Source organism: Novosphingobium sp. YAF33 (genome assembly GCF_052113265.1).
Lineage (GTDB): Bacteria > Pseudomonadota > Alphaproteobacteria > Sphingomonadales > Sphingomonadaceae > Novosphingobium.
In genome coordinates, this window is sequence record NZ_JBFRCW010000006.1 from 282203 (window position 1) to 504025 (window position 221823).

General features: G+C 66.4%; 225 protein-coding genes and 7 tRNA genes (2 of these 232 only partly in view). 106 read left to right on the plus strand and 126 right to left on the minus strand.

Annotation, left to right across the window (positions count from 1 at the left end; translation table 11 throughout):
* A protein-coding gene (gene lptF, locus AB4Z00_RS14100) for an LPS export ABC transporter permease LptF (RefSeq protein ID WP_132265104.1) crosses the window boundary here: on the minus strand, positions 1-599 show its 5' end (the start). 628 nt of this gene lie to the left of the window's left edge; only the first 599 of its 1227 coding nucleotides appear in the window; the start codon lies at positions 597-599; its stop codon lies beyond the left edge, outside the window.
* 296 nt (positions 600-895) lie between these two features.
* Between lptF and AB4Z00_RS14105 the strand changes: the two genes are divergently transcribed.
* Positions 896-1462, plus strand: a complete 567-nt coding sequence (locus AB4Z00_RS14105) for a hypothetical protein (RefSeq protein ID WP_132265102.1) — start codon at positions 896-898, stop codon at positions 1460-1462.
* A gap of 139 nt (positions 1463-1601) precedes the next feature.
* Here AB4Z00_RS14105 and clpS read toward each other — a convergent pair whose 3' ends face one another.
* The 3 genes from clpS to AB4Z00_RS14120 form a co-directional block, all read right to left on the minus strand.
* A complete protein-coding gene (clpS, locus tag AB4Z00_RS14110; RefSeq protein WP_442046358.1) occupies positions 1602-2057 on the minus strand; it encodes an ATP-dependent Clp protease adapter ClpS in 456 nt (151 codons plus the stop codon).
* Between the two features lie 167 nt (positions 2058-2224).
* The gene (locus tag AB4Z00_RS14115; RefSeq protein WP_442046359.1) at positions 2225-3307 is read right to left on the minus strand and encodes a phasin family protein; all 1083 of its coding nucleotides are present in this window, start codon (positions 3305-3307) and stop codon (positions 2225-2227) included.
* A gap of 474 nt (positions 3308-3781) precedes the next feature.
* On the minus strand, positions 3782-5686 hold the full coding sequence (locus AB4Z00_RS14120; RefSeq protein WP_442046360.1) for a PHA/PHB synthase family protein: 1905 nt from the start codon (positions 5684-5686) through the stop codon (positions 3782-3784).
* A 228-nt stretch (positions 5687-5914) separates the two neighbouring features.
* Here AB4Z00_RS14120 and AB4Z00_RS14125 point away from each other — a divergent pair, with 228 nt between their 5' ends.
* Both AB4Z00_RS14125 and AB4Z00_RS14130 read left to right on the plus strand, forming a co-directional pair.
* Entirely contained in the window at positions 5915-7114 is a 1200-nt protein-coding gene (locus AB4Z00_RS14125) for an LL-diaminopimelate aminotransferase (RefSeq protein WP_134095232.1), read from the plus strand.
* Between the two features lie 133 nt (positions 7115-7247).
* Positions 7248-8000: a winged helix-turn-helix domain-containing protein gene (locus AB4Z00_RS14130; protein WP_442046361.1), complete on the plus strand. Its 753-nt coding sequence runs from the start codon at positions 7248-7250 to the stop codon at positions 7998-8000.
* A gap of 27 nt (positions 8001-8027) precedes the next feature.
* Here AB4Z00_RS14130 and mobA read toward each other — a convergent pair whose 3' ends face one another.
* Positions 8028-8564, minus strand: coding sequence for a molybdenum cofactor guanylyltransferase (gene mobA / locus AB4Z00_RS14135; RefSeq protein ID WP_134095231.1), 537 nt, complete (start codon positions 8562-8564; stop codon positions 8028-8030).
* A gap of 148 nt (positions 8565-8712) precedes the next feature.
* Here mobA and AB4Z00_RS14140 point away from each other — a divergent pair, with 148 nt between their 5' ends.
* From AB4Z00_RS14140 to AB4Z00_RS14150, 3 genes are all read left to right on the plus strand, one after another.
* Positions 8713-10128, plus strand: a complete 1416-nt coding sequence (locus AB4Z00_RS14140; protein WP_442046362.1) for an RNB domain-containing ribonuclease — start codon at positions 8713-8715, stop codon at positions 10126-10128.
* Between the two features lie 72 nt (positions 10129-10200).
* Positions 10201-10274 (plus strand) — tRNA-Cys (locus tag AB4Z00_RS14145).
* 244 nt (positions 10275-10518) lie between these two features.
* A complete protein-coding gene (locus tag AB4Z00_RS14150; protein ID WP_442046363.1) occupies positions 10519-11799 on the plus strand; it encodes a sensor domain-containing diguanylate cyclase in 1281 nt (426 codons plus the stop codon).
* A 254-nt stretch (positions 11800-12053) separates the two neighbouring features.
* Here the strand turns inward: AB4Z00_RS14150 and pnp are convergent, their stop codons facing one another.
* From pnp to AB4Z00_RS14175, 5 genes are all read right to left on the minus strand, one after another.
* The gene (gene pnp / locus AB4Z00_RS14155) at positions 12054-14381 is read right to left on the minus strand and encodes a polyribonucleotide nucleotidyltransferase (RefSeq protein ID WP_132265088.1); all 2328 of its coding nucleotides are present in this window, start codon (positions 14379-14381) and stop codon (positions 12054-12056) included.
* A gap of 230 nt (positions 14382-14611) precedes the next feature.
* Entirely contained in the window at positions 14612-14881 is a 270-nt protein-coding gene (rpsO, locus tag AB4Z00_RS14160) for a 30S ribosomal protein S15 (RefSeq protein WP_132265086.1), read from the minus strand.
* 6 nt (positions 14882-14887) lie between these two features.
* Positions 14888-15820 (minus strand): tRNA pseudouridine(55) synthase TruB, encoded by a 933-nt coding sequence (gene truB, locus AB4Z00_RS14165; RefSeq protein ID WP_314464782.1) that lies wholly within the window; start codon positions 15818-15820, stop codon positions 14888-14890.
* 54 nt (positions 15821-15874) lie between these two features.
* Positions 15875-16561: a site-2 protease family protein gene (locus tag AB4Z00_RS14170; RefSeq protein ID WP_132265082.1), complete on the minus strand. Its 687-nt coding sequence runs from the start codon at positions 16559-16561 to the stop codon at positions 15875-15877.
* 129 nt (positions 16562-16690) lie between these two features.
* Positions 16691-17281 carry a thymidine kinase gene (locus AB4Z00_RS14175; protein WP_132265080.1) on the minus strand — a complete coding sequence of 197 codons (591 nt, stop codon included), beginning with the start codon at positions 17279-17281 and terminating at the stop codon, positions 16691-16693.
* Positions 17282-17526: 245 nt separating this feature from the next.
* Between AB4Z00_RS14175 and AB4Z00_RS14180 the strand changes: the two genes are divergently transcribed.
* The gene (locus AB4Z00_RS14180; protein WP_442046364.1) at positions 17527-19125 is read left to right on the plus strand and encodes a DUF1963 domain-containing protein; all 1599 of its coding nucleotides are present in this window, start codon (positions 17527-17529) and stop codon (positions 19123-19125) included.
* A 9-nt stretch (positions 19126-19134) separates the two neighbouring features.
* Here the strand turns inward: AB4Z00_RS14180 and rbfA are convergent, their stop codons facing one another.
* A complete protein-coding gene (gene rbfA, locus AB4Z00_RS14185; protein ID WP_132265076.1) occupies positions 19135-19527 on the minus strand; it encodes a 30S ribosome-binding factor RbfA in 393 nt (130 codons plus the stop codon).
* Between the two features lie 109 nt (positions 19528-19636).
* Here rbfA and AB4Z00_RS14190 point away from each other — a divergent pair, with 109 nt between their 5' ends.
* Positions 19637-19972, plus strand: a complete 336-nt coding sequence (locus AB4Z00_RS14190; protein WP_442046365.1) for an RcnB family protein — start codon at positions 19637-19639, stop codon at positions 19970-19972.
* A gap of 68 nt (positions 19973-20040) precedes the next feature.
* On the opposite strand, the gene AB4Z00_RS14195 is transcribed toward AB4Z00_RS14190, so the two are convergent.
* The 10 genes from AB4Z00_RS14195 to pspF all read right to left on the minus strand — a co-directional run bounded on the left by AB4Z00_RS14195 (position 20041) and on the right by pspF (position 29929).
* Positions 20041-20571: a DUF1697 domain-containing protein gene (locus AB4Z00_RS14195; RefSeq protein ID WP_132265072.1), complete on the minus strand. Its 531-nt coding sequence runs from the start codon at positions 20569-20571 to the stop codon at positions 20041-20043.
* Between the two features lie 220 nt (positions 20572-20791).
* Positions 20792-23650: a translation initiation factor IF-2 gene (infB, locus tag AB4Z00_RS14200; protein ID WP_442046366.1), complete on the minus strand. Its 2859-nt coding sequence runs from the start codon at positions 23648-23650 to the stop codon at positions 20792-20794.
* A gap of 23 nt (positions 23651-23673) precedes the next feature.
* Positions 23674-24402 carry a DUF448 domain-containing protein gene (locus AB4Z00_RS14205; protein WP_132265068.1) on the minus strand — a complete coding sequence of 243 codons (729 nt, stop codon included), beginning with the start codon at positions 24400-24402 and terminating at the stop codon, positions 23674-23676.
* Positions 24383-26002 carry a transcription termination factor NusA gene (gene nusA / locus AB4Z00_RS14210; RefSeq protein ID WP_442046367.1) on the minus strand — a complete coding sequence of 540 codons (1620 nt, stop codon included), beginning with the start codon at positions 26000-26002 and terminating at the stop codon, positions 24383-24385. The genes AB4Z00_RS14205 and nusA overlap by 20 nt, the downstream gene beginning before the upstream one ends.
* Before the next feature lie 3 nt (positions 26003-26005).
* Complete coding sequence (rimP, locus tag AB4Z00_RS14215; protein ID WP_132265064.1) at positions 26006-26566, minus strand: ribosome maturation protein RimP; 561 nt, start codon at positions 26564-26566, stop codon at positions 26006-26008.
* A gap of 355 nt (positions 26567-26921) precedes the next feature.
* On the minus strand, positions 26922-27239 hold the full coding sequence (locus AB4Z00_RS14220) for a JAB domain-containing protein (protein ID WP_243654166.1): 318 nt from the start codon (positions 27237-27239) through the stop codon (positions 26922-26924).
* 29 nt (positions 27240-27268) lie between these two features.
* Positions 27269-27772, minus strand: coding sequence for a hypothetical protein (locus AB4Z00_RS14225; protein ID WP_134095224.1), 504 nt, complete (start codon positions 27770-27772; stop codon positions 27269-27271).
* A 30-nt stretch (positions 27773-27802) separates the two neighbouring features.
* Entirely contained in the window at positions 27803-28123 is a 321-nt protein-coding gene (locus tag AB4Z00_RS14230; protein WP_243654165.1) for a hypothetical protein, read from the minus strand.
* A 93-nt stretch (positions 28124-28216) separates the two neighbouring features.
* Positions 28217-28753 (minus strand): LuxR C-terminal-related transcriptional regulator, encoded by a 537-nt coding sequence (locus AB4Z00_RS14235; RefSeq protein WP_132265058.1) that lies wholly within the window; start codon positions 28751-28753, stop codon positions 28217-28219.
* Positions 28754-28846: 93 nt separating this feature from the next.
* Positions 28847-29929, minus strand: a complete 1083-nt coding sequence (gene pspF / locus AB4Z00_RS14240) for a phage shock protein operon transcriptional activator (protein ID WP_442046368.1) — start codon at positions 29927-29929, stop codon at positions 28847-28849.
* A 159-nt stretch (positions 29930-30088) separates the two neighbouring features.
* Between pspF and AB4Z00_RS14245 the strand changes: the two genes are divergently transcribed.
* From AB4Z00_RS14245 to AB4Z00_RS14275, 7 genes are all read left to right on the plus strand, one after another.
* Positions 30089-30298, plus strand: coding sequence for a hypothetical protein (locus AB4Z00_RS14245; RefSeq protein ID WP_442046369.1), 210 nt, complete (start codon positions 30089-30091; stop codon positions 30296-30298).
* Positions 30295-31194 (plus strand): phage shock protein PspA, encoded by a 900-nt coding sequence (gene pspA / locus AB4Z00_RS14250; RefSeq protein ID WP_243654164.1) that lies wholly within the window; start codon positions 30295-30297, stop codon positions 31192-31194. Before AB4Z00_RS14245 ends, pspA begins: the two co-directional genes overlap by 4 nt.
* 156 nt (positions 31195-31350) lie before the next feature.
* Positions 31351-31761 carry a PspC domain-containing protein gene (locus tag AB4Z00_RS14255; RefSeq protein WP_134095222.1) on the plus strand — a complete coding sequence of 137 codons (411 nt, stop codon included), beginning with the start codon at positions 31351-31353 and terminating at the stop codon, positions 31759-31761.
* 41 nt (positions 31762-31802) lie between these two features.
* Positions 31803-32087 (plus strand): hypothetical protein, encoded by a 285-nt coding sequence (locus tag AB4Z00_RS14260; protein ID WP_132265050.1) that lies wholly within the window; start codon positions 31803-31805, stop codon positions 32085-32087.
* Positions 32084-32368 (plus strand): hypothetical protein, encoded by a 285-nt coding sequence (locus AB4Z00_RS14265; protein WP_132265048.1) that lies wholly within the window; start codon positions 32084-32086, stop codon positions 32366-32368. The genes AB4Z00_RS14260 and AB4Z00_RS14265 overlap by 4 nt, the downstream gene beginning before the upstream one ends.
* Positions 32369-32385: 17 nt before the next feature.
* A complete protein-coding gene (locus tag AB4Z00_RS14270) occupies positions 32386-32727 on the plus strand; it encodes a hypothetical protein (RefSeq protein ID WP_431568248.1) in 342 nt (113 codons plus the stop codon).
* Positions 32724-32963, plus strand: a complete 240-nt coding sequence (locus AB4Z00_RS14275; RefSeq protein ID WP_132265044.1) for a hypothetical protein — start codon at positions 32724-32726, stop codon at positions 32961-32963. Before AB4Z00_RS14270 ends, AB4Z00_RS14275 begins: the two co-directional genes overlap by 4 nt.
* A 41-nt stretch (positions 32964-33004) precedes the next feature.
* Here AB4Z00_RS14275 and AB4Z00_RS14280 read toward each other — a convergent pair whose 3' ends face one another.
* On the minus strand, positions 33005-35053 hold the full coding sequence (locus AB4Z00_RS14280) for an NAD(+) synthase (RefSeq protein ID WP_134095219.1): 2049 nt from the start codon (positions 35051-35053) through the stop codon (positions 33005-33007).
* Between the two features lie 78 nt (positions 35054-35131).
* Between AB4Z00_RS14280 and AB4Z00_RS14285 the strand changes: the two genes are divergently transcribed.
* Together AB4Z00_RS14285 and AB4Z00_RS14290 are read left to right on the plus strand one after the other, a co-directional pair.
* Positions 35132-35563 (plus strand): SufE family protein, encoded by a 432-nt coding sequence (locus AB4Z00_RS14285; RefSeq protein ID WP_132265355.1) that lies wholly within the window; start codon positions 35132-35134, stop codon positions 35561-35563.
* Entirely contained in the window at positions 35560-35919 is a 360-nt protein-coding gene (locus AB4Z00_RS14290) for a YbaN family protein (RefSeq protein WP_132265040.1), read from the plus strand. Before AB4Z00_RS14285 ends, AB4Z00_RS14290 begins: the two co-directional genes overlap by 4 nt.
* 46 nt (positions 35920-35965) lie before the next feature.
* Here the strand turns inward: AB4Z00_RS14290 and AB4Z00_RS14295 are convergent, their stop codons facing one another.
* Complete coding sequence (locus AB4Z00_RS14295) at positions 35966-36481, minus strand: sterol desaturase family protein (protein WP_442046370.1); 516 nt, start codon at positions 36479-36481, stop codon at positions 35966-35968.
* 335 nt (positions 36482-36816) lie between these two features.
* Here AB4Z00_RS14295 and AB4Z00_RS14300 point away from each other — a divergent pair, with 335 nt between their 5' ends.
* The 8 genes from AB4Z00_RS14300 (at position 36817) to AB4Z00_RS14335 (ending at position 41888) form a co-directional block, all read left to right on the plus strand.
* A complete protein-coding gene (locus AB4Z00_RS14300; RefSeq protein WP_132265036.1) occupies positions 36817-37191 on the plus strand; it encodes a hypothetical protein in 375 nt (124 codons plus the stop codon).
* 126 nt (positions 37192-37317) lie between these two features.
* A complete protein-coding gene (gene leuC, locus AB4Z00_RS14305) occupies positions 37318-38751 on the plus strand; it encodes a 3-isopropylmalate dehydratase large subunit (RefSeq protein ID WP_132265034.1) in 1434 nt (477 codons plus the stop codon).
* A gap of 7 nt (positions 38752-38758) precedes the next feature.
* Positions 38759-38923, plus strand: coding sequence for a hypothetical protein (locus AB4Z00_RS14310; protein ID WP_165921371.1), 165 nt, complete (start codon positions 38759-38761; stop codon positions 38921-38923).
* Positions 38923-39522 carry a 3-isopropylmalate dehydratase small subunit gene (gene leuD / locus AB4Z00_RS14315; RefSeq protein WP_132265032.1) on the plus strand — a complete coding sequence of 200 codons (600 nt, stop codon included), beginning with the start codon at positions 38923-38925 and terminating at the stop codon, positions 39520-39522. Before AB4Z00_RS14310 ends, leuD begins: the two co-directional genes overlap by 1 nt.
* 108 nt (positions 39523-39630) lie before the next feature.
* A complete protein-coding gene (locus AB4Z00_RS14320; protein WP_132265030.1) occupies positions 39631-39948 on the plus strand; it encodes a DUF1476 domain-containing protein in 318 nt (105 codons plus the stop codon).
* 82 nt (positions 39949-40030) lie between these two features.
* Positions 40031-40264 (plus strand): BolA/IbaG family iron-sulfur metabolism protein, encoded by a 234-nt coding sequence (locus AB4Z00_RS14325; RefSeq protein WP_132265028.1) that lies wholly within the window; start codon positions 40031-40033, stop codon positions 40262-40264.
* Between the two features lie 117 nt (positions 40265-40381).
* Positions 40382-40711 (plus strand): Grx4 family monothiol glutaredoxin, encoded by a 330-nt coding sequence (gene grxD, locus AB4Z00_RS14330; RefSeq protein WP_132265026.1) that lies wholly within the window; start codon positions 40382-40384, stop codon positions 40709-40711.
* A 382-nt stretch (positions 40712-41093) separates the two neighbouring features.
* A complete protein-coding gene (locus tag AB4Z00_RS14335) occupies positions 41094-41888 on the plus strand; it encodes an NUDIX domain-containing protein (RefSeq protein WP_314464807.1) in 795 nt (264 codons plus the stop codon).
* A 34-nt stretch (positions 41889-41922) separates the two neighbouring features.
* Here AB4Z00_RS14335 and AB4Z00_RS14340 read toward each other — a convergent pair whose 3' ends face one another.
* The 4 genes from AB4Z00_RS14340 to AB4Z00_RS14355 all read right to left on the minus strand — a co-directional run bounded on the left by AB4Z00_RS14340 (position 41923) and on the right by AB4Z00_RS14355 (position 44952).
* Entirely contained in the window at positions 41923-43191 is a 1269-nt protein-coding gene (locus AB4Z00_RS14340; protein WP_442046371.1) for an MFS transporter, read from the minus strand.
* A 188-nt stretch (positions 43192-43379) separates the two neighbouring features.
* Entirely contained in the window at positions 43380-43709 is a 330-nt protein-coding gene (locus tag AB4Z00_RS14345) for a PilZ domain-containing protein (RefSeq protein WP_243841130.1), read from the minus strand.
* A 44-nt stretch (positions 43710-43753) separates the two neighbouring features.
* Positions 43754-44746 carry a bile acid:sodium symporter family protein gene (locus AB4Z00_RS14350; RefSeq protein ID WP_134095215.1) on the minus strand — a complete coding sequence of 331 codons (993 nt, stop codon included), beginning with the start codon at positions 44744-44746 and terminating at the stop codon, positions 43754-43756.
* Positions 44747-44875: 129 nt separating this feature from the next.
* Positions 44876-44952 (minus strand) — tRNA-Arg (locus tag AB4Z00_RS14355).
* A gap of 99 nt (positions 44953-45051) precedes the next feature.
* On the opposite strand from AB4Z00_RS14355, the gene AB4Z00_RS14360 reads away from it, so the two are divergent.
* Together AB4Z00_RS14360 and recF are read left to right on the plus strand one after the other, a co-directional pair.
* On the plus strand, positions 45052-45906 hold the full coding sequence (locus tag AB4Z00_RS14360) for a queuosine precursor transporter (RefSeq protein WP_442046372.1): 855 nt from the start codon (positions 45052-45054) through the stop codon (positions 45904-45906).
* Between the two features lie 67 nt (positions 45907-45973).
* Positions 45974-47077: a DNA replication/repair protein RecF gene (recF, locus tag AB4Z00_RS14365; protein ID WP_442046373.1), complete on the plus strand. Its 1104-nt coding sequence runs from the start codon at positions 45974-45976 to the stop codon at positions 47075-47077.
* A 58-nt stretch (positions 47078-47135) separates the two neighbouring features.
* Here the strand turns inward: recF and AB4Z00_RS14370 are convergent, their stop codons facing one another.
* A complete protein-coding gene (locus tag AB4Z00_RS14370; RefSeq protein WP_442046374.1) occupies positions 47136-47846 on the minus strand; it encodes an arylesterase in 711 nt (236 codons plus the stop codon).
* A 37-nt stretch (positions 47847-47883) separates the two neighbouring features.
* On the opposite strand from AB4Z00_RS14370, the gene AB4Z00_RS14375 reads away from it, so the two are divergent.
* Both AB4Z00_RS14375 and AB4Z00_RS14380 read left to right on the plus strand, forming a co-directional pair.
* A complete protein-coding gene (locus AB4Z00_RS14375; RefSeq protein ID WP_442046510.1) occupies positions 47884-48621 on the plus strand; it encodes an ABC transporter ATP-binding protein in 738 nt (245 codons plus the stop codon).
* On the plus strand, positions 48614-51154 hold the full coding sequence (locus AB4Z00_RS14380) for an ABC transporter permease (protein ID WP_442046375.1): 2541 nt from the start codon (positions 48614-48616) through the stop codon (positions 51152-51154). Before AB4Z00_RS14375 ends, AB4Z00_RS14380 begins: the two co-directional genes overlap by 8 nt.
* 21 nt (positions 51155-51175) lie before the next feature.
* Here the strand turns inward: AB4Z00_RS14380 and AB4Z00_RS14385 are convergent, their stop codons facing one another.
* On the minus strand, positions 51176-51640 hold the full coding sequence (locus AB4Z00_RS14385; protein ID WP_132264976.1) for a DUF805 domain-containing protein: 465 nt from the start codon (positions 51638-51640) through the stop codon (positions 51176-51178).
* Between the two features lie 566 nt (positions 51641-52206).
* Here AB4Z00_RS14385 and typA point away from each other — a divergent pair.
* Entirely contained in the window at positions 52207-54036 is a 1830-nt protein-coding gene (gene typA / locus AB4Z00_RS14390; protein WP_134095211.1) for a translational GTPase TypA, read from the plus strand.
* A gap of 142 nt (positions 54037-54178) precedes the next feature.
* Here the strand turns inward: typA and AB4Z00_RS14395 are convergent, their stop codons facing one another.
* Positions 54179-55054, minus strand: a complete 876-nt coding sequence (locus AB4Z00_RS14395) for an outer membrane protein (protein ID WP_132264972.1) — start codon at positions 55052-55054, stop codon at positions 54179-54181.
* Positions 55055-55330: 276 nt separating this feature from the next.
* Here AB4Z00_RS14395 and AB4Z00_RS14400 point away from each other — a divergent pair, with 276 nt between their 5' ends.
* The 3 genes from AB4Z00_RS14400 to AB4Z00_RS14410 all read left to right on the plus strand — a co-directional run bounded on the left by AB4Z00_RS14400 (position 55331) and on the right by AB4Z00_RS14410 (position 57857).
* Positions 55331-55714, plus strand: coding sequence for a hypothetical protein (locus AB4Z00_RS14400; protein ID WP_132264970.1), 384 nt, complete (start codon positions 55331-55333; stop codon positions 55712-55714).
* Positions 55715-55977: 263 nt separating this feature from the next.
* The gene (locus AB4Z00_RS14405; RefSeq protein ID WP_442046376.1) at positions 55978-56493 is read left to right on the plus strand and encodes a hypothetical protein; all 516 of its coding nucleotides are present in this window, start codon (positions 55978-55980) and stop codon (positions 56491-56493) included.
* Between the two features lie 212 nt (positions 56494-56705).
* Positions 56706-57857: a glycosyltransferase family 4 protein gene (locus AB4Z00_RS14410; RefSeq protein ID WP_132264966.1), complete on the plus strand. Its 1152-nt coding sequence runs from the start codon at positions 56706-56708 to the stop codon at positions 57855-57857.
* Positions 57858-57907: 50 nt separating this feature from the next.
* Here the strand turns inward: AB4Z00_RS14410 and AB4Z00_RS14415 are convergent, their stop codons facing one another.
* Positions 57908-58345, minus strand: a complete 438-nt coding sequence (locus AB4Z00_RS14415) for a hypothetical protein (RefSeq protein ID WP_442046377.1) — start codon at positions 58343-58345, stop codon at positions 57908-57910.
* 90 nt (positions 58346-58435) lie between these two features.
* Between AB4Z00_RS14415 and AB4Z00_RS14420 the strand changes: the two genes are divergently transcribed.
* The 4 genes from AB4Z00_RS14420 to AB4Z00_RS14435 all read left to right on the plus strand — a co-directional run bounded on the left by AB4Z00_RS14420 (position 58436) and on the right by AB4Z00_RS14435 (position 62689).
* A complete protein-coding gene (locus AB4Z00_RS14420; protein ID WP_442046378.1) occupies positions 58436-59761 on the plus strand; it encodes a replication-associated recombination protein A in 1326 nt (441 codons plus the stop codon).
* Between the two features lie 65 nt (positions 59762-59826).
* On the plus strand, positions 59827-60690 hold the full coding sequence (locus tag AB4Z00_RS14425) for a hypothetical protein (protein WP_442046511.1): 864 nt from the start codon (positions 59827-59829) through the stop codon (positions 60688-60690).
* A 69-nt stretch (positions 60691-60759) separates the two neighbouring features.
* On the plus strand, positions 60760-62520 hold the full coding sequence (locus AB4Z00_RS14430; RefSeq protein WP_442046379.1) for a DUF885 domain-containing protein: 1761 nt from the start codon (positions 60760-60762) through the stop codon (positions 62518-62520).
* A gap of 93 nt (positions 62521-62613) precedes the next feature.
* Positions 62614-62689, plus strand: a tRNA-Thr gene (locus tag AB4Z00_RS14435).
* Positions 62690-62711: 22 nt separating this feature from the next.
* On the opposite strand, the gene AB4Z00_RS14440 is transcribed toward AB4Z00_RS14435, so the two are convergent.
* From AB4Z00_RS14440 to AB4Z00_RS14450, 3 genes are all read right to left on the minus strand, one after another.
* Complete coding sequence (locus AB4Z00_RS14440) at positions 62712-63344, minus strand: glutathione S-transferase (RefSeq protein ID WP_442046512.1); 633 nt, start codon at positions 63342-63344, stop codon at positions 62712-62714.
* Positions 63337-64362, minus strand: a complete 1026-nt coding sequence (trhO, locus tag AB4Z00_RS14445; protein ID WP_442046380.1) for an oxygen-dependent tRNA uridine(34) hydroxylase TrhO — start codon at positions 64360-64362, stop codon at positions 63337-63339. Before trhO ends, AB4Z00_RS14440 begins: the two co-directional genes overlap by 8 nt.
* Before the next feature lie 154 nt (positions 64363-64516).
* Positions 64517-66433 (minus strand): ribonucleoside-diphosphate reductase subunit alpha, encoded by a 1917-nt coding sequence (locus AB4Z00_RS14450; RefSeq protein WP_243654389.1) that lies wholly within the window; start codon positions 66431-66433, stop codon positions 64517-64519.
* 1071 nt (positions 66434-67504) lie between these two features.
* On the opposite strand from AB4Z00_RS14450, the gene AB4Z00_RS14455 reads away from it, so the two are divergent.
* The 3 genes from AB4Z00_RS14455 to AB4Z00_RS14465 all read left to right on the plus strand — a co-directional run bounded on the left by AB4Z00_RS14455 (position 67505) and on the right by AB4Z00_RS14465 (position 68242).
* Positions 67505-67750, plus strand: coding sequence for a GlsB/YeaQ/YmgE family stress response membrane protein (locus tag AB4Z00_RS14455; RefSeq protein WP_132268210.1), 246 nt, complete (start codon positions 67505-67507; stop codon positions 67748-67750).
* Between the two features lie 79 nt (positions 67751-67829).
* Positions 67830-68036 carry a DUF4169 family protein gene (locus tag AB4Z00_RS14460; protein WP_442046381.1) on the plus strand — a complete coding sequence of 69 codons (207 nt, stop codon included), beginning with the start codon at positions 67830-67832 and terminating at the stop codon, positions 68034-68036.
* Positions 68036-68242, plus strand: a complete 207-nt coding sequence (locus AB4Z00_RS14465; protein ID WP_442046382.1) for a hypothetical protein — start codon at positions 68036-68038, stop codon at positions 68240-68242. Before AB4Z00_RS14460 ends, AB4Z00_RS14465 begins: the two co-directional genes overlap by 1 nt.
* Before the next feature lie 97 nt (positions 68243-68339).
* On the opposite strand, the gene AB4Z00_RS14470 is transcribed toward AB4Z00_RS14465, so the two are convergent.
* Positions 68340-68843, minus strand: coding sequence for a hypothetical protein (locus AB4Z00_RS14470; RefSeq protein ID WP_442046383.1), 504 nt, complete (start codon positions 68841-68843; stop codon positions 68340-68342).
* Positions 68844-69103: 260 nt separating this feature from the next.
* Between AB4Z00_RS14470 and AB4Z00_RS14475 the strand changes: the two genes are divergently transcribed.
* Positions 69104-70135, plus strand: a complete 1032-nt coding sequence (locus AB4Z00_RS14475) for an MBL fold metallo-hydrolase (protein WP_442046384.1) — start codon at positions 69104-69106, stop codon at positions 70133-70135.
* Positions 70136-70174: 39 nt separating this feature from the next.
* Here the strand turns inward: AB4Z00_RS14475 and AB4Z00_RS14480 are convergent, their stop codons facing one another.
* Positions 70175-71254, minus strand: coding sequence for a L,D-transpeptidase family protein (locus tag AB4Z00_RS14480; protein ID WP_442046513.1), 1080 nt, complete (start codon positions 71252-71254; stop codon positions 70175-70177).
* A 193-nt stretch (positions 71255-71447) separates the two neighbouring features.
* On the opposite strand from AB4Z00_RS14480, the gene bioF reads away from it, so the two are divergent.
* From bioF to AB4Z00_RS14505, 5 genes are read left to right on the plus strand one after another with little or no spacing between them, the layout of a single operon-like run.
* On the plus strand, positions 71448-72611 hold the full coding sequence (gene bioF, locus AB4Z00_RS14485) for an 8-amino-7-oxononanoate synthase (RefSeq protein ID WP_442046385.1): 1164 nt from the start codon (positions 71448-71450) through the stop codon (positions 72609-72611).
* Positions 72608-73228 carry an alpha/beta fold hydrolase gene (locus AB4Z00_RS14490; RefSeq protein WP_442046386.1) on the plus strand — a complete coding sequence of 207 codons (621 nt, stop codon included), beginning with the start codon at positions 72608-72610 and terminating at the stop codon, positions 73226-73228. Before bioF ends, AB4Z00_RS14490 begins: the two co-directional genes overlap by 4 nt.
* Complete coding sequence (locus tag AB4Z00_RS14495) at positions 73225-73965, plus strand: methyltransferase domain-containing protein (protein ID WP_442046387.1); 741 nt, start codon at positions 73225-73227, stop codon at positions 73963-73965. Before AB4Z00_RS14490 ends, AB4Z00_RS14495 begins: the two co-directional genes overlap by 4 nt.
* Before the next feature lie 7 nt (positions 73966-73972).
* On the plus strand, positions 73973-74638 hold the full coding sequence (gene bioD / locus AB4Z00_RS14500) for a dethiobiotin synthase (protein WP_442046388.1): 666 nt from the start codon (positions 73973-73975) through the stop codon (positions 74636-74638).
* Positions 74635-75888, plus strand: a complete 1254-nt coding sequence (locus AB4Z00_RS14505; RefSeq protein WP_442046389.1) for an adenosylmethionine--8-amino-7-oxononanoate transaminase — start codon at positions 74635-74637, stop codon at positions 75886-75888. Before bioD ends, AB4Z00_RS14505 begins: the two co-directional genes overlap by 4 nt.
* Before the next feature lie 76 nt (positions 75889-75964).
* On the opposite strand, the gene AB4Z00_RS14510 is transcribed toward AB4Z00_RS14505, so the two are convergent.
* The 3 genes from AB4Z00_RS14510 to AB4Z00_RS14520 form a co-directional block, all read right to left on the minus strand.
* The gene (locus AB4Z00_RS14510) at positions 75965-78193 is read right to left on the minus strand and encodes a tetratricopeptide repeat protein (protein WP_442046390.1); all 2229 of its coding nucleotides are present in this window, start codon (positions 78191-78193) and stop codon (positions 75965-75967) included.
* A 132-nt stretch (positions 78194-78325) separates the two neighbouring features.
* Positions 78326-78400 (minus strand) — tRNA-Gly (locus AB4Z00_RS14515).
* Between the two features lie 46 nt (positions 78401-78446).
* Positions 78447-78521: transfer RNA gene (locus tag AB4Z00_RS14520), tRNA-Gly, on the minus strand.
* A gap of 213 nt (positions 78522-78734) precedes the next feature.
* Between AB4Z00_RS14520 and AB4Z00_RS14525 the strand changes: the two genes are divergently transcribed.
* Positions 78735-79637, plus strand: a complete 903-nt coding sequence (locus tag AB4Z00_RS14525) for a tetratricopeptide repeat protein (protein ID WP_442046514.1) — start codon at positions 78735-78737, stop codon at positions 79635-79637.
* 2 nt (positions 79638-79639) lie between these two features.
* The gene (locus AB4Z00_RS14530) at positions 79640-80248 is read left to right on the plus strand and encodes an LON peptidase substrate-binding domain-containing protein (RefSeq protein ID WP_132268192.1); all 609 of its coding nucleotides are present in this window, start codon (positions 79640-79642) and stop codon (positions 80246-80248) included.
* 70 nt (positions 80249-80318) lie between these two features.
* On the opposite strand, the gene AB4Z00_RS14535 is transcribed toward AB4Z00_RS14530, so the two are convergent.
* From AB4Z00_RS14535 to AB4Z00_RS14570, 8 genes are all read right to left on the minus strand, one after another.
* Positions 80319-80690, minus strand: a complete 372-nt coding sequence (locus tag AB4Z00_RS14535) for a hypothetical protein (RefSeq protein ID WP_442046391.1) — start codon at positions 80688-80690, stop codon at positions 80319-80321.
* Positions 80691-80758: 68 nt separating this feature from the next.
* The gene (locus AB4Z00_RS14540) at positions 80759-81394 is read right to left on the minus strand and encodes a MarC family protein (protein WP_132268188.1); all 636 of its coding nucleotides are present in this window, start codon (positions 81392-81394) and stop codon (positions 80759-80761) included.
* A 14-nt stretch (positions 81395-81408) separates the two neighbouring features.
* A complete protein-coding gene (locus tag AB4Z00_RS14545; protein ID WP_442046392.1) occupies positions 81409-82131 on the minus strand; it encodes a hypothetical protein in 723 nt (240 codons plus the stop codon).
* On the minus strand, positions 82128-83039 hold the full coding sequence (folD, locus tag AB4Z00_RS14550; protein ID WP_132268186.1) for a bifunctional methylenetetrahydrofolate dehydrogenase/methenyltetrahydrofolate cyclohydrolase FolD: 912 nt from the start codon (positions 83037-83039) through the stop codon (positions 82128-82130). Before folD ends, AB4Z00_RS14545 begins: the two co-directional genes overlap by 4 nt.
* A 1-nt stretch (position 83040) precedes the next feature.
* A complete protein-coding gene (locus AB4Z00_RS14555) occupies positions 83041-83325 on the minus strand; it encodes a YggT family protein (RefSeq protein ID WP_132268184.1) in 285 nt (94 codons plus the stop codon).
* 186 nt (positions 83326-83511) lie between these two features.
* Positions 83512-84063 carry a hypothetical protein gene (locus AB4Z00_RS14560; RefSeq protein ID WP_132268182.1) on the minus strand — a complete coding sequence of 184 codons (552 nt, stop codon included), beginning with the start codon at positions 84061-84063 and terminating at the stop codon, positions 83512-83514.
* 111 nt (positions 84064-84174) lie between these two features.
* The gene (gene argB, locus AB4Z00_RS14565; protein WP_132268181.1) at positions 84175-85074 is read right to left on the minus strand and encodes an acetylglutamate kinase; all 900 of its coding nucleotides are present in this window, start codon (positions 85072-85074) and stop codon (positions 84175-84177) included.
* Between the two features lie 191 nt (positions 85075-85265).
* The gene (locus AB4Z00_RS14570; protein ID WP_132268179.1) at positions 85266-85943 is read right to left on the minus strand and encodes a queuosine precursor transporter; all 678 of its coding nucleotides are present in this window, start codon (positions 85941-85943) and stop codon (positions 85266-85268) included.
* A gap of 103 nt (positions 85944-86046) precedes the next feature.
* On the opposite strand from AB4Z00_RS14570, the gene AB4Z00_RS14575 reads away from it, so the two are divergent.
* The 5 genes from AB4Z00_RS14575 to AB4Z00_RS14595 all read left to right on the plus strand — a co-directional run bounded on the left by AB4Z00_RS14575 (position 86047) and on the right by AB4Z00_RS14595 (position 90613).
* Positions 86047-87387 carry a NupC/NupG family nucleoside CNT transporter gene (locus AB4Z00_RS14575; RefSeq protein ID WP_134093864.1) on the plus strand — a complete coding sequence of 447 codons (1341 nt, stop codon included), beginning with the start codon at positions 86047-86049 and terminating at the stop codon, positions 87385-87387.
* Between the two features lie 250 nt (positions 87388-87637).
* Positions 87638-89056, plus strand: coding sequence for a metalloprotease TldD (tldD, locus tag AB4Z00_RS14580; RefSeq protein WP_132268175.1), 1419 nt, complete (start codon positions 87638-87640; stop codon positions 89054-89056).
* Positions 89057-89177: 121 nt separating this feature from the next.
* Entirely contained in the window at positions 89178-89594 is a 417-nt protein-coding gene (locus AB4Z00_RS14585) for a hypothetical protein (protein ID WP_431568491.1), read from the plus strand.
* A gap of 75 nt (positions 89595-89669) precedes the next feature.
* Positions 89670-90071, plus strand: a complete 402-nt coding sequence (locus tag AB4Z00_RS14590) for a DoxX family protein (RefSeq protein ID WP_442046515.1) — start codon at positions 89670-89672, stop codon at positions 90069-90071.
* A 50-nt stretch (positions 90072-90121) separates the two neighbouring features.
* The gene (locus AB4Z00_RS14595) at positions 90122-90613 is read left to right on the plus strand and encodes a methylated-DNA--[protein]-cysteine S-methyltransferase (RefSeq protein ID WP_442046393.1); all 492 of its coding nucleotides are present in this window, start codon (positions 90122-90124) and stop codon (positions 90611-90613) included.
* 61 nt (positions 90614-90674) lie between these two features.
* Here the strand turns inward: AB4Z00_RS14595 and guaA are convergent, their stop codons facing one another.
* Positions 90675-92255 carry a glutamine-hydrolyzing GMP synthase gene (guaA, locus tag AB4Z00_RS14600; protein WP_314468203.1) on the minus strand — a complete coding sequence of 527 codons (1581 nt, stop codon included), beginning with the start codon at positions 92253-92255 and terminating at the stop codon, positions 90675-90677.
* 533 nt (positions 92256-92788) lie between these two features.
* Between guaA and gyrB the strand changes: the two genes are divergently transcribed.
* Complete coding sequence (gene gyrB, locus AB4Z00_RS14605; RefSeq protein WP_314468205.1) at positions 92789-95356, plus strand: DNA topoisomerase (ATP-hydrolyzing) subunit B; 2568 nt, start codon at positions 92789-92791, stop codon at positions 95354-95356.
* A gap of 130 nt (positions 95357-95486) precedes the next feature.
* Positions 95487-96083: a lysozyme gene (locus AB4Z00_RS14610; RefSeq protein WP_442046394.1), complete on the plus strand. Its 597-nt coding sequence runs from the start codon at positions 95487-95489 to the stop codon at positions 96081-96083.
* Between the two features lie 65 nt (positions 96084-96148).
* On the opposite strand, the gene AB4Z00_RS14615 is transcribed toward AB4Z00_RS14610, so the two are convergent.
* The gene (locus AB4Z00_RS14615; RefSeq protein ID WP_442046395.1) at positions 96149-96988 is read right to left on the minus strand and encodes an arginyltransferase; all 840 of its coding nucleotides are present in this window, start codon (positions 96986-96988) and stop codon (positions 96149-96151) included.
* A gap of 454 nt (positions 96989-97442) precedes the next feature.
* Positions 97443-98696 carry a threonine ammonia-lyase gene (locus AB4Z00_RS14620; protein ID WP_132268162.1) on the minus strand — a complete coding sequence of 418 codons (1254 nt, stop codon included), beginning with the start codon at positions 98694-98696 and terminating at the stop codon, positions 97443-97445.
* Between the two features lie 210 nt (positions 98697-98906).
* On the opposite strand from AB4Z00_RS14620, the gene AB4Z00_RS14625 reads away from it, so the two are divergent.
* Both AB4Z00_RS14625 and AB4Z00_RS14630 read left to right on the plus strand, forming a co-directional pair.
* Positions 98907-99803: an NAD(P)-dependent oxidoreductase gene (locus AB4Z00_RS14625; protein WP_132268160.1), complete on the plus strand. Its 897-nt coding sequence runs from the start codon at positions 98907-98909 to the stop codon at positions 99801-99803.
* A 26-nt stretch (positions 99804-99829) separates the two neighbouring features.
* Positions 99830-101521: an amidohydrolase gene (locus AB4Z00_RS14630; RefSeq protein ID WP_442046516.1), complete on the plus strand. Its 1692-nt coding sequence runs from the start codon at positions 99830-99832 to the stop codon at positions 101519-101521.
* A 187-nt stretch (positions 101522-101708) separates the two neighbouring features.
* Here the strand turns inward: AB4Z00_RS14630 and tatC are convergent, their stop codons facing one another.
* The 8 genes from tatC to argS form a co-directional block, all read right to left on the minus strand.
* Positions 101709-102530 carry a twin-arginine translocase subunit TatC gene (gene tatC / locus AB4Z00_RS14635; protein WP_132268158.1) on the minus strand — a complete coding sequence of 274 codons (822 nt, stop codon included), beginning with the start codon at positions 102528-102530 and terminating at the stop codon, positions 101709-101711.
* Positions 102531-102542: 12 nt separating this feature from the next.
* Positions 102543-103004: a Sec-independent protein translocase protein TatB gene (gene tatB, locus AB4Z00_RS14640; protein WP_314468212.1), complete on the minus strand. Its 462-nt coding sequence runs from the start codon at positions 103002-103004 to the stop codon at positions 102543-102545.
* 24 nt (positions 103005-103028) lie between these two features.
* Entirely contained in the window at positions 103029-103280 is a 252-nt protein-coding gene (locus tag AB4Z00_RS14645; RefSeq protein ID WP_132268154.1) for a twin-arginine translocase TatA/TatE family subunit, read from the minus strand.
* Positions 103281-103387: 107 nt separating this feature from the next.
* Complete coding sequence (scpB, locus tag AB4Z00_RS14650; protein ID WP_442046396.1) at positions 103388-104038, minus strand: SMC-Scp complex subunit ScpB; 651 nt, start codon at positions 104036-104038, stop codon at positions 103388-103390.
* Complete coding sequence (locus tag AB4Z00_RS14655; RefSeq protein WP_442046397.1) at positions 104038-104850, minus strand: segregation and condensation protein A; 813 nt, start codon at positions 104848-104850, stop codon at positions 104038-104040. Before AB4Z00_RS14655 ends, scpB begins: the two co-directional genes overlap by 1 nt.
* A gap of 2 nt (positions 104851-104852) precedes the next feature.
* The gene (gene nagZ, locus AB4Z00_RS14660; RefSeq protein ID WP_442046398.1) at positions 104853-105863 is read right to left on the minus strand and encodes a beta-N-acetylhexosaminidase; all 1011 of its coding nucleotides are present in this window, start codon (positions 105861-105863) and stop codon (positions 104853-104855) included.
* A gap of 206 nt (positions 105864-106069) precedes the next feature.
* Positions 106070-106969, minus strand: coding sequence for an SPOR domain-containing protein (locus AB4Z00_RS14665; RefSeq protein ID WP_442046399.1), 900 nt, complete (start codon positions 106967-106969; stop codon positions 106070-106072).
* Positions 106970-106972: 3 nt separating this feature from the next.
* A complete protein-coding gene (gene argS, locus AB4Z00_RS14670) occupies positions 106973-108733 on the minus strand; it encodes an arginine--tRNA ligase (RefSeq protein WP_132268145.1) in 1761 nt (586 codons plus the stop codon).
* 140 nt (positions 108734-108873) lie between these two features.
* Between argS and miaB the strand changes: the two genes are divergently transcribed.
* Positions 108874-110223, plus strand: coding sequence for a tRNA (N6-isopentenyl adenosine(37)-C2)-methylthiotransferase MiaB (gene miaB, locus AB4Z00_RS14675; protein ID WP_442046400.1), 1350 nt, complete (start codon positions 108874-108876; stop codon positions 110221-110223).
* Positions 110220-110939 (plus strand): alpha/beta fold hydrolase, encoded by a 720-nt coding sequence (locus AB4Z00_RS14680; protein ID WP_442046401.1) that lies wholly within the window; start codon positions 110220-110222, stop codon positions 110937-110939. The genes miaB and AB4Z00_RS14680 overlap by 4 nt, the downstream gene beginning before the upstream one ends.
* A 31-nt stretch (positions 110940-110970) precedes the next feature.
* On the opposite strand, the gene AB4Z00_RS14685 is transcribed toward AB4Z00_RS14680, so the two are convergent.
* On the minus strand, positions 110971-111561 hold the full coding sequence (locus AB4Z00_RS14685) for a hypothetical protein (protein WP_442046402.1): 591 nt from the start codon (positions 111559-111561) through the stop codon (positions 110971-110973).
* 148 nt (positions 111562-111709) lie between these two features.
* Positions 111710-112201 (minus strand): RcnB family protein, encoded by a 492-nt coding sequence (locus AB4Z00_RS14690; RefSeq protein WP_134093849.1) that lies wholly within the window; start codon positions 112199-112201, stop codon positions 111710-111712.
* Between the two features lie 268 nt (positions 112202-112469).
* Between AB4Z00_RS14690 and AB4Z00_RS14695 the strand changes: the two genes are divergently transcribed.
* The 6 genes from AB4Z00_RS14695 (at position 112470) to AB4Z00_RS14720 (ending at position 117035) form a co-directional block, all read left to right on the plus strand.
* Positions 112470-113543, plus strand: coding sequence for a PhoH family protein (locus AB4Z00_RS14695; protein ID WP_243654359.1), 1074 nt, complete (start codon positions 112470-112472; stop codon positions 113541-113543).
* Positions 113544-113583: 40 nt separating this feature from the next.
* Complete coding sequence (locus AB4Z00_RS14700; protein WP_442046403.1) at positions 113584-113742, plus strand: hypothetical protein; 159 nt, start codon at positions 113584-113586, stop codon at positions 113740-113742.
* Positions 113743-113751: 9 nt separating this feature from the next.
* Entirely contained in the window at positions 113752-114243 is a 492-nt protein-coding gene (gene ybeY, locus AB4Z00_RS14705) for an rRNA maturation RNase YbeY (protein WP_442046404.1), read from the plus strand.
* A 22-nt stretch (positions 114244-114265) separates the two neighbouring features.
* Positions 114266-115189: a hemolysin family protein gene (locus AB4Z00_RS14710; RefSeq protein WP_132268135.1), complete on the plus strand. Its 924-nt coding sequence runs from the start codon at positions 114266-114268 to the stop codon at positions 115187-115189.
* A 56-nt stretch (positions 115190-115245) separates the two neighbouring features.
* Positions 115246-116130, plus strand: a complete 885-nt coding sequence (locus tag AB4Z00_RS14715) for a LysR substrate-binding domain-containing protein (protein WP_132268133.1) — start codon at positions 115246-115248, stop codon at positions 116128-116130.
* A 131-nt stretch (positions 116131-116261) separates the two neighbouring features.
* Positions 116262-117035 (plus strand): DUF2059 domain-containing protein, encoded by a 774-nt coding sequence (locus tag AB4Z00_RS14720; RefSeq protein ID WP_442046405.1) that lies wholly within the window; start codon positions 116262-116264, stop codon positions 117033-117035.
* Positions 117036-117169: 134 nt separating this feature from the next.
* Here the strand turns inward: AB4Z00_RS14720 and AB4Z00_RS14725 are convergent, their stop codons facing one another.
* A complete protein-coding gene (locus AB4Z00_RS14725; RefSeq protein ID WP_132268130.1) occupies positions 117170-117640 on the minus strand; it encodes a peptidylprolyl isomerase in 471 nt (156 codons plus the stop codon).
* A gap of 269 nt (positions 117641-117909) precedes the next feature.
* Here AB4Z00_RS14725 and mgtE point away from each other — a divergent pair, with 269 nt between their 5' ends.
* The 3 genes from mgtE to AB4Z00_RS14740 are packed head-to-tail and all read left to right on the plus strand — an operon-like array spanning position 117910 to position 120017.
* The gene (mgtE, locus tag AB4Z00_RS14730) at positions 117910-119346 is read left to right on the plus strand and encodes a magnesium transporter (protein WP_132268128.1); all 1437 of its coding nucleotides are present in this window, start codon (positions 117910-117912) and stop codon (positions 119344-119346) included.
* 24 nt (positions 119347-119370) lie between these two features.
* A complete protein-coding gene (locus AB4Z00_RS14735) occupies positions 119371-119772 on the plus strand; it encodes a DUF1489 family protein (RefSeq protein ID WP_132268127.1) in 402 nt (133 codons plus the stop codon).
* On the plus strand, positions 119769-120017 hold the full coding sequence (locus AB4Z00_RS14740; protein ID WP_132268125.1) for a helix-hairpin-helix domain-containing protein: 249 nt from the start codon (positions 119769-119771) through the stop codon (positions 120015-120017). Before AB4Z00_RS14735 ends, AB4Z00_RS14740 begins: the two co-directional genes overlap by 4 nt.
* Before the next feature lie 35 nt (positions 120018-120052).
* Here AB4Z00_RS14740 and nudC read toward each other — a convergent pair whose 3' ends face one another.
* The 3 genes from nudC to AB4Z00_RS14755 are packed head-to-tail and all read right to left on the minus strand — an operon-like array spanning position 120053 to position 123332.
* Positions 120053-120967: an NAD(+) diphosphatase gene (nudC, locus tag AB4Z00_RS14745; RefSeq protein WP_442046406.1), complete on the minus strand. Its 915-nt coding sequence runs from the start codon at positions 120965-120967 to the stop codon at positions 120053-120055.
* Entirely contained in the window at positions 120964-122289 is a 1326-nt protein-coding gene (locus tag AB4Z00_RS14750) for a serine hydrolase domain-containing protein (RefSeq protein ID WP_442046407.1), read from the minus strand. Before AB4Z00_RS14750 ends, nudC begins: the two co-directional genes overlap by 4 nt.
* Positions 122286-123332 carry an A/G-specific adenine glycosylase gene (locus AB4Z00_RS14755; RefSeq protein WP_442046408.1) on the minus strand — a complete coding sequence of 349 codons (1047 nt, stop codon included), beginning with the start codon at positions 123330-123332 and terminating at the stop codon, positions 122286-122288. The genes AB4Z00_RS14750 and AB4Z00_RS14755 overlap by 4 nt, the downstream gene beginning before the upstream one ends.
* 29 nt (positions 123333-123361) lie before the next feature.
* Between AB4Z00_RS14755 and AB4Z00_RS14760 the strand changes: the two genes are divergently transcribed.
* The 5 genes from AB4Z00_RS14760 (at position 123362) to AB4Z00_RS14780 (ending at position 129647) form a co-directional block, all read left to right on the plus strand.
* Entirely contained in the window at positions 123362-123994 is a 633-nt protein-coding gene (locus AB4Z00_RS14760) for a DUF721 domain-containing protein (RefSeq protein ID WP_134093842.1), read from the plus strand.
* Positions 123994-124743 carry a thioredoxin domain-containing protein gene (locus tag AB4Z00_RS14765; RefSeq protein WP_132268118.1) on the plus strand — a complete coding sequence of 250 codons (750 nt, stop codon included), beginning with the start codon at positions 123994-123996 and terminating at the stop codon, positions 124741-124743. The genes AB4Z00_RS14760 and AB4Z00_RS14765 overlap by 1 nt, the downstream gene beginning before the upstream one ends.
* 115 nt (positions 124744-124858) lie before the next feature.
* A complete protein-coding gene (locus AB4Z00_RS14770) occupies positions 124859-125629 on the plus strand; it encodes a thioredoxin domain-containing protein (RefSeq protein ID WP_132268117.1) in 771 nt (256 codons plus the stop codon).
* A 33-nt stretch (positions 125630-125662) separates the two neighbouring features.
* Positions 125663-129100 (plus strand): chromosome segregation protein SMC, encoded by a 3438-nt coding sequence (gene smc / locus AB4Z00_RS14775; protein WP_442046409.1) that lies wholly within the window; start codon positions 125663-125665, stop codon positions 129098-129100.
* A gap of 13 nt (positions 129101-129113) precedes the next feature.
* Positions 129114-129647, plus strand: a complete 534-nt coding sequence (locus AB4Z00_RS14780) for a hypothetical protein (protein WP_442046410.1) — start codon at positions 129114-129116, stop codon at positions 129645-129647.
* Here AB4Z00_RS14780 and soxR read toward each other — a convergent pair.
* Positions 129640-130095, minus strand: coding sequence for a redox-sensitive transcriptional activator SoxR (gene soxR / locus AB4Z00_RS14785; RefSeq protein ID WP_132268112.1), 456 nt, complete (start codon positions 130093-130095; stop codon positions 129640-129642). The genes AB4Z00_RS14780 and soxR overlap by 8 nt on opposite strands.
* Positions 130096-130196: 101 nt before the next feature.
* Between soxR and AB4Z00_RS14790 the strand changes: the two genes are divergently transcribed.
* Positions 130197-130568, plus strand: a complete 372-nt coding sequence (locus AB4Z00_RS14790) for a VOC family protein (protein WP_442046411.1) — start codon at positions 130197-130199, stop codon at positions 130566-130568.
* Here the strand turns inward: AB4Z00_RS14790 and AB4Z00_RS14795 are convergent.
* Both AB4Z00_RS14795 and ubiA read right to left on the minus strand, forming a co-directional pair.
* Entirely contained in the window at positions 130555-131175 is a 621-nt protein-coding gene (locus AB4Z00_RS14795; protein ID WP_442046412.1) for an SOS response-associated peptidase, read from the minus strand. The genes AB4Z00_RS14790 and AB4Z00_RS14795 overlap by 14 nt on opposite strands.
* A gap of 15 nt (positions 131176-131190) precedes the next feature.
* Entirely contained in the window at positions 131191-132105 is a 915-nt protein-coding gene (ubiA, locus tag AB4Z00_RS14800; RefSeq protein WP_132268107.1) for a 4-hydroxybenzoate octaprenyltransferase, read from the minus strand.
* Between the two features lie 141 nt (positions 132106-132246).
* On the opposite strand from ubiA, the gene AB4Z00_RS14805 reads away from it, so the two are divergent.
* Positions 132247-132999, plus strand: a complete 753-nt coding sequence (locus AB4Z00_RS14805; RefSeq protein WP_442046413.1) for a 16S rRNA (uracil(1498)-N(3))-methyltransferase — start codon at positions 132247-132249, stop codon at positions 132997-132999.
* Between the two features lie 102 nt (positions 133000-133101).
* Entirely contained in the window at positions 133102-134475 is a 1374-nt protein-coding gene (locus tag AB4Z00_RS14810; protein WP_132268104.1) for a glutamate--cysteine ligase, read from the plus strand.
* A 116-nt stretch (positions 134476-134591) separates the two neighbouring features.
* On the opposite strand, the gene AB4Z00_RS14815 is transcribed toward AB4Z00_RS14810, so the two are convergent.
* From AB4Z00_RS14815 to AB4Z00_RS14835, 5 genes are all read right to left on the minus strand, one after another.
* Positions 134592-135944 (minus strand): methyltransferase family protein, encoded by a 1353-nt coding sequence (locus AB4Z00_RS14815; RefSeq protein WP_134093835.1) that lies wholly within the window; start codon positions 135942-135944, stop codon positions 134592-134594.
* Between the two features lie 90 nt (positions 135945-136034).
* Positions 136035-137399, minus strand: coding sequence for an outer membrane protein assembly factor BamB family protein (locus AB4Z00_RS14820; RefSeq protein WP_134093834.1), 1365 nt, complete (start codon positions 137397-137399; stop codon positions 136035-136037).
* A 2-nt stretch (positions 137400-137401) separates the two neighbouring features.
* Entirely contained in the window at positions 137402-138205 is an 804-nt protein-coding gene (locus tag AB4Z00_RS14825) for a tetratricopeptide repeat protein (protein WP_132268100.1), read from the minus strand.
* Between the two features lie 126 nt (positions 138206-138331).
* Positions 138332-139459 (minus strand): glycosyltransferase family 4 protein, encoded by a 1128-nt coding sequence (locus tag AB4Z00_RS14830; RefSeq protein ID WP_442046414.1) that lies wholly within the window; start codon positions 139457-139459, stop codon positions 138332-138334.
* 20 nt (positions 139460-139479) lie between these two features.
* Entirely contained in the window at positions 139480-140394 is a 915-nt protein-coding gene (locus tag AB4Z00_RS14835; RefSeq protein WP_442046415.1) for an alpha/beta fold hydrolase, read from the minus strand.
* 67 nt (positions 140395-140461) lie between these two features.
* On the opposite strand from AB4Z00_RS14835, the gene AB4Z00_RS14840 reads away from it, so the two are divergent.
* A complete protein-coding gene (locus AB4Z00_RS14840) occupies positions 140462-141889 on the plus strand; it encodes a protein adenylyltransferase SelO family protein (RefSeq protein ID WP_442046517.1) in 1428 nt (475 codons plus the stop codon).
* Positions 141890-141986: 97 nt separating this feature from the next.
* On the plus strand, positions 141987-143477 hold the full coding sequence (locus AB4Z00_RS14845; protein ID WP_134093830.1) for a succinylglutamate-semialdehyde dehydrogenase: 1491 nt from the start codon (positions 141987-141989) through the stop codon (positions 143475-143477).
* Positions 143478-143518: 41 nt separating this feature from the next.
* Here AB4Z00_RS14845 and AB4Z00_RS14850 read toward each other — a convergent pair whose 3' ends face one another.
* Complete coding sequence (locus AB4Z00_RS14850; RefSeq protein WP_442046416.1) at positions 143519-144259, minus strand: hypothetical protein; 741 nt, start codon at positions 144257-144259, stop codon at positions 143519-143521.
* A 353-nt stretch (positions 144260-144612) separates the two neighbouring features.
* Complete coding sequence (locus AB4Z00_RS14855; RefSeq protein ID WP_132268093.1) at positions 144613-145023, minus strand: glycine zipper 2TM domain-containing protein; 411 nt, start codon at positions 145021-145023, stop codon at positions 144613-144615.
* A gap of 207 nt (positions 145024-145230) precedes the next feature.
* Here AB4Z00_RS14855 and rarD point away from each other — a divergent pair, with 207 nt between their 5' ends.
* Complete coding sequence (rarD, locus tag AB4Z00_RS14860; protein WP_132268092.1) at positions 145231-146127, plus strand: EamA family transporter RarD; 897 nt, start codon at positions 145231-145233, stop codon at positions 146125-146127.
* A 16-nt stretch (positions 146128-146143) separates the two neighbouring features.
* Here rarD and AB4Z00_RS14865 read toward each other — a convergent pair whose 3' ends face one another.
* The gene (locus AB4Z00_RS14865) at positions 146144-146857 is read right to left on the minus strand and encodes an HPP family protein (RefSeq protein ID WP_442046417.1); all 714 of its coding nucleotides are present in this window, start codon (positions 146855-146857) and stop codon (positions 146144-146146) included.
* A 202-nt stretch (positions 146858-147059) separates the two neighbouring features.
* Between AB4Z00_RS14865 and AB4Z00_RS14870 the strand changes: the two genes are divergently transcribed.
* Complete coding sequence (locus AB4Z00_RS14870) at positions 147060-147401, plus strand: hypothetical protein (protein WP_442046418.1); 342 nt, start codon at positions 147060-147062, stop codon at positions 147399-147401.
* Positions 147402-147520: 119 nt separating this feature from the next.
* On the opposite strand, the gene AB4Z00_RS14875 is transcribed toward AB4Z00_RS14870, so the two are convergent.
* Positions 147521-148099 carry a nitroreductase family protein gene (locus AB4Z00_RS14875; RefSeq protein ID WP_132268088.1) on the minus strand — a complete coding sequence of 193 codons (579 nt, stop codon included), beginning with the start codon at positions 148097-148099 and terminating at the stop codon, positions 147521-147523.
* A gap of 37 nt (positions 148100-148136) precedes the next feature.
* A complete protein-coding gene (locus AB4Z00_RS14880) occupies positions 148137-148835 on the minus strand; it encodes a pirin family protein (protein ID WP_442046419.1) in 699 nt (232 codons plus the stop codon).
* Between the two features lie 132 nt (positions 148836-148967).
* Between AB4Z00_RS14880 and AB4Z00_RS14885 the strand changes: the two genes are divergently transcribed.
* Positions 148968-149873 (plus strand): LysR family transcriptional regulator, encoded by a 906-nt coding sequence (locus AB4Z00_RS14885; protein WP_442046420.1) that lies wholly within the window; start codon positions 148968-148970, stop codon positions 149871-149873.
* Between the two features lie 90 nt (positions 149874-149963).
* Positions 149964-150710: a CAF17-like 4Fe-4S cluster assembly/insertion protein YgfZ gene (gene ygfZ / locus AB4Z00_RS14890; protein WP_442046421.1), complete on the plus strand. Its 747-nt coding sequence runs from the start codon at positions 149964-149966 to the stop codon at positions 150708-150710.
* Positions 150711-150746: 36 nt separating this feature from the next.
* On the opposite strand, the gene AB4Z00_RS14895 is transcribed toward ygfZ, so the two are convergent.
* The 4 genes from AB4Z00_RS14895 to rplU form a co-directional block, all read right to left on the minus strand.
* Complete coding sequence (locus AB4Z00_RS14895; protein ID WP_132268081.1) at positions 150747-151304, minus strand: GNAT family N-acetyltransferase; 558 nt, start codon at positions 151302-151304, stop codon at positions 150747-150749.
* Positions 151305-151507: 203 nt separating this feature from the next.
* The gene (locus AB4Z00_RS14900; protein WP_442046422.1) at positions 151508-152095 is read right to left on the minus strand and encodes a GNAT family N-acetyltransferase; all 588 of its coding nucleotides are present in this window, start codon (positions 152093-152095) and stop codon (positions 151508-151510) included.
* 262 nt (positions 152096-152357) lie between these two features.
* A complete protein-coding gene (gene rpmA / locus AB4Z00_RS14905; protein WP_021233962.1) occupies positions 152358-152627 on the minus strand; it encodes a 50S ribosomal protein L27 in 270 nt (89 codons plus the stop codon).
* 24 nt (positions 152628-152651) lie between these two features.
* A complete protein-coding gene (rplU, locus tag AB4Z00_RS14910) occupies positions 152652-152948 on the minus strand; it encodes a 50S ribosomal protein L21 (RefSeq protein ID WP_132268078.1) in 297 nt (98 codons plus the stop codon).
* A 279-nt stretch (positions 152949-153227) separates the two neighbouring features.
* On the opposite strand from rplU, the gene AB4Z00_RS14915 reads away from it, so the two are divergent.
* A complete protein-coding gene (locus AB4Z00_RS14915; RefSeq protein WP_442046423.1) occupies positions 153228-153842 on the plus strand; it encodes a hypothetical protein in 615 nt (204 codons plus the stop codon).
* Positions 153843-153968: 126 nt separating this feature from the next.
* Here the strand turns inward: AB4Z00_RS14915 and AB4Z00_RS14920 are convergent, their stop codons facing one another.
* The 15 genes from AB4Z00_RS14920 to coxB form a co-directional block, all read right to left on the minus strand.
* Positions 153969-154403 (minus strand): hypothetical protein, encoded by a 435-nt coding sequence (locus AB4Z00_RS14920; protein WP_442046424.1) that lies wholly within the window; start codon positions 154401-154403, stop codon positions 153969-153971.
* 118 nt (positions 154404-154521) lie between these two features.
* Positions 154522-154968 (minus strand): molybdenum cofactor biosynthesis protein MoaE, encoded by a 447-nt coding sequence (locus tag AB4Z00_RS14925; protein ID WP_442046425.1) that lies wholly within the window; start codon positions 154966-154968, stop codon positions 154522-154524.
* Position 154969: 1 nt separating this feature from the next.
* On the minus strand, positions 154970-155206 hold the full coding sequence (locus tag AB4Z00_RS14930; protein ID WP_314468288.1) for a MoaD/ThiS family protein: 237 nt from the start codon (positions 155204-155206) through the stop codon (positions 154970-154972).
* 1 nt (position 155207) lies between these two features.
* On the minus strand, positions 155208-156212 hold the full coding sequence (moaA, locus tag AB4Z00_RS14935) for a GTP 3',8-cyclase MoaA (RefSeq protein ID WP_442046426.1): 1005 nt from the start codon (positions 156210-156212) through the stop codon (positions 155208-155210).
* A 36-nt stretch (positions 156213-156248) separates the two neighbouring features.
* On the minus strand, positions 156249-156569 hold the full coding sequence (locus tag AB4Z00_RS14940) for a Rossmann fold domain-containing protein (RefSeq protein ID WP_442046427.1): 321 nt from the start codon (positions 156567-156569) through the stop codon (positions 156249-156251).
* 3 nt (positions 156570-156572) lie between these two features.
* Entirely contained in the window at positions 156573-156944 is a 372-nt protein-coding gene (locus tag AB4Z00_RS14945; protein WP_134094150.1) for a dihydroneopterin aldolase, read from the minus strand.
* A 26-nt stretch (positions 156945-156970) separates the two neighbouring features.
* Entirely contained in the window at positions 156971-157873 is a 903-nt protein-coding gene (locus tag AB4Z00_RS14950; protein WP_431568534.1) for a class I SAM-dependent methyltransferase, read from the minus strand.
* Complete coding sequence (thrC, locus tag AB4Z00_RS14955) at positions 157873-159273, minus strand: threonine synthase (RefSeq protein ID WP_442046428.1); 1401 nt, start codon at positions 159271-159273, stop codon at positions 157873-157875. Before thrC ends, AB4Z00_RS14950 begins: the two co-directional genes overlap by 1 nt.
* A 209-nt stretch (positions 159274-159482) precedes the next feature.
* Complete coding sequence (locus AB4Z00_RS14960) at positions 159483-160049, minus strand: SURF1 family protein (RefSeq protein ID WP_134093819.1); 567 nt, start codon at positions 160047-160049, stop codon at positions 159483-159485.
* A gap of 100 nt (positions 160050-160149) precedes the next feature.
* Complete coding sequence (locus AB4Z00_RS14965; RefSeq protein ID WP_132268062.1) at positions 160150-160971, minus strand: cytochrome c oxidase subunit 3; 822 nt, start codon at positions 160969-160971, stop codon at positions 160150-160152.
* A gap of 89 nt (positions 160972-161060) precedes the next feature.
* Positions 161061-161666 carry a cytochrome c oxidase assembly protein gene (locus AB4Z00_RS14970; RefSeq protein ID WP_132268061.1) on the minus strand — a complete coding sequence of 202 codons (606 nt, stop codon included), beginning with the start codon at positions 161664-161666 and terminating at the stop codon, positions 161061-161063.
* Positions 161666-161797, minus strand: coding sequence for a hypothetical protein (locus AB4Z00_RS14975; RefSeq protein ID WP_279388332.1), 132 nt, complete (start codon positions 161795-161797; stop codon positions 161666-161668). Before AB4Z00_RS14975 ends, AB4Z00_RS14970 begins: the two co-directional genes overlap by 1 nt.
* Positions 161798-161808: 11 nt before the next feature.
* Positions 161809-162720 (minus strand): heme o synthase, encoded by a 912-nt coding sequence (locus AB4Z00_RS14980; RefSeq protein ID WP_132268059.1) that lies wholly within the window; start codon positions 162718-162720, stop codon positions 161809-161811.
* Positions 162717-164348 carry a cytochrome c oxidase subunit I gene (locus AB4Z00_RS14985; RefSeq protein ID WP_442046429.1) on the minus strand — a complete coding sequence of 544 codons (1632 nt, stop codon included), beginning with the start codon at positions 164346-164348 and terminating at the stop codon, positions 162717-162719. Before AB4Z00_RS14985 ends, AB4Z00_RS14980 begins: the two co-directional genes overlap by 4 nt.
* A gap of 27 nt (positions 164349-164375) precedes the next feature.
* Entirely contained in the window at positions 164376-165440 is a 1065-nt protein-coding gene (gene coxB / locus AB4Z00_RS14990) for a cytochrome c oxidase subunit II (RefSeq protein ID WP_132268055.1), read from the minus strand.
* 207 nt (positions 165441-165647) lie between these two features.
* Here coxB and pyrE point away from each other — a divergent pair, with 207 nt between their 5' ends.
* Genes pyrE through ruvX form a run of 7 tightly spaced genes read left to right on the plus strand, consistent with a single transcriptional unit; the run spans position 165648 to position 171147 of the window.
* Positions 165648-166232, plus strand: coding sequence for an orotate phosphoribosyltransferase (gene pyrE, locus AB4Z00_RS14995; RefSeq protein WP_132268053.1), 585 nt, complete (start codon positions 165648-165650; stop codon positions 166230-166232).
* Positions 166233-166279: 47 nt separating this feature from the next.
* Positions 166280-167020 carry a pyridoxine 5'-phosphate synthase gene (locus AB4Z00_RS15000; protein ID WP_132268051.1) on the plus strand — a complete coding sequence of 247 codons (741 nt, stop codon included), beginning with the start codon at positions 166280-166282 and terminating at the stop codon, positions 167018-167020.
* 16 nt (positions 167021-167036) lie between these two features.
* A complete protein-coding gene (gene acpS / locus AB4Z00_RS15005) occupies positions 167037-167447 on the plus strand; it encodes a holo-ACP synthase (RefSeq protein WP_134093816.1) in 411 nt (136 codons plus the stop codon).
* Between the two features lie 19 nt (positions 167448-167466).
* On the plus strand, positions 167467-168435 hold the full coding sequence (gene lepB / locus AB4Z00_RS15010; RefSeq protein ID WP_442046430.1) for a signal peptidase I: 969 nt from the start codon (positions 167467-167469) through the stop codon (positions 168433-168435).
* Positions 168435-169532, plus strand: coding sequence for an AI-2E family transporter (locus AB4Z00_RS15015; RefSeq protein WP_132268046.1), 1098 nt, complete (start codon positions 168435-168437; stop codon positions 169530-169532). Before lepB ends, AB4Z00_RS15015 begins: the two co-directional genes overlap by 1 nt.
* 32 nt (positions 169533-169564) lie before the next feature.
* Positions 169565-170680 carry a DUF3089 domain-containing protein gene (locus AB4Z00_RS15020; RefSeq protein WP_314468308.1) on the plus strand — a complete coding sequence of 372 codons (1116 nt, stop codon included), beginning with the start codon at positions 169565-169567 and terminating at the stop codon, positions 170678-170680.
* Positions 170662-171147 (plus strand): Holliday junction resolvase RuvX, encoded by a 486-nt coding sequence (gene ruvX / locus AB4Z00_RS15025; RefSeq protein WP_134093813.1) that lies wholly within the window; start codon positions 170662-170664, stop codon positions 171145-171147. Before AB4Z00_RS15020 ends, ruvX begins: the two co-directional genes overlap by 19 nt.
* Before the next feature lie 84 nt (positions 171148-171231).
* Here ruvX and AB4Z00_RS15030 read toward each other — a convergent pair whose 3' ends face one another.
* The 7 genes from AB4Z00_RS15030 to argH all read right to left on the minus strand — a co-directional run bounded on the left by AB4Z00_RS15030 (position 171232) and on the right by argH (position 177336).
* Entirely contained in the window at positions 171232-172128 is an 897-nt protein-coding gene (locus AB4Z00_RS15030) for a transposase (protein WP_442046431.1), read from the minus strand.
* The gene (locus AB4Z00_RS15035) at positions 172128-173132 is read right to left on the minus strand and encodes a hypothetical protein (protein WP_442046432.1); all 1005 of its coding nucleotides are present in this window, start codon (positions 173130-173132) and stop codon (positions 172128-172130) included. The genes AB4Z00_RS15030 and AB4Z00_RS15035 overlap by 1 nt, the downstream gene beginning before the upstream one ends.
* Positions 173133-173138: 6 nt before the next feature.
* Positions 173139-173336 (minus strand): hypothetical protein, encoded by a 198-nt coding sequence (locus AB4Z00_RS15040; RefSeq protein ID WP_442046433.1) that lies wholly within the window; start codon positions 173334-173336, stop codon positions 173139-173141.
* 165 nt (positions 173337-173501) lie between these two features.
* Complete coding sequence (locus AB4Z00_RS15045; RefSeq protein WP_442046434.1) at positions 173502-174305, minus strand: NAD(P)-dependent oxidoreductase; 804 nt, start codon at positions 174303-174305, stop codon at positions 173502-173504.
* An 81-nt stretch (positions 174306-174386) separates the two neighbouring features.
* On the minus strand, positions 174387-175646 hold the full coding sequence (lysA, locus tag AB4Z00_RS15050; RefSeq protein ID WP_442046435.1) for a diaminopimelate decarboxylase: 1260 nt from the start codon (positions 175644-175646) through the stop codon (positions 174387-174389).
* A gap of 71 nt (positions 175647-175717) precedes the next feature.
* Positions 175718-175957 (minus strand): hypothetical protein, encoded by a 240-nt coding sequence (locus AB4Z00_RS15055; protein ID WP_132268031.1) that lies wholly within the window; start codon positions 175955-175957, stop codon positions 175718-175720.
* A 5-nt stretch (positions 175958-175962) separates the two neighbouring features.
* Complete coding sequence (gene argH / locus AB4Z00_RS15060; protein WP_132268714.1) at positions 175963-177336, minus strand: argininosuccinate lyase; 1374 nt, start codon at positions 177334-177336, stop codon at positions 175963-175965.
* 19 nt (positions 177337-177355) lie between these two features.
* On the opposite strand from argH, the gene AB4Z00_RS15065 reads away from it, so the two are divergent.
* Positions 177356-177946: a TlpA family protein disulfide reductase gene (locus tag AB4Z00_RS15065; RefSeq protein ID WP_132268029.1), complete on the plus strand. Its 591-nt coding sequence runs from the start codon at positions 177356-177358 to the stop codon at positions 177944-177946.
* 68 nt (positions 177947-178014) lie between these two features.
* Here the strand turns inward: AB4Z00_RS15065 and AB4Z00_RS15070 are convergent, their stop codons facing one another.
* The 5 genes from AB4Z00_RS15070 to AB4Z00_RS15090 form a co-directional block, all read right to left on the minus strand.
* On the minus strand, positions 178015-178923 hold the full coding sequence (locus AB4Z00_RS15070) for a glyoxalase (protein WP_442046518.1): 909 nt from the start codon (positions 178921-178923) through the stop codon (positions 178015-178017).
* Positions 178924-178942: 19 nt separating this feature from the next.
* The gene (locus AB4Z00_RS15075) at positions 178943-180301 is read right to left on the minus strand and encodes an aromatic ring-hydroxylating oxygenase subunit alpha (RefSeq protein WP_442046436.1); all 1359 of its coding nucleotides are present in this window, start codon (positions 180299-180301) and stop codon (positions 178943-178945) included.
* A gap of 88 nt (positions 180302-180389) precedes the next feature.
* On the minus strand, positions 180390-181622 hold the full coding sequence (locus tag AB4Z00_RS15080) for an MFS transporter (protein WP_442046437.1): 1233 nt from the start codon (positions 181620-181622) through the stop codon (positions 180390-180392).
* Positions 181615-182028: an EthD domain-containing protein gene (locus tag AB4Z00_RS15085; protein ID WP_134093806.1), complete on the minus strand. Its 414-nt coding sequence runs from the start codon at positions 182026-182028 to the stop codon at positions 181615-181617. The genes AB4Z00_RS15080 and AB4Z00_RS15085 overlap by 8 nt, the downstream gene beginning before the upstream one ends.
* A 1-nt stretch (position 182029) precedes the next feature.
* Positions 182030-183640 (minus strand): SMP-30/gluconolactonase/LRE family protein, encoded by a 1611-nt coding sequence (locus tag AB4Z00_RS15090; protein ID WP_442046438.1) that lies wholly within the window; start codon positions 183638-183640, stop codon positions 182030-182032.
* Positions 183641-183877: 237 nt separating this feature from the next.
* Here AB4Z00_RS15090 and AB4Z00_RS15095 point away from each other — a divergent pair, with 237 nt between their 5' ends.
* Both AB4Z00_RS15095 and AB4Z00_RS15100 read left to right on the plus strand, forming a co-directional pair.
* Positions 183878-184834, plus strand: a complete 957-nt coding sequence (locus tag AB4Z00_RS15095; RefSeq protein WP_442046439.1) for an SDR family NAD(P)-dependent oxidoreductase — start codon at positions 183878-183880, stop codon at positions 184832-184834.
* A gap of 101 nt (positions 184835-184935) precedes the next feature.
* The gene (locus AB4Z00_RS15100; RefSeq protein WP_442046440.1) at positions 184936-186822 is read left to right on the plus strand and encodes a flavin-containing monooxygenase; all 1887 of its coding nucleotides are present in this window, start codon (positions 184936-184938) and stop codon (positions 186820-186822) included.
* Between the two features lie 59 nt (positions 186823-186881).
* On the opposite strand, the gene AB4Z00_RS15105 is transcribed toward AB4Z00_RS15100, so the two are convergent.
* The 4 genes from AB4Z00_RS15105 to AB4Z00_RS15120 form a co-directional block, all read right to left on the minus strand.
* A complete protein-coding gene (locus AB4Z00_RS15105) occupies positions 186882-187664 on the minus strand; it encodes an enoyl-CoA hydratase/isomerase family protein (protein ID WP_442046441.1) in 783 nt (260 codons plus the stop codon).
* 1 nt (position 187665) lies between these two features.
* Positions 187666-188937: an acetyl-CoA hydrolase/transferase family protein gene (locus AB4Z00_RS15110; protein ID WP_442046442.1), complete on the minus strand. Its 1272-nt coding sequence runs from the start codon at positions 188935-188937 to the stop codon at positions 187666-187668.
* Positions 188934-189821 carry an HpcH/HpaI aldolase/citrate lyase family protein gene (locus AB4Z00_RS15115; protein WP_442046443.1) on the minus strand — a complete coding sequence of 296 codons (888 nt, stop codon included), beginning with the start codon at positions 189819-189821 and terminating at the stop codon, positions 188934-188936. Before AB4Z00_RS15115 ends, AB4Z00_RS15110 begins: the two co-directional genes overlap by 4 nt.
* A gap of 115 nt (positions 189822-189936) precedes the next feature.
* The gene (locus tag AB4Z00_RS15120) at positions 189937-191103 is read right to left on the minus strand and encodes an acyl-CoA dehydrogenase family protein (protein ID WP_134093802.1); all 1167 of its coding nucleotides are present in this window, start codon (positions 191101-191103) and stop codon (positions 189937-189939) included.
* 151 nt (positions 191104-191254) lie between these two features.
* Here AB4Z00_RS15120 and AB4Z00_RS15125 point away from each other — a divergent pair, with 151 nt between their 5' ends.
* The 4 genes from AB4Z00_RS15125 (at position 191255) to AB4Z00_RS15140 (ending at position 199067) form a co-directional block, all read left to right on the plus strand.
* The gene (locus AB4Z00_RS15125) at positions 191255-192454 is read left to right on the plus strand and encodes a CaiB/BaiF CoA transferase family protein (RefSeq protein WP_442046444.1); all 1200 of its coding nucleotides are present in this window, start codon (positions 191255-191257) and stop codon (positions 192452-192454) included.
* Between the two features lie 138 nt (positions 192455-192592).
* The gene (locus tag AB4Z00_RS15130; protein ID WP_442046445.1) at positions 192593-194368 is read left to right on the plus strand and encodes a thiamine pyrophosphate-binding protein; all 1776 of its coding nucleotides are present in this window, start codon (positions 192593-192595) and stop codon (positions 194366-194368) included.
* A gap of 94 nt (positions 194369-194462) precedes the next feature.
* A complete protein-coding gene (locus tag AB4Z00_RS15135; RefSeq protein WP_442046446.1) occupies positions 194463-195884 on the plus strand; it encodes an aldehyde dehydrogenase family protein in 1422 nt (473 codons plus the stop codon).
* 219 nt (positions 195885-196103) lie between these two features.
* Positions 196104-199067 carry a TonB-dependent receptor plug domain-containing protein gene (locus tag AB4Z00_RS15140; protein ID WP_442046447.1) on the plus strand — a complete coding sequence of 988 codons (2964 nt, stop codon included), beginning with the start codon at positions 196104-196106 and terminating at the stop codon, positions 199065-199067.
* 73 nt (positions 199068-199140) lie between these two features.
* On the opposite strand, the gene AB4Z00_RS15145 is transcribed toward AB4Z00_RS15140, so the two are convergent.
* The 6 genes from AB4Z00_RS15145 to accD all read right to left on the minus strand — a co-directional run bounded on the left by AB4Z00_RS15145 (position 199141) and on the right by accD (position 203376).
* On the minus strand, positions 199141-199407 hold the full coding sequence (locus AB4Z00_RS15145) for a hypothetical protein (RefSeq protein ID WP_132268007.1): 267 nt from the start codon (positions 199405-199407) through the stop codon (positions 199141-199143).
* Between the two features lie 107 nt (positions 199408-199514).
* A tRNA-Gly gene (locus AB4Z00_RS15150) sits at positions 199515-199588 on the minus strand.
* A gap of 152 nt (positions 199589-199740) precedes the next feature.
* On the minus strand, positions 199741-200688 hold the full coding sequence (locus AB4Z00_RS15155; protein WP_132268005.1) for an acetyl-CoA carboxylase carboxyltransferase subunit alpha: 948 nt from the start codon (positions 200686-200688) through the stop codon (positions 199741-199743).
* Between the two features lie 35 nt (positions 200689-200723).
* A complete protein-coding gene (gene accC, locus AB4Z00_RS15160; RefSeq protein ID WP_132268003.1) occupies positions 200724-202073 on the minus strand; it encodes an acetyl-CoA carboxylase biotin carboxylase subunit in 1350 nt (449 codons plus the stop codon).
* 14 nt (positions 202074-202087) lie between these two features.
* Complete coding sequence (accB, locus tag AB4Z00_RS15165; RefSeq protein ID WP_132268001.1) at positions 202088-202531, minus strand: acetyl-CoA carboxylase biotin carboxyl carrier protein; 444 nt, start codon at positions 202529-202531, stop codon at positions 202088-202090.
* On the minus strand, positions 202528-203376 hold the full coding sequence (accD, locus tag AB4Z00_RS15170; RefSeq protein ID WP_132268000.1) for an acetyl-CoA carboxylase, carboxyltransferase subunit beta: 849 nt from the start codon (positions 203374-203376) through the stop codon (positions 202528-202530). The genes accB and accD overlap by 4 nt, the downstream gene beginning before the upstream one ends.
* Before the next feature lie 467 nt (positions 203377-203843).
* Between accD and AB4Z00_RS15175 the strand changes: the two genes are divergently transcribed.
* The 3 genes from AB4Z00_RS15175 to AB4Z00_RS15185 all read left to right on the plus strand — a co-directional run bounded on the left by AB4Z00_RS15175 (position 203844) and on the right by AB4Z00_RS15185 (position 206218).
* Positions 203844-204260, plus strand: coding sequence for a secondary thiamine-phosphate synthase enzyme YjbQ (locus AB4Z00_RS15175; RefSeq protein ID WP_442046448.1), 417 nt, complete (start codon positions 203844-203846; stop codon positions 204258-204260).
* Between the two features lie 152 nt (positions 204261-204412).
* On the plus strand, positions 204413-205792 hold the full coding sequence (locus AB4Z00_RS15180) for an L-serine ammonia-lyase (RefSeq protein ID WP_442046449.1): 1380 nt from the start codon (positions 204413-204415) through the stop codon (positions 205790-205792).
* A gap of 204 nt (positions 205793-205996) precedes the next feature.
* Positions 205997-206218 (plus strand): hypothetical protein, encoded by a 222-nt coding sequence (locus AB4Z00_RS15185; protein WP_132267994.1) that lies wholly within the window; start codon positions 205997-205999, stop codon positions 206216-206218.
* A 55-nt stretch (positions 206219-206273) separates the two neighbouring features.
* Here AB4Z00_RS15185 and wecC read toward each other — a convergent pair whose 3' ends face one another.
* Together wecC and wecB are read right to left on the minus strand one after the other, a co-directional pair.
* Positions 206274-207575: a UDP-N-acetyl-D-mannosamine dehydrogenase gene (gene wecC, locus AB4Z00_RS15190; RefSeq protein ID WP_442046450.1), complete on the minus strand. Its 1302-nt coding sequence runs from the start codon at positions 207573-207575 to the stop codon at positions 206274-206276.
* Positions 207553-208707 carry a non-hydrolyzing UDP-N-acetylglucosamine 2-epimerase gene (gene wecB / locus AB4Z00_RS15195; protein WP_442046451.1) on the minus strand — a complete coding sequence of 385 codons (1155 nt, stop codon included), beginning with the start codon at positions 208705-208707 and terminating at the stop codon, positions 207553-207555. The genes wecC and wecB overlap by 23 nt, the downstream gene beginning before the upstream one ends.
* Before the next feature lie 124 nt (positions 208708-208831).
* Between wecB and dcd the strand changes: the two genes are divergently transcribed.
* The 4 genes from dcd to AB4Z00_RS15215 all read left to right on the plus strand — a co-directional run bounded on the left by dcd (position 208832) and on the right by AB4Z00_RS15215 (position 213595).
* Positions 208832-209386 (plus strand): dCTP deaminase, encoded by a 555-nt coding sequence (gene dcd / locus AB4Z00_RS15200; RefSeq protein WP_132267991.1) that lies wholly within the window; start codon positions 208832-208834, stop codon positions 209384-209386.
* Positions 209387-209459: 73 nt separating this feature from the next.
* The gene (locus tag AB4Z00_RS15205; RefSeq protein WP_442046452.1) at positions 209460-210047 is read left to right on the plus strand and encodes a DoxX family protein; all 588 of its coding nucleotides are present in this window, start codon (positions 209460-209462) and stop codon (positions 210045-210047) included.
* Positions 210048-210292: 245 nt separating this feature from the next.
* Positions 210293-210368 (plus strand) — tRNA-Val (locus tag AB4Z00_RS15210).
* Positions 210369-210658: 290 nt separating this feature from the next.
* Positions 210659-213595, plus strand: a complete 2937-nt coding sequence (locus tag AB4Z00_RS15215; protein WP_132267987.1) for a TonB-dependent receptor domain-containing protein — start codon at positions 210659-210661, stop codon at positions 213593-213595.
* 97 nt (positions 213596-213692) lie between these two features.
* Here AB4Z00_RS15215 and AB4Z00_RS15220 read toward each other — a convergent pair whose 3' ends face one another.
* From AB4Z00_RS15220 to AB4Z00_RS15240, 5 genes are all read right to left on the minus strand, one after another.
* Positions 213693-214610: an SDR family NAD(P)-dependent oxidoreductase gene (locus AB4Z00_RS15220; RefSeq protein WP_442046519.1), complete on the minus strand. Its 918-nt coding sequence runs from the start codon at positions 214608-214610 to the stop codon at positions 213693-213695.
* Positions 214611-214720: 110 nt separating this feature from the next.
* Positions 214721-215929, minus strand: coding sequence for a CaiB/BaiF CoA transferase family protein (locus AB4Z00_RS15225; protein WP_442046453.1), 1209 nt, complete (start codon positions 215927-215929; stop codon positions 214721-214723).
* On the minus strand, positions 215926-216948 hold the full coding sequence (locus AB4Z00_RS15230) for an alpha/beta hydrolase (RefSeq protein ID WP_442046454.1): 1023 nt from the start codon (positions 216946-216948) through the stop codon (positions 215926-215928). The genes AB4Z00_RS15225 and AB4Z00_RS15230 overlap by 4 nt, the downstream gene beginning before the upstream one ends.
* Before the next feature lie 100 nt (positions 216949-217048).
* The gene (locus AB4Z00_RS15235) at positions 217049-218191 is read right to left on the minus strand and encodes an FAS1-like dehydratase domain-containing protein (RefSeq protein WP_442046455.1); all 1143 of its coding nucleotides are present in this window, start codon (positions 218189-218191) and stop codon (positions 217049-217051) included.
* A 44-nt stretch (positions 218192-218235) separates the two neighbouring features.
* Positions 218236-219813: an acyl-CoA synthetase gene (locus tag AB4Z00_RS15240; protein WP_442046456.1), complete on the minus strand. Its 1578-nt coding sequence runs from the start codon at positions 219811-219813 to the stop codon at positions 218236-218238.
* Between the two features lie 118 nt (positions 219814-219931).
* Between AB4Z00_RS15240 and AB4Z00_RS15245 the strand changes: the two genes are divergently transcribed.
* The gene (locus AB4Z00_RS15245; protein WP_442046457.1) at positions 219932-220723 is read left to right on the plus strand and encodes an IclR family transcriptional regulator; all 792 of its coding nucleotides are present in this window, start codon (positions 219932-219934) and stop codon (positions 220721-220723) included.
* On the opposite strand, the gene AB4Z00_RS15250 is transcribed toward AB4Z00_RS15245, so the two are convergent.
* Positions 220720-221595 (minus strand): LysR family transcriptional regulator, encoded by an 876-nt coding sequence (locus AB4Z00_RS15250; RefSeq protein ID WP_442046458.1) that lies wholly within the window; start codon positions 221593-221595, stop codon positions 220720-220722. The two genes, AB4Z00_RS15245 and AB4Z00_RS15250, sit on opposite strands and share 4 nt — an antisense overlap.
* Before the next feature lie 125 nt (positions 221596-221720).
* On the opposite strand from AB4Z00_RS15250, the gene AB4Z00_RS15255 reads away from it, so the two are divergent.
* Positions 221721-221823: the 5' end (the start) of a carboxyl transferase domain-containing protein gene (locus tag AB4Z00_RS15255; protein ID WP_134093787.1), read on the plus strand. 1499 nt of this gene lie beyond the right edge of the window; only the first 103 of its 1602 coding nucleotides appear in the window; its start codon is at positions 221721-221723; the stop codon falls past the right edge of the window.

Consider the following 221823-nt stretch of genomic DNA (forward strand, 5'->3'; position numbering starts at 1 on the left):
GCGAGGAACTGCCCCTGCCGCGCGGAAATGGACAGCACCTGCCCCTTCTCGTTCGCGACGCGCGCGAAAATGCCGATCAGGCTGCGGCCATTGTCGCGGCTTTCGTCCACGCGCAGGGCGATGCGGTCCTTGAGCGAGGTGAACTCCCCGACCTTGATCGAGGCGCCGAGCGCACCCGATTTCAGCTCGTAGTTGAGTTCCTCGTAATAGTAGCGCGCCAGCGGCTGGAGATAGCCGACGATCGCAAAATTCAGCCCCGCCAGCAGGATCGCCAGGATATAAGGTACGCGCAGGAGCCGCGTGTAGCTGAGCCCCACGGCGCGCATGACGTCCAGCTCGCTGGAGGTGGCCAGCTTGCGGAAAGCGAGCAGGATTCCCAGCATCAGGCCCAGCGGAATCGCCAGGCTGGCGTATTCCGGCAGGAGATTGGCCAGCATCTTGAAGACGACGCCGATCGGCCCGCCCTCCGTCGCCACGAAGTCGAAGAGCCGCAGCATCTTGTCGAGCACGAGCAGGGATGCCGCGAGCACGAAGATGCCGAGCATCGGCATCAGCACGAGGCGAAAGATGTAGCGATCAATGGCGCTGAGGAATTTCACGCTGAAAGGTTCACCGGGGGCGTCGTCATAAAACCGTGCTCCACAAGCCCTTAACGGCTTGGCGCCTAGGGGCAAAGCGAATTGTCTTGCCGGGTTCCACCTTGCGCGAAAGTCATCCCCGGCAAAACGACCAGCCGGAGCCGGGCCGCGCCGAAAGGTGCGGGAATGACCGGAGGCCCAGGCTGAGGGACCGCCGCCGTTTCACCCTATGTCACAGTTACATGCGCCGTGCACCCATTGCCTTCCCGGCGCCGCGTCCTGCATGGCGAAAGACGGTCACATGGCGCGAACACCGAATGCGGGCGCCGGACCCTCCCCCCGAAAGAAGCCTCGGCCCCCCGAAAACCCTGGCTCCCTCGAAGAAGATTGCCCTCTTGGAAGAACCTGATGCGCAGGCGCTGCTGGCTGCCTGCCGGAATATYGCCGATTTCGCAGATCCGCTGCTCGAACGGGAATTGCTGAGCTTCGCCCGTCGCGCCCGCGCCGCCACGCGCGGCGAAGCCCCCAGGATCGTGCGCGAGGCGCTGCTGGTACTTGGCCGCTGGGGCCGCGCGATCGATGCCTGTTGCTGGCAGGCGCGCGAAGAGCGGGCCACGCAATTGCTGAACGACGGGATTTGCGGACGCGCCGCGGTCACGCTGCTGCCGCGCGGCGTCACTTATGAGGTCGAGACTCTCAGCCCCTTGCATGACTGGGCAAGTGTGACGGTGCCTCAACTGGGCATCAGGACCGAAGCGACCGCCCATTCCATCGCCGCGGCGCTGGTTTCCGCACAGCTGCAAGCCATCGCGCAAGCCATCCGGCTTGGCGAGGCCGTGAACGGGAAAGACGAGCGGGCGAAAGAGCCTGAAATTCAGCGCTGAGGCGCGAATTCACGGCTGCTGCCATCGAGGTTCGATCCCTATGGCCCTGGTGCGATCTGGAGATCGCGCATTGGCCGAGGCTCGGTCCAGGCCGTTGGCAGTGCGGGCCGCGATGGCAGCCTCGATCATCTGCTAGCGTTCAGGCCTTTTCGAGCGTGCACTGCAGCGGGTGCTGGTTTTGCCGGGCGAAGTCCATCACCTGGTTCACCTTGGTTTCCGCGATTTCATAAGGGAAAATCCCGCAGACGCCGACGCCCTTCTGGTGGACGTGCAGCATCACGCGCGTCGCCTGCTCCAGGTCCATATGGAAGAAGCGCTTGAGCACGAGGACGACGAACTCCATCGGCGTATAGTCGTCGTTGAGCATCAGCACCTTGAACTGGCTGGGCTTCTTGGGCTTGGCACGGGTCTTGGTGGCGACCCCGAGCTGGTCGTCGCCATCGGTTCCGCCGTCGTTGCCATTATTGCCCCCATCGTCGGAATCCTGGTCGCCAGCCGCACGGATGGAAGCATCCGGAGCCTGCGACAGGCACGGATATGCGCTTCGAGCGAGCAGGGGACGGGGCAGTCTGGAATCGGCAGCGAGAGATAGCATGATGACAGAATATCGTATTGCAGCGCCTGGAAACAAGATGCCCTGTCCAGATCGGGGGTAGTTTTGAGGACGGAACAGGTCCCGGCCACGGCAAAACGGCCGGGTGGGAGATCCACCCGGCCGTCTGCTAGACGTCAGGAAAGTCCGTCAGGACCGTCCGGTGCGGCTCAGGCCGCGACGTGACGGGCCTTCTCGACGGCAACGCTGACGCGGCCGGAAATCGGCGCCATCGTGTCGCTGAAGAGCTTGAGAGCGGCTTCGCTGTTCTTCGAACCGTAAGCGACGGCGCTGTCGAAGTTCTTGCGCATGATGTCGCCCTGGAGCTTGAAGAAGTCGGTCGGCGACTTGGCCGCTGCGAGTTCCTTGATGTCACCGGTGAAGGTTTCGAAGGCGGTACGGCCTTCGGTGACCATTTCCGAACCGAAGCCCTGAAGGCCCTCGGCAAGGATCTTGCCCGATTCGAGAACCGCTTCCACGTTGCCCTTGGCGAAATCGCCGGCTTCGCCGAATGCAACCGAGCTCTTTTCGAAAGCGGCCTTGGCCTTGGCCTGGGCTTCGGTCACGGCACCCTGGAAACCGGCGAAGTTAGCGCTAATGTCCATCGTTTTTTCCTCGAGGATGAAGGGATTAAACAGTCCTGCAAACGTATTCGTCTTCGGGTCGGCGATCTTTTCTGCCGCCTTCATGGCTGCCGCGGCAGGCGTGGCAACATCGATGACCGGCTTCGCCGTGGCAGCCTTGGCCGAAACGGAAGAAGCTGGAACAACTTTCTTGGCCGGCACCGGCTTGGCTGCCTTCGCAGCCGGAGCGGGCTTGACCATTACCGGCGGCTTGGCGGCCGGGACAGGCGCCTTGGCTACGCTGGCCTTCGGTGCGGCGGTCTTGACCACGGGCGCCTTGACCTCCGGAGCCTTGGCGGCCGGAGCTGACTTGATCGCCGGCTTGATCGCCGACTGGGCGACCYTGGGCTTGATCGACTTGCCGGCAGCCGGCTTGGCCGACGGCGTGGAAATCGGGGCCGGCTTGGATACGGGAGCCGGGGCAGCCGGCGCCGAAGCCTTCACAGGCTGCGGCAAGCCGGGAAGCGGCTTGGCCGCAGCGACGGCGGGCTTGGAATCGGAGGCCTTTTCAGCCGCGTCGTCCGCCTTCGCGTCGGCAGCCTTGAGGGGTGCAACCGGGGTTTTCGCCGCTGCAGCCTCATAGGCCTTTTCAGCGAGCGCTTCGTCCTTCGTTTCTTCCTGGCCGGCCATGTGACTTCCTGCTTTCTGCTGGCAATCGTGTCTCGGGCGGATCGCAGGCTGGGCAGGGGGACGAGCGGACGTTGTCGTTCCGCGTTCAGTTCATCCCCACCCGTCTGCGATTCGGAATTCGTCTTTGCTGCGATGCACAATATGGGTTTGCAAAAGCGAAGTCAACGGGCTTATGCTGCACTGCAACATAAGCGAGCAAGCGCTCCTCCTGCCGCAAACCTAGGCTTGCGCGCCGTGACGGCCATCCTTCCCGAAAGAGGTAGCGCCCCTTTCCCCCAACGCCTTAGCGCTTGCGGAAGTTCCGGAAAATACGGAAAAACCTGAAGGCGCCTGCCCTTCTTGCGGCAGTCGCGAAATCACCGACGCCTCGCACCGGGTGCGGGCACAGGCTCTCCATGGCCTGCGTCATGTCCGGATCGGCCGTTTGGAAACCACCGATCCGGAGACAGATTTTCGGCGCAAGTATTGCCGGGTTCAACGCATGGCGACGTAGCGGCCGGGGGCGTCCTCGATCACCTTGTCGCCGCGGCCGCCGGGCCGCCGCTTGCCCCGCGCCGCCACTTCGGCAGCGTCGAGCTTGCGGATCCATTCCGCCCAATGCGGCCACCAGCTTCCCGCATGCTCCTGGGCGCCGTCTACGAAGGCATCGAGACTGTCGGGCCGGGCGTCGTTGACCCAGTACTGATACTTGTTCGAGCTGGGCGGGTTGACGACGCCGGCGATGTGCCCGGAACCGGCCAGCAGGAACGTCCAAGGTCCGGCCAGATAATGCGTGAGCTTCCACACACTCTGCGGCGGCGCGATGTGATCTTCGCGCCCGGCCTGGATGTAGACCGGCGTGGCGATCCGGTGCAGGTCGATCGGCACGCCGCATGCGTGCATGGAATCCGCCACGACCAGCCGGTTGTCGCGGTAGAGATCGCGCAAGTAGGCGCGATGCCAGTGCGCAGGCAGGTTGGTGACGTCGCCGTTCCAGTGGAGCAGGTCGAAGGCCGGATAGTCCTCGCCCTTGAGGTAGTTCTTTTCGACGTAGCTCCAGATCAGGTCGTTGCCGCGCAGCACGTTGAACGTCGCCGCGAGGTAGCGCCCGTCGAGATAACCCTCGGGAGAGAGCTTGCCGAGCGTCTCGATCTGCTGGTCGTCTACGAAGTTCTTGAGGTCTCCGGCTTCCTCGAAATCGACCTGGGCCGTGAAGAAGGTGGAGCTGGCGACTTTGTCCGCCTCGCCCTTGCGCGCGAGCACGGCGAGCGTGGCCGCCAGCGTCGTTCCGGCGACGCAGTAGCCGATGGTATGCACGGAAGGCACGTTCAGCCGCGCACGAACCGCGTCGATCGCCTCGATCTGCGCGGCGATGTAATCGTCCCACACGATGTCGGCCATGGAGGCATCGGCGGACTTCCACGAGACCATGAACACCGTCAGCCCCTGCTCCACGGCCCAGCGCACGAAGCTCTTCTTGGCGTTGAGGTCGAGGATGTAGAAACGGTTGATCCAGGGCGGGAAGATGAGCAGCGGCGTGGCCAGCACCTTGTCGGTGGTCGGCGTGTACTGGATGAGCTGATAGAGCGGCGTTTCGAACACCACCTTGCCCGGCGTCACGGCGATGTTCTCGCCCAGCACGAAGGCGCCGGGGCGGGTGTGCGTGAGCTGGCCCTTGCGCATGTCGTCGAGCAGGTTCTCGAAGCCGCGGACCAGGCTTTCGCCGCGGGTGCGGTTCGCCGCTTCCAGCGCCACCGGGTTGGTGAGCGGGAAATTCGCCGGACTCAGCGCATCGACGATGGCGCGCGTGGCGAACAGAAGCTGCGCTTTCTTCGCGGGTTCCAGCCCCTCGGTCGCCTCGGCCAGGCCCATGATCTCGGCCGAGAGCAGCAGATAGACCTGATGCAGCACCGCGAAGAACGGCTGACGGCGCCACTCGGGATCGGCGAAGCGGCGGTCACGCAGCGGCAGCTGCGGACCGGCCTCGGAAGTATCGCCCGCAGCGGCCTGCAGGCCGGCCTGGGGGCCCAGGCCATACTGCCCCAGCACCGTGTTTATCAGGGCGGAAATCCCGTTCCACAGCCGCTGCTGCACTTCGGGACTGGCGAAAGGCAATTGCCGCATGACCCCTTCGCCCGTGGCGATCCATTTCATCGGATCGGCATAGTGCGGCGGGCTCTCCTGGGTCTTGCCGAGTTGCTCGACCTGATACTCGGTCCAGATCGTGTGCATCCGGCTGGCGATCTGCGCCCATTGTACCGCGCTTTCCGCCTCGGGAGACCCTTTCCCGGGAACGAGCTGGCCGAACAGGCCCGTGATCTGCTCCATGGTCTGGCCCATGGCCTGCTGGGACTGGTTGCGGAACATTTCGGTGAACAGTTCGGTGGCATCGGTCGCCATGGGCAGTGCAACTCCGCTGCGTGTAGGGGAGCCGGACGAATCCCCGCTCCCTTTTCCTATTGCCTCGTTCCTATCGACTGCCCGGGCAATCGCCAACCAGACAAAAGTTGCGCATTCCACCGCGCGCGCCTCTCACAATTGCGCATCGGCCATTTGCGCTCGGGCTTTATTCCCCTACAGGAACCCGCGCGGCACTTTCGCCGCGTGTTTTATGGATTCACAGAGGTCATGGAAGACGAGTTCTACCGCATCAAGCGACTGCCGCCCTACGTTATCGCCGAAGTCAACGCGATGCGTCATGCGGCACGCCAGGCGGGTAGGGACATCATCGACCTCGGCATGGGCAATCCCGACCTGCCGCCGCCCGCACACGTCATCGACAAGCTGTGCGAAGTGGCCCGCAAGGAAGACGCCCACGGCTATTCGGCCTCCTCCGGCATTCCCGGCATCCGCCGCGCCCAGGCCAACTACTACGGCCGCCGCTTCAACGTCGATCTCGATCCCGAGACCGAAGTGGTGATGACGATGGGTTCGAAGGAAGGGCTTGCCAGCCTCGCCACCGCGATCACCGCGCCGGGCGACGTGGTCTTGGCCCCCAACCCCAGCTACCCGATCCACACCTTCGGCTTCATCATCGCCGGCGCGACGATCCGCTCGGTGCCGACCACGCCGGACGAACGCTATTGGGAATCGCTGGACCGCGCGATGGCCTTCACGGTGCCGCGCCCCTCGATCCTGATCGTCAACTACCCCTCGAACCCCACTGCCGAGACGGTGGACCTGGCCTTCTACGAGCGCCTCGTCGCCTGGGCGAAGGAGAACAAGGTCTGGATCCTGTCGGACCTCGCCTATTCGGAACTCTATTTCGACGGCAACCCCACGCGCTCGATCCTCGAAGTGCCGGGCGCCAAGGACGTGGCGGTGGAATTCACCTCGATGTCGAAGACGTTCTCGATGGCCGGCTGGCGCGTCGGCTTCGCGGTGGGCAATGCCAAGCTGATCGCGGCGCTGAAGCGCGTGAAGTCCTACCTTGACTACGGCGCCTTCACGCCGATCCAGGCCGCGGCCTGCGCCGCGCTGAACGGCCCGCAAGACATCGTCGAGAAGAACCGCGCGCTCTATCAGAAGCGCCGCGACGTGATGGTGGAAGCTTTCGGCCGCGCGGGTTGGGACATTCCCAGCCCCAAGGCCTCGATGTTCGCCTGGGCGCCGCTGCCGCCGGCGCTGAAGGAAATGGGCAGCCTGGAATTCTCGAAGCAGCTGCTGACCGAAGCCGAAGTCGCAGTGGCACCAGGCGTGGGCTACGGCGAGGACGGCGAAGGCTACGTTCGCATCGCCATGGTGGAGAACGAACAGCGCCTTCGTCAGGCCGCCCGTAACATCAAGCGCTTCCTCGTTTCCAAGGGCGTGAATACGCCTGCGGGGTAAAATTCAGGCTTCCAGGCGGGCTATTACAGACATTTCATAGCCCGCCTGTAAGAATTTAGGTGTTGTCCCCTAGGGGGGATGTCCCAGTATATAGGCCATGTTTTCACCACTGGCGAAACAGATTGGGGGGGGAATGACCTATCTGGGAAAGAGCGAGTGCCACGCACCACGGTTTCGATGGCTGGCACCCGAGAAGATGTCCGAACGGCTTGACCTGCAACGCTGCGGCTGGATCCTCGATCCGGAAGGCGTGCCGGCCACGAACTGCGTCGGCCTGATCGACGCTGCCGATCTCGACAGCGTGGGGTGGATGCAGGTCCTGTCCTTCCTGCCGTCAGAAGCGCGGCGCTGCGTCCTGGTGGCCGGCGTGGGCGAGGCGCAGGATCGCACGTCGCTGCTGCAGATCGGATTCGGAGACGTCGTTACCGAGCGGATCGGGATCGAGGAACTCGGCGCGCGCGCCAGTCGCCTCGCGCAGTTCACCGACTGGCTGCCCCGCACCCGCCGCGTCGGCCGCCTGACGCTGGACCTGCTTTCGCGCGAGGCGTTCGGCGATGGCAAGCCGCTCAATCTCAATCCGCGCGAATTCGCGCTGATCTGGCGTCTGGCGGATTCCATCGATCAGTTCGTCAGCAAGCAGGCGCTCATCTACGATGTCTGGCGGATGGGCTTTGTGCCCGAAACCAACAGCGTGGCCGTTCATATGTCGCGCCTGCGCCGCAAGCTGGCCTTCGTGGGGCTTGCCGGGATCATCGAGACCTCGCCCACCGGCGGCTATCGCCTCCACATGCCGGACGACGTGCCGCTGGCGGACCGTACCCTGCTCACCGCCGACTCCTCGGCCCCCCGCTCGGGGGATGGCCGTAACGCCTCTCTGGCGCACTAGCCCGTCCCCGAACCGGCCCCGGTTCCGCTAGTCGCGGGCCGGGTGCCTGCCCGCGAGCGCGGCCAGATCGCCGGGGGTGTTCACATTGGCGACCAGCGCCGGGATCTCCACCAGACGCGCGCCCAGGCTTTCGGCGAAGCGGCGCACCGAATGGCTCTCATCGCTGTGGAGGAGCGCCTCCAGCGCCGTCGCGGCCGAACTGGGCCAGATACCGATCACCGGCTGCTGCGCCAGACAGGCCGGTGCCGGTCCCAGCAGGCCCGGCAGGTCATCCGGCAGCAGCACCGCATCGACGCCGCAAGTCAGCACCGTGTCATAGCCTTCGTCGAGGGCGGCATGCAGCGCGGCCGCCAATCCGCCCAGCGGCCCCATGCCCGGCCGCGGCCAGTCTGGAAGGGTGGGCGCCGGCGCGGTTTCCCGCCCGACCACCACGACTTTCTCGGACCAGCCCGAGAGCGCGTCCACCGCCAGCGAAATCAGCGTATGCCCGCCGAATTCGGCCAGGGCCTTGTCGCTTCCGAACCGGCTGGACAGTCCACCGGCAAGAACGGCTCCGAGAATCATGCTGTGACCTTTTCGAACAATCGGGAATGACTAACGATCCTCGCCTGGACGCGTTCCGCTACCCTCGGGCAAGCGGTCGTTTCGCGGGGATGATGGCGGAGGGCCGCGCCGCTTGCAATTCGCGGCGACCTGCCCTCCAATCCGCCCGATGAAGACGCTTGTCGATCCCGATCGCCTGCTGGACCAGGGCCTCGCCCGTCTGCGCACCCGCTTCGCCATCCCCGAGGCCTTTCCGCCCGAAGTGCTCGATGCCGCCGAGAAGGCCGTCAGGCGCCCGCCGGTGCGCCATGCCGACCGCACTGCCTTGCCGTTCGTGACGCTCGACCCCGCAAGCTCGACCGATCTCGACCAGGCGTTCGCCATCGAGGCGAGCGGAGCGGACTGGCTGCTGCACTATGCCATTGCCGATGTCGCCTGGTTCGTCGCCGACGACGATCCGCTGGACAAGGAAGCCTGGCGCCGGGGGACGACGACCTATCTGCCAGGCGGCAAGGCCAGCCTCTATCCGCCCGTCCTGTCGGAAGGCGGCGCCAGCCTGCTGCCGAACGTCGATCGCCCCGCGGTCGTTCTCAGTGTCCGCATCGACCCGGCGGGCCTCTCGCGCCTCGACGGCGTGGAGCGCGCCGTGATCCGCAGCCAGGCCAAGCTCGCCTACGAGACGGTCAGGGACGAGGATCTTCCGGACGGCTTCCTGGAGATCGCCCGCCGGATCGAGCGGGCCGAGGACCGCCGCGGCGCCCAGCGCGTCGATCCGCCCGAGCAAGTCGTGGAACGGGACGCGGCAGGTCGTTTCTCGCTCGGCTTCCGTCCGCAGCTCCCCTCCGAGCGCCGCAATGCCGCCCTGTCGCTCGCCGCCAATCTCGCGGTGGCGCAAACCATGCTCGACGCGCAGACGGGGCTGTTCCGCGTCATGGCCATGCCCGATGCCAGGGCCGAGGAACGCCTGCGGGCGACGGCCCTGGCCCTGCGGCTGGAATGGCCGGCCACCATGCCGCTCGCGCAGTTCCAGCGGCGGCTCGATCCGCGCAGGCCCGCCGAAGCGGCATTCATGCTGGCGATCCGCCGTTCGGGCTCCGGCGCGAGCTATCGCCCTTACGACCCATCCAGGGCCGATCAGGCGGAACTGCCATGGCACGCCGCCGTGGCCGCGCCCTACGCCCATGCCACGGCCCCGCTGCGCCGCTTGGCCGACCGCTACGTCCTGCGCACCGTGCTGGCCCTTGCACAGGGCGAGGCCGTGCCCGAAGCGGTGCTTTCCGCCTTCCCGGAGATCCCTCGCGTCATGGCCCGGGCCGCTTCCCGCGATGCCCAGGTCGACCGCTCGGTGATCGATCTGGCCGAAGCGACCATGCTTCATGGCCAGGAAGGCACCGCTTTCCCGGCCGTGATCACCGATGTGCGGGACAAGAAGGCGCAAGTGCAGCTTTGCGAACTGCCGGTGATCGCCTCGATCTCCATCCCCCCTGCCCCCGTCACCGATGTGCTTCCCGGAAGCCCGGTCACCCTGCGTCTCGTCCGCGCCGACCCGGCCGAGGGCGCCTTGTCCTTCGAACTTGTCGATTAAATTCGCCGGATCGGAAAATGGGCGTTGCGCTAGTCCCGATCCGTTGTTAGGGGCGCGGTTCTCCACACGGATGGCCCGATGGCGGAGTGGTGACGCAGAGGACTGCAAATCCTTGCACGCCGGTTCGATTCCGGCTCGGGCCTCCATCTTGCTCCCTGGTTATCCAGGCGCAGCATCTTCCCAGATCCCGCACTTTTCACCACTTGCTGCGGCAAGGCGGGTGCCCTTGCGCATGTTGCGGGAACGCTGCCGGGGCGCGCCGGATCGCATTGCCGGTTTTTCCACGTAATTACTTCAAGTTAATGGGCAATAACGCCATCTTAATGGTGTTTGTTACGCTTCCTTAGTCGTCACGCGTTAGCTTGCGTGTTTCGACGAAGCAGGGTGCGGATGCAGAAGCGCGATAGTATACTTTCGCCGAACAAGGCGATGACAGCAGCACGGCGCCTGTCGGTCCATGCCGTTCAGGCCTGCTGCGCGGTCTGCGCGGTGTCCAGCGTTCTGGCAGAGGGCACGACCGCCCGCATCCTGGCGGGGATGGCAGCGGCAACGGCGCTGTTCACGCTGGGCGTCGGCATCCGCTACGGACGCCGCGCAGTGGCCGAACTCGACGGGCATCTCACACTGGTCGCCCAGACGGGCGCCGCCCGCGCGCAAGTCGAAGAACTCTTCGCGATGGCGGACATGCTCCAGGCCGCAGACGACCACGAGGATGCCGGTGCCGTGCTGATGGCCAGCGCGGAACGCCTGCTGCCGGAATTCGACGGTGCCCTCTATGTCTTCAACAATTCGCGCGACCGGCTCGACCTCGCGCGGTCGTGGAGCCGGAAGGATGGCTTCGCGCCGCCCGCCACGCTGTTCCCGGGGAGCTGCTGGGCGCTTAAGCGCGGCAAGCCCCATGTCAACGACAGGCTGGGAGGATCGCTGTGCTGCCAGCACGCGATCGGCGGCGCTTCCACCATCGAAGTCCCGATGATGGCGCGCGGGCAGGTGTTCGGCTTGCTCGTCATCGCCAGCGAGGCGGAAGATGCCTCGGCAAGGCTGCTGGACGTGACGCGGGTGGTCCGCGCCCTGGCGGATTCGATGTCGCTGGCCCTGTCCAACATCGCCCTGCGCGAGAAGCTGCGCACCCAGTCCCTGCGCGATCCGCTGACCGGGCTCTACAACCGGCGCTACATGGAAGACGCGCTGGAGCGTTACATCAATCTGGCCCAGCGCACCGGCACGCCGATCTCGGTGCTGATGATCGACCTGGACAACTTCAAGCGCCTCAACGACGATCACGGCCACGCCAAGGGCGATGCCGTGCTGTGCGATGTCGCGGGCCAGCTGGTGGAAACCCTGCGCCCCTCCGACGTGATCGCGCGCTATGGCGGCGAGGAGCTTCTGGTCATCATGCCCAAGTGCAGCCTCGACCATGCCGCGGCCAAGGCCGAACTGCTGCGCCAGCGGGTGGAAGCGCTCTCGGCCGCGCACGGCACCCCGGTCAGCGCCTCCTTCGGCATCGCCACGGTGCCAGAGACCGCGACCGGCGCAGGCGACGTGGTGGCGATGGCGGACAGCGCGCTCTATGCCGCGAAACAGTCCGGCAAGAACCGCGTGGTCACCGCCCCGCGCCGTGCCCGCAGCGACGACAAGGCCATGCCGCTGCTCACCGCTGCCGGGCGCTAGGACGAGCGGGACAACCTTCCAGCTTCCGGTCATTGCCATCCGACGTCGCGTCTGGCCGCGCGGGATGGCTGCGTCGCGCCTCCACATGGCGACGCCTGACGCGAACGAGGCCCTACAAGAACGAGGAAGACGCCATGCCGATCGATGGCAGCCCGCCACCTCACCCCCGCACCGGATCATAGACCGCACGAAAAAAGGGGCCGCATCGCTGCGGCCCCTTCTTCTTTTCGTTCAGGTCGCAAGACCCGAGCCGATCAGTCTTCCTTGAGGAAGGCCGGCAGGTGGTCGGGATCGCCGCCACCGTTGCCGCCGTCACGCGGACCGCGGGGACCGCGATCGCCACGGCCTTCGCCGCGCGGACCACGATCGTTGCCGCCACGGCCGCCATCACGGCGCGGGCCGCGACGGTCGCCGCCACGATCGTCACGGGGACCACGATCGCCGCGCGGTTCGCGCGGTTCGCGGGCCGGACGGGTGTCTTCCAGCTCGGCGCCGGTTTCCTGGTCGACGACGCGCATCGACAGGCGAACCTTGCCGCGCGGGTCGATCTCGAGGACCTTGACCTTGACGAGCTGGCCTTCCTTGACGACGTCGGTCGGCTTTTCGACACGCTCGTTCTTCATTTCGGAGACGTGGACGAGACCGTCCTTGCCGCCCATGAAGTTCACGAAAGCGCCGAAGTCGACGATGTTGACGACCTTGCCGTCGTAGATCTTGCCGACTTCCGCTTCCTCGACGATGCCGAGGATCCACTTCTTGGCGGCTTCGATCTGGGCGATGTCGGACGACGAGATCTTGATCACGCCTTCATCGTCGATGTCGACCTTGGCGCCGGTTTCAGCGACGATCTCGCGGATGACCTTGCCGCCGGTGCCGATGACGTCACGGATCTTCGACTTGTCGATCTGGATCGTCTCGATGCGCGGTGCGTGGGCCGAGAGTTCGGTGCGAGCCGAACCGAGGGCCTTGGTCATTTCACCCAGGATGTGCGCGCGGCCGGCCTTGGCCTGCTCGAGCGCCTTGCCCATGATTTCCTTGGTGATGCCGGCGATCTTGATGTCCATCTGCATCGTGGTGATGCCGAGTTCGGTGCCAGCCACCTTGAAGTCCATGTCGCCGAGGTGATCCTCGTCGCCCAGGATGTCCGAGAGAACGGCGAAGTCTTCGCCTTCCAGGATCAGGCCCATGGCGATGCCCGAAACCGGACGGATCACGGGAACGCCCGCGTCCATCATGGAAAGGCAGCCACCGCAGATCGTCGCCATCGAGGACGAGCCGTTCGACTCGGTGATGTCCGACAGGATGCGGATGGTGTAGGGGAAGTCTTCCTTGGCGGGCAGCACGGGGTGCAGCGCGCGCCATGCCAGCTTGCCGTGGCCGATCTCGCGGCGGCCCGGAGCGCCGAAGCGGCCCACTTCGCCGACCGAGTAGGGCGGGAAGTTGTAGTGCAGCATGAACGACGAGTACGACAGGCCTTCGAGGCCGTCGATCATCTGTTCGGCGTCCTTGGTGCCCAGCGTGGTGGTGCAGATCGCCTGCGTTTCACCGCGGGTGAACAGCGCCGAACCGTGGGTACGGGGCAGGAAGCCGACCATCGATTCGATCGGGCGGACCTGGTCGAGCTTGCGGCCGTCGATACGCTTGCCGTCCTTGAGGATGGCGCCGCGCACGATTTCCGCTTCCAGCTTCTTCATGGTCTTGATGGCGACCATCTGCAGCTGCGGGGTCTCGCCGGAGAAGGCTTCCTTGGCCTTGGCGCGGGCGGCGTTCAGCGCGTTCGAGCGGGCCGACTTGTCGGTCAGCTTGTAGGCAGCGGTAACGTCCTTGCCGACGGCCTTCTTGAGCTTCGCCTTGATGTCGGCCGTGTTGTCCGACAGGTCGATTTCCCAAGGTTCCTTGGCGGCCTGCTCGGCCAGGTCGATCACGAGGTTGACGACCTTGCGGCATTCGTCATGCGCGAACATGACGGCGCCGAGCATCTCTTCCTCGGTCAGTTCCTTGGCTTCCGATTCCACCATCATCACGGCGTTGCCGGTGGCGGCGACGACGAGATCGAGGCGGCCGTCTTCGAGAGCAGCGTTCTGCTTCGGGTTCAGCGTGTATTCGCCGTCGACGAAGCCGACGCGGCAGGCGCCGATCGGGCCCATGAAGGGCACGCCCGAGATGGTGAGCGCGGCCGAAGCGGCGATCATCGCAACGATGTCGGCCTCGGTTTCGCCGTCATAGCTCAGGACCTGGCAGATGACGTTGATTTCGTTGTAGAAACCTTCGGGGAACAGCGGGCGGACCGGGCGATCGATCAGGCGGCTGGTCAGCGTTTCCTTTTCGGTGGCGCCGCGTTCACGCTTGAAGAAGCCACCCGGGATGCGTCCTGCGGACGAAAACTTTTCCTGGTAGTGTACGGTCAGCGGGAAGAAGTCCTGGCCTTCCTTCACCGACTTGGCGGCGGTCACCGCGCAGAGCACGACCGTTTCGCCGTAGGTGGCAAGGACGGCGCCGTCGGCCTGACGGGCCACGCGGCCGGTTTCGAGAGTGAGCGTCTTGCCGCCCCACTCCATGCTTACGGTTTTGACGTCGAACATAAGAGGTTTTCCTCAGCCCGCCGGCCCTATTGCAACAGCGGGGTTTACTGCCGGGTATGCCGTCCCGGTCCGGTGTGGAGCCGTTTCGGGGCTCCTGGGTCTGCCGCCGAATTGCGGACGGACCCTTGGTTCTGTTTTACCGCGTTTTCCGGGTCATCAGGTGATCCCACCCGATTGGAAGACGCTCTAATGCAAGAAGCGGCCCGCTAGGGGCCGCTTCCCGTTAGTTCTTACTTACGCAGACCCAGCTTCTGGATCAGCGAGTTGTACCGCGCGACATCCTTCTTCTTAAGGTAGTCGAGCAGCGAGCGGCGCTTGTTGACCATGGCCAGCAGACCGCGACGCGAGTGGTTGTCCTTGTGGTGAGCCTTGAAGTGCTCGGTCAGGTTGCGGATGCGCTCGGTGAGGATCGCGACCTGAACTTCCGGGCTGCCCGTGTCGCCAGCGACGCGTGCGTTGTCCGAAATGATGTCCTGCTTCTTTTCAGCGGTAACCGACATAGTACTTTACTCCGCGACATCCGATAGGTTGAACCCCCTGACAACGCGGACTTCTCCGCTCGAAAGCTCCACGAGCGCGACGGGAATGGTTCCCTCCCGCGCCCAGTAGAGCCCGTCATCGTGGGGCAGTTCGGTCAGAACGCGGCCCTGTCGGACCGCCCTTGCCTGCTCCGAACCGAGGTCGATGGCCGGGATGTCGTCCAGCCCCACCTCCAGTGGCAAGAGTATCTGTTCAAGCGTCGCGCCCTTGCCGATTTCGTTCAATTTGTCCAGCGAAATCGCTTGGGACAGGTCGAACGGGCCAGCCTTCACGCGGCGCAAAAGGGTCACGGTTCCGCAGGTTCCAAGGGCCCTGGCGATGTCCCGCGCCAGGGAACGGATGTAGGTGCCCTTGGAGACGTGGGCGAGCAGGGTTGCCCCTTCCTCCGCATCGAATCGGTCCAGGCGCAGCTCGAACACGGTGACCGCGCGCGTCTTCATCTCCACCTCCTGCCCGGCGCGGGCCAGGTCGTAGGCGCGCTCGCCGTCCACTTTCAGGGCGGAATAGATCGGCGGCACCTGCTCGATGGGGCCGGTGAACTGCGCCAGCACGCCTTCGACTTCGGCCTGGTCCGGGCGCACGTCGCTGGTCGCGATCACTTTGCCTTCGAGGTCGAGCGTGTCCGTTTCCGAGCCGAAGCGCACGGTGAAGAGGTAGCTCTTGCTGGCATCGAGCATGCGTCCGGCCAGCTTGGTCGCCTCGCCCAGCGCTATCGGCAGCACACCCGTGGCCAGTGGGTCCAGCGTGCCGCCATGCCCGACCTTCACTTTCTTGCCGTAACCCGCCTCGCGCAAGTTGCGCTTCACGGCGGCAACGGCCTGGGTGGAGCCAAGGCCGAGCGGCTTGTCGAGGACGATCCAGCCATGGGGGGCCGGGCGGGGAGGAACGGTGGAATTCATGGCATCCCCCAAGGCCCGCGAGGCCGGTTTGTCAACGCCCGGACGGCCGGATGCTCAGGCCCCGGCCACGAACTGCGCCAGCGCGTAATAGTGATCGGTCGCCCAGATCACCGGCGGCAGGACCAGGCGCCGCACCACGCCCCATTGCGGGAAGAAGTAGGGCACCACCAGCAGGAGCACGATCAGCAGCGGGAAACCGTAAGGCCGGAACCGCTCGTATTGCGCCGCTGCGGCGCGCGGCAACAGGCCCTCGACGATGTGCGATCCGTCGAACGGCGGGATCGGCAGCAAGTTGAACAGGGCCAGGAAGACGTTGATGGTGATGAAATTGTTGAGGTTCATCGCCGCAAAGGTCAGTCCGGCGCCTTCGGCGTTCCCGGCAAAGCGCACCAGCAGCCCCAGCAGCAACGCGCCGACAGCGGCGAGCACCAGATTGGTGCCCGGTCCGGCGGCGGCGACCACCATCATGCCCCGGCGCGGATCGTTGAGCCGCCAGCGGTTGACCGGCACCGGCTTGGCCCAACCGAAGATCGGCAGCCCGGTCAGCGCCAGGAACCCCGGCAGCGCGATCGTACCCATCGGGTCGACGTGTCGCAGCGGGTTGAGCGACAGCCGCCGTTGCTCCTGCGCGGTCGGATCGCCGAGCGCGAGAGCAGTCCATCCGTGCGCCACCTCGTGGAAGACGATGGCGATGATGAGGGGGATGATGAGCGCCGCGGCCTGCAGCAGGGTCTGGTTCATGGCGCTGATCTAGGGGCGAGCGCCCCCGCCTGCAATGGAGCAGGACCGGGCGAGGCGGATGCCGCTACGAAAATCCCCGCAAGGGCATTGTGCAGGTCCTCTCGCCCCGGCCAATTCGGGGCCCCGGCATCACCGGGCCATGGCTTCGCCGAAATGCTTGCGGCAGAGCGCGACATAGCGATCGTTCCCACCGATTTCCGTCTGCGCTCCTTCATGCACCGCGGCTCCGGCAGCATCGACGCGCAAGTTCATCGTCGCCTTGCGGCCGCAGTGGCACACCGCCTTCAGCTCGATCAGGGCATCGGCAATGCCCAGCAGGACAGCAGACCCGGGGAACAGCTCCCCGCGAAAATCCGTACGCAAGCCGTAGCAGAGCACGGGGATGTTCTCCCGGTCGGCAACATGGGCGCATTGCCAGGCCTGCGCCGGGGTGAGGAACTGCGCTTCGTCTACCAGAACGCAGGACAGCGGCTCCACCGAATGAGCCGCTCTCACTTGCGAGACGAGGTCGGTATCGGGCAGGAAACGGTGCGCCGATGCGTGCAGGCCGATGCGGCTTTCGATCGCATGGTCGCCGCCGCGGGACTCGCTGCGGTCGTCTATCGCCGCAGTCCACAACATCGTGCGCATGCCGCGCTCGTGATAGTTGAAGTTGGCCTGAAGCAAAGTCGCCGATTTGCCGGCATTCATGCTGGCATAGTAGAAATAGAGTTTAGCCATCGGAGTTGGGGATAACATGCCCCTCGGCCGCCCGCACGGCGTCCCTCGCGATTGTCCCCGCTTGAATGAAAGCCCCTGCCGTTATCTAATCCCGTCAGCCGAAACCGGCGTCCGGGCATCTGGAGTCTCGGCAGGGCCGGAAACAGGCTGAGCTGGAGTTAGACAGGCCCCGAAGTTAGACAGGCCCCGAAGTTAGAGAGGCCCCGAAGTTCGAGAGGCCCGAAGTTCTAGGCAGGGAGTTGGGCATGAAGAGATGGATCGCCTTGGTCGTGATCATCGCGCTGGCTGGAGCGGCGGCCGGATATGTCGTCGATGCCCCCTTCGCCCCGCACGTCGCCGCCTCCTCCCGACAGACCACCGCCCTGTTCGATAGCGCCGCCGCAGCGCTGGTCGCCGCTTTGGGACGCGGCGGCGCCATCGCTGCCCCGCTCGTGCTGGGCGCCCTGCTCTGCGCGCCGATACTGCTGCTCTGGCCCCGAACGCCGGCGCTCAAGGCGCTCCCCGGCCCGGTGTGGCGGCCCGAACCCTTGACCGCGGACCCGTTGAGCGTCGAACAGCCGATGGGCGCCGACATGTTCGACCCCGAAGCGCCCCTGCCCCGCCCGGTCGTGCTGATCCGCAAGGCCCGGTCGCGATCGCGGGACTGGTTCGGCGATGCCAGCTGGCTGGGCGGCCTGCCGAAGCTGGCCGGCATTCCCTGGCCGCGCGGCAGCGACGGTGCGGCGCTGCCGTTCGCCGCGCAGATCGACCTGGCCGAAATCGCCGCCGCCTGCCCGGAGACGCCGCTGCCGAAGTCCGGCTCCCTGGCTTTCTTCGTTGGGACCGGCGCCGTCGTGCCGGTCCCGGCCGGAGCCCGCGAGTTCACCGATCCTCCCGCAGGCAGCGAGGGCGGCCTGTCACTGGCCGCGGCGGACCGGGCCCCGGATGACGCGTTCTACCCCTTCTGGCCGGTGGAAGCGCTTGCCGTCCCGCTGCCCGAAGAGCTGCGCGACCGGCACGAACTGGGCAACGAGCAAGCCGTCGAACAGGCGATGACCGAGTGGCTCGCCATGCGCTATCCCTTGCGCGACGGGCCGCTGACCGTGCGCGAGCCGGTGGAGCGGGTCTGGTGGCATGGCGCGATCCACCTGGCCGCGCGTTTCCATGCCGCCCTGGACGAAGCCTCGCGCCTGGTGGACAAACGTACCGACAGGACCGCCGACGCGCGCGAGGATGTCGAACTGCTGGGCGCCGATCCGGGCACGACATCGCTGCGCCTGGAAGCCGCCCAGCGCGCCTTCGACCGGGAGGACGCGAAACTCCACGCCACATGCGAGCAGCAGGCCGCGCTCGCGCAAGTCACGCAGGCCATGGACGGCTTCACCAGCGAGCGGGATCCCTGGACGCCGCTGACCCACGACGAATTCGCCGTGCTTCAGGATGTCCTGGCCCATGTGGCCCGTGATTGCGCCGACCTGGTGCGGAACCGCGCGCCGGCGACGATGGCGGAACTCTCCGCTTTCTCGCTGCGAGCGATGGTTTCGGGGCCGCCGGAAGCTCTGGCGCAAGTGTCCGATGCGGAACTCGCGCGGATCAATGCCGGCTACCGGCTCGCCAATGCYCACCAGCACGAAGTGTTCGGCCCCGGCGGCTGCCACCGTGCGGCGCGCGACGACCATCGGGGCGAGATCCTGCTGCTGCAGCTCGCCAGCGACGACATGATGGGATGGCATTGGAGAGAATCGGGGAGAGAGTCGGGGGGCGATACGGGGAGAGCCTCGGGGCTCTACCAGTTCTGGATCAGCCCGCCCGATCTGGCGCGGCGCCGGTGGGACCGGGTTTCGCTGACGTTCGAACCCGGCTGACCGGGCGGATCAGTCCTCGAGGTCGCGCTTGACCCGCGGATCGTTGAGCAGCGCGTCGATCCGGCTCGCCTCTTCGAAAGTATCATCGGTGCGGAAACGGATCTTGGCGGCGAACTTCAGCTTCAGCCGCTGCGCCACTTCGCGCTGGAAGAACGCGGTATGCGTCTGCAGCGCCTTTAGCACGATTTCCTCATGCTCGCCGAGCAGGGGCTTCACGAAGACGGTGGCGATGCGCAGGTCCGGCGTCATGCGCACTTCGGTGACGGAGACCGAATGCGTGCTCAGCGTATCGTCGTGAACCTGCTGGCGCGTGAGGATCTCGGAAAGGACGTGGCGCACCTGCTCACCCACCTTCAGGAGGCGGACGGAGTGCTGTTCGGATGTGACTTGCTGGCGTACCATGGCTTTGTTCCATGTGGGCGGACGACGACAATTTGCAACAATTGATTACGGCTCCAAGGCTCATTTGTGTGGTTTAGCCCTGTGAAACCACCATTTCGAGGAACCGGAAATGCACAAGTTCACCGCCACCCTGCTTGCTGCGGCGCTCGTCGCCCCCACCGTCGCCGCACCGGCCATGGCCGCGCCGGACCGCCACACCTCTTCGCATGCGGACACTTCTCATCCGGGTAACGGCCATGCCGACAAGAGCCCGCACCAGTTCCGCAAGGGCGAGAAGTTCGACCAGAGCCGCGCCACGCACTACCAGGCCGTGGACTACCGCAAGTACCGCAATGTGAAGGCCCCGCCGCGCGGCTATCACTACGTGCGTTCGGGCAATGACCTGCTGCTCGTCGGCATCACCAGCGGCATCGTTGCCGCCGTGACGAGCGGCATGTTCCGCTGATCCCTCCCGGATAGACGAAACCGGCCAATGGGGCGTCGCGCTTGGCGGAGCGCGGCGCCCTTTGCGCATCACATCTTCGCGACGATCCGCGCCAGCGTTCGCACATTGCGCGCCGCACCCCGGCTGCCGAGGCGCTTTTCGATGAAGGCCATCGTCAGCGGACTTTCGCTCATCGGCCCGCCGAAATCCACGAAGAGGCAGCGATCGCCCAGCGCCAGTCGCTCGGCGCCGATGCTGCCGTGGTCGCCCACGAGGCGGCCGAACTGCTGCTTGGTCGGTTGCCGCTCCAGCAGCACGCTATGGACGAAAGTGTCCTCGCTGCCCACGAACGGGTTTTCCTCCACGGCCGCGCGGATCTCCGCGCGACTGCGCACCGCCACGAAGGCGCCCATGTCGAAGCGATCGCGCATCAGGTAGGCCAGGAGGTCTTCCAGGCCCTCGGTCGGACGGTCCTCGTAATCGAACAGGACATTGCCGCTGGAGATCACCGTTTCGGCATTCTCCAGTTCCTCGCGCGCGAAGGCGTAGCGCAAGTCCGCCATCGACAGACGATCGCCGCCCACGATCAGGGACTCGAAAAAGGCGCAATAGCGGGTCATGGCAGGGTCATCGATTCCATAAGCTGAATGGCTGCCGGGCATGTCTGCCGGGCGCTTCCTCACCTGCACGAGCCGCGGAGAGGCTGCAAGTCATCCCGCAAGCCGCCATCCGTCGCCGCAGGGCGCCGTCGTCCGGCCAGGCGGCCCAAACGGCAACGGCCACCGCCGGGTTTCCCCGACGATGGCCGTTTCATGGTCTTTCAACCGAAACCGGCGGATATCAGCCGACGGTACGTTCGCGGTGGCTGACTTCGAAGACTTCGAGGTGGTCGCCCGCCTTGATGTCGTTGGTGTCGGCCAGGACCACACCGCACTCCAGACCGGCGCGGACTTCGTCCACGTCGTCCTTGAAGCGGCGCAGCGAGGAGATCGTCGTTGCCGAAACGATGACGTCGTTGCGGGTAAGACGCGCGCTGAGACCCTTGCGGATGAAGCCTTCGACGACCAGCAGACCGGCGGCCTTGTCGCGCTTGCCGGCCGGGAAGACCTGCTTGACTTCGGCGCGGCCGACCACGGTTTCGATGCGCTCCGGACCCCAGATGCCGGCCATCTGCTTCGCGACCTCGGCGGTCAGCTCGTAGATGACGTCGTAGTACATCATCGGGGTCTTGGTCTTCTCGATCTGCTCGCGCGCCTTGGCGTTCGGGCGGACGTTGAAGCCCACGATCGGCGCGCCCGAGGCCGAAGCCAGGGCCACGTCGGTTTCGGTGATGGCACCGACGCCCGAGTGCAGGATGCGCACCTTGATCTCGTCGTTCGAGAGGGCATGGAGCGCGGCGTTGATCGCCTCGACCGAACCCTGCACGTCCGCCTTGACCACGACCGGGTACTCGATGACGTTCTGCTTGGCGGCAAGCGCCGAGAACATCGTGTCGATGCTGGCCGGCGCCATGGCGGTGCGCTTGGCAGTCGCCTGTTCCTGACGGTAGGCCGAAACCTCGCGGGCACGCTGTTCGCTGTCCACGACGCTGAGCAGGTCACCGGCCATCGGCACGCCGCCGATACCGAGGACTTCCACCGGCATCGAAGGCGGAGCGACCTTCACCTGGCGTCCCTTGTCGTCGAGCATGGCGCGCACGCGGCCGCTCTCGGTACCGACGACGAAGATGTCGCCGACCTTCAGGGTGCCGCGGTTGACCAGCACGGTCGCGAGCGGACCCTTGCCCTTGTCGAGCTTGGCTTCGATCACGGTCGCCTCGGCCTCGCGGTCGGGGTTAGCCTTCAGTTCCATCAGTTCGGCCTGGAGCAGGATCTTCTCGATCAGATCGTCGAGACCCGCGCCGGTCTTGGCCGAGACTTCCACGTCCTGGACATCGCCCGACATGGCTTCGACGATGACTTCGTGCTCCAGCAGGCGCTCGCGCACCTTCTGMGGATTGGCCTCGTGCTTGTCCATCTTGTTGATGGCCACGATCATCGGCACGCCCGCGGCCTTGGTGTGATTGATGGCCTCGATCGTCTGCGGCATGATGCCGTCGTCGGCAGCGACCACCAGGATCACGATGTCGGTGACGTTCGCACCGCGCATACGCATCTGGGTGAAGGCGGCGTGACCAGGCGTGTCGAGGAAGGTGACGAGGTCACCGCCCTTGGTCTTGATCTGGTACGCGCCCATGTGCTGCGTGATGCCGCCGGCTTCGCCGCGCACCACGTCGGTGCCGCGAAGCGCGTCGAGCAGCGAGGTCTTGCCGTGGTCGACGTGGCCCATGATGGCGACGACCGGGGGACGCGGCTTCAGCGTCTCTTCGGCATCGACGTCGATGGAGGTGTCGATGTCGACATCGCTTTCGGACACGCGCTGGATGTTGTGGCCGAATTCGGTGACGAGCAGTTCAGCGGTATCCTGGTCGATCGTCTGGTTGACGGTGACCATCATGCCCATCTTGAACATCGCCTTCACCAGGTCGGCGCCCTTTTCGGCCATGCGGTTGGCGAGTTCCTGAACGGTGATCGCCTCGGGGACGATCACGTCGCGGACCTGCTTCTCGCGCTGCTGCGACTGGCCGCCGAAGTGGGCACGACGTTCCTTCTCGCGGGCGCGCTTGAGCGCGGCGAGCGAACGGGCGCGGGCGCCCTCGTCGTCGTTGAGCGCACGGTTGACCGTGAGCTTGCCCGACTGGCGGCGGTCGCCGCCCTTGCGGTCGCGATCCGGCGTGCTGCGCGGCGGCGGCGGCGGAGCGCCCTTCTTGGCTGCGGCAGGACCCTTCGGTGCGGCGGCAGTGCCGCTGCTGGCGGGGCCGGCATTGCCGGTGGTTGCGGCAGCTGCATTGCCGGCATTGCCAGCGGCGGCGTTGCCTGCGGCAGCGTTGCCGGCGGCGGCGGCCGGAGCCTCGGGCTTGCGGGGCTGAGGACGTGCAACCGGGGTAAAGCGGCGCGGCGCGGGAGCCGGAGCGGCCACGGGCGCGGCAGCAACCGGCTTCGCAGCAGCTTCAGGCGCCTTGGCGGCAGGCGCGGCGGCTTCCGGAGCCGACGCTTCGGCGGCAGGCGCAGCTGCGGCCGGTTCGGCAGCGGCAGGCGTCTCGGCAGGCGCTTCCTGCACGGGAGCCGCAGTATCCTGGGCCGGAGCGTTCTGGACAGCCTCGGCTTCGCGAGCCTTGGCAGCTTCCTCTTCGGCGCGCTTGCTTTCCTGGGCGCGGTTTTCTTCGGCGCGGCGCTTTTCTTCTTCCATCGCGCGCACCTTTTCCTCGTGCTCGCGGCGGTTCGATTCCTCAAGCGAGGCGAGTCGGGCTTCCTCGGCCTCACGCTGAAGACGGGCGACGCGCTCCTGCGGCGTCTCGTTCGACGGAATCGGCTTGCGGGGCGCAGCCGGCGGCGGCGCAGCCCGCTGCGGTGCGGGCTGGGGAGCCGACGGGGCCGGGGCAGCGGCCTGCGGAGCCGGGGCGGGAGCCTGGGGCGCGGGAGCGGCCTCGACAGCGCCTTCGGAGCCCGGCTTGCCGAGCACCTTGCGGCGCTTCACCTCGACCACCACCTTGTTGGTGCGGCCGTGGCTGAAGGTCTGCTTGACCTCACCCGCTTCCACGGAACGCTTAAGCCCCAATGGCTTGCGGCCCAGGGTCGGTTTGTTGTCGGTCTCGCTCATATCTCTCGTCGTGCCCTTCAGTCTCAATTCGTCGCCTCGGGCGCGGCGCTGCGTGCCGGCCCGTTGCTACCATCCATACCGTCCCCGTCCGTCTCGGTGCGGGGCTGCCCCTGGAAATGCAGAAGGCGCTGCAGCAGCGAAGCGACTCGTTGAGCCGCGCCACGATCATTCAGCGCCAAGTGAACGACGTTGTCGCGGCCCAATGCCACAGACAGCGTCTCTCGGTCCAGAGGCAAGCGTGTGCCCTTGAGACCGCTTCCTTCCGCCTCGCTCCCGACTCTCCAGGCCTGGTCGAGCTTGCGCGAGCCGTCTTCGCTCGCATCGGCGGCATGGGCAAGCCATGTGACCCGGCCCTCTCGCGCGTTCTGCGCGATACGGTCGGAGCCCATAAGCAACTTGCCCGATTTCAGTTCGAGGCCCAGCCGGTGAGTCAGTGCGCGGATCAGCGCCTGTTCTATCCGTTCGGCGAGGTCTTCCGGGATCGTGAGCGCGGCACCTTTATAGGCGCGCGCCATCGCTCCCTTTAATTTGCCCTTCTCGAGCGAATTTTCAAGAGTGTCACGAGAAACGCCGATCCACGCGCCGCGCCCGGGGGCACGCGCGTGGATGTCGGGAAGAACGAGTCCGTCCGGCGAGATCGCCAGACGGATGTAGTCTTCACGCGCACCGACCTCCCCGGAGAGAATGCATTTCCTCTCCGGCCCGGCGCCGTCGATGTCGGAGCTTACGCGCTCATTGCGAGGATTCCGCATCGGCGGCCTCCTCGGATTGCGGTTCTTCGTCGAACCAGTGAGCGCGGGCTGCCATGATGATTTCGTTACCCTGTTCTTCGTTCAGGCCGTACTCGCCGAGCACGCCGCCCTTGTCTTCGTCACGCGCACGGCGGTTCACCGAACCGTCGCGGCGGCGCTGCTCGGAGCGCTTCTTGGCGATCAGCTCGTCGGTGGCGAGATCCGCCAGGTCGTCGAGCGTCTTGATGCCGGCCTTGCCGAGAACCACCAGCATCGCCTCGGTGAGGTGCGGCAGTTCGGACAGGGCGTCCTCGACACCGAGACCGCGGCGTTCCTCGCGCGAGGCTTCTTCGCGGCGCTCGAGCGCTTCCTGGGCGCGGCTCTGGAGTTCCTGGCCGAGTTCTTCGTCGAAGCCTTCGATGGCGGCCAGTTCGTTGAGGTCGATGTAGGCGACTTCCTCAAGCTCGCTGAAGCCTTCGGCCACCAGCAGCTGCGAAAGGGTCTCGTCCACGTCGAGCTCTTCCTCGAACATCTTCGAGCGCTCGGTGAATTCCTTCTGGCGCTTCTCCGAAGCCTCGGCCTCGGTCATGATGTCGATCTGCGAGGCAGTCAGCTGCGAGGCAAGGCGCACGTTCTGGCCGCGGCGGCCGATCGCCAGCGAAAGCTGGTCATCGGGCACGACGACTTCGATGCGGCTTTCTTCCTCGTCGATGACGACGCGGCTGACGGTCGCGGGCTGGAGGGCGTTGACCACGAAAGTCGCGGTGTCTTCGCTCCAGGGGATGATGTCGATCTTTTCGCCCTGCAGTTCCTGCACGACGGCCTGAACGCGGCTGCCCTTCATGCCGACGCAGGCGCCGACCGGGTCGATCGAGTGATCGTGGCTGATCACGCCGATCTTGGCGCGCGAACCCGGGTCACGGGCGGCGGCCTTGATCTCGATCACGCCGTCGTAGATTTCGGGCACTTCCTGCGCGAAGAGCTTCTTCATGAAGTCCGGGTGCGCGCGGGAAAGGAAGATCTGCGGCCCGCGGTTCTGGCGCTCGACACGCATGACCAGCGCGCGAACGCGCTCGCCGACGCGGGCGGCTTCGCGGGGGATCTGCTGGTCGCGGCGGATCACGCCTTCGGCGCGGCCGAGATTGACGATGACGTGGCCGAATTCGACCGACTTGATCACGCCGGTGATGACTTCGCCGGCGCGGTCCTTGAATTCTTCGTACTGGCGGTCACGCTCGGCATCGCGGACCTTCTGGAAGATCACCTGCTTGGCCGACTGCGCGTCGATGCGGCCGAGGTCCACCGGGGGCAGCGGGTCGACGATGAAGTCACCCAGGGCCGCGCCCTTCTGAAGCTTGTCGGCCTGCTTGAGGTCCACCTGCTTGAAGTAGTCCTCAACTTCTTCGACCACTTCGACGACGCGCCACAGACGCAGGTCGCCGGTGCGCGGATCGAGCTTCGCGCGAATGTCGTTTTCCGCACCGTAACGGTTGCGGGCTGACTTCTGGATGGCTTCTTCCATCGCCTCGATGACGATCGACTTGTCGATCATCTTCTCCGAAGCGACGGAGTTCGCGATCGCGAGCAGCTCGGCGCGGTTGGCGGAAATCGCACTGGCCATGGCTTAGTCTTCCTGTTCCTCGACAATCTCGTCGGCCCCGCTGTCATCCAGCGGGCGGGTTGCTGCGATCAGCTTGTCCGTGAGGACCAGCCTTGCGGAATGAATGTCGCCGAGTGGGAAAGTCACCCGGCCGGACTTCTTGTCGTCGATCGTGATCTGATCGCCGTCGATGCCGACCAGGTCACCGGTCAGCCCCTTGCGGTTGCCTTCCACGGGTGCGGTCAGGCTTACCTTCACTTCGTGCCCGGCCCAGTTGGCGTAATCCTTCGGGCGGGTCAGCGGACGATCGATGCCGGGCGAGCTGACTTCGAGGCGATAGGCTTCCTCGATCAGCGTTTCGCCGGCTTCTTCCAGCGCGTCCATGCGATCGGAGATGCGGTGCGAAAGCTTCACGCAGTCATCCAGCACGAGCTGGCCGGTGGCCGGGTTCTCGGCCATGATCTGCAGGGCGATCTCATCGTCGCCCACTTCGCTCTTGCCGAAGATTCGCACGCGCACCAGGTCGAAACCGAGGGCGTTGACCTCAGGTTCGATGACTTCGGTAATGCGTGCAATGTCGGCCAAGCCGTATCTCCGGTAAAAATCGTGCTGTTCGGCAACGCAGTTTCGCGCCGGCCCCTTCCGGCGCCAGCCCGAACCTTGTGTCACCAATGTCGGGATGAGGCGCAGATAAGCGCATCGCCGGTAAAAAGCAAGAGAGAGGATTCCGGTCTGCCGGTCGGGCGAAACCGATGTCCGCGGCTTCAGGCCAAGGCATTGCCGGGGCGTGGGCCGGTGCCGCTCGAAAACGGACGGGCGCCCGTTCTTGCCGATCGGAAAGGTCGATTAAAAAGTGCAGGCCGGGCGAGTGTTCGGGTGGGGGGGGGCTCGCCCGGCCTGCGTCCAGCGGGGGGAGGGCCGCCCGCCGGTAAGTTGGGAGTCACGTCACGGCGCGACTCATCAGCCCGGCCCGTCGCATGGAGACCGCGCTGCGTCCTCCGACCACGAGGTGGTCGTGGAGCTCGATTCGCGCGGTCTCGCACAAGGCGGAGAGCCGGCGCGTGGCGATCACGTCCGCCCGGCTGGGCAGCGGATCGCCGGAAGGGTGGTTGTGCACCAGCACCAGGCCGACGGCCCGATGCTCCAGCACGCGTTGCAAAAGCGACCGGGAGCCGGCCCTGATCGTGGCCTCGCAGCCTGTCGTGCAGGCCACTTGTCCCACCAGCCGCCCTTCGGCATCGAAAGGCAGTTCAAGCATCACCTCGCGGCGAAGGCAGCCCAGGTGGGTTACCAGCGTTTCGAGGAGACTTCGCGAGAGCGGCCGGATGCGACTGCAACCCGGGACCAGTCCTGCCACGAGGGATCGTTGCCAAGCCGCTGCTTGCGCCAGACATGCAGGATCGTACCGATCGCTATCGCCGAAAGCGCCAGGAACGTGGGCGTCCCCCGCATCACGGCGTAGACCGTTGGCGGAATTCCGATGTCCGCCCATCGTGCGAAATGCGCGCTGAGGCTCAACAACTGCAACGAGGTTGCCCATAGCGGCCAAATCCTTCGGGCCTGGAGCGCGAGATAGCCGAAACCGGCCGTTCCCACGGCATCCGTCAGCAGCGACGTGGGATCCACGCTCCTGAAACGACTGGGCAGCAGGCTTTCTCCGCCGACTTGCAGCAGGACCATCGCCAGGATGATCGCGGCGCCCCACCGTTCGGGCGCGCCGCCCTGCCAGAAGGCCAGCGCCACGGCGACGACCAGCAGCAGGAAGAAAGCAAGCTGTTCAGAGTTTCCCAAGGACGCTCCCCATTTCGAACGAGTCCCCGATCAGGCCGCGATTTCGGCGAGCGGCTGATGCTCGCCTTCGGCCTTGTCCGGGCAGCGGACCGGAATATCCATCGTCTCTGCCAGCTTCGACAGGTCGCTATGCGCACGCACCAGTTCGGAGCGGGCCTCGATCAGGCTGCGCTGCATGGCTGCAACGCGCGCCATCGGGCGCTGGGTGCTATGGGCGTTATCGACGATCGCAAGGCGGCCGCGAGCGATTTCCGCCATGAGTTCGCTGGCCTTGGCGAGAAGCTCATCCATGTCGTTCTCGACCGACTGGATGCTCCGGGTGATCCGCATTCCGACAATATCCGGTGTCATATTCGTCGCCTCCCACGGGGAATTCCGAGATCGAAGGCATCCGGCAAGAAAGATCACCGGGTCGGTGGGCCGGATCGGTGGACCAGCGCGCCGCTAAAGCAGTTTTTCCAGAGCCTCGGCGATCGCCAGGGTGGCCGCAAGGGTCACCGCCATGATCAACGCCAGCAAGAAAACCGCCCCTACGCGCCCCGCCCTTCCGAACCTTGCATCGAATGCCTCCAGGCCTGCCGGCTCGGCAACCCGGGCATCGAACCAATCGGGATGCCGTGCCATGGGCCGTGCATCGGAGAGGACGAAGACCGGATCCGCCGTCAGATCCTGATCGCTCTCATCCCCCTCTCCCGACCCCGCGTCGATACGGGAAAAGCCATATGTGGATTTGCCACATAGCTCCACGAGCTGCCCATAAAGGCGCGCCGTATCCTTGCGGTTGAGGGTTCCCCACTTGTCGCGCACGGCATTGATGCGCTGGTCCACCGTGTTCGGCGCGATGCCGATTTCGCGGGCGATTTCCTTGGTGGTACGGTGCATCAGCAGCAGGTCGAGAACTTCGACCTGCTTGGACGTCAAGTTTTCCAACAACCCTGTTGCTTCGGAAATGTCGGTTATCTCTTGCACATCGGCCCTCATTCGCGCCTTCCGTGCACTATAACGGCAAATCCCACTAGGGAAAATTAAAGCAAAACGGCAGACAGGCTTTCCTAAACGGCCACTTAATGCTTGTTATTCACCGAGATTTCGCGGCCGTGACTGGGCCGATGGCGGCGCGGAGGGCGCCTGCCCGCCTTCCGACAGGCGGTGCTTCTTCATGCAATGGCGCAACTGGTCATAGGACAATCCCATAGCCGACGCCGCGCGGCGCTGGTTCCAGCGATGCCGGTCGAGCGCCTCGACCAATAGCCCGCGTTCGTAAGCCTCTACCGAAGCCCGCAGCCCGGCGCCCGCTTCTACGGGCGCAGCCGGCGCCGGCCTTGCCGGGACGGCGGCCGCCGGAATCGGCGCGGGGGAAGGCTCGGCAGCGGCGGCGGGCATCCACGGGTTCTCGAAAGGATCGAAGACGATTTCGGCGATCGGCGCGTGCTCGTTCGCCCAGCGATAGACTGCGCGCTCCGTCACGTTCCGCAGCTCGCGCACATTGCCCGGCCAGTCATGCGCCTCCAGCACCGCCATGGCCTGCGGCGAGAAACCGGGCCAGGTATCCCACTCCAGCTCGCTCGCCATGCGCCGCCCGTAGTAGTCGGCTAGTTCGTAGACATCGCCTTCCCGCGCCCGCAGCGGCGGCAGGTTGATGACCTCGAAACTCAGGCGATCGAGCAGGTCGGCGCGGAACGTGCCTTGCTCGGCCATGCGCGGCAGGTCGGCATTGGTGGCGGCAACCACGCGCACGTCGACCTGCACCGGGCGCGAGGCACCGATTCGCGCGATCTCGCCATATTCGATGGCCCGAAGCAGCCGCTCCTGCGCGGCCATCGACAGAGTGCCCAGCTCGTCGAGGAACAGCGTCCCCCGATCCGCTTCCTCGAACCGGCCGGCTCTTGCCCGCACCGCGCCGGTGAAAGCCCCAGCCTCGTGCCCGAACAGCTCCGCTTCGATCAGCGTTTCCGGCAAGGCGGCGCAGTTCATGGTGATCAGCGGCTCGCCCCAGCGCGGCGAGAGGTGATGGAGCCGCTGGGCGATCAGCTCCTTGCCGGTCCCGCGCTCGCCGATGACCAGCACCGGACGCCGCACCGCCGCGGCCCGACTGGCGCGCTCCACCGCGTCGAGGAAGGCGGTGGATTGACCGATGAATTGAACGTCTCGCTCCATTCCCAACTATTAGCGAATTTCACCATTCATTGGCAATTCATCTTTTGCGCCCTCCCCCACCAAGCGTCTGAAATCGCAGAAATCCGCATGTTTTCGAGTTTGGCACGCCCCTTGCGATGACATGGGCAAATTCACGAGATCCGACAGAGGAACACCAGGATGTCCTTCCAGAACGCCAGCATCGTTGCCAGCAGCCACCCGAGCAAGCAGCCGGCCAGCTTCCAGGCCAATGGGCGGGAACGCAGCAAGCTCGACTGGGCGATCATCGCTGCCGTGCTCGCCATGGGCACGCTGAACCTCTTCGCCATGAGCGACCGCATCGCCCCGCCGGCCCATGCCGCTCCCGTTTGCGGAGCACCGCTGCAGTGAGCAGGCTCGACGCGGAAATCGAAATCCTGCAAGCATCGGAGCAGGACGCTCCTCGCTTTCAGGAAAGGCGCGCCCGCCCGTTCGACACCGCCTCCGGTTCGGGCGAAGGCTCCTTCTTCCGGGAGCCGCGCTTCAGCCAGGCCCGCAAGTTCAATCCCACCTCGATCAAAGGAACCGCCAGGATGGGTATCTTCTCCCGCACCCGCGACATCATCGCCGCCAATTTCAACGACATGTTGGACAAGGCCGAAGACCCCGGGAAGATGATCCGCCTCATCATCCTAGAGATGGAGGAAACCCTCGTCGAAGTGCGCACCAGCAGCGCGCGCACCATTGCCGACCAGAAGGAACTGCGCCGCCATGTCGGCAAGCTGGACCAGCTTCAGCACGACTGGGGCGACAAGGCCCAGCTCGCGCTGAGCAAGGACCGCGAGGACCTGGCCCGCGCCGCCCTGCTCGAAAAGAAGAAGGCCGGCGATATGGCCGAGCAGCTTCGTGCCGAGATCGCCGTGCTCGACGATGCCCTGCGCGCTTACGAGGAAGACATCGAAAAGCTGCAGAACCGCCTGCGCGAGGCCCGCAGCCGCCAATCCTCGATCGCCGCTCGCTTGCAGAGCGCCGAGAATCGCGTCAAACTGCGGACCTTGCTGTCGAGCGAGCGCGTGGACGAGGCCCTGGTACGCTTCGACCAGCTCGAGCGGCGCGTCGATTATGCCGAAGGCCGTGCCGAGGCGATGAGCCTGGGCGACAGCCGCCAGCCGACGCTCGCCGAGGAAATCGCCGCCTTGCAGGACGGCGATACGATCGACGCCGAACTCGCCGAGATGAAGCGCGCGATGGGGAATGGCCAATCGACCGCAGGCCAGCCGACCGCAGGCCAGTCGACGCCGGAATGACAGCGGCACACCTGACATCCCGGCAGGTGCCTTGCCGAAACGTACATGCCGCCCGCGAAGGGCCATGACCGGGAACCGGGGTCTGCCGACCCGACCACTGTCATAACGGGCAAGCCCGGATCCACGCCGGGCAGCCCGAGGGAAAGGGAACAACCAGTGTCACGCGGACAATTCTATCTCGACAAGTCGAACGCCAAGCTGGCCGGCGTCTGCTCCGGCATTGCGGACTATACCGGCGTCGACACGCTCTGGATTCGCATCGCAGCCGTGCTGCTGACCTTCTTCGTCTCCTTCGTGACGATCCCGATCTACATCGCCGTCGCCCTCATGGCGGACAAGCGGCCGATGAGCCTCTACAGCGAGGACGAGGAAGAGCGCCTGCTGCGCCGCATGGAACGCCGCCGAAATCGCCAGGGCTTCGGACACAACCTGATGCGCTCGGCACCGAACCGTTCCGGTCGCCTGCGCAGCGAACTTTCGGACATCGACCGCCGCGTCGCCGAGATGGAAGCGCACTACACCAGCAGCAATTCGCGCCTCGCCGCCGAAATCGACAGTCTGCGCTGATACGCAGGCTGCCAACACCGGGTAACAGGGATTAGCCCAAGATGGATTCTCACACTCTCGCCCTCCTCATCCCGCTGGCCCCGTTCATGATTGCGGGCTTCGCGATCTGGACCCGGCACCAGCGCCGCATGGCCGAACTGCAGGTGACGGCCACCGCCGAAAAGGCCGCGCAATACGCTTCCCACTCCCGCGAGCTGGAAGAGCGCGTGCGGGTGCTCGAACGGATCATCACTGACGGCGGCTACGATACCGCGCTCCAGATCGAGGCCCTGCGCGACGTGCGCGAAACCGAAAAGGCCCCCACTGACAAGGCGACCCGGCAATGAGCTTCGGGGACTTCGTCGGGCTGGCCACCTTCATGGGCGGGATGGTCGCGATAGCGGCGATCCTGGCCGGAGCCTACAAGCGCCGCCTTGCCTTCCTCGAACGCAAGCTGGAGATCGCGGCGGGGCAAACGGCCGAAAAGGCCGCCCGCCACGCCGCCCCCAATGCCGCGATCGAGAACCGCCTGCGCGTGCTGGAAACCATCATCACCGACGGCGCCTGGGACACCGCGCGCCAGATCGAATCGCTGCGCGCCCCGGACGGCGAGCCGCGCGCGAACTGACGGGGGGCCGGAAGAACATGGATTACTCAACGCTCGAAATGCTCATGCCCGTCCTGGTCACGGCCACGGCGCTGGGCATCGGCGGCTGGATCTTCAACAACTGGCTGCGCATGCGCCACGGCTATCCGCTGGAGAATTCCTGGGGCAAGGCCGTCTATCCCAAGGACGACGCCGAAGCGCAGGCCCGTGTCCAGTTGATCACCCAGGAAAACGCCCAGCTTCGCGCAGAGATCGGCGCGATCAAGGACCGCCTCGCCAGCGTCGAGCGGATTGTCACGGATCAGGGTTATGATGTAGCCCGTCAGATCGAGAGCCTGCGAGAGGCTCGCCACGATGCCCGCCGCGAGGTGACCCAATGAGCTTCTGGACTGCCGTAGTCGTCATCTTCGCGATCGCCGCGGTAACCTGGCTCCGTGCCCAGAAACTGCGCGGAGAAAAGCCGGGCTTCCGACTGGACGGCCATGGCGAGCGCGAGCACGAACTGGAAACCGAAGTCGAGAAATTGCGCAAGCGCATCGCCGTGCTCGAACGCATCGCCACCGACGAGCGCCGCGAAAAGGATCTCGCACGCGAAATCGAGTCGCTGCGGGATTGAGAGTACGTCGTCCCGGCTCAAGGCCGGGACGACGCCTTCTTTTACGGCACCTTCGCATCCAGTTCCGCCAGCCACACCGCCGCGCTGGCATCGGACGGCGCGCGCCAGTCTCCGCGCGGAGACAGCGCACCGCCGGAGGACACCTTCGGCCCGTTCGGCACGGCGGAGCGCTTGAACTGGCTGAACGCGAAGAAGCGGCGCAGGAACTTCTCCAGCCAGGAACGGATCGTGGCGAGGTCGTACGCGTTCTTGCGATCGTCCGGGAAGCCCGCAGGCCAGGTGCCCGCCGCCGCTTCACGCCAGGCGTGGAGCGCCAGGAACGCCACTTTCGACGGCTTCTGCCCGAAGCGCACGATGTGGTGCAGGAAGAAGTCGTTGAGTTCGTAAGGCCCGATTTTCGCCTCGGTACTCTGGATCGCGCCGTCCGCCCCGGCAGGCACGAGTTCGGGCGAAATCTCGGTGCCGAGGATCGCCAGCAGCACCTCTTCGGTCTCTGCGCCGAACTGGTCGGTCGTGGCGCACCAGCGGATCAGGTATTGGATCAGCGTCTTGGGCACGCCGGCGTTGACCGTGTAGTGGCTCATCTGGTCGCCGACGCCGTACGTGCACCAGCCCAGCGCCAGTTCGGAGAGGTCGCCGGTGCCGATCACGAAGCCGTCGTTCTGGTTGGCCAGGCGGAACAGGTAATCGGTGCGCAGGCCCGCCTGCACGTTCTCGAACGTCACGTCGTAGACCGGCTCGCCATTCGAGAAGGCATGGCCGATGTCCTTGAGCATCGTCGTGGCGGCGGGGCGAATGTCGATCTCTTCGGCGTGGATGCCCACCGCCTTCATCAGCGTCCAGGCGTTTGACTTGGTGCCCTCGCTCGTCGCGAAACCGGGCATCGTGTAGCCGCGAATGAACGTGCGCGGCAGGCCCAGCCGGTCGCAGGCGCGCGCGGCAACGATCAGCGCGTGAGTCGAATCGAGCCCGCCCGAGATGCCAATGACCATCGACCTGGCGCCCGTCGCCTCGATGCGGCGCATCAACCCGCCCACCTGGATGTTGAACGCCTCGTAGCAGTCGGCATCGAGCTTGTCGGCGCGCGAGGGCACGAAGGGGAAGCGCGAGACCGGACGGATCAGGCCGATATCGCCGCCCGCCGGGGCATGGCGGAAAGGCACGGTGCGGAAAGTCTCGTCCGGCCGGCCTGCCACTTCACCCGCGTCGTTGAACGTGGGTACGCGGATGCGGTCCATCATGATGCGGTCGACATCGACATCGGCGATGCAGAGTTCGGCTTCCAGCGAGAAGCGCTCGCTCTCTGCCAGCAGGTCGCCCAGTTCGTAGACGATGCCCTGCCCGTCCCACGCCAGGTCGGTCGTGCTCTCGCCATGCCCGGCAGCGGAATAGATGTAGGCCGCCGTCGCGCGGGCGGACTGCGAGCGGCAGAGCAGATGCCGTTCGTCCGACTTGCCGATCACGATGTTGGAGGCGGAGAGGTTGCACAGGATCGTCGCCCCCGCCAGCGCGCCCAGCGAGCTTGGCGGGGTGGCGGCCCAGATATCCTCGCAGATCTCCACGGCGAAGCGGAAGTTCGGCAGCACTTCGGACGCGAAGACGAGATCGACGCCGAAGGGCACGTCCTGCCCGTTCACGCGGATGGTCTGGCCCTTGATCGTCTTGCCGCTGGCGAACCAGCGCTTTTCGTAGAACTCGCGGTAATTGGGCAGGTAGGACTTGGGCACCACGCCCAGCAGCCGCCCATGCGCGATGGCGAGCGCGCAGTTGTAAAGCCGCCCCTTGTGGGACAGCGCCGCGCCGACCAGCAGCACAGGGGAGAGATCGGCGCTTGCCCGCACGATCTCCGCCACGGCCGCTTCCACCGCCTCGATCATCGCCCCCTGCAAGTGCAGATCGTCGATCGCGTAGGAGGAGATGCAGAGTTCCGGGAAGACCACCAGGTCGACATGCGCCTCATGCGCGCGCTGCGCCTCCGCCAGCACGGCATCGCGATTGAAGGCGACATCGGCAGTGCGGACCTTGGGCGTGGAGGCGGCGACGCGCACGAAGCCGTGTTCGTGCATGGCGTAGAAAGGATGTGCACTCATGGGCAAATCCCTGACAGGAACCGCGACGTGAGGCAACTTCCCCTTGCCCTCCCCCGTGCCGCGCTTAAATGGCGAGAGATGCGCAGCCTCGACGACATCCGCGAAGAATACGAGTTTTCCGAAGGCGATGAACGCTATCGCCTGCTGATCGGCCTTGGCGCCGAACTCGATCCCATGCCCGACGCGCTGAAGACGGACGCCACCAAGGTGCGCGGCTGCTCGGCCAGCGTCTGGGTCTATCCGATGGCGCGGGAGGACGGCACGCTGCACTTCCTGGCGGACAGCAATGCGGCCATCACCAAGGGCATCGTCTCGCTGGTGATCGCCGCCGTGCAGGACCGCCCCGCCGCCGAAGTCGCCGAAACCGACATCGCCGCCGCCCTGGCGCCGTTCGACCTCAAGAACCAGCTCTCGTCCAACCGGACGCAGGGCGTGCCGAACATGATCGCGCTGATCCGCGAGACGGCCGCCCGCTACGCCTCCGGACAGAACGCAGGCAGCACGACTTGAAGAAGGCCAGCCGCCCGCTCTGGATGGCAGCGGGGCTGTTCTTCGTCGCGCTCGGAACGATCGGCATCTTCCTCCCGGTCATGCCTACGGTGGTGTTCTACCTGCTGGCGGCCTGGTGCTTCGGCAAGAGCCATCCCGAATGGGCCGAGCGGCTCTACAACCACCCTACCCACGGTCGCCACTTGCGCGATTGGCGCGACCGGCGCGCGATCAGCCGCAAGGGCAAGGTCTCCGCGATCCTGGCGATGAGCGCTTCGATTCCCTTCACATGGTTCACGGTGGGCTGGCCCTGGGTGCTGATCCCGGCCGGAGTGCTGCTGGTGATCGGCCCCTGGATCTGGACGCGCGCGGAATAGCCACGACGTCGCCCCGGACTTGATCCGGGAAGAGGGGCTCGCAGCGCTACTCCACCGCGTCCCGCAGCACGGCGATTCCCTGCTGGCGCTGGCGGCGCAGTTCCTGCTTCAGCACGGCCGGATCGCGCGCGATCACGAAGCCGAAGCTCACCCCGCCCTCCTTGCCGATGGTCGCATGGTGCAGCTTGTGCGCCTGGACCAGCCGCTTGGCATAGCCGCGCTTGGGCACCCATCGGAAATAGCGCTGATGGACGAGACCGTCGTGGATCAGCGTATAGATCACGCCGTAGAGCAGTACGCCCAGCCCTATCCAGGTTCCCGGCGCCCATGCCCCGGCGCCCATGACCAGCGGCGAACCCAGCGCAAACATCGAAATGCTGATCGCCGCGCCGACCAGCGCGTAGAGATCGTTCCTTTCGAGGAGGTTGTCGTGCGGCTCGTGATGGTCGCGGTGCCAGGCCCAGCCGACCCCATGCATGATGTACTTATGGCTCGCCCAGGCGACGAATTCCATCGCTGCGGCAGAAGCGAGCACAATCAGAGCGGCGGAGAGAAACGACATGATCCTCGTTCTAGTCGCTTGGCTGCGCCTTGTCAGGTGCCGAGGATGGTCAAATGACGGTGCCGGCGGAATGTGCCGCGCGGCGGGCAGCCAGGAGGGGAAAGTTTGGAATGCAGATGCAGCCGCAGCGGCGCGGGGCCGGTACGGCTGCCCTGCATTCCTTATCTTTCAGRCGGCCTCTCCCGTCGGGTCGCAGAGGCCGTCTACAGTCTCGTGGCTGCGACACTTAGTTACAAATGCCGACAGGACTGTGACCGGTGAGTCTTCTGCCGTTCATGTTGAGACTTCTAAATCTGAATGCACGGAACAAATCCCGGAAAAAGAAGGAAAGTCCCATGCGCAAGATCACCCGTTTCATCGCTCCCGCCCTTGTCGCGGCCCTGGGTTTCTCGGCCGTCGCGCCGGGCATTGCCGAAGCGGCCGCGCCGCACCGCGAAGCCGCGCGCATCACGCCCAATCGCGAAGCGAAGATCCGCTCGGACATCGCCGGACTGCGCGGCGAGATCGACCGCGCCGCCGCCCGCCGCACGATCAGCCAGCGTGAAGCCACCGGCCTGCGCAACGACGCCGTCCAGATCCAGCGTCTCCATTCGACTTACGCCCGCGGCGGCCTGAGCCCGCGCGAGATGCAGACCCTGCAGGGCCGGATCGACCGCGTCCACGCCGCGCTCCATGCCGAACGCAACGACCGCAACGGCCACCGCCGCTGAGGGCCGCGACGCGCAGGCAGCCGGGGCGAGAAGCCCCGGTTGACCGCTTAGCGAATAATGTTGCGCGAAAAGGCACGCCCGTTCCCCTTGAATTGCGGGGCGGGCGGGCCTAATCGCGCTTTCACCATGACCACGAAACCGCGCACCCTCTACCAGAAGATCTGGGACGCCCACGTCGTCGACACGCGAGACGACGGAACCAGCCTCATCTATATCGACCGGCACCTCGTCCACGAAGTGACGAGCCCGCAGGCCTTCGAAAGCCTACGCGTGGCCGGCCGCCCGGTGCGGCGCCCCGATCTTACCCTTGCGGTTCCCGACCACAACCTGCCGACCACCGCGCGCAAGGATGCGCAGGGGCATGTGTTGCCCATCGCCGACCCCGAAAGCGCGCAGCAGCTGGCCGCGCTCAAGAGAAATGCGCCGGAATTCGGCATTCGCTATATCGACGCCACCGATGCCGAGCAGGGCATCGTCCACGTCGTCGGCCCCGAGCAGGGCTTCTCGCTGCCCGGCGCCACCATCGTCTGCGGTGACAGCCATACGGCCTGCCACGGCGGCATCGGCGCGCTGGCCTTCGGCATCGGCACCAGCGAGGTCGAACATGTCCTCGCCACGCAGACCCTGCTGCTCAAGCAGTCGAAGAGCTTCGAAGTCCGCGTCGACGGCAAGCTGGGCGCGGGCATCACCCCCAAGGACGTGGTGCTCCACATCATCGGCGTGATCGGCACGGCCGGCGGCACCGGCTATGTGATCGAGTTTCGCGGCAACGTCTTCGAGGAAATGTCCGTCGAAGGCCGCCTGACCGTCTGCAACATGGCGATCGAGGGCGGCGCCCGCGCCGGCCTGATCGCTCCGGACGAGACCACGTTCGCTTATGTCGAAGGCCGCCCCTACGCCCCGCAGGGCGATGACTGGGACAAGGCCCTGGCCTGGTGGAAGAACCTGGCGACCGACGAAGGCGCGACGTTCGACAAGACCGTCTCGATCCGCGCCGAGGATATCCAGCCGACCGTCACCTGGGGCACCAGCCCCGAGGACACGTCGGCCATCGGCGGCGTCGTTCCCGCGCCGGAAGACTTCGCCGACGCCTCCAAGCGTGACGCGGTGAAGGTCAGCCTCGACTACATGGGCCTCACCCCCGGCACCCGCCTCACCGAAGTGGAAGTGCAGAACGTCTTCATCGGCTCGTGCACCAACAGCCGCATCGAGGATATCCGCGCCGCCGCCGCCGTGCTCAAGGGCCGCCACAAGGCAGACAACGTGAAGTGGGCGATCGTCGTCCCCGGCTCGGGCTTGGTCAAGGCCCAAGCCGAGGCCGAAGGGCTCGACAGGATCATCATCGAAGCGGGCCTGGAATGGCGCGAACCGGGCTGCTCGGCCTGCCTCGCCATGAACCCCGACAAAGTGCCGGCAGGCGAACGCTGCGCCTCGACCAGCAACCGCAACTTCACCGGCCGCCAGGGCCCCGGCAGCCGTACCCACCTGATGAGCCCGGCCATGGCCGCCGCCGCCGCGGTGACCGGCAAGCTCACCGACGTGCGCGAACTGGTAGGATAAGAACGACATGTCCAACGATTCCGAAAACAACCTCGCCGGCCGCGCCGCTCTGGCAGCCGGTGCCGCCATCGGCTCGGCCGCGATCGCCGCGGCCCTGCTCTTCGTGAAGCGCCGCAAGGCCCGCGCGAACGAAAAGCCGCTGCACCCCGAACAGGCGCCCGAGACCGACTGATGCAGGCCATTTCCCACGTCGCCGGACGGGCCATCCCGTTCGGCCGCAAGAACGTCGACACCGACGTCATCATCCCGGCCCACTGGCTCAAGACCATCACCCGCGAAGGCCTTGGCAAGGGCGCGTTCGAGGCGGTGAAGAAGGAACCGGACAACGTCTTTGCGGACCCCGAGTTCGCAGGCGCGCCGATCCTGATCGCGGGCGACAACTTCGGTTGCGGCTCCAGCCGCGAACATGCCGCCTGGGCGCTGCTCGACATGGGCGTGACTTGCGTGATCGCGCCGAGCTTCTCGGACATCTTCTCGGGCAATGCCTTCAAGAACGGCATCCTCACCGTGGCGCTGCCGCAGGCGGCGATCGACCGGCTGATGGAAGTGGCGCAGACCGATCCGATCGACATCGACCTGGAAACCCAGACCGTAACCACGCGCTTCCAGGATCGCTACGGTTTCGAGATCGACCCGTTCCGCAAGCACTGCCTGCTGGGCGGGCTCGACGAAGTCGGCCTGACCATGGCGCAGGGCGATGCCATCTCGGCCCACGAGGCCAGGGCGCGCAGCGACCTGCCGTTCCTGGCGAAGACTCCGGCGAGCGCCTGAACCGGCTGTCGTCCCGGACCCGGTCCGGGACGACGCATCGCAAATCGCCATTGCCCCGACCCGCTTCGCGCCCTATCGGCAGGATAAGCCCTAGATCGAGGTTATCCGATGACGAGTTTCCAGGACCGCGAACGCGCTGAAGAGGCCAAGTTCGTGCATGACGCAGACACCCAGTTCCGCATCCAGGCGCGCCGCAACCGCCTGCTGGGCGAATGGGCCGCCGTGCGCATGGGGCTTTCTTCCGCCGAGACCGAGGCTTACGCCAAGGCCGTCGTCCAGGCCGACTTCGAGGAAGCCGGCGACGAGGACGTGATCCGCAAGCTGCTGGGCGATCTCATTGCTGCCGGTGTGGACGCGTCCGAAAACGAAATCCGCACCGCACTCGAAGCCAAGCAGGTCGAGGCGCGCCGCGCCTTCCTGGGCTGAACAGTCGTTTTCGGGCCGCGCCGGACATTCCGGTCCGGCCTGAAAATGCCCCGGCCAAGAGCCGAACGAAAGGAACCAGGCCATGGCCATGTCCGCCAGCGAAATCGAAGCCATGATCCGCACCGCCCTGCCCGACGCATCGGTCGAGATCACGGATCTTGCCGGTGACGGCGACCACTATGCCGCGCGCGTCACCAGCGCCGCTTTCGCGGGCAAGCCCCGCGTGGCCCAGCACAAGATGGTCTACGAAGCCCTGGGCGGCCGCATGGGCGGCGTGCTCCACGCCTTGCAACTCACCACCGCCGTCCCCAACTGAAGCCGGCATCGGAGCATTTTCAAGTCAGGTGAAATCACCCGACGGCCCGGAAAATGCGGCGAACAAAAGAAACGCAGAGCATGATACGTTCATGGTCTAGTCTGAAGGTTTATTGAAATGTCCGACGTCAACGCGCGCATCGACGAGATTGTAAAGAACAACGACATCGTCCTGTTCATGAAGGGCACCCCGCTGTTCCCGCAGTGCGGCTTCTCCAGCCGCGCGATCGCCATCCTCGAACAGCTCGGCGCGCCTTACGAGAGCGTCGACGTGCTGCAGGACATGGACATCCGACAGGGCATCAAGGCCTATTCGGAATGGCCGACGATCCCGCAGCTCTACGTAAAGGGCGAATTCGTCGGCGGCAGCGACATCATGATGGAAATGTACGAGGCTGGCGAACTGCACCAGCTCTTCATCGATACCGGCCTCGCCACCCAAGGCTGATCCCGGATCGAGCGAATGCCAAGGCGCCCGGGGGCAACTCCGGGCGCTTTTTCGTGCGCGCCCTCCCTTCGCAGATGCAGATGCACCCCGCCTGGGGCGCAAACTTCGGAGGGGCGATTTCGGGGGGTGGAGGGCTCGGGGAGACGGGGCCGGGAGACATTCGGCCCCGTCTCGTTCGAGACTACTCGAGGGTACGTTATCCTATAAGCATGAGCCATGCCAAATGGCAAATCTCCCGGTTTTCCGCCAATGGCCATGCACCCGCGCCTTCCAGGAACCCTGCAAGTGTAAAGCCGCCCGACAGTTTTCAGCCGGATCGTCGCGCAAGGCCGGCATGACAATTCCGCTTGCCTCTCCGCCTAGGGCACGCAAACTCGCGGGCATGACTCTCTATGCTCCCAGCAACGATCCGATGCCGGCGGATGGCCCCAAAGTGGTGCCGGCAGCGACCCTGGTGATCTTCCGCAACGCGGCCGATGGCGGCCCACCGGAACTGCTGATGGTCCAGCGCGCCCGCGAAATGCGTTTCGCCGGAGGGGCCGCGGTGTTTCCAGGCGGCCGCGTCGACCCGGCCGACCGCGAACTGGCCGCCGCGCTCCTGCCCTCAGAACCCATCGAACTCGCCTCCGCGCGCATCGCCGCCATTCGCGAAACCCTGGAAGAGACGGGGTTGATGGTCGCCACGCACCGGCCCGTCAGTGCCGAGGAAGCCGCCCAGGGCCGCCTGCTCCTGTTGGAACGCGGCACGCTGGCGCCGGTGCTGGAACATTTCGGCTGGGACCTCGCCCCCGAACGCCTCGTGCTCTACGCGCACTGGTGTCCGCCGTGGGACAAGGGCTTCGACACGCGCTTCTTCGTCACCGACCTCGGCACCGGCGCGGTGGACGTCACGGTCGATGCCACGGAGAATACCCGCCTGTTCTGGACGAGCGCGGCCCAGGCGCTGGACATGACTGCGCGCGGCGAGATCGCGGTGATCTTTCCCACCCGCCGCAATCTGGAGCGCCTTGCCCGCTTTGCCAGTCACGCGGACGCGCTGGTCGATATCCGGCGCCATCCCGTGGAGCGCATCCACCCCCGGATCGAGACGATCGAGGGCGAGGAATGGCTGATGATCCCGGACGGCCACGGCTATCCGGTGCGCGGGCAACTCAAAGCCGCTGCCGACCGCGGCTGATCCGCGATCGGCGAGAGGCCGGGTTCAGGCAGGCTCAGGCCAGCTCCGGCTCGGGTTCCAGCGAGGCGCGCGGGCCTTCGACTTTCGGGCCGGTCGCTCCGTAGAGCCCGAAAGCGACCGCGAGTGCGAAGAACACCACCATGCCCTTGATCGCGGCATCATAGCTGCCGGTAAGCGTGAAGGCCTTGGCCGAACCGATCACTGCCGAAGCGATGAACGGCAGCCCGATCAGCGTGTTGAGCCCGAAGCCCCGGCTGTAGCTCGCCTGGCCGAAGCTGTCTGACAAGCCGCGGCCCAGCGTCGGGATCGCGCCCACGCCGTGCATGCCGATCAGCGCCACCACCACCGCGGTCATGGCAAAGGGCGGGTGCAGCAGCAGGACCAGCCACAGCAGGGCGCAATCGAAACCGATCAGCGCCAGAGAGCGACCGCCGCCCAGCTTGTCGGCAATCCAGACGAACATCACCGATCCGGCGATCCCGGCCAGCGACATGATCGACTGGAGCTGCGCCGACTCGGCCCTGGTGAAGCCCCAGGATTCGCCCATGGGCACCAGCAGCGAACCCAGCATCACCGAACTCGTCATGCTGGCGATTCCCGCAAGACACAGCGCCCAGAAGCGCGGCCTGGCAAGGAGCTGCGCCACGCTGAGCGAGCCGTCCGACGTGCGCCGGCTGCCGGCCGCGGGCGCGGCGGTCTCCCCGCTGGGAGGATGGTCGATGGTCATCAGGCTGAGCGGGATCATGACCGCCGCGGCCACCAGTCCGATCGCGAGGTAGATGGTGGTGGGCGCCACGCCGTCGAGCGTCTCGTGGAGCAGCCAGGGCATGACCGCGATCACCACCGGCAAGTGCACCACGCCCAGCGCCAGTCCGCGATTGCGATGGAACCAGCGCGTCACCAGGGTGGCCGGGCCCACCGATCCGGCCAGGCTCAGGGCGGGGCCGAAGAACAGGCCGTAAGCGACGAGGTAGAGCGCATAGCTCTGCGTGAAGGCCAGCAGCAGATAGCCGCCCACCGTCAGCAGGGCGCCCACCAGCAGGAGCAGCCGCAGCGAGACTTTCGCGATCAGCACGCCCACGAAAGGCGCGAGTATCGACGAGCCGACCAGGACCAGCGGAATCCCCGCCGCCGCCGCCTCTGCGCTGACGCCCAGGCGCTGCTCGACCGACGCCAGCAGGATGCCGAAGGACCCCATCACGGTGCCGATCACCAGATTATGCGAAACCCCCGCGATCACGCCCATTCGGACGGCCTTGGGGTGGTTGGGAATATCCGGCGTGTTGCCGGCTGCATGGGCCATGGTTCTCTCCCGGATGGCGAAGTGCCGGCTTTTCGCCGCGCATGTCTTTGCCGGGAGGATACGTGGGTGCGGGACGCTGGCGAGGAGATTGGCCGCGCCGCCGGGAAATACCGCCCCGGCGAAAAGGTGACGGCCTGCCCGCTTGAAGAGAGACAGTCGGAAAGGGGCGGCGAGGGTAGGAAGGGCGGTTAGCCGACGGCGCGCCACTCCGGCGTGAAAGTGGCGTGCAGGCGCACCAGATGGTCCACCACCGGCCCGTGGAGCGGCCGGTCGAACTCGACGCCGGCGCAGTCTCCGCTGATCCAGCGGATGATGCCGGTCAGCCCTTCCAGCGCCTGCGGACGAATCACCACGCGCATGCCCACGCGGAAAAGCAGCCCCGTCGTCGCCACGCAGCAGCCCTCTGCCGTGATGTCCGAAATCTCGCCCTCGTCACGCAAGCCATTGGCAGTGCGGCATTGTGCTGCCAGCGAGATCGGCTGTCGTGTGGATCGGCGCTGCAGGAAGGGGCGGTTCATCATCCGGTTATGGCGCAAACCGGTTGATCAACCCTTAAATCGCCTCAGGCCGGAGCCTCGACGCCGCGCTTTTCTTCCTGCCCTTGCGCCGCCAGTCTCCGGGCGAGCACGGCGCAGACCATGAGCTGGATCTGGTGGAAGAACATCAGCGGCAGGATGATCGCGCCGACCTGGGCGGCCGGGAACAGCACGCCCGCGAGCGGAACGCCGGTGGCCAGGCTCTTCTTGGAGCCGCAGAACAGGATCACCACCCGGTCCTCGTGCGAAAAGCCCAGCATCCGGCCCAGCAGGTTGCCGATCACCATGATCGCGGCGAGCAGGGCCAGCGACAGCAGCGCGATCAGTGCCAGTTCGCCCAGCGTCACCTTCTGCCACAGCCCGTCGAGCACCGCGGCGCCGAAAGCGGTATAGACCACCAGCAGGATCGAGCCGCGATCGGTGTAGCCCAGCATCTTCTTGTGCCGCTGCACGAAGCCGCCGATCCACGGCCGCAGCAAGTGTCCTGCCACGAAGGGAAGAAGGAGCTGCAGCGAGATCGAGACGATCGGGTCGGTGGAGAAACCTTGCGCCTTGCCGGTGATAAGCAGGGCCGTCAGCACCGGCGTGATGAAGATACCCGCCAGGTTCGAGAACGAGGCGCTGCACACGGCCGCCGCCACATTGCCGCCCGCAATGGCCGTGAAGGCGATCGAGGACTGGACGGTGGAGGGCAGCAACGTCAGGAACAGCACGCCGGTCGCCAGGGAAGGCTCCAGGCCGGGAATGGCCCGGATGCCCAGACCCAACAGCGGGAAGATCACGAACGTCAGGCTCGCCACGGTCAGGTGCAGCTTCCACGCCCGCGCGCCGTCGAGGATCGCTTCCCGCGAAAGCTTGGCGCCGTGCAGGAAGAACAGCAGCGCGATGGCCGCGTCGGCAACGCCGCCGGCAATGCCCGCCCAGATGCCGCGCGCCGGCAGTACCGAGGCCAGGCCCACGGTCGCAAGCAGCATGAGAAGATAGGGGTCGAGGTTCAGGCGGGCGAGAAGGCGGTTCATGCCGCCCTCTCTAGGGCGGCAGGCCGCGCGGCAAAAGCCCCCGGAGTGCGCCGTGGACGCACAAAAACTTGAGAACGCTCCCCTGGTACCGGCCTGACCCCGGCAAGGCATGCGCGAAGAGGGAGGAATTGGCGCGCCCGACAGGGTTCGAACCTGTGACCCCAAGCTTAGAAGGCTCGTGCTCTATCCAGCTGAGCTACGGGCGCGCGTCGCGCTCCCCATAGCGCGGTTCGCCGCAGAGGCAAACCGCGCTATGGACGCAACTTGTGCTTTGCCCCGTTGCGGCGGCAGGTTACGCACAGCCGATGAGCGAAGCAGACCTTTCCAGCCCAGCCTCTTCCAGCCCCGCATTTTCCGACGCGGGCCTCTCGCGTATCGACGGGATGGCCGGCGCCCGGCGTCATTTCCGCTATTTCGACTATATGCTGGTGGCTTTCGTGGTCATCCTGCTGCTCTCCAACCTGATCGGCGCAGCCAAGCAGGCGGAAGTCTCCTTCCCCGTCATCGGCCCGGTCACGTTCGGCGCGGGCGTGCTGTTCTTCCCGGTCTCCTACATCATCGGCGACGTGCTGACGGAGGTCTACGGCTATGCCAATGCCCGCCGCTGCATCTGGGCAGGCTTCTTCGCGCTGCTGTTCATGGTGGTGATGAGCGTGGTCGTGGTGGAAATTCCTGCCAGCCCGGATTGGGCGCTCGCCTCTGCAACTTACACCGTCGCCGGCAAGCAGGTGACCGCACCGAACCAGGCGGCCTACTACGCGATCTTCGGCCAGACCCCGCGCATCGTCTTCGCCTCCGTCTGCGCCTTCTGGGCCGGGGAGTTCGTGAATTCCTTCGTCCTGGCGCGCATGAAGATCATGACCCAGGGCAAGCATCTCTGGACCCGCACGATCGGCTCGACGATCTTCGGCGAAGGCGTGGACAGCGCGCTGTTCTACCCCCTCGCCTTCCTCGGCGTGGCCGGCTTCACCCCGCACTCGATCGCCTTGCTCGCGCTGACCCAGTGGCTGATCAAGACCGGCTGGGAAGTGGTGCTCACCCCGGTGACGTACCTGGTCGTCGGCTGGCTGAAGCGGCGCGAAGGCGTGGATGTGTTCGACAGCAACGTGGACTTCTCTCCTTTCGCCAAGACCCGCAGGGCGGCGGGGCACGCCGAATAAAGGCTCCGAATAAACCGCGCCTCCCGCTTGGCATGACCGGCCCGCGCCGGTAGGCCCGCCGGCGACCATGCTCGATCGCATCCTCCTGTCCCGTTTCCGCAACCACCGCGAGACCGCGGTGGAAGGCACGGCGCAGTTCAACCTGCTGGTGGGGGAGAACGGCGCAGGCAAGACCAATGTGCTGGAGGCGATCTCGCTGCTTTCGCCTGGCCGCGGTCTTCGCCGTGCCGGGCTTGCCGACATGCCGGGGCAGGACTTCGACGGCGGCTTCGCGGTGAGCGCGGCCCTGCTCGTGGCGGACGAGGAGCCGGTGCAGCTGGGGACCGGCGTCCTGCCCGAGCGTCCCGGCCGCCGCCTGGTCCAGATCAACGGCGCCGAAGCCCCGGCCGTGCGCCTGGCGGAATGGATGTCGATCGGCTGGCTGACCCCGGCCATGGACCGGCTTTTCGTGGAAGGGGCCGGCGCCCGGCGGCGTTTCCTCGACCGGCTGGTGCTCGCCGTGCGGCCGGACCACGCCAGCCATGCCACCCGGCTGGAAAACGCGCTGCGCGAACGCAATCGCCTGCTCTCGGACGACATGCCGCCCGATCCGCGCTGGCTGGACGCAATCGAGCTGCAACTGGCGGAATCCGGATCGATGGTCGCCGCCGCCCGCGCCGAACTGGTCGAGCGACTGGAGCAGACCCTTGCCGCCCTGCCCGATTCGCCTTTCGCGCGTCCTTCGCTGGCCTATCAGCCGGGTGGACCGATCTCTTCCGAGGGCCTCGCCCGTGCCCTGCGCGAAGGCCGCGCCCGCGAACGCGCCGCGCAGCGCACTCTGACCGGCCCGCATCGCGACGAGATCCTGGTGACCATGGCCGGCAAAGGGCCGGGCAAGGGCCAGGCCGCCGCCGAATGCTCCACCGGCGAGCAGAAAGCGATGCTGATCGCGATTACGCTGGCCCATTCGCAGCTGCTGGAAACCGGGGCCGAACAGCGTCCCCGTCTGCTGCTGCTGGACGAAGTCGCCGCCCACCTCGACCCCGTGCGCCGCGAAGCCCTGTTCGACCGCCTGCGCGCGGGCTCGGCGCAAGTCTGGCTGACCGGTACCGAACTCGCCCCCTTCGACGCCATCGCCAACGAGGCCGCCGTCTGGGAAGTGCGTTCGGGCGCGGTGCACCGGCTGGGTTAGCCCCTGCTGGGATAGCCCCCGCGGGGATAGCCCCCCGCCCCTTGCGCTGCGGGTATCGTCAGCCGCCCTGCTTCGGCAAGGCATCCACCACGTCGTCCACCGTCGCGCTGACGATGGCATCGATGCCCAGCGCAGTGGGATGGACGTGGTCCTTCTGCATCAGGTCCGGCTTGTCGATCACCGGCTGGAGAAAGAACGGCACCAGCGTCGCCCCGTATTTCTGCGCGAGTTGCGGATAGATCGGGTTGAAGGTCGCGGCATAGTCCTTGCCCAGATTGGGCGCCGCCATCATGCCAAGTAGCACCACGCGGATATTGTCGCCCTTCAGGCGCTTCAGGATTTCCTCGAGGTTCCTGCGCGTCTCCGCCGGGGGTAGCGAGCGCAGCATGTCGTTGCCGCCCAGGCTGACGATGGCCAGTTCCGGCTTGGGAGACTGGCTTTCCAGCGTGAAGTTCAGCCGTTCCAGTCCCGCCGCGGTGGTATCTCCGGAGACCCCGGCATTGGCGATCTCCGCGTTGACGCCCCGCACGCGCAGCGCCTGTTCCAGCCGGTCCGGGTAGCTTTCGCCGTCGTCCAGGCCATAGCCTGCCAGCAGCGAATCCCCGAAGGCCAGGATCGGCCGCTCCGGGCCCATGGCCGGAATCGGCGGCGGCGTATCGACGGCGCTCTGCGTCCGGTCAGGCGCGGGCGGCGCGGCCTTGTCGCAGGCGCCGAGCAGGAATGGCAGCAAGAGCGAAGGGACGAGCAGGGCTTTCGCGTGAACGCGCAAGGCTTTCTCCTTGAACTACGGGGCTTTGCCCACCCATATGGGACCGGTGAGCAATCCTTCCCAGCCCCCCGCCCCCTCAATTCTTGCGCAGGACCTGCGCCTGACCCTTGGCAGCGGCGACAGCGCCGTCGAAATCCTGAAGGGCATCGACCTTTCCGTGCCGCAAGGACAGACCCTGGCGCTGCTTGGCCCGTCCGGTTCGGGCAAGTCTTCGCTGATGTCGGTGCTTTCCGGGCTGGAGCGTGCCAGCAGCGGTGCGCTGAGCGTGGCGGGGCAGGACTTTTCGGCCATGGACGAGGACGCCCTCGCCCGCGCCCGGCGCGGCCGGATCGGTGTCGTGCTCCAGGCCTTCCATCTCCTGCCGACGATGACGGCGCTTGAAAACGTGGCGACGCCGCTGGAACTCGCCGGGATGGACAATGCCCGCGAACGCGCCGAGGCGGAACTTGCCGCGGTCGGGCTGGGGCACCGCCTGTCACACTATCCGGCCCAGCTTTCCGGCGGCGAGCAGCAGCGCGTGGCCATTGCCCGCGCGCTGGCGCCGCGCCCTTCGCTCGTCTTCGCGGATGAGCCGACCGGCAATCTCGATGCCGCCACCGGCGCCACCATCGTCGACCTGCTCTTCGCCCGCCGCGCGGAAACGGGCGCCACCCTGCTCATCATCACTCATGATGAAAGCCTTGCCGACCATTGCGAACGCGTGGTGACGCTGGCGGACGGCCGGATCGCCAGCGACCGGTTCCGGGCGCAAGGCGCGAGCGCTAGTCTTGCCTGACCCCGCCTCCGCGCCGACGCTGCCCTGGCGCACCGCCTGGACCCTCGCCCGCCGCGACCTTTCGGCGCGGTTCAAGGGCCTGCGGCTGCTGCTCGTCTGCCTGTTCCTGGGAGTTGGCGCGATCGCGGCGATCGGCACTCTCACCGGCTCGATCGAGCGCGAACTGACAACGCGCGGCCGCGAAGTGCTGGGCGGCGATATCGAGTTGAAGACCTGGCAGCGCAGCCTTTCGGACAAGGAACTGAATGCGCTTTCCCGCTACGGCCAGGTCTCGCCGGGCTTTCGCCTTCAGGCCATAGCCCGCAAGGGCGATCTGACGGCCCCGGTCGCGCTCAAGGCCGTCGACGCAAATTGGCCGCTCTATGGCCGGCTCGAACTTCAGGACGGCCGCAAGGTCGGCGCACCGCCTGCCGGATCGGTCTGGCTTTCGGAAGGAACCGCCGCGCGCCTGGGCGTAAGCCGGGGCGACAGCGTCTCGATCGGCGGCGTGGAGCAGCGGGTGGGCGGGGTGATCGCCAGCGACCCGGAGAAGCTTTCGGAAGGCTTCGCGCTGGGCGACACCGCGATCTCCGCGCTCGACCTGCCCTCGCGCGCCGGGCTGACCGACCCCGGCGCCATGTACCGCAGCGCCACGCGCGTCCGGTTCGCGGATGCGATGCGCGACCCGGACGCCGTGGTCGATGCACTGAAGAAGCGTTTCGGCGACGATGCCTTCGACACCCGCACCCGCAAGGCCGCTTCGCCTTCGACGCAGCGTTTCGTCAGCCGCATGGGCCAGTTCCTCGCGCTTGTCGGTCTGGCCGCGCTCGTCATCGCCGGGATCGGCATCGGCGGCGGCGTGTCATCCTATCTCGAAGCGCGGCGCGCCTCGATCGCCACCCTCAAGGTGCTGGGCGCGACGAGCCGCGACATTGCCCGCATCTACCTCCTGCAAGTCGGCGCGGCAGCGCTGGTCGGCAGCCTGGCCGGACTGCTGGCAGGCGTGCTGGTCACCCCGTTGCTGGCGCGCTCGCTCGGCGCGCTCCTGCCTGTCGACACGGGCTTCACCGTCTCTCCTGCGGCCCTGCTGACAGCGACAGGCTACGGCCTGCTGGTCGCGCTCGTCTTCGCCGCGCCGCCGCTGGCCCGTGCACGCAGCTTCCCCGCCATGGCGCTGATGCGCGCGCAAGTCTCGCCGCTCATGGCTCCGCGCCGGACCTGGTTGCTCCCCGTCGGACTGGGACTCGCCGCCATCGTCGCCCTCGCCCTGCTCAATGCCGCGCAGCCGCTGGTGACGCTGGGCTTCCTCGGCGGCGCCGCGCTCATGCTCGGCCTGCTCGCACTGATCGGCCTGGGCATTCGCCGGGCCGCCGCGCACCTGCCCAGGCCGCGCGACCCGATGCTGCGCGCCGGTCTCGCCAACCTCTATCGCCCCGGCGCCCAGACCGGCGCCCTGGTGACCGCCCTCGGCTTCGGCCTCTCCGCATTCGTTCTGATCGCCGCCGTCCAGACCAGCCTCGACGCCAATATCCGCAAGACCGTGCCCGCCCGCGCGCCAGACTTCTTCGTGCTCGACGTGCCCAAAGACAAAGCCGGAGCATTCCAGGACATCGTCGCGCAGCAGGTTCCCGGCGCGGTTGTGAAGATGGTTCCAAACTTGCGCGGCCGGATCCTCGCCTATGGACCGCGGGACCACATGACGCGCGTGTCCGACCTGAAGGAAATCCCCGAGGACGCCTGGGCGCTGAAGGGCGAGCGGGGCCTGACCTATTCGGTCGGCGTGCCTGAAGGCAGCACCGTCACGTCCGGCCGGTGGTGGCCCGAGATCCACCGCGGCGAGCCGCTCGTGTCGCTCGACGAGAAATTTGCCCAGACCGTGGGGCTGAAGGTGGGGGACTATGTGACGGTGGGCGTGCTCGGTGTCGAGCGGACCGCGCGGGTGGCCGCACTGCGCCGGATCGACTGGGACACCCTGGGCTTCAATTTCGTGCTGGTCTTCTCGCCCAACACTCTGGCGGGGGCGCCGCACAACCTGGCCGCGACGATCGAAGTGCCGCCGGGCCATTCCACGCGCGGGCTGCTGCCACGGCTGGCCCGTGCGTTCCCGTCCAGCTCGGTGATCGAAACCGGCACCCTGCTGCGCGATGCGCGCGGACTGCTGGACCAGATGACCCTGGCCATCCTCGCGGCCGCTTCGGTGGCGGTGCTGGCCGGGCTGGCCGTGCTGTTCGGCGCCATCGCCGCGGCGCGCGCCAGCCGGACCTATGACAACGTGATCCTGCGCGTGCTGGGCGCCAGCCGGGGCCAGCTCCTGCTGCTCCAGCTTGCCGAATACGGCCTGATCGCCGCCGTGCTGGCGCTTGTGGCACTGGCCGCGGGCAGCGCCATGGCCTGGGCAGTGATCGTCAAGCTCTTCGAGTTCGACTGGCTGCCGGACTGGCCGCGCATCCTGATGGTGCTGGGCGCCGGCCTGATCGTGATCCTGACTTTCGCCCTGGCCGGCTCGCTGCCGCTGTTGCGAGCGAAACCGGCACGGGCCCTGAGGGAGCTTTAGCGCCGGACGACCGGCGCCGCCTCAGGCGAAGACTTCAGCGCCGGTGGGATCGCGGGGATCCATGCCGAAACGGTTGGGACCGGGCGTGCCGGGCAGGCAGGTGATTACGAAAGAAGCGATGGTCGCGATCCAGCCCACAAAGGGAATCAGCCCCAGCACGATGAAGCCGAGATACCACCAGCCGCTCATGTCACGGTCGTGGAATCGGCGCACGGCAACGGCGATGCTCGGAATGAAGACCGCAAGGCTGTAGAGACCGGCCAGGCCGATCAGGACGAAAAATCCGGTGCCGAACAGCAACGAGGGATCGCCGCCCTGCTCGATCTGCTGGAAAGCGCCCAAGGACAGGCCGAGCCCCATCGAGATGCCGAAAATCACCGCGAAGACGATGAAATTGAGCAAGGCGAAGCCCCAGTATTCGATGCGAAGCGAACGGCCCGAAAAGTCGGCATAACGCTTGAATGGCATGATCATGTATTCGAACATGTTTTCCCCCTCAGGTTCGACAGCGTGTTCAAGGACTTGCACTATAGACGCCCGCTTCGGGACGGCAAGCCGCGCATGGCAGGCCCTGCGAACAGCCGCTGCGGTCAAGGAACGCCAAAGGAAAAGGGGCGCTCGGGCAAGACCCGGCGCCCCTGGCTGAGTTTGCGTTCCCTTGCGTCTCCTCCCTGCCGCGCGGGTTCGCCTTGTCACGCTCCGGCTGTGTGCCGGTAACGCGCCGCCGCGCCCGTAGAGGCGCAGCTGGATTCCTTATCGTCGGTCTGGCGAAGCCGCCCTTGCTGGGGAGCCTTCGGCATTCCTCTCCCGGCGGCGGTGCTCTTTTCGGTCACCGTCTCACCCTGATTACGAAGCCGACCCTAAAAGGATAAAGCGGGCAAAACAATCACTCATGCGGCTGATCCTCCGCTTCCCGTTCGATTGTGACACAGGCGCAACAATTGCGCAGGGCCGCTCCGTGCTTGCCGGATTTGCATAGATCGGCTAATGGCGCGCCAATTTTGCGGTGCAGCATGCGCCGCTGGCCAACTCCTCGAACCGATAGGCACTGCATGTCCGCCCCGCTTCCCTTGCGCAATATCGCGATTATCGCGCACGTCGACCACGGCAAGACCACTCTTGTCGACCAGCTCTTCCGCCAGTCCGGTACCTTCCGCGACAACCAGCGCATCGAAGAGCGCGCCATGGACTCGAACGACCTCGAAAAGGAGCGCGGGATCACGATTCTCGCGAAGCCGACTTCGATCGAGTGGAACGGCTACCGCATCAACATCGTCGACACCCCCGGCCACGCCGACTTCGGCGCCGAAGTCGAACGCATCCTCTCGATGGTCGACGGCGTCGTCCTGCTGGTGGACAGCTCTGAAGGCGCCATGCCGCAGACCAAGTTCGTCACCGGCAAGGCTTTGGGCCTCGGCCTGAAGCCGATCGTGGTCGTCAACAAGATCGACCGTCCCGATGGCCGTCACGCCGAAGTGCTGGACGAAGTGTTCGACCTCTTCGTCAGCCTCGACGCCAATGACGAGCAGCTCGACTTCCCGACCCTCTACGCGTCGGGCCGTAACGGCTACGCCGGCTACGATCCGGACGCCCGCGAAGGCGACCTGACGCCGCTGTTCGAAAAGATCGTCGAGCACGTTCCCGCGCCCGACCTCGACCAGGACGCGCCGTTCTCGTTCCTCGCCACCCTGCTCGACCGTGACAACTTCATGGGCCGCGTCCTCACCGGCCGCGTCCAGTCCGGCAAGCTGAAGGTCAACGATCCGATCCGCGCCATCGACATGGACGGCAAGGTCATCGAAGTCGGCCGCGCCACCAAGGTGCTGTCGTTCCGCGGCCTCGACCGCGTGCCCGTGGAAGAAGCCCGCGCCGGTGACATCATCGCGCTGGCCGGCCTCGAAAAGGCCACCGTGTCGAACACCATCGCCGATCCTTCGGTCACCGAGGCGATCCAGGCCCAGCCGATCGATCCGCCGACCCTGGCGATGCGCTTTGCCGTCAACGACTCGCCGCTCGCGGGCCGTGAAGGCGACAAGGTCACCAGCCGCATGATCCGCGATCGCCTGATGCGCGAAGCGGAAACCAACGTGGCCATCCGCGTCACCGAATCGGCCGACCGCGACAGCTTCGAAGTGGCCGGTCGCGGCGAACTTCAGCTGGGCGTCGTGATCGAAACGATGCGCCGCGAAGGCTTCGAGCTGGGCATCAGCCGCCCGCGCGTGCTGTTCGGCAAGGATGAGAAGGGTGGCCGCACCGAACCGTACGAAACCGTCGTGATCGACGTGGACGACGAATTCTCGGGCACCGTCGTGGAGAAGATGCAGCGCCGCAAGGCCGAGCTTACCGACATGCGTCCTTCGGGCGCCGGCAAGACCCGCATCACCTTCTCGGCCCCGTCGCGCGGCCTGATCGGCTACCACGGCGAGTTCCTGTCGGACACCCGCGGCACCGGCATCATGAACCGCCTGTTCGAGAAGTACGACAGCCACAAGGGTCCGATCGAAGGCCGCCAGAACGGCGTGCTGATCTCGAACGGCACCGGTGAAGCCGTCGGCTACGCGCTGAACAGCCTTGAAGATCGCGGCATCCTGTTCGTGAAGCCGCAGGAAAAGATCTACGAGGGCATGATCATCGGCGAAAACGCCAAGCCCGACGATCTCGAAGTGAACCCGATGAAGTCGAAGCAGCTGACGAACTTCCGTTCGACCGGCAAGGACGACGCCATCCGCCTCACCCCGCCCCGCGTGATGACGCTGGAGCAGGCGATCGCCTACATCGACGACGACGAAATGGTCGAAGTGACCCCGCAGTCGATCCGTCTGCGCAAGGCCTTCCTCGACCCCAACGAGCGCAAGAAACAGAGCCGCAAGAAGGATTCCTGATCCCTCGGCGCTTCGGCGCCGCAGTTCAGGCTCTCTTGAGACGAACATGGAAAGGGCGGCAACCTCGCGGTTGCCGCCCTTTCTTTATGTGGGGCCTTGTGCCGGCCCTCTCCCAATCTCGGGCAATCTCAAGGATGCGCGGTCAGAACTGGAAGCCCACCGTCGCGCGCAGCGAGTGATACGAGAAGTCCTTGTTCGAACCCTTGATGTTGGTCGAACCCGAATCGATCAGGAACGGGTTGGTCGCCGGTGCGGTGCCGGGGCCGACTTCCACGTTGTACTTGTTGTCGTTGTAGCGGTTGTAGAGATACTCGAGGCCGAGGCTGACGTTGCGGGCCACCATGATCTCGCCGCCGCCGCCGGCCTGCCAGCCCCAGACCAGCTTGTTGTTGCGCTGGGGGTCGAAGGAATTGGCGGTGTTGGTGGTGAGGAAGCTGTGGTCCAGCTTGGCCACGCCGCCGCCGCCGGTCACATAGAACAGCGCGCCGCCGCCCGGGGTATAGCCGGCGCGGACGCGGGCCGAGAGGCCGTAGTCCAGCTTGCGCTGGATCGTGTAGCTGGCAGGCGTGGTGCTGTAGCCCGAGGTCGCGTCCTTGGCGTCGCTCTTCACGCCTTCGACGAGGCCGCCGAGCACGAAGTTGTTGCCCATGCGCTTGTCGTAACCGAAGCGCACGCCGTATTCGGCGCCGTCCTTGTCGCTACGGCAGCCACCGTCCGGCGTGGCGCCCAGGGCGCGGCCGTTGCAGAAACCGGGGCTGAAGGCATTGGCGCCGGCCGCGGTGTTCACGGTGTTGTCGTAGCGGCCGTCTCCGTCCGTATCGAAGCGCAGGCTGTCGCCGCCATCGTTGCCGCGGGTGGAAAGGCCGCCGAAGGCCTGAACATAGGGGCCGTCGAAGTGGCTGTCGCGGGCGGGGGTGTCGGTGGCGATGGGAGCATCGCTGTCCTGCGCCATGGCCGGGAAGGCCGCGACGGCGACCGCGAGGCCGATCGCCGACGAGAGGAGGCGGGCAGTGTTCATTTGGTAATTTCCCTGTCAAATTTCGTACTTGGCCATCCCCGAAGTCCAAGCTGCCGTTTTTGTTTCCTTTTCTGCGATGAAGTGAGGAGCGCTTTCCGATGGGCCGAGCAAATGGCGCGGGGGCGCACCGATCGATTCATACAAAGTCGTACAAACCTGAACGGAATCTGCCGATGTCGCTTCGATGCGGTTCAGCCAGGCAGGCGTAGAAGAAACTCAACAAGGGACGAGACCCCGGCCCCACCGGAGCCCCTGCCCAGCAAGGAGTTTCGTACAATGACATTCTTCCGCAACGCCACGCTTGCCACTGCCCTCGCTGCCACCGCCTTCGCCACGGCAACCCCGGCCATGGCCCGCGACCACTATCGCCACAATGACAATACCGCCGCAGTCGCCATCGGCGCCGGCGTGATCGGCGTGGCCCTGGGCGCGATCATCGCTTCCAGCAGCAACAACGACCGCTATCGCAACGACGATCGCTACTACAACAGCGGCTACTCTTACGGTCCGGCCTATAGCAGCAACTGGCAGTACCGCGACGGCTGGTACTGGGACGGCAATGGCGGCCGCCACAGCCGCGACGACTACGACCGTTACCAGCGCGGCGACTATCGCCGCGGCTACGACCACGATCGCGGCGACTACCGCCGCGGCTACTGATCGCCGAAAGCCCCCGACGATCGGGGCCTCGCGGATAAACCCCTCTCCGCCTGGCCCCGGGAAATCGGGAAACCGAGACGCCCGGCCACCCCTACGGCCGGGCGTCCTTGTTTCGGCGGCAGCATCATGGCGACGGCGCCGCGCAGCTCGTCGCATGTGACGTCAAGTTCACGCGAAGTTCACTGGCCAGGGCGAAATCTCGGGGTCCGACATGCCCGCCGATTCCGCCGTAACTTGGTTGGCCCGGATAGGAGTGCGATAAGATGAAACTGAACTGGAAGTCCCTGGGGCTGGCGACGGCTCTGGCCGCATCGGCCCTCTCGGCATCCGCGCCTGCCATGGCGCGGGATTACTACGACCGGGGCGGTAACGATGCCGCCATCGCCATCGGCGCGGGCGTGATCGGCCTGGCGCTCGGCGCCGCGCTCGCAGACCGCGACGACGGCCGCTACTACGATCGCGGCTATTACGGCTCCCGCCGCTACGTCACCGTGCGCGACAGGCCCGGTTACTACTACTATTACCAAGGCGCGCCGAACCGCTACTACCGCGATCGCTACTACGACCGGTACTATGCGCCCTACTATCGCGAGCGCTGGGGCGGCCGTGACCGCTGGCGCGATGGCCGCCACGCGTGGCGCGACGACCGCCGTGGCTGGCGCGACGACCGCAACCGGTGGGACCGCGGCCGTGACGGCTGGCGCGGCGATCGCCGCCATGAGGACTACCGCCGCGACGACCACCGGCGCGACGATCACCGCCGTGACTGGCGGCGCTAAGGGCTGACCCCGAAGACGCGACCATCCACCAAGGGACGCCGCCGGACTGCCCAACCGCAGTCCGGCGGCGTCCTGCCTTCGGCGCAGAAGACCGTTTATCGGCCATCTGCGCTTATCCGGCGCGCCGAAGCAGCGGTTTTCCTCAGGAACGGCGCGGCATCTGTGAAGCCCACTCGCCAATCTCGGCGGGGAACGCTATGGGGCTGCCCACCATGGAAACCGCCGACCTGCGCATTGCCCTGTTTTCGGGCAACTACAACTATGTCCGAGACGGCGCCAACCAGGCGTTGAACCGTCTCGTCGGCTATCTGCTGCGCCAGGGCGCCCAAGTGCGCGTCTATGCGCCAGTGGTGAAGAAGCCCGCGTTCGAGCCGACCGGAGACCTGATCGGCATTCATTCGCTGCCGATCCCCAACCGCCCCGAATACCGCGTTCCGCTGGCCATCTCGTTCAAGGCGCGGCGCGACCTGAAGGCCTTCGCGCCGAATGTCGTCCACGTATCCTCGCCCGACCCCGTGGGCCATCAGGCCGTGTCCTGGGCGCGTGCGCGCAACCTGCCGGTACTCGCCTCGGTCCACACCCGGTTCGAAACCTACTTGCGTTATTACAACATGGCCTGGGGCGAACCGGTGGTGGAAGCGATGCTCCGCCGCTTCTATCGCCGCTGCGACGCCCTGGTCGCCCCTTCGGAATCGATGGCCCAGCTCCTGCGCGAACAGCGCATGAACTACGACGTCTCGATCTGGTCGCGCGGCGTCGACCGCGACATCTTCCATCCCGAACGGCGGGACCTGGCTTGGCGCCGCGCACAGGGCATCGCGGACCATGAAGTGGTCGTCGGCTTCCTGGGCCGCCTGGTCATGGAAAAGGGCCTCGACGTCTTCTCCGACACGCTGGACGACCTGCGCCGCCGCAATGTCGCTCACCGGGTCCTCGTGGTGGGCGAGGGTCCGGCGCGCGAATGGTTCCAGGCCCGCCTGCCGCAGGCGGCCTTCGTCGGCTTCCAGCAAGGCGAGGGTCTCGCCCGCGCGGTCGCGAGCATGGACGTGCTGTTCAACCCCTCCGTCACCGAGACGTTCGGCAATGTCACGCTGGAGGCCATGGCCTGCCGCCTCCCGGTGGTAGCGGCCGCGGCCACCGGCAGCCAGAGCCTGGTCGACGACCATGTCTCGGGCAGGCTGATCCCGCCGGGCGCCATCCACCAGTTCGCCGAAGCGCTGAAGGCCTATATCGAAGACCCGGCCCTGCGCGCCAGCAACGGCCTGGCAGGCGAAAACCGGGCGCTCGATTTCAGCTGGGACCGCATCAACCAGGACGTGGCCGATACCTACTTGCGCCTCGTGCGCCAGCGCCTGCGCCGCTGAGCGCGTCCCCGGCCAGCCTCTTCCCGCTCAGCCTCTTCCCGCTCGCCCTATCAGCGCAGCACGCCGCTGCGGCGCAGCCGGATCGCGTACCAGAGCAGGAACACCGCGATCACCCAGATCGCCAGGGTAATGCCGATGCTGGCGGGGCTGGTCAGCATGGCCGGCGTCCGGGAGACGAAGGGATAGATCTGGTTCACCGCCAGCCCCAGCAGCGAAATCGTGAACGCCGCCACCGCCCAGCGAGAGCGCAGGAGCAGCAGCAGCGATCCCGCCAGTCCGCCCCAGACCCCCAGCGCCCAGGTCGCCACGGTCCAGCTCGGCGCAGCGTCCAGCCAGTCGATCATCTCGGGGGAAAGCGGCGCCATCCATGCCGGATTGCGCGTCACCGTCATGGAAAAATCGGTGCAACCGAAGGCGTTCCACACCAGCGCCAGCACGCCGACGATCCACAGGTGGCGCGGGGCCCTGACGCGCAAGGTTCCGATCATCGCTGTGCCTCCCTGCCTGCTTCAAGCCGGCAAGGATACGCGCCTCGGCCAGACGATGCAATTCTGCGGGACAATGGCTAGATAGGTCCCATGGCCGACCTTTTTGCCGACGACCTTCCCCCGTCCCCCACGCCCGACACCCCGCGGGAGGATGCCCCGCTTGCCGATCGTCTCCGCCCGCGTACGCTGGAGGACGTGGTCGGACAGGAGCATCTCACCGGGCCGGAAGGCCCGATCGGCCGCATGGTGGCGGCGGGGCGGCTTTCCTCGATGATCCTCTGGGGTCCCCCCGGCACGGGCAAGACCAGCACCGCGCGGCTGCTGGCCGATGCGGTGGGCATGCGCTTCACGGCGGTCTCGGCGGTGTTTTCGGGCGTGGCCGACCTCAAGAAGGCTTTCGCCGAGGCCGACCTGGCCGCCCGCGCCGGCCAGCGGACCTTGTTGTTCGTGGACGAGATCCACCGGTTCAACCGCGCCCAGCAGGACGGCTTCCTGCCCTTCGTGGAGCGCGGCACCGTCACCCTGGTCGGCGCGACGACGGAGAATCCCAGCTTCGCGCTCAACGCCGCCCTGCTCAGCCGCGCCCAGGTGCTGATCCTGCACCGCCTCGGCGCAGAGGCGCTGAACACGCTGCTCGACAAGGCCGAGGCGCTGGAAGGCCCGCTGCCCCTCGATGACGACGCCCGCGCGGCCCTGGTCGCCTCTGCCGACGGCGACGGGCGCTTCCTGCTCAACCAGGCCGAGACACTCTACGCCGCGCAGATCCCGGAGCCGCTCGATCCGGCCGGGCTCGGCCAGTTCCTGCAGCGGCGCGTGGCCGTCTACGACAAGGACCGCGACGGGCACTACAACCTGATTTCGGCGCTTCACAAGGCGGTGCGCGGATCGGACCCTCAGGCCGCGCTCTACTATCTGGCACGCATGATGACCGCCGGCGAGGAGCCGCTGTTCCTGCTGCGCCGTCTCGTCCGCATGGCCAGCGAGGACATCGGCCTGGCGGATCCGCAGGCCCTCGCGCAGTGCCTGGCGGCCAAGCAGGCTTATGAGTTCCTCGGCTCGCCCGAAGGCGAACTGGCGATCGCGCAGGCCTGCCTCTACGTCGCCACCGCGCCGAAATCGAATGCCGCCTATGTGGCCTGGAAGGCCGCGGCCCGCTCCGCGCGCGAGACCGGTTCGCTGATGCCGCCGGCCAATATCCTCAATGCGCCGACCAAGCTGATGAAGGACATCGGCTATGGCAAGGACTACGCCTACGACCACAATGCGCCGGACGGCTTCTCCGGCGACGACTACTGGCCCGAGGACATGGAGCCGCAACGCTTCTATGAGCCGGTCGAGCGCGGCTTCGAACGCGAGATTCGCAAGCGCCTCGAATGGTGGGACCGCAAGCGGGCCGAGCGGCAGGGGCAGACCTGATGGACGAACGGGCCTAGGCCTTGCCCCGTCACTTGTCCGGCGCCCCGGCCCGTTTCCGGCACTTCATGGCCATCGACTGGTCCGGCGCCCTCGGCCCGCGCCAGAAGGGCATCGCCGTCGCCCTCTGCGGGCTGGAGGGCGCGCCGCGGCTGTTGCACCCTGCGGATCATCGCCACTGGTCGCGTGAGGCGGTGTTGCACCTGCTGCGGGACGACTTGCCGCAGGACACGCTGGTGGGGCTGGACCTCGGCATCTCGCTGCCTTTCGCCGATGCCGGGGCTTTCTTCCCCGATTGGCCGGCGAGTCCCCAGGACGCCCGCGCGCTCTGGGCACTGGTCGATAGGGTCTGCGCCGAAGACGCCCATCTGGCCGCGGCCAGCTTCGTCGACCATCCCGAAATCAGTGCCTACTTCCGGCGTCACGGCGGCCGCGAAGGCCTGCGTTTCCACCTTCCCGGCGCGGGCCACCGCCGCGGACGCCTGCGCGTGACCGAACAGGCGCAGGCCCGCGCCGGGTGCAGACCCTATTCCAACTTCAACCTCGTGGGCGCCGCGCAAGTCGGCAAGTCCAGCCTCACCGGCATGCGCCTGCTGCACCGCCTGCGCGGCGCGGTTCCGGTCTGGCCGATCGATCCCCTCCCCGTATCCGGCTCGGTCGTGACCGAGATCTACACCACGCTTGCCGCCGTCGCGGCGGGCCGCTCTGCCGGGCGGGCGAAAATGACCGACCATGCCGCGCTCGATACCGCGCTCGCCGCACTGGGTTCGCCGCCGACAGGGGGAACCGGCCCGATCGACGATCACAGCGCGGATGCCCTCCTCACCGCGGCCTGGCTGCGCACGGCGGCCCCGCGCGAAGACCTGTGGAAACCCCTTGATCTCACACCGGAACTGGCCAGGACCGAGGGCTGGACCTTCGGCGCGCCATAGCCCAGAACCTGTCCCCATCGGGGCCGTGAACGACCGGCCTCCAACATGACTGACAGGGACAGTTCGGCTATGAAACATGCACTGCTGGCGGGGATCGCCTGCCTTGCTCTCGGTCTGGGAGCACACGTCTCGAATGCGGCCCCCGCGCCCAAATCCGCTCCCCCATCCGCTCCCGCCACCACCCCGGTATCGGACGCGCTCGGCAAGCCGGCCACGCCGTGGAAGAGCTTCGTGAACCGGACGATAGAGAGCTGGATGGCGCAGGATCCCTCCTTCGCGGTCTATCAGGGCGCGCACCAGTTCGACGGCAAGCTGCCCGACTGGAGCCCCGCCGGGCTCAAGGCACGCGGGGCATTCCTGAAGAAGGTGATCGCCGATGCCCACGCCTTCGCCAGCCTTTCCGCCGAAGACCGCTTCGAGCGCGACTACCTGGTGCAAGTCGCCAAGGGCCAGCTGTTCTGGCTGGAAGACGCCGACAAGCCGCACAACAATCCCGGCTTCTACATCGAGAACGGCCTCGACCCGAACGTCTACGTCAGCCGCGCCTATGCCGACAAGCCGACGCGCATGAAGGCCATGATCGCCTTCTTCAAGGCCGTGCCCACCGCCGCCGCGCAGATCCGCGGCAACCTGAAGACGGCGATGCCCGCCAGTTTCATCAAGCTCGGCACTGCGGGCTTCTCGGGCTTTGCGGAATATTACCGCGGCGACGCCCGCACCGCTTTTGCCGATGTGAAGGACGCCGCGCTCCAGGCCGAGTTCAAGGCCAGCTCGGAAAGCGCGGCCAAGGCCATGCAGGAGCTTTCCGACTGGCTCGGCAAGGCCACGCCCACCCAGGACTTCGCGATGGGCGCCGAACGCTTCTCGCGCATGCTCGCCGCCACCGAGGCCGTCGATGCCCCGCTCAGCGAGTTGGAAGCCGTGGGCCGCGCCGATCTCAAGCGCAACCAGGACCTGCTCAAGGCCGCCTGCGCCGAATATGCCCCCGGCAAGGACATCCAGGCCTGCTTCGACAAGATGCGCGCCGACAAGCCGGAAGGCGGCCCCGTCGCCGCCGCGCGCCTGCAGATCCCGGAACTGACCGCCTTCGTGCGCCAGCACGATATCGCCACGATCCCCGGCACCGAACAGGCGCTGGTGGAGGAAAGCCCGCCCTACAACCGCCAGAACTCGGCCTATATCGATCCCGCCGGGCCGCTGGAGAAGGGCATCTCCTCGGTCTACTACATCTCGCCGCCGGACCCTTCTTGGTCGCAGCAGATGCAACAGGACTACATCCCCGGCAAGAATGACCTGCTGTTCACTTCGGTGCACGAAGTCATGCCCGGCCACTTCCTGCAATTCCTCCACTCGAACCGCTCGCCCTCCTGGGTGGGCCGCCTCTGGGTGGGCTACGCCTATGCCGAAGGCTGGGCGCACTATGCCGAGGAAATGATGTGGGACGCGGGCCTGGGCAAGGGCGATGCCGGCGTTCACGTCGGCCAGCTGTCGAACGCGCTGCTGCGCAACTGCCGCTACCTCTCGGCCATCGGTCTTCACGCGCGCGGCATGACGCAGGAACAGTCCAAGCGCATGTTCATGGACGAGTGCTATCAGGACGAAGGCACCGCCGAGCAGCAGGCCGCGCGCGGCACTTATGATCCGGCCTACCTCAACTATACGCTGGGCAAGCTGATGATCCGCAAGCTGCGCGACGACTGGACCGCCTCGCGCGGTGGCCGCGCGGCCTGGAAGCCGTTCCACGACCAGTTCCTGAGCCACGGCGGCCCGCCGATCCCCCTCGTGCGCCAGGCGATGATGCGGGAAGATGCGCCACACGCGATTTTCTGAGCGGATATTTCATAAAAGCAACTGGACCGGCGCCCCTCCCTCGCGGTAAGGGCGCCGGACTTGTCGCGCGCATCGCCCATGCCGATGCGCCGGGCCGGCTTAGCTCAGTTGGTAGAGCACCTGATTTGTAATCAGGGGGCCACGGGTTCGAATCCTGTAGCCGGCACCACTCTCCTGATATTTCCGAAATTTCAGCCCGCGCTGGCGAAGCGTATGGGATCGTCGCCTGTTTGCCACGGTGACAGGCGGAGCATCGCCGCCGTGAACAGGGGCGAGTGCAGGTGGTCGGCCAGCCAGGCTTGAAGGTGCTTCAGCGGCTGCGCATCGAACCAGTCCGGCTCGACGGCTGCGAACTGGCGGACGAAGGGCATGATGGCGGCATCGGCGATCCCGCGCGCCGCGCCGCAGAGATGGCGGCTTCCTTCCAGCCGGGCGTCGAGCTGGCACAGGAACGCCATCCCGCTTTCGCGGTGTGCGAGCGCGTCGCTGTCGTGGCGGTGCGGGTATTTGTAACGGTCGAGGTCGTGCTTGAAGCCGCCGTCATTGACGGCGATCAGCGCGGTATCGTCCCGGGTGAGCCAGCCTTCGGGATCGTGCCGGGACAGCGCCCAGCGCATGATGTCCAGGCTCTGGTCGATCACCGTGCCGCCGGGCAGCACCATCACCGGCACCGTTCCCTTGGGGGAGGCCGCCAGCATTTCGGCGGGCTTTGCCGACAGCTTCACTTCGCGCAGTTCGCAGGCGGTGCCGCTCACCAGCAGCGCCAGGCGCGCCCTCATCGCGTAAGGGCAGCGGCGGAAGCTATAGAGGATCGGATCAGCCAGCGTCCCGCTCCGTTTCGCTCTCTCCCGCCCTCGTCGCGTCTGCCCGCGGGTCCTGACGCATGGCGCCGACGTGAAGCTCCCCGCGCTCGGCCGCCAGCGCTTCCTGGCGGTGGCGCTCGCGATAAGATGCGCGCTGTTCGTCGCTGCGCTCGTGGTGGCAGGCGGGGCAACTGACCCCTTCCTCGAAGAGCGGCGAGGCCTGGTCCGCCGCGTTCACCGGGCGGCGGCAGGCATGGCACAGCGCATGGCTGCCCTGGACCAGTCCGTGGCCGATGGTGACGCGCTGATCGAACACGAAGCATTCGCCCTGCCAGAGGCTCTCCGCTTCGGGAACGGTCTCCAGATACTTGAGGATACCGCCCTTGAGGTGGAACACGTCCTCCACCCCTTCCTGCTTGAGGAAGGCTGTCGACTTCTCGCAGCGGATGCCGCCCGTGCAGAACATCGCGACTTTCGGAGGTTTGCCCCCGGCGCCGGTCGCCGCCATCAGCTTCTCGCGCTCGGCGCGGAACCATTCGGGAAAATCGCGGAAGGTCGCCGTCTGGGGATCGATGGCGCCCTGGAACGTGCCCACCGCGACTTCATAGTCGTTGCGGGTATCGATCACGATCGTGTCCGGGTCGGCGATCAGTGCGTTCCAGTCCTGCGGCTCGACATACGTGCCGACGATGGCCAGCGGATCGATGTCGGGCTGCCCCATCGTCACGATCTCGCGCTTGAGGCGCACTTTCATGCGGTGAAACGGCATGTCCTGCGCGCCCGAGAGCTTCACGTCCACGCCTTCGCAGCCCGGCAGCGCCCGGACATGGTCGAGCACGCGCGCGATGCCGTCGTGGGGACCGGCGATCGTGCCGTTGATGCCTTCCGCCGCCAGGAGCAGCGTTCCCTTGATGCCCTGCTCCTCGCAAAGGCGCAGCAACGGTTCGCGCAGCGCCGCGTGATCCGCGAAGCGGGTAAACTGGTAGAGCGCCGCAACGCACACGGGCGCGCGGCCGACCGCCTCGGCGGAATCGTTCATTTGGGCACAGCCATCTTGCATGACGCGGCCCTTAGCGCGGAATCGCGAGGAAATGAATGCCGCGCGCACAGCAAGACGCCCCAGGCAGCCTGGCTGCCCGGGGCGTCTCGAATTTCGTGCGCGTCGTCGGGCCGTTATCGAGCCCGACCTGCGCTTACTGGCAAGCCAGGCATTCGTCGTAATCGGTCGTCTCGCCGATCTGGAACTTGGGCGCCTCGGGCGTATTGTCCGCCTCGACGCCGCCGCCCGCACCGGCGAAGCCCGCGCGCTGCAACGACTTCGAGCGCAGGTAATAGAGCGACTTGATGCCCTTCTCCCAGGCCTGGAAGTGCAGCATCATCAGGTCCCACTTGTCGACGTCGGCCGGGATGAACAGGTTCAGCGACTGGGCCTGGTCGATATAGGGCGTACGGTCCGCCGCGAATTCGAGCAGCCAGCGCTGGTCGATCTCGAAGCTGGTCTTGTAGACCCCCTTCTCGTCCGGCGTCAGGAAATCGAGGTGCTGGACCGAACCGCCGTGTTCGAGGATCGAATTCCACACATTGTTGGAATCCTTGCTCTTCGAAGCGAGCAGCTTCTGGAGGTACGGGTTCTTCACCACGAACGAGCCCGAGAGCGTCTTGTGGGTGTAGATGTTGGCCGGGATCGGCTCGATGCAGGCCGAAGTGCCGCCGCAGATGATCGAGATCGACGCGGTGGGCGCGATCGCCATCTTGCAGCTGAAGCGCTGCATCACGCCCATTTCGGCCGCGTCCGGGCACGGACCGCGCTCGTTGGCGAGCAGCAGCGAGGCCTCGTCCGCCTTGGCGGCGATGTGCTGGAACATCTGCATGTTCAGTGCCTTGGCCATCGCGCTTTCGAAGGCGATGCCGCGCTTCTGGAGGTACGAGTGATACCCCATGACGCCCATGCCCACCGAACGCTCACGCGCGGCGGAGTAGCGCGCGCGGGCCATCTCGTCCGGCGCGCGGTCGATATAGTCCTGCAGCACGTTGTCGAGGAAGCGCAGAACGTCTTCCACGAAGCTCTTCTCGCCCTTCCACTCTTCCCAGGTTTCCAGGTTGAGCGAGGAGAGGCAGCACACGGCCGTACGGTCGTTGCCCAGGTGGTCGCGGCCGGTGGGCAGCGTGATTTCCGAGCAGAGGTTCGAGGTCGAGACCTTGAGGCCCAGATCGCGGTGATGCTTGGGCATCATGCGGTTCACGGTGTCGGAGAACACCAGGTAGGGCTCACCGGTGGCGAGACGCACTTCGACCAGCTTCTGGAACAGCGAGCGGGCGTGGACGGTGCTGCGCACCGAACCGTCCTTGGGGCTGCGCAGCGCGAAGTCGGTGCCATCGCGCACGGCTTCCATGAACTCGTCGGTCAGCAGCACGCCGTGGTGCAGGTTCAGCGCCTTGCGGTTGAAGTCGCCGGAGGTCTTGCGGATCTCCAGGAACTCCTCGATCTCGGGGTGCGAGACGTCGAGGTAGCAGGCGGCCGAACCGCGGCGCAGCGAACCCTGCGAAATCGCCAGGGTCAGCGAATCCATCACGCGCACGAAGGGGATGATGCCGCTGGTCTTGCCGTTCAGGCCCACCGGCTCGCCGATGCCGCGCACGTTGCCCCAGTAGGTACCTATGCCGCCGCCGCGCGAGGCGAGCCAGACGTTCTCGTTCCAGGTGGAAACGATGCCTTCCAGGCTGTCGTCCACCGAGTTGAGGTAGCACGAGATGGGCAGGCCGCGGCCGGTGCCGCCGTTCGAGAGAACGGGGGTGGCGGGCATGAACCACAGCTTCGAGATGTAGTCATAGAGCCGCTGCGCATGGTCCTGATCGTCCGCATAGGCGTCGGCCACGCGGGCGAAGAGGTCCTGGTACTTCTCGCCCGGCAGCAGGTAGCGATCGTCCAGCGTTTCCTTGCCGAAATCGGTCAGCAGCGCGTCACGCGAATCGTCGGTGACGACGGTGAAGCGGCGTGCATTGATCGTCTTCGAATCGGGACGCGCCTTCGGGGCTTCCGGAGCGGCGGCAGCGGCCGCCAGCAGGGCGTCAGCCACAAGAGCGGCCGTAGCGGTATCGGTCTTGTCCATCGCTATTGCCGGGCTCTCGCCCGCCTCCTTTTCCGTTTTCGCCGGCTTTTTCACGGGCTTGGCCAATTCGGACTTGATCCGTTCCAGCTTCACCGGCGCGGCCTGCACTTCTTCCACCTTGGGGGCCGGGGCCCGGGGCGAAAGCTCGAAACCGGGCATTTCCACCTGGCCATCATTCTGATTCATATCTGCCTGCATAGCGTCGGAGCTGTTCACGTCAGCGTCGCTTCCGTTTCTGAAATCCAATTTTCGCCCCCGTTAGCTCAACTGTTCAAACTCTGGCCGTTCAACCTGCGGCCCACCCCGATCAGGCCACCCTGATCCGGCCACTTGGCGCTCGGCCGCCCGGTCCCTGGTTTCCCATTTTCCGAGCCACGTCATCGAAGCGCCAAAAAGCGCGTTCAGCATTGCACCCGGACCGGCCCGAACATCCTTTGCCTGTCCGCGATTCGTCGGAGCGAAGAACCGACCGACATACCACTGACAGGCACAAAAAGAGAACGAAATCTCTGACCGACCCTGGCGCGAGCCCTTCGCAAGAAGCACTGGACACCGGAAAACCGCCTTTAGGGACACCTGACGGCCCAAGGACGATTTCTCTAGGTTTAGATGCCCCGCGATCGACGCGCCACAACCCATAGTGCCTGTTCTGGATTTTGACGCAAGGGGGCTGCCCTTCACCGCGGCCCCGGCAAGTCTTGCCCCTTTACAGCCGAGGGGGTCTCGCGACGCGTGGGAACTCCTTCACCGGCCCCATGCGCAAGTGCCTATTTCGAAGGTCGTACTAAAAATTTTTCCACATAAAACGGCGGTGAAGCGAATCTGTTTTGCGACGAAACGAGTCGCCGTTTTCCGGACATTTCGCCTCTGTCGAGACACTTGCCCCGGCATTTCCCCATCTCATTGGAGGGAGGCCGGGAACGAACCACGCCGCGAATCCCACCGAGCGCCTCGACGGACCGGGTCTGCATCCTGCAGAACCGCGATTGAAACCGTCCTGTCGTTCGCGGCTTCTAGGGCATGATCCCCGGGGCGGCAGGTCCCGGATTTATAACGAGGGTTTTCCAGGTCATGATCAATATCATCGGCGCCATCATCAGCGGCCTCATCATCGGGGTGCTGGCGCGATTCTTCTATCCCGGCTCGGTCGACATGGGCTGGATCGCGACGATCCTGCTCGGCATCGGCGGCTCGCTCGTGGCGGGTCTCGTGACCACCCGCGGCCAGGCGGACTTCCAGCGCGCCGGCTGCCTCGCCTCGATTGTCGGCGCCGTGGTGCTGATCTTCCTGGGCCGCCTGCTGGGCATCTCGTTCTGAGCCCGGCCCGAACCGCCTGAAAGAGCCCGCGCGCACAGCCGCTCTTTCGCCGCACGGATCCGCGCGGTAGAAGGCGGCCATGGCCGACATCATCAATCTCCGCATGGCCCGCAAGGCCAAGACGCGCGACGCCGCAAGGCATGAGGCCGACGCCAGCCGCGCGCGCCATGGCAGAACCCGGGCCGAGCGCAGCGCCGCCGAAGCGGAAGCCGCGCGCCTGGTCCGGGTGGTGGACGGCGCCAAGCGGGAGCGCAGCGAAGAAGCGGGCGAAAAGGGAACGGACTGATGCGCAGCACTTATCTCGAAGCCAGCGTGCGCCTCTATCATCTCGACGGCGGCTCCGAAGGCGGCGCGGCCAACACCCTGTTCTACGGCCCGCTGTCCGAGGCGATGAACGTCGCCGCGCTCCAGAGCGAGGACGTGCAGCACGGCCTCTTCATCGCCACGGACAATGACGTGGTGGCTTACCTCGACCTTGTGGAAGACTGGTAGGGACGCCGTCGAAAACGAAAACGGCCCCGGCCTCCTCTTGGAGCCCGGGGCCGTTTTTCGTTCAGGGCTGCCTGTCAGCGAACCCTGGCAAACATCCTCAGAACCGCGCTTGCAGGCCGGCCGCGAGATAGTGGTCGCCGAAATTGCCCTTCACGTCGATGCGCGGGAGGATCGGCATGGCCACGGTGCCATAGGCCCGCAAATCGTCACCGATCAGGCGCGCACCGACGCCGAAGCCCAGCGACATCGGCAGGCGGTACATCGCCTCGACCTTGCCGAAGATCTTGGTGCCGGAATTGTCACACTTGCCGTCGGAGACCTGGTTACCGCTGTCCTTGTTGAAGCACTGCGAATCCTGGTTGACGTAGCCGGGGTGGTCGCGGTGGTGGAAGAACACGCCGGCGGCAGGGGTAATGCTGAAGCCGCCGTCCGAGATCACCGGCACGCCAAGCGCCAGTTCACCGCCCCAGTCCCCTTCCGAGCGCGCCACATTGGCCTCGGCCGTCACTTGCGCAGCGGCAGGCGTGGCGGCGACGATCGCCAGTGCGGCGGAAAGGACAGCCTTGCTGGCGGCACCGGGGACGGAGGGACGGAATTTCATGGTAGGTCCTTGATTTGAGACATCTGCTTCTGATCCCAGAGGCCTAGGATTCCAGCGGGTCGAAACGCAAGACGGCCGGATTCGGTCCATCCCGGCCCAGGCTCTGTCCGTCCCGCCAGCCTCTACGGCGCGTTTACCAATCCATCGCCGGCCGCACGCCGCACTATCCAAAAGAGACGCGCCCGAAACGGATCGGCGCTCTTGTCCGCCGAGGGTCCAGGGCGCAAAACCGCAGCCCGCTACACCCGCGGGAGGCAGGCATGATCTTCGAGCAGATCGCGACGGGCGGCTGTCAATCCTATCTGGTGGGCTGCGAAAGCAGCCGTTCGGCGATCCTCATCGACCCCGAACAATCGCAGGTCGATCGCTATCTCGGCCTTGCCGGCCAGCTCGGGGTCCATGTTCGCTACGTGCTGGACACCCATACTCACGCCGATCATTTCTCCGCCAGCCGCGAACTGGGCAAGGCGTTCCAGGCGCCGGTGGTGATGAACCGCCTGAGCCCGGCGCCCTATGCCGAGATGCGGCTGGACGACGGGGACATGCTGGTCGTGGGCAACCTGCGGCTTCGGGCCATGCATACGCCGGGCCACACCCGCGATTCGATGTGCATGGTCATGGAGGACCGGGTCTTCACCGGCGACACCCTACTGATCGGCGGCACCGGGCGAACCGACCTGCCCACCGGCGATCCCGAGGCGCTTCACGGCAGCCTCTTCGGCAAGTTGCTGGCCCTGCCGCTCGAAACCCGGGTCTATCCCGCCCACGACTACAAGGGCCGCAGCCATTCGACCATCGGCGCCGAGATCGCTGAAAATCCGCGCCTCAAGAACAGCGAGCGCGCGGAATTCGTGGCAATGATGCAGCACCTAGACCTTGCCGCGCCGACGCACCTGACCGAGGCCCTGCGCACAAACATGAACGGGGGGAGGACCGTGGCGCAGCTCCTGGCCGATGCCGCCACGCGGGTGCCGTTCGTCTCGCTGGCGGAACTGCGCGCGCGGATCGGCCGGCAGGACGGCCTGATCGTGCTCGACGTGCGCGAAAGGGACGCCTTCGAAGCCGGCCATGTTCCCGGCGCCATCCATCTGCCGCGCGGGCAACTGGAACTGAGGGTCAATGCCATGCTCACCGATCCGACGGCCCGGCTGGTCACCTGCTGCGAATTCGGCAAGATCTCCACCCTGGCCGCAGCGACCTTGCGGGAACTCGGCTTCCCGCGCGCTGCGGCTCTGGATGGCGGCATGAAGGCCTGGATCGAGGCCGGCTACGAGGTCGAACTGCCCGACTGACCCGCACCTTCGGCGCCGGCCCGATCCTCGGCGCCGGCATCAGGCCTGGAATACGACCTTGGTGCCCGCCGAGACCATCTGCGCCAGGCGCGCCGCGTCCCAGTTGGTCAGGCGCACGCAGCCATGGCTTTCGGTCTTGCCGATGTTCTTCGGTTCGGGCGTGCCGTGGATGCCGTAGTGTTCCTTGGACAAGTCCAGCCAGACGACGCCGACCGGCCCGTTCGGACCCGGCGGGAGCAGCTTGTCCTTGGCATTCTTCTTGGCATCCCAGAACAGGTCCGGGTTGAAATGATAGTCCGGATTGCGGGCCTCGCCCACGATCTTCCAGGTGCCGAGCGGCAGCGGATCGTGGCCGCTGCCGGTGGTCACCGGGAACTGCGCGATCAGCTTGTTGCCCTGATCGTAGACCCGCAGCGCCCCGTCGGACTTGTCGACCACGATGTGATCGGCCTTGGGCTGCTCGGCAGGAACGCCCAAGCTCTGCAGGGTCCTGGCCCAGCCGGTCTTGTCATCGGGGATGTCCGCCAGCGCGGCGTCGGGGATGTCCGGCACCCGGATCGTGCGTCCCGCACCCAGCACCGTGCCCGGCCCATTCAGGGCCAGCAGCGTCTCGGGCGTGGTGTGGAAGCGTTCGGCCAGCGCCTCGGACATGCTGCGATAGCCGAGATGGTCGAACTCGGCCTGTCCGGCCATGTTCTGCGGAAGGTCCGGGAAGAACGGCCCACGCGCGAAGGCCTTGGGAATGACGACATTGCGCGTGGCGCCCTGCCTGTCGGAAATGAGCGCCTGCTGCGTCGCGGGATCGAGCTTGCCGCTTACCGGCAGGCCCTGCGCTTCCTGGAACCCGCGCAAGGCCAGGCCGTAGGACCCGCCTTCGCGGCCGTCGATCACGCCCGAGGAGAACCCCTTCCGATCAAGCGCCACCTGGGCGCGCATGACGAGGCTGTCGGCCGCCTCGGTCGCGCCGCCGCCGGGGGCCGAGGCGAAGGCCATGGGATCGCCGGACTGCGCGGCCCCCTTGTTGTCGCCATTACCGCCATCGCCTCCGGCGTTGCGGTCGCCCGAATGGCAGGCGGAGAGCAGGAGAACGGCGGCGAACGTCAGCGGCAGGGATCGCATCAAGCGGGCATCCTTCGATTTTTCGTTTCCCTGCATAACGCGCGAGGGGCCTTGCGGCTTCCTGCGCCGCGCGATTTCGTGCGCCATGCCGCCCGGCCTGCCCTCGCCCGATGCAGCAAGGGCACGGCGGCGATCTCTTTCCGCAACCGCCGCCCATTGTGCCGAAGCCCCGCTTGCCATACCGGCTGGCGCCATGAGCAGGCTCGATTCCTTCTTCGCGGCGGCGCTCGGCCGCATCGAGAGCGCCGGCCAGCGCCGCATCCTGCGCGCCGCGTCGCTCGAAAACGGCGGCCGCGTCATGCGCGACGGGCGGGCGTTGCTCGACTTTTCCAGCAACGACTACCTCGGCCTCGCCCGGCACCCCCGCCTCGTCGAGCGGGCGCGGGAATGGACGCAGGCCCATGGCACCGGCTCGGGAGCCTCGCGGCTGGTCACCGGCACCAGCGAGGCGCACCTCGCGCTCGAAAGGCGGATCGCCGGCTTCAAGCATGCCGAAGCCGCCCTGCTGTTCGCCAGCGGCTGGCAGGCCAATGCCGCCGTGATCCCGGCGCTGCTGGCCGCCATCCCGGGCGCGGCGGTCTTCACCGACCGCCTGATTCACGCCAGCATGCACGCCGGCCTCGCCATATCCGGCACGCGCCAGCACCGTTTCCGCCACAACGACCTCGATCACCTGGAAGAGCTGCTGGCAGGCAAAGGCGCCGACACGCCGGCGCGGCTGATCCTCACCGAGAGCGTCTTCTCGATGGACGGCGACCGCGCCGACATCGCCCGCCTTGCCGCCATCGCCGCCCGGCACGACGCCTTCCTCTTCGTGGACGAGGCCCATGCCACCGGCGTGCTCGGACCGGGCGGGGCCGGTCTCTCGGCCGAGGCGCCCGGCGGGATCGACCTGATCATGGGCACTTTCAGCAAGGCCCTGGGCGGCTTCGGCGCCTATGTCGCCGGATCGCGCGTGATGATCGACTACCTCGTCAATGCGGCGAGCGGCTTCATCTTCACGACGGCGCCGCCGCCGGCCGTGCTCGGCGCCATCGACGCCGCGCTCGACCTGGTGCCCGGCATGAACGCAGAGCGCGCCCATCTCGCGGCGCTGGGCGAGCGGCTGCGCAGCGGTCTCGCCGCGCTCGGCATCGACCATGGCGCGTCCAGCACGCAGATCGTGCCGGCCATGATCGGCGGCGAACAGGCTGCTCTCGACCTTTCCCGCGCGTTGGAAGAGCGCGGGGTTCTGGCTTCCGCGATCCGCCCGCCCACGGTGCCCCCCGGTACCAGCCGCCTGCGCCTGGCGCTGCGGGCGACTCATTCGGAAAGCGACGTAGACACCCTGCTCAACCTGATCGAGGGCTGCCGGTGAACCTGCTCTTCGTTCATGGCTGGGGCTTCGACCGCAGCTTCTGGCAACCGCTTGCCGCGCTTCTGGCGGACCTGCCGCAGGCGATCGACGATCGCGGCTATTTCGGAACGCCCGAGGCCGTCTCCTCAGGCGGGCCTTGCATCGCGGTGACTCATTCCTTCGGCACCATGCGCGTGCTCGCCGCGCCGCCTGCGGGCCTCGTCGGCGTGCTGGCGATCAACGGATTCGCGCGCTTTGCCGCCAGCCCGGACTATCCCGGCGTGCCCCCGCGCGTGATCGACCGCATGCTGCGCCGCTTCGACGAGGCCCCCCGCGCGGTGCTCTCCGATTTCCGCCGGCAGTGCGGCGGGGATGCCGACTTCGGCGAGATCGACGCCGCCCTGCTGCACGAAGACCTCTCCCGCCTGCGCCACGACAAAGCGCCATTGCCGCCCGTTCCGGTGGTCTCGCTGCAAGGCACCCGCGACCCCCTTCTGCCCGAGGCGATGCGCGCGCAAGTGTTCGAGGGCGCGGCGGTGCGCCGGGTGGACTGTGCGGACGGCGGCCATCTGCTCCCGCGCGAGGCGCCGGAATTCTGCGCGGCGGTCCTTCGCGACATGATCGGAATGCCGGCATGACCGCGCCGCGCGAACGCGTCGGCCGCGCCTTTGCCGCCGCGCCCGACTACGACGGCCATGCCCGCGTGCAGCGCGATGTGGCGCAGGCCCTGGCCGCCCGCATCACCGCGCTGGACCTGCCTGAACGCCCCCGCATCCTGGAAATCGGCTGCGGCACCGGCTTCCTGACCCAGGCTCTCGCCGGGCTTGGCGGCGACTGGCTCGTCACCGATCTTGCCCCTGAAATGCTGCAACGCTGCCGCGCGCGGCTGGGCGAGGCCGTCCGCCACCGCTTCGCCGTGCTCGACGGCGAATACGGAACTCCCGAGGGCGGCCCCTTCGACCTAATCTGCTCCAGTCTGGCCGTGCAATGGTTCGACGATGCCCCGGCGGCCCTTTCCCGCATCGCGGGCTGGCTGGCGCCCGGCGGGCATCTCATGGTCTCCACGCTCGGCCCCGGCAGCTTCGCCGAGTGGCGCACGGCGCACGATCCCGAGGGGCTCGCGCCCGGAACACCGCGCTTCGCGCCCATCGCGGATTTCGGCGCCGGCGTTGCGGCCGTGGAACGCCGCGCCGAACATCACGATAGCCCGCTCGCCTTCCTTCATGCCCTCAAGGCCATCGGCGCGCAGACGGCCGAGGCCGGTCACCGGCCGCTGTCGCCGGGCCAGCTCCGCCGCGTCATGGCGCGTTTCGCCCAGAATGGATGCAACGTGACTTACGAAGTCGTGACCTGCCACCTAAAGTCCCGGAATTGAGCACTTCATGATCGTAGAGCCCCTGATTTCCCGCCCCCTCACTTCCCGCCCCCTGATCGTGACCGGCACCGATACGGAGATCGGCAAGACCGTGTTCGCCGCGGCCCTGGCGGGTGCGCTCGGCGCCCATTACTGGAAGCCGGTGCAGGCCGGGCTTGAGGAGGACGGCGGCGATGGAGACCGTGTCAGGCGGCTTTCCCGCCTGCCCGCCGATCGCATCCTGCTCGAGGCCTATCGCCTTGCCACGCCCTGCTCGCCCCATCTCGCCGCCGAGATCGACGGGGTGGACATCGCCGCCGAACGTCTCGCCCTGCCGCAAGTGGAAGGCCCGCTGGTGGTCGAGGGTGCAGGCGGGGTGATGGTCCCCCTCACCCGTTCGACGACATATGCCGACCAGTTCGCCCGCTGGAATGCGCCTGTCGTGCTGGTGGCGCGCACGGTGCTGGGCACGATCAACCATTCGCTGCTCTCTATCGAGGCGCTGCGCAGCCGCGGTGTCGAAGTGCTCGGCGTGGCCTTCGTCGGCGATGCCGTGGAAGACAGCGAGGCCACCATCTGCGCCATGGGCCGGGTCCGCCGTCTGGGCCGCCTGCCTCGGCTCGACCCGCTGACGCCGGAGGCCCTCGCCCGCGCCTTCGCTGAAAACTTCAACATCGAGGATTTCACCGCATGACGTCATCGGTCTGGCATCCCTTCACACAGCACGGCCTTCAGGAGCCGGTTCCGCTGGTCACCCATGCCGAGGGAGCGCTGCTCCACACGGCGGATGGCCGGGCGGTGGTGGATGCCGTGTCCTCGTGGTGGGTGACGACGCACGGTCATTCCCATCCGCGCATCAAGGCCGCCATCGCGGAGCAGGCGCAGAAGCTCGACCAGATCATCTTCGCCGGATGGACTCACGAGCCGGCCGAACAGGTCGCGGCGGGACTGCGCGCCATCATGCCCGAGAGCCTGACGCGGGTGTTCTTCTCCGATTCGGGATCGACCAGCGTGGAAGTGGCGCTGAAAATGGCGCTCGGTTACTGGCACTGGCGGGGCGAGGGCCGCCACCGCATCGTCGTGATGGAGAATTCCTACCACGGCGACACGATCGGCGCGATGTCGGTGGGCGAACGCGGGGTGTTCAACCAGCCTTACGCCCCGCTGCTGTTCGACGTCGGCCGTATTCCCTTCCCCGCTGCCGGCGCGGAACAGGCGACGCTCGACGCGCTCGAAGCGCTCTGCCGCCAGCCGGATACCGCCGCGCTGATCGTGGAGCCGCTGATCCTCGGCGCGGGCGGCATGCTGGTCTATTCGCCGGCGGTCCTCGCAGCGATGCACGAAATCTGCGCGCGCCACGGCGTACTGTTCATCGCCGACGAAGTGATGACCGCCTGGGGCCGCACCGGCACTCTCCTCGCGTGCGAGCAGGCGGGGATCGTCCCCGACATTCTCTGCCTCTCCAAGGGCCTGACCGGCGGGGCGGTGCCGCTGGCCGTCACCATGGCGAGCGAGGCCATCTACGAAGCGCACTATTCCACCGACCGCGCGCGGATGTTCTTCCATTCCTCCAGCTATACCGCGAACCCGATCGCCTGCGCCGCCGCCGCCGCCAATCTGGCGATCTGGCGCGAGGAGCCGGTTCTCGAACGGATTGCCGCGCTGGCCGGCAAGCAGGCGGGCTGGATCGAAAAGCTCGGCCAGTTCTGCCACTTCGACAATCCCCGCAGCCTGGGCACCATCGCCGCGCTGGACCTCAGGACCAGCGGCGCCAGCGGCTACATGAGCGACCTTGCCCCGCGCCTCATGGCCTTCTTCCGCGAACGCGACGTGCTGCTGAGACCGCTCGGGAACACTGTCTATGTCATGCCGCCCTACTGCATCACCGACGATCAGCTTGCGCAAGTGTGGGATGCTATCGGCGAAGCGGTGATTTCTTTCTAAGCGCCGGCCACGCTTTAGGAGCGGGCACAAGGCCGATATGCCAAGGGTCCGGGGAAGCATCCCCGGGGCTTTTCCTCTACTCGTCGACGTCGAAGTGATCCGGCAAAAGTCCGGCCAGGCGCCGCCGGTGCATTTCCTCGAAAGCCGCCTCCACCCGGCGTGTATAGACCGCGGTGCGAAACAGCGGTGCCGTCAGCCGGTTGGCGGCGAGGCGATCACGCAATGATCCAAGCGCGTCCGGGTCTCGCGCAAGGACCAGCGCCGCCGCCTCGTAGGCGTCCCGGTCCGGCACCGCCAGTTCCGAAAGGCCGACGGCATGGACAAGGCTGGCCGCCACCCGCGCGGCGAACTGGCGTCCGGCCATGGTGAGGACGGGCAGGCCGCCCCAAAGCGCGTCACTGGCCGTTGTATGGGCATTGACCGCGAAAGTATCGAGAAACAGATCGGCCAGCGCAAGGCGCCCGAGGTGCTCGCCATGCGGAACGCTTTCGGCAAAGACCAGCCGCGCCGGATCGATGCCGCGCGCCGCCGCCTCTCGGCGCAGTTTCTGCTCCGCCCAAGGATTGGAGCGCAGCAACCAGAGCACGCTACCCTCCACCGCGCCGAGCAGCCGCATCCAGATCGTGAACGCGTCCGGCCCGATCTTGTAGGTATGGTTGAAGCAGCAGAACACGAACCCGTGTTCGGGCAGGCCCCAGGCCCTGCGCCCGCGCCAGTCCGGCACGATGATGCGGCGATCGTCGTTCGCCTGATAGCTATGCGGCAGCCGCACGATCTTCTCGGTGAACCAGACCTCCTGCCCGGGCGGCAGCGAAACGGCGTCGGCGATGAAGTAGTCCATGCAGGGATGGCCCAGGGTACCCGGATAGCCCATGTAGCTCACCTGCACCGGCGCCAGCCTGCGGCCGAACAGCGCCGTGCGCGTGCCGCGCGTATAGCCCTTGAGATCGACCGCGATGTCCAGCCCGTCCGCCCTCGCCCTGTCGACGACAGCGGCATCGGCCAGGTGCCCGATCTCGATGAAGGCATCGACCTGCCCCCGCAAGGCGGCGCGCGCCGCATCGCCTTCGCGGCGCGGGCCATAGCTGTAGAGGCGAATATCGAAGCGGCTGCGATCGTGCTCGCGGAACAGGCCGCTCATCAGGTACATCGTCGCGTGATCGTGAAAGTCCGCCGAGAAGTATCCGATACGGATGCGTCCATCGCAGGAAGGCGCCGGATCGGGAAAGCTCTGCGGCCCCTCCGTGAACTTCACCGCCGCGCAGGCCAGCGAGCGGCGATACTGATAGCCGGGGTCGTCCACGAAAGGCAGCGCCGCGAACGGCTGCACCGCCGCGGCCGAAGGACTGTCCGTCAGGGCGAATTCGGCCCGGCGGCGCCAGTCGCAGATGTGCGCTTCCTCGAACAAGGCCTGGAGAAGCGCCGAGCGGTCGTCCGGAACGAGCGTCCAGGCCTTGCGGAAAGCCGCGATGGCGTCCGGCAGTGCGCCCTTCAGCACCAGCGCCTTGCCGCGATTGACCATCGCCTGCGTACCGGCAGGCTCGGCCTCCAAAGCGCGGTCGTAGGCAGCGAGAGCCTCGTCCAGGCGGTCCAGCAGCAGCAGTTCCCCGCCCATGTTGTTCCAGGCCAGGGCATGACCCGGCCGCAGCGCGACCGCACGGCGATAGGCGGCGACCGCCTCTTCCCGCGCTCCGCGCTTCGCAAGCAGGTTGCCCAGATTGTAATGTGCCTCGGTATAGCCGGGATCGAGCGCCACCGTCCGCGCGAGTTCCTCTTCGGCCTCGTCCCACCGCGCCTGCGCGTCGAACAGATTCGCCAGGTTGAAGCGCGCATCGGCATAGTCCGGGTGGCACGCGATCACCGCGCGGTAGATTTCTTCCGCCTCGGCCGACCGATTCTGGCGGCGCAGCGTCACGGCCAGGTTGTTGCGGCAGGCGGCGGCATCCGGGTCCAGCGCTATGGCGCGGCGGAAAGCGGCTTCGGCCTCGGGCAGGATACCCAGCGCCAGCAGCGCCGCGCCTTGCAGGTTGTGGACGGTGAAGCTCTGCGGAAACACGCCGGCCAGTCGGGCGCCCTCCCTGGCGGCTTCGTCCATGCGGTCGGAACGATAGGCGGAGACCATCGCCGCGAGTTCGCCGGGGGCCGGGTCGGCCTGAGCCGCATCCAGCGCCTGAAGCGCCGCGCGTGCCCGACCGTTGCGTGGAAACCGATCCAGCGCCTCGCGGTAGAGCGCGCGGGCAGTCTCGGTCTCGCCCCGCCTGGCCGCGCCTTTGGCCTTGATCAGCAGTGCTTCCAATCCGCCCACGTTTCCCTCCGCCGATTGCAGCGGACGGGGTTAGGCGAACAGGGTTCACGCCGGATAAGCGCGCGATTAGGGACATCCACCTGGTGTGGATGGTCGCGATCTGGAATGTCTGGATTTCCACCGAAGGAAAACTGGAGCGGGCGAAGGGATTCGAACCCTCGACCCCAACCTTGGCAAGGTTGTGCTCTACCCCTGAGCTACGCCCGCTCTGGCGTTTGGAGACTTCCGGCTAACCGGAAATCCCTATGTGAACTGGAGCGGGCGAAGGGATTCGAACCCTCGACCCCAACCTTGGCAAGGTTGTGCTCTACCCCTGAGCTACGCCCGCTCTGACGTTCAAGACCTGCTGGCGTAACCGGCAGGTCCGGGGTGGAGGCGCGCCACTAGCAGTGCCTTTTGAGGGCCGCAAGAGGAAAATCGAAAGAATTTTCAGAAGCCCCGCAGAACCACACCTAACTGGACATGAACCCTTCACAAATCCGTCCCGAAGGACGATCTAGGGTGCCATTCGTTTTTCACGGGAGCACGTATCTTGGCCAGCATGGGTCTCAACCTCGACGAACAGAAAGCGGTCGACCGGTTCCGCAAGACGGTAGCCGAACCGTCGATGACGCAGTTGGTGATCCTCGATTTCTGGGCCGAATGGTGCGGCCCCTGCAAGGCGCTGACGCCGGTGCTGGAGAAGGTCGCCGCGGAATATGCCGACAAGGGCGTGATCCTTGCCAAAGTGAACGTCGATGAAGAGCAGTTCATCGCCTCGCAGTTCCAGGTGCGCTCGATCCCCACGGTCTACGCGATCTTCCAGGGACAGCCGGTGGCGGACCTTACCAATGCCCGCACCGAATCGCAGCTCAAGCAGACGCTGGACCAGCTTCTGACGCAGCTTCCCATCCAGCCGGGCGGCGCGGAGCCGCAGCAGGATCTCGCGCCGCTGATCGCCATGGGCGAGGAAGCCCTGGCCGAAGGCGACGGCGAACGCGCCGCCGCCATCTTCATGCAGATCCTCGAAATGGCGCCGGACAATGGCGAAGTGCTCGCCGGGTTCGTGCGGGCACTCGTGCTCGCCGGTCGCCTTGACGAGGCCGAGCAGGTTCTCGCCAGCCTCGAACCGGAACTGGCGGCCGATCCGCAAGTCGAACGCGCCCGCACTGCGCTTGCCCTTGCCAAGGACAAGCCCGAGGACAGCGAACTCGCCGCCCTGCGCGCTGCCGCCGCCGAGCGCCCGGCCGACATGGAAGCGCAGCTTGCGTTTGCCAACGCCGCCTTCGCCGCGGGTGAGCGCGACGCGGCCGCCGATACGCTGCTGCGCATGGTCGCTGCCGACCGCGAATGGAACGAAGGTGCCGCGCGCGCCAAGCTGCTCCAGATCTTCGATGTCACCGGCCTCGAAGATCCCTGGGTGTCCGCCACCCGCCGCAAGCTCTCCACCGTGCTGTTCGGCTGACGGTGGCGCGAATCACCATCTTTCCGCTCCCGGGAGCGGTGCTCTATCCGGGGCTGCAATTGCCGCTCCATATCTTCGAGCCCCGCTACCGGGCGATGGTGAGCGACGCCCTGGCGCGAGATCGCCGCATCGGCATGATCCAGCCGCAGCGCCCGGCCGAAGGCGCCCCGCTGTTTTCAGTGGGCTGCCTTGGCCGCATCGGCGATGTCGAGGCACTGGAAGACGGCCGCTTCAATATCGTGCTCACTGGCGAATCGCGGTTTCGCCTGCTGCGCGAACTGGATGTGCCGACCCCGTTCCGCCAGGTCGAAGCCGAACTCCTTGCGGAACGCGACGACGAAGTGCTCGCCCCAATCGAGCGCGCCAGCTTCGAACGGGAAGCCAAGCGCTTCGCCGATGCCCAGGGTTATGCGGTGGACTGGGACCAGGTCGGACGGCTCGACGATCAGTCGCTGATCAACGGCGTCTCGCAGATCGCCCCTTTCGATGCCGCGGCCAAGCAGGCCCTGCTGGAGGCGGAAACCCTGCCGCTCCGCTGCGAACTGCTGGTGCAACTGATGCAGTTCTTCGGCCGCCACTCGGACGACGATGACGCCGTGACCCTGCAGTAGGGGTTAAAGCTGCGCCCACGCGTCCCGGTTCTGCCTGTCCCCGGCGATCGGCCCCGCTCGAAAGCGTGCCCTAGCGCTTGTCTTTACCGGGTAACCTGGCCTGACTCTCCAGCACGCGGGAGCGCATGTAGAGTTCGTCCGCTTCGCGCGGCGACATACCGTCGCTGCCGTAGCGTTCCGCCAGGGAGCCGATCTGCCGCTGTTCCTTGCGCAGACCCTTGGCTTCCTGTTTCGAGAGACGACCCGACTCCCGCCCCTCGCGAATGGCCTGGTCCGCCTTGCGCAAGTCTATGCGGTAACTGGCCTCGTCGGCGGTCTGCCGGGACGCGTCAGGCGAAGCGGTGCCGGGCCTCGGCGCCGGGGGACCGACGATCTGCGCCTCGGCAATGGACGCGGCCAGAAGCAGCGCTCCAGCGAAACCGGCAGACAGCAAGCGGAGCATCGCACCCTCCTTTTGCAGCAGAGAAGGGCAAGACTGCCCCCAGGCGCTGAACCCGCGATGAATTCGCCTTATTGCAGAAGGACCGTCTTCACCCCGTCGATCACATATTGCGCCGCCAGCGCCGCCAGCAGCACACCCAGCAGCCGCGTGATGACGGCTTCGACTTTGTCTCCCAGCACCCGCATGAGCGGTCCGGCAGCGGCCAGGGCGGCGAAGCTCAGCAGCATGACCGCGACCATGGCGGCCAGGATCGCCATGGTCTGCTCCGCCCCGTGCGCGCGGGACGTGAGCAGCATGATCGTCGCGATCGATCCCGGCCCGGCCAGCATCGGCATGGCCATCGGGAAGACCGAGACGTCGTCGATCTCGGGCGTCTCGGCATTGTGAGCGATAATCTTCTCGGCCCGTTCCTCGCGGCGCTGGGTGCGCTTTTCGAAGACCATGTCGATGGCGATCATGAACAGCATGATGCCGCCGGCGATGCGGAAAGCGTTCAGCTCGATGTGGAGCGCGCCGAGCAGGCGGGCGCCGAACAGCGCGAAGACCACCAGGATGGCGCTGGCGATCATGCAGGCGCGTGCCGCCATGGAGATCGCCTGCGAACGGCTGGCGTCGGCCGAAAGTCCCGCATAGATCGGCGCGCAGCCGGGGGGATCGATCACCACGAAGAGCGTGACGAAGGCACTGAGGAAGACTTCATACATGCCGTTCGTTGCCCCTAGTTCCGGTCTTTCGGCGCGGCCACTTCGCTGCGCAGCACTTCGGTCATCGCCCCGTTCTTCTTCATCGATACGGCCAGCCAGCGCGAGTGATCGGCTTCGACATGGTAACGCCACGTCAAAGTGCCGTCCTTCGAGCGCCCCCGGCCGTCCATGCCGGGCGCGGTCTCTTCGCGGTCCCGCTCGACCAGCAGCTCGTCGCCCGGTCCGCCGGCGCAATCGGCAACGTATGCCGAAAGCATTTCCGGTTCCTTGAGCGGCTGCGCAACCGCATCCCCTTGGTCGAGAACCCAGCGATAGTCGCCCTTCTTGCGCTGCTGCCAGATCGTCGTGAAATAGCCCACCGTGCCGTCGGGCTGCTGCCAGGCGCCCTTGGTCACGCCCATGGTGCCGTCGCAGCTCATCCAGACCTGATGGGCCTGCCACTGCACCGGCGCCGCCGGCTCCTTGCGGCCGTTGAGCCATTCCTTGGCGCGGACCGGTTCCGGCACGAACATCACCGCTTCATCGTCGGCGAATTCGTCGAAGGCCTTCCATTGGCCCTTCTCGCGCGCCGTTCGCGCGAAAGCGATTTCGGCGGCGACAAGGGCGCTGGGATTGGCCGTGCCGTTACCCGGCGCATATTCCGGTCGGCGCCGGGCATCGGCCGGGCCGGCGGCCAGCGCGAAGAGCGCCAGCCCGCCGGCGACAGCGGCCAGGACCCGGGCCGGCGGCCGGTTCAAAGGGCGCTCTCGTCCAGCGCCAGGCCCGCGCTGCGGTGCGCGGCGACGATCGTGTTGCGCAGCAGGACGGCAATGGTCATCGGACCGACCCCGCCCGGGACCGGGGTGATCGCCCCGGCAACCTCGGCCGCCGAAGCGAAGTCCACATCGCCCACCAGCCGGGTCTTGCCTTCCTCGGCACCCTGGTCGGTACGGGGAACGCGGTTGATACCCACGTCGATCACGGTGGCGCCGGGCTTGATCCAGTCGCCCTTGACCATCTCGGGACGGCCGACGGCGGCCACCACGATGTCGGCGCGGCGCACCACGTCGGCCAGATCCTTCGTGCGGCTATGCGCCACGGTGACGGTGCAGCTTTCCGCGATCAGCAACTGCGCCATCGGCTTGCCGACGATGTTGGAGCGACCGATCACCACGGCATCCAGGCCCGAAAGCGAGCCGAGCCGGTCCTTCAGCAGCATCACGCAGCCCAGCGGCGTGCAAGGCACGAAGCCCGGCAGCCCGGTGGCGAGACGCCCGACATTGACGACGTGGAAACCGTCCACGTCCTTGTCGGGATTGATCGTGGCAATGACCTTTTGCTCGTTCATGTGCGCGGGCAGCGGCAGCTGGACGAGGATGCCGTCCACCGCCGGGTCGGCATTGAGCTGCTCGACCACGGCCAGCAGGTCGGCCTCGGACGCGTCTGCAGGCAGCTTGTGCTCGAAGCTTTCCATGCCCGCCGCCACGGTCTGCTTGCCCTTGTTGCGGACATAGACCTGGCTGGCCGGGTCTTCGCCCACCAGCACGACCGCGAGGCCCGCCTTGCGGCCGGCCTTCGCCTCGAAATCGGCCGCGACGGCGGCGATGCGGGTGCGCAGGCCCTCGGCGAAAGCCTTGCCGTCGATGATTCTGGTGTCTGCGCTCATGTCAGGCGTACGCCATCGGCTGGAGGATCATGATGAGGACGTTGAGGCCGATGATCAGCACCATCGGCGAAAAGTCGATCCCGCCGGTATTGGGCATGATGCGCCGGATCGGGCTGAGGATGGGATCGAGCAGCGCATTGAGCGCGCGCCAGATCGCCTCGACGAACCGATTGTGCAGGTTGACCACGTTGAAGGCGATCAGCAGGCCCAGCACGAACTGCACGAGCACGAGGGTCGTCAGGATCTGGACGAGGTAGATAAGGGCGTTGATCACACCGCCGAGCATGGGCGTGGGGCCTTTCTGAGGAATGGAGCGTCCGCCTGATAGCCGAGGCGGGGGGCGGGGAGCAAGCGCAGGAGAGGACCGGAAGGTCCGAGCAATGCTCGGTTACAGAGCAAGGGGCCGAAAGCCCGGCGAACCCCGCCTGCCGCGGCCTCTGGGCCGGGCGCCTGCGGGATCTGCTGCGAGAGATTACCGGGTGACGGTCGACATCCGTTCGATGCGCCAGTTGAGCTGTTGCTCGCTGGCGCCGGGCAAGTCGTTGATACGGCGCAGCACGATGCTGCCGCGGCGCGAGGGGCGGCCATCGGCGAAGTCCAGCACCACCGGCGCCTCGTAATAGAGCGTACCGGCCGCATTGCTGCTGTCGCCGCGGCCCAGCGCGATGCGCGGGCCGGCATCGCCGCCGAATTCCTCGGCCAGGCGGCTGGGCGTCATCTGCGCGTCGAGCGTCCAGGCCTTGGCGGCATCGTCCCAGTCGCCGATGCGCAGGGCATTGACGTAGTAGCGCAGGAGACGTTCGGGATCGCGGCGTTCGCCCAGCGCGGTCTGGTCGAGCTGGGCTGCAAGGCCATTGGTGGCCGCTGCGGTGGCATCGCCGGAAGGTTCTTCGCTGGCAGCGATCGCCTCGCTCGCAGCGCTGGTCGGATCGCTGCTGGATTCGGCCACCGGCTCGCCATTGCAGGCCGCAAGCAGGAGGGTGATGGCCGAAACGGCGCCGGCGATGACGAGGGTATTACGCATGTGGCTCGAAGTGCCTTTCAGCCCGATAGTTCCTCTTTGCAGTTCTGGCCCAACCTGAACAGACCGAACCTGAACAGTTTTGGGCCTGAACAGATTTGAGCCGGAGCGAAATCAGCCTGCGCGGATCAGCGTTCCGGCGCCTTCCTGCGTGAATATTTCCAGCAGCATGGCATGCGAAACCCGCCCGTCAAGCACGACAGCCGCCTCGCAGCCGGCCTCGACCGCGTGGATGCAGGTTTCCAGCTTGGGGATCATGCCGCCGGAAATGGTGCCGTTGCGCTGCAGGTGGACGATGTCGGCCGGGGTCAGGTCGGTCAGCAGCTCGCCCTGCTTGTCGAGCACGCCGCGCACGTCGGTGAGCAGGAACAGGCGCGAGGCGCCCAGCGCTGCAGCCACGGCACCGGCCATGGTGTCGGCATTGATATTGTAGGTCTGCCCGTCTTCGCCCGGGGCGATCGGCGCGATCACCGGGATCATGCCGGCCGAGGAAATCGTCTCGATCACGCTGATGTCGATATGGGCCGGTTCGCCCACGAAGCCGAGGTCGACGACACGCTCGATATTGCTGTCGGGGTCCTTGGCGGTGCGCTGCACCTTGCTGGCCGTGACGAGGCCGCCGTCCTTGCCGGAAATGCCCATGGCCTTGCCGCCGGCCTGCGCGATCCAGCCGACGATTTCCTTGTTGATCACGCCCGAGAGGACCATTTCGGCCACTTGCGCGGTCTGCTTGTCCGTGACGCGAAGCCCGTCGACGAAGCGTGATTCCACGCCCATGGTCTTGAGCATGGCGCCGATCTGCGGGCCGCCGCCGTGGACGACCACCGGGTTGATGCCCACCGCCTTGAGCAGGACCACGTCTTCCGCGAAATCGCGCGCCAGTTCGGGGTCGCCCATGGCATGGCCGCCGTACTTCACGACGAACGTGCGACCGGCATAACGCTGCAGGTAGGGCAGCGCATCGACGAGCGTCTCGGCTTTCGAGAGCATGGCGGGATCGTGCGGAATCGGCATGGGCCGCTATTAAACCCCTGCGTCAGGAATTAAACCCCAATATCGGGGAAAAACGACCGATTATTTCGCTCCCGCCCCGTCGGTTGCCTGTCCGATCTGGCGGCCATGCAAAAACGGGCGTTCGCCCGTCTCGTTCCCCCAGCAACGACTTGCGCCGCTGCCGACAGAATGCGCCCGCAGCGGATTTCAGGTCAGACGCCGTCCAGCTTGCGGCCCAGCTTCACGAAGAGCCAGATGAACGGGGGCACCATGATCGTCGAGAGCACCAGTTTGGCGATGATCTGCCCGCCCATGATGTCCCAGATCGGCAGGACCCCGGCGAAGGAGATCGTGATGAAGATCAGCGTGTCCACCACTTGCGACAGCAAGCTCGCGATCCAGGCGCGCATCATCAGCATCCGCCCTTCGCGACCGGCCGAAAGGCGCGAGAACACGGTGACGTTCAGCGTCTGCGAGACGCCGTAGGACACCAGCCCGGCAAACTGCATGCGGGCGCCCTGCCCCAGGAGACGGGCATAGGCTTCCTGATCGTCCCAGAACGGGGCAGCCGGGACGACGTGGATCACCAGCGTAAGCAGCGTCATCGACACGATCAGCGGGATGAAGCCGAACCGGACCAGCCGGTTGGCGACTGCCGTGCCGTGCAATTCGGCCACCGCACTCGACAGCACCACCAGCAGCAGAAACGCGAAAATCCCCGATTCGACGGCCAGGTCGCCGAAGACCGGCCAATGTCCGAGATAGGCGATCTTGATGCCCAGAACGCCCGCCAGGACGACCAGTCCGCCATAGAGCGTGGAGAACACGAACATCGAGCGGGGAATGGCGATGGCGCGGGATTGCGCGCTTGCAGGGGCTTGCGGTTCCATGACGATGCTCTAACGGGCGCGGAACAATTGCACTAGCCGTCATGGATGCGCGCCTCTAGGTTTGCGCACAGATTCAGCACGTATTTTCGGAGAAACGGGGACGATGCACGTCGCCTACAGTCTGCTCGGCATCGTTCTCATCATGGCCGTCGCCTTTCTGCTCTCCACCAACCGCCGGGCGATCCGTCTGCGCGTGGTGGGCGCGGCCTTCGCGCTGCAGGCGGGCCTGGCGGCGCTCGTGCTCTACGTTCCTTTCGGCAAGGACCTGCTTGGCGGCGCGGCAGCCGGCGTGGAAAGCCTGCTCGGCTATGCCCACGCGGGCGTCGACTTCCTGTTCGGCCCGCTCGCCAGCCCCGAGATCGGCGGCCACAGCTTCGCCATTTCGGCCCTGCCGGTGATCATCTTCTTCGCCTCGCTGATCTCGATCCTCTACTATCTCAAGATCATGCCGCTGGTGGTGCGCTGGATCGGCGGCGGGCTGGAGAAGCTGACCGGCATCAGCAAGGTGGAGAGCCTCTGCGCGGCCTCGAACATCTTCGTCGGGCAGAGCGAAGCTCCCTTGGTGATCCGCCCCTACCTGGCCAATCTCAATCCCTCGCAGCTGTTCTGCGTGATGAGCGTCGGCCTGGCCGGCGTGGCCGGCACGATCCTGGCCGCCTATGCCTCAATGGGCATCCGTATCGACTATCTGGTCGCCGCCGCCTTCATGTCGGCGCCGGGCGGCATCTTCATGGCCAAGATGATCATGCCCGATCCGCGCCCCGGACAGGTCCAGACCATCGCGGGCGAAGAGCTTGCCGTTCACGAGAGCACCCTGCCCCCCGCCGGTGCCGCAGCCGCCGCGCTCAACCGCGCCGACGTGACCCACTTGCCCGGCGTCCACGTCGATGAGCCGGAAGCGCTCGAGCACGAGGAAGAAAAGCCCGCCAACATCATCATGGCCGCCTCGCAAGGCGCCCAGACCGGCGTGAAGCTGGCCGTGGCCGTCGGCGCCATGGTGCTGGCCTTCGTGGCGCTGATCGCGCTGGCCAACGGCCTTGTCGGCTGGATCGGCGGGCTGTTCGGCTTCAGCGGCGTGACCTTCCAGGGCCTGCTCGGCTACATCTTCGCGCCGGTATTCTACCTGCTCGCCGTGCCCAATTGGAACGAGGCCATGCAGGCCGGCAGCCTGTTCGGCAGCAAGATCGTGCTCAACGAATTCGTCGCCTTCATCGACCTCGGCCAGATGACGGCGCTCAGCCCGCGCACCGTGGCCGTCGTCACGTTCGCGCTTTGCGGCTTCGCGAATTTCTCCTCTATCGCCATCCAGATGGCCGTTACCGGCAGCCTCGCCCCCAACCAGCGCCCGATCATCGCCCGGCTCGGCGTACGCGCGCTCTGCGCCGGCAGCCTCTCGAACCTGATGAGCGCGGCACTGGCCGGCCTGTTCCTCGGCCTGAGCTGAGATTTTTTGTCCGGGCTCACGCCCGGAAGCGGCACCGGCCCACGCCCCCACCCGACCTCCCATCAGGATATACTAGTGGGAGGATATACTAGTGGGAGGTCGGGTGGGGGCGTGGGCCGGTGCCGCAAGCCTTCGACGGATGTCGAAGGCGCACCCAACAAAGACTCGGGCCGGTGCCGCGAGCCATTCGCGGAGGCGAATGGCGTACCAAACAATTGCCTCTGGCCGCGCGGCGCCTATATCGGGGGGCATGACCATGACCGATCCGCGCTCGCTCCTCTATCGCCAGCTTTCGCCCGAGGACGCCCAGGCGCTCGCCGCCGAGACCTTGCGCAATTGCGAGGACGGCGAACTCTACATGCAGTTCATGGCCACCGAGGCCTTCGGCTTCGATGACGGCCGCCTCAAAACCGCTGACTATTCCCGCGACGCCGGCTTCGGCCTGCGCGGCGTCACCGGCGAGATGACCGGCTTCGCCCACGCCAACGAGATTTCCCCCGCCGCCATCCGCCGCGCAGGCGAGACGCTGCAATTGCTCGACCCGGCAGGCGCCGTGCGCGCCGCGCCGCCGCAGAAGAGCAACCGCCACCTCTATACCCATGTCTCGCCGCTCGACCTCGTGCCGTTCGAGGAAAAGGTGAAGCTGCTGGAGACGATCGACGCCGCCGCGCGCGCCCGCGATCCCCGCGTCTCGCAAGTCAGTGCCAGCCTCACCGGCCAGTGGTCGGTCATCGAGATCGTCCGTCCCGACGGCTTCATCGCCACCGACGTGCGCCCGCTGGTGCGCCTCAGCGTCTCGATCGTCGCGGAAAGCAACGGCCGCCGCGAAACCGGCTCGTTCGGCATGGGCGGCCGCCATCTCTACGACGCACTGTTCGACCCGGCCAACTGGAACCGCGCCATCGACACCGCGCTGAACCAGGCACTGGTCAACCTTGAAAGCGTGGACGCCCCGGCGGGCGAGATGACCGTGCTGCTCGCACCCGGCTGGCCCGGCGTGATCCTGCATGAAGCAGTGGGTCACGGCCTGGAGGGCGACTTCAACCGCAAGGGCACCTCGGCCTTCGCCGGCCGCATCGGCGAGCGCGTGGCCGCGCCCGGCGTCACCATCGTCGATGACGGTTCGATCGCCGACCGCCGTGGTTCGCTCTCGATCGACGACGAAGGCACGCCCACGCAAGAAACCGTGCTGATCGAGGACGGCATCCTCAAGGGCTACATGCAGGACCGCATGAACGCGCGCCTGATGGGCGTGGACCCCACCGGCAACGGCCGCCGCGAAAACTACGCCCACGCCCCGCAAGTCCGCATGACCAATACTTTCATGAAGGCCGGCAACGACGATCCCGCCGAACTGCTGTCGCGCATGAAGAACGGCATCTTCGTGAAATCGATGGGCGGCGGCCAGGTCGACATCGTCTCGGGCAAGTTCGTGTTCTCGTGCAACGAGGCCTACAAAGTGGAGAACGGCAAGCTCGGCGCGCCGATCAAGGGCGCCACGCTGATCGGCGACGGCCCCTCAGTGCTGACCCGTGTCACCGGCATCGGCAATGACCTCGAACTCGATCGCGGCGTCGGCGTCTGCGGCAAGGGCGGCCAGAGCGTGCCGGCGGGCGTCGGCCAGCCCACCCTGCTCATCGAGGGCATCACCGTGGGCGGTACGGCGTAACCGCCGTACATACCTGTCGTCCTAAGGAAATCCCCGGGTTTACGCCTGCCAGGCTTCAGCCCATGTTCAGACGAAACGTGGCATAAGCGCGATCTAGGGTTGGGAAAGTGAGGTAGAGACCATGTCACTGAAGCATGTTGTCGGCGCCACGCTGATCGCGGCCAGCCTGCTGGCCGCGCCCACCGTGTTCGCACGAGAAAAACTGACCGGCGAACAGCAACTCGCCAAGATCCTCGATGGCCGGGTCGCCGGAAAACCGGTGACGTGCATTCCGCTGAACCAGGCGCAAAGCACGCAGATCATAGATAAGACCGCGATCGTCTACCGCGTGGGCAGCACCTATTACGTGAACCGCCCCACCAACGCCGATCGGCTCGATTCGGACAATATCCTGGTGACGAAGCTCTATTCGAGCCAGCTTTGCCGTCTCGACACCGTGCAATTGCGCGATCGGACCACGCCCAGCATGTGGAACGGTTTCGTCGGCCTTCAGGACTTCGTGCCTTATACGAAGCCGAAAACCACGTCTGCCAAGTAACCGAAAAGAGAAGTTCCGCGAAAAGGGCGGCTGCGGAAACGTCCGTGGCCGCCTGATGCGTCATGGAGCGGGCACCTGACGCGCCGGACCATCTCGCTCTGGATTCTCGGCCTGCTCTATGGCGCGGCGGGTTTTCTGCACCTCGCGCTGCCCGGACCGTTCGTCGCCATCGTTCCGCCTTGGGTGCCTGCCCCCGCCCTGGTAGTCGCCCTCACCGGAATTGCCGAGATCCTGGGTGCAATCGGCATGCTGCAACCGGTCTCGCCCGCGCTGCGCCAGGCTGCAGGCTGGGGCCTTGCCGCCTATGCCCTCTGCGTCTGGCCCGCCAACTTGCAGCATATGCTGATCGACCTTGTCCACCCCGGTCGCGGCCTGCCCCTTGCTTACCATGTCCCGCGCCTTGCCCTGCAGCCGGTGCTGATCTGGTGGCCACTGTGGGCCAGCGGCGTGACGGACTGGCCCTGGCGGCGGCGCTGACCTAGTCTTCCGCTCCCGCCTTGCCGCGCCCATCCCAGGAGACCCGCTTCATGGCGCTCGCCCGAAGCACAATGCCCTCGCCCATCGGCGAACTCACCCTGATCGCCAGCGACTCCGGCCTCGTCGCCGTGCTCTGGGAGAACGACAATCCGGCCCGCGTCCGCCTGGAAGCGACCGAGGATGCCCACGACCATCCCGTCATCACGGCGGCCAAGGCCCAACTCGGCGACTATTTTGCGGGCAAACGGGAAGTGTTCGACCTCCCGCTCGATTTCCGCGGCACGGATTTCCAGAAAAGCGTCTGGGCCCAACTGCTCGCGATACCATTCGGCGAGACGCGCAGTTACGGCCAGATCGCATCCGCGCTTGGAAATCCCGGCGGCAGCCGGGCGGTAGGCGCGGCGAACGGCCGCAACCCGATCTCGATCATCGCCCCGTGCCACCGCGTCGTTGGCGCCAACGGCCCCCTTACCGGTTTCGCCGGCGGCCTTGAGGCCAAAGCGTTCCTGCTGAGACTGGAAGGCCCCCGCACCCTGCTCTGAAACGAGAAGAGCCGGCACCCCGCAGGATACCGGCCCTTCGAACCTCAGCGCTTTCGCGCGATCATTCCCACTCGATCGTGCCGGGCGGCTTCGAGGTGTAGTCGTAGACGACGCGGTTGATGCCCTTCACCTCGTTGATGATGCGGGTGGCCACGCGCGAGAGGAAGGCGGAGTCGAACGGGTAGATGTCCGCGGTCATGCCGTCGGTCGAGGTGACCGCGCGCAGGGCGCAGACGTTATCGTACGTGCGGCCGTCACCCATCACACCCACGGTCTTGACCGGCAGCAGCACCGCGAAGGCCTGCCAGATCGCGTCGTAGAGACCCGCGTTGCGGATTTCCTCAAGGTAGATCGCATCAGCCTTGCGCAGGATGTCGCAGCGTTCGCGCGTCACTTCGCCGGGAATGCGGATCGCCAGGCCCGGCCCGGGGAACGGATGGCGACCGACGAAGATGTCGGGCAGGCCCAGTTCGCGGCCCAGCACGCGGACTTCGTCCTTGAACAGTTCGCGCAGCGGCTCGACGAGCTTCATGTTCATGCGCTCGGGCAGGCCGCCGACGTTGTGGTGGCTCTTGATCGTCACCGAAGGGCCGCCGGTGAACGAGACCGATTCGATCACGTCCGGATAGAGCGTGCCCTGCGCCAGGAACTCGGCGCCGCCGATCTTCTTCGCTTCGTCCTCGAAGACGTCGATGAAGGTCTTGCCGATGAACTTGCGCTTGGCCTCGGGGTCGGTGACGCCGGCCAGGCCGTTCAGGAACAGCGTCGAGGCATCGACGTGGACCAGCGGGATATTGTAGTGGCCGCGGAACAGGCTGACGACCTGCTCGGCCTCGCCCATGCGCAGGATGCCGCCGTCAACGAAAACGCAGGTCAGCTGGTCGCCGATCGCTTCGTGGATCAGGAGTGCGGCAACCGCCGAATCGACGCCGCCCGAAAGACCGCAGATCACGCGCTTGTCACCGACCTGGGCGCGGATCTCGTCGATCTTGGTCTTGCGGAACTCCGCCATGGTCCAGTCACCGGCAAGGCCGCAGACGTGGCGCACGAAATTCTTCAGCAGCTTGCCGCCATCGGGCGTGTGCACGACTTCGGGGTGGAACTGCATCGCGTAGATGCGCTTCTCGTCGTTGGCGATCACCGCGAAAGGCGCGCCTTCGCTGGAGGCGACCGGGCGGAAGCCGGGGGCAAGGCTGGTCACCTTGTCGCCGTGGCTCATCCACACCTGGTGCTTTTCGCCCTTGGACCACAGTCCATCGAACAGCGCGCAGTCGTCACCGATCTCGATGAAGGCGCGGCCGAATTCGCCCGAATCGCCGGAAAGCACTTCGCCGCCGAGCTGGTGCATCAGCGACTGCTGGCCATAGCAGATGCCCAGCATCGGCAGGCCGCTTTCGAGAATCTCGTCCGGGATGCGCGGTCCGCTGTCATCGAGCACCGAGGCCGGCGAGCCCGAGAGAATGACGCCGGCCGGTTTCATGCGGGCGAAAGCTTCCTTCGCGGCATTGAAAGGGGCGATCTCGGAATAGACGCCGGCTTCGCGCACGCGGCGGGCGATAAGCTGGGTCACCTGACTGCCGAAGTCGACGATCAGGATGGAATCGGACGGCTGTGAAGTCTGGCCAGAAGTCTGATTAGTCATGGGCGGCCACTATAGCGGGATAGTGCAGGTGTCCAGTATCCGCGGGCGCCCCCGCGCCATTTTGACCCATCGGCACGCCGCCGTACGCAATTGCAAAACATGCAAGCAATATTGTTTCTTTCGACGTTGTGAAAATTCCAAGAGCGCCTATCTCGCACCTGCAGCATGACGACGAGAAGCGCCATGCATGCGACAAAAAACAGAACAAGAAGTTTGCAGGAGCAATTCCATGACCATCGTCGAAAAGACGTTCGGTTTCGCTGCAGCGCTGGGTGTGAGCGCTCTGGCATTTGCCGTCACCCTCATCTGAGGCCGGCATTTCCGACAAGACAGAAGGGCGGCCCGCGTGGCCGCCTTTTTTGTTGCCTGCCTGGCAGGGGCGCCTTCCCTCTCTCGTGAGCGGGGTGCAACTTTTCGCAACTCGGCGCTGTCTGGCGGCGGAGCGGCGCAAGCGGCTCCGTCTCTTGTGGAAAAGCCCCGAGGCGGACCCGGTTTTGCTTGGGTTTGCGCCCGTCAAACCCTATATGCTCGCCATGGCAAGCACCGAAGATAACACGCCCGCGACCGCAGCCGCCGATGCCAACGTTTCCGACAGCGGCAAGAACCAGAACAGCTACGGCGCGGATTCGATCAAGGTCCTCAAGGGACTCGACGCGGTCCGCAAGCGTCCGGGCATGTACATCGGCGACACCGACGATGGCTCGGGCCTGCACCACATGGTCTTCGAAGTTTCGGACAATGCCATCGACGAGGCACTGGCAGGTCATTGCGACCTCGTGCTGATCGAACTCAACGCCGACGGATCGGTGTCGGTGGAAGATAACGGCCGCGGCATTCCCACCGGCATCCATGCCGAGGAAGGCGTCTCGGCCGCCGAAGTCATCATGACCCAGCTTCACGCGGGCGGTAAATTCGAGAACACCTCTGACGACAACGCCTACAAGGTCTCCGGCGGCCTGCACGGCGTCGGCGTCTCGGTGGTCAACGCCCTGTCCGAATGGCTGGAACTCACGATCTGGCGCGAGGGCCAGGAACACTGGATGAAGTTCGCCCATGGCGACGCCGTGGCCCCGCTGGAAGTGCGCGGCGTGGCCCCCAAGGTCAGCGACAATCCGGACGACAACGGCTTCAAGAAGGGCACGCGCGTGACCTTCCTGGCCTCGACCGACACGTTCAAGAACGTCACCGAATTCGATTTCGACAAGCTGGAGCACCGCTACCGCGAGCTGGCCTTCCTCAATTCCGGCGTGCGCATCAAGCTGCGCGACAACCGCCATGAGGAAGCGATCGAGCACGACCTCTATTACGAGGGCGGCATCGGCGCTTTCGTGAAGTATCTCGATCGCAACAAGCAGGCGCTGATGCCCGAACCGATCGCCATCGGCGCGGACAAGGACGGCATCGGCATGGAAGTCGCTCTGGAATGGAACGATTCCTACTACGAGAACGTGCTCTGCTTCACCAACAACATCCCGCAGCGTGACGGCGGCACCCATCTTGCCGCGTTCCGCGCCGCACTGACGCGCACGCTCAACGGCTACGCAGAGCGTTCGGGCCTGCTCAAGAAGGAAAAGGTCTCGCTATCGGGCGAGGACATGCGCGAAGGCCTGACCGCGATCGTTTCGGTCAAGCTGCCCGATCCCAAGTTCTCGTCGCAGACCAAGGACAAGCTGGTCAGCTCGGAAGTGCGCCAGCCGCTCGAAGCGCTCATGGCAGACAAGATGAGCGAATGGCTGGAGGAAAACCCAGGCCACGCCAAGACCATCATCCAGAAGGTGGTCGACGCCGCCGCCGCGCGCGAAGCCGCCAAGCGCGCCCGCGAACTGACCCGGCGCAAGGGCGCGATGGACATCGCCTCCCTGCCGGGCAAGCTGGCCGACTGCCAGGAGCGCGATCCCAGCAAGTGCGAACTGTTCCTGGTCGAGGGTGATTCCGCAGGCGGCTCCGCAAAGCAGGGGCGCGACCGCAAGATCCAGGCGATCCTGCCGCTGAAGGGCAAGATCCTCAACGTCGAGCGCGCACGGTTCGACCGCATCATTTCCTCGAAGGAAGTCGGCACGCTGATCCAGGCCATGGGCACGGGCATCCGCGACGACTTCAACCTGGAAAAGCTGCGCTACCACAAGATCGTCATCATGACCGACGCCGACGTCGACGGCGCGCATATCCGTACCCTGCTGCTGACGTTCTTCCACCGCCAGATGCCCGACATCATCCGCGCCGGTCACCTCTTCATCGCCCAGCCGCCGCTCTACAAGGTCGCCAAGGGCCGCAGCGAAGTCTACCTGAAGGACAACGCCGCGCTCGACCGCTATCTGGTCGAAGCCGGGCTGGCCGGCCGCGTGCTGGAAAGCAGCGGCGGCGCGCGCATGGGTTCGGACCTCGAAGCCCTGGTCGAACATGCGATCCGCATGCGCAACATCATGGCCTTCGTTCCCCGCCGCTTCGATCCGGTCATCATCGAGGCCTTGGCGATCGCCGGTGCGCTCGCACCCGATCTTTCGGCGGCCGATCGCACGGCCGCATTGAGCCGTGCCGCCGGCTGGCTCGATCGCGGCGACCCGGAAGCGCGCTGGACCGCGCGCCTCACCGAAGCCGGCAACCTGGAGATCGAGCGTCTCTGGCGCGGCGTCACCGATCATCACAAGATCGAGGCCGGCTTCATCGCCAGTGCCGAAGCCCGCAAGCTCGCCCGCATCGCTGCTGAAAATGCCGAAGTCTACGCGGCCACCGCCCGCCTCGTGCGCGCGGGCACCGAGACGGTGGAAGTGGAAGCCGTCGAAGGCGACGAGGACGCACCCGCGACTCGCCCGGTCGCTGGCGGCGATACGATCAGCCGTCCTTCGCAGCTGCTCGATGCCGTGCTGGCCACCGGCCGCAAGGGCCTGTCCATCCAGCGCTACAAGGGCCTTGGCGAGATGAACGCCGATCAGCTTTGGGAAACCACGCTGGATCCGGAAAACCGCGCCCTGCTGCAGGTGAAGGTAGAGGACGCCGACGTCACTGACGAAATCTTCACCCGCCTGATGGGCGACGTGGTGGAACCGCGCCGCGACTTCATTCAGGAAAACGCGCTGAACGTTGCCAACCTCGACGTTTGAGCGGGCCGACAAACGGGCCTGAAATCAGGGGCATCGGGTAGGGAAACGGTTCTCGCAAAAAGAAACCGTTTTCCTACAGCCCTGCATCCGCCTTACTTGATCGGCCTTTCCCTCAAACAAGGAGAGGCCGATGTTTCATCGCAAGCCGATTTTCGACGAAGTGCGCCTTCTGCTCGGGCGCGGATTCACCTCCGGCGAAGTCGCCGCGCTCGATCGCGCCATCGACACGGCGCTCGCTCAGGACAGCGAGTCCCTGCCGGCCAGCCACACGCTCGGATCTGCCGGTCGAACCCTGATCCAAAACTGGGAAGGCTGCGCCAAACGCCGCGCCGACGGCCTGTTCGAAGCCTATCCCGATCCCGGCAGCCAGGACGGCAGGCCCTGGACGATCGGCTGGGGCTCCACCGGCGCGGACATCGGGCCGGAGACGGTCTGGACCCAGGCCCAGTGCGATGCCCGCTTCGACCGCGAAATCACCCGATACGTCCAGGAGGTCGTTGCCGCCATCGGCGATGCGGCAACTTCGCCGCATCAGTTCGATGCCCTGACGTCCTTTCACTACAACACCGGCGCCATCGCCGATGCCACGCTGACGAAGCTGCACCGCGCGGGCCGCTTTGCCGAAGCGGCGGCGCAGTTCGGGAAATGGATCTACAATGACGGCAAAGTGCTGGAAGGCCTGAAGCGGCGGCGCGCCGAAGAAGCGGCGCTCTATCTGACGCCGTGACGGGAAGACGGCCGGCCCCGGCGCCGGCCGTCAATTCGGCTGGCGCATTGTACGAAACCGGCAGCTTACCGTGTGATGGAGGGCACGCCGTCCTTGCGCGCGCCTTCGTTCACGGCGTCGCGGCTGCGGGGATTGGCGACGGCGGCGGCGATCAGGCGATCGTGCTCCACCGGCGCGATACGCTCCCACCCTGCACGGCCCAGTTTCTCCATGGGACGGAAGCGGACCTTGTATTGCATCCGCGGCGCGCCTTCGACCCAGTAGCCCAGGTAGACATAGGCCAGCCCCATCTCCGTCGCGCGCTGGATGTGGTCGAGGATGATATAAGTGCCCAGCCCCTGACGTCCTTCGTGATGCGGATCGTAGAAGCTGTAGATCATCGAAAGACCGTCGCACTGGCGGTCCGTCAGGCAGGCGCCCACCAGGCGGCCGGGTGTGATGCCGTCATCCGAGGGCTCGCGATATTCGATCACGTAGCTGGTGACCGGGGTATGCTCCACCATGTCCGCGAAATCGACTTCATCCATCGCCGTCATGCCGCCTTCCGGATGGCGGACGGCAAGATAGCGCTGAAGCAGATCGAACTGCTCGCTGGTGGACCAGGGGCGGCACACGGTGGCGACAAGGTCTGCATTGCGCTTGACCAGGCGCTTTTGCGTGCCGGAGGGCGCGAATTCCTCTGCCACGACACGCACCGAGACGCATGCATTGCAATCCAGGCAGGAGGGGCGATAGGCCACGGTCTGGCTGCGCCGGAACCCGATGCGGCCCAGCGCATCGTTGAGGGAATCGGCGTGCGGCCCCTTGAGTTCGGTAAAGACCTTCCGCTCGCTGCGACCCGGCAGATAGGGGCATGGCGCCGGGCTGGTCACGAAGAACCGGGGAAAACGAACGGGTGCCGTCACGGACGAAACTTATCCTCTAGCCTGCTGGAAGCCCACCGCGACGCCGGCGAAGTTTCCGTGTTAGCCTTGAATATGCATAGGGCTTGCGCCGGTTGAAAGCGTTTTAACCACGAAAGGAGCCCGACCCGTATCGGAATCGGGACCAACTGGGTGGCGATTTCGTCCGGTTGTCCCGGATTGGTTCTTTCTTCCGGATGAAGGTTAGCAGATTTGACGCGCGCCGTTAACGCCTGACCTGCGGCGATTCAGGCGTGTGCCCCCTACTCCTTTCAGCCCTGCACGCAAGGCCGCGCCTTATTCCCTTATAGAGGAACGGGAAGCCTTGCGGTGCAGACCCGAATCGGCCCCCGAATCCGGCCCGAACGGGAGGCCGGTCGAAACCGCCCGCCCGCTGCCGGTCCGCATCCCTGTCGATCTGCATTCCTGCCGAGTCGCCCCGGCGGCAGAGTACGGTCTATTCGGTTTCGACCTGCTTCACTTCGTAGCCTTCGCGCCGCAGCGCGGCCACGAGGGCATCGAGTTGGTCCTTGTCGCGCGCCTCGCACTCGATCTCGGTGACCAGGCCCTTGGCCGGCAAGTGCGTGAAGATGCGCTGGTGGAAGACTTCGATGATGTTCACGTTGTGCTCGTGGAACACCTTGGCGACCTTGAACAGCGCGCCGGCGCGGTCCTGCAGGCCGATGCGCAGGCGGGCAAGGCGGCCGGAACGGGCCAGATCGCGCAAGAGCACGTTAGCCAGCAGACGCGTGTCGATATTGCCGCCCGAAAGCACGATGCCGACCTTGCGGCCCGCGAACAGCTCGCGATTCGCCATGACCGCGGCCAGGCCGGTGGCGCCCGCGCCCTCGACAAGCGTCTTTTCGATCTGCAGCAGCAGCGCGAGCGCGCTTTCGATGCCCGATTCGCTGACGAGCAGGAACTCGTCCAGCAAGTCGCGCAGGACCGAGGACGTGAACTGCCCCGGCGAGAATACGGCGATACCCTCTGCCAGCGTATCCCCGCCGATGGGCAGGCTGGTGCCCTTCAGCAGGTTGTACATCGAGGGATAGAGCTGCGCTTCCACGCCGACGAGGCGGATGTCCGGGTTGATCGCCCGCGCTGCCGTGCCCATGCCGGTGGCCAGCCCGCCGCCGCCGATCGGCAGGACAAGCGTGTCCAGGTCCGGCACGTCCTCCAGCATCTCCAGCGCCACGGTGCCCTGCCCCGCCGCGACGTGCGGATGGTCGAAGGGGTGGATGAAGGTCAGGCCCAGTTCCGTTTCCAGCTTGCGGGCATGAGCATAGGCCTCGTCGAAGCTTTCGCCTTCCAGCACCACCTTGCCGCCCACGCTCTCCGTCTGCATGACTTTCACGGTCGGCGTCGTGCGCGGCATGACGATGGTGACGGGCACGCCGAGCCGGGTGCCGTGATACGACAGGCCCTGCGCATGGTTGCCGGCCGAAGCGGCGATCACGCCGCGCGACTTGCGCGCCTCATCCAGGAGGAGAAGGGCATTGAGAGCGCCGCGTTCCTTGTAGGCGGCAGTGAACTGGAGGTTTTCGAACTTGAGCCAGATCTCGGCGCCCGTGATCGCGCTGAGCGTCGTGGAATAGAGCGTCGGCGTGCGGACGATCTTGCCCATAATGCGCTCCGCGGCCGCACGAATGTCTTCGGCAGTCAGCGTGGCCACTTCGGGCTCCGCAGCGATCTTGAGCAATGGCTGTTCCATGGTGGCCGCGGGTAAAGGAAAGCGTGCCGAATGGAAAGCCGCGCGATAGGAAAAATTCTCGCTTTCGATGGACGCTGTAATATTGTTGTCCAAAATCCCTTTGCCGCCGAAGCCTTCCCCCGCCGCGCTGCCCGAAGACTGCGCCGGAACGAACAGATTTCCCTGCCGCTTGCGGTTTGCTTTCGTGCAAAAAGCGCTAGAACGCTTGCCATGAGCGAAAAACGCAAGGTTTCCTTCATCGGCCTGGGTGTCATGGGCGGCGCAATCGCGCGGCATATCGCCCTGGCCGGTCACGAACTCACCATCTTCAACCGCTCTCCCGAGCGGGCACACAAGTGGTCGCAGGACAACCCCGGCCTTGCCCATCGCATCGCCGCGAACCCGGCCCACGCCGCGCAGGATGCCGATGTGGTCATCACCTGCGTCGGCAATGACGACGATCTTTCCGAAGTCGTGCTCGGCCCCAACGGCGTGTTCCGCATGCTGAAGAAGGGCGGCGTCTTCATCGACCACACGACCGTTTCCGCCCGTATCGCCCGCCAGATTTCGGTCGAGGCGCGGGATCTTCGCATCCACTGCGTCGATGCGCCGATGACGGGATCGCAGATCGGTGCCGAGAAAGGCACGCTCACCCTGATGTGCGGCGGCCGCGACGAGGCGATAGAGGCGGCTCATCCGGTGATGGAGGCCTATTCCACCCGCATCGTCCATGTCGGCAAGGCCGGCTCCGGCCAGATCGCCAAGATGGCCAACCAGATCTGCATCGCCGGCAATGTCGCCGCGCTGGCGGAAGCGGTGCGCTTCGCCCAGGCCTCGCACCTCGACATGGACAAAGTCTACGAGGCGATCTCGGGCGGCGCTGCCCAGTCCTGGCAGATGGACAACCGCTGGCAGACGATGAACGAAGACAAGTTCGACTTCGGCTTCGCGATCGACTGGATGCGCAAGGATCTGGGCCTCAGCCTGGACGAAGGGCGCGGCCTTGGCGTCTCGCTGCCCGTAGCCGCGCTGATCGACCAGTTCTTCGCGGACATCCAGGCACAAGGCGGCGGCCGCCTCGACACCAGCGCCATCATCAAGCGCCTCCCCAAGAAGGGTATCAAGTGAATTCCAAAACCGGCGCAGCCCTGGCGCTGCTGCTTGCTTCCACCGCCATCGCGGCAAGTCCCGCGCTGGCGCCCGCCGCTCTGGCCGATGTGCTGGTCGACAATGTCGAGGGCGTGACGGGTGACGGCAAGGGCGGCGTCGAACGCTTCGAAGGCTTCCTGATCGACCGGGACGGCCGGATCGCCGAAGTCTATCGCCATGGGGACAAGCGCCCGAAGAAGGTCGACTACCAGGTGGACGGCAAGGGCCGCCACGTCGTGCCCGGCATGATCGACGCGCATGGGCATGTCATGGCCACCGGCTTTGCGAAGATGACGCTGGACCTGACGATGGCCAAGTCGCTTGACGAGGCCCTCGCGCGCATCACCGCCTGGGCCGCCGCCCATCCCGACGCGCCCTGGATCCTGGGCAGCGGCTGGAACCAGGCGCAGTGGGGACTCGACCGCATGCCCACCGCCGCCGAACTGGACCGGGCGACGGGCGGCAAGCCCGCCTGGCTGGTCCGCGTCGACGGCCATGCCGGCTGGGCGAATTCGGCCGCCATCTCCGCTGCCGGGGTCACTGCCGCCACCGCCGTGCCGCAAGGCGGCGAGATTCTGCGCCTGAGCGGCGGCAAGCAGCCCGCCGGCGTCTTCGTGGACGGCGCCATGGCGCTGATCGAATCGAAGATGCCCAGGCCCCGTCCGGAAGATCGCGACACCGCGCTCGGCGAAGCGCAGCTCGCGCTGCTGGCGCAAGGCGTCACCGCCATTGCCGACATGGGCACCTCGATCGACGACTGGCAGGCCATGCGCCGCGCCGCCGACGCCAGCCGCCTGCGTATCCGCATCGTCACGTATGCCGACGGCGTGGACAACATGGCGCTGATCGGCGGCCCTCGCCCTACGCCGTGGCTCTATGACGATCATCTCAAGATGAACGGCGTGAAGCTCTATCTCGACGGCGCGCTTGGATCGCGCGGCGCCTGGCTCAAGGCGCCTTACGCCGATGCGCCGGAGAGCAAGGGCCTGCCGCGCATGAACGAGACGCAGCTGGGCAACCTGATGAGCCGCGCGGCCATGGATAATTTCCAGGTCGCCGTCCACGCCATCGGCGATCAGGCGAATGCCACCGTGCTCGCCTCGATCGAGGACCTTTCGGCCACTTACAAGGGCGATCGGCGCTGGCGCGTCGAGCATGCCCAGATCGTGGATCCGGCAGACATTCCCCGCTTCGGCAAGTTCGGCACGATCGCCTCGATGCAGCCACAGCACGAAGCGTCGGACCGCACCATGGCCGAAGCGCGCCTCGGCCCGGCGCGTCTGGCCGGGGCCTATGCCTGGAAGTCGATCGCGGCCACCGGCGCGACGCTCGCCTTCGGGTCGGACACTCCCGTCGAACCGTCCCAGCCTTTCGTCGGCCTTGCGGTCGCCATCTCCCGCCAGGGTGCGGACGGCCAGCCGTTCAACGGATGGCAGCCGCAGGAGGCCGTGAGCCGCGAACTCGCGCTCAATGCCTACACCACGGGCGCCGCCTATGCGATGTTCGCGGAAGACCGTCTCGGGCGGATCGCCAAGGGCTACCGGGCGGACTTCCTCTTCGTGGATGCCGATCCCATGCTGGCAACGCCGGAACAACTGCGCGCCACCAAGGTCATGGAGACCTGGATCGGCGGCCAGATGGCCTGGTCCGCGGCAAAGGACCGGGTGATTCCGGCCAAGGACACGCCCGGCCGCTGAGAAGTCGGCCGCTGGAGGTTTGAGAGCTGGAGGTTCGGAGGGCGAGACCGGCGCGAGCCGGCTTGTCCCTTGGCACGCCTAAGCCCACCTTACAGTCCGACAGCGCGCGCTGCGCGGAACGACGCCCGATCAGCCGCGAAGCCGGAACGGTATCCCAGATGTCAGGGCGCCCGAAGCACCCGCCCGCTCAGACGGCGGGGGTGCTGCCTTCGACCGGGGCAGGAACATCGTCCTCCGCAGCCTTGTCGCGCGCGTCGCGCTTCTCGGTGAACCACATGAACACCAGCGTTCCTTCGTAGAGCGCCAGCAGCGGCACCGCGAGAAGGAGCTGCGAAACGACGTCGGGCGGCGTGGCGACGGCAGCGATGATGAAGATGCCGACGATGGCATAGCGGCGCGCGCCAACGCACTGCGCGCGGGTGATGATGCCCGCGCGGTTGAGCAGCATCAGCAGCACCGGCAGCAGGAAGCTGATGCCGAAAGCCAGGATGAACTGCATGACCAGCGCGAGATAGTCGCCGGTGCCGGGCAGGGCTTCCAGCTTGAGCCCGCCCTTCTGACCCTCGAAACCGAGGAAGAAGTGGAACGCCGTAGGCATGACGACGTAGTAGGCCAGGGCCGCGCCCATGGTGAAGAGGATCGGCGTCGCCACGAGGAACGGCAGGAACGCCTTCTTTTCCTTGGCGTAGAGGCCCGGCGCCACGAAAGCCCAGATCTGGTTGGCGATCACCGGGAAGCTGACGAAGAACGCCGCGAACAGGGCGATCTTCACTTCCACGAAGAAGGCTTCATAGAGCTTGGTATAGATCAACCGGCCCTGGCCGGGCGGGAAAGCCTCAGTCAGCGGGCGGACCAGAAACGAAAAGATGTCGCCCGAGAAGTAGAAGCAGATGCCAAATGCGACCGCAAAGGCCAGGAAGGCCCGAAGCAGGCGGGCGCGCAGCTCGACAAGGTGTTCGAGCAGCGGGGCCTGCGAATCGTCGATATCGGATATGCGGAATGGCTGCATGGCGCGCTTCTATCAGGGGGGCGGCGGGGGGAGGTGGAATTCGGCCTGCCCGCCGGGAGCGGCTGCCTCGGGCTTGCCCGCGTTTTCCGGCTTGCCGGGACTTTGGGCCGTGGCATTGCCGGTCGCCTGCCCCGTTTCAGCGCCCGCCTCTCCGCCCGCGACCGGCGCGTCTTCGGCCAGCTGCGGGATAGAGGGAGACGTGCCGGTGGGGGCCTGCATCTGGTTCATGTCCGGCAGAACGGGATTGGCCTTCATGATGGCCTCGTTCTGCTCCCGCCATTTGCGCTCCATCTCCTCCAGCTCGGCTTCGCGCACCATGGCGTCGATGCCCGAGCGGAAATGACCGGAGATCTTGCGCATCTTGCCGATCCATCGCCCAGCCGTGCGCATCGCCATCGGCATGTCCTTGGGACCGATGACGACGACCGCCACGATGACGATCATCAACAGCTCGGAAGCACCTACGTCGAACATAGCGCGCGCGGGTCCGTCAGGCGCTTAGGACTGCTCGGTCTTGTTCTCGGCCTTGGCCGGAGTGACCGAGGGGGCTACCGGGGCATCGCCCTGCTGGGCGGTGATCTGCGGGGCGGGCGCGGGAGTGGACTTGTTCTCCTCCTCGTTCATGCCCTGCTTGAAGCTCTTGATGCCCTTGCCGAAGTCACCCATGATTTCCGACACGCGGCCGCGTCCGAACAGCACGAGCACGATCACCAGGACGATCATCCAGTGCCAGATCGAGAAGCTACCCATAACCTCAACTCCAAAAACCGTGCGATCGATTCCGACCGCATAGAGCCCATCTAGGCACTTTCCCGCCAAGTTGCCAGCCTGTCATTATTCTGACCGGCGCCGGTAGCCTAACCGTCATCTTCTCCGAAAAGGTCGCGCTCGTCGAGGTCTTCCGCCGTGTCCTCGGCCGTTTCCTCGTCTTCGCCGGGAACCTTGCCGGGGCGCAGGCCGGTCTGGATCATGTCGTCATCCACAGGATCGAGCAGGCCGGCCGCGCGAAGTTCTTCCAGTCCCGGCAATTCCTTCAACGAGCCGAGCCCGAAATGCGCCAGGAAATCGGGCGTGGTGGCGTAGATCACCGGGCGCCCGGGTACCTCGCGGCGGCCCGCGACACGCACCCAGCCCGCCTCCATCAGCACGTCGAGCGTACCCTTGGCGGTCTGCACCCCGCGGATCGCCTCGATCTCGGCGCGGCTGACCGGCTCGTGATACGCAACGATCGCCAGGACTTCGGTGGCCGCGCGCGAGAGCCGGCGCAAGTCCTCCTTCTCGCGGCGCAGCAGATGCGCAAGGTCGGGCGCCGTCTCGAAGTGCCAGCGCTTGCCGCGCTCCACCAGCAGCACCCCGCGCGCGCGATAATGCCGCTCCAGCTCGGCAAGCGCCGGGCGCACGTCGGCCTGTCCGAGGTGGTTCGAGATCTGCTCGACCGTCATCGGCTGCTCGGCAGCGAAAAGCGTCGCCTCCACGGCGCGGACGAGGTCGTCGGTCGGTTCGGTCATTATTTGCATGCCTTGAGGCGAAGCGGCCCGAAAGTCTGCTCCTGCGCGATCTCGGCCCGGCCGGTGCGCGCCAGTTCCAGCGCGGCGACGAAGCTGGATGCCAGGGCGGAGCGGCGCAATTGCGGATTGGCCCAGGTGTCGCTGGCGGGCGGCAGGAAATCGCGCAAGTCCATCCAGTCCAGCGAGACGCCGAGCATCGAGGAGACGCGGGCGATGGCGCTGTCGAGCGTCATGACCATGCGTTCGCGGACCATGTGGACCACCGGCTGGCTGCGGACTTTCACGTCCCCATAAGCGCGCACGAGATCGTACCACGAGCACTGCCAGGCCGACTTGCGCTCGACCCGCAGGCCCTCTGGCGCGCCGCGCAGGAACACGTCGCGGCCCAGCCGGTTTCGGCCCATCAGCCGCGCCGCGGCCTCTCGCATGGCACCAAGGCGCTGCAGGCGCAGTTGCAGGCGCAAGGCCAGTTCTTCGGGGCTGGGGTCGGCCTGCTCGTCCTTCGGCAGCAGCAAAGCGGACTTCAGGTAGGCGAGCCAGGCCGCCATCACCAGGTAGTCCGCCGCGAGTTCGAGACGCAGCGCCTCGGCCTGCTCGATATAATCGAGATAGGCCGCGACCAGCTCCAGGATGGAAATCCGCCGAAGGTCCACCTTCTGCCGCCGCGCGAGGTCCAGCAGCAGGTCCAGCGGGCCTTCCCAGCCGTCGATTTCCAGATAGAGCGCTTCMTTGCGGGCCTCGGCCCGGTCCTCGCCGTCCCAGCCGGCATCGGCGCCGGGCAGGCCGAAAGGAAGCTCGGCAGGCGCGTTCATCGTCAGGCCGCCAGCGCCAGCAGGGCGTCGCGCCGGGCGATCAGCTCGGCATGGGTGCCGGTTGCGGCGATGCCCTCCACCGACGCCAGTGCCCGCGCCAGCTTTTCCGCGGTCTCGGGCGGCATGGACGGCAACCGCGCGGCAATGCCGATCATGTCGTCCATCTTCGCCCAGCAGTTGAGCGCCAGGTCGCAGCCCGCCGCGATCGCCTGCGCCGCGAGTTCAGGCACGCTGCCCGAGAGCGCCTGCATGTCGAGGTCGTCGCTCATCAGCAGCCCCGTGAAACCGATGCGCTCGCGGATGATCTCGCGGATCACGAAGGGTGAGAGCGTGGCCGGATTCTCCGCGTCCCAGGCGGTGTAGCGGACATGGGCGGTCATGCCGAAAGGGGCATCGCGAAGTGTTCGGAACGGCTCGATGTCACGCTCCAGTTCCTCTTCGGCAACCTCCACCGTGGGCAGTTCCTTGTGACTGTCCGCCATGGCGCGGCCGTGACCGGGGATATGCTTGACGCAGCCAACGATGCCGGCGCGCGCCAGCCCCTGCAGCGTCGCGCGGCCCAGCGCGGCCACACGCATCGGGTCCGCGCCGAAGGAACGGTCGCCGACGATGTCGTGCGCGCCGGGGTGGCGCACGTCGAGCGGGGGATGGCAGTCGGCGGTCAGGCCCACTTCGGCAAGGTCGAGGCCCAGAGCCTCGGCATTGTCGCGCGCCGCCTCGATGGCGCTGGCGGGCGCGAGATCATAGAGCCTGTCGAACGCCTCGCCCGGCGGATAGGCGCTCCAGACGGGCGGCTTCATCCGCGCGACACGGCCGCCTTCCTGGTCGATGGTGATGTAGAGCCGGTCGCGGCCGTGGATGGCGCGCAGATCCTCGGTGAGTGCCCGCACCTGTTCGCGGTCCTGCACATTGCGGCCGAACAGGATGTAGCCGGCAGGGTCGGCATCGCGAAAGAACGCGCGCTCGTCGGCGCTGAGAGTCAGCCCGGAAAGGCCGAAGATGGCGGGTGTCATAATCGCGCTTGGTCGCAGAATTCCGCGGCTTTCGCAAGGAAGCCCCGGTTTGCAGATGTGGAAAGCAAGGGCGCGGGCGGCGCGGTCACGTCATGCGGAAAGAACGAAACTTCGGCGCAGCCCGAAGGGCCTGCCGAAGTTCCGATTCGTCCCTGATGCCAGTCCGAGAGAAGCCCGGGCCGGCATCTCCTGGCCGCGCCGGTCCGTTACTGCTTCACCTGGCAGCTCAATCCGGCGGAGCGCATCCCGCTGCAGAGCGCGCGCGCCGCAGCAAGGTCTCCGGGTACGGCCTGGAGGCGATAGACCTTGCCGATATCGGCCTGTCCCTCGACGATGCGGTGGTTCACCCCGGAAAGTCCCGGATACTGCACCTTGAGCGCGTTCCAGCCTGCCTCGGCGGTCGGCTTCGAGGTATAGGCGCCCACTTGCACGCCGACGCCGCTGACAACCGGTTCCGGCTTGCCCGGGGCACTGGCGGCAGAAGCGGCACTCGGGGGCGCGCTGGGCCCGGCAGCAGGCTTGCCGGAAGGCGCAGGCGGGGCGGCCGGAGCGGCGGACTGGCCGCCGAAGCCCGGACCCGGCGCTTCGCCCCGTCCGATCTGCGGCAGGCGGCTCTGCCCTTCGGCAACCGCATAGCTGGTATCTCCGGTGCCCGCCACGACGTCTCCGCCCGGATTTTCCGGCCGCGTCTTGTAAGGCTCCTTCGGGGCCTCGATCACGCCGCCGCTGGCGACGAGCGGCTGTTCCGACTTCTGGCGCGTGGCCCACCAGATTCCGCCGACGATGACCAGTATGGCGATGACGGCAAGGACGACGAGCAGCAAGGTCTGCCCCGAGGCACCGCCCTGCTGGTCCTCGAACTCCTCGTCCTCGCCTTCCAGCCAGGGCAGGCGCACGTCGTCGTCGCCGAGTTCCAGCTTGCCGGATTCGGCCTCAGGCTGGCCCGAATTCGAATGAGCGGCATCCTCGAAAGCCGGGGCTCCGGCGGAACGGCCCGCGTTCAGGTCGTCATGGAAGGTCCCCCGACGGCTTTCGCCGCCCTGGTCGACACCCCGATCGCCTTCGTCCCGATTGCCTTCGTCCCGATTCTGGCCCCAGTTCGCCATGACTTACATTTCCTCCACCGCCTCGACGCCCAGGAGCGCGAGGCCATTGCGGACAAGCTGCCCGATCTGCGCAGCAAGGAACAGCCGTGCGCCGGTCAGGTTACCGTCGGCAGCGTTAACAAAGCGCTTTTCGACGCGGTCATTGCCGAGATTCCAGTAGCCATGGAAGGCCGCGGCAACGTCGCCAAGGAAGAAGGCGATGCGGTGCGGCTCGCGCGCGGCCGCAGCGGCCTCGACGATGCGGGGGAACTGCGCGGCCAGCTTGACCAGTTCCAGTTCTTCCGCGCCCAGCAGTTCGAGGTTTTCGCCCGAGGGCTTGAACCCGCCTTCGGCCTCGCCCTTGCGCAGCGTCGAGTGGACGCGGGCATTGGCGTATTGCACGTAGAACACCGGGTTGTCCTTCGAGGCTTCCACCACTTTGGCGAAGTCGAAGTCCATCTGCGCTTCCGGCTTGCGGGTGAGCATGGTGAAGCGCACCACGTCCTTGCCCACTTCGGTGACGACTTCGGCCAGCGTGACGAAGTTGCCCGAACGCTTGGACATCTTCACCGGCTCGCCATCGCGCAGCAGCTGGACCATCTGCACCAGCTTGATCTCGAACGGCGTCGGCTCTCCATCGGCGCCGGTCATGGCGGCGACGGCCGCCTTGATGCGCTTGACGGTGCCCGCATGGTCGGCGCCCCAGATGTCGACCAGCGCGTCGGCGGTCTGCGCCTTCTGGAAGTGGTAGGCAAGGTCGGCGCCGAAGTAGGTCCAGGTGCCGTCGGACTTCTTGATCGGGCGGTCCTGGTCGTCGCCGAACTGGGTGGAGCGGAACAGCGGCAGTTCCACGGCTTCCCAGTCCTCCAGTGTCTTGCCCTTGGGCGCTTCGAGCACGCCGTCGTAGACGAGGCCCTTGGCGCGCAGCCACGCTTCCGCCTCGTCCGGCTTGCCCGAAGCCTGAAGCTCGGCTTCCGAGGAGAACAGGTCGTGATGGATGCCCAGCAGCGCGAGGTCCTGCTTGATCATCACCAGCATCGCGGCGACGGCCTTTTCCCGGAACAGCGTCAGCCATTCCGATTCGGGCGCCTCGGCAAACTTGTCGCCGAATTCGGCGGCGAGCTGCTGGCCCACGGGAATGAGGTATTCGCCCGGATAGAGACCCTCGGGAATGGCGCCCACTTCATGGCCCAGCGCCTCGCGGTAGCGGACATGGGCCGAGCGTGCGAGCACCTGCACCTGGGCGCCGGCATCGTTGACGTAATATTCCTTGATGACCTTGTGGCCGGCATATTCGAGCAGCGTCGCCAATGCGTCGCCCACCACTGCGCCGCGGCAGTGGCCCATGTGCATCGGGCCGGTGGGGTTGGCGGAGACATATTCGATATTGACGGTGGTGCCGCCGCCCATGGCCGAACGGCCGTAATCCGCGCCGAGCGCGGCGATCGCGCGCAGCTCGGCGATCCAGGTGGCGTCCGAGAGGCGCAAGTTGATGAAGCCGGGTCCGGCGATTTCCGCCGAAGTGACCGCGTCGAGCTTCGACAGCTCCGCCACCAGCGCATCGGCCAGGTCGCGCGGCTTCATGCCGGCGGGCTTGGACAGGACCATCGCGGCATTGGTCGAAAGGTCGCCATGCGAGGTGTCGCGCGGCGGCTCGACCGTGATCGCGCTTCGCTTCAGACCGCCGGGCAGCGTGCCGGCCGCTTCGAGCGCATCGAGCGCGGCGTTGAGGTGGCCCGCAAAGGCGGCGTAAAGGGTCTGGTGATCGCTGTTTGTAATGGTCATGGCGCGCGCGAATACCCCAAGTGCAGCGAAAGGGGAACAGGCTGCGAGGCCAGGGTGCCGGCCGGCGATGCCAGCCTCGCGCGGAGCACCCCTAACGCAGCCGCTTCAAAATCGCCCGAAACGCGTGTATCGGCCCGCGCATGCCATCAACCCAGAATCCCAGGACCTACCGGGTCAAGAGCTTCGGCTGTCAGATGAACGTCTACGACGGCGAGCGCATGGCCGAATTGCTCACGGACCAGGGCATCGCGGCCGCGCCGGAAGGCGAAGAGGCCGACCTGGTCGTGTTCAACACCTGCCATATCCGTGAAAAGGCGGCGGAAAAGGTCTATTCCGACATCGGCCGCCTGCGCCGCGAGGATGGCTCATCGCCCCTCATCGCGGTGGCCGGCTGCGTGGCCCAGGCCGAGGGCGACGAGATCATGCGGCGCTCTCCCGCGGTGAAGATGGTGGTCGGCCCGCAAGCCTATCACCGCCTGCCCGACATGATCCGCGAGGCCACCGCCGGCCGCCGCGTGACCGATACCGACATGCCGGCCGAAACCAAGTTCGACGCCCTGCCCGCCCGGAATCAGGGTGGCCGCAGGCGGTCCGGCCCGACGGCATTCCTCACCGTTCAGGAAGGCTGCGACAAGTTCTGCACGTATTGCGTCGTGCCCTATACGCGCGGCGCCGAGGTCTCCCGCCCCCACGCCGCCCTGATGGACGAGGCGCGCCGCCTGATCGACGCCGGCGCGCGCGAGATCATGCTGCTCGGCCAGAACGTGAACGCCTGGTACGGCGAGGATGCACGCGGACGGCGCATCGGCCTCGACGGGCTGATTCGCGAGCTGGCGGACATTCCCGAGCTTGCCCGCATCCGCTACACCACCAGCCACCCCAACGACATGACCGAGGCGCTGATCGCCGCCCATGGCGATGTCGAGAAGTTGATGCCGTTCCTCCACTTGCCGGTGCAGGCCGGCAGCGACCGGGTGCTGAGAGCGATGAATCGCAGCCACACGGCCGAAAGCTATCTCAAGGTTCTTGACCGCGTGCGCGCCGTCCGGCCCGACATCGCACTTTCGGGCGACTTCATCGTCGGTTTCCCCGGCGAGACCGACGCCGATTTCGAGGATACGCTCAGGCTGGTCGATGCGGTCGGCTATGCGCAGTGCTTCAGCTTCAAGTATTCGCCCCGTGCCGGCACGCCCGCCGCGACGATGGAAGACCAGATCCCCGCCGAAGTGATGACCGAGCGTATCGTCCGCCTCCAGGCCGCGCTCGGCCGCGACCAGACCGCCTTCAACGTGGCCTCGGTCGGCAAAACCTGCCAGGTGCTGGTCGAACGCAAGGGCAAGCTGCCCGGGCAGTGGCTCGGCAAGTCGCCCTGGCTGCAATCGGTCTATTTCGACGGCGACGTCGCCGTGGGCGACATGGTCACGGTGCAACTGACCGAAGGCGGCTACAATGCCGTTTCCGCCAGGCTGCTGAGCCCGGTCCCCGCGTGAGCGAAAGGCAAGCGCTGGTCCTCGTTCCCGGGCTTTCCTGCGACCGTCACGTCTGGCAGGCGCAGATCGCGGGGCTTTCGGACATGGCCGACATCTCCATCGGCGATACGCTGAAGGACGATTCGATTCCCCTCATGGCCAGCCGCGTGCTCGATGCCGCGCCGGAGCGGTTCGCGATCGCGGGTTTTTCGATGGGCGGCTACGTTGCCATGGAAATCTGGCGCCGCGCCCCGGAGCGGGTGACACGGCTTGCCCTGGTGGACACCAATGCGCGGGCCGATACCCAGGCCCAGGCGGAACTGCGCCGCGCGGCGATCCGCACCGCCCAGGCGCGCGGCTTCGAACATGTCCTGCGCGGATCGCTGCGCCAACTCGTCGCGCCGGACTGCCCCGAGGCGCTGTTCGAGGAAGTCGTGCAGATGGCCCTGCGCGTCGGTTTCGGGACGTACATGGACCAGCAGGCCGCGATCATCGACCGCGCCGATTCGCTGGCGACGCTCGGCACGATCACCGTCCCGGCCATGGTCATGGTCGGCGCGGCCGACGCCCTCACCCCGCCCCACCTTGCCGAGGAAATGGCGCAGGCCATGGCCTCAGCCGATCTTGGGTCCGATTCGGGCGCGGCCTACGAGGTCATCGCCTATGCCGGGCACATGGCGCCGATGGAGCAGCCCGACGCGGTCAATGCCGCCTTCCGCCGATGGCTGATGCGCTGATCCCGGCATCTTACAGAGCCATGAGGCGGCTCTAGTCGAGCGGTTTGAGCGCGTCTTCCGCGATGAGCGGCTTGCTGATCGCCGCCGCGCCCGCGCTCACTTCCACGCTGGCATTGGTGGGATAGCCCCTGCCGCTGAAGCGCAGGCGAGAGACGCCTTCCGCCATGCCGCCGCCCGACACGGTGACGGCCAGATCGCGCCAGCCGTGCGACTTGCTGTCCAGCACGCCGACCGGAAGCTGCACCACGCTCGTCTCGCTCACTTGGACCAGATCGCCATCCTGCCGCTTCAGCACCGCGAGGTTGCACCCGCCGGTGCCGCAGAACATCGGGCCGCCCAGATAGACCAGCACTTCAGGCGTGCCGTCACCGTCAAGGTCGGTCTCCGCCGTGGCATATTGCAGCTTGCCGAGATCGCTGGTGAGCGCATCCCGGTGATTCGCGCGAATCCAGTCCTCGACACGCATGGGCGCGGCTTCGGTCGCCTCCTCGCTCGCTTCGGCGCCGGCCGTGGCGGTGGCTTCGGGCTGGGCCGCATCCTTCTTGCAGCCTGCGAGCGAAAGTCCCAGCGCGAACAGGGGGGCGAGCGCCAGGATCCTGGCGGCGGAGGTCGTCCTTGTCATGACCGAAGGCTAGCCGCTCGACCGCCGCCCCGGCAAGATCGGTCTGCCGCACGGGAAGCACGATAAAGGGCCCCCGGTTCGCACCGAGGGCCCTCGCGACCCGCCTGGGACTCGTCCGGCGCCCTTCCCGGCGCCGGTGGCGGTTTTATTAGAAGAAGAAGCTGTTGTGGACGGTGACGACGCGGCCCGAACGCATGTTCACCATGGCCACGTCATTGCCGTAGCGAACCCAGCGGTGGCCGGCGCGCGGCGCGGGCAGGCGATAGCGGCCATAGTCGTTCACCCAGTAGCGGCTGCCGTAATAGGCCGGCTGGAAGCGGTAGCCCACGGCGACCGGGCGATAGCGATAGCCGCGCGGACCGGCATAGGCGGGGCGGCGGAACTCGCCGCGGTGGGCCTGGCGATAGTCGCGCCAATCTTCGCGCAGTTCGCGGCGGTCGTGGTTGAGCTGGCGCTGCGAACGGTCAGCGGCGCGGTAGTCGCCGCGGCGGACGTTGCGATCGACCTCGCGCTGGCTCTGGCGAACGTCGCGGGCGCTCTCGCGCACTTCGCGGGCACTCTGCGCGGAAGCCATGGTGGGCACGGCGACGGTCGGAACGATGACGCTGGCGGCAAGGGCGGCCATAATGATCTTGCGCATGTTTTCTTCTCCTTGACCCGAAACGATTATCCGTTCGATCTGGTCTGTGAGTTCATGTTTGAACCCCTCAAGCTGAACGAACTTGAAATGCAGGTTGCAGTGAAATTTCAGGAGTGTCGCAAGGTTGCGACAAAATTCGGGAAGCGCGCCGAAACGCCATGTTATCCCCGGTGAAGCGAGCAATTTTTCGATAGAGGCGGCTTGCGGGACGCGATGCGCAGAGCCATCTTCGGGATGGAACGAAGGCATCCTCACCTGAAAGGAGCACATGGCCCGCAAAGCAGCACGCGCCGGTGAAACGGCGCAGTTCAGGCCCGAAGCGCACCGCCGGGCACGTGTCGAAGTCGAGTTCGACGAACAGACTTTGCTGGGGGCCCTGTTCGGCCAGTTCGATTCAAATCTCGTGCAAGTGGAGAACCGGCTCGGGGTCTACATTGCCGCGCGCGGCAACAAGATCCAGATCGAAGGGCCGGAAGACGCCGTTGCCCGCGCCCGCGACACGCTCAAAGGCATGTACCACCGGCTGGAGCAGGGCCAGGCGCTTGACGCCGGCGCGGTGGAATCGCTGATCGCGATGTCGGCCGAACCGACGCTGGAAGGCATCATCTCGGGCGATACCGGCGCGCCGCCGATCATGATTCGCACCCGCCGCAAGACGATCGTGCCGCGCTCGGCGATGCAGATCGAATATATGCGCGCGCTCGCCCGCTCCGACGTGATCTTCGCGCTCGGCCCGGCAGGCACGGGCAAGACCTACCTCGCGGTGGCCCAGGCGGTTTCGCAGCTGATGACCGGTTCGGTCCAGCGCCTGATTCTCTCGCGCCCCGCCGTGGAAGCGGGCGAGAAGCTGGGCTTCCTGCCCGGCGACATGAAGGACAAGGTCGATCCCTACCTGCGTCCGCTCTACGACGCACTCTATGACTGCATGCCGCCCGAACAGGTGGAGCGCCGCCTCGCCTCGGGAGAGATCGAGATCGCGCCGATCGCCTTCATGCGCGGCCGCACGCTGGCCGATGCCTTCGTCATCCTCGACGAAGCGCAGAACACCACGCGCGAGCAGATGAAGATGTTCCTCACCCGCTTCGGCCAGAACAGCCGCATGGTCGTCTGCGGCGACCCCCGGCAGGTCGACATCCCGGGCGGCGACCGCATGAGCGGCCTGGCCGATGCGGTGAACCGGCTGGAAGGTGTGGACGGCATCGATGTCACGCGCTTCACCGTGCAGGACGTCGTGCGCCACCCGATCGTCGGTCGCATCGTCGAGGCTTACGAAGGCCCTTACGTCGATCCTTCGGCACCGAAGACGGAACAACCGGCGGCCGAGCAGCTCCGGGCGGAGTGACTTTCCCCCGGGGAATGACAAGGTCTGGCGCAGGAAGCGCTTGAGCATCGAGGACGGCGGTTCGCCGTCCTCGATTTCCCGCCGGTTCCTGTCCGAGCAGGCCACCCCGCACCTTCTCTTCACGCTATCGCACCTTCTCCTCACGCTATCGCTCGATCTCTTCACGCTACCGCTCGACCGCGCGCGCGACTGCGCGTAAAGCCCCCGCATGGATCTCGAAATCGATATCGAAGCCCCCTGGCCCGCCGAGACGGACTGGGCCGATCTGGCCGAAGCGGCGCTCGAAGCGCTGGTGCAGGTCGCACCGGAACTCGACAATCCCCGCCTCCTGGCCAGCCTGCTGTTCACTACGGACGAGGAAGTGCACGTCCTCAACCGCGAATGGCGGGCCAAGGACAAGCCCACCAACGTCCTGTCCTTCCCGATGCTGGAACGCGCCGACCTGCTCGCCCTCGCGCCGGACGGACCGCCGGAAATGCTGGGCGATCTTGCCCTCGCCTTCGAGACCTGCGCCCGCGAGGCCGCGGAAAAGGGCGTGCCGGTGGAGCACCACGCCAGCCACCTCATCGTCCACGGCCTGCTCCACCTGGCCGGCCTCGACCACCAGATTTCGGACGCCGATGCCGAGGCAATGGAGGCCCTTGAAACAAAGGCTCTTGCCCTCATCGGCATTGCCGACCCATATGGCGACAGATCTTAAGCTGTAGGGGTAATTTAAAACGATGGCCGACAATGGCCGCCACACCGAGTCCGGCTCGGGAGATGGGGACAGTACCGGCACGCTCTGGCGTGTTTTCCGGCGACTTTTCCAGAACGACGGCGATCAGTCGCTTCGCGCGCAGATCGAAGGCGTCATCAACGAACATGAAGGCGATGCCGAAGACGAGGCCCGCGCCCGCGGAGACCTTTCCTCGATCGAGCGGCAGATGCTGCGCAACCTTCTCCATTTCAGCGAGCACGATGCCGACGATATCGCCGTGCCGCGCAGCGAGATCGTGGCGATTCCGGCCTCGGCAAGCTGGGCCGAAGTGGTCGAGGCTTTCGCCGAGCACGGCCACAGCCGCATGCCCGTCTACGGAGACTCGCTCGACGCGATCAAGGGCATGATCCATATCAAGGACGTGTTCCCCATCCTCGCGCGCGGCGAACAGCCGCCGGAGGACTGGTCCACCCTGCTGCGCCAGCCGCTCTACGTGCCCCAGGCGCGCGGCGCGCTGGACGTGCTGGCCGACATGCGCGCCCAGCGCACCCATCTGGCCGTGGTGATCGACGAATATAGCGGCACCGATGGCATCATCACCATCGAGGACCTCGTCGAGGAAATCGTGGGCAACATCGAGGACGAGCACGACGACGCCCCCGAAGAGTTGCTAATTTCGCAAGAGAACGGTATCTGGGACGCAGACGCCCGTGTCGAGCTTGACGATGTGGCGGAACGGATCGACCCGCGCCTCGCCGAAGTCGAGGAAGCGGTGGATACCCTGGGCGGCCTCGCCTTCGTACTGGCCGGCCAGGTCCCGGCCGTCGGCACCGTGCTGGAGCATGACAGCGGCTGGCGCATCGAAGTTACCGATGGCGACGAGCGCCGCGTCACGCGGCTTCGCCTTCATCCGCCGGCCACGGAAGCGGTCGCAGAGCCCGATTGAACCTCGCTGCCGCCATTTCCAGGCGGCATCGATACTCCGAGTGAAAAGACGAGACATTGCCAGTACGCCGACTACCCCCCCTGCGCGCGCTTGAAGCCTTCGTTCGCGTCGTCCGCCTCGGTTCGGCCAAGGCGGCCGCCAACGAACTGGCGCTCAGCCCCTCGGCGCTCTCGCGCCGGGTCGCCGCGCTGGAAGACTTCACCGGCAAGCGCCTCTTCACCCGCCAGCACCAGTCGATGAAGCTGACCGACGAGGGCCAGGCCTTCTACAACGTGGTCGGCCCCAAGCTGGAAGAACTGGCCGAAGCGGTGGAATCGCAGATCGACCGCGGCCAGGTGCTGCGCCTGCACCTCGGCGTGCCTTCGCTGTTCGGCGGCCAGCGCCTGTTCCCGCGCCTGCCGGAACTGCGCAAGCTGCACCCGCGCCTGCACATCGACATCGACACCGGCGCGCACCTGGAAGACCGGGTGGGCGACACGCTGGACGCGGCGATCATCCTCTCGCCCGAACCGGACCCGGCCTATTATCGTATCCAGCTCGACCACAACAAGGTCTACGCCATCACCTCCAAGGAGATGGCGCAGGAGATCGGCACCGTCCCCGACGAAGCCATCCTGTCCAAGCAGACCTTCCTGATCCACCAGGACCTGCCGCAGAGCCTGGACGCGTGGAAGTCCGCCATCGGCCTTGAAAAGCTGGAACCGGCCTCGGTCGACCGTTTCGATTCCGGCCAGCTCGTGCTCGAAGCCGCGGCCCAGGGCCTCGGCATCGCGATCATGCACGACGACCACTTCCGCCGCAGCCACGACAACCGCCTGGCGCGGCTCTTCGACATCGATGTCGAAAGCCCCTATCGCTACTGGTTCGTCTGCAAGCCCAAGGCCCTGGAATCCCGCCCCGTGCGCATCTTCCACGAGTGGCTGCTGCAAGCCGGACTGTAACGCCCTGCAAACGCCGTCCCCGGTAGAGACGGGGCCGGCGTTTTTGCGACATGACGGGCGATTTCATTCCCCTGCGCGGCAGTTCACGGTTATGATCCCCGGGACTTTTTCGACTGTCCGGGGGCTCCGTCATGCGTTTCACTGTGTTCACCGCCGTTGCTGCGGCTTCCTTCGCTTCGGCCGCGCCGAGCTTCGCCGCCGAGCCCGCACAGGCGGCGCCGGCTGCGACAACGGCAGCGGCGGCGGCAACGGCAGCGCCCATCACCGACCCCGCGCGCATCGCGGCGGCGCGCGTCACGGTGGATCACGTATTTCCCCTTGGGACTTACGCGCGCCTGATGAACGGCACCCTCGACAAGATGATGGATTCCATCATGGATTCCACGATGAAGCTGCCGCTCAAGCAGCTTGCCGGGCTCAGCGGCGTCAACACCGAGGAACTGGGCGAGGCCTCGATGGCAGAAATCATGCAGATCTACGACCCGGCCTTCAAGCAGCGCATGCAGATCTCCACGCGCACGATGATGAACGAGATGATCCCGCTGATGACCCAGGTCGAGCCCGACATTCGCGACGGGCTGACGCAGGCCTATGCCGGCAGGTATACGACCACCCAGCTGGGCGAACTGAATGCCTTCTTCGCGACGCCTACCGGCAAGGCCTACGCGGCCGATTCCTATCTCGTCATGATGTCGCCGGAAGTCATGGCGAAGATGCAGGGCTTCGTCCCCAAGCTGATGGAGCAGATGCCCGCCATCGTGGAAAAGGTGAAGACCGCCAGCGCGAGCCTTCCCGAGCCGCGCGCCTATGGGGATCTTTCGAAGGACGAGAAGGCTCGTCTCGCCAAGCTGCTCGGCGTTTCCGAGGCCCAGCTCGAAAAGGACGAGAAGGCCAAGGCACATTGAGCTGATCGACCGGGGCGGGAAGCGCCGGGAACTTGCGCCGCGATGGGTACAGCTTCGTCTGGCCCAGCACGCAACGAAAAAGGGCGGCCCCTCGCGGAGCCGCCCTTTTCCCTATCGGTAGACCGAAGGAAGGATCAGCCTTCCGAGATGGTCGCCTTGACGATCTTGCCCGGCTCGCGCGGCGGCTCGCCCTTGGGCAGCGCGTCGACGAGTTCCATGCCTTCGACCACCTGGCCCCAGACGGTGTACTGCTTGTCGAGGAAGCGTGCATCGTCGAAGCAGATGAAGAACTGGCTGTTGGCCGAGTGCGGATAGCTGGTGCGCGCCATCGAGCAGACGCCGCGGACATGCGGCTCGGCGTTGAATTCGGCCTGGAGGTCGGGCTTGTCCGAACCGCCCATGCCGGTGCCGTTGGGGCAACCGCCCTGCGCCATGAAGCCGGGGATCACGCGGTGGAACTTGATGCCGTCGTAGAAGCCTTCGCCGGTCAGTTCCTTGATACGCTCGACGTGACCGGGGGCCAGGTCGGAACGCAGCTTGATCTTCACGTCGCCGCCTTCACCATTGCCGGTGTCGAGCGTGAGCGTCAGGTATTCGTCAGCCATTGCAGTCTCCTTCTGCCGGCGCAGGTCCGCGCCGGTGGGGCATCGGCGCCCGATATAGGCACTGGCGCGGCAATGTCACGAGGGGAGCGCTCGTTCGTGCCTCCGTCCCGGTCATCCCCTGCCCGTCACGCTCCTCTCGCCGCCGCGAGGCCGTTTCGGGGTCCATTCGGTGCATCGTCCCGTGGCTCTGCAGCCACCGGCCAAGGAAACTTCCCGAATGCCGCCGCCCCCCTGTTGCAATCGCGAAATAGCTGCGTAGACCGGCCCGGATGAGCGAAACGGACCTTCAGGACGAGCGCATGGAAAACGCGGAAGACACCGCGCGTCTCGATATGCCCGAATCCGAATCCCTCGACGACGACAACCGCCTGAAGGCCGAATTCGTCCGCAGCGTGAAGGATGCGCTGGACGAGGAAGACTTCGAGCGCGTCTACGACCTGGTGGAGCCGCTCCACCCCGCCGATATCGCCGACTTGTTCGAACTCATGAACGAGAACGAGCGCCTCGGCCTGGCCCGCGCCATCCGCGACCTGATGGGCGTGGAAGTCATCGCCGAGATGAACGACTGGGTGCGCGAGGCGCTGATGGAGGCGCTGCCCGCCGAAGTCGTCGCCGAGATCGCCGAGCAGCTCGACACCGACGATGCCGTCGCCATGCTGGAAGACCTCGACGAGGAAGACCAGCAGGCCGTCCTCGCCGAGATGGAGCCGGAAGACCGCGCGGCCATCGAATCGGCGCTGTCCTACCCCGAGGAATCCGCCGGCCGCCTGATGAGCCGCGATTTCGTGGCCGTCCACGAATCGATGACCGTCGGCGACCTGATCGATTTCCTGCGCGAACATCGCGAGCTGCCGACCGAGTTCTGGGAAGTGTTCATCGTCGATCCGATGCACCGCCCGATCGGCACCTGCGCGCTCTCGTGGATCCTGCGCACCCCGCGCAACATCCCGCTCTACGACGTCATGGCGCGCGACCAGACGCTGATCCCGGTCGACATGGACCAGGAGGAAGTCGCGCTGCGCTTCCAGAAGTACGCGCTGATTTCGGCGGCCGTGGTCGACGATGCCGGCCGGCTGATCGGCCAGGTCACTGTCGACGACATCGTCCACATCATTCAGGAAGAAGCGGGCGAAGATACCCTGCTGCTGTCCGGCGCGGGTGACGGCGACATCAACGAGCCGATTCGCGACGCCTATTCGGCCCGCGTGCGCTGGCTGATCGCCAACCTGCTCACCGCCACGCTCGCTTCCTCGGTCATCGCCCTGTTCGAAGGCACGATCGCGAAGATGGTGGCGCTGGCCACGCTGATGCCGATCGTCGCCGGGCTTGGCGGCAATGCCGGCACGCAGACCCTGGCCGTGACCGTCCGCGCACTTGCCACCAACCAGCTTACCGCCTCCAACGCCTGGCGCGCGGTACGCCGCGAAATGTCCATCGCGCTGCTCAACGGCTGCACGATCGCGGTGATCATCGGCATCGTCGTCAGCCTGATCTTCGGCAATGTCACGCTGGGCCTGGTCATAGCCCTGGCGATGATGACCAATATCCTGATCGCGGGCATGGCGGGCGTATTCGTGCCGCTGACGCTGGAACGGCTCAAGGCGGACCCGGCCATCGCCTCGTCCATTTTCGTGACGATGACCACGGATTCGATGGGCTTCCTCGTCTTCCTCGGCCTTGCCACGGTATCCGGTCTGGTGCGCTAGGGGCGCGCCTCCTATCTAGTCATCATGCCGCTGCACATGACCAAGATCGCGTTTTCCGCCGAGAGCCCGGCGGCCCTGCGCGCCTGGCTGGAAAGCCACGACACCCTGGGCGAAGCCCGCCTCACCACGCGCTATCTGCCCAAGCGGCACGAGGAAATGGTCGGCGGGTCGCTATACTGGATCTACGAACATGCCCTGGTCGGCCGCTCGCCGATCCTGGGCTTCGAACAGCGCGAGGACGGGCGCTGGCATATTCGCCTGGAACCGATGCTGATCCCGGTGGTCACGCACCCCAAGCGCGCGCACCAGGGCTGGCGCTACCTTGCCGAAAAGGACGCCCCCCGCGATCTGGGCGAAGGCGAGACGGCGGGCGACGCGATGCCGCCCAAGCTGGCGCGCGAACTGGCCAAGCTGGGGTTGGTGTGACCGGTTTCGCCGGCGACGAGCGCGAAGCACTGCTTGCGGTGAAAGGCGTCGGCCCCACGGTGATCGCACGGCTGGAGGAACTGGGCATCCGGAACTTCGCCGATCTTGCCGGGCGCGATCCCGATGCGGTCTGCGCGGAAATCTCGGCGGCAATGGGGTCGACCTGCTGGCGCAATTCCCCCCAGGCGCGCGGCGCCATCGTCGCCGCCGTGGCGCGGGCAGGCGCGGGTCTGCCCGATCGGTAGCCCTTTCCCGGACCGATCCGGGACGACGGCTACCGTTACCCCCGATCGACCCACCAGCGCATCAGCACATGGGCGATCGCATGGGCCGGCGGCGCCCCGAAAGCCTTGCCGTTTTCACCCCGGCCGATGGCTTCGAGCGCCTCCACCACCTCGTCGCGGGTGAACCACCGCACGTCTTCCAGTTCGGTCTCGTCGATGGTGATGGCATCGTCGTCCGCATGGGCGTGGCAGCCGATCATCAGCGAGGACGGGAACGGCCAGGGCTGGCTGGCGACATAAGTCACATCGCGCACGCGGATCCCCGCTTCCTCGTGGATTTCGCGCGCGACGGCTTCCTCCACCGATTCGCCCGGCTCCACGAAGCCCGCGAGCGTCGAATAGCGTCCTTCGGGAAAGCGCGGCTGGCGGCCGAGCAATGCGCGGCCTTCGTGCTCGACGAGCATGATGGTCACCGGGTCGACGCGCGGGAAGTGCTCTGCGCCGCAGTCGATATTGGTGCAGGATCGCTGCCAGCCGCCTTTGGCAAGAACCGTGGGGTGGCCGCAGACGGCGCAGTGCCGGTGCCGGCAATGCCAGCTCACCAGCGAACGCGCGCCGCCATAGGCCGCGAGTTCGGCGGAATCGAGCACGGCCATGGCGTGCCAGTTGACGGGCGTGGCATGGGGGCCTTGCAGCGGCGTGGCACCGGGCACTTCCGCGAAGCAGGGCACGGGGCCGTCAAGGCCGAGGAAGATCATCTCGCTGCCCGGCTCCGCATCCGCCAGCGTGCCCCAGGTCAAGGCGCCGTCGTCGGCCAGCACGGCATCCAGCCCGTCGAGCCGCAGCAGCCGCGCCTCGCTGCTCTGCAGGGCCAGGAGCGCGGCCGGGTCGTTGCGGATATGGTCCGCGCGGTCGAGATGCGAACCGGAAAAGGCGATGGGCAGCAGCTTCGGCAGGAGGGTGGTGGTCAAAGGGGCGTCTCCAACAGGGCCATGACATCGGCCTTCAGCGCATTCTGGAACTGGGGAATAAGCTCATAGGCGTTCGGCGGCATGAACTGCGCGAAGAGCTGCGAGCGCAGGCCGCGCGCCATGTCGACCATGCCCACCGTTCCCGCCGCGCCCGACCAGCCGAACAGGCCGCTCTCCGCTCCCTTGCCGACGCGCCCGCCGGCGCCGAAGCCGCTCCCCGCCGGAAGCATGGCGGAAAGCGCCACGCCGGGCGGCAGCAAGTCCGAAGTGCCGGCGACGACCGCGCTTTCGGCCAGGACGCGCTTGCCGTCGATCATGCCGCGCTGGGCCAGGAGGCGCAGGAAACGGTCATAGTCGCGCGGCGTGCTGACGAGGCCCGCGCCGCCGAAGGGGAAGGCCGGCTTTTCCAGGAAGACCGAGTTGCCCGGCTCGTCGATCGGCACCAGCACGCTGCCCAGCGCGGCATAATTGGTGGTGAGGCGGCCGGCCTGGGCGGCGGGCACCTGGAAGGCCGTGCTGGTCATTCCCGCCGGCTCGAACAGTGTTTCGCGCAGATAGGCGTCGAAGGGCCGGCCGGCGACCACTTCGATCACCCGGCCCATCAGGTCCAGACCGAGGGAATAGCTCCAGTGGGTGGCAGGATCGTAGACCAGCGGCACTTCGGCCAGCCGGTCGGCGAACAGCGCGAGGCTGGGCGCGGGGGGCGCATCGGTGAGGCCCGGCACCTTGATTCGGCTGATCTGCCCGGCAGCGAGGCCCCTGGACTGCATCAGCGCGCGGATCGGGCCGGTCTGGATGATCGAATAGCCCAGCCCCGATGTATGTGTGAGCAGATGCCGCATGGTGATCGTGCGCGGCGCCGGATGAAGGGCCGTGAGCGATCCGTCATAGCGGTCCTGCACCCGCATCTGCGCGAAACGCGGCAGGATTTCATGGACCGGCTGGTCGAGACCGAGCCGGCCCTCCGCCACCAGCTGCATGGCCATGATGCCGGTGATCGGCTTGGTCATGGAATAGATGCGGAACAGGCTGTCCGGCGAGATCGGCGTGCCGTCAGTGAACCCCTGCGACCCGCGGGCGACGAATTCCGGTTCGCGGCCCGGCAGCGCCAGCGAGGCGACGAGGCCCGGCAGCGTGCCCGTCGCATCGCCGCTCCCCGTCCAGCGCTCCACCAGCGCACGCACGCGCGGCATCGTCTCCGCCTGCGCCGCCGCCCAGGCGAGCCGAGGCATGAACGCGGCGCCGACACCCGCGATACCCGCCATGCGCAGCAGCATCCGGCGATCGACCGCCGCTTCCAGCCGTTCGCGCGCAGGGCTCATGCCATCTCCGCCCTGGCGAGGCCCGCCGCCTTGGCGAAGAGCGTGGGCAGCCCCGCCTCGGCGATACGGTCGACCGGCCACCATTCCCCCGGGCCGGGGGGATCGCCGTCAAGGTCGTGCTCCAGAATGCGAAGCCCCAATTCGAGCGAGAAATGCGTGAAGACATGGCCGACCCGGCCGCCGTTTTCCCAGCGCCCCGCCAGCGGCGGCGCGCCGTGGCCGTCCGCGCGGGCGGACCAGCCGTCGTCGGGAAGCGCTCTCATGCCGCCGAGCATGCCTTTATCCGCGCGGCGCACCAGCCAGACATTTCCGTCCCGCTCGATCCAGAAGGCGAGGCCCTGCCGCGCGGGCTTGGCCTTCTTCGGCGCCTTGACCGGAAAGCGCTCCGGCTCGCCCATGGTCCTTGCCCGGCAATCGGCCGCAAGCGGGCAGAGCAGGCAGCGCGGCATGCGCGTGGTGCAGACGGTGGCACCCATGTCCATCAGCGCCTGCGCGAAGTCGCCCGCCCGCAGGTCGGGGGTGATCCCGTCGGTCAGCGACCGTATCGCGGGCCGCGCACTCGGCAGCGGGTCTTCCAGCGCGAAAAGCCGCGTCACCACGCGCTCGACATTGGCGTCCACCACCACGGCCCGCTGCCCGAAGGCGATCGCCGCCACCGCGGCGGCCGTATAGGCGCCCAGCCCCGGCAGGGCGCGCAGGCCTTCCTCGCTCTCGGGGAAGACCCCGCCCCGCGCCGCGACTTCGCGCGCGCAGGCCAGGAGGTTGCGGGCGCGCGCATAATAACCAAGCCCTGCCCAGGCCGCCATGACGTCCGCGTCGGCTGCGGCGGCAAGGTCCGTCACGGTCGGCCAGCGCGCGGTGAATTTCGCGAAATAGTCCTTCACCGCGGCCACGGTCGTCTGCTGGAGCATGACTTCCGAAAGCCAGACGCGATAAGGGTCGGGTGCCGGCGTTCCCGGCGGCGCGCGCCACGGCAGTGCGCGGGCATGAGCGTCGTACCAGTCGAGAACCTTGCGGGAGATCGTATCGCGGCTGGCGTCCATCAGCGCCCTATGGCATTGGAGCGGCAACAATGGAACGGCATCCAAGCAAAGGAACGGAAAAGGCGGCGAAGTCCGCCAAAGGCGCGGCGAAAGGCGTGGTCAAAGCCGCGGGCAAAGCCCCGGCCGGCGGCGAGTCCAAGGCCGCCGCCCCGAAGCGGTTCGAGCGCGCGCGCGGCGGCCAGGCCCGCCAGATTTCCGACCTCATGCCCGAAGTGGGCCGCACCGCCTTCCGCCGCTTCGGTTTCGTCCAGTCCAGCGTGGTGACGCGCTGGCCCGAGATCGTCGGCCTGCGCCACGCCCGCGTCTGCGCCCCCGAATCGATCCGCTTCCCGCCCGGCGAAAAGTGCGACGGCATTCTCCAGCTCGTGGTGCTGGCCGCCCATGCCCCGATGATCCAGCACGTGGTGCCCGAGATCATGGACCGGGTGAACCGCTTCTTCGGCTACAAGGCTGTAGCCAAAGTGAAAATCCGGCAAGGTGAGGTTAAGGCACCGGCTGCCACGCGGCCCAAGGCGGCTCCGCCCTCTCTCAAGCCCGTACCGCTCGAACTGGGCGAATCGCTGCGCGACATCGGCGATCCCGAACTTCGCGCGGTGCTAGAATCGCTGGCCCGAAGCCTCGGTGCCCAGGATGATCCCATGCAAGATCAGGAAAAGCAGTGATGAAGTCCACGTTGCGTCTTGCCGCCCCCCGTCTCGTCTTCCTTGCCGCAGCGGCCCTGCTGAGCGTCGCCGCCACGAAGCCCGCTCACAAGCCACTGGCGCCCAGCTCCAACCCCGCCTCGAACTGGGCGAACCAGATCGTGGTCACGGGCGACGGCAGCCACATGTACGGCAACCCCAAGGCCGAGATGCAGCTCACGGAATTCGTCAGCTACACGTGCCCGCACTGCGCGCACTTCAACCGCGAGGCGGATCCCACGCTGCGCCTCACCATGGTGCCCAAGGGCCAGATCGGCGTGACCGTGACCACGCTGCTGCGCAACCCGATCGACCTGACGATCTCGATGCTGACGACTTGCGGCGATCCCAAGCGCTTCTTCGTGCGCCACAACGCCTTCCTCGCCAGCCAGGACACCTGGATGGCCAAGCTGGAAAAGATCGGCGAGGAGCAGCAGAAGCGCTGGTACCAGGGCGCCCTGCCCGAACGCATGAAGGCCATCGCCAGCGACCTCGATTTCTACTCCAGGGTTGCCGCCTGGGGCATGACCCGTACCCAGGCCGATGCCTGCTTCGCCAACGAGGCGGTGTTCGATACCATCAAGCAACAGCAGGCCACCGTGGCCAAGAACGGCGTGAATTCCACGCCCAGCTTCATTCTCAACGGCAAGCTGCTCGACGCGCACGACTGGCCGACTCTCTCCAAGGAGATCACCGACCAGATGGCCGCGAAGCGCAAGGGCTCGGTCTGAAGCACCGGAAAAGGGCGGTTTCCTGTGGGAAAGCGCCTGTCCTTCCGCCCCCCTCCGCTGTTATCCGCCCCGACTGTGGGCTAGTTTCCCCGCCTTCTCACAAGGATTCGCCGACATGATCCGCAAGACCGCCCTGCGCACCATCGCCCTTGGAATGATCGCCGCGCCGCTCGCGCTCGGCCTTGCCGCCTGCGGCAAGAAGGACGCCGGCACGCCGGGCGAAGCGCCCAAGTCGGCGCAGGCCCTGCCCACGGTCGCCGCCCCCGCCGGCAAGGCCTGGGCCGAAAACGTCGTGAAGACCGCAGAGGGCGGCTATCGCATCGGCAATCCCGACGCCCCGATCAAGCTGGTGGAATATGGCGCACTGTCGTGCTCGCACTGCGCCGAATTCGCGCATGAAAGCTACGACAAGCTGCGCGAGGATTACGTCGCCAGCGGCCGCGTCAGCTACGAACTGCGCTACTTCATGCTCAACGCCTTCGACATCCCGGCATCGCTGCTCGCCACTTGCGGCGCGACCGAGGCGGTCCTGCCGCTCAGCGAGCAGTTCTGGGCCTGGCAGCCCAACATGTTCCAGAACCTTCAGTCGGCCGGCGACGCCCGCATGAAGGAAATCCAGAACCTGCCGAAGGACCAGCAGATGGCGGCCATCGCCGAAGTCGGCGGCATGACCGAATTCTTCGCCTCGCGCGGGATTTCGCGCGACCAGGGCAAGGTCTGCCTGGCCGATGCCGCCAAGGCTAAGGCCTTCGCCGACCAGACTCAGAAGGCGACGACCGAGTTCAACGTCAACGGCACGCCCACTTTCATCATCAACGGCAGCAATGTCGGTTCGATGGGCTGGAAGGAACTGGAAGCCAAGCTGCAGGAGGCCGGCGCGCGCTGATGCGCCCGCCCGTCTGAATCGAACGACACGAAGATGCGCATAAAACGGCTCAAGCTCAGCGGTTTCAAGAGTTTCGTAGAGCCGGCGGAATTGCGCATCGAGCCAGGGCTGACCGGCGTGGTCGGCCCTAACGGCTGCGGCAAGTCCAACCTGCTCGAAGCGATCCGCTGGGTCATGGGCGAAAGCTCGGCCAAGTCGATGCGCGGCGGCGGCATGGAGGACGTGATCTTCGCGGGCACGGCCACGCGCCCGCCCCGCGCCTTTGCCGAAGTGGTGCTCCAGGCCGATGCCGCGCCTGACGGAAACGGCGTGCGCGAGGAACTCGAAGTGGTCCGCCGCATCGAGCGCGGCGCCGGCAGCGCCTACCGCATCAATGGCCGCGACGTGCGCGCCAAGGACGTCTCGCTGGTCTTTGCCGATGCCGCCACGGGCGCGCATAGCCCCGCGCTCGTCAGCCAGGGCCGCATCGCCGCCGTCATCGCCGCCAAGCCGGCCGAACGCCGCGCCATGCTGGAAGAAGCGGCCGGCATTGCCGGGCTTCACGTCCGCCGCAAGGACGCCGAGCAGAAACTGCGCGCCACCGAAGCCAATCTCTCGCGCCTCGAAGACCTCATGGCCGGGCTCGACAAGCAGGTCGCCGGCCTGCGCCGCCAGGCCAAGGCGGCCGAGCGCTATACCGCCCTGTCGGACCAGATCAGGCTGGCCGAAGCGCGGCTGGTCTTCGCCCGCTGGCGCGACGCGGCAGAGGCCGCCGATGCCGCCCGCAAGGAAGCGCAAGGCGCCGAAGCAGGCGTGAGCGCCGCGCAGGAGGCGGCGAAACAGGCGCAGGACGCGCAGGCCAAGGCGGCCGAGGCCCTCGTGGAAGCCCGCGACGAACTGGCCGACCGCCGTGACGATGCCAGCGCGCAGGGTCACCGCATGGCGACGCTCACCAGCCAGCTCGAAGCCGCCGAACAGCGGCTCAAGGATCTCGACCGCCAGAAGACGCGCCTCGACGAGGATCGCGGCGACGCCGACCGCATGACCCGCGACGCGGCCGAGGCCCTCGCCCGTCTGGAGCGCGATCTGGCCGAAGGCGCGAAACAGCTGGAGCAGGACGAAGCCCAACGTCCGCGCCTGGCCAATGCCCTCGAAGGCGCGGAACGCTCGGCTCGCGCCGCCGAACTCGACCTGGCGCAGGCCACTGCCGCGCAGGCCGGGGTCGAGGCCGAATGGCGCATTGCCGAAGCCGAACTCTCGCAGGCCCGCGCCCGTCTGGGCCGGCTGGCCGCCGAAGAAGCCCGCCTCGCAGCCCAGGTCGAAGCGCTGGCCGCTGCCGGGGATCTCGAAGCGGCGGTTACCGAAGCCAAGGCCAGGGCCGAAGCCGGTACGGCCGCTCTGGCCGCCGCCCGCGCCGGGCTGGAGGCGCAGCAGGCCCGCAAGACCGAACTCCAGGCCGAGCGCGACGCCGCGGCCTCGGCCCTCGCCGCCGCCCGCGCCGACCTTACCGGCATCGAGCGCGAGCACACTGCCCTCACCCGCGACCGCGAGGCCCGCGCCAAAGGCGCCAAGGCCGCGCATGGCCTGCCCGTCGCGATCGACGCCGTGCGCGCCGCTCCGGGATACGAACGCGCCGTCGCTGCCGTGCTCGGCCGCGATGCCAAGGCCCCCCTGGGCGAAGTCGCCCAGGCCGACGGCCGGTTCTGGACCGGCTCCCAGGCCCCTGCTCCGGTAGCCGACAGCCTGGCCGCCCATGTCACTCAATGTCCGCCGGAACTCGCGGCCCGCCTGGCGCTCGTCCATGTGGTCGAGGAAGACGATGCCCGGCCGCTCGGCAAAGGCGAATGGCTGGTCACGCGCACCGGCGCGCTGCGCCGCTGGGACGGCTTCGTCGCGCGCGGCGAAGGCGCCGCCGAAGCCGCTCGGCTTGAGGCCGAGAACCGCTTCGCCCAGCTCGATGCCCAGCTTCCACCGCTGCGCGCGGCCGTCTCCGCCGCCGAAGCAAGCCAGAACGCGGTGCAGCAGGAGCTCTCGGCCCATGCCGCCGCCGTCGTCGCCGCCGAGCGCACCATTGCCGATGCCGCCAATGCCGAGCGCGCCGCCCTGCGCGCGGTGGACCAGGCCGAGGATGCCCGCATCCGCGACGAAACGCGCCGCGCCGAAATAGGCCGCGCCCAGGCCGATCTGGCCGAGCAGCGCCAGGTCGCGGAACGGGACATCGCCGGCGCCGAAGGCAAACGGTCCGTCCTGCCCGATCCGGAAAAGGGCCGTGCCGGGCTCGTCGTCGCGCGCGAAAAGAACGAGGCCACGCGCGCCACGCTTCAGATTTCCACCGCCACGCTCGCCTCGCACGACCAGGCTCTGGCCGTCGCGCGCGAGCGTACCGCCTCGCAGCGCGGCGACATCCGCAACTGGCAATCGCGCGCCGGCGATGCCGCCAACCGCCTTGCCCAGATGGCCGGCCGGCTCGATGAAATCGAGACAGAGCGCGCCGTCGTCGCCGCCAAGCCCGCGTCGCTCATGGCCCAAATCGAACAGGGCGAGACGGTGCGCAACCGCATTGCCGAGGAACTGGGCAAGGCCGAAGCCGCCCTTGCCTTCGTCACCGATGCCGCGCGCAAGGCCGACGCCGCGCTCGCCGCCGCGCAGGAAGCGCTGGCCAGTGCCCGCGAGAACCGCGCCGGTGCCGCCGCCCGCGCCGAGAACGAGGATGCCCGCCGCGTCGAGATGACCCGCGTCTCGGGCGAACGCTTCCAGTGCCCGCCGCCGGTCCTGCCCGAACGCTTCGCTTTCGCCCCGGGCGACGTGCGCGAGGCGCAGGACGAAGTGGTCGCCATGGAGCGGCTCGTCTCCGAGCGCGAACGGATCGGGCCGGTCAACCTCGTCGCCGCAACCGAACTCGCCGAGGCCGAAGCCCAGCTCGGCACCAGCATCAACGAAAAGGCCGAACTGGCCGAAGCCGTCAACCGCCTGCGCGGCTCGATCGGCAACCTCAACCGCGAGGGCCGCGAACGCCTGCGTGCCGCCTTCGAGGCCGTCGACGGCCATTTCCGCCGCCTTTTCACGCGCCTGTTCCAAGGCGGGCAGGCCCATCTCGCGCTCGTCGATTCGGACGATCCGCTGGAGGCCGGGCTGGAGATCTTCGCCCAGCCACCGGGCAAGCGCCTCCAGTCGCTCACCCTGCTTTCGGGCGGCGAGCAGGCGCTCACCGCCGTCGCCCTGATCTTCGCGCTGTTCCTGACCAATCCCGCGCCGATCTGCGTGCTGGACGAAGTCGACGCGCCGCTCGACGATGCCAATATCGAGCGTTTCTGCGATCTTCTCGAAGCGATGACGCAGGAAACCGACACGCGCTACCTGATCGTCACGCACAATGCCGTGACGATGAGCCGCATGCACCGCCTGTTCGGCGTGACCATGGTGGAAAAGGGCATCTCCCGCCTCGTCAGCGTCGATCTGGTCGGCGCCGAGGAACTGCTGGCGGCGGAATAGCCCGGCTGCGCCCATGCCCTTGATTGACAGTTACCTGCCGCTTTATCAGTTCTCGGAAACCCATTCCTGCCGGATCGCGGCCGATGCGGCGCCGATCCTGGACGCGGCAGGGCGCTACAAGCCCGAAGACGATCTTTTCTTTCGCGCCATGATCGGCTTGCGCGAAATGCCGGCTCGCCTGCTTGGGCGGCGTGGCAGCAAGCCGTTCGGGATGCAGAACTTCACGCTGCTGGAGCGGACCGACCGGGCCTTGGTCTACGGTCTCGCCGGGCAATTCTGGCGCCCCGATTATGGGCTTCGCCCGATCACGGACGGTTTCGCCTTTCGGGACTTCCAGGAGCCAGGCGTTCCTTGCCTCGCCCTGAGCTTCGAAATCGCATCCCAGCCGGGCGGCGCACACCGCCTCACCACCGAGACCCGCGTGTTCTGCCCCGACGCGGTCTCGCGCCGAAAGTTTCGCTTCTATGGGTTGCTGATCCTGCCGGTGAGCGGCCTCATTCGCAGCCGCATCCTCGCTTCCATCCGCAAGACCGCAGAGACTACTTGAGCACGAAGCGCGGCCCCGGTCCCAGCGCGGCGGCCTCGTCTTCGCGGTTGTAGAGGCGGCATTTCGCCAGGCTGAGACAGCCGCAGCCGATGCACTCGTCCAGCTTGCGCCGTGTCAGTTCCAGCAGGGCAATCCTGGCGTCGATCGCCTGCCGCATCGACAGGCTGATCGTTTCCCAGTCGGCCAGGGTGGGCGTGCGGCCTTGCGGCAGGGCCGAAAGTTCGCGCTCGATCTCGGCGAGGGCCAGTCCCAGCTTCTGGGCGATCAGTACGAAGCTGACCCGCCGGATATCGGAGCGCAGGAAGCGGCGCTGGTTCCCCGCCGTCCGCAGCGAGGTCAGCAGGCCCCGCTCCTCGTAAAAACGAATGGCCGAAACCGCGACGCCCGTGCGCCGCGCCAGATAGCCGATGGTGATGAATCGGTCCTCGACCCTCCCGTCCTTCTGCAAATCACGCCGTCCTTCTGCAAAAAGCGCTTGATCTCAAGTTAACTTGAGGATGCATCAAAGCCAAGCCGGCAAGTTGCCCGGCGAAGCACAGGAGATGCCAGATGGCCCAGGGCCGCCTCGAACACGCCAATATCACCGTCAGCGACATCGATCGCAGCTCCGCCCTGCTCCAGAACCTGCTGGGCTGGCACGAACGCTGGCGCGGGCCCGCACTGAACGGCGGGGAGACGATCCATGTCGGCGGGGATTTCAGCTACATCGCCGTCTATACCGACCGGAAGGGGCACGATCGCTTTCCCAAGGGCAGTCCGCTCAACCATGTCGGACTGGTGGTGAGCGATCTGGACGCCGCGGAACGGGCCGTGGTGGCCGCCGGGCTGGAGCCGTTCAACCATGCCGACTACGAACCGGGCCGGCGGTTCTATTTCTTCGATTGGGACGGGATCGAATTCGAACTGGTCAGCTACGACTGACCGCGATCCGGCCCGCGTTCCAAGGCGCATCGGTGCGGTCGATCACCAGCCGATGCGTGTCGGGGCGGCACAATCCAAGGGCTGCATCCGCGTCGCCCCCGGCCCATAGCGCCCAGTCTTCACGGGCGAGGATGAGCGGCACCCGTCCGTGGTTGGCCACGATGGGTTCGGGTCGGTCGACCATGACCACGGCGAAGGCCTTGCCCCATTCCACCGTCGGCCGCCAGATTCCCGCGACGGCGAAGGGATCTTCCTGCTCCAGCGAACACCAGGTGCGCGTCATCGCGCCTTTGTCGCCTTCCGGCTCGGCCCAGGCGCTGAATGGCACGAGGCAGCGGCGCATCTGGAAGCTGGAGCGCCAGAACGCGGTACCGAGCTTGTCGCCCCGCGCCTGGTTGATCGGTTTCGGCTTGATGGCCTGCCCGCGCTTGCCGGTCTGGGCGAGCGGGAAGCCCCAGGTCATGGCCTGGACCCGTTCTTCCGCAACCACCAGTCCCGGATAGCCCGGATAGACTTCCTCGCCCAGGTTCGCGGCCGGTTCCGCCGAGGCCCGGAACAGTCCTGCAATCTCGTCCGTGGCCTTGCGCATGCGGTAGAGGTTGCACATGGCCCGTCCGGTCGATCAGATGATCCCGGCGTTGCCGACGACCCAGCAGGCCAGCGCCATCACCAGCCCGAGATCGCGATTCGAACGGAACCGCGTCAGGGCGTTCTCGCCATCCTCGGTATCGAGCGTCACGATCTGGAAGCCGAGATGAAGCGCCACCGGCACGAGCGCGACCAGCGCCACCCAGTCATGTCGCAGGGTCCAGAACCCCAGCGCCCAGAACGCCGTCGCCAGCGCATAGAAACCAGCCACGCCGCCGCGGACGTGGCTGCCAAGGCGCAGCGCCGAGGAGCGGATCCCGACGACGGCGTCGTCCTCGCGGTCCTGCAGGGCGTAGATCGTGTCGTAGCCGATGCACCAGAAGATCGAGCCGGCATAGAGCGCGGCCATCACCGCCAGCTGGTCGCCCCGGATCTCGACCCAGCCGACCAGCACGCCCCAGGTGAAGACCAGGCCCAGCCAGGCCTGCGGCCACCAGGTGATCCGCTTCATGAAAGGATAGGCGGCAACCAGCGCCACGCTGCCCAACGCCACGAGCTGCGCCTGCCAGCGCAGCTGGAGCAGCACCACGAGGCCCACCGCGCAGAGCGAAAGCAGCCAGATCGCCGCTGCCTTGCGGCTGACCTGGCCGCTGGCCACGGGGCGGGAGGCCGTGCGGGCCACCTTGCGGTCGAGATCGGCATCGACGATGTCGTTGAGCACGCAGCCAGCGCCGCGCATCGCGATCGAGCCGAGCAGCAGCCAGAGGATCAGGCCCCAGCGCGCTTCTCCGCCCGCCAGCAGCACGCCCCAGGCACAAGGCCAGAACAGCAGCCACCAGCCGATCGGGCGATCGAAACGGGCCAGCATGGCATAGGCGCGCGGCGTCCTCGGCAGGGCAGCGACAAGCCCGCGATGCTGCGTATCGGGGACGAGTAGAGAGTCGTTCACGCCAGGACGAGTAGCCTATCATGGCGAAACTGTCATGCCCCAAGGTTCCTGGTGCACACGTCCCCCCTGCACGCCAGTTGCATGCAGGCGGGCTTCGCGCGAAAAGGCGGCCGCAACTTTCCCCGGAGATTCATCCAGATCATGGCCGCCACCCCCGCCTGGCCGCCGCGCAGCGCGCCGCGTCTTTTCGTCACCGGGCCGCTAAGCCTGGGCGGCACCCTCGTCATCGAAGGCGGGCAGGCGCACTACCTCTCCAAGGTCATGCGAGTCGCCCCGGGCGACGCCGTCATCCTCTGCGACGACGAGACTGGCGAATGGGCCTGCGCCGTGACATCCGCGGGCAAGCGGGACGTCGCCCTGGAAGTGCGCGAGCAACTGCGCCCGCGCGAGGAGGTGCCCGATTTCTGGCTCTGCGCGGCCCTGCTCAAGAAGCCGAATTTCGACCTCGTCCTGGAAAAGGCGACCGAGCTGGGCGTCGCGCGCATCCAGCCGCTCGTCACCCGCCGCTGCGTGGCCGACAAGCTCAATGCCGAGCGCGCGGCGACGATCGTTACCGAAGCGGCCGAACAATGCGCGCGCACCGCGCTTCCCGATGTCGCAGAGCCGGTGAAGCTGGATGCCCTGCTCCGCGACTGGCCGGAGGGGCGAATGCTCTATTTCGCGGACGAGACCGGGGGAGCGCCGGCAGCGGCCGCCTTCGCCGCGCACGACGGGCCGGCGGCACTGCTGGTCGGGCCGGAAGGCGGTTTCGACGAAGAGGAGCGCGCCCTCGTCCGCGCGCATCCGACGGCGCGAGCGATTACCCTGGGTCCGCGAATCCTGCGCGGCGAGACTGCGAGCATCGGTGCAACGGCCCTGTGGATGGCGGTTTCCGGGGATTGGCGCGGCGCCTGACCTGTCCTGAAATCCGACAAAAACCTCCCGGAAAAAACGAAACAAACCGCTCGGTACAAAAAGTTCTAGCGTCCGGGCGCGGGCCGCACTACCTCCCGCCGCATGAGCACCCGTGAGGTTTCGGATCGCGAAGATCCGGTGATCGAAAGCCTGGACCAACTCGCCGCGCCGATGGCTGCGGGCGAAAAGCCGCGCGAGGCGTGGCGGATCGGTACCGAGCACGAAAAGTTCGTCTACGACACGGGCGATCACCACGCGCCGTCCTATGCCGAACCCGGCGGCATCCGCGACTTGCTGATGGCCCTGACCGAGTTCGGCTGGGAGCCGATCATCGAGGGCGGCAACGTCATCGCCATGAAGGGTGACGACGGTACCGTCAGCCTGGAGCCGGCCGGCCAACTCGAACTGTCCGGCGCGCCGCTGGAAAACCTGCACCAGACTTGCGCCGAGACCGGGCGCCACCTCAGCCAGGTGAAGGCCATCGGCGACCGCATCGGCAAGGCCTTCCTCGGCCTTGGCATGTGGCCCGACAAGACCCGCGCCGAACTGCCGATCATGCCCAAGGGCCGCTACGACATCATGCTGCGGCACATGCCGCGCGTGGGCACGATGGGCCTCGACATGATGCTGCGGACCTGCACCATCCAGGTCAACCTCGACTATTCGAGCGAGGCGGACATGGTGAAGAAGTTCCGCACTTCGCTGGCGCTGCAACCGCTGGCCACGGCGCTCTTCGCCAATTCTCCCTTCACCGAGGGCAAGCCCAACGGCTTCCTCTCGTACCGCAGCCACATCTGGTCGGACACCGACCCGGCACGCACCGGCATGCTGCCCTTCGTGTTCGAAGACGGCTTCGGCTACGAACGCTATGTCGACTACATGCTCGACGTGCCGATGTATTTCGTGTTCCGCGACGGCAAGTACATCGATGCGGCCGGCCATTCCTTCCGCGACTTCCTCAAGGGCGAGCTTTCGGTGCTTCCCGGCGAGCGTCCGCGCCTGTCGGACTGGACGGACCATCTCTCCACCGCCTTCCCCGAAGTGCGCCTCAAGTCCTTCCTCGAAATGCGCGGCGCCGACGGCGGCCCGTGGAGCCGGATCTGCGCGCTCCCGGCGCTCTGGGTCGGCCTGCTCTACGACCAGGGCGCGCTCGATGCGGCCTGGGACCTGGTCAAGGACTGGGACATGGAAGGCCGCGAAGCGCTACGCACCGCGGTGCCGAAGCTGGGCCTCGACGCGCCGCTGCCCGGCGGCGGGACCCTGCGCAAGATCGCCGCGGAAGTGATCGACATCTCCCGCTCGGGACTTGCGGCGCGCAATTGCCTCAACGCGGGCGGCGACAACGAGACCGGCTACCTGGAACCGCTCGCGCAGATCGTCGCCAGCGGCAAGGTTCCGGCCGAACGCCTGCTCGACCTCTACAACGGCGAATGGGGCGGCGACCTGTCGAAGGTCTACGCGGTAAAGAGCTTCTGACGGCTAACACATGACAGGCAGGGTGAGCATCGCTCCCCTGCCGTCAAGGTGGCGCCCAATGCCTAGCGGCGCCGATGGCCGCCAGCCTTGGGCTGATCCCCGCGAAATGCCCTCTGTTATTCCGCAGCCTGCAGCGCCCCGTTCCGTGGCCGCAACCAGGCGCCCATCCGCGCGAGCGAGCGGGTGATCGGCGCGTTCTGCGCCATCCAGGCATGGTATTCCCGGTACTTGGCGTCCTCGGCCAGAAGATGCGCTTCCTCGGTCCGCGCGCGCCAGTAGTAGATGCCGCTGACGACGCCCAGGAGCACCGTATTACGCACCATGTCGGTCAACGCGTGGCTGGTGACGAGGAAGGGCAGCGTCGATGTCCACCAGAACAGGTTCTTCGACAGGTAGGCCGGGTGCCGCGTGAAGCGGTAAGGGCCGTTCGTCAGCACACCGCGGTAAGTGAGGTTGGAGAAGCGCAGGCCGAAGGCGAACGTCGCCCAGGCATAGACGGCCGTGAGCGTGACCATGAGCGCCGCCCAGAGCCAGAGCAGCGCCGTGTGTCCCGCCAGCCAGTAGGACCAGCCGCCGGTGTTGACCTCATAGCCCATCACGTCGGCCCGCCCCATCGTGCCCCAGACGAAGGGCGGATAGCACATGAGCGCGGCCACCCAGCCGGCCAGCAGGGGATTGCCGCTGCGGATATGGGCGTCGAGCGGGCGGAACGTGAAGATATAGCCCACGGTGCCGATCTGTACGTCGATCAGGAAAAGCAGCGCGATCACGGTGGAGGCCAGCGGCACCGGATCATGGGCCATGGCTGCGAAGTTCGCTTCCACCACTTGCGCGAAACCGCCGGGCAGGATCGAGATCATGAAGGCCCCGAAGAACGCCTTGATGGCCCAGGCGCGGCCGTGCTTCTTCACCGCCTCCGCGTCCCAGGCCTCGCGGCCGATCAGCAGGGCACCGAAGTGCCAGGCCTGGTCGCGCGGCTCGATCAGCTTGCGGTCCAGCCAGAGCACGTAAGGGATCGACAGCAGGAAGACCGGCAGCGCCGCCGCGCCGATCACTTCCATGGCGAAGAGATATTGCCCGTCCCAGTACCACCGGCCGATGCAGTAGAACGCCCCGATCAGCGCCCATGTGGCCCAGAGCCCGGCGAGCTTGGTGATCGACAGCTCCGCCGATTCGGACAAAGGCCGGCGCAGGTTCCAGTCGATGCCGGTGGAGGGGCGGCGGTGCACCTTGTCGACCAGCACCGACCACAGCGCCATGGCGGAGCCTGTGACGAAGAGCGTGGCGACCGAGGCGTAAGGGCCGCTCATCGGCGCATGGGGACCGGGTAGAGCAAGGGCGTCGGCGATCGCGGCCCAGTTGCGGCAGACCAGCAGCCAGACGAGAAGCGCCGCCAGTCCCGACAGGCCCACGCCGGCCGAGACGTCGCTGGCGGGCGGGCTTTTCGCGGGATTCGGGGCGCTGATCATGGCGCCCGGACTAGCGCGAATTGGTTAAGAGGTGCGAAATGCCGAACAGCCGCGTCGCCCCSGGCGCGGCCCGGAGCGACGGCGACATGATCAACGGTAAGCCGTGATACGGCCCGAATCGTCGAGAAGGTAGAGCGTCTGGTTGGCCACGACTGGGGCCAGCGAGATCGGATCGCCCAGCTCGACGAAGGGCGTGAGCTTGCCCGTGGTCGGATCCACGGTGCCGAGCTGGCCGCGGGAATTGGCCACCCACAGCTTGTTGCCGGCCAGGACCGGGCCGACCCAGAAGATCGGACCCTTGCGCTTCTTCTCGTTGTCGTAGCGCGCCAGCTGGGTCAGCCAGCGCACTTTGCCGGTGCCGCGCGCGATGGCGAGGATTTCGGCGTGGTCGTCCAGCGTGAAGACCCAGTCGCCCACCACCATCGGCGTCGAGATGCCGGCAAGGTTGAGTTCCCAGATGCGCTGGCCGGTCACCAGTTCGTAAGCGGCCATGCGACCGCCCTGGCCCAGCGCGTAGACGCGGCCCTGGTCGATGATCGGATCGGCGTCGACGTCGGTGAGGCTACCCACTTCGGTGGAGATCGAAGTGCGGGCCAGCGCGTCGGACCAGACCTGGCGGCCGTTCTCATAGCGATAGGCCACGAGTTCGCCCGAGGAATAGCCCGCGATCACGGTGCCCTGGCCGGCCGCCGGAGCGGCCACGCCGAAGACGCCGGCTTGCGAGAGCGAGGCCGATTCGTTCCACAGGACATTGCCGTCCGCCGCGTTGAGCGCGAAGATCTGGTTGTCCTGCGTCATCACGTAGACGGCGTTGAAGCTGATCGTGGGCGAGCCGCGCAGCGGGCCGCCGGGCTTCTTCGTCCAGAGCTGGCTGCCATCGGCCGCCTTGAGCGCCGCCACTTCGCCGAGGCCGGTGGTGACGTAGAGGTTGCCCGCGTCGTAGCTGACGCCGCCGCCGAAGATCGAGCTTTCGTTCTTGCCCGAAACCGAGAAGTTCTTGGTCCAGAGCGAGCTGCCGGTCTTCGCGTCGAACGCATGGACGACGCCTTCGGTGTCCATGACGAAGAGCTTGTCCTCGGCCACGACAGGCGCGGCGGCCAGGCGGGCGCGGTTGGTGGAACCGGCGATCTGGGCGGTCCACACGCGGCTGGGATTGTCGGCCAGGGCCAGGTGGCCGTAGGACTTGGCGGCATTGCCGCCCGCCTGCGACCAGGCCTCGTTCGCCTGCTGCGGCGGCAGGATCACCGAGATCGCTTCCATCGAGGGATCGACCTTGGCGCCGCTTTCGATGCGCGACAGGATCGGCACGCGTTCGCCCACGGTGGGGGTCTTCGGGCCCTTGCTGTTGGACTTGCAGCCCGACAGACCGGCGACGAGCGCCAGGGCGATCAGCGATACGACCCCCGCGCGGCCCATTTTGGAAGGTTTGGCCTTCATGCGCGTCATCTCAACCATGTTCATTCTCCGGCGGCAGGCGCGGTCTGCGCGCTGGCCCCTTGGTCTCGCGCTTTGCCCAGCGGCTCTCCGCGTTCGTCCACCACATCGTCGATCGCGTCGACGCCGAGCACGGCCGCAAGCTGGCGTGCGCGGCTGCGCAGGCCGGATTCGACCTGCTCGTCCTTGGCGATGGCGGCGAACAGCGGGCCTGCCTGGTCCTGCTTGTTCATCTTGATATAGGCCATGCCGACCATCTCGCCGGCAACGCCGAACCACGGATTGCCCGGGGCAGCGTAAGGCTTGAGGCGGGCGACCACGTCTTCGGGCTTCATGGCATCGAAATTGGCGGCCACGCTGCGCACGGCGGCAAGGTCGCGCAGCGGCTGCGGTGCCTTGGCATCGGCGGCCACTTCGTCATAGAGCTTCACGGCGTCGGGCAGGCGCTTCTGCTCGGCAGCGATGCCCGCAAGCATCAGCTTGGCCGAGGTCGGGCTGCCGCCCGAACCCTTGGCGATGGCCTCCAGCTTGCCCTTGGCGGCATCGAGATTGCCGGACTTCATGCTGTCGATCGCCTGGACGTAAGCCTCGGCATTGGCGTCGCGCTGCTCGTTCTGGCGGTGGTTCCAGTAGAGCCAGCCGCCGAACGCCGCGAGCGCCAGGACCACGGCCGCGATCACGGGCTTTCCGTAGCGGGTGAAGAAGCCTTCCATCTGGTCCTGCCGCAGGGCATCGTCGACCTCGCGCAGGAAAACGTCCTGCTGCGCGGCGAGTCGCTCGGCAGACTTGGGGTTGGTCGGGGTGCTGTTGGAAGGAGGCAGGGCCAAGTTTCGGGCGCTTTCTGCGGAAAAATCAGGATGGTTGCCGGGCTGTTTAGCGAATGACCACGGCTTTTCAACGGTGATGATCGCTGCACCGTTCGCGGTGAAGCCTTGCTGAATGATGTCGGCGTGTCAAATCAGGCGGTCTTGCCCCAGCGCTTCGCCATATGTGCGGCTATAGGCGGCCAGCATGGTGGCTTCGTCGTAGTGGCTGCGGGCATGGACGCGGTTTGCGGCGCCGAGGCGGGCCCGCAAGGCATCGTCGCCCGCCAGCAGCGCAAGGGTGGCGGCCAGCGCGGCCTCGTCTCCGGGCGGCGTTATCAGGGCGCGGTTTTCCCCGGATACCATCTGCGCCACGTCCCCCACGGCGGGCGAGGCCACCGGCAGTCCCGCGGCCATCGCTTCCACCACCGAGATCGGAAACTGCTCGCTGTCGGACGAGAGCGCGAAGATATCGAAAAGGCCGACCGCGTGGGACGGATCGGCGACGAAGCCCGGCATGTGCACCCGGTCAGCCGCGCCGCTGCGCGCCGCCGCCTCCGCGATCGCGCCGCGCTCGGGCCCTTCGCCCAGGATCACGAGGCGCCACGAAGGGGGCAGTCCGGCGAAGGCGCGGACCAGCCGGGGCAGATTCTTTACCGGCCTGAGGCCCGCGAGCGTGCCGACCCAGCGCTCCCCGGGCTGCTTGATGAGGCCGGGCAGCATGTCGGGCCGGGGCCGGTCGAGATAGGCGGCGCAATCGATGCCATTGCCGATCAGCCGCACCCGCTCGCGCGGCTGGCGCCATGCCGTGAGCGCGATCTCCTCCAGCCGCCGCGACGGCACTACCAGCGCCGAGGCACGGCGCAGTGCGAAGCGCCGGAACCGGTTGCGCGCGGGCTTGAGGCCGCCGGCCTCGTCCTCGTTGAAGCCGTCCTCATGATGGACGAGCGGAGGCAGCGACAGCAGGCCGCCGAACAGGCCATGGGCCATCACCCCGTCCATCGCGCCCCAGTTGTAAGTGAGCACGAGGTCGTAGTCTGCCATGGCCTGGGCGATCCGCCAGAGCCGCCGCGGGGTGGGGCGACCTTGGAGGGCGGGAAAGTCCTGGGGAAATGCCACCGGCACCGCCGGATCGAGCAGCGCAGCGGCGCCGTAGGCCTCAGGCTGGGCCGAGACCACGGCGTGAGCGATGCCCGGCCCGAACAGGTTCATCAGCCGCACGGCGCGCAGTTCCTTGCCGCCCGCCGCGAAGCTGGAATGAAGGTGGAGAATGCGCAAGGCGGTTCCGGCCCGGCCGATCAGGCGACTTGCGCCAGCAGCCGCTCGATGGCGGCAACGGATTCGGGCTCGTCCAGAGTGGGAGCGTGGCCGACATTGTCCAGCGTCACCGCCTCGGCGCCCGGCAGGCGGCGCAGCATCTTCTCCAGCGTGGCGGCGGACAGCAGGTCGGACAACGCGCCGCGCAGCACCAGCACCGGCCGGCCGGCCAGCGCTTCCCAGGCGGGCCAGAGATCGGGCTGGTCGTCCACGTCATAGCCCAGGAAAGGCTCGGCGATCTTCATGTCGTAGTCGAAGACCACCCGCCCGGCGTTGGATACGGTCATCAGGCGCTTGGCCCGCCCGATCCAGAAGTCCAGCGGCTGGCCGGGATGGGCATCGCCCTGCGACGATTCGATCGCGCGCGCGGCGTGAACCCATGTGGGATAGCTGCGCCCCTGCCCGACATAGTCCTTGATCCGCTCCACCCCTTCCGGTTCGAGGAACGGGCCCACATCGTTGATGACGGCCGCGGCGATCCGGTCTGGCATCATCGTCGCCAGTCCCATGGTCATCAGCCCGCCCAGCGAGGTGCCGATGGCCACGAAGCGGTCGATCTTCTCCTGCGCCAGCAGCTCCAGCAGGTCCTCGCCATACTGGACCGGATTGTAGCTGGCCGAATCGCGCGCATATTCGCTGTCTCCGCGCCCGCGCATGTCGGGGCAGATGACGCGCCAGCGCGGCGAGAGGCGCTCGGCCAGGACGTCGAAATCGCGGGCATTGCGGGTCAGTCCATGGAGGCAGACGATGGGGGGAAGCTGCGCCCCATCCGGCCGCGCCCCATCCGGCGCTTCCCCATCCGGCCGCGCCCGATCAGGCAAGGAGCCCGGGTAATCGCGAAAGTGCAGCTTCAGTCCATCCCGGCTCGACCAGAACCGATCTTCGAATACCGTCATGCCGAAGCTGCGACCTCATCTTGCCGCCCGGCTTGATCGACGGGCATCGGATCGCCACTATCGCCTGATGCGAAGCGAACCGCAAGCAAGTGCCTATCGTCCTGCCCCGCGTATCGAGGCCATTGCCGACTGGATCGCCAGTCCGGTGACGGCTGCCGATTTTCCGAAACATATCCTGCGCTTCCGCAACGACCGCTGGGCCCGCACCGTGGGGCTGGACGGGCTCGACGATGCCGGCTGGATCGCCCATTTCGGACGCTTCGAGCCGCTGCCGGACAACCTGCCCCAGCCGCTGGCCCTGCGCTATCACGGGCACCAGTTCCGCGTTTACAACCCCAACATCGGCGACGGACGCGGCTTCCTCCAGGCGCAGATGCTGGACGGCCAGGACCGCGTGCTCGACCTTGGCACGAAAGGGTCCGGCCAGACGCCCTATAGCCGCGACGGCGACGGCAGGCTGACACTGAAGGGCGCGGTTCGCGAGATCCTCGCCACGGAAATGCTGGAGGCGCTGGGCGTCAACACCAGCAGGACCTTCTCCGTGATCGAAACCGGCGAGGCGCTCTGGCGCGGCGACGAGCCTTCACCCACGCGCTCGGCAGCCATGGTCCGCCTCAGCCACGGCCATATCCGCATCGGCACCTTCCAGCGCCTGCTCGCGCTGGAGGAAAGCGCGCACATGGAACAGCTCGTGGCCTATTGCCTCGCAACGTATCCCGGCAATCTCCCGCCCGAGGATGCGCCCGGCCGGGACGAACCTGCGGTGATCCTGCTCCATCAGGTGGTGGAACGCATGGCCGATCTCGCCGCGAGCTGGATGGTGGCCGGCTTCGTCCACGGCGTTCTCAATACCGATAACATGAACATCTCGGGCGAGAGCTTCGACTATGGTCCCTGGCGCTGGCTGCCGCAGTGGGACCCGCGCTTCACCGCCGCCTATTTCGACCATTCGGGCCTCTACGCCTTCGGCCGGCAGCCCGAGGCGGTGCTGTGGAACTGCGGCCAGCTTGCCGTTGCCTTGCGCCAGTTGACCGAAACCGCGCCGCTGGTGGCCGCGTTGGACCGCTTCGCCCCGCTGTACCAGCAGGCGATGAGCCGGCGCTTCGCCTGGCGCCTTGGCGTGACCCCGCAGGGCCTGGAGCGCGACAATGCGCTGATCCAGGCCGCGGAACAGGCCATGCTGGCAAGCGGGGAAGCGCCGGAGCAGTTCTTCTTCCATCATCGCGGCGGAAGAAATGCAGGTGCCGATCGCTTCGGCGAAGTCCTGGGCACTTATGCCCCGGCGGCGGAAACGTCCGGTCCCTTCTGGCAGCAACCCGCCCCACCCGGCCTGCTCATCGACGAGGTCGAGCGCATCTGGGATGGGATCGACCGGCATGACGACTGGTCGGCGCTCCATGCCCGGGTCGCGGAAATCCGCGAACTCGGTCGGCAACTCGGCGCGGCGCCAGCGCCCGCCGGGCAGGCTGCTAGCCATGTCTCCGGGGCATCCTGATACAAAGGATTAAAGGCCGCGTTAGCTTCCCGGTAGGGATCGCTGTGCAACAGCATGTCCTACAGCGAGTTATCCAGCCAACGGACCATCAATCTTCATGGGCGCGACAGCGAGCGCATACAGCACCCCGCCAGCAACGGTCGCCAGCGATCGGGGATCTGCCGGACAGGAACGGGCAAGGAACGTGACGGACATCATCTCCTACGAACCCGCCACGGGTGCGGAGATCTGGCGCGGCAAGCCTTGCGATGTCGACGATGTGGTGAGCCGTGCCCGGCGCGCCTGGCCGACCTGGGCCGCCCAGCCGCTGGCCACGCGCATCGAACTGCTGCGCCGCTTCGCCAACGAAGTGCGCAAGGAAGCCGACCGCCTGGCTACGACCATCGCCCGCGAAGTCGGCAAGCCCTTGTGGGAAGCGCGCGCCGAAGTCGAAACCGTCGTCGCCAAGGTCGAAGTCTCGATCCGCGCCTATGCCGAGCGCACCAGCCAGCGGAAGTTCGATTCGGCACTGCAGGGCACGATGGCGGTGCGCCACAAGCCGCACGGCGTCCTGGTCGTGCTCGGCCCCTTCAACTTCCCTGCGCACTTGCCGAACGCCCACATTGTCCCCGCCCTGCTCGCAGGCAATGCGGTGATCTTCAAGCCGAGCGAAAAGGCCCCCGCCACGGGCGAGATGCTGGCGCGCTGCTTCCACCGCGCGGGCATTTCCGCCGCCGTCATGCAGCTTGCCGTGGGCGGGCCGCTGGAGGGCCAGGATTTCGTGGCGCACGAGGGGATCGACGGCGTTCTCTTCACCGGATCGGCCAATACCGGCATCTCGATCAACCGCCGCCTCGCCGCCCGGCCCGACCGGCTGGTGGCGCTGGAGATGGGCGGAAACAACCCCATCGTCCTCTGGGACACGCCCAAGCTGACCGACGCCGCAGCGCTGATCGTCCAGTCCGCCTTCTCCTCCGCCGGACAGCGCTGCACCGCGGCGCGCCGGCTGATCGTGAAGAGCGCGCTCTATGACGAGGCCATCGCGGAAGTGAAGGCGCTGGCAGACCGGGTGATTGTGGGCGCGCCGTTCGACGAACCCGCGCCTTTCATGGGCCCGGTGATCGACAATCCGGCGGCCGACGGCCTGACCGAGAGCTTCCTCTACCTGCTGAGCAACGGCGGACGGGCGATCAAGCATCTGGTGCGGACCGACGACGCCCTGCCGTTCCTCAGCCCGGCGATCATCGACACCACGGCGATGAAGGACCGGCCCGATGTCGAACTGTTCGGCCCGATCCTGCAGGTGATTCGCGTCGACGATTTCGATGAGGCGATTGCCGAGGCCAACAATACCCGTTTCGGGCTGGCCGCCTCGCTGGTGGGCGGCAGTCCCCAGGACTACAACCGCTTCTGGGCCAATATCCGCGCCGGCATCGTCAACTGGAACCGCACCACCACCGGGCCAAGCCATGCCGCGCCGATGGGCGGCATCGGCCTTTCCGGCAACCACCACCCCACCGGCTACTACGCGGCGGACTACTGCGCCTATCCCGTGGCGTCCGGGGAGATGGAGCAGCCCCGCGCGGCGATCGGCGTGGGACTGCGGTAACGGTCCGGGGCGTCAGCCCTGTCGTTACGAACCCGGGGCCGTCACTTCCCGCTGGTGACCAGATCGACCTCGGTCACGCCGCCTTCCAGTTTGCGCACGAAAGCCACGTAGGCTTGCCCCGCCTTGCGGCCGCCGATCACATGGTCGCCGCCGTCGATGCGGTATTCGGCGGTATAGCCGCCGCGCTGCGCCATCGAATAGTAGAAGCTGACGACATCCTCGGGCGAGACCGCCGTGCCGTAATTGACGACGCGAAGCGCGCAGCCGTCAGCGTCAGTGCCCGCGGCTTCCTTCACGGCGCCGCGCGGATAGACGGGGATGGCGGCGGGCAGCTTGGCGGCCCAAGCGGCGGAATACTGAACTTTGGCGGAGCAATCGGTCTTGGCCGCGCGCGCGCTGTCGCTGACTTGCGCGGCAGTCGCGGCGTTCTGGGCGAGCGCCGAGGCGCTGGCTTTCTGGGGAACCGGCGCGGGCAGGAGCTTGCCGCCCGCGGCATCCGCGGCCGATTTCCGGGCAGCGGAGATAGCCGCCGGCGTGCGATCGGCCGCCTTCAGCGTGACCGGGCCGTCCTTGCCCGCGGTTCCGCCGCTCTCTCCGGACATTTCGGGATCGACCACGATCTGATCGCCCAGACCACCGGACGCAGCGGCCTCGCTCTCGGCCGCATCGGGCTTCTTCGTCTTGGCATTACAGCCCGCCAGCGCCAGCGATCCGGCCAGAGCCAGGAGCATCAAGTGCGGGGCGGCGGAGTGCTGCGCCGGAACCTTCGTCAAAATGGCCATCCTCGTCGCGTCCTTGTCCCCCGGAAGATCGCATGCGTCTTCCCGACATCCAGTTCATCGGCCAAGACTTCCCGGTAAATGGCGGAGATTCAAGGCCTCTCCGCTGGAATTCCCGCGCACGTCCCAATTCGGGAAGGCCCGCAGGCAAAGGTTTGCGGTCAGGGAAATGGAGGATCGGCATATAGCGCCTGTGCGCGCGAAGCCCCGAAACAGGTCGAGGGCGCCCGCAGCCGAAGCCACGAGCGCCCTCTCCCACCCGCCCCCATCAGATGGAGTTCGGGRGGTCTCCCCCGTAAGTCGCCGTCCTCACGGGGAAGCCAGTTCCTGTCAGGCGCAAGCCGCGCCCGGTTCTATCAGCGGCAGCGCGAACCGCCGCGGTCGACTTCGCGGCCGAGCAGGGCGCCGGCGGCGGCGCCGAGGACGGTGCCGGTGGCGCGGTCGCCGCGGGTGTCGATGGCACGACCGGCCAGGGCGCCCGCCGCACCGCCGACCAGCAGGCCGGTGGTGCCGCTCGAGCGGCGGCAGTCGTAGCGACGGTCGTTGCCGCGGTAATGGCGGTCGCCGCGATAGTAGCGGTCGCGGTTGCCGTAGCCGCGGCGATAGTCTTCGCGCGAATAGCGCTCACGGCCGTGGCCGTATTCCTGTTCGCCGGGGGCCTGGAATTCGTGGGTCGGCGCGTAGCTGACGGCAGCCGAAGCGGGAAGAGCGGTCGCCAGGCTGGCCGTTGCGGCAGCGAGGGCGGTTGCCTTGAAAAATGCGTTCATCTCAAAATCTCCTCGTCATTGCCGGGGAGGGGGCCTTTCGAGGCTCGATCCGCGGTACGCATTCAGCTTTAGGGCATCGAACCTGAACGATCCGCAACGCGGCTGTCAGAATTGGCGATATCGACGAGGCGAGGAACGTCTTGCGACGAACTGCTTGCGGACGGACCTTTCGGCACTTATCGCACCGGACGATCCACGGGGTTTTCGATGCAGCACCAAACCACTCGCCGTAGCGGCGGCCTTGCGCAGGCTTTCGGCGCCTATCTGATCTGGTGCCTGTTCCCGCTCTATTTCGCGATGCTCCACGCGGTTTCCCCGTTCGAGGTCGTGGCCTGGCGGCTGCTGTTCACCCTGCCCTTCTGCCTCATCATGGTCGCCGTGCTGCGCCAGGGCGCGCAGCTTCGGGCCGCGCTCGGCAATCCGCGCCTGCTCGGCACGCTGGCCGTCAGCGGCCTGCTGATCGGCACCAACTGGCTGATCTACGTCCTGGCGGTGATGGAAGGCCACGTCATCGCGGCGAGCCTGGGCTACTACATCAACCCGCTGGTCAACGTGCTGGCAGGCACCATCTTCCTGCGCGAGCGGCTATCGCGCCTGCAATGGACCGCGGTCGGCCTCGCTGCCATCGGCGTGGCCATGCTGGCGGGCGGCGCGCTGGACACGCTGTGGATCAGCATGGGCATCGCCCTCAGCTTTGCCGGCTACGGCCTGGTGCGAAAGCTGGCCCCCGTCGAATCGCTGCCGGGGCTGACGGTGGAGACGCTGGTGCTGCTGATTCCCGCGCTGGGCCTGCTGGGCTGGCAGGCTTCCGGCCCGGCGGGGCTGGCCATGGGACAGTCGCTGAACATCAGCCTCCTGCTTGCCTGCGCCGGGATCGTCACCGGGATTCCGCTGCTGCTTTTCGCCGGCGCGGCTCGCAAGCTGGACTTCTCGGTGCTGGGCTTCATCCAGTTCGTGACGCCGACGGGCATATTCCTGCTCGGCCTCTTCGTGTTCGGAGAGCCGCTGCGGCCGGTCCAGATTTTCTGCTTCCTGTTCATCTGGACGGCCATCGCGGTGTTCTGCTGGGACCTGCTGTCCCGCAAGCGCAAGGCCGCCGCCTGAGCGCAGGCCTGCCAGGTCAGGCCTGCTTCCCCTTGCGCAGCAGCGCCTGGACGAAGGCGTCGAGATCGTCGACTTCGACGTCGAGCACTTCGTCCCATTCCGCCAGCAAGGCCTCGATATCCGCGCGCGTATAAGGCTCGGGTGTCTTGTGCTGCACTTTGGGCGCGTGGTGCGGCCAGGGGTGGCCGGTCAGGTTGTTGTAGAGCCAGCCGAACTGGAACAGGAATATCAGGTTCAGCGCCAGGGGCACGAGATGGCCGATGCCCCAGGACTGGTCGCCCGTGGCCCCCAGCGCATAGAGCAGCGCGCAGGCGCCGCCTGGCGGATGCAGGCTGCGCGTCAGCGACATGGCCACGATCGCCAGTCCCACGCCCACCGAGGCCGCGAGCCAGGGCGTCCCCAGCAAGTGCCCCGCGGTCAGCCCGACGATGGCCGAGACCATGTTCCCGCCGACCACTGACCAGGGCTGCGCCAGCGGGCTGGCAGGCACGCAGAATACCAGGACCGCCGAAGCGCCGAGCGGCGCCAGAAGGAACGGCAGCGCGGCAAGCCCCGCCTGTTCCAGTCCCTTCATTTCGAGCAGGAGCGTCACGCCGCCGGCAATGGCAATGCCCAGCATGCCGCCAAGGGCCCCGCGCACCCAACCGAGATGGCCTATCGCGCCTGCAACCAGGCCGCCGATCCGGCTATTGCCCCATCCGTCCCGCCACCGTGCTGTCGTTCGAGCCACCACCCGGCCCTTCTCCTGAACTTGGTTTCCGTCGCGGCGCCCTATGAACCATGTCCACCATCGTGGCGAGGCGACTCGTGCTTGGGGCCCGGATAGACGAATTGTAACGGGTCTGGTCATCGCCGGGTGCCCGGAAACCGCTGGCCTGCCGCAAATCGGCCATCTTCGGATGTTTGCCTGCGTGTTCCCTCCGGAGCTTCCCATGCCAGCGATCGACGCCGCACCTTCCGCTCCCACCGTTACCGAGCAGACCGTCGATGCATTCGACCTTAGGCAGATGCGCGCGCCGCCCTCCGCGGGTTTCAGCGTCATCCGCCCCCGCTGCCCCGAGGGCAAGCCCGGCGAAATCGTCGTCTGCGCGCCCGATCCCGAACAGGAACGGCTGCCGCCGCTCTCGACGGACTACAGCATTCCCGATGGACCGCCCCGCGCCCGACTGGACATCGGCGGCGGCACCTCGATCGACGTTCACCTCGATTCCGCCTCGATGCCGGACGGCAGCAAGAGCCAGCGGGTCATGGTCGGCGTGAAGCGGAAGTTCTGAACGAAAAAGCCCGATCCGCCCAAGGGAGTGGCGGATCGGGCCTCGAAGCCGGCAAAGGGAGGGCCGGCAGAGGGAGGGCCGGCTAAAGGGAGAGGATAGCGCCGGAACGCCCGGTTGGATCAGGCGAAAGTGCCCGCCTTGGCGATTTCCGCCACCGGCTTGCGGCCCGAGGCGACTTCGCGCTCCTGCAGGAACTCGGGAAGCTGGCTCTTGTCACCCATCTTGCCGATGGCGAAAGCGGCTTCGAGGCGGTGGTCGGCGGGAATGCCAAGCGCCTTTTCGGCCTCACCGAACTTCAGGCCGGTCATGCCATGCGTGTGATAGCCCAGGGCCTGCGCCTGAAGGGCAGCCAGCGCCCAGGCCGCACCGGCATCGAAGCTGTGGCTGTGGTTGTCCGAATTGCCCTTGTCCGAACGCATCTGGCTGTCGGACACGACATAGACGATCGCCGAAGCGTCCTTGGCCCAGCCCTGGTTGAACTCGATCAGCTGCGAGAGCAGCAGGTCCCAGTTGGCGTCGCCCTTGCGGGCATAGAGAAAGGTCCAGGGCTGCACGTTATAGGCCGAAGGCGCCCAGCCGGCGGCTTCGAAGATCACGTCGAGGTCTTCCTGCGGGATCTCGCTGCCATCGAACGCGCGGGGCGACCAGCGATTGACGATCAGCTTTTCAACCTTGGGATGGGCAATACGTCCGGTCATGTCGATTTCCTTGGTGTTGAGAGTGTCGGGAGAGAGTTCAGGCCGCGTCGACAAGGACGAGTTCGGCGTCCTCGATCGCGGTCACGGTGATGGAGTCGAGACCGGTGATCGCCACGCCGTCGCGCGGCTGCGCTTCGACGTCGTCCACCAGGATCCGGCCTCTTGCAGAGACGAGATAGAGATGGCGGCCCGGTTCGGTCGGGTAAGTCACGCTGTCACCCGCCTTGACGGTGGCGCCCAGAACCCGGGCATCGGCGCGGATCGGCAGGGCATCCCCGTCTCCGGCGATGCCGCTGGCGAGCGTGACGAAGTGACCGGCACGATCGCCGCGGGGGAAAGGACGCGCGCCCCAGCCCGGAGCCTCGCCGCGTTCGTCGGGCAGGATCCAGATCTGGAACAGGGTGGTGGCCTCATCCTCGAGATTGAACTCGGAGTGGACGATCCCGGTACCCGCGCTCATCACCTGGACGTCGCCGGCGCCCGTGCGGCCTTCGTTGCCCAGGCTGTCCTTGTGCGTGATCGCGCCGGTGCGGACATACGTGATGATCTCCATGTCGCGGTGTGGATGCGGCGGAAATCCGGCGCGCGGACCGATGGTGTCGTCGTTCCAGACCCGCAGACGGCCCCAATTGGTGCGCGCAGGATCGTGATAGTCGGCGAAGGAGAAGTGGTGGTGGGCATCGAGCCAGCCGTGGTCGGCGGCGCCGAGGCTTGCGAAGGGACGGACTTCGATCATGTGGCCCTCCTGAAGGGGGTTAGTCTGCCGCAGATATGCGGTCTGCCTGCTCATCAGGTAGCCCTTGCAGGGTCATCGGATAATTGGGATAAAATCGATCGAGATGTTCAACTAAGCTGAAGGCTTCGCATCGTGGTCGACATTGCCCCGCCCAGTCTGGATCACTTGCGCACATTCCTGCTCGTCGTCGAGGAGGGCAGCTTCGGCGGTGCGGCCCGCAAGCTGGGCCGGGCGATCTCGGTGGTGAGCTATGCCATCGCCCAGCTCGAAGCCCAGCTCGATGTCCGCCTGTTCGAGCGAGAGGGGTCGCGAAAGCCCAGGCTCACCGAATCGGGCCGGGCGCTGCTGAGCGAGGCCCATGCCATTGCCGACGACGTCGATGCCCTGCTCGCCAAAGTCCGCAGCCTGCGACAGGGGCTGGAGGCCGAACTCTCGCTGGCGGTGGACGTGATGGTGCCCGGCAACGTCCTCGCCAAGCTGCTGCGCGACTTTCAGGTGATGTTCCCCAGCGTGCCACTGCGCCTTCATGTCGAGGCTCTGGGCGCCGTCGCCGCGCTGGTGATGGATCGGCGCGCCACCCTGGCCATCGCCGGACCTGATATTCTCGACCTGCCGGAAATCCAGCGCGAGACGGTGGGCGCCGTGGAAATGGTGCCGGTCGCCGCGCCCGGTCACCCCCTGGCGAACCCCGGCCCAATTCCGCCCGGCGCGGCGCGCAAGCACCTCCAGCTGGTGCTGACCGACCGCTCCCCGCTGACGGAGGGCCGCGATTTCTCGGTATTCAGCCCGCGTTCGTGGCGGCTGGCCGATCTCGGCGCCAAGCATGCGCTGCTCAAGGAGGGAATCGGCTGGGGCTCTATGCCGCGCCACCGCATCGCCGCAGACCTGGCGAGCGGCGAGCTGGTCGAGCTTCACCTGCCCGAGCGGCCGACGATGGACTATGCCCTTGTCGCACTCTGGCGCAAGGACAGCCCGCCGGGCCCCGCCGCCCTCTGGGTTCTCGATGAAATCCGCGAACGCCTTGCCGGCTGTCCCTGACCACACCTCCCGGCCACGCCGTCACCCAAGCTTTTCCGGCCTGTCATTCGGACACTTGCGCAGTCCGCCGCCCTGCCCCACTTATCGGCCATGACCGCCAGCCGCCTGTTCGACCGCGCCGTTATCCGGCTCTCCCCCCGCCCCGATTCGAACGAAGACGTTGCCGAGTTCCTGCAAGGGCTCGTCACCGCCGACGTGAAGGGCGTGCTGCCCACCTGGGCCGCGCTGCTCTCCCCGCAGGGCAAGGCGCTGTTCGACTTCCTGGTCTGGCCGGCCGGCCCCGGCCTACTGATCGATTGCGAGGCGGAAGCAGCCGAGGCCCTGGTCAAGCGCTTGTCGATGTACCGCCTGCGCCGGGCCATCGACATCGCGCGCGACGATACCCTTGCCGTCCACTGGCGCCCGCATACGGGTGATGGCGCCGCCCCGGACCCCCGCCACCATGGCCTGGGCGAACGCTGGATCGCTCCGGTCGACCCCACCGATCCCTCGGAATTCGAAGGCGCCGATGCGGCATGGCGCGCCCACCGGCTCGCCATGGGCGTACCCGAAGGCCGCGCCGAACTCGGCGACGGTGAGACGCTCTGGCTGGAATGCAACGCAGTCGAACTGCACGGCGTCAGCTTCACCAAGGGCTGCTACGTGGGCCAGGAGAACACCGCGCGCATGAACTGGCGGCAGAAGGTCAACCGCCGGCTGATCGTGGTGCCGCTGGCCCGCTCGGACGAGAAGCGCCGCCGCGCCGCCTATCCCGAACTGGGGCTGGCGGTGGACCACTTGCGCGTGGAGGACATCGATCCGCTGATCGCGCCGAAGTGGCTCGAACTGCAGGCCTGAATTTCGGGGCTTGAGCCTGCGGCCTGACCGGATCGATCAGGCCGAAAGCACGTTCGTCGGCATCGGTGCCCGCAGGAACGGCCGCTCCCCAAGGTTGGCAACATAGATCCGCGCGCGGATCGGCATGGCCCTGCCTTGGGCGAAACGCTCCCGCTCCTGCCCGGAATCCGCGAAACCGGCCTCCTGCAGCACATCCAGCGTAGCCGGATTGTCTGCAAAATGGCTGGCGACCACGCGCCGATGCCCCAGCGTTCGCGCCTGGGCGAGCACCGCGCGCACGGCTTCCCGCGCGAACCCCCGCCCGCGATGGGCCGGTGCGATCCAGTAACCCAGTTCCACTTCGTTCTCGATCCGGCCGAGACCGATGCCGCCCACCAGCTTGGGGCCGCCGGGCGCGCGCAGATACATGACGAGGTGAGGCAGGCGCGGATCGCGCGGCTTGGCCAGATAGTCGCGCATGGCGCGTGTCGAGCGCGGCAATTCGCCTACGCCGGGGTTGCGCTGGGCCGTCTCCTCCGAAATGGCGTTCACCAGTTCGTCGAAGTCTTCCGGCCAGCCGGGCCTCAGGAACAATCTCTCCGTGCGGATGAACATGTGACGGTTCTCCGTTTTTCTATTTTGTCCGCAGGACACACTATGCACAAAGCCAGTTGCAATGCACGGCTTTTGCTGCGGCCGGACGCGAGAAGTCGACCGGCGATCGCGCGCCGGAGAGCCGCGATCCGGCAGTCCTGTCTTTTCAGGGATTTGGCAGTATCGTCGTCCCCGGCCGGGCAGGGCCGGGGACGCGACAAAGGTCAGGCGGCGCGCTTGGGCGCCATGGCCTGGGCGCTGCCTAGGCCGGAATTGTCGCAATCGTCGCCGCAATCGCTGGGCGAATCGAACTCGACGGCATATTCGCGCGAGAGGCAGCTTGCAGCGCGCCCTTCGCTGTAGCGTTCGAGCACGCGCCCGGTAGGCCGGAATCCGACCTTTTCAAGCACGCGGCCCGAGGCCGGGTTGTCGACGAAGTGGCTGCCGACGATACGCTTGTGGCCGATGGCGCGGGCCAGCGAGAGCACGGCGCGCGCGGCTTCGCTCGCAAATCCCTGCCCCCAATGGTCGCGGGCGATCCAATAGCCCAGGTTCGCTTCGCCATCGAGCAGGGACAGGCCGATGCAGCCGATGATGCGCGTGCCGTGCGAGCCGGGCTGGGTGATCAGGAAACGCGGCAGCAGCATGTCCGGCGCGGCATCCAGAAAACGCCGGGCGTCTTCGCCGGTATAGGGCCAGGGCGCGCGCGTCAGATTGCGCACGACGCTTTCGTCGTCGATCAAGGCCAGGAACTCGTCCTGGTCCTCGGACCAGCCGGGCCGCAGAAACAGCCGTTCGCTGCGAACGAACATAGAGTATCTCCACTCATCCGCCCCGCGCCTTTCCTAAGGTTTGCGCGTGACATTGCGATTACGCACAACGTCCGGAGAGCCTGAAATATCCGTGCAAATTCGTAAGAAAATGTACGACTTAGTCGCTCTGTAAGACAGTTGCGCCGTGCGAGAGGGAGACACGAAAAGAGGGAGACGGGCAGGCCCCTCTCCCTCGTTCAGCCGATCTCAAGAAGATCGGCGGGGCCATCCCGTCAGGATGGCCCTTTGATCGACCATCCGATTATTCGGCGGCTTCTGCCATAGCGTCTACCGAGACGTACTTACGGCCGAGTTTACCGTCGTGGAAACGCACGCGACCTTCGGCGAGTGCGAACAGGGTGTGATCCTTGCCCATGCCCACGTTCACGCCCGGGTACACGCGGGTGCCGCGCTGACGGATGATGATGTTGCCGCCGATCACTTCCTGACCGCCGAACTTCTTAACGCCAAGGCGGCGGCCCGCAGAGTCGCGACCGTTGCGCGACGAACCGCCTGCTTTCTTATGTGCCATTGCTCAGTCCTTCCGATCTTTGGCTCAGGCGACGGACACGATGCGCAGCAGGGTCATCTGCTGGCGGTGGCCGTTCTTGCGACGATAGTTGTGGCGGCGGCGCTTCTTGAACACCACGACCTTTTCGCTCTTGGCCTGAGCGATGATCTCGGCCGAAACCGTGATCTTCGAGGCGTCAGCGACTTCGCCGTCGTTGCCGGCGAGCAGAACGTCGCCCAGCGTGATGGTCTCACCGGCTTCACCAGCCAGCTTTTCAACCGCGATCTTGTCTCCGGCGGCAACCCGATACTGCTTGCCGCCCGTGCGCACAACTGCGAACATGGTGCCCTTACCTAATATCAATGAGCCCTAAACAGGCCGAAACAACTCTGCCCCGGCCGCTCTGGTCCAGGAAGGAACCGTGGAGCCTTGCGGGCGACGCACCGGCGTCCCCATTTGCACGGGGTACCGGAAAGAAGGGTGCCGTTAGTCCACCACCCGATTCGTGTCAACCAAGGAGTCGCCCGGCACAGGCCGCGAAACGCGATTCAACCCGGACATCCGCATGGATGGCCTTGGATTGGCCCTCGCGATCGGCCATGACCATGCTATGGCAGCACCATGACCCGCGTACCAGCCCGTTTCCAGCCGCTGACCCCGCCCTGCCCCGCGAATCGGAAGGCTTCCCCCATAGCCGCGCGAACGCTGGCGCCCATGCAGCCCCTGGGGGCTCTGGCCCTCGGCATGCTGGCCCTTGGCCTGAGCGCCTGCTCGACGGCGGGGAGCTATCCCTCCCTGTCCTATCGCGCGGTGGAACGCTCTGCCATGCCCGCCGCGGCCGAGCCCACGCCGCCGCCCGTGCAGCTGCCCCCGCCCACGGCCGACCTCACCACCCGAATCGACGGGCTGGTTGCCGCCGCGCGCGACGCGGACAAGCAGTTCGCGGCCAAGCGCCCCGCCGCCGATCGCGCCGTGGCGGCCGCGGCCCGGTCCTCGCGCACGAGCGATGCGTGGATTTCGGCGCAAGTGGCCGTGGCGGCCCTTCAGTCCAGCCGCGACAGCGCCGTTGCCGCCCTGGCGGATCTCGATTCGCTCTATGCCGATGCCCGGCAGGCCGAGCCGGTGGACGAATCGCCCAGCGCCCTCGCCATCGATACCGCGCGCAGCCAGGTCCAGGGCCTCGTGAACACGCAGAACGACGTCATCACCGGCCTCGACGCCCGCCTCAAGACCTGAACCTCGCCCCACATTCCAAGGCGTCGAGACACGAAAAACCCCTCCCCCTTGCGAGGGAGGGGTCGTCCGAACGGACCGTTCCCGACCGGAAGCCCCCCGGCTCAGGTCGGGAAACGGGAGGCAGGATCACCTCAGGGCGACTATGACCGCGACGGCCAGTCCCCAGCCCAGGATCAGCACGGGAAGCAGGAGGACCTGAACGGTCGCCTCGCCCGAAGTCAGCCTTCCGCTCGAAGTTTCGATGCCGCGCGCGCGGAACTGCGCCCAATCGGGCGGCGCGGTATCGTTTGCGGGCTTCATGCGCGTCCAGTAGCTGGCCAGGGCGAAGGCGAAGACGACGAAACCCGCAAAGATCACCATCGGGATCGCCAGTTCCGGATTGAGGAACGAGGCGGCCATGACGCCGATGAAGCCGAGATAGAGCGCGACGGTCGCGAGGTAGAGGCCCGTCGGCAGGCCGAAACCGCGATCGACGGTCGCAGGCGACGGGTTGGCGCCTGCGGGTAAGCTGACCGCGATGGCCAGCTCGCGAAGTCGTTGCTTGTCGAGACGTTGCGTCATGGCGTGATCTCCTTGTGGAGCACCCATGGGCCGTTTACGCGCCGGAGGAATTGATGCCGGTCAAACCGCGGAAAAGTTACGAAACGGGGTCCGCTTCAGGCAATCGGACGCTCCGCGATCAGGCCCAGCGCGCGAGGTCTTCGATGTCCTGCGGGCGCGGTTCGATCCAGCGCCATTCGCCCGCGACTTTCTCGCGCTTCCAGAACCACGATTCGCTCTTGAGATGGTCCATCGCGAAGTCGGCCGCAGCGAAAGCATCGCGGCGGTGGCGCGCGGCAGCAGCGACCAGGACGATCGGGTCACCCGGCTGCATGGTACCGCTGCGATGGATGACCAGCAGGCCGTCCAGCGACCAGCGCTCACGCACTCGCGCGGCAAGCGCTTCCATCGCGGGCAGGGTCAGCGGCGCATAGTGCCGCAGTTCGAGCGCTTCCACGCCGCCGCCCTCGCGAACCTGCCCCAGGAAGCTGACGATACCGCCCGCCTGCGGCACCCCCGCGGCGAACTGGCGCAGCGCTTCGGCAGGATCGAAGGGATCGGTGGACAGGCGAACGGTGCTGCTCACCTCAGCCGCCGGAAACCGGGGGAAGGAAAGCCACTTCGTCCCCCTCGCGCAGTTCCACGTCGCCTTGCACGAGCGTGCCGTTCACGGCGTAGCGGATGCGCGGTTCCTTGACGGCGGCGGAAAGGTCCGGCTCCAAGGCTGCGATCACCGCCGCCAGCGAAGGTGCGAAGGGTACCACGCGGCCGGAGCTGCCGGCCAGATCTTCCAGCCGGCCGAGAAACACGAGTTCAAGCGCCATGTCAGCCGCCTGTCATCGACATGTGCCGGGCCAGCGCCGGCGCCGCGCCGCGCCGGTCGATGGCGAAATGGTGACGCTCCGGCTTGATCCGCATCGCCGTGTCGAGAGCGGCGTCCAGCCCGGCCTGCGGATCGGCGCTGCGCAGCGCCGCACGCAAGTCCACCTGCTCGTTACCACCGAGGCAGGCATATAGCTGCCCGGTCGCCGTGACGCGCAGGCGGTTGCAGCCCTCGCAGAAATTCTGGGTAAGCGGCGTGATGAGGCCCAAGCGGCCGCCGGTTTCCGCCACGTCGAAGTAGCGGGCGGGGCCGCCGGTGCGGTGGAGACTGGGATGCAGCGTCCAGCGCTCCTCGAGATCGGCGCGAACTTCCGACAAAGGCAGGTAGTGGTCGAAGCGGTCTTCCTCCACTTCGCCCAGCGGCATGACCTCGATCAGCGTGGATTCGAATCCCTGGCCGTGAGCCCAAGCGACGATCCGGGGAATTTCCCGCTCGTTCACGTCCTTGAGCGCGACCGTGTTGATCTTCACCCGCAAGCCAGCCGCCTTGGCGGCTTTCAGGCCTTCCAGCACTTGCGGCAGCGAATCGCGCCGGGTCAGCTTCTCGAACGCCGCGCGGTCCAGCGTGTCGAGCGAGACGTTGATTCGCCGCACACCCGCCGCGAACAGGTCGTCCGCGAATTCGGGCAGGCGCGTGCCGTTGGTGGTGAGCGTCAGTTCTTCCAGGCCGTGGCCCAGCTTGCGGCCGAGCGCGCGGACCAGTTCGATCATGTCCCGCCGCACCAGCGGCTCACCGCCGGTCAGCCGCAGCTTGGTCACGCCGCGCGCAATGAACCCCAGCGACAGCTCGTGCAGTTCATCCAGTGTGAGCACGTCCTTCCTGGGCAGGAAGGTCATGCGTTCCGGCATGCAATAAGCGCAGCGCAAGTCGCACCGATCCGTCACCGAAAGCCGCAGATAGGTGATTCGGCGCTGGAACTGGTCAATGAGAGGCGCAGCAGTGCTCATGGAAGCCCATATAGTAGGCCCCGTGCGCCATTCCCATCAAGCGAAAGAATGGGAGCCGTCGAGGGGGAGGTATTGCCCGGTCACGCCCGGAGCCTCGGCCAGCCACGCAGCGGCGGCGGCAATGGCCGCCTCGCCTTCTCCGGTCAGGGCGTTTACCCGCCGCGGCGCGTGGCTGCGGGCCAGCGCCTGGATCACGGACAGCCGCCAGCCGCGATGCTCGTGCCCGGCCGGGGCGAAGACCAGCGTCAGGTCAGCCTCCGCCGCCAGCGCGGCGCGGACCTGCGGCAGGATATCGGCATGGAACTGCGCGGCGGCATCGAGCGGGTCTTCCGCCAGAGGTCCGACGCGCAGGATCACGGCTCAGCGGCGATGCCGGGTGAGCGTCATGCCGATCTTCTCGCCCGCTTCGGCGATCGCGAGCTTGACGATCTTCACCGTCACGGCCTCGACCCGCTCGTCCTGGAGGAACAGCGTTTCGCAGACGTGATCGGCTACGGCTTCGATCAGCTTGAAGTGGACGCCCTGCGGCAGCGCTTCGCTGGCCGCGAACTTGAGGTCCATGTAGTTCTTGCTGGCCGTGAGCGGGGTATCGGGCGCGTAGCGATCGATGGGCTTCAGCTGCACGGAGATCGTGAAGCGCAGCGGCTGCGGCTTGCCGGTCTCTTCCGAATAGATGCCGGTAAGGACATCGTGTTCGAAATCGGCGACTTCCAGAATGAGCGAATCGGTCATGGCGGTGAGGTGCATGGCGGGGGCCTTTAGCCGTTATTGCGCCAGCGCGCGAAGATTGCCGTCGGCAGCAAGCGGCCCCCGTCCTTTTCGGAGACGCCGTCCTCGCGAACGGAAAGGTCGCCGTGCTCGATGGTGCCCGGCAGGTCGCGGAACAGTTCTTCCATCAGCCCGGCCAACGCCAGCGAGGACATGCGCACGGCATAGACGGTGAGGAACAGGAACTTGCTGTCCGCGTCGAGCAATTGGCGGCAATCGGCGAGCAGGCCGGGGAGGTTCTCCTCCAGGCGCCACGTCTCGCCGGTCGGGCCGCGGCCGAACTTCGGCGGATCGAGAATGATGCCGTCGTACCGCTTGCCCCGGCGCACTTCGCGCGCGGCAAATTTGGCGGCATCGTCGATCATCCAGCGAACCGGACGATCCTGAAGCCCGGCCAGCGCCGCATTCTCGCGCGCCTGGCCGACCGACTTCTTCGACGCATCGACATGGGTGACGGGGCCGTGCGCCGAAAGCGCCAGGGTGCCGACGCCCGTGTAGCCGAACAGGTTCAGCGTATTGGCATCGTCGCGACCAGCCAGCATCTCGCGCATCCAGTCCCACACCGGCGCCATGTCCGGGAAAAAGCCGAGATGGCGGAACGGCGTGCACTGCGCGGTGAAGCTCACTTCGTTCCAGGCAAGCGGCCAACCGTCACGCGGCACGGCCTTGTCGAACTGCCAGCGGCCGCCGCCGTCCTCGTCCGAACCGGGCACGAATTCGCCGTGCGCATCCCAGTTTTCAAGGCGCGGAGTCCACATCGCCTGCGGTTCGGGGCGCACGAAGCGGTAGTCGCCATAGCGCTCCAGCTTGCGGCCGTGGCCCGAATCGACAAGGCCGTAATCGTCCCAGCCCTCTCCGGCGAGGATGACGGGTTGGGTTTCGAGCCGTGCCATCAGACCTTCGGGCTCGCGTGCTCGGCCACGAAATCGGCGATCGAATCGTAGTCGCCGGTGAGTTCGACGCACTTCTCTTCACGCTCGAACAAGTCGCCGACGCGCGCGGGCAGGCCCGAGCGCTGGCCGGTGGCACGTTCGACGGCGTCGGGGAACTTGGCGGGATGCGCGGTCGCCAGCGTGACCACCGGGACGCTCGCGTCGATTCCGGCGTTGCGCGCCGCGAACAGGCCGCAGGCGGTATGCGGATCGATGAGTTCGCCGCAGTTCTCCCAGGCCCAGCGGATGGTGGAGGCCATCTCGTCGGCATCGGTACGGGCAGAAGCGAACAGCGCGGCCGCGCCCTCGCGCTGCGCATTGGTGAGCTGCATGGCCTTGGTCGCTTCGAATCCGGCCATCTGCGCGGCGAGTGCCTGACCGTCGCGGCCGCCGAGGTCAAACAGCAGGCGTTCGAAGTTCGACGAGACCTGGATGTCCATCGACGGAGCGGCGGTGGGCGTGACGGTGCCCTGCGAATAGTCGCCGTCTGCCAGCGCGCGGTGGAGAATGTCGTTCACATTGGTGGCGACGATCAGCTTCTCGACCGGAAGACCCATCTGCGCGGCGACATAGCCGGCGAACACGTCGCCGAAGTTGCCGGTCGGCACCGAGAAGGCGGCCTTGCGGTGCGGCGCGCCCAGCTGGAGACCGGCAGCGAAGTAGTAAACCACCTGGGCCATCAGGCGCGCCCAGTTGATCGAGTTCACCGCGCCGATGGCGAAGCGGTCGGTCATCGCCTTGTCGTTGAACATGCGCTTCACGGTCGCCTGCGCGTCGTCGAACGAGCCGTCGATCGCCACGTTGTGAACGTTGGGTGCCAGCACCGTCGTCATCTGGCGGCGCTGCACGTCGGACACCCGGCCCTTGGGGTGCAGCATGAAGATATCGACCTTGGCGCGGCCGGCCACCGCGTCGATCGCGGCCGATCCGGTATCGCCCGAAGTGGCGCCGACGATCGTCAGGTTACGCTCCGAACGGCCGAGGAATTCCTCGAACAGCAGGCCCAGCAGTTGCAGCGCCACGTCCTTGAACGCCAGCGTCGGGCCATGGAACAGTTCCAGCACCCACTGCTGCTCATCGAGCTGCTTCAGCGGCGTCACCGCCTTGTGCGCGAAGCGGCCGTAAGCCTGGGTGGTCAGTTCCAGCAGCCGGTCGTAGGTCAGGCTGCCCTCGACGAAGGGGAACATGATTTTCGCCGCCAGCTCGGCATAAGGCAGGCCCGCCATCGCGGCGATCTCTTCGCCGGAGAAGCGCGGCCACTCACGCGGCACATAAAGGCCGCCGTCCGATGCGAGGCCGGCGAGCGTGGCGCCTTCGAAATCGAGCGCCGGTGCGCTGCCGCGGGTGCTGATGTAATCCATGGTGGCGCGGTTAGCCGCAGGGGCGCGAAATGAAAAGCCTGTCGTTGGGCTGGCGCGCGAACAATTCCTAAAGGGGGGCGTAGATCGGGACCGATCGACGCGGGCAACAAAGGCGCGGCCAGAGTGCAGGCAGCTCACGCCCTCCCTCGACGCCGCGCATCATCGCCTCGTGGCACGCCGCGCCCGCCGCCTGCGAATGGCGTGCGAGCTTACTTCTGCCCCCGCTTCATCAACGCCAGCGTGTAGATCACCAGCGCGGTCGCCGCGAAGAGGAACCACTGGATCGCATAGGCGAAGTGGTTGTTGGGAATCTCCGAGGGATCGGGAATGGCGTTCGCCTCCAGCCCTGCAAGCGGAGGAGTCGCCACGAGCCGAGGGCCCGGCGCCACGATGCCGTGAACCGGGCCGCCTTCCCAGCCGCCCGCCGCCATCGGCAAGCGCGACCATCCAAGCACGACCAGGGCACGGGTTCCATCCGCAAGGGTGCAGTCCGCCGTTTGTGCCGCGCCCGATTCGTCCTTGTCGTTGCGGCCGGCGATGCTCGAATGGCCGGTCACGGTCGCGCAGTCGAGCCGGGCGCGGCGGTACAGCAGGTCTTCCTGCCCGGCCCGATCGCGCGGCCATGCCACTTCCTGCGCCGCGCCTTTGGCGCTGGCGTAGTGCGCCAGCAAAGCCTCCTTCTCGTGAAGGCGGCGCAACTGCCAGAAGCCGAGCGAGACCATGACGGCCACCGCCACCAGCACCAGGAACGTGGGGATCAGGGGGATCGGGCGCATGGACGTTCCTTGGGTCATTCAACCGAAAGAGGGCAGACGCGGTGCGCGGCTGCCCTCCTGTTCGAACGATGGGACTGCCGTTGACCGGCAGGCCGGCCGGTCAGTGCGTGGGATAGCCCCAGCCGCCCCAGACGTAGATGGCGATGAAAAGGAACAGCCAGACCACGTCCACGAAGTGCCAGTACCAGGCCGCGGCTTCGAAGCCGAAGTGCTGGCGCGGCGTGAAATCGCCGTTGTAGGTGCGCTTCAGGCAAACGATCAGCATGATGGTGCCGACGATGACGTGGAAGCCGTGGAAGCCCGTGGCCATGTAGAAGGCCGAGCCATAGGTGTTCTTCCCGAAGGGGAAGGGCGCATGGATATATTCGTAAGCCTGGATGCTGGAGAACAACAGGCCGAGCAGGATCGTGGCCCAGAGCCCCTTCTTCAGCCCTTCGCGGTCACCGTGGATCAGCGAATGGTGCGCCCATGTGACGGTCGTGCCCGAGCAGAGCAGGATCAGCGTGTTGAGCAGCGGCAGGTCGAACGGGTCCATGACGGCTTCGATCGCCTTGGGCGGCCACTGGCCACCGACCACTTCGGCAAGCGTCGAAGGGAACAGCGAGAAGTCGAAGAAGGCCCAGAACCAGCCGACGAAGAACATCACTTCCGAAGCGATGAACAGGATCATGCCGTAGCGCTGGTGAAGCTGCACGACCGGCGTGTGATCGCCGGCATGGGCTTCATTGACGATCTTGGAGAACCACATGAACATCGAGGCGAGCAGGATCGCGAGGCCCAGCCAGGGCACGAACTTGCCGCCCGCCATGTCGTGCATGAACAGGACCATGCCCGAAGTGAACGTGAGCGCACCGATGGTGGTCGCCAGCGGCGCAATGTCCGGCGGCAGAATATGGTAATCGTGATTCTTGGTACCGGCCATGGTGCCTTCGTCCCCGTTCTCGAAACTTCAGTGTTCGATTCTTCCGGTGGGGTAATGCTCCCCCCGTGATTTGTTTCCCGTACCGGGACTTAACCGCCCGTTTGGCTGTGGTCCAGTGTCTTTGCATCCGAGGTGCTGGTGACATGGAAGGTATAGCTGAGCGTGATCTGCTCCACGTCCTTGTTATCCGGGTCGTTCAGGAACGCCGGATCGACGTAGTAGATCACCGGCATCTTCACCGCTTCGCCCGGCTGGAGCGTCTGCTCGGTGAAGCAGAAACACTGGATCTTGTTGAAGTAGCGCGCTGCCTGCTCGGGCTCCACATTGAAGCTCGCCGTGCCGGTGATCACTTTGTCCGAATCGTTTTTGGCCCAGAAAAGCGCCATGTCGCGCTCGCCGATGGTCACCGTGTCGGTGCGCTGGAGCGGCTTGAACTGCCAGGGCATGCCGCGCTCGACATTGGCGTCGAAGCGAATCGACACGGTCTTGTCGGTCACCTGCACGGCTGCCGCCTGCGCCTCGTCCGCCCGGCGGGTGGTGCCGTTATAGCCGGTCACCTGGCAGAAGATCCGGTAGAGCGGCACCGAGGCATAGCCCAGCCCCAGCATGCCGAGAGCCATCGACAGGGCGATGAAAGCGACGCGCCGGTTGCTGCGCGTCTTGCCGTCGGTGGAAGGAGCGGCTGCGCCTGCCATCAGCTCATCTTCGCGATCGAGATGAAGAACACCAGTACCACGAAGCCCGCCAGGCTGAGCGCCAGCACGCGGTTGCGGCTCCGGCGAATCTGCTGCGGCGTGCGGGGATCGGGCTGCTGGACGTCGTTCATGCTTCGATCTTTCACAGGACGATGAAGCGATCCACCACCAGCGCCGCGAACAGGGCGAAGAGGTAGAGCACCGAATAGGCGAAAAGCTGCTTTTCCGGCTTCATGTCATCGTCCGGCCCGCTGCGTTCGCGCAGGCCGACACGGATGGAAAGCGCCAGGAACAGCGTGGAGAGGACCAGGGCGGAAACGCCGTAGATCGCATGGGCACCGAACCACCAGGGCAGCGCCGAAAGCGGCAGCAGGAGGACGGCGTAGAGCAGGATCTGGTGCCGCGTCGCCTTCTCGCCCGCGACCACCGGCATCATCGGGATGCCGACTTTGGCGTAATCGCTCTTCACGAAGAGCGCGAGCGCCCAGAAGTGCGGCGGGGTCCAGAAGAAGATGATGGCGAAGAGCAGCACCGGCATCAGCGTGATCTCGCCGGTGACGGCCACCCAGCCGATCAGCGGCGGGAAGGCCCCGGCGCCGCCGCCGATCACGATGTTCTGCGGTGTGCGCGGCTTGAGCCAGATCGTGTAGATGACGGCATAGTAGACGATCGAGATCGCCAGGATCGCGGCGGGCAACCAGCCGACTGCAAAGCCCATCAGGAAGACCGAGACGGCGCAGAGCACGCCCGCGAAATCGCGCGCGGTCGTGCGGTCCAGCCGGCCTTGCGGCAGGGGGCGCTTCGCGGTGCGCTTCATCCCGGCGTCGAGATCGGCCTCCCACCACTGGTTCAGCGCGGCGGCACCGCCGGCGCCCATGGCGATGCAGAGGATGGCGGTGAAGGCGAGGACCGGATGGATCCGTTCCGGCGCGGCAAGCAGGCCGCAGAGGCCGGTGAAGATCACCAGGCTCATCACCCGCGGCTTGGTCAGCGCGAAAAGGTCGCGCCAATCGGCGGGGAGCGTTGCGGCGGGAGAGGGACTCGTTGTCGTCATGGTGGTTGGCCCCATACACCCGCAAAGTCGCGAAAAGCGAGTTCCTTGCGAATCGGGCGTCGTCCCGGGTCAGCCCCGTAGAGCATGTTGATCAGCCAGACCACCAGGCTGGTCGCCATGACCATGTAGCCGATCGTCGCGACGTGGTTCCAGTGCTGGTACGCCTCGGCATAGTCCGGATAGCGACGCGGCATGCCCTGCAGCCCGAGGAAGTGCATCGGGAAGAAGATCATGTTCACGCCGATGAAGAAGATCCAGAAGTGGACGTGGGCGAGGAACTCGGAATGCATCCGGCCGCTCATCTTCGGGAACCAGTAGTAGAACCCGGCGAAGAGCGCGGTGACGGCACCCAGCGACAGCACGTAGTGGAAGTGCGCCACGACATAGTAGGTGTCGTGCAGCACGTCGTCGACGCCGCCGTTCGCCAGCACCACGCCGGTCACGCCGCCGACGGTGAAGAGGAAGATGAAGCCGATGGCCCAGACCATCGGGCTCTTGAACTCGACCGAACCGCCCCACATCGTCGCGATCCACGAGAAGATCTTGATGCCCGTGGGCACCGCGATGACCATGGTGGCGGCGGTGAAGTACATCTTGGTGTTCACCGACATGCCGGTGGCGTACATGTGGTGCGCCCAGACGATGAAGCCGACCACGCCGATGGCGACCATGGCGTAGGCCATGCCGAGGTAGCCGAACACCGGCTTCTTCGAGAAGGTCGAGACGATCTGCGAGATGATGCCGAAGCCGGGCAGGATCATGATGTAGACTTCGGGGTGGCCGAAGAACCAGAACAGGTGCTGGTAGAGCACCGGATCGCCGCCGCCCGAAGGATCGAAGAAGGTGGTGCCGAAGTTGCGGTCGGTCAGCAGCATGGTGATCGCGGCCGCCAGGACCGGCAACGAGAGCAGCAGCAGGAAGGCGGTGACCAGCACCGACCACACGAACAGCGGCATCTTGTGCATGGTCATGCCGGGAGCACGCATGTTGAAGATCGTGGTGATGAAGTTGATCGCGCCCATGATCGAGCCGGCACCGGCAAGGTGCAGCGCGAAGATGCCGAAATCGACCGCGGGACCGGGCGAGCCGGTGGTCGAGAGCGGCGCATAGACCGTCCAGCCGGTACCCGCGCCGAGACCCGTGCCGCCGGGCACGAAGGCGGAGCACAGCAGCGAGATGAAGCCCGCCACGGTCAGCCAGAACGAGATGTTGTTCATGCGCGGSARGGCCATGTCCGGCGCGCCGATCATGAGCGGCACGAACCAGTTGCCGAATCCGCCGATCATCGCCGGCATGACCATGAAGAACACCATGATCAGGCCGTGGGCGGTGATGAGCACGTTCCAGACATGCAGCGTCGAGTTGAAATCAGGGTTCGTCGCGCCGAACCAGCGCGCGAAGATATCGAGGTACTGGATGCCCGGTTCGGCCAGCTCGATGCGCATCATGCCGGAGAAGGCACCGCCGATGATCCCCGCGAAGATCGCGAAGATCAGGTACATCGTGCCGATGTCCTTGTGGTTGGTGGACATGAACCAGCGCGCGAAGAAGCTCGGCTTGTGGTCGTGGTCGGCATGGCCGTGATGATCGGCATGCCCTTGGAAATGTTCTGGAACGGTGGTTGCCATGGTGGAGCCCTGTCCTTCGATTCGCGCTTATTCTGCTGCGGCGGTGGCTTCGGAGGCCGAGGCCTCCGTCGCTTCGGCCGTGGCGACGGCGCCAGGGCTCATTGCGGGTGCCGCTGCTGCTGCGGCAGCGGCGGGCTTGGCCTGTCCGTCGATCACGCCGCCGGCGTGCGTCAGGACCCAGGCATCGTACTGGGCGCGCGGCAGCGCCTCGACCGCGATCGGCATGTAGCCGTGCTTGGCGCCGCACAGTTCCGAGCACTGGCCGTAATAGACGCCGGGCTTTTCGACCAGCAGCACCTTTTCGTTGATGCGGCCGGGCACGGCGTCGAGCTTGAACCAGAGCGAAGGCACGGCAAACGAGTGAATCACGTCCGCCGCGGTGATCTGCAGACGGATCGGTTCGCCCACCGGCACGACCATGCGGTTGTCCACCTCAAGATGCGAGGGGCCGTCCCAGGGCTTGGAGCCCACTTCGCGCACGCCGTTGTTGATGATCGGTTGGCCGGGCAGGTTGAGCATGTTGGAGACGACCTCGAAGTCGCCATTGTCGGGATAGCCGTAAGTCCAGAACCACTGGTTGCCCGTGACCTTGATGGTCAGCGCGCCCTTGGGAGCCGGCTTGTACTGCTTGGCGATGAGGTCGATCGAAGGAACCGCGATGCCGATCAGGACCAGCACCGGAACCAGCGTCCACACCACTTCGAGGATGGTGTTGTGGCTGGTCTTGGAGGCCACCGGATTGGCGCGGCGATTGTAGCGCACCGCGATGATGACGATGAGCAGCAGCACGAAGAGCGTGATGACCGTGATGATCGGCATCAGCACGCCGTCGTGGATCCACTCGCCATATTCGCCGAGCTTGGAAAACTGCTGCTGGAGGCCGATTCCGCCCTCTACCGGCATGCCGATGCCGGGGGTCGGCTTCAGCGGCGTATAGCTGGCGACGGGTGCCGGAACGACAGCCGAAGCAGCCGGCGCCGCGATTGCGGAAGAAACTGCCAAAGTCGACGAGAACGCCATGGCCGCGACGGAATATAGACCGAGAGCTCTTGCAGCCTCGCCCAAAGTACGAACGGTTTTGCCCAATATCATGGTTATAGCGCTTCCGTTTTCTTTATGAACGCCCAAGTGAGTCGCCTCCCAAGCGCGCACCCCTATTGCGGAGGCTTGGTGCCCCCCTTCACCGGGGGCTATACGCGGCCTTGCCGCCTGTCTCAAGCGCCTCTAGGGGATTTTTGACGCAAGCGTCCATGACGCCCTGCCAGAACATTGCAAATTGCACCAAAGGATTACCCGTCGATGCAGGAAGAAGAAGTCCTCGCCGAGTTCCGCGCCAGCAAGGCCTTGCTTGAGGGGCATTTCCTGCTTTCCTCGGGTCGACACAGCGCTTTCTACCTCCAGTGCGCCCGCGTTCTGATGAACCCGGACCGCGCCGGGAGACTCGCCGTCGCCCTGGCTGCAAAACTCCCCCACGATATTCGCAAGTCCATCACCAAGGTCGTCTCGCCGGCCATGGGCGGGGTCATCATCGGCCAGGAAATGGGCCGCGCCCTCCAGGTCGACGCCATGTTCGTGGAACGCCCGACCGGCACTTTCGAACTGCGCCGCGGCTTTTCGCTGGAAGCGGGCGACAAAGTGCTGATGGTGGAGGACGTGGTCACCACCGGTCTTTCCAGCCGCGAGGCGATCAAGGCCATCGAGGAAGCCGGCGGCGAAGTGGTCGCGGCCGCATCGCTGATCGACCGTTCGGCGGGCGCGGTGGACCTCGGCGTGCCCTTCTTCCCGCTGGTGGCGCTGAACTTCCCGACGTACGCCGCGGACGAGCTGCCGGCCGAACTGGCCGCAACCCCCGCGATCAAGCCGGGCAGCCGCGCCCAGCCCTGATCCCCGCCGATCTTCCGCCCGCCCCCTATCCCGTTCAGGATGAGCGAATGAACGTCCTCACCCCTTCCCGTCTGCGTCTCGGTGTCAATATCGACCACGTCGCCACCATCCGCAACGCGCGCGGCGGCGAGCATCCCGATCCGGCGCGTGCCGCGCAGATCGTGGCCCAGGCGGGGGGTGACGGCATTACCGTCCATCTGCGCGAGGATCGCCGCCACATTCGCGACGAAGACCTCCAGCGGGTGTTCGAGGCCACCGGCCTGCCGATCAACCTCGAAATGGCCGCCACCGACGAGATGCTCGAGATCGCGCTGCGCCACCGGCCGCATGCCGCCTGCATCGTGCCGGAGCGCCGCGAGGAACGCACGACCGAGGGCGGACTGGATGCGGCCGGCCAGCACAACCGGCTCGCCCCGATCGTCGCCCGCCTGTCGGACGCCGGCATCCGCGTCAGCCTGTTCATCGCGCCCGAGCCTCGGCAGATCGAAGCGGCGATGAAGCTGGGCGCCCCGGTGGTGGAGTTCCACACCGGCGAATATGCCCATGCCGAAGGCGAGCAGGTTGCGGTGGAACTGCGCCGCATCGTCGACATGGCCGCGCTGGCCGCGAAGAACGGCATCGAGCCTCACGCCGGCCACGGCCTCACGTACGACAACGTCCAGCCAGTGGCCGCCATTCCGCAACTGGCGGAACTCAACATCGGCCATTACCTTATCGGTGAGGCGATCTTCTGCGGGCTGGAAACCAGCGTGCGGAAAATGCGCCAGTTGATGGACGAGGTTCGGTGAAAAGGACCGGAATTTCATGATTATCGGCCTCGGCTCCGACCTCTGCAACATCGAGCGGATCCAGAACTCACTCGACCGATTCGGCGAACGTTTCCTCCAGCGCGTCTTCACCGATGTGGAGCGTGCCAAGGCGGCGCGCCGTCCCCACACCGTTGCCGGCACGCTGGCCAAGCGCTTCGCCGCCAAGGAAGCCTTCTCCAAGGCCGTTGGCACTGGCTTCAAGGCGGGCGTGTTCATGAAGGACATCGGCGTCGTCAACGCCCCTTCGGGCGCGCCGACGCTGGCGCTGACCGGCGGCGCGAAACTGCGGCTGGACAGCCTGACTCCGGCCGGACACGAGGCCGTGGTTCACCTCACGCTCACGGACGATCATCCATGGGCACAGGCCTTCGTGGTCATCGAAGCACGCCCCCTCCCCCAATCCTGACGGCGAGTATCCCCGGGACATGATCCAACAGCCCAAGCCGACCGTGAACCCGGCGCCCCTTCAGGCCCCGCCGGTCGCGGAGAAGGTCAATTGGTTCCAGGAGCTGCGCGGCCTCGTGCTCATGCTGCTGGGCGTGCTGGCATTCCATTCCTTCATCGCCAAGCCGTTCTACATCCCTTCGATCTCGATGATGCCCGGGCTCTTGGTGGGCGACCGGCTGGTCGTTTCCAAATATCCCTATGGCTGGAACTGGTCCTCGATCAGCTTCCACCTGCTGCCGCGCAGCACCTGGCGCCTGCTGGGCCGGACGCCGGAATACGGGGACATCGTCATCGTCGTGCCCGGCAACCGCAAGGCCGACCTGATCAAGCGCGTGGTCGCCCTGCCCGGAGACCGCATCGCCGTGATCGACGGCCGCATCCGCCTCAACGGCCGCTTCGTGCCGCGTGAAATGGTGCCGCCCGTCCGCATCGCCGCCGACGATTCGCTGACCTGCGAGGGCGATGCCGAGCCCGGCCATTGCTACGAGGGCTTCGAACAGTTCCGCACCCGCCTGCCCAGTGGCCGAAGCGTCTACGAAATGYCGACCTACCGTGAAACATTGCCCAACGGCGCCAGTTATCAGGTGATCGACTATCTGAACCAGGAACTGGACAATTACGGGGAGGTCAGGGTGCCTGAAGGTCACGTCTTCCTGATGGGCGACGATCGCGACCGTTCGGCCGACAGCCGGGCGCCGTTCGAAACCGACATGTTCGGCCAGCCCGGCGGCGGCCTCGGCGGTCCCGTGCCGCTGTCCGACGTGGGCGGACGGGCCGAATTCATCACATTCTCTCTCGACGGCACACAGAGCTGGAACCCGCTGACCTGGTGGAGCGCGCTGCGCCCCGGCCGCGCCTTCACCAGCCTGCGTCCGCCCGTGGATCCCTCCAAGACCTGGCCGTCCGGCGCCGACCAGCCGCGCATGGCCTCCGGAGCCGCGAACTGATGGCGACGGGGCCGGAACGGGAGGCAGGAGCCGATCTTGCCGAGCGTGCCGGTCCGACCGACATTTCCGATCCGCTGATCCGCACCGAAGCCCGCAAGGCCTTCGTGTGGATCGGGATGGCGGCGCTTCTGGCGCTCACCGTATTCCTGGCGCAATCGCTGCTCGTCATCTTCGGCGGCATCGTCTTCGGCGCCCTCATCGACGGCGGCGCCCGCCTGATCGGCAAAGTGCTGAAGATCCCGCGCGGACTGCGCGTGGGCATGGTTCTGCTCCTGGCCCTGCTGTTCCTGCTCTGGGTCGGGCGCTTTGCCGGCAGTCAGATCGCCATGCAGGCGGCCGAGCTGCCCGCAACGATCGAAAGCCAGTTCCGCCACGGCCTCACCTGGCTTCACGCCCATGGCATCCAGCCGCGCATCACCGAACTGCGCGGCATGGCGCAAGAGGCGCTTGGCGGGATCGGGCAAGTGACGCGCGTGGTCGGCGGGCTGATCGGGGTGGTCACGACCCTGTTCCTGATCCTGGTGCTGGGCATCTACTTTGCCCTGGAACCCCGGCTCTACCAGCGCGGCGTCGGCTGGATGCTGCCCATAGACAGGCGCGATCATTTCGAAACGACGGTGGAGATGATGGGCCAGGCCCTGCGCCGCCTTATGTTCGGCCGTCTGATCGGCATGACCGTGGAAGGCCTGTTCACCTGGGCGATGCTGCAATTCTACGGCGTGCCGATGGCGGTCCTGCTTGGGCTCATCACCGGCATGCTCGCCTTCCTGCCCAACATCGGTGCGCCGATTTCCGGCATGATCATGATATTGGTCGGCTTCTCGGGCGGGTACGAGATGGGGCTCTACACCATCGTCGTCTACTTGCTGATCCACCTGATCGACGGTTACCTGATCGTGCCGATGATCGCCCGCAAGACCGTGGACCTGCCGCCCGCGCTGGTCTTGGCGACCCAGCTCATCATGGGCGTCCTGTTCGGCCTGCTCGGGCTGGCACTGGCCGATCCGCTGGTGGCGATGATCAAGATCTGGCTCGAACGGGAGGCGGATCGCAACGGCGGGGGCAAGACTGCCGCCGGCCTGGAGGCTTCGGCTTGACCCGCCGCCACGCTCGGGCGAGATCCTGAACCATGGCCCGCAAGTTCCTCTACGTCATCGCCATTCTCGTCATCCTCGCCATCGGCCTGCTTGCGGCCATGCGGCTCTGGTCGGAAGACCTGACCGAAATTGCCTTCGTGCCCACGGTGGATTACGCCCCCAAGGATACCCTCGGGCCGGAAGCCTGGCGCGATTCGAAGATGTGGATCGCCCGGCCCGACATGAAGGACGATCCCGCGCGCTGGCTGCCGCCGGGCGTGGAGAAGCCGGCCAGCCCCCTGCCGGTCGCGGTGTTCTTCGTGCACCCCACCAGCCTCGTCGTGCGCAGCGCCTGGAACGGCGATCTCGCGGATGACTTCTCGCAGGGCCGCGCAGAACTTTTCGTCAAAGGCATGGCGAGCCCCTTCAATCGCGCCGAGATCTGGGCGCCGCGCTACCGCCAGGCGGCCATCGGCGCCTTCCTTACCGCCGCGCCCCAGGCCAACCGCGCCATCGACCTGGCCTATTCCGACGTGCTCGCCGCCTTCGACCAGTTCGTGAAGAGCGTACCTGCGGGCCGCCCGATCGTCGTGGCCGGACATAGCCAGGGTGCCTTCCTGCTGCGCCGCGTGCTGCGCGACCGGGCAGCCGGGAAGCCGCTCGGCAAGCGCATCGTCGCCGCCTACGTGATCGGCTGGCCGGTCTCGCTGGCGCATGACCTGCCCCGGATGGGCCTGCCCGCGTGCCTCCGCTCCGACCAGACCGGCTGCGTGATAAGCTGGCTTTCGGTGGCCGATCCCGCCGAGACGCAGATGCTGACAAACGCCTACGCCCGTCGCACCGGCCTCGACGGGCAGAGCGTGGCCGCCAGCCCGTTCCTCTGCACCAATCCGCTGACCGGCACCGAAGGCGGAAGCGCGGATGCTGCCGCCAATCTCGGCACGCTGGTGCCCGATTTCCGCACCGGGACCGGCACTCTGGCCAAGGCGACCGTCCCGGCCAGCTGCGGATCCGACCATTTTCTCCACATCGGACCGCCGCCGGCGCTGGATCTGGGGCCTTACGTGCTTCCCGGAAACAACTACCACCTCTATGACGTGACGCTGTTCTGGGCGAACCTTCGCGCGGATTTCGAAGGACGCGTCGCGGCATGGCAGAAGGCACATTGATCACCACCAACGCGCTGGACTACCGCGCCGCGCTGGCGGAAAACCGGGGCGCGCTGATGGGCCTCGACCTGGGCACCCAGACCATCGGCACGGCCTTCTGCGATGCCGGCTGGCGCATCGCCTCCCCCGGCAAGACGCTGAAGCGCAGCAAGTTCGGCGCGGACAAGGCGCTGATGGAGGAACTGATCCGCGAACGCGGCATCAAGGGGATCGTCATCGGCCTGCCGCTCAACATGGACGGCTCCGAAGGCCCCCGCGCGCAATCGAGCCGCGCCTATGCCCGCAATCTCTCGGTGGTGGGCCTGCCGATCCTGCTCTGGGACGAGCGCTGGTCCACCACCAGCGCCGAGCGCGGCCTGATCGACCAGGACATGAGCCGCGCCAAGCGCGCCACGCGGATCGATTCCGCGGCCGCCGCGGTGATCCTGCAAGGCGCCGTCGACGCCCTGGTCGGCGGGATGTTCTGACAAGGCCGCCATTCCGGAACGTCGGCGCCTGAAGACTGCCGGCGCTAGGGCGGCGCCTGCCGACGGTCCGCGACAGGCGCCGCCCTAGCCGTCGTCTCCCCGCCGCCGCAGCGCCTCGGCGGCAACCAGGCGGCTTCCGCAGCCTTCCGCCTCTCGCCAGACGGCGTCGCGCGCCTCGGCGCCCGCGGCTGCGCTAGCCAGCGCTTCCCAAGCAGCCAAGCGCATGCGGTCGCTGGGATGGGACTGGCCGAACCGGCTCGCAAGATCCTGCGCCTCCCCGCCGCCGAGCGCGACGGCGATCCGCAGGAAGCTCTCGCTCGGCCCATGGCCGTGGAGCCGCGTGACGGTGCCGCGCGCCGCATCGAAATCGTAGCTGTCCATCCAGCCTTGCACGGCCTGCGTATGCACGAGGTTCAGCGCCACCGACAGCGAGGCCGGGGGATGCTGGACATGGACGTCGCGGTGCGCGCGGTAATGGACCATGCTGCCCGGTGCCAGCACGAACCGGCCGGCCGGGCGCAGCGCCACCGGCTCGCCTTCGTATCCCACCACCGCCCCGTAGTCGTATTCGAACTCGTCCGCCGCGTAGCCCGGCCCGAAATAGCCCAGCGCCAGCATGTCGAAGTTGTGGTCGTGCGCCTGACCGTAGCCTAGCGCCTCGGGACCGCTGGCGCGGTAGAGCGCGTCCTGCTCGGCCGGCCAGATGCGGGCGTTGAGGAAGAAATTGCCCTGGCCCGGCGTCACCAGCATGATCGAATGCGCGCCGATCCCTTCCAGCGCGTCCGCCCCGTCCGGCACAGGCGCGAGACCGGAGATCAGGTCGATCAGCATGTCGCCCAGGAACGTCCGGTCATTGCCGAGCCGCTGCAACCAGTTCGCCGCGTGGGACAGGCTCACGTCGTCGCGCGGATCGAACCCCCAGCTCGACAGTGCATCGACGAACTCCGCGAGCGAGGCGCTCGTCGGGTCGCGCATGGTCATCATCCGCGCCATTGCGCCACTTTCTCCAGCTCCGGCCATTGGGCGACCAAAGTGCGGTGCAAGTCGCGCGCGGGCCCGGACAAGGCCGGATCATCGCTTGACGCAACCGTTCTCAGGAGCACCAGCCCGGCGCGGGTATCGAGCGCCAGGATCGCCCGCAGCGCCTGCCAGCGCAGGGCGGCGGGGCCTTGGCCATGGACCAGGCGCGAGAGCGCCGGAACCGCGTCCTGCCGCCCGAGCGCCGCCAGAGCGGCCATGGCCATGTCCATTCGGCTATATTCCGCCGTCAGCGCCGCTTGCGACCGCAAGTCGCCGTCTCCCAGCGCCACCTCGCGCACGGGATCGTGGAGCGAAGTGAGCCGTTGCAGCCGCAAGACCACGAGGCTGCCTGAAACCTCGCGCAATTGCAGGGCCTGCCGCGCGCCATGCCGGTGGAACGTCATGCCGGGCACCAGATCGAGCGCTGCGGTGCGCAAGGCGGCGCTTTCCGGTTCGCGCGTGGTGAGGTCGCCCCGCCCGCTTCCCGCCAGCACGCGGAACCACGTCTCGACAGGCGCGAATTCCGCTGTCCTGGGCGCGGGCTGCCGCGCCAGCGCCGCACCGTCGAACACCGCGAGCCCCAGCGTGGCAGTGCCCGAATGGGCCAGGAGCAGCGTATCGGCCGCCTGCCTGTGCGCATGGCGAAACGGCATCTGGCCAAGCGGATGGGCCGCCAGCGCCGCCAATCCCCGGCGCATCAGCCCACTCACCAGCTCGCGTGCAGGATCGGAGGGCGTATCGGGGGCCGGATCGGGGGCAGCATCGCCGACTTTCGCGAAGAGTGCTGCCAGCCCAGCGCAGGAATCGAGAGGTTCCTTCCGCCCGAACCTGTCGAGAGCGGCCAGCACCGACGCGGCCTCCGGCGCAGTCCGCCACGCCGCGATCGTCCGGGCGAGCGTCCGTTGGCCCTGTTCCCAAGCGGCAGCGTCGCGCGAAAGCGCCTTCAGGTCGTCATGCACCTGCATCCCGGTTCACGTTCCCGGATGCAGTTCGTAAAGGCAGGGAAGCAGCTGGGCGCGGTTGTCGTCCAGGCTTTGCAGGCGGGGTCGGTCCGTCAACGCGCCGTGCAGCGCGGTGGGACGATCGCAGTCGGAAAAACTGGCGAGATCGGGAAGGCTGGCAAAGTCGATCTGCGGCAATTTGATAGTCGTCACATCGGATATTTGCAAAACCGGTTCCTTCGGCCATTCCTGCGCCGCAGTAGTCTCAAGTCACACTGGGCAAAGTCTGCCGCACACCGCGCCTTTGAATGAGTTAATTCCTTGAAATTGTAAACTTGTTTTTAACCGCGCAAATTGTTCGACACTATTGTTGAACAAGAGCTATCACCGCGATCAATCCCGGTTCGCGGCGGGGAAGCGGAGGGATACGACCAGTCCGCGATGCATTTCGAAAGATTGCTCGTCGGCCCCGGTCAACTGCCGGGCGGCGTCGGCGCGCGCGCGGTCTAGAATGGCCAGGGGCACTTCCGCCTCGTGCACGATCAGATCGGCCGAACCGAGCAAGCGCGCTTCCCGCAAGGTCAGGTCTTCGGGATCGGCGCTGCGCAGGGTGATTTCCACCGGTGCGCGCGGCGCCTGCGGGGCATGGGCCAGCCACTCGGCCACCCGCTCCGCGCCCGCGTCCTCCAGAGGGTCCAGCGCGCCGCCCTGCCCCAGCGCCGCATCCAGCGCCCGCCGGCGCTCCCCTGCGTCGGGAAAGCGTGCGCGCAGCGCCGGACGCGCCGCCAGCAAGGCGCTGGCCAGAACGCCCAGCGACTGCGGCAACAGCGCCTCAAGCCGCAGGCGCAGCTGCTTGGCCAGCCCCGCGGAAGCCCCGCCCGTGCCGATCGCCAGCAGCACCGGCGTGCGGTCGAGAATCGAGGGGACGGTGAAATCGCAGAGCGCGGGGCGATCCGGGGCGTTGACCAGCATCCCGGCCGCGCGCGCGCGCGCGACATCGGCCTGGGCGGCTGTCTCGTCCTCCTGGGCGATGAAGGCGATGCGGGCGCCCGCCGCCATGCCCTCGGCCAGGTCCCGAACCACCCGGCCGCCCGCGCGCTCCACCAGGCGCCGCTTGGCATCGGCCGCCTCGCCATCCCCGGTGACCACGACCGGACGCCCCGAAAGGCGATGAAACAGGGGCAGGCTTTCGATCATGGAAACAGGGCCTCGAAACGAAAAGGAACGGCAAGCCGTGCCGTTCCTATCCGTTCGATCGGCGCTTGTCGAAGCCGGCGCTCAGGCGAGCCAGTCGGGCACGGTTTCGGCCGCCAGGATCGTCTTCGGCTCGATGCGGGCCGCCACCACCGCCCACTTTTCGCCATCCACCATGACTTCCGGCACCAGCGCGCGGCTGTTGTAGGTGTTCGCCATCGTCGCGCCATAAGCACCGGCCGTGCGGAAGATCGCCAGATCGCCCGCGGCGACTTCGTCGATTTCGCGGCCCATGGCGAAGGTGTCCGAGCTTTCGCAGATCGGACCGACGATGTTCGCGGTCATCGTGGCGCCGTTGGGCTTCACGGCCGCAAAGTCGTGCCAGGCGTCGTACATGGCCGGGCGGGCAAGGTCGTYCATCGCCGCATCGACGACGACGAAGGGGTTCACCACGCCCTCCTTCACGCGCACCACTTCGGTGACGAGCACGCCGGAATTGCCGGTAATCACGCGGCCCGGTTCGAACATCAGGGTAACGCCCCAGTCCTTCGCCACCGAGGCGACCATCGCGCCGTAGTCCTGCGGGGTCGGCAGCGAATCGCTGGCCTTGTAAGGCACGCCAAGGCCGCCGCCGAGATCCATGTGAGTCACCGAATGACCTTCGGCGCGAATCGCCTCCATCAGCTCGCCCATCTTGAGGAAGGCGAGGCGCGAGGGTTCGAGGTCTGAAATCTGGCTGCCGATGTGGACGGCAAGGCCCTTCATCTCCAGCCCGGGCAGCGCCGAGAGACGGGCGTAGATCCCGCCAGCGCGGTCGTAGGCGACGCCGAACTTGTTGTCCGCCTTGCCGGTGGAGATCTTCGCATGGGTGCGGGCGTCCACGTCGGGATTGACGCGAAGCGCGCAAGCGGCGCGCAAGCCGAGTTCAGCGGCGATTTCCGCCAGTTCGACGCCCTCTTCCTCGCTTTCGAGGTTGAACTGGCCGATCCCTGCCTTGACGGCCGCGGTCAGTTCGCGGCGGGTCTTGCCGACGCCCGAGAAGACGATGTCACCGGCCGGGATACCGGCGGCCAGCGCGCGGTTCATCTCGCCTTCCGAGACGACATCGGCACCGTAGCCCTCGCTCGCCAGCAAGCGCAGCACGGCAAGGTTGGGGTTGGACTTCACGGCAAAGGCGATGTGGACGCTGGGCAATTCGGCCAGCGCCTCGCGGAACACGCGGGCGTGGCGGCTCAGGGTCGCGCGGGAATAGACGTAGACGGGCGTGCCGACTTCGCGGGCGATGACGGCCAGCGGCACGTCTTCGGCGAAAAGCTCGCCGTTGGTCAGGGCAAAATGGTCCATGGATGTCTCGGTATCTGGAAGGCCTGATCGGCCTGGAAGTGTATCCGGCCTAACGCGATTTGGCCTGAAAACTATTCAGGCGGCGGGAGATCGAAGGGATCGTCGTCCCGTGGTTCCGAGCGGGTGCGCAGTTCGACGCTGCGTTCGGGGATCGCCAGCGTCGGCGTCTGGAGCAGCTCGGCGCTGCCCGGTTTCTGCTCGCGGCCGTAAGGCGCGGGCGGAAGCTGCTGCCCCGGTTTCAATGCCAGCGCCGCCCTCTGGCCGCAGGCCGAGAGCGCGAGAAGCAGGATCAGGGCGGCAGTCTTGCGCATCAGGCTTACTCCAGACCGAGCGCGAGCCGGGCTTCGGCCACGCGCAGGCGTACTTGCTCAGGCGCGGTGCCGCCGTGCGACCGACGCGCGGCGACCGATGCCTCGACCGAGAGCGCCTTGAATACGCGCTCGTCGATGCGGCTGTCGATGGCCTTGAGGTCTTCCAGCGGCAATTGATCGAGCGCGACGCCGCGCTGCTCGGCCAGCTTCACCGCAGAACCGGTGATGTGGTGCGCCTCGCGGAAGGGAATGTTGCCTTCGCGCACCAGCCAGTCGGCCAGATCGGTGGCGGTGGCGAAGCCCAGTTCGGCCGCGCCGCGCATGCGATCGGTGCGGAAGCGGGTTTCGGCGACCATGCCGGTCATCGCCGCGATCGACAGCGCCAACAGGCTGGCGGCCTCGAACACCGGCGGCTTGTCGTCCTGCATGTCCTTCGAATAGGCCAGCGGCAGGCCCTTCATCGTGATCATCAGGCTGGTGAGGCAGCCGACGATCCGGCCCGAATGGCCGCGCACCAGTTCAGCCGCGTCGGGGTTCTTCTTCTGCGGCATGATCGAGCTGCCGGTGGACAGCGAATCGGGCAGCGCCACGAAGCCGAAGGGCTGGCTGGCCCAGATGATGAATTCTTCCGCCAGCCGCGAAAGGTGCAGCGAGCACTGCGCGGCGGCCATCAGGTAGTCGAGCGCGAAGTCGCGGTCCGACACCGAATCGAGGCTGTTGTCGGTCGGCGCATCGAAACCGAGCGCCTGCGCCGTCATTTTGCGATCGATCGGGAAGCCGGTGCCGGCCAGCGCCGCCGCGCCCAGCGGGCTGCGGTTCATGCGCTTGCGGGCGTCCGCGAACCGCGAACGGTCGCGGCCGATCATCTCGTAATAGGCCATCAGGTGATGGCCCAGCGTCACCGGCTGCGCGGTCTGGAGATGGGTGAAGCCGGGCATGATCGAATCGGCATGCTCGCCGGCGCGGGAAACGAGCGCCTTCTGCAGCGCTTCAAGGCCGGCGTCGGCCTGATCGACGGCATCGCGCACCCAGAGACGAAAATCGGTTGCGACCTGATCGTTGCGCGAACGCGCGGTGTGCAGACGGCCGGCGACGGGGCCGATCAGTTCGGCAAGGCGGCCCTCAGTGGTCATGTGAATGTCCTCAAGGTCCCAGTTTTCCGGGACTCCCGAGACCTCGTACTCGGCCGCGACCTGGTCCAGGCCGTCGCGAATGGTGATCGCGTCCTCGCCAGAAACGACCCCGCAGGCACCCAGCATAGCGACGTGCGCCTTGCTGGCCGCGATATCCTGTCTCCACAGCGCCTTGTCGAAGGGGATCGAGGCATTTATCTCGCGCATGATCGCAGACGGTCCACCTTCGAACCGTCCACCCCACATCTGGTTGGAGCTTCCACCCTTGCTGTCTTCGAAATCGCTCAAGTCGCTCGTCCTGTGTTCCATCGCGGGGGCCGGCGCCCTCCTGGCCGCGGGCTGCGATAGGCAAAGCAAGAAGGACGCGCAACAAGAGGCTTCGCAAAGCCCCGCACCGACGGCCCAGCCCGCCGCGACCGGCAAGGTCGACCGTTCGCACAAGGGCGATCCGCTGCCCGACGTGACGCTGGTCGACAACACCGGCGAGAGCCTCGATCTCATGTCGCTCAAGGGCAAGCCGCTGCTGATCAATCTCTGGGCCACCTGGTGCGCGCCCTGCATCGCCGAGATGCCCACCCTGGAGGCCCTGGCCAAGGATCCCAACGGACGCGTGCAGATCCTGCCGATCTCCGAGGACACCGGCGATACCTACAAGGTCGTGGAGATCCTTCGCCGCCGCAAGCTCGACAACATCCAGCCCTGGGTCGACGAGAACGGCGACCTGGGCTTCCAGTACGGCGGCAACCTGCCGGTCACCGTCCTGTTCGACAGCCAGGGCCGCGAAGTCTGGCGCTATACCGGCGGCAACGACTGGTCCTCGCCGGAAGCCGCCAAGCTGCTGGCGGAAGCGAAGTAATCCTTAAGGGGGCAGGGGCCTGGCGCCTCTCCCCCGAAGGCATTCGCCATACATGCCGGACTGCCCGTTCAGCCGGGAACCGTGGTTCGATGGAGCCGCGATCCCGGCACGGGGTAGCCCTGCGGCGTCGTTTCGGTCAGCCAGATCAACCGCCCCTGCGCCGCTTCGGGGGCGATGGCGAAGCGGTCCGCGACTCGGCCGATCAGCGGCAGGCCCCTGCCGCGAAGATATTGCGCCGCGCGGCCGGCATCGCGAACCTTGAAGACGAGGTGGAAGATGCCCTTCACCTCGCGCGCGTGGACGGCAACGGCATCGCCCTCTTCTCTACCCTCCAGCGCTTCCAGCACGGTGTCGGCCATCACGAAGGCCGCGCAGGCGGCCTCCGGCAGGGCGCGGGTGCCGAGTTCGGGCCAGTCAAGTTTCCCGTGGAACAATTCGCGCGCCTCTGCCAACGACGGCGCGGAAATGCCGATGGCCTGAAGGCCCTCGATGCCCAGCGGATCCTCGCAGTCCGGGCGCCAGGCCGAATCGCGGCGCGGATCGCCCGGCATGTCCTGCTTCACGATTTCCAGCCGCAGACCCATCGCCTGCCCGCGCGGGACGAGGAAGTAGAACGCTTCCATGCCGGGATCGTAGTGCCGCTTGAACCCGCGCTGGCCGAACCAGGCGTCGGCCAAGTCCAGATCGCCGGCCTTGAGGGCAATGCCGATCCAGCGATTCGGTGCCGCCGAGCGGCGCAGCATGTCGCCCAGCGGATTGCCCTCCTGCGCACCGCAACCGGCGGGAGCGATCGGGATCACCATGGTGTCGCCGATCATGAGCAGACTTTCCTCGCGGTCGAGCCCCAGCTTCTCGGTCTCGGGCGTAATCAGGATCTCGTGCGCGGTTCGCGCGCCGAACACTTCGCGAAAGAAGGCATCGCACGCCGGGCGCGCGGCGTTGTCGGCCAGCGCCCAGCTGACATGCACCAGGGGCATCGGATCCAAGGCAGAGACCTCAGTAGGTTTCGGGCGCGCCCGAGCCCATGAACCGGGCGAGGTTCATGTGCAACGACGCTACCGAGCGCTCCATGTAGGGATTGGGCTGGGCGCCCCGGAAGCCGACGTTCTTCATGCCCTGCTGGACCGCCGCCATATTGGCGAAGTCCTGCTGGAGCACCGGCGGCCAGTCTGCGGGAGCGGTATATTCCCACTCCGTCTCCGGCGCCTCACCCTCGGGCCAGAGTTCGTAGACGGCGGCTTCGAAAATGCACTTGTCCGGATCGGTGCCGTAAGGCCGCGCCTGATAGCAGAGCATGTTGTTGACCGCGTGGCCGATCTGGAAGTTCGGGAAGATCTGCCAGGCCGTGCCCGCCTGCGCGGTGTGCTGCGGGTCGACTTGCGCCCAGACCACGCCGCGTTCCGCATCTTCCTTGCGCGCGGTGCCGATCCAGTAGGCCGAGACTTCCGCCGCCGGGGTGCCCTCGGGCAGTTCGTCCTTCAGGCGATTGGCCACCCCGACCAGCGTCATCGTCGTGTTGGTATTGGCGTTGGCCCAGGTGAAGTTCTGCATGTCCGCCGTGGTCAGGCGCGGATCCTCACCGGCGCCGAGGCGCAGCTTGCCCGAGTCTTCCTCCTGCCCCTTCGGCGCGTCATAGCCGATGTTCGAATGGAGGCCCTGGTTGCGGGCCCAGCCGCGAAACTGGCCGAATTCCATGAATTCCGGGTGCGTGGTGGAGACGTGGTAAGTCTCGCAAAAGGCCTCCATCGCGACCTTCCAGTTGCACTCGAACACCACCCACTTGCGCCAGCGCGGACGCATGTTCTGGAGGCCGTAGGGATCGAGCATGCCCGCCGCCGGGTGCAGATAGTCCGCCAGCGGCATGGCGTCGGGGTCCAGATTGATCCAGATCCAGCCGCCCCAGGTATCGACCTTGACGACACCCAGGTCGGCCTTGCCGGCACAGAGATGGCCCTGCCAGTCCTCCGGATGCTCCAGATAGGTGTTCGCGCCGTCCAAGGCGAAGGTCCAGCCGTGATAGCCGCAGATGAAGCTGCGACGTGTGCCGCGCGCATTGCGTTTTCCGGCCGGGGTATCGACCAGCTTGCGGCCGCGATGGGGGCAGACGTTGTGGAAAGCGTGAATCTCGGTTTCGGAGGCGCGGACCACGATCACCGAATCGTCGATGATGTCGAACGTGATGAAATCGCCCACTTCCGGAATGTCTTCCAGCCGCCCGGCCTGGAGCCAGACCTTGCGCCAGAGCTTGTCGCGTTCCGCCCTGGCGTATTCCGGGGAGATGTAGGCTTCCGCCGGGACGCGGACCGGGACGGTCAGATCCTCGGGAGCCTGTACGATCTTGCCCTGCTCACCCATTGCTCTCTTCCCAATTTCGTATCGCGCCGATTTGCGGCCGTTATCCCATTATTCGCACGCGAGGCCAATCGCTGAGGCGCTACATCGGTTACCCCGGCGCAAATTTGAGGCGGCCGCGCGGCAGTGAGCCGATCGCGAGGCTGCTGGCCGCCATCGTGGCAATCGCCAGATAGAGGAACATTTCGTAGCTGCCCGTCCGGTCGTGAATCAGCGCGGCGACCAGCGGGCCGACCGCCGTGCCGATCGACAGCGCCGCCAGCACGCCGCCGTAGAGCCCGCCGAAGTTCCTGAGGCCGAAATGCCGTGTGATCAGGTAGACCACCACATCGATCTCCGCCCCCAAAGTCAGCCCGATCAGCCCCGAGGCGAGCGCCAGCGCGGCGAGCGACGTGCCCGATCCCAGCAGCAGCAGGCAGCCCATCACCGGCAGCATGAACACCGCCGCGCCGACCAGCGAGGCCGGAAATCGGTCCAGCAGCACGCCCGTCCCCAGCCGCCCGGCGAGCGAGAACCAACCAACGAACGAGGCGATCGCCGCCGCCGTCATCGGGTCCGCGCCGCGATCGCCGAGGATCGAGACGAAGTGGACGACGATGGCGATGATCGTGAACGTAAACAGCAGGCTCGCCATGAAAAGCCGGTGGTAGACGCTGGAGCGAAGCCCCTCGCCCAGCGAAACGCCAGGCAGGTCGCGCTTGGCCGGGGCGGGTTCCTTGCGCCGACCCCGGTCATGCGCGCCGCGAAAGAACAGGAAGATCACCGGCGCCGCAATCACGAACCACAGTCCGCCGTGCACCGCGAAAGCCAGCCGCCAACCGAAGGTCTTGATCGCCCAGGTGCCCATGATCGGGAACAGCCCCGCCGCGATCGAGGCGCCACAGAGCGTTACCGCCAGCGCCATCCCCCGCGAAAGCTCGAACCGGGACGCCACCGCGCTCGTCCAGACCGAGGCCTGCACCGGCAGCGAGACCATCGCGATCAGCCCCCAGAGCAAGTACCATTGCGACAGGCTGGCCCCGGTCGTGCCGAGCAGCGCGAAGGCCAGAGTCAGCAGCACGATGCCGGTCACCCCGAACCGGCGCGGGCCGAAGCGATCGACCGCAAGGCCGATGAACACGCCGCCGATGGCTTGCACGAGAGTCGCGATGGTGAGGCCGAAGGTCACTTCGGTCCGGCTCCAGCCCATGGCTTCGGCCACCGGGCCGATATAGGGGCCAATGCCGTAGATATGGATCACGCTGGTGGCGTAGCCGAGGCCCGCCGCCACCGGCACCAGCCCGAACTGCCGCCATTCCTGCCGGGCAGAGGCTGGTTCAGTCACCGTAGCGCAGCTCAACTTGCGTCGCTTCGCCATTTGGACCCATCGGCGAATCGTATTCGATGCAGGTGCAGACCGGGTTGGCGTGGCTGGCGAACAGCTTTTCCTCATCCGCCTTGGTCATCGGCAGGCGCGCGGGATCGCTGATGATCGCCTGCGAGCGTTCGAAGTCGGCGCGGCTGTTCCACCAGATTTCCATCACGCAGTCGAAGCCCGGATCGTGGACTTCGCCGGTGATCGGGTTCTTCTCCGGCACCAGATAGCGCCGCACATACCGCACCGCACCGGGGATCGCCGGCTGCGCGCCCATCTTCTTGGACAGTTGCGAGTGCTGGTTCTCGTAGTAGTCCATGAACTCGTCCATGGTCATATCCGGGCGTTTCCGGAAAAAGCAGATTTGCTTGAGCATGTTACGCTCTCCTGAGTGCGAGAACGGTACCTTCGAGGTCACCGCAGATCCAGACCGTGCCGTCCGGCCCCACGTCGAGCCCGGTCATGTTGCCCATCGGCCCGCACATGTCGCCCACGCCGCCCAGCGGCTTGGGATCGGTGCCCTCGGGCGCGCCGACCGGCAGGCCAGCCGCGATCACTTCGCGCGCGCCGCCGGACAAGTCGCACTGGATCGCTTCGCGGCGCTTCACGTCGAGCACGGTCACGGTGCCATTGCGGATCGCGAGACCTTCGGGGCGGACGAGATCGTCCAGCACCGTCTCGGTACGCCCGCCGACCAGCTTCACCACCCGGCCCGCGCCGCTTTCGGCCACGTAGACGGTGCCGTCCCCGGCCACCGCCACGCCCTTGGGCCGGTCCAGCCCGGAGGCTAGTTCCTCTACTTTTCCATTGTGCACCGAGTGGACCTTGCCGGTGCCATATTCCGCGAAGACCACCGCGCCGGAGGGAGCCAGCGCCACGCCCATCAGCTGGTCGTAACCGCTCGCCAAAACCTCACTGGAAGGTCCGGCAGGATGGAACTTGGCGACTTCGCCGTTGGCCGTTGTGACGATCATGGTCCCCGCGCCCGCCGCCGCGACGCCGCGCGAGTAACCGGGGAAGCTGGGGCTGAACAGCATGCCTTCCAGCTTCACCGCCTCCCCCGCGCGGAGCGAGAACACGAAGCCGCCATCGGCGATCCACAGCACGCCGTCCTCACCCATGGCGACGTCCAGCGGCCATTGCAGGCCCTTCTCGATCAGCGGCTTCACCAGACCGCCTGCCGCCTTGGGCGTGGTGATCTCGTGAATCGAACCGAGGATGTGCGAGATGAATAGGCGGTCGCCCACGAAGGTGCAGTTGTCGAGGCCCGCGCCGATATCGGCCAGCACCGTCTTCGCGCCGGTGCGCGGGTCGATGCGCAGCACCTGCCCGCTGGCGACCTGGGTGGAGACGATCATCCCTTCGCTGTCGAACTTCACCGAATCCGGCACGCCAAGGTCGCCGCAGACCACTTCAGGCTCGCCACTGCCGTCGAGGTCAATGCGCCAGATCGCGTTGGCGCCCATCACCGGGATGTAGAGTTTGCCGTCTGGGCCGACTTCGAAGGCGTTCGGCATCGGCACGTCGCCCGCGATCACACGCGGCGCACCGCCGTGGCGGTCCAGTTCGAGGATCTGCGACCCCATGTGGCAGCCCGCCGCGATCAGGCGCCCTTGCGAATAAGTGATCGGGTTGGCCACCGGCAGGTCGCCGCAGACCACGGCGCTGGTGCCGTCCGGCCGCAGCATGGTGACGCGGCCCTCGGTAATCTCGGTGGCGTAGAGGTTGCCTGCCTCGTCGAAGGCAAGGTCGTCCGGCGCAGTGATCGCGCCGCCCATCGGGCTGATGATCTCCACCGCGCCGGTACCGGGATCGACCGCGCTGATCTGGCTGCCGCCCACTTGCGCCACATAGATGCGCCCGTCCGGACCGGTGCGCAGGCCGTTGGCGCTGTAAAGGCGCGTGGGCGGGGTCAGCCGGTGCAGCATCCAGCCTTCGGAGGGGCGGGCGACCACGCTGCCATGGTTGCGTCCTGCGGGTTCGAGCATCGCGAAATGTCCTCTCGTCCGGCGCTCTTGCGGCCGTTCTTTTCCTCCCGAGCCTATCCAGCGTGTCGGGGGCAGGCAACGTGAGGACCGGGACGAAGACCTTGCCGCGACGCACTATCGCCCCGGCGACGTTCACAGGGCTTTGTTCGATTGCCCCCGCTCGCCCCGTGCGCATATTCGACCGTCAGACGGAAAAGAGACTGCCCGGCCGAGAACGGGCAAGCCGGAGAGCTTACCATGGAAGAGATGCGCTTTGCACCCTTGCGCTTTGCCCCGTTGCGCTTTGAGGGCCGGGTGGCCGTGATTACCGGGGCCGGCCGCGGACTGGGACGGGCTTATGCCCTGCTGCTGGCCGAACGCGGCGCCAAAGTGGTGGTCAACGATCTCGGCGGCGCGATCCGGGGCGATCTCGATGCGCCGGGCGCGGATGTCGGCGTCGCCCAGCAGGTGGTGGATGAGATCGTGGCGGCCGGCGGCGAGGCGATCGCCAACACCGATTCCGTTTCCACCCCCGAAGGCGGCAAGGCGATCATCCAGGCCGCGCTCGACCAATGGGGCCGGATCGACGTGCTGGTCCACAACGCCGGCAACGTCCGCTACGGATCGATCCGCGATCTTTCCGGTGCCGACCTCCATTCCGTGCTCGACGTCCATCTGCTGGGCGCGTTCCATGTGGTGCAGGCCGCATTCGGGCCGATGTGCGACGCGGGATATGGCCGCATCGTGCTGACCAGCTCGGTCGGCGGGCTCTACGGCAATCTCAACTGCGTGAACTACGGCATGTCGAAGTCGGCCATGCTGGGCCTGAACAATATCGCCGCGCTGGAGGGCGAGGCGCACGACGTGAAGTGCAACGTCATCGTGCCCGGCGCGGTGACGCGCATGGCCGAAGGCATCGACATCTCGCAATATCCGCCGATGGAGCCCGAACTGGTCGCTCCGGTGGTCGGCTGGCTGGCACATGAGAGCTGCCCCGTCACCGGCGAAATGTTCGCCTCGATGGCGGGCCGCGTGGCGCGGATGTTCGTGGCGGAAACGCGCGGGGTCTATCGCCCGGAATGGACCATCGAGGATGTCGCCGCGGCTTCGGACGCGTTTCATGACAAGGCCGAAGTGCTCGATTTCGGCCTGCACGGGCACGTCGATCATATCGGCTATTCGTTCAGGATGGCCACGGCCAGTGCGAATGCCTGACACGCTTAATGAACAACAGTGTTGACAACTAGCACTGCAATTCGCAACTCTGGAATCAAAGGGCGGCCTAAGCAGAGTCGCCGCGAAGAGGATGCCACGCGATGGAAATGACCTGCCTCAAGTCCGACGTGCCTTCGCCCGAGGAACTCGATATCCCGGCGCTCAAGGCCAAGTATCTTCAGGAGCGCGACAAGCGCCTGCGCCGTGAGGGCGGCGAGCAGTACGTGCGGCCGACCGACGACTTTTCGGACAACTATGCCCACGATCCGTTCACCCCGGTGGCGGAGCGTGAGGCGCTGGTCGAGGATATCGACGTTGCCATCCTGGGCGCCGGTTTCTCGGGCATCCTGGCCGGCTATCACCTGCACAAGCAGGGCGTTTCCAACGTCCGCAACATCGACCATGCGGGCGGATTCGGCGGCGTCTGGTACTGGAACCGCTATCCCGGCGTGCAGTGCGACAACGACGCCTACTGCTACCTGCCGCTGCTGGAAGAAACGGGCTTCATGCCCAGCAAGAAGTTCTCCGACGGCTGGGAAATCCAGCAGTATTGCCAGGACATGGCCGAGCGCTTCGACCTAGCCGACAAGGCGCTGTTCCACACCCTGGTCACCGGCATCCGCTGGGATGAGAGCATCAAGCGCTGGCATGTGACCACCAATCGCGGCGACGACATCCGCGCGCGCTTCGTGGTGATGGCGGGCGGCGTGATGAACATGCCCAAGCTGCCCGGCATCCCCGGCATTCACGATTTCAAGGGCAAGATGTTCCACACCAGCCGGTGGGAGCATGACTATACCGGCGGTTCGTGGACCGCGCCGGAACTGGAAAAGCTGCGCGACAAGCGCGTTGCCATCATCGGAACCGGGGCTACCTCGGTCCAGGCGGTGCCGCACCTCGCCAAGTATGCCAAGCACCTCTACGTGCTGCAGCGCACGCCTTCGAACATCGACGAGCGGCCCAATCCGCCGACGAATCCCGAATGGGCCGCCTCGCTCCAGCCCGGCTGGCAGCAGGAGCGCATGGCCAACTTCCACCGCGCCGCGCAGCAGTTCTTCATCCCCGGTGAACCTGACCTGATCTGCGATATCTGGACCGAGATCAGCCGTAACCTTGCCATCGAACTGGGCGAAGAGGGCTGGCCCGCGCTGGAACCGCTGGAATTCATGGACCGCCGCGAAGTGGTGGACTTCCAAGTGATGGAACGCCTGCGCCGCCGCGTGGATTCGATCGTTGAGGACAAGGACACGGCGGAAAAGCTGAAGCCGTACTTCCGCTTCATGTGCAAGCGGCCGCTGTCCAACAACGATTATTACCCCGCGTTCAACCAGCCCAACGTCACGCTGATCGACGTTTCCGCGACACAGGGCGTGGAGCGGATGACCGAGAAGGGCTTCATCGCCGACGGTGTCGAGCACGAAGTCGATCTGGTGATCTTCGCCAGCGGCTTCGAGGTGACCAGCGACCTCAAGCGCCGCTGGGGCATCGACACCGTGGAAGGACGCGGCGGCAAGTCGATCTACGACCACTGGACCAATGGCGCGAGCACGTTCCACGGCGTGATCACCAACGAGTTCCCGGCGATGTTCTACATGGGCTACATCCAGGGCGCGACGAACTCGTCCACCACCGAGCAGTTCGGGCGCCAGGCGGAGCACATCGCCTTCATGATCGGCGAGACCCAGCGCCGGGGCGCCAGCACGGTTTCCGCCACCACGGAAGGCGTCGAAGGCTACTGCGCGCACTGCAAGGAAAACGAAGTCGACATGTCCGGCTTCCAGAACGATTGCACGCCCAGCTACTTCAACAACGAGGGCGACAAGGAGCTGAAGTGGGCGCTGTTCCGCGGATATCTGCCCGGCTGGGACGCCTTCCGCGACATGCTGGGCGACTGGCGCAAGGGCGACGGGCATCCTGGCGTGAAGTTCGAGGACGCTTCACCCGACGAGGCGAGAGCAACCGCGGAAAGCCTGGTGGAAGAGCGCTGAGGCGTCACACGGCGGTACATACCTCTCCCCGGCATCCTGGCCGGGAGAGGTAAGTCCGCCTAGCGCCCCTTCCACTCCGGCTTGCGCTTCTCGGCAAAGGCGCGCGGGCCTTCCTGCGCGTCGCCGCTGTTGTAGGTAAGCTCATGCGCAGCCCGCGCCGCCTGTAGCGCGGCGGAGCGGCCCATCTCGGTCGAGAGCATCACGGTTTCGCGCGCGGCTTTTACCGATAGGGGCGCGCCTTCCAGCACTTCCAGCGCCAGTTCGATCGCCGCGTCCAACACCGCACCGGGCTCGGCAAGGCGGTTGACGAGGCCGATCTCGTAAGCGCGCTGGGCGGTGATCGGCTTTCCGGTGAGCATGATCTCCATCATGATCCGCTGCGGGATCATGTGAATCAGCGGCGAGGCCCAGGGGCTGCCGCGCCCGACTTTCACCTCCGTAATCGCGAACTTCGCATGGGTGCTGGCGACGCAGAGATCGCAGGCCTGCGCGATCATCCAGCCGCCGGCGAAGGCATGGCCGTTGACCGCAGCGATGGTGGGCTTGGTCAGTTCGATGGTGTCGTAAGGCAGCGCGTAGAGATCACGCGGCGGCACGGCCATGCCGGTTTCCACCATCTCCTTGAGATCGCCGCCGGCGCAAAAGGCCTTGTCGCCGCTGCCGGTGAGAATGGCGATGCGGGCGGAGGCGTCGGCCTCGAATGTCGCCCATGCCTCACGCAGTCCCTCGCGCACTTCGCGGCTCAGGCAATTGCGCTGTTCAGGGCGGTTGATGGTGATGACCGCGATGCCGTCGTCATGGGCATCGTAGAGGACAGCCCGACTTTCTTGCGAACTCGACACTTCAGAAGCCCCTTTTTTCGATCTCATGGGCGGTGCGCGACAGGTCTTCGCGGAAGTCGGGATGGGCGATGGCGACCAGCCGCTTCGCGCGTTCGGCCAGCGACTGGCCCTTGAGCCGCGCCGCGCCGTATTCGGTGACGATCACGTCCACCTCGGTCCGCGCAGTGGTAACCGGGCCAGAGAGTGCGGTCACGATCTTGGAGAGGCTGCCGCCCTTGGCGGTCGAGGCCAGCACCATCAGCGAAGCCCCGCCCGGCGAGCGCGCGCCGGCGCGCACGAAATCGACCTGCCCTCCGGTGCCGCCCAGATAGCTGGCACCGGACTGTTCGGCATTGACCTGGCCGGTGAGGTCCACTTCCAGCGCCGAATTGATCGTGACGAGGCGGGATAACCGCGAAAGCGTGCCCGCGTCGTGGGTGTAGCTGGTGGGCGTCATGCGGATCGCCGGATTGTTCGCGGCCCAGTCGTAGAGCCGCCGCGTGCCGATCAGCGCGCCATTGACGGAGACGCCGCGGTCGATCTCCTTGCGGGCATTGGTCAGCACGCCGGCTTCGGCCAGATCGACCAGACCGTCGCCCAGCATGCCGGAATGGACGCCCAGGTCCTTGCGGTCGTGCAGCAGGCGCAGGATCGCGTCGGGCACCGCGCCGACGCCGGTTTGCAGCACGGCGCCGTCGCCGATGAATTCGGCGCAGTGGCGGGCGATGGCCTCGTCGGTCGGGCCGATCTTCGCCGGGGCCACTTCCACCGGCGCGCGGCTGACGTGGACGGCCACGTCGATCAACGCGCCGGGTATCGTCTCGCCGGGAACGTAAGGCACTTGCTCGTTGACTTCAGCGATCACGACGCGCGCCTTGTCGACCGCCGCGCGCACGTAGTCGGAGATCAACCCGCAGCTGTGGTTGCCTTGCGCATCGGCCGGGCTGACCTGAATCATCGCCACGTCGCAGGGCATGATGCCCGCTTCGATCAGGCAGGCGACCTGGCTGACGTGGACGGGGATGACGTCCAGCGCATTGGCCTTGGTCATGCTGCGCAGCGCGCCGATCGCGCCCATGCTGGATAGGCGGAAGGACCGCGCGCTTTCGGGCGTGAACAGGCCGGAGAAGCTGGTGGCGATGAAGGCGTGGAGGCCGCCGATGGCTTCTCCCTGCTCGATCAAGGCTTCCACCAAAGTAGTCGGCTCGCCGCAGGCCTGACCGAAGACCACACGGTCGCCCGGTTTCAAGAACCGGGAGAGATCGAGTTCGGATGCGGCGAGCTTGATGGTCACAGCTTGCCGGCCTGCCGCAGCAGACGTTCGGCACGGGCGAGGTACGGACGGTCGAGCATGCCGCCCTTCCAACCGATGGCGCCGACGCCGGGGTTGGCGGCGAACACGTCGACGATCTCCTGCGCTTCGGCGATTTCAGCCTCGGTGGGGGTGAAGGCTTCGTTGATCACCGGGATTTGCGCCGGGTGGATCGCCATCATCCCGCGATAGCCGTCGCGGCGCACCTTTTCGGCGCGGGCCTTGAGCGCGTCGAGGTCCTTGAAGTCGGCGCTGATCGTCTCGATCGCAGTCACGCCCGCCGTCGCTGCGCCCAGCACGGTCAAGCTGCGCGCCAGTTCGTAGGTGAAGGAGTACGAGCCGTCCGCATTCTTGTTGGACGAAGCGCCGATGGAGTCGGCCAAGTCTTCCGCGCCCCAGGTCAATGCCACCACGCGCGGGGCGCCTTTGTAGTCGCCGGTGTGGAACATCGCTTCGGCGGTCTCGGTGATCAGCACGATCACCGGGGTCGATCCCTGCTCGATGCCGTTCGCCACTTCCAGCGCTTCGAGGTAGCGGTCCAGCGTCTCCACGTCCTGCCGGCCATAGACCTTGGGCAGCATGATCCCGCCGGGACGCGCGGGCATGATTGCCACAAGGTCGTCCAGCGTGTGCGGGCCGTCGAGCGGGTTGATCCGCACCCAGAGGCGGCCGCGCTGATCGGGGTTGGCGGCAATGAAGTCATGCACCATCGGGCGCGCGGCGGCCTTGGAATCCGGCGCGACGGCGTCTTCCAGGTCGATCAGGACGATGTCGGCCTCGCCCTCCATCGCCTTGGTCATCTTCTTCTCGCTGTCGCCCGGCGCGAAAAGCCAGGAGCGGGCGGCGATTGCTTCGTGCTTGGGCATGTTCTCTCCAGTCGTCATCCCAGCGGAAGCCGGGATCGCGGGCAGCCAGGCCCCGCGCTTCCGATTACGGCCCCAGCTTTCGCCGGGATGACGGGCTTTCTCAAGGGGAGCCGCCTCAATAACTCTTGGGCAGTTCCAAAACCCTCTCGGCGATGAAGTTCATGATCTGGTGCGGACTGACCGGCGCGATGCGCGGGATCATCACTTCGCGCAGGTAGCGCTCGACGTGGTATTCCTGCGCATAGCCCATGCCGCCCATCGACATCACGGCGGTCTGGCACGCCTCGAACCCGGCTTCGGCGGCAAGGTACTTGGCGGAGTTCGCCTCCACCCCGCAGTCCAGCCCCTTGTCGAACAGGGTGGCAGCCTTGAACACCATCAGGCTGGCCGCCTCCACCTGCATCCACGCCTTGGCGAGCGGGTGCTGGATGCCCTGATTCTGGCCGATCGGCCGCCCGAACACCACGCGTTCCCGCGCATAGCGTGAGGCCCGCTGGATCGCGACGCGGCCCAATCCGGTCGCCTCCGCCCCCAGCAGCACGCGTTCGGGATTGAGGCCCTTGAGCAGGATGCGGAACCCCTGGCCTTCCTCACCGATCAGATCCTCGTCCGGGATGAACAGGTCGGTGATGAACATCATGTTGGAGCCGACGGCGTGGCGGCCCATCTTGGGGATGATCCGCGTCTCGATGTGTTCGCGGTCGAGCTTCGTATAGAAAAGACTGAGGCCGTCGGTCTTCTTCTTCACCTGTTCCAGCGGTGTGGTGCGGGCGATGATCAGCATCCGATCGGCGATGTGGGCCTGCGTGATCCACACCTTCTCACCATTGACGCGGTAACCGCCCGGCACTTTCTCAGCGCGGGTCTTGAGGCTGGTAGTGTCGAGCCCGGTGTTCGGCTCGGTCACGGCGAAGCACATCTTCTCCTCGCCCGACAGGATCGGCGGGATCATCCGCTGCTGCTGCTCCTCGGTGCCGAACAGCATCACCGGCTCCAGCCCGAAGACGGGCAGGTGGATGGAGGATGCCGCCGTCATGCCGCCGCCGCTCTCGGCCACGGCCTGCATCATCACCGCCGCCTCGGTAATGCCCAGCCCGGCGCCGCCGACGCTTTCGGGCATGGCCACGCCCAGCCAGCCGGCATCGGCCATCGACTTGTGGAACTCGTAAGGGAATTCGCCGCTGCGATCCTTTTCCAGCCAGTACTCGTCAGAGAACTGCGAACAGTGCTTGAGAACGGCCTCGCGGATGTTCTGCTGGTCGTCGGTCAGGGCGAAATCCATGGCGTTCCTCTTGTCTTCCCGCTCCCCGAACTAGCAGCGGGCCCTTTGCCTCACAACCATCATCGTGCCGATATGCGCCCATCAAACGCAAATACGAATGGTTTTCGCTCGGGCGTTGCGTTACGCATAGGCCAACGAGAAGGAGAGGGCCTTGACCGCGAGCAAGGATTCGAAAGGTGGCGGACCATTAGCCGGCCTGCGCGTGGTGGACCTCACCAGCGTGGTCTTCGGCCCCTATGCCACACAGATCATGGCGGACATGGGCGCGGAAGTTATCAAGGTGGAGCCTCCCGAGGGCGACAACACCCGCTGGATCACCCAGGGCCCGGTGCCCGGCATGGGCGGCATCTACGTCAACGTGAATCGCGGCAAGCGCGGGATCGTTCTGGATCTGCGCGCCGAGCAGGACCGCGAGAGCCTGCGCGCGCTGATCGCCACGGCGGATGTCTTCATCCATTCGATGCGCGGCAGCGCGATCCGCAAGCTGGGCTTCGATTACGAGGCGGTGCGCACGATCCGGCCGGACATCGTCTACACCAATTGCTACGGCTATTCGCGGCGCGGGCCGGAGGGCGACAAGCCCGCCTATGACGATACCATCCAGGCAGAATGCGGCATCCCGCATGTGCAGGGCCTGATGAACGGCGAGCCCGGCTATGTCGCCACGATCATGGCAGACAAGGTGGCCGGCCTCCACGCGCTCTACGCGACGATGATGGCGCTTTATCACCGCGAGCGCACGGGAGAGGGCCAGGAAGTGGAAGTCACCATGTTCGAGGCGATGACCTCGTTCATGCTGGTGGAGCACGCCAACGGCGCCATGTTCACGCCGCCGACGAGCCCCGCACACTATCACCGCGCGGTCGAGCCGAACCGCCGGCCATACAAGACGCAGGACGGCTACGTCGCCGCGCTGGTCTACAATGACAAGCACTGGAACGCTTTCGTCGAATCGGTGCAGCCGGAATGGGCGACGGAGGAGTTCTCCACGCTGGAAAAGCGCGCCCGCCAGATCGGCCGGGTCTATGGTCTGCTGGGCGAGACGTTCCTGACCCGCACCACGCAGGAATGGCTCGACACTCTGCGCGGCCTGCACATCCCCTGCGCGCCGCTGCGCTCCACCGACGAATTGTTCGACAACGCGCACCTGAACGCCATCGGCTTCTTCGAAGAGGTCGAGACCGAGCAGGGCCCGGTGCGATTCCCTGGCGTGCCGACGTGGTTTTCCGCCACCCCGGGCCGGGTACGCGGGCCGGCGCCCACGCTCGGGCAGGACAACGAAGCGGTGCTCGCAGAACTGGCCGAAGAGGCCCTCAGCGTCGCCCCGGCGATAGCAGTCGATTCCAAGTGAACAGTACTGTTGATTTCACCTGACAGTGTCCCGAGGCTTGGGCTAACCACATGTTCAAGCCGTGCCTTGGGAAAAAGAACGGCAACCTGATTCCCCCCGCATCGCGGGCAGAAAACGGATCGAGAGGAAGGCAAGACGATGTACGACGATCAACCCCAGGCCGAAGCGCCTGTTTCGGCACGCAAGGGCACCCCGGTTTTCAAGCGCATTCTCGACCTGTTCGAGGCTGAGGGCATCAAGACCCTGTTCGGCATTCCCGATCCCAACTTCGTCCACTTGTTCCTTGAAGCCGAATCGCGCGGTTGGACTGTCGTTTCGCCGCACCACGAAGCGTCCGCCGGCCACATGGCCGCCGCCGCCGCCCGCATCACCGGCAAGCCCGCACTCTGCATCGGCACACTCGGGCCGGGCATGGCGAACATGATGCCCGCGATTCAGTGCGCCAAGGTTGAGAACGATCCGGTGATCTTCATGGGCGGCCAGCGCGCCCGCATCACCGAGCGCCGCGTGCGCCGTGGCCGCATCCAGTTCGTGCGGCAGGAGCCGATGATCGAGGATTCGGTGAAGTTCTCCAGCTCGATCGAATATGCCGACCAGACCGACGAGATCGTGCGCGAAGCCATCCGCGTCGCCATGTCGGGCACGCCGGGACCGGCCTATATCGAGTATCCCGCGCACGTCATTCTGGAAGAGCTGGACCTGCCGCCGGTGCTGCCACCGCACCGCTACCGCCTGACCAATCAGGGCGCCGACGGCGACCGCATTGCCGAAGCGGCCGAGATCATCCGCAATGCCAAGAACCCGGTGCTGCTGGTGGGTCACGGCGTCTACACCGCCAAGGCCGGCGCCTCGGTCAAGGAACTGGCCGAACTGATGCAGTGCCCGGTCATCCAGACCTCGGGCGGAACCTCGTTCATCGAGGGGCTTGAGGACCGCACGTTCCCCTATGGTTTCTCGGAAGCGTCGATCGACGCCGTGGTCGAAAGCGATTGCTGCGTGGCACTCGCCACCGAACTGGGTGAGCCGAGCCACTATGGCCGCTGGCGCCACTGGGTGGACAACGAAGCCAATCGCAAGTGGATCTACGTCCAGCAGGACCCGACCGCGATCGGCGTCAACCGCCCGATCGACGTGCCGCTGGTGGGCGATGTGCGCGCCGTGGTGCCGCAGCTGGTCCGCGCCCTCAAGGATACGCCGCGCAAGGCGGCAGCCTCGCTGGCCGAATATATCCAGCGCGATGCTGACCAGCTTGTCGAACTGGCCGAGGAAGCCGCCGGCAAGCCCGATGGCTCCACCGCGAAGATGCACACCAGCCAGTTCGTCACCGAAGCGACCAAGGCCTTCCCGAAGGACGGCATCCTGATCCGCGACGGCGGCGCCACGGTGATCTTCCAGTGGACCTATTCGCAGGCCAAGCCGCACGACGTGATCTGGAACCAGAACTACGGCCACATCGGCACCGGCCTGCCCTATGCGACGGGCGCCATGCTCGCCGACCAGGCCGAAACGGGCAAGCAGCGCCCGGGCATGCTGATCACGTCGGACTCCTCGTTCCTGTTCCATGTCGGCGAACTGGAAGTGGCGGTGCGCAAGAACCTGCCGCTGGTGGTGATCGTCGGCGTCGACTTCCAATGGGGCCTCGAAGTGGGCGTCTACAAGCGCACCTTCGGCAAGGGTACCAAGGAAACCGGCGTGCACTGGTCCGACAAGGTCCGCTTCGACAAGATCGCCGAAGGCTTCGGCGCGGCAGGCGAATACGTCGAGAAGGCGGAAGACATCGGCCCGGCCATCCAGCGCGCCTATGAGCGCGGCGGCTGCACCGTGATCCACGTCCCGATCGACCCGGCTGCGAACTCGGAAGAAATGCCGAACTATTCGGAATTCCGCACCTGGTATGCCGAGGGCACCCAGTAAGCCGGAAACCGGAAAACCAATGCAGACCTGAAGCGAAGCCGCTCCCTCTCGATCCGAGTGCGGGGCGGTTTTGCTTTAGGAACGGGAGAGAACGATGCGCAATTACACCCAGTTCTACATCGACGGGCAGTGGGTCGATCCCATCGCGCCGCGCACCGCACAAGTCGTCAATCCGGCCACCGAGGAAGTCTCCGGCACGATCTCGCTGGGTTCGGCCGCCGATGTCGACAAGGCCGTGGCCGCCGCCCGCCGTGCTTTCGCCACCTTCGGCGAGACGAGCGCGAAGGAACGCCTCGACCTGCTCGAAGCGATCCTGGCCGAATATCTGAAGCGCGAAACCGAACTGGGCGAGGCCGTCAGCGAGGAAATGGGCGCGCCGATGTCGCTCGCCTGCGGGTTCCACACGCTGCTGGGCAAGGGCCACCTGTCCACCGCGATCGAAGTGCTGAAGGACTTCAAGTTCGAGGAACAGCGCGGCGTCACCATGATCCGCAAGGAGCCGATCGGCGTCTGCGGCCTGATTACGCCGTGGAACTGGCCGATGAACCAGACCTGCGTGAAAATCTTCCCGGCCCTCGCCGCCGGCTGCACGATGATCCTGAAGCCTCCGCAACTGGCGCCGTATTCTGCCCAGATCCTGGCCGAAATCCTGCACGACGCGGGTGTTCCCGCCGGCGTGTTCAACATGGTGCAGGGCAAGGGCAGCGAGATCGGCACCGCGCTTTCCACGCATGAGGACGTGGACATGATCTCCTTCACCGGGTCGGAGCCGGTGGGCGTGCAGATCCAGAAGGACGCGGCCGATACCGTGAAGCGGGTCGGCCTCGAACTCGGCGGCAAGTCTGCATGGATCGTGCTCGACGATGCTTCGCTCGCCGCCAACGTCGCCGCCGCCACCGGCGGGATGATGGGCAATTCCGGCCAGACCTGCTCGGCCGGTTCGCGCCTGCTGGTGCCCAGCGCGCGCATGGACGATGCCGTGGCCGCTGCCACCGAGGCTGCAAACGGCGTGACCGTAGGCGATCCCAAGGGCAACTTCGCGATGGGCCCGGTCGTCTCCAAGAGCCAGTACGAGATCATCCAGGGCTATATCGAGAAGGGCCTGGAGGAAGGCGCCAAGCTGATCGCCGGCGGCCCCGGCAAGCCCGAGGGGCTCGACAAGGGCTACTATGTGAAGCCCACCGTATTCGTCGGCACCAATGACATGGTGATCGCCCGGGACGAGATCTTCGGCCCGGTGCTGGTCATCATCGGCTACGACGACGTCGATCACGCGGTGGAAATCGCCAACGATTCCAACTTCGGCCTGGGCGGCTACGTTTCTGGCGAAGACCTCGACGCAGCGCGCGCGATTTCGCGCCGGATGCGCACCGGGGCGATCTGGGTCAACGGCGGGTTCGACTTCCACGCGCCCTTCGGGGGCTACAAGCGTTCCGGCAACGGACGCGAATGGGGCGAGCACGGATTTGCCGAATATCTCGAAACAAAATCGGTAGTTGGCTGGAATCAGGCCTGATTGCGGCGGGGGATCGGAGCGGCACTTGGCAGTGCCCTCCGACGCGTCCCCGCATTAAACTGTTGCAATCCTACAACGGACATCCGTGATAATTCCGCCAATGCATCGTTACATTTCTTGTTAATCGCTACGTAAATCTCTTCGCGTACCGCCGCCGTGTTCCCTTCTGACCACTTCTCGGTCCGACGGGCCGATGCGACTGTCTAAGGAACGCGAAAAATGATGACCCGCAAGGACAAGGTCCTTCTCGGCGGAACGCTTGTGCCGACCCTCGCCTTGCTCTTCCCGCAGCCCATTCTGGCGCAGGAAGCCGGCGATGCCGCAGGCGAAGCGATCGTCGTCACCGGATCGCGGATCGCGCAGGCCTCGTCCGACGCGCCCAATCCGGTGACCGTGGTAACGGCGAAGGACGTGCTCGAATCAGGCACGACCAACCTGACCGACTTTCTCAAGACCATTCCGGCCCTGCAGAACTCCGTCGGGTCTTATGACACCAGCGGGAGCCGCGCGGGTATCGGCTTCACCGGGCTCAACCTGCTGAACTTGCGCAATCTCGGCACCCAGCGCACTCTGGTGCTGATCGACGGCCGCCGCCAGGTCGCCTCGGTCCCCGGCGTGCAGTCGGTGGATATCAACACCATCCCGCTCGATCTGGTCGAGCGCGTCGAAGTGCTCACCGGCGGCGCTTCGGCGGTCTACGGCGCGGACGGGGTATCCGGCGTCGTCAACTTCATCCAGAAGCAGGACTTCGAAGGCCTGACCGCCCGTGTTCAGACGGGCATTTCCGGCCACGGCGATGCCGGCCAGCGCCTGATCGCCCTCACCGCGGGTCACAATTTCGCCGGCGGCCGCGGCAACTTCGCCCTGGCCTGGGAGCACGGCGAGGAAGACCGCCTCAGCGCCCATTCGCGCCGCTATCTCGACGGCGAGAACAAGGTCGACTTCTACCTCAACCCTGCCGATACCGAGGCCGGGCTGACCAATGACGACGGTATCCCCGACTACGTGCCGATGCGGAATATCCGCTATTTCGACACCTCGCGCGCGGGCGGAATCGACGTCAATTTCGACGGTGTGCCCGATTTCGTCGGCGCCGACGGCCAACTCTTCGACCACGGTACCCTCGTGGCCCCGGCCTACCAGCAAGGCGGCTCGGGCACGCTCGTTTCCGACTATGGAAACGACCTCCTGCCGCAGATCAAGCGCGACGTGGTGAGCGCCTCGGCCCATTTCGACGTCAGCAGTGCGCTGACGCTCTACGCCGAGGGCAAGTACGCCAGCAGCCGCTCCTTCTCGCTGGGGCAGCCGACTTTCGACTATTACCTCTTCATCCCCCAGGACAATCCGTACATCCCCGCGGCCGTCCAGCCCTATATCGATCCGGCGATGGGCGGTGTGCTCGTCAACCGCGACAACTTCGATTTCGGCCGCCGCGGCGAGGACGTGACGCGCGAGACGATCCGCAGCGTCGTCGGCGCGCGCGGGCAGATCAGCCCCAACTTGCGCTACGATTTGTCCTACGTCTTCGGCCAGACCAAGGTGAAATCGCGCTACGTCAACAACATGCTGACCGACCGCTACCTCGCCGCGATCGACGCGGTGAGCGAAGGCGCGAACAACAGTGGGGGCGGCGTGACCTGCCGCGTCAACACCCAGGCCGGATGGACACCGTTCCAGCCCTACAACCGCAACCGCGCGCCGATCCCGCCCGTGACTTTCGCGCCGGGCGACTGCCTGCCGCTCAACCTCTTCGGTGAGAACAACGCCGCGAACCAGGCCGCGCTGGACTGGATCATGGCCGATACGACCGACCGCACGACGATGACCCAGCATGTCGTCAGCGGCACCCTGACCGGCGACAGCCAGGGCCTGCTGGAGCTTCCCGGCGGACCGATCTCCTTCGCGCTGGGCGGCGAATATCGCAAGGAGACCAGCCGGTTCGTGGCCGACGAACTCGTCTCGCAGGGCCTGACCTTCACCAGCGCCTTGGGCGACACCCGCGGCGCGTTCGACGTGTGGGAGGTCTTCGGCGAAGTGAACCTGCCGATCCTGGCGGACATGCCCTTCGCCCATCGCCTGTCCGCCAACGGCGCCGTCCGTTATTCGGACTATTCCACCGTCGGTTCGACCAGCGCATGGAAGCTGGGCGGCGAGTGGGCCCCGGTGCAGGACGTTACGTTCCGCGGCTCCTACTCGAAGTCGGTCCGCGCACCGAACATCAGCGAACTCTACACCGGCGCCACGCAGACCTATCAGGCGATCAACGATCCCTGCGGCTCCGCCTATCTGCAGAACGGTACGCAGTACCGTGCAGCGAACTGCAGCGCCCTGCTCACCTCGCTGGGCGCCGACCCTTCCGGCTTCAACGGCGTAACCGGGCAGGTCATTCCCGGCTACGGCGCCGGCAATCCCGACCTGAAGGAAGAAACCGCGAAGACCTGGACCGCAGGAGTGGTGCTCCAGCCCACCTTCCTGCCGCGCCTGACGCTCTCGGCCGACTGGTACGACATCCGCATCCGCAATGCGATCAACGTCACCACCGCCCAGAACCTGGCCGATCTCTGCGTGGATCAGGCCAGCCTCGACAATCCCTATTGCGGCGTGGTCACGCGGCAGAACGGCGGCACCGGCGCGGGCAATATCACCGGCTTCCAGCTGACCCCGTTCAACGTGGCGCAGATCCGCACTTCCGGGCTCGACCTGGCGCTCGCCTATGCGATCCCGACGGCGAGCGCCGGCACCTTTGGCGCGCGGGTCATGGCCAATTACCTGCACCGCCTGGATTCGGTGCCGATCCCCGGCGCGGCCACGGTGAACAACGCCTATGTGGCCGGCGCACCGAGGTACCAGGTCACGGCCGACCTCACCTGGCAGAGCGGCGCCTTCGGCCTCGACTGGCAGATTAACTACGCCTCGGCCGTCTATCGCTACGACCGCCAGACAATCGCCGCCAATCCGGACATCGTCGCGCCCGAATATCTCAAGTTCAAGGCGCGCTTCTCGCACGACCTGAGCCTGACTTACGATGTGGGCGACCAGTTCACGCTCTATGGCGGCGTGACCAACCTGTTCAACCAGAAGCCCGACCTCGGCAGCCTGAACACGCCGATCAGCGCGGTGGGCCGCTATGTGTTCCTGGGCGCCCGGGTCAAGCTGGCCGACCTGTTCGGCGGCGCCAGCTAAGCACGGAGTCCAAGGAAACGAAAAAAGGGGCCGCGTCGCTGCGGCCCCTTTTTTCATGCCCGGCCTCCGGCGCTCAATCCTGTCCCAGGGCACCCGCGATCATGAAGCGCCAGGTATTCGCAGCGTCGTTGCGATAAGCCTCCTCGCTCTCGTTGCTGCCGACATGACGCACGATTTCCGCGCCCGATTCCGTCATGTACAGGTCCGGCTCGCGGATCGCTTCGAGCACCGCCCGCGCTGCGGCCTTCAGCTTGTCGCGCGAAAGCGCGTCCACTGCATCCCAATCGCCGTAGCCCAGCGTCTCCGCCAGAGCCCGCATTCCCCGTTCGACAGGCGTCATTTCGCATCCCTCATAGCCCCAAGGCCCGTCCAGACACACCATGCGCCCGGATTTGTCCAGCCGGGACGCCAGAATCCGGCAGCGAGATCGGATCTAAATGGGAAGTTTGGAGCGGGTGAAGGGAATCGAACCCTCGTATTCAGCTTGGGAAGCTGCTGCTCTACCATTGAGCTACACCCGCGGATCGGCGGCGATGCAGCGCATCGGCGATCGGTAAGCCCGCGCTCTGACACAGCGGGCCGGGACGGTCAATGGGGATGGCGCCGCCCTTTCCCTGCAGGAAGAGCGACCGGAAGAGGCACCGACCCACCGGCCGGCGCCTCTTCCTGGAAATCACGCGCGGCCGATGGCCAGGAAGCGTTCCTCGCGGCGGGCGAGCAAGTCGCTGGCCGGAAGTGCGTCCAGCGTGTCCAGTTCCTCTTCGATCGCGGCGAACAGCGACCGGGCGGTGGCCGGGGCATCGCGGTGAGCGCCGCCGACGGGTTCGGAAACGACGCGCTCGATCACGTTCAGCGACAGCAGGTCCTGGGCGGTGACCTTCATGGCCTCCGCTGCGTCGGGAGCCTTGTCAGGCGTGCGCCACAGGATCGAGGAGGCACCTTCCGGCGAGATCACCGAATAGATCGAGTGTTCCAGCATGAGCACGCGGTCGGCCGCGGCCAGCGCCACGGCGCCGCCCGAACCGCCCTCGCCCACGATTGCCGAGACGATCGGCACCGGCACGGCAAGGCAGGCTTCGATCGAACGCGCGATCGCTTCGGCCTGGCCGCGCTCCTCGGCTTCGATGCCCGGGAATGCACCGGCCGTATCGACCAGCGTGACGACCGGCAGGCCGAACTTGCCCGCCATTTCCATCAGGCGGATCGCCTTGCGATAGCCCTCGGGCTTGGCGGAGCCGAAATTGTGCTTGATGCGGCTGGGCGTGTCGTGGCCCTTTTCATGGCCGAGCACCATGACCTTGCGGCCATTGAGCCGGGCCAGGCCGCCGATGATCGCCGCATCCTCGCCATAGACGCGGTCGCCCGCGAGCGGAACGAAGTCGGTGAAGCCGAGGCGCAGGTAGTCGAGGAAGTGGGGCCGCTGCGGATGGCGGGCCACTTGCGTCTTCTGCCAAGGCGTCAGCTTGCCGTAAGTCGCCGCCAGCATGCCGGCGCTCTTCTTCTCCAGCCGGGCGATCTCGCCCGCGATGTCGAGGTCGCTGTCGCTGGCGGTCGTGCGCAGCTCCGCGATGCGCGCCTCGAGCGCGGCGATCGGCTTTTCGAATTCAAGGAACGAGATCATGCTCTTTTCCGTCTACCTGCCTGGTCCAGCGCGCCTCAACCGGCGCGCTTGGCCAGCCATTCTTCCAGCCACTTGATCGTATATTCGCCGCTCTGGAACTCGGGGTCCTCGAGCAGGGCCTGGTGCATCGGGATCGAGGTCTTCACCCCGTCGATCACCATTTCCTCCAGCGCGCGCTTCAGGCGCATGATCGCACCCTGGCGGGTACGGCCGGAGACGATCAGCTTGCCGATCATCGAATCGTAGTACGGCGGAATCCGGTAGCCTGAATAGAGCCCCGAATCGACGCGCACGTTCATGCCGCCGGCCGCGTGGTAGTTGGTGACCTGGCCGGGCGAGGGCGTGAAGTTCCACGGGTCTTCCGCGTTGATGCGGCACTCGATGGCGTGGCCCTTGAACTCGATGGCATCCTGCGTGAAGGTCAGCGGCTTGCCGTCGGCAACGCGGATCTGTTCGCGCACGAGATCGACGCCGGTGATGGCCTCGGTCACCGGATGCTCCACCTGCAGGCGGGTGTTCATCTCGATGAAGTAGAACTCACCGTTTTCCCAGAGGAACTCGATGGTGCCGGCGCCGCGATAGGCCATGTCGGCCATCGCCTTGGAGACGATGCCGCCCATGCGGTCGCGCTCTTCGGGGGTGATGACCGGCGAAGGCGCTTCTTCCAGCACCTTCTGGTGACGGCGCTGGAGCGAGCAGTCACGCTCGCCAAGGTGCACGGCCGCACCGTTGCCGTCGCCGAACACCTGAAACTCGATGTGGCGCGGGTTGCCGAGGTACTTTTCCATGTAGACCGTGGCGTCGCCGAAGGCCGCCTTGGCCTCCGAGCGGGCCTGGCCCATCTGGCTTTCCAGTTCCTCGGCCGAATTCACGACCTTCATGCCGCGGCCGCCGCCGCCGGAAGCGGCCTTGATGATGACCGGATAGCCGATGGTCTCGGCCAGTGCGCGCGCCTCGTCGAAGTCCTCGATCGCACCATCGGAGCCCGGAACCAGCGGCAGGCCGAGCGCACCGGCGGTGCGCTTGGCTTCCACCTTGTCGCCCATCGTGCGGATGTGCTCGGGCTTGGGGCCGACCCAGACCAGACCATGCGCCTCGACGATCTCCGCGAACTGGGCGTTCTCGGAAAGGAAGCCATAGCCGGGATGGATCGCGTCGGCCTGGGTGATCTCGGCCGCGGCGATGATCGCCGCGACGTTCAGATACGAGTCCTTGGCCGCCGGCGGGCCGATGCAGACGGCATGGTCGGCCAGCCGCACATGCATGGCGTCAGCGTCGGCGGTCGAGTGGACCGCCACGGTCTCGATGCCCATCTCGCGCGCCGCGCGGTGGATGCGCAGCGCGATCTCGCCGCGGTTGGCAATCAGGAGGCGCTTGATACTCATGAAGCGTCCGGTCCTCAGGCGATAACGACGAGCGGCTGGTCGAATTCGACCGGCTGCTGGTTGTCGACGAGGATGGCCTGGATCGTGCCGCTCTTGGGAGCGTTGATCTGGTTCATGACCTTCATGGCCTCGACGATCAGCAGCACGTCACCCGCCTTGACCTGCTGGCCGACGCTGATGAAGTTCGGCGCGCTGGGCTCGGGCGCGAGGTAGACGGTGCCGACCATGGGCGACTTGACCGCATCGACCGGAGCGGCCGGAGCCGCTTCGGCGACCGGCGCGGCAGCAGCGGCAACCGGCGCGGCGGCCAGGGCCGGGGCGGCAGCGGCAACGATCTGCTGTGCGACCTGACGCACGACCTTGATCTTGCGTTCGCCGTCCTCGACCTCGATTTCGGTCAGTCCGGTTTCAGCAAGGAGCTCGGCGAGCTCGCGTACCAGCGCGCTGTCGATGTTCACGCAACTTCCTTTCGTTCAAGATATTCGAGCAGCGAGGCCAGCGTGTCTTTGAGGTCCTTGCGTTGGACCACCATGTCCACCATGCCGTGGGCATGTAGGTACTCGGCGCGCTGGAARCCGTCGGGGAGTTTTTCGCGGATGGTGTCCTGGATCACGCGCTGGCCGGCAAAGCCGATGAGCGCGCCCGGCTCGGCGATCTGGACGTCGCCCAGCATCGCGTAGCTGGCAGTGACGCCGCCGGTGGTGGGATCCGTCAGGACGACGATATAGGGAAGCCCGGCCCGCGCCAGGCGGCGGATGGCCACGGTGGCCTTGGGCATCTGCATGAGCGAGAGGATGCCCTCCTGCATGCGGGCGCCGCCCGCTGCCGTGCAGATCACGTAGCCGCAATCTTCGGCAATGGCGCGTTCGACGGCCTCGACGAAGGCCTCGCCCACGGCCATGCCCATCGACCCGCCCATGAAGGCGAAGTCCTGCACGCCGAGCACGACCTTGCGGCCATCGATCGCGCCGAGCGCATTGGTGAGCGCATCGGGGAACGGATTGGCGGCGCGAGCGGCCTTGAGACGGTCGGAATACTTCTTGCTGTCGCGGAAGTTCAGCGGGTTCTCGGGGACCCGGGCCGCGGGCAGCACGGAATAACCGGCATCGAGCAGCTGGTCGAAGCGGGTCTGCGCACCGATGCGGCCATGGAACTGGCAACGCGGGCAGACCGACAGATTGTCCTCGAACTCCTTGGTGAAGAGCATCTCGCCACACCCGCGACACTTGGTCCACAGGTTGTCGGGCGTATCCCGCTTCTTCAGGCTCCCGAGGGAATTGCGTACCTTGCTAAGCCAACTCATGACGAACCCTTGCGTGAATCTCATGCGGCCCGGTGAGTCCGGGCTCGCCTGCTGGATCGACCGAGCGCAATGCCTGGGGCTGGTATTCCTGCGCCCCTTGCGACCGAACGATCTCTATGTGCGACGTGCTCCGCGCTGGCCTGTCGGGCCCGCCGCCGAGCGCGGCAATACGCGGGGACAATGGGTTGATCAATCGCCAGAACGCGTCGGTATGCGCAAAAAGTGCCGCACGCCCTGCCGAAGGGAGGGTGAAAGGCGCAGAAATCCGCGAATCCGGCAGGCCATCGGGCACCCCCTCAAAAGATCCATGGAAACGGCGAAAACAGGGTTTTTTCACCCCTTTACCAATAGGTCAAGCGGCAAATGCGTGACCTTTCGAACACGGCTTGGCCATTTCTCCCCCTCCCCGCGCCGGCCGGGCAGCACGCGATTGATGCCGCGGGCGGAGCGGTTCAGGGTGGCGGGCGATGAAACAGGCGACCACGATCCTCGCGTTCGAGACACCCGGCCGGGGCCTCACCGATATCACCCGCACGATAGCCCGATGGCAGCAGGAGAGCGGCATCGGCGAAGGGCTGCTGACCATGCTCTGCCGCCACACCTCGGCCTCGCTGCTGATCCAGGAGAACGCGGCGCCGGAAGTGCGCGGTGACCTGATGGCATGGCTCGACCGGGTCGCGCCCGAAGGCGGTCGCTATGCCCATGACGACGAGGGGCCGGACGACATGCCCGCGCACCTCAAGGCCGTGCTCACCGGCGTGAATCTCGCGGTTCCGGTGATCGGCGGCCGGCTGGCGCTGGGCACCTGGCAGGGGATCTACCTCGCCGAGCATCGGCGCCGGCCGCATCGGCGGGAACTGGCGCTGCACCTGATCGGCACCTGATCCCATGCACCTCCCGGCGGCCGGGCAGACTGTTCCGCCCGGATCGCGCTCGCGGCTCTTGCATCCGCCCCCGCGATGCCTATCCACGCTGGCTACCTGGATTTCGGAGACTGTGCCGTGTTCTTCCCCCTTTTCCTGCATGAGTCTCTCTCTTGATCTCGGCACTCGACCTATTCCGCATCGGTCTTGGCCCTTCCAGTTCGCACACGGTCGGCCCGATGCGAATCGCCGCCCGGTTCCTCCAGACGCTGGATGACGCCGGACAATTCGCCGCGATCGCGCGGGTGCTGGTGGAATTGCAGGGCTCGCTGGCGCTGACGGGCGAAGGCCACGGCACGCCGGACGCCTGCCTGATGGGGCTGATCGGCTTCCAGCCCGAGACCGCCGAACCCGAGGAAGCCCAGGCCGCCGCCGCCGCCGTGCGCGAGACACACCGGATCGCGCTGCTCGGCCAGCGCGAGATCGCCTTCGATCCCGCCACCGATCTCGTGCTCGATTTCGAGCACATTCCCGACCTTCATCCCAATGGCATGGTGCTGACCGCCTTCGACGAAACCGGCGCGGAACTCGCCCGGCACGACTATTTCTCGACGGGCGGCGGCTTCTTTTCCAGCCGCCACCAGCTGGAACAACCCGCGCCGGACGATCAGGTGACGCACGGCCCGCCGGTCGCCTGGCCCTTCGGCTCGGGCGCGCAGCTTCTGGAAGTCTGCGAGACCAGCGGGCTCGACATCGCGGGCGTCATGCTGGCCAACGAGGCCGCGCGCCGTGACGAGGCGGAGACCCTCGCCGGGCTGGATGCCATCGCCGATGCCATGAATGCCTGCATAGACCGCGGCCTCGAACGCGAGGGCCTGCTGCCCGGCGCGCTCAAGGTCCGCCGCCGCGCCCGCGCGATCCACCAGAACCTGATCTCGCGCCCACAGGACAACCAGGCCGAGACGCTGATGGACTGGCTGAACCTCTATGCCATGGCGGTGAACGAGGAAAATGCCAGCGGCGGCCGGGTCGTCACAGCCCCCACCAACGGCGCGGCCGGCATCATCCCTTCGCTTTTGCGGCAATATTGCAGCGAAGGACGCAAGGCCGTGCCCGGCAAGGCGCGCCGCTACCTGCTCACCGCTGCCGGGATCGGCCTGCTCTACAAGCAGCGCGCCTCGATCTCGGGGGCCGAAATGGGTTGCCAGGGCGAAGTGGGCGTCGCCTGCTCGATGGCGGCAGCGGGGCTGGCGGCAGTATGGGGCGGCACGCCCGAACAGGTCTGCGCGGCGGCCGAGATCGGCATGGAGCACAACCTCGGCCTCACATGCGATCCCGTCGGCGGTCTGGTGCAGATCCCCTGCATCGAACGCAATGCGATCGCCTCGGTCAAGGCGGTCAATGCTGCCAAGCTCGCGCTCCATGCGGGCGAGACCCCGCGGGTGTCGCTCGACCAGGTGATCGAGACGATGCGTCAGACCGGGCTCGACATGTCCAGCAAGTACAAGGAAACCAGCCAGGGCGGGCTGGCGATCAACGTGGTGGCCTGCTGACGGCAAGCCTCGCGCGCGGCTTCACTCAGGACCTCGCACGGGCCGCGCACCAGGGGCGTGCCGGCCCGTTCCCACGCCCCATCCTTTCCGATGTTCACCGCAACTTCAGGCACGCTCGTGCTTTGCACCTCCCGCGCGGCGGGTGCGACGCTGCGATCGCCAGAAAAGTCAGGCGAAAGTTTGAATTTCAGAAGGATACCAACAATGACGAAGACCGGCGCCACTCTCCTTGCCGCCCTCGCACTGGGCGCGCTCGTTCCTGCCGGTGCCGCCATGGCCCAGCCTGAGCGTCATCCCACGCCGCATCACCAGACCGTGGTGAAGAAGACGACGGTGAAGAAAACCGCCGTCCGCAAGCCCGTGCACAAGAAGGTCACCTGCCGCTACGTCGTGCAGCACGGCCGCAAGGTAAAGGTCTGCCGCTGACGCCTTTCCGGCCCTCGTTCACGCGGGGGCCGGACCTGATGGAAGGGCGCTGGCCTCAGGCCGTCAGCGCCAGCCGCGCCTCTTCCTCGCGCACGACGCGGGGCTGATCCGGCCAGATGCCGCGCGTATCGTAGACCAGCTTTTCCGCACGCTCGGCCAGCGGCACCACGCGGAACACGTCATGGTCGACCAGGACGATCAGGATTTCGCAGTTCTCCAGCGCATCGTCGATGTCGATCTGGACAGCGCCCGTATCGGTGAACTCGATAGGCAACTGCGCCGCGTAAGGTTCCACCACATGGATGCGGCTGCCGAACTTGCGGGCCAGACGGCTCGTGACGAAGCGGGCCGGGCTCTCGCGGAAATCGTCGATATTGGCCTTGAAGGCGAGCCCCAGGCAGGCGACCTTCGCCTCGGGATTGGCCTCTACCAGCGCTTCGGCCTTGGCGATGACATGGCTCATCTTGTGGTCGTTGACGCCGCGCGCAGTGCGGATCAGCGGCGTTTCCTCAGGCGCACCGTGGACGATGAACCAGGGGTCGACGGCGATGCAGTGCCCGCCCACGCCCGGTCCCGGCGTCAGGATGTTGACGCGCGGATGGCGGTTGGCGAGGCGGATGACTTCCCACACGTCCAGCCCCATGCGGTCCGCCACCATCGACAGCTCGTTGGCGAAAGCGATGTTGACGTCGCGATAGGCGTTCTCGACCAGCTTGGTCATCTCGGCCGATCGGGCATCGGTGGTCACGCACTCGCCGCGCACGAAGCGCTTGTAGAACGCCAGCGCCTTGCGCGCGCAGCGCGGGGTGATGCCGCCGATCGAGCGATCGTTGTTGGTCAGTTCCTCAAGGATGCGGCCGGGCAGCACGCGCTCGGGGCAATAGGCGATCGAGACATCCGGGATGTCGCGCGTCTTGCCGGGGATCTTCAGGTCCGGGCGCAGCTCGGCGATCAGGTCGCGCAGTTGATCGGTCGTGCCGACCGGCGACGTCGATTCGAGAATCACCACGTCCCCCGCCTTGAGCACCGCGGCGACCGAGCGGCCGGCGGCGAGGACATAGGAGATGTCCGGCGCATGGTCCTTGTCGAACGGCGTGGGCACCGCGATCACGAAGACATCGGCAGGCGCGATCTCGGTGGCGGCCGAAAGCAGCCCGCGCGACACGACGCCTTGCACAAGGCCGTCGAGATCGACTTCCTCGATATGAATCTCGCCGCGGTTGATGGTGTCCACGACGTTCTGCGAGACGTCGAGGCCAAGCACTTTGCACCCGGCGCGGGCGATCACGGCAGCGGTGGGAAGGCCGATATAGCCAAGACCCACGACACAGACGTCAGGCTTCGAATCCGATTTCATGCGCAAGCAGCTCCACGATTCGGCGCGAAGTCTGCCCATCTCCGAAGGGATTGTGAGCGCGCGCCATGGTCTCGTAGGCCCCCCTATCATCCAACAAGGTTGATATTTCGGTAACGATCGTCTCGGCCGAGGTTCCCACCAGCTTCGCGGTGCCGGCCGCGACGCCTTCCGGCCGTTCAGTGGTTTCGCGCATGACCAGCACCGGCTTGCCCAGCGCCGGCGCTTCTTCCTGCACGCCGCCCGAATCGGTCAGCATGATCTCGGAGATCGCCAGCAGCCGTGCAAAGTGCGGATAGTCCAGCGGCTCGATCAGGGCGACGTTGTCCAGCCCGGAAAGCCGCTCGTTCATGACCTTGCGCACATTGGGGTTGAGGTGGACCGGGAAGATCACGGCCGTATCGCTCCGCTCGGCGATGCGGCGAATGGCCTGGGCGATCTGCTCCATGCCCTCTCCGAAATTCTCGCGCCGATGGCTGGTGACGCCGATGATCCGCTTGCTCGCAAAGCGCGTCTCAAGATCGGCCAGCCCCGCGGCCAGCGCCGGTTCGCGCGCGATTTCGGCCGTCACCCATTCCAGCGCATCGATCACGGTATTGCCCGTGACATGGACGCGCGACGGATCGACGTTCTCGTTGACCAGGGCGTTCCGCGACGTTTCGGTGGGCGCGAAGTGCAGGCTGGCCATGCCGCCGATGATCTTGCGGTTCACCTCCTCGGGCCAGGGATGGTAGATATTGCCCGAGCGCAACCCCGCCTCGACATGGTCGACCGGCAGCTTGCGGTAATAGGCCGCCAATGCCCCGGCCATCGCCGTGGCCGTATCGCCCTGCACGATGACGCGGTCCGGCCTGGCCGCGTCCATCACTTTGCCCAGCCCCGTCAGCAGGTTCGCCGTGAGCGCATCCAGCGTCTGGTCCGGCTGCATCACGTCGAGATCGTGATCGGGCACGATCCCGGCAATCTCCAGCACCTGGTCCAGCATCTGGCGATGCTGCGCCGAGACGCAGACCACACATTTGAAACGCGGATCGGCCTTGAGCGCGTGGATCACGGGAAACATCTTGATCGCTTCCGGGCGCGTGCCGAAGACGACGAGGATACGGGCCGGGGTCATGCGGGTCTGGGCGGTCATGCGGCGGACATAGCAGCGGAGGGGTAAGGGTGAAGTTAAAAGACCGAACGCCGCTCCATTTCCGGGCGTGGACAAGGTGGCCGGGGGGCTTGCCCCCGCCCCGCCCATCGGCAATCACTCTGCCATGTCTATCCTGAGCGACAAATGGATCCGCAGCCAAGCGCTGGAAAACGGCATGATCGAGCCTTTCGTCGAGGCCCAGCGCCGCGACGGCTGCATCTCCTACGGCCTGTCCTCCTACGGCTACGACGCCCGCGTCGCGCCGGAGTTCAAGATCTTCACCAATGTCGATTCGGCGGTGGTCGATCCCAAGAACTTCGACAACAATTCCTTCGTGAACCGCGAAACCGACGTCTGCGTAATCCCGCCGAATTCCTTCGCGCTGGCCCGCACGGTCGAATATTTCCGCGTGCCGCGTGACGTTCTGGTCATCTGCCTGGGCAAGAGCACTTATGCCCGCTGCGGCATCATCGTGAACGTCACCCCGCTGGAACCGGGCTGGGAGGGCCACGTCACGCTGGAATTCTCGAACACGACGCCGCTGCCCGCCAAGATCTATGCCAACGAAGGCGCCTGCCAGTTCCTCTTCCTCAAGGGCAACGAACCCTGCGAGACGAGCTATGCCGACCGCGCCGGCAAGTACATGGGCCAGCTCGGCGTAACCCTTCCCAAGCTCTAGGCCCGGGCGCCAGGGAACAATCGCCCGATACGTCCGCTTCTCCCGGCATGAACGCCATGTCGGGAGAGAAGACATGTCCAAGATCGCTGCCATAATCGGGCGCTTCCTGATCGCCCTGATCTTCGTGATTTCCGGTGTCTCCAAGCTGATGGACATCAGCTCTACCGAGACCATGATCGTTGCCGCCGGCCTGCCGGGAGGGCTCGCCGTTCCGGTCGGCCTGTTCGAACTTCTGGCCGGGCTGTGCCTTGCCGCGGGGTTCATGGTGCGCCTGGTATCCGTCCTGCTGGCGGTCTTCGTCGCCGCGACGATCCTGTTCTTCCACAACAAGTTCACCGACCCCATGCAGCAGGTCATGGCCCTGAAGAACGTGGCCATCATCGGCGGCCTCGCGCTGGCCTTCGCACATAGCCAGATGTGGAGCCACTACTACGCCATCGCCCGCGAGCGTCACGGCGAACTGGCGGCCCGCAGTGCCGAGGAACGCATTCGCGACGCCGAACTGCGCGCCGCCCGCGCCGAAGCCCGCGCCGACGCCATCGCCGAAAACCAGACCGCACCGACTTACGTGGAAACCACCCCGCGCACCGTCGTGACCGACTACAACCACGACGGCGTCCCCGAAGTCCGCGCCCGCCATCGCCGCTGGTTCGACTGGTAAGCCCTCCACGAAGACCGAATCGCCTTCCCGTCCCGCGCATCTGGTGGAACGGGAAGGCAATCCGCTGCCCGAATCCACCGACAACCGCCTTTTTCCCTGGTATATGCACCTGCGCGATCACGCACTGTGGGACAGTCCTTCCCCGGAAACCTGCGGAAACGACGAAAACTGCCCAGCTCCCAGTTGACCCGGTGAGGATTTCTCGTAAAGCGGCCTCCATCGAGCCACCCCACGCGGGTCGCTTCGGGCGGTTAGCTCAGTTGGTAGAGCATCTCGTTTACACCGAGAGGGTCGGGGGTTCGAGCCCCTCACCGCCCACCATTCCACATCGTTGGTAATGCGTCTCCGACCGGATTTCCGGTCTGATGCGACGCATCGCGTTGGCACGCTGACCGCTCTGCCATCGATTCGGCAGGCACCCCTTTCCCCTTCCCAAGCTCCCTGCATCGTCGTTTCGGCGAAGCCTCGATTCGGCCGTCCCGGGGGCAGGTTCGCCCGCTTGTTGCGCATGAATTAACCCAATTTCACCGCGATACGATATTTCGTATACGATATTTGACAATGTTGGATTTGTGACGCAAGGTTGGCGCAATCAAAAGGGAGTCATGACCATGAGGGGTCACAGAAGGAAACTTTATTGCGCGGCCGCACTGACAGCGATCATCGCTGGCACGGCCCAGGCCCAGGAAGCGGCACCGGCCGATGCCGGCGTTGCCAACGACATCGTCGTTACCGGCACCCGCATCAAGCGCGCCGACCTTGAGAGCAACAGCCCGCAGACCGTCGTGGGCGCCGACGAGTTCCGCTACCAGGGCGCAACCACGGTCGAGCAGGTGCTGAACCGCCTGCCGCAGTTCACCGCCGACGCCAACGAGAACGTCTCGAACGGTTCGGACGGCACGTCCAAGATCAACTTGCGCAACCTCGGCTCGAACCGCGTGCTTACGCTGCTCGACGGTCAGCGCCTGATGCCTTCGCAGGCCATCAACCTCTCCTTCATCCCCAGCGCCCTCGTCGAGCGCGTCGACGTGATGTCGGGCGGCGCCTCGGCGGTCTACGGTTCGGACGCTCTGTCGGGCGTCGTCAACTTCGTCCTCAAGAAGGACCTCGACGGCGTTCGCATCGACGCGCAGACGGGCTTCTCGCAGCACAATAACAACAACAGTTCGCTCCGCGCGCTGCAGAGCGGCTCGGGCTACGACACGGCCCCGTCCTCGGTCATCGATGGCGGCAAGCAGGATGTCACCATCGCGGCGGGCAAGAACTTCGCCGATGGCCGCGGCAACATCACCGTCTATGGCGGCTACCGCAAGTTCAGCCCGGTCCGCCAGTCGAGCCGCGACGTCTCCGCCTGCGCCCTGCAGGACCGTGAATCCGTTGCCGGCTCCGGCAGCTTCGACCAGCTGTTCTGCGGCGGTTCCAGCAACACGCCTTACGGCTCGTTCATTCCGCTCTCGGACCTGAGCCCGTACAAGGGCCAGACCCTCATCAACAACCGCGACGGCAGCGGCACGCTGGTGCCCTACGATCCTTCGTATGCCTACAACACCTCGCCGGACAACTACTTCCAGCGCTCCGACGAGCGCATCACGGCGGGCGGCTTCGCACGGTACGAATTCAGCAAGGCGGCCGAAGTCTACGGCAGCTTCATGTACATGAACGACCAGACGTTCTCTCAGGTCGCGCCTTCGGCGGTCTGGTTCGGGACGGCGTTCGACGTATCCTGCAACAACCCTTACGCCAACGCATCCCAGCTTGCCGCCATCTGCGGTTCGGCTGCCGGCACCGACGCGACCGCTCCGACCAACGTGGGCTACCGCGTCGTCGGCCAGCCCCGCCGCGACAACCTGCGCTTCAACGACTACCGCTATTCGGCGGGCCTGCGCGGCGACATCGGCAGCGGCTTCAGCTACGACGTCAACTACATGTACTCGCTGGTGAAGTTCAAGGAAACGTACCTGAACGACGTGAACCAGGCGAAGGCGGGCCTCGCCCTCAACGCCGTCAGCGTCAACGGCGTGCCGACCTGCCGCTCGGTCATCGACGGTACCGATCCGAACTGCATTCCGATCAACGTCTTCACGCCCAGCGGCGTGACGGCAGACCAGGCCGCCTACATCTTCGGCGAAAGCAACACCGCCTCGCGCAATTCGCTGGGTGTGATCTCCGGATCGCTGAGCGGCGACCTCGGCCAGATGGGCGTGACCCTGCCCTGGGCGGAATCGGGCGTCGGCATTGCGCTTGGCGTCGAACGCCGCCGCGAAACGCTGAACTTCACGGCCGACGAAGTGGCGCAGCAGAACGGCGTGTTGCCCTCCGACGGTATCATCGCCGTGACCGAGGCCTTCGGCGAAATCGAAATCCCGCTGATCGAGAACAAGCCGTTCTTCCGCTCGCTCACGATCAACGGCGGCCTGCGCTACTCGTCTTACGACAACAAGCAGAACTCGACCGGCATCAAGTCGGGTTACAACGTCTGGACCTACAAGGGCGAAATCTCGTGGGCGCCGGTCGACGACTTGCGCGTGCGCGCCAGCTACAACCGCGCCATCCGCGCGCCGAACGTGGCTGAACTCTTCGCCTCGCAGGCGGTTGGCAACGTCAACGGCACCGACCCTTGCGCCGGTGCCAATCCGAGCGCCTCGTTCGAAATCTGCCAGGCTACCGGCGTCACCCAGGCCATGTACGGCAGCATCCCCGGATGCCCGTCCGACCAGTGCTCCGGTCTTGGCGGCGGCAACGTCGCACTCAAGCCCGAAACCGCGGACACCTATACCCTTGGAGTCGTCATCACACCGCAGGCGCTGCGCCGCTTCTCGCTGTCGATCGACTACTACAACATCAAGGTGAAGGACTACATCGGTTCGATCGCGCCGTCGCTGATCATGGGTCAGTGCGCCGCCACGGGTGATCCGTACTTCTGCGGCCTGTTCGTTCGCGATCCGCGCTCGGGCCAGGTCTTCGGCCAGAATTCGGGCTACATCATCTCCACCACGATGAACACGGGCTACCTCAAGACCTCCGGTCTCGACGTGAATGCGGATTACACCTTCGACGTCGGCAATCTGGGCAGCGTCAATCTGGGTCTCGTGGGCACCTACCTCATCGAGCAGGTTTCCCAGCCGGTGCCCGATGGTGGCTCCTACGACTGCAAGGGCCTGTTCGGCTATACTTGCGGCCAGCCCACCCCCGAATGGCGCCATGTCGCGCGTCTTTCGTGGATGACGCCCACCGACACGACCGTCTCGCTGTCCTGGCGCCACATCGGCGGCACCAAGCTGTCGAGCCTGACCGACAATCCGCTGCTTTCGGCAGACAAGACCGTCGTGAACCGCAAGATCAGCGCCTACAACTACTTCGACCTGTCGCTGACCCAGGCGATCGACAAGCGCTTCACCCTGCGCGCAGGCGTGAACAACATGTTCGACAAGGATCCGCCGGCTCTCGACTCGGGCCTGCTGCAGAACTTCGGCAACGGCAATACCTACCCCGGTGTCTACGACGCCTTGGGCCGTACGATCTTCGTCGGCTTCACGGCCAACTTCTGATCCAGGAGGAACAGCGACCCCTTCCACCCACCCGGGGGTCGTTTTTCAGGAAAGCCCGTCCGGTCGCGAGACCGGGCGGGCTTTTCCGTTCTGGCGGTCAGGCCGTGGCGGCGCGGATCATGCCGAAGCCATAGAGCAGATGTTCGAGCTGGCCGTCCGGCACTGGCGGGAAGGCCAGCGTCTCGCCGCCATCGCGGATCGCGCCGATCTCGGCGGCAACTTGTTCCAGGCTCCAGTCCTTGCGGAAGGCGCCCTCGTTCTCGACGATCTTGGCGCGCGCCAGACGGCCGCCCATGGCGACGAACATCTCGCCCGAAGCCGCGCAATCCTCATGGCAAAGGTAGCCAACCATCGGCGCCACCTGCTCGGGCTCCATCGGCGGGAACTGGCTGGTGTCGATCCCTTCCGACATGCGGGTGACGGCGGCCGGGACGATCAGGTTGGACTTCACATTGGCGTGCTGCCCCTCGATCGCCGCGGTGTTGGACAGGCCCATGAAACCGGCCTTGCACATCGCGTAAGTCACATTGTCCGACTTGCCGTAGAGGCCGTTGATCGAACTGGTCAGCACGATGCGGCCGTAGCCCTGCGCCATCATATGTGGGAAAGCCTCGCGCACCACATGATAGGCCCCCTTCAGGTGGACATCGAGGACGGCGGTGAAATCCTCGTAGGCGAGCTCGCTGAGGCTGCCGCGTCGTACATTGCCGGCCGAGTGGATCAGAATATCGATCCGCCCGAAAGCATCGAGCGCCGACTGGACGATCGCCTTCCCGCCCTCCGGCGTGGCGACGCTGTCGGTGTTTGCCACGGCCTCTCCGCCCAAGGCGCGAATCTCGGCGGCGAGCGCTTCGGCGGGGCCTTCTTCGGTAGCGTCGCCCGCCATCGAGACGCCGGGGTCATTGACCACGATCTTGCAGCCCCGGCTCGCCAGCAGCAGCGCATGGGCCCTGCCCAGCCCGCGTCCGCCGCCGGTGATCACGGCGACTCTATTGTCGAAGCGCAGGTCTGGCATGGTCATCTCCACTCATCGTCATTGCGAGCGGCAAAGCCGCGCGGCAATCCAGGGCCGCCCCAACCGCCCTGGATTGCTTCACTGCGTTCGCAATGACGAAGGTTCGGGCCTCACGCAACGACGCCCGACGCCCTGAGCGCCGCGATCCGCTCGGGCGATAGATCGAGCACGTCTTCCAGAATGAAATCGGTGTGCTCGCCCAGCACCGGCGGCGCGGTCGGCACCGGCTGCGGTGCATCGGTGAAGCGGATCGGGCGATTGACGATGGGGATCGGCCCCAGTGTCTTGTGCTGCGTTTCCACCACCATTTCGCGCTCAACCGCCTGCGGCTGCGCCAACGCTTCGGAGACGCCCAGGATCGGCGCATGCGGCACTTCGTGCGCGGTGAAAATCGCGACCAGTTCGTCCACGCTGTACCGCTCGGTGAAGGCGCTGACGATGGCGTTCACTTCCGCCCTTGCATCGCGGCGCTTTTCCAGCGTGTCGTAGCGCGGATCCTCGATCAGTTCGGGGCGATCGATGGAGCGGCAAATGCGGCTCCAGAACCCCGGCGTCAGGCAGGCGACGACGATCGAACCCTCTCGCGCCGGGAAGATGCCGTAGGGGACGAGGTTGGGATGCTGCGATCCCACCCGGCTCGGGTCGGTGCCGTTGAAGAAGGCCAATTGCGCGATGTAGCCGAGCATACCGATCAGCCCGTCCATCAGGCTGACGTCGATATGCCGCCCCACGCCGGTCCGCTCGCGCTCGTAGAGGGCCGAGAGGATGCCGATCGGCCCGTTGATCCCGCCAACCAGATCGCCCAGCGGAATGCCCAGCTTGGTCGGCAGTCCGTCCGGCTCGCCGTTCATGGAGAGCGCGCCGGACATGGCCTGGAGTACGATATCGAAACTCGGCCGGTCCTTCAGCGGGCCGGTATGGCCATAGCCGGAGATCGAGCAGTAGATAAGGCGCGGATTGATCGCCTTCATCGCCTCGTAGCCAAGGCCCAATCGGTCCATCACACCGGGGCGGTAGTTCTCCACCAGCACGTCGCACTTGGCCGCCAGATCGCGGACGAGCGCCAGCCCCTCCTCGCTCTTGAGGTCGACGACGATGGACTTCTTGCCGCGATTGACCGCGAGGTAATAGTGGCTCTCGCCGTCCCGCGTGGGCGGAAACGTGCGCGTCTCATCGCCAGTGCCGGGCGGTTCGATCTTGAACACTTCGGCGCCCATGTCGGCCAGCGCCAGCGAGGCGGCGGGGCCTGCGAGAACGCGGGTGAAATCGATCACCCGCACCCCGGCGAGCGGGCCGGCCCAAGATTCGTCTCCGCTCATCGGTTCAGGTTCTCGCGAAAGAAGGAGAGGATCGCCGCCACGGCATCACGCCCCTCAGGAATGCCGATATTGTAGTGATAGCAGTGGCCCATCCCCTCCCCCACGATCAGCGTAGAGCGCACCCCGGCCTTCAGCAGTTGCGAGTTTGTGAAGATCGCCGGGCTGAGGTCCATGGCGCGGGTGCCGGTGATGACGAGCGTGGGCGGGAACGTGGCCAGCACATCGAGATGATAGCCCGGCCAGGCGCTGGGATCGCGCGGGTCGCAGTCGTCAAAATAGCCACGGGTGATGTCGATGGCCGTGCTGCCGTCAGCGGGCGGCGGTGGGAACGAGCCGTCGATATAGCCTGCGACGTAGGCCGACTCTCCGGCCCCGAACGGCACGCCGCCCGCGCCGAAAATGCCGACCGCGCCCGCCTGCGGCAGTCCGTGCGCCGGAAGCCATGCCGCCGCCTGCGCGGTGAGCGCGCCGCCTGCCGATCCGCCGTAGATGCCGATCCGGCCCGGGGCATAGTCCGTCAGCAACGCGGCATAGACCGCCGCGACATCCTCCACCCCTGCCGGATGGCGATGCTCGGGCGCCATGCGATAGTTGACGCTGACGACGCGGAACTTGCCGAGCGCGGCGATAGGGATCGCCTCCATCAGCGCGATGCCGTCCCACCCGACGGTGAAGGCGCCGCCGTGCAGATTGATAAGCACGCGTTCGGGATCGTGGCCACTATCGGCGGGGGTGACGTCCAGCACCTCCACGCCGCCGATCACCCTGGGCACGATCTCAACCGCGAAGTTCTCTCGCAGCCGCGCCACGCCGGCGGCGGCATAAGCGTTGATCTGCTCACGCCGCACCGCGACGTCTGCTTCCTGTTCGCCCGCCGCATCGAAAGCCGGTGTGGTCGCCCGGGCACGCTGGAAGGCCGCCGCCTCCTCACTCAGCAGGTCGGAAACTGGCAGGACGAAGGCAGGCACCCGCACATCGCCATTGGCTTCGAACTGCGGCGCGGCCTGATCCTGTCCCATAAGCTCTCCGTTATTATTCAGTCCAGCATACGACACGGCCCGAACCTTCTGCAAAGGTCCGGGCCGAAATCGCTCCCCCGTTATGCGAGACTGCCGACCATCAGGCCTTGCTGGGCAGTTCCGCAACGGCAGTGCCGAAGGCCGAAAGCTCACCGCGATGGGTGGTGGCCTTCTGCGCCACTTCGACGAACTTCTTGCCGCCTTCCTCGAACTTGCGCGTCACTTCGCCGGTGATGATGATCGCGTCGCCATCCGGGTTGTGGCGGCGGATCTGGCAGTCGGACTTGGTGAGGAAGCCGTCGTCGCCGATCCAGTTGGTCATGTGGTGCGTCAGCCACGAGCAGCGCTCCGGACCGTAATCGTATGCGCCCGGCGCGCCGACTTCGAGAGCGAAGGCTTCATCCCAGTGCACGCGCTCGGGGCAGTCCGGCACGTTGAAGCGGTTGCGGATGCCCAGGCCAGGATGGGCCTTCTGCATCTTGTAGGCCAGCTTGTTGGCGCGGATGTAGAGGCCGCCCCAGCCCTGCGCGTAGCAGATGAAGCCGGTGACGGTCATCGGCCCCTTCATCATCGGCGGCAGCTTGTCGCCGACGTTCACATCCTCGAAGTAACGCGGGGTGGCGCCGCGGATCTCTTCCTGGTCGTAGATGTCGTAGAATTCGTCCAGCTGTTCCTGTGTGAACGGCTCCACGCGGCCGCGTGCTTCGGTGTACTTGGTGCCACGTTCGCGCGCCTCGTCACGGTCGGTGCGGAACACCCACGAATCCGCGCCGGCAACCTGCTCGCCGTTCTGGTTGAAGAAGTCGACGTGGTAGATCTGCTGGAACGAGCGGCCCGCGAACTTGGTCTGATGCTCGACCAGATCCTTCAGGTAAGCCACCGTGGTGATCGTGTCGTTGCGCAGCACCGGCTTGTGCCAGGTCCAGTCGGCACCCGCCCACATCGCGTGCACGCCCGACAGACCGCCGCAATAGCCCGAGACGATGCGGCTGGTGGTGAACAGGAACGAAGGCAGCGCGACCAGCGAGCCGTACTTGGTCTTCGCGGCATATTCCGGATCGCACCACAGCGGATTGTCGTCGCCGATGCCGTGGGCATAGTGGCGGATCGCGTCGCGGGTGGCTTCATAGTTCCACGGCTCGACGGTGTTCTCGATCTTCACGCCGATGCGGGCGCGCAGGTCATCGAGACCGGCCTCGGTGATCTTGGGGAACTTGGATTGGGGCTCTGCTGTGGTTGCCATTTCGGTACTCTCCTGAATTTCGGCCTGGATTCTTGGGATAGTTTTCAGCCGACCGCTTCAGCGGCCTTCGCCGCCTCCCGGTCGCGCAGCATCTTGCGGTGGACCTTGCCGGCCGGGTTCTTGGGAAGCTCTTCCACGAACTCCACCACGCGCGGGAATTCGTGCTGGGCCAGACGCTCGCGGGTGAAGTCCTGAAGCTCCTTGACGAAGCCATCATCGCCCGCGCGGTTGGCGACGACGAAGGCCTTCACCACTTGCCCGCGCTGTTCGTCCGGCACGCCGATCACGCCGCATTCGAGGACGTTCTCATGCCGCAGCATGGTGTTCTCGATCTCGACGGCGGACATCGTCCAGCCCGCCGAAATGATCACGTCATCGGCGCGGCCGCAGTGGTAGAAGTAGCCTTCCTCGTCGATCTTCGCGCGGTCCTTGGTGGTCATCCAGTTGCCGCCACGCCAGAGCATAAGCTCGCCGATCTCGCCGGGCGCGGTGGGCGTACCATCGGGACGCTGCACTTCCAGCTTCTGCCCCGGCACCGCCTTGCCCAGCGATCCGGGCTTCACCCTGAAGTCGCCCGCGCCGGGGTAATTCACCAGCACCACGCCGATCTCGGTGGTGCCGTACATCGAGCAGACGGGCACCTTGAAAGCCTCGTCGATGAATTCCAGCGTCGCCGGGTCGATCGGCTCGCCGGTGTAGGACAGCTTGCGGAAGTGGAACGCGAAGTTCCCCGCCGCGCCGCTGTTCTTCATCATTCGGTAGTGCGTGGCCGCCGCCGACATATTGGTGATGCCGTAATCGTCCAGCGCCTTCATCAGCCGCACCGGATCGAAGCGCCCGGCGAATGTGCCCGTGGTGACACCGAGGCCCAGCGGCGCCAGCGTGCCGTGCCACAGGCCGTGTCCCCATGCGGGCGAGGACGGGCAGAAGAACTCGTCGCCCGGACGGATTCCCGTTCCGTAGAGCGCCGCGAACATCAGCGTGACGAGCGCCTTGTGCGTATGCTTCACCGCCTCCGGAAGCTCACGCGTGGTGCCGCTGGTATATTGGAACACGGCAAGGTCGCCGGCCTTGGTCTTCGGCTCGTACGTCGCCGGGAACTTCGCGATCTCGTCCAGCAGGCCATCGTCGGCGACGATCACGCGCAGCCCATTCTCGGCCGTCACTGCACCGCGCGCGAGGTCGGCCTTCTCGGCATTGGTGATGAGGATGGCGGGCTTGCAGTCGTCGATGCGCAGCTTCAGCGCGTCCGGCCCGAACAGCGTGAACAGCGGCACCGAGATCGCCCCGGTCTGCATCGCGCCGAACAGGCAGACGTAGAACGGCAGCGAGGGCTCCAGCATGAAAGCGATGCGCTCGCCCGGCTTCACGCCCTCCGCGTCCAGCCAAAGCGCAAACCGCGCGGCACCGGCAGCGATCTTGTCGAAGCTCAGGATCTCGTCACGACCATCTGCATGCGCGATGCGCACCGCGGGACGGCCCGAACCATCGGCATGACGGGTGATGCATTCGTGAGCGATGTTGAGCACGTCGCGGTCGCCGTCGAACAGGTCCCACAGCGCGGCCGACGAGGCCTGCGCCTGCGCATCGGCATAGCTTGTCAGTTCGGTCAGCCTAACCATCGCTCATCCCACTCCGCACCGACACGACTCAGCAGCCGGCCATTTGTCCTTGTGTTCAACAAATGTGCGGAAGCAGGCTTGTTTTGTAAATATTGAATGTTATTCTGTATATTGAACGATGAGCAGACCAGACCCTCTCGAAGACGCCGTGCGCGCCAGCAAGGCCCCTGCCATCGCCCGGGCGGCGGCGGTACTGCGTCTGCTGGGCAAGCGCGGCACGCCGATGGGGGTGCAGGCCATCGCCCGCGAGCTGAACCTCGTGCCCAGCACCTGCCTCTATGTCTTGCGGGCGCTCGTTACCGAGGATCTCGTGGCTTTCGATGCCGATACCAAGCGCTATGCCCTCGATGCCGGCGTGCTGACGCTCGCCCGTGCCTGGCTGCGGCGGGACCAGTTCAACGACCTTGCCCAGCCGATCCTCGACCGGGTGGCGCGCGAATTCGGGCTGACCACGCTCGGCGTCCAGATCTTCGGGCTGGACCACATCATCGTCACCGCGATGTCGCAGTCTGGCCAGAATTTTCAGCTCTCGACGCAAGTCGGCAGCCGCTTCCCGGCGCTGGTTTCCGCCACCGGGCGCTGCATCGCCGCTTTCGGCGATCATGAGATTGCAGACCTCAAGCCCCGATTCGAGGCCCTGCGCTGGGATGAGGCGCCGTCATGGGAGGACTGGTGCGCCCAGGTGGCCGAGGCGCGGGAGAGCGGCGTGGCCGTCGATGCCGGGCACTATATCGCCGGGGTCACGGTCATCGCTGCCCCGGTCTGGAAGACGGGGCAAGAACGGCGAGTCGCGCCCAGCCACGCCCTTGTCGCGATCGGCATCGGCGCGGCCCTGCGCAGCGATCTGACAAGCCTGAAAACCGCGCTCGCCACTTCCGCCCGATCGCTGAGCGAGCAACTCGCAACCTAGGCTGTCTCTGCTCGCTCCGTCGCCAGGCCAAGTTGCCGGCGCAGGCTGTCCAGGAATGCGCTTTCCCGCGGAGCCGCGGCATGGAGCAATCCCACTTCGCGCACCAATTCGAAATCGCGCACCGGAACGAAGCGCAGCGAACCATCGGCGAAACCTTCCGGCATCATGCCGATCCCGGCACCGCTGCGAATTACCGAGAGGACGCGTTCGTCGCTGGTGGTCTTGAGCACGAAGCGCGGGCGCACGCCGCGCTGGGTGAAGAAGCGGTTGATCTCGGGCAGCGCCTCGCAGTGGCGGCGCAGGGCCATGCGATCCTGCGCGAGTTGTTCGGCAAGCACCTCGCGCTCTCCGGCCAGGGGATGATCGGGCGGAAGCACCATCATGTAGCGCTCGCGGGACAGGACTTCGGGCTGGTAACGGGCGTGGTGCGGCCGCACGGCGGTCAGCGCCACGTCGATCCGGCCGCGTTCGAGGCGCTCGGCAAGATCGCGCTCACTGCCGTCGAGCAGTTCCAGCGCCTCGCCCGAACGCGCGTGATGCGCCGCCAGGGCACAGCCGATCAGGGGGGTGGGGATGGTGTTCAGCACGCCCACGCGCAGCAGGCTGGGCTCGGCAGGCTCGGCCAGTTCGACCAGGGCGTGCTCGTATTCGGCGGCGATGCGGCGCGCGCGGATGAGGAAGCGACTGCCCGCCGGGGTCAGGGCAACGCGCTGGCGATCCCTGTCGAACAGCCGCGCGCCCAGTTCGCGTTCCAGCTTGGCGATTCCCGCCGAGAGCGTCGGCTGGGTAACGCTGACCGCCCGCGCCGCGCGGCTGAAATTGCCGGTTTCCGCCACAGCGAGGAAATAGCGCAGGAGATATTGGTCGATCATAGACACGATCTATTACGAAGCACGGAAACTTTCAATTTCCGCTGGGGCTTGGGCTTGTCTACATAGGTGAGACAAATCATCCGAACTTGGGAAGAGGCTGAAATGGCCGGACCGGAGAAACAAGCATGAGCGCACCGGTGCTCCAGACGAGCCTGAATCTCGACAGTCCCGAGGCGCAGGCGCGCGATTCCCACAACCGCGCGCTGGTTGCCGAATTGCGAGCCAAGG

Coding starts and splice junctions, on each gene's coding strand:
- clpS (WP_442046358.1), bottom strand. CDS start 2,057: ATGCTATCTCTCGCTGCCGATTCCAGACTGCCCCGTCCCCTGCTCGCT.
- AB4Z00_RS14120 (WP_442046360.1), bottom strand. CDS start 5,686: ATGGCGACCGATGCCACCGAACTGTTCACCGAAATGTTCCGCAACCAG.
- AB4Z00_RS14125 (WP_134095232.1), top strand. CDS start 5,915: ATGGAAGACGAGTTCTACCGCATCAAGCGACTGCCGCCCTACGTTATC.
- AB4Z00_RS14130 (WP_442046361.1), top strand. CDS start 7,248: ATGACCTATCTGGGAAAGAGCGAGTGCCACGCACCACGGTTTCGATGG.
- mobA (WP_134095231.1), bottom strand. CDS start 8,564: ATGATTCTCGGAGCCGTTCTTGCCGGTGGACTGTCCAGCCGGTTCGGA.
- AB4Z00_RS14140 (WP_442046362.1), top strand. CDS start 8,713: ATGAAGACGCTTGTCGATCCCGATCGCCTGCTGGACCAGGGCCTCGCC.
- AB4Z00_RS14150 (WP_442046363.1), top strand. CDS start 10,519: ATGCAGAAGCGCGATAGTATACTTTCGCCGAACAAGGCGATGACAGCA.
- pnp (WP_132265088.1), bottom strand. CDS start 14,381: ATGTTCGACGTCAAAACCGTAAGCATGGAGTGGGGCGGCAAGACGCTC.
- rpsO (WP_132265086.1), bottom strand. CDS start 14,881: ATGTCGGTTACCGCTGAAAAGAAGCAGGACATCATTTCGGACAACGCA.
- truB (WP_314464782.1), bottom strand. CDS start 15,820: ATGAATTCCACCGTTCCTCCCCGCCCGGCCCCCCATGGCTGGATCGTC.
- AB4Z00_RS14170 (WP_132265082.1), bottom strand. CDS start 16,561: ATGAACCAGACCCTGCTGCAGGCCGCGGCGCTCATCATCCCCCTCATC.
- AB4Z00_RS14175 (WP_132265080.1), bottom strand. CDS start 17,281: ATGGCTAAACTCTATTTCTACTATGCCAGCATGAATGCCGGCAAATCG.
- rbfA (WP_132265076.1), bottom strand. CDS start 19,527: ATGGTACGCCAGCAAGTCACATCCGAACAGCACTCCGTCCGCCTCCTG.
- AB4Z00_RS14190 (WP_442046365.1), top strand. CDS start 19,637: ATGCACAAGTTCACCGCCACCCTGCTTGCTGCGGCGCTCGTCGCCCCC.
- AB4Z00_RS14195 (WP_132265072.1), bottom strand. CDS start 20,571: ATGACCCGCTATTGCGCCTTTTTCGAGTCCCTGATCGTGGGCGGCGAT.
- AB4Z00_RS14205 (WP_132265068.1), bottom strand. CDS start 24,402: ATGCGGAATCCTCGCAATGAGCGCGTAAGCTCCGACATCGACGGCGCC.
- nusA (WP_442046367.1), bottom strand. CDS start 26,002: ATGGCCAGTGCGATTTCCGCCAACCGCGCCGAGCTGCTCGCGATCGCG.
- AB4Z00_RS14220 (WP_243654166.1), bottom strand. CDS start 27,239: ATGCTTGAACTGCCTTTCGATGCCGAAGGGCGGCTGGTGGGACAAGTG.
- AB4Z00_RS14230 (WP_243654165.1), bottom strand. CDS start 28,123: ATGACACCGGATATTGTCGGAATGCGGATCACCCGGAGCATCCAGTCG.
- AB4Z00_RS14235 (WP_132265058.1), bottom strand. CDS start 28,753: ATGAGGGCCGATGTGCAAGAGATAACCGACATTTCCGAAGCAACAGGG.
- pspF (WP_442046368.1), bottom strand. CDS start 29,929: ATGGAGCGAGACGTTCAATTCATCGGTCAATCCACCGCCTTCCTCGAC.
- AB4Z00_RS14245 (WP_442046369.1), top strand. CDS start 30,089: ATGTCCTTCCAGAACGCCAGCATCGTTGCCAGCAGCCACCCGAGCAAG.
- AB4Z00_RS14260 (WP_132265050.1), top strand. CDS start 31,803: ATGGATTCTCACACTCTCGCCCTCCTCATCCCGCTGGCCCCGTTCATG.
- AB4Z00_RS14265 (WP_132265048.1), top strand. CDS start 32,084: ATGAGCTTCGGGGACTTCGTCGGGCTGGCCACCTTCATGGGCGGGATG.
- AB4Z00_RS14270 (WP_431568248.1), top strand. CDS start 32,386: ATGGATTACTCAACGCTCGAAATGCTCATGCCCGTCCTGGTCACGGCC.
- AB4Z00_RS14275 (WP_132265044.1), top strand. CDS start 32,724: ATGAGCTTCTGGACTGCCGTAGTCGTCATCTTCGCGATCGCCGCGGTA.
- AB4Z00_RS14280 (WP_134095219.1), bottom strand. CDS start 35,053: ATGAGTGCACATCCTTTCTACGCCATGCACGAACACGGCTTCGTGCGC.
- AB4Z00_RS14285 (WP_132265355.1), top strand. CDS start 35,132: ATGCGCAGCCTCGACGACATCCGCGAAGAATACGAGTTTTCCGAAGGC.
- AB4Z00_RS14295 (WP_442046370.1), bottom strand. CDS start 36,481: ATGTCGTTTCTCTCCGCCGCTCTGATTGTGCTCGCTTCTGCCGCAGCG.
- AB4Z00_RS14300 (WP_132265036.1), top strand. CDS start 36,817: ATGCGCAAGATCACCCGTTTCATCGCTCCCGCCCTTGTCGCGGCCCTG.
- leuC (WP_132265034.1), top strand. CDS start 37,318: ATGACCACGAAACCGCGCACCCTCTACCAGAAGATCTGGGACGCCCAC.
- AB4Z00_RS14310 (WP_165921371.1), top strand. CDS start 38,759: ATGTCCAACGATTCCGAAAACAACCTCGCCGGCCGCGCCGCTCTGGCA.
- leuD (WP_132265032.1), top strand. CDS start 38,923: ATGCAGGCCATTTCCCACGTCGCCGGACGGGCCATCCCGTTCGGCCGC.
- AB4Z00_RS14320 (WP_132265030.1), top strand. CDS start 39,631: ATGACGAGTTTCCAGGACCGCGAACGCGCTGAAGAGGCCAAGTTCGTG.
- AB4Z00_RS14325 (WP_132265028.1), top strand. CDS start 40,031: ATGGCCATGTCCGCCAGCGAAATCGAAGCCATGATCCGCACCGCCCTG.
- grxD (WP_132265026.1), top strand. CDS start 40,382: ATGTCCGACGTCAACGCGCGCATCGACGAGATTGTAAAGAACAACGAC.
- AB4Z00_RS14335 (WP_314464807.1), top strand. CDS start 41,094: ATGACTCTCTATGCTCCCAGCAACGATCCGATGCCGGCGGATGGCCCC.
- AB4Z00_RS14340 (WP_442046371.1), bottom strand. CDS start 43,191: ATGGCCCATGCAGCCGGCAACACGCCGGATATTCCCAACCACCCCAAG.
- AB4Z00_RS14345 (WP_243841130.1), bottom strand. CDS start 43,709: ATGAACCGCCCCTTCCTGCAGCGCCGATCCACACGACAGCCGATCTCG.
- AB4Z00_RS14350 (WP_134095215.1), bottom strand. CDS start 44,746: ATGAACCGCCTTCTCGCCCGCCTGAACCTCGACCCCTATCTTCTCATG.
- AB4Z00_RS14360 (WP_442046372.1), top strand. CDS start 45,052: ATGAGCGAAGCAGACCTTTCCAGCCCAGCCTCTTCCAGCCCCGCATTT.
- recF (WP_442046373.1), top strand. CDS start 45,974: ATGCTCGATCGCATCCTCCTGTCCCGTTTCCGCAACCACCGCGAGACC.
- AB4Z00_RS14375 (WP_442046510.1), top strand. CDS start 47,884: ATGGGACCGGTGAGCAATCCTTCCCAGCCCCCCGCCCCCTCAATTCTT.
- AB4Z00_RS14385 (WP_132264976.1), bottom strand. CDS start 51,640: ATGTTCGAATACATGATCATGCCATTCAAGCGTTATGCCGACTTTTCG.
- typA (WP_134095211.1), top strand. CDS start 52,207: ATGTCCGCCCCGCTTCCCTTGCGCAATATCGCGATTATCGCGCACGTC.
- AB4Z00_RS14395 (WP_132264972.1), bottom strand. CDS start 55,054: ATGAACACTGCCCGCCTCCTCTCGTCGGCGATCGGCCTCGCGGTCGCC.
- AB4Z00_RS14400 (WP_132264970.1), top strand. CDS start 55,331: ATGACATTCTTCCGCAACGCCACGCTTGCCACTGCCCTCGCTGCCACC.
- AB4Z00_RS14405 (WP_442046376.1), top strand. CDS start 55,978: ATGAAACTGAACTGGAAGTCCCTGGGGCTGGCGACGGCTCTGGCCGCA.
- AB4Z00_RS14410 (WP_132264966.1), top strand. CDS start 56,706: ATGGAAACCGCCGACCTGCGCATTGCCCTGTTTTCGGGCAACTACAAC.
- AB4Z00_RS14415 (WP_442046377.1), bottom strand. CDS start 58,345: ATGATCGGAACCTTGCGCGTCAGGGCCCCGCGCCACCTGTGGATCGTC.
- AB4Z00_RS14420 (WP_442046378.1), top strand. CDS start 58,436: ATGGCCGACCTTTTTGCCGACGACCTTCCCCCGTCCCCCACGCCCGAC.
- AB4Z00_RS14425 (WP_442046511.1), top strand. CDS start 59,827: ATGGCCATCGACTGGTCCGGCGCCCTCGGCCCGCGCCAGAAGGGCATC.
- AB4Z00_RS14430 (WP_442046379.1), top strand. CDS start 60,760: ATGAAACATGCACTGCTGGCGGGGATCGCCTGCCTTGCTCTCGGTCTG.
- trhO (WP_442046380.1), bottom strand. CDS start 64,362: ATGAACGATTCCGCCGAGGCGGTCGGCCGCGCGCCCGTGTGCGTTGCG.
- AB4Z00_RS14450 (WP_243654389.1), bottom strand. CDS start 66,433: ATGGACAAGACCGATACCGCTACGGCCGCTCTTGTGGCTGACGCCCTG.
- AB4Z00_RS14455 (WP_132268210.1), top strand. CDS start 67,505: ATGATCAATATCATCGGCGCCATCATCAGCGGCCTCATCATCGGGGTG.
- AB4Z00_RS14460 (WP_442046381.1), top strand. CDS start 67,830: ATGGCCGACATCATCAATCTCCGCATGGCCCGCAAGGCCAAGACGCGC.
- AB4Z00_RS14465 (WP_442046382.1), top strand. CDS start 68,036: ATGCGCAGCACTTATCTCGAAGCCAGCGTGCGCCTCTATCATCTCGAC.
- AB4Z00_RS14470 (WP_442046383.1), bottom strand. CDS start 68,843: ATGAAATTCCGTCCCTCCGTCCCCGGTGCCGCCAGCAAGGCTGTCCTT.
- AB4Z00_RS14475 (WP_442046384.1), top strand. CDS start 69,104: ATGATCTTCGAGCAGATCGCGACGGGCGGCTGTCAATCCTATCTGGTG.
- AB4Z00_RS14480 (WP_442046513.1), bottom strand. CDS start 71,254: ATGCGATCCCTGCCGCTGACGTTCGCCGCCGTTCTCCTGCTCTCCGCC.
- bioF (WP_442046385.1), top strand. CDS start 71,448: ATGAGCAGGCTCGATTCCTTCTTCGCGGCGGCGCTCGGCCGCATCGAG.
- AB4Z00_RS14495 (WP_442046387.1), top strand. CDS start 73,225: ATGACCGCGCCGCGCGAACGCGTCGGCCGCGCCTTTGCCGCCGCGCCC.
- bioD (WP_442046388.1), top strand. CDS start 73,973: ATGATCGTAGAGCCCCTGATTTCCCGCCCCCTCACTTCCCGCCCCCTG.
- AB4Z00_RS14505 (WP_442046389.1), top strand. CDS start 74,635: ATGACGTCATCGGTCTGGCATCCCTTCACACAGCACGGCCTTCAGGAG.
- AB4Z00_RS14525 (WP_442046514.1), top strand. CDS start 78,735: ATGGGTCTCAACCTCGACGAACAGAAAGCGGTCGACCGGTTCCGCAAG.
- AB4Z00_RS14535 (WP_442046391.1), bottom strand. CDS start 80,690: ATGCTCCGCTTGCTGTCTGCCGGTTTCGCTGGAGCGCTGCTTCTGGCC.
- AB4Z00_RS14540 (WP_132268188.1), bottom strand. CDS start 81,394: ATGTATGAAGTCTTCCTCAGTGCCTTCGTCACGCTCTTCGTGGTGATC.
- folD (WP_132268186.1), bottom strand. CDS start 83,039: ATGAGCGCAGACACCAGAATCATCGACGGCAAGGCTTTCGCCGAGGGC.
- AB4Z00_RS14555 (WP_132268184.1), bottom strand. CDS start 83,325: ATGCTCGGCGGTGTGATCAACGCCCTTATCTACCTCGTCCAGATCCTG.
- AB4Z00_RS14560 (WP_132268182.1), bottom strand. CDS start 84,063: ATGCGTAATACCCTCGTCATCGCCGGCGCCGTTTCGGCCATCACCCTC.
- argB (WP_132268181.1), bottom strand. CDS start 85,074: ATGCCGATTCCGCACGATCCCGCCATGCTCTCGAAAGCCGAGACGCTC.
- AB4Z00_RS14570 (WP_132268179.1), bottom strand. CDS start 85,943: ATGGAACCGCAAGCCCCTGCAAGCGCGCAATCCCGCGCCATCGCCATT.
- AB4Z00_RS14575 (WP_134093864.1), top strand. CDS start 86,047: ATGCACGTCGCCTACAGTCTGCTCGGCATCGTTCTCATCATGGCCGTC.
- tldD (WP_132268175.1), top strand. CDS start 87,638: ATGACCATGACCGATCCGCGCTCGCTCCTCTATCGCCAGCTTTCGCCC.
- AB4Z00_RS14585 (WP_431568491.1), top strand. CDS start 89,178: ATGTCACTGAAGCATGTTGTCGGCGCCACGCTGATCGCGGCCAGCCTG.
- AB4Z00_RS14595 (WP_442046393.1), top strand. CDS start 90,122: ATGGCGCTCGCCCGAAGCACAATGCCCTCGCCCATCGGCGAACTCACC.
- guaA (WP_314468203.1), bottom strand. CDS start 92,255: ATGACTAATCAGACTTCTGGCCAGACTTCACAGCCGTCCGATTCCATC.
- gyrB (WP_314468205.1), top strand. CDS start 92,789: ATGGCAAGCACCGAAGATAACACGCCCGCGACCGCAGCCGCCGATGCC.
- AB4Z00_RS14610 (WP_442046394.1), top strand. CDS start 95,487: ATGTTTCATCGCAAGCCGATTTTCGACGAAGTGCGCCTTCTGCTCGGG.
- AB4Z00_RS14620 (WP_132268162.1), bottom strand. CDS start 98,696: ATGGAACAGCCATTGCTCAAGATCGCTGCGGAGCCCGAAGTGGCCACG.
- AB4Z00_RS14625 (WP_132268160.1), top strand. CDS start 98,907: ATGAGCGAAAAACGCAAGGTTTCCTTCATCGGCCTGGGTGTCATGGGC.
- tatC (WP_132268158.1), bottom strand. CDS start 102,530: ATGCAGCCATTCCGCATATCCGATATCGACGATTCGCAGGCCCCGCTG.
- tatB (WP_314468212.1), bottom strand. CDS start 103,004: ATGTTCGACGTAGGTGCTTCCGAGCTGTTGATGATCGTCATCGTGGCG.
- AB4Z00_RS14645 (WP_132268154.1), bottom strand. CDS start 103,280: ATGGGTAGCTTCTCGATCTGGCACTGGATGATCGTCCTGGTGATCGTG.
- scpB (WP_442046396.1), bottom strand. CDS start 104,038: ATGACCGAACCGACCGACGACCTCGTCCGCGCCGTGGAGGCGACGCTT.
- nagZ (WP_442046398.1), bottom strand. CDS start 105,863: ATGACACCCGCCATCTTCGGCCTTTCCGGGCTGACTCTCAGCGCCGAC.
- AB4Z00_RS14665 (WP_442046399.1), bottom strand. CDS start 106,969: ATGGCGAACTGGGGCCAGAATCGGGACGAAGGCAATCGGGACGAAGGC.
- argS (WP_132268145.1), bottom strand. CDS start 108,733: ATGACCATTACAAACAGCGATCACCAGACCCTTTACGCCGCCTTTGCG.
- miaB (WP_442046400.1), top strand. CDS start 108,874: ATGCCATCAACCCAGAATCCCAGGACCTACCGGGTCAAGAGCTTCGGC.
- AB4Z00_RS14685 (WP_442046402.1), bottom strand. CDS start 111,561: ATGACAAGGACGACCTCCGCCGCCAGGATCCTGGCGCTCGCCCCCCTG.
- AB4Z00_RS14690 (WP_134093849.1), bottom strand. CDS start 112,201: ATGCGCAAGATCATTATGGCCGCCCTTGCCGCCAGCGTCATCGTTCCG.
- AB4Z00_RS14695 (WP_243654359.1), top strand. CDS start 112,470: ATGGCCCGCAAAGCAGCACGCGCCGGTGAAACGGCGCAGTTCAGGCCC.
- ybeY (WP_442046404.1), top strand. CDS start 113,752: ATGGATCTCGAAATCGATATCGAAGCCCCCTGGCCCGCCGAGACGGAC.
- AB4Z00_RS14710 (WP_132268135.1), top strand. CDS start 114,266: ATGGCCGACAATGGCCGCCACACCGAGTCCGGCTCGGGAGATGGGGAC.
- AB4Z00_RS14720 (WP_442046405.1), top strand. CDS start 116,262: ATGCGTTTCACTGTGTTCACCGCCGTTGCTGCGGCTTCCTTCGCTTCG.
- AB4Z00_RS14725 (WP_132268130.1), bottom strand. CDS start 117,640: ATGGCTGACGAATACCTGACGCTCACGCTCGACACCGGCAATGGTGAA.
- mgtE (WP_132268128.1), top strand. CDS start 117,910: ATGAGCGAAACGGACCTTCAGGACGAGCGCATGGAAAACGCGGAAGAC.
- AB4Z00_RS14735 (WP_132268127.1), top strand. CDS start 119,371: ATGCCGCTGCACATGACCAAGATCGCGTTTTCCGCCGAGAGCCCGGCG.
- AB4Z00_RS14750 (WP_442046407.1), bottom strand. CDS start 122,289: ATGAGCCCTGCGCGCGAACGGCTGGAAGCGGCGGTCGATCGCCGGATG.
- AB4Z00_RS14755 (WP_442046408.1), bottom strand. CDS start 123,332: ATGGACGCCAGCCGCGATACGATCTCCCGCAAGGTTCTCGACTGGTAC.
- AB4Z00_RS14760 (WP_134093842.1), top strand. CDS start 123,362: ATGGAACGGCATCCAAGCAAAGGAACGGAAAAGGCGGCGAAGTCCGCC.
- AB4Z00_RS14765 (WP_132268118.1), top strand. CDS start 123,994: ATGAAGTCCACGTTGCGTCTTGCCGCCCCCCGTCTCGTCTTCCTTGCC.
- AB4Z00_RS14770 (WP_132268117.1), top strand. CDS start 124,859: ATGATCCGCAAGACCGCCCTGCGCACCATCGCCCTTGGAATGATCGCC.
- smc (WP_442046409.1), top strand. CDS start 125,663: ATGCGCATAAAACGGCTCAAGCTCAGCGGTTTCAAGAGTTTCGTAGAG.
- AB4Z00_RS14780 (WP_442046410.1), top strand. CDS start 129,114: ATGCCCTTGATTGACAGTTACCTGCCGCTTTATCAGTTCTCGGAAACC.
- AB4Z00_RS14790 (WP_442046411.1), top strand. CDS start 130,197: ATGGCCCAGGGCCGCCTCGAACACGCCAATATCACCGTCAGCGACATC.
- AB4Z00_RS14795 (WP_442046412.1), bottom strand. CDS start 131,175: ATGTGCAACCTCTACCGCATGCGCAAGGCCACGGACGAGATTGCAGGA.
- AB4Z00_RS14805 (WP_442046413.1), top strand. CDS start 132,247: ATGGCCGCCACCCCCGCCTGGCCGCCGCGCAGCGCGCCGCGTCTTTTC.
- AB4Z00_RS14810 (WP_132268104.1), top strand. CDS start 133,102: ATGAGCACCCGTGAGGTTTCGGATCGCGAAGATCCGGTGATCGAAAGC.
- AB4Z00_RS14815 (WP_134093835.1), bottom strand. CDS start 135,944: ATGATCAGCGCCCCGAATCCCGCGAAAAGCCCGCCCGCCAGCGACGTC.
- AB4Z00_RS14820 (WP_134093834.1), bottom strand. CDS start 137,399: ATGGTTGAGATGACGCGCATGAAGGCCAAACCTTCCAAAATGGGCCGC.
- AB4Z00_RS14835 (WP_442046415.1), bottom strand. CDS start 140,394: ATGACGGTATTCGAAGATCGGTTCTGGTCGAGCCGGGATGGACTGAAG.
- AB4Z00_RS14840 (WP_442046517.1), top strand. CDS start 140,462: ATGCGAAGCGAACCGCAAGCAAGTGCCTATCGTCCTGCCCCGCGTATC.
- AB4Z00_RS14845 (WP_134093830.1), top strand. CDS start 141,987: ATGGGCGCGACAGCGAGCGCATACAGCACCCCGCCAGCAACGGTCGCC.
- AB4Z00_RS14850 (WP_442046416.1), bottom strand. CDS start 144,259: ATGGCCATTTTGACGAAGGTTCCGGCGCAGCACTCCGCCGCCCCGCAC.
- AB4Z00_RS14855 (WP_132268093.1), bottom strand. CDS start 145,023: ATGAACGCATTTTTCAAGGCAACCGCCCTCGCTGCCGCAACGGCCAGC.
- rarD (WP_132268092.1), top strand. CDS start 145,231: ATGCAGCACCAAACCACTCGCCGTAGCGGCGGCCTTGCGCAGGCTTTC.
- AB4Z00_RS14870 (WP_442046418.1), top strand. CDS start 147,060: ATGCCAGCGATCGACGCCGCACCTTCCGCTCCCACCGTTACCGAGCAG.
- AB4Z00_RS14875 (WP_132268088.1), bottom strand. CDS start 148,099: ATGACCGGACGTATTGCCCATCCCAAGGTTGAAAAGCTGATCGTCAAT.
- AB4Z00_RS14880 (WP_442046419.1), bottom strand. CDS start 148,835: ATGATCGAAGTCCGTCCCTTCGCAAGCCTCGGCGCCGCCGACCACGGC.
- ygfZ (WP_442046421.1), top strand. CDS start 149,964: ATGACCGCCAGCCGCCTGTTCGACCGCGCCGTTATCCGGCTCTCCCCC.
- AB4Z00_RS14895 (WP_132268081.1), bottom strand. CDS start 151,304: ATGTTCATCCGCACGGAGAGATTGTTCCTGAGGCCCGGCTGGCCGGAA.
- AB4Z00_RS14900 (WP_442046422.1), bottom strand. CDS start 152,095: ATGTTCGTTCGCAGCGAACGGCTGTTTCTGCGGCCCGGCTGGTCCGAG.
- rpmA (WP_021233962.1), bottom strand. CDS start 152,627: ATGGCACATAAGAAAGCAGGCGGTTCGTCGCGCAACGGTCGCGACTCT.
- rplU (WP_132268078.1), bottom strand. CDS start 152,948: ATGTTCGCAGTTGTGCGCACGGGCGGCAAGCAGTATCGGGTTGCCGCC.
- AB4Z00_RS14915 (WP_442046423.1), top strand. CDS start 153,228: ATGACCCGCGTACCAGCCCGTTTCCAGCCGCTGACCCCGCCCTGCCCC.
- AB4Z00_RS14920 (WP_442046424.1), bottom strand. CDS start 154,403: ATGACGCAACGTCTCGACAAGCAACGACTTCGCGAGCTGGCCATCGCG.
- AB4Z00_RS14930 (WP_314468288.1), bottom strand. CDS start 155,206: ATGGCGCTTGAACTCGTGTTTCTCGGCCGGCTGGAAGATCTGGCCGGC.
- moaA (WP_442046426.1), bottom strand. CDS start 156,212: ATGAGCACTGCTGCGCCTCTCATTGACCAGTTCCAGCGCCGAATCACC.
- AB4Z00_RS14945 (WP_134094150.1), bottom strand. CDS start 156,944: ATGACCGATTCGCTCATTCTGGAAGTCGCCGATTTCGAACACGATGTC.
- AB4Z00_RS14950 (WP_431568534.1), bottom strand. CDS start 157,873: ATGGCACGGCTCGAAACCCAACCCGTCATCCTCGCCGGAGAGGGCTGG.
- thrC (WP_442046428.1), bottom strand. CDS start 159,273: ATGGATTACATCAGCACCCGCGGCAGCGCACCGGCGCTCGATTTCGAA.
- AB4Z00_RS14960 (WP_134093819.1), bottom strand. CDS start 160,049: ATGCGCCCGATCCCCCTGATCCCCACGTTCCTGGTGCTGGTGGCGGTG.
- AB4Z00_RS14965 (WP_132268062.1), bottom strand. CDS start 160,971: ATGGCCGGTACCAAGAATCACGATTACCATATTCTGCCGCCGGACATT.
- AB4Z00_RS14970 (WP_132268061.1), bottom strand. CDS start 161,666: ATGGCAGGCGCAGCCGCTCCTTCCACCGACGGCAAGACGCGCAGCAAC.
- AB4Z00_RS14975 (WP_279388332.1), bottom strand. CDS start 161,797: ATGAACGACGTCCAGCAGCCCGATCCCCGCACGCCGCAGCAGATTCGC.
- AB4Z00_RS14980 (WP_132268059.1), bottom strand. CDS start 162,720: ATGACGACAACGAGTCCCTCTCCCGCCGCAACGCTCCCCGCCGATTGG.
- coxB (WP_132268055.1), bottom strand. CDS start 165,440: ATGATATTGGGCAAAACCGTTCGTACTTTGGGCGAGGCTGCAAGAGCT.
- pyrE (WP_132268053.1), top strand. CDS start 165,648: ATGCAGGAAGAAGAAGTCCTCGCCGAGTTCCGCGCCAGCAAGGCCTTG.
- AB4Z00_RS15000 (WP_132268051.1), top strand. CDS start 166,280: ATGAACGTCCTCACCCCTTCCCGTCTGCGTCTCGGTGTCAATATCGAC.
- acpS (WP_134093816.1), top strand. CDS start 167,037: ATGATTATCGGCCTCGGCTCCGACCTCTGCAACATCGAGCGGATCCAG.
- AB4Z00_RS15015 (WP_132268046.1), top strand. CDS start 168,435: ATGGCGACGGGGCCGGAACGGGAGGCAGGAGCCGATCTTGCCGAGCGT.
- AB4Z00_RS15020 (WP_314468308.1), top strand. CDS start 169,565: ATGGCCCGCAAGTTCCTCTACGTCATCGCCATTCTCGTCATCCTCGCC.
- ruvX (WP_134093813.1), top strand. CDS start 170,662: ATGGCAGAAGGCACATTGATCACCACCAACGCGCTGGACTACCGCGCC.
- AB4Z00_RS15030 (WP_442046431.1), bottom strand. CDS start 172,128: ATGACCATGCGCGACCCGACGAGCGCCTCGCTCGCGGAGTTCGTCGAT.
- AB4Z00_RS15035 (WP_442046432.1), bottom strand. CDS start 173,132: ATGCAGGTGCATGACGACCTGAAGGCGCTTTCGCGCGACGCTGCCGCT.
- AB4Z00_RS15045 (WP_442046434.1), bottom strand. CDS start 174,305: ATGATCGAAAGCCTGCCCCTGTTTCATCGCCTTTCGGGGCGTCCGGTC.
- AB4Z00_RS15055 (WP_132268031.1), bottom strand. CDS start 175,957: ATGCGCAAGACTGCCGCCCTGATCCTGCTTCTCGCGCTCTCGGCCTGC.
- argH (WP_132268714.1), bottom strand. CDS start 177,336: ATGTGGGGTGGACGGTTCGAAGGTGGACCGTCTGCGATCATGCGCGAG.
- AB4Z00_RS15070 (WP_442046518.1), bottom strand. CDS start 178,923: ATGCCCCTGGTGCATGTCAGCTGGGCGCTGGCCGACAACGCCGCGCGC.
- AB4Z00_RS15075 (WP_442046436.1), bottom strand. CDS start 180,301: ATGGGTGAGCAGGGCAAGATCGTACAGGCTCCCGAGGATCTGACCGTC.
- AB4Z00_RS15085 (WP_134093806.1), bottom strand. CDS start 182,028: ATGCTCAAGCAAATCTGCTTTTTCCGGAAACGCCCGGATATGACCATG.
- AB4Z00_RS15090 (WP_442046438.1), bottom strand. CDS start 183,640: ATGCTCGAACCCGCAGGACGCAACCATGGCAGCGTGGTCGCCCGCCCC.
- AB4Z00_RS15095 (WP_442046439.1), top strand. CDS start 183,878: ATGGAAGAGATGCGCTTTGCACCCTTGCGCTTTGCCCCGTTGCGCTTT.
- AB4Z00_RS15100 (WP_442046440.1), top strand. CDS start 184,936: ATGGAAATGACCTGCCTCAAGTCCGACGTGCCTTCGCCCGAGGAACTC.
- AB4Z00_RS15115 (WP_442046443.1), bottom strand. CDS start 189,821: ATGCCCAAGCACGAAGCAATCGCCGCCCGCTCCTGGCTTTTCGCGCCG.
- AB4Z00_RS15120 (WP_134093802.1), bottom strand. CDS start 191,103: ATGGATTTCGCCCTGACCGACGACCAGCAGAACATCCGCGAGGCCGTT.
- AB4Z00_RS15130 (WP_442046445.1), top strand. CDS start 192,593: ATGTACGACGATCAACCCCAGGCCGAAGCGCCTGTTTCGGCACGCAAG.
- AB4Z00_RS15135 (WP_442046446.1), top strand. CDS start 194,463: ATGCGCAATTACACCCAGTTCTACATCGACGGGCAGTGGGTCGATCCC.
- AB4Z00_RS15140 (WP_442046447.1), top strand. CDS start 196,104: ATGATGACCCGCAAGGACAAGGTCCTTCTCGGCGGAACGCTTGTGCCG.
- AB4Z00_RS15145 (WP_132268007.1), bottom strand. CDS start 199,407: ATGACGCCTGTCGAACGGGGAATGCGGGCTCTGGCGGAGACGCTGGGC.
- AB4Z00_RS15155 (WP_132268005.1), bottom strand. CDS start 200,688: ATGATCTCGTTCCTTGAATTCGAAAAGCCGATCGCCGCGCTCGAGGCG.
- accC (WP_132268003.1), bottom strand. CDS start 202,073: ATGAGTATCAAGCGCCTCCTGATTGCCAACCGCGGCGAGATCGCGCTG.
- AB4Z00_RS15175 (WP_442046448.1), top strand. CDS start 203,844: ATGAAACAGGCGACCACGATCCTCGCGTTCGAGACACCCGGCCGGGGC.
- AB4Z00_RS15185 (WP_132267994.1), top strand. CDS start 205,997: ATGACGAAGACCGGCGCCACTCTCCTTGCCGCCCTCGCACTGGGCGCG.
- wecC (WP_442046450.1), bottom strand. CDS start 207,575: ATGAAATCGGATTCGAAGCCTGACGTCTGTGTCGTGGGTCTTGGCTAT.
- wecB (WP_442046451.1), bottom strand. CDS start 208,707: ATGACCGCCCAGACCCGCATGACCCCGGCCCGTATCCTCGTCGTCTTC.
- dcd (WP_132267991.1), top strand. CDS start 208,832: ATGTCTATCCTGAGCGACAAATGGATCCGCAGCCAAGCGCTGGAAAAC.
- AB4Z00_RS15205 (WP_442046452.1), top strand. CDS start 209,460: ATGTCCAAGATCGCTGCCATAATCGGGCGCTTCCTGATCGCCCTGATC.
- AB4Z00_RS15215 (WP_132267987.1), top strand. CDS start 210,659: ATGAGGGGTCACAGAAGGAAACTTTATTGCGCGGCCGCACTGACAGCG.
- AB4Z00_RS15220 (WP_442046519.1), bottom strand. CDS start 214,610: ATGCCAGACCTGCGCTTCGACAATAGAGTCGCCGTGATCACCGGCGGC.
- AB4Z00_RS15225 (WP_442046453.1), bottom strand. CDS start 215,929: ATGAGCGGAGACGAATCTTGGGCCGGCCCGCTCGCCGGGGTGCGGGTG.
- AB4Z00_RS15230 (WP_442046454.1), bottom strand. CDS start 216,948: ATGGGACAGGATCAGGCCGCGCCGCAGTTCGAAGCCAATGGCGATGTG.
- AB4Z00_RS15235 (WP_442046455.1), bottom strand. CDS start 218,191: ATGGCAACCACAGCAGAGCCCCAATCCAAGTTCCCCAAGATCACCGAG.
- AB4Z00_RS15240 (WP_442046456.1), bottom strand. CDS start 219,813: ATGGTTAGGCTGACCGAACTGACAAGCTATGCCGATGCGCAGGCGCAG.
- AB4Z00_RS15245 (WP_442046457.1), top strand. CDS start 219,932: ATGAGCAGACCAGACCCTCTCGAAGACGCCGTGCGCGCCAGCAAGGCC.
- AB4Z00_RS15250 (WP_442046458.1), bottom strand. CDS start 221,595: ATGATCGACCAATATCTCCTGCGCTATTTCCTCGCTGTGGCGGAAACC.